223 protein-coding genes, 1 tRNA gene and 1 other RNA gene (2 of these 225 only partly in view) are annotated in these 229,563 nt (G+C 54.8%); 124 read left to right on the forward strand and 101 right to left on the reverse strand.

All coding sequences use genetic code 11. From position 1 onward, the window contains the following. The 4 genes in view from WCK51_02140 to WCK51_02155 are tightly spaced (at most 24 nt apart) and all read left to right on the forward strand, a layout consistent with a single transcriptional unit that may run on beyond the window. On the forward strand, positions 1–133 hold the final stretch of the coding sequence (locus WCK51_02140) for a GNAT family N-acetyltransferase (protein MEI7575664.1). It extends 737 nt beyond the left edge of the window; only the last 133 of its 870 coding nucleotides appear in the window; its start codon lies beyond the left edge, outside the window; its stop codon occupies positions 131–133. Between the two features lie 7 nt (positions 134–140). Then, positions 141–374 (forward strand): hypothetical protein, encoded by a 234-nt coding sequence (locus WCK51_02145; GenBank protein MEI7575665.1) that lies wholly within the window; start codon positions 141–143, stop codon positions 372–374. A 24-nt stretch (positions 375–398) separates the two neighbouring features. Beyond that, a complete protein-coding gene (locus WCK51_02150) occupies positions 399–578 on the forward strand; it encodes a hypothetical protein (GenBank protein ID MEI7575666.1) in 180 nt (59 codons plus the stop codon). Next, positions 565–996 (forward strand): hypothetical protein, encoded by a 432-nt coding sequence (locus WCK51_02155; protein MEI7575667.1) that lies wholly within the window; start codon positions 565–567, stop codon positions 994–996. Before WCK51_02150 ends, WCK51_02155 begins: the two co-directional genes overlap by 14 nt. Here the strand turns inward: WCK51_02155 and msrB are convergent. Continuing rightward, on the reverse strand, positions 993–1,520 hold the full coding sequence (msrB, locus tag WCK51_02160; protein MEI7575668.1) for a peptide-methionine (R)-S-oxide reductase MsrB: 528 nt from the start codon (positions 1,518–1,520) through the stop codon (positions 993–995). The genes WCK51_02155 and msrB overlap by 4 nt on opposite strands. Before the next feature lie 51 nt (positions 1,521–1,571). Further along, entirely contained in the window at positions 1,572–2,162 is a 591-nt protein-coding gene (locus WCK51_02165) for an N-acetylmuramoyl-L-alanine amidase (GenBank protein MEI7575669.1), read from the reverse strand. Between the two features lie 102 nt (positions 2,163–2,264). Here WCK51_02165 and WCK51_02170 point away from each other — a divergent pair, with 102 nt between their 5' ends. From WCK51_02170 to WCK51_02190, 5 genes are read left to right on the forward strand one after another with little or no spacing between them, the layout of a single operon-like run. Continuing rightward, the gene (locus WCK51_02170) at positions 2,265–3,188 is read left to right on the forward strand and encodes an NAD(P)-dependent oxidoreductase (protein MEI7575670.1); all 924 of its coding nucleotides are present in this window, start codon (positions 2,265–2,267) and stop codon (positions 3,186–3,188) included. A 2-nt stretch (positions 3,189–3,190) separates the two neighbouring features. Beyond that, entirely contained in the window at positions 3,191–4,231 is a 1,041-nt protein-coding gene (locus tag WCK51_02175) for an NAD-dependent epimerase/dehydratase family protein (GenBank protein ID MEI7575671.1), read from the forward strand. Beyond that, the gene (locus tag WCK51_02180) at positions 4,231–5,469 is read left to right on the forward strand and encodes a glycosyltransferase family 4 protein (protein ID MEI7575672.1); all 1,239 of its coding nucleotides are present in this window, start codon (positions 4,231–4,233) and stop codon (positions 5,467–5,469) included. The genes WCK51_02175 and WCK51_02180 overlap by 1 nt, the downstream gene beginning before the upstream one ends. Before the next feature lie 21 nt (positions 5,470–5,490). Next, positions 5,491–6,648, forward strand: a complete 1,158-nt coding sequence (locus WCK51_02185) for an RsmB/NOP family class I SAM-dependent RNA methyltransferase (protein ID MEI7575673.1) — start codon at positions 5,491–5,493, stop codon at positions 6,646–6,648. Positions 6,649–6,669: 21 nt separating this feature from the next. Further along, positions 6,670–7,269, forward strand: coding sequence for a hypothetical protein (locus WCK51_02190; protein MEI7575674.1), 600 nt, complete (start codon positions 6,670–6,672; stop codon positions 7,267–7,269). Between the two features lie 14 nt (positions 7,270–7,283). Here the strand turns inward: WCK51_02190 and WCK51_02195 are convergent, their stop codons facing one another. Continuing rightward, on the reverse strand, positions 7,284–8,060 hold the full coding sequence (locus WCK51_02195) for a hypothetical protein (GenBank protein MEI7575675.1): 777 nt from the start codon (positions 8,058–8,060) through the stop codon (positions 7,284–7,286). A gap of 80 nt (positions 8,061–8,140) precedes the next feature. On the opposite strand from WCK51_02195, the gene WCK51_02200 reads away from it, so the two are divergent. Both WCK51_02200 and WCK51_02205 read left to right on the forward strand, forming a co-directional pair. After that, positions 8,141–8,566 carry an OsmC family protein gene (locus WCK51_02200; protein MEI7575676.1) on the forward strand — a complete coding sequence of 142 codons (426 nt, stop codon included), beginning with the start codon at positions 8,141–8,143 and terminating at the stop codon, positions 8,564–8,566. A 57-nt stretch (positions 8,567–8,623) separates the two neighbouring features. Further along, positions 8,624–10,936, forward strand: a complete 2,313-nt coding sequence (locus WCK51_02205) for a TIM-barrel domain-containing protein (GenBank protein ID MEI7575677.1) — start codon at positions 8,624–8,626, stop codon at positions 10,934–10,936. 48 nt (positions 10,937–10,984) lie between these two features. Here WCK51_02205 and WCK51_02210 read toward each other — a convergent pair whose 3' ends face one another. Beyond that, complete coding sequence (locus WCK51_02210; protein MEI7575678.1) at positions 10,985–11,944, reverse strand: hypothetical protein; 960 nt, start codon at positions 11,942–11,944, stop codon at positions 10,985–10,987. A 331-nt stretch (positions 11,945–12,275) separates the two neighbouring features. Next, positions 12,276–13,007, reverse strand: coding sequence for a ribonuclease E inhibitor RraB (locus WCK51_02215; GenBank protein MEI7575679.1), 732 nt, complete (start codon positions 13,005–13,007; stop codon positions 12,276–12,278). A gap of 67 nt (positions 13,008–13,074) precedes the next feature. On the opposite strand from WCK51_02215, the gene WCK51_02220 reads away from it, so the two are divergent. Further along, on the forward strand, positions 13,075–14,727 hold the full coding sequence (locus WCK51_02220; GenBank protein MEI7575680.1) for a sialate O-acetylesterase: 1,653 nt from the start codon (positions 13,075–13,077) through the stop codon (positions 14,725–14,727). A gap of 38 nt (positions 14,728–14,765) precedes the next feature. On the opposite strand, the gene WCK51_02225 is transcribed toward WCK51_02220, so the two are convergent. Next, on the reverse strand, positions 14,766–16,130 hold the full coding sequence (locus WCK51_02225) for a GH1 family beta-glucosidase (GenBank protein ID MEI7575681.1): 1,365 nt from the start codon (positions 16,128–16,130) through the stop codon (positions 14,766–14,768). Positions 16,131–16,208: 78 nt separating this feature from the next. On the opposite strand from WCK51_02225, the gene WCK51_02230 reads away from it, so the two are divergent. Genes WCK51_02230 through WCK51_02240 form a run of 3 tightly spaced genes read left to right on the forward strand, consistent with a single transcriptional unit; the run spans position 16,209 to position 19,341 of the window. Continuing rightward, the gene (locus WCK51_02230) at positions 16,209–17,207 is read left to right on the forward strand and encodes a Gfo/Idh/MocA family oxidoreductase (protein ID MEI7575682.1); all 999 of its coding nucleotides are present in this window, start codon (positions 16,209–16,211) and stop codon (positions 17,205–17,207) included. Continuing rightward, a complete protein-coding gene (locus WCK51_02235) occupies positions 17,204–18,106 on the forward strand; it encodes an aldo/keto reductase (protein ID MEI7575683.1) in 903 nt (300 codons plus the stop codon). Before WCK51_02230 ends, WCK51_02235 begins: the two co-directional genes overlap by 4 nt. A 53-nt stretch (positions 18,107–18,159) precedes the next feature. Then, complete coding sequence (locus tag WCK51_02240) at positions 18,160–19,341, forward strand: glycosyltransferase family 4 protein (GenBank protein ID MEI7575684.1); 1,182 nt, start codon at positions 18,160–18,162, stop codon at positions 19,339–19,341. Here the strand turns inward: WCK51_02240 and WCK51_02245 are convergent. The 3 genes from WCK51_02245 to WCK51_02255 are packed head-to-tail and all read right to left on the reverse strand — an operon-like array spanning position 19,338 to position 21,292. After that, positions 19,338–19,790, reverse strand: coding sequence for a DUF1801 domain-containing protein (locus WCK51_02245; protein MEI7575685.1), 453 nt, complete (start codon positions 19,788–19,790; stop codon positions 19,338–19,340). The two genes, WCK51_02240 and WCK51_02245, sit on opposite strands and share 4 nt — an antisense overlap. 26 nt (positions 19,791–19,816) lie before the next feature. Further along, positions 19,817–20,278, reverse strand: coding sequence for a 6,7-dimethyl-8-ribityllumazine synthase (gene ribH / locus WCK51_02250; protein ID MEI7575686.1), 462 nt, complete (start codon positions 20,276–20,278; stop codon positions 19,817–19,819). A gap of 21 nt (positions 20,279–20,299) precedes the next feature. Further along, on the reverse strand, positions 20,300–21,292 hold the full coding sequence (locus WCK51_02255; protein MEI7575687.1) for an iron ABC transporter permease: 993 nt from the start codon (positions 21,290–21,292) through the stop codon (positions 20,300–20,302). Positions 21,293–21,321: 29 nt separating this feature from the next. On the opposite strand from WCK51_02255, the gene WCK51_02260 reads away from it, so the two are divergent. The 3 genes from WCK51_02260 (at position 21,322) to WCK51_02270 (ending at position 24,010) form a co-directional block, all read left to right on the forward strand. After that, complete coding sequence (locus WCK51_02260) at positions 21,322–22,503, forward strand: pyridoxal phosphate-dependent aminotransferase (protein ID MEI7575688.1); 1,182 nt, start codon at positions 21,322–21,324, stop codon at positions 22,501–22,503. After that, positions 22,500–23,189, forward strand: a complete 690-nt coding sequence (gene rnc, locus WCK51_02265) for a ribonuclease III (GenBank protein ID MEI7575689.1) — start codon at positions 22,500–22,502, stop codon at positions 23,187–23,189. Before WCK51_02260 ends, rnc begins: the two co-directional genes overlap by 4 nt. Before the next feature lie 104 nt (positions 23,190–23,293). Further along, entirely contained in the window at positions 23,294–24,010 is a 717-nt protein-coding gene (locus tag WCK51_02270) for a PEP-CTERM sorting domain-containing protein (GenBank protein MEI7575690.1), read from the forward strand. Between the two features lie 59 nt (positions 24,011–24,069). Here WCK51_02270 and WCK51_02275 read toward each other — a convergent pair whose 3' ends face one another. From WCK51_02275 to WCK51_02290, 4 genes are read right to left on the reverse strand one after another with little or no spacing between them, the layout of a single operon-like run. Next, a complete protein-coding gene (locus WCK51_02275) occupies positions 24,070–25,149 on the reverse strand; it encodes a Xaa-Pro peptidase family protein (protein MEI7575691.1) in 1,080 nt (359 codons plus the stop codon). A 6-nt stretch (positions 25,150–25,155) separates the two neighbouring features. After that, positions 25,156–26,802, reverse strand: a complete 1,647-nt coding sequence (gene ggt, locus WCK51_02280) for a gamma-glutamyltransferase (protein MEI7575692.1) — start codon at positions 26,800–26,802, stop codon at positions 25,156–25,158. Then, positions 26,799–29,315: a prolyl oligopeptidase family serine peptidase gene (locus tag WCK51_02285; protein ID MEI7575693.1), complete on the reverse strand. Its 2,517-nt coding sequence runs from the start codon at positions 29,313–29,315 to the stop codon at positions 26,799–26,801. The genes ggt and WCK51_02285 overlap by 4 nt, the downstream gene beginning before the upstream one ends. Before the next feature lie 9 nt (positions 29,316–29,324). Beyond that, positions 29,325–29,879 (reverse strand): AAA family ATPase, encoded by a 555-nt coding sequence (locus WCK51_02290; GenBank protein MEI7575694.1) that lies wholly within the window; start codon positions 29,877–29,879, stop codon positions 29,325–29,327. Between the two features lie 27 nt (positions 29,880–29,906). Here WCK51_02290 and WCK51_02295 point away from each other — a divergent pair. The 7 genes from WCK51_02295 (at position 29,907) to WCK51_02325 (ending at position 37,936) form a co-directional block, all read left to right on the forward strand. Continuing rightward, positions 29,907–29,980: transfer RNA gene (locus WCK51_02295), tRNA-Gln, on the forward strand. A gap of 229 nt (positions 29,981–30,209) precedes the next feature. Beyond that, positions 30,210–32,579: a PSD1 and planctomycete cytochrome C domain-containing protein gene (locus tag WCK51_02300; GenBank protein MEI7575695.1), complete on the forward strand. Its 2,370-nt coding sequence runs from the start codon at positions 30,210–30,212 to the stop codon at positions 32,577–32,579. Then, entirely contained in the window at positions 32,576–34,045 is a 1,470-nt protein-coding gene (locus WCK51_02305; protein ID MEI7575696.1) for a DUF1501 domain-containing protein, read from the forward strand. Before WCK51_02300 ends, WCK51_02305 begins: the two co-directional genes overlap by 4 nt. Positions 34,046–34,187: 142 nt before the next feature. Then, complete coding sequence (locus tag WCK51_02310) at positions 34,188–34,316, forward strand: hypothetical protein (protein MEI7575697.1); 129 nt, start codon at positions 34,188–34,190, stop codon at positions 34,314–34,316. Positions 34,317–34,407: 91 nt separating this feature from the next. After that, positions 34,408–35,664, forward strand: coding sequence for a cation:proton antiporter (locus WCK51_02315; GenBank protein ID MEI7575698.1), 1,257 nt, complete (start codon positions 34,408–34,410; stop codon positions 35,662–35,664). A gap of 30 nt (positions 35,665–35,694) precedes the next feature. Next, positions 35,695–37,404, forward strand: a complete 1,710-nt coding sequence (locus tag WCK51_02320) for an NAD(P)/FAD-dependent oxidoreductase (protein ID MEI7575699.1) — start codon at positions 35,695–35,697, stop codon at positions 37,402–37,404. Positions 37,405–37,696: 292 nt separating this feature from the next. Beyond that, positions 37,697–37,936 carry a hypothetical protein gene (locus WCK51_02325; GenBank protein MEI7575700.1) on the forward strand — a complete coding sequence of 80 codons (240 nt, stop codon included), beginning with the start codon at positions 37,697–37,699 and terminating at the stop codon, positions 37,934–37,936. Here the strand turns inward: WCK51_02325 and WCK51_02330 are convergent. The 4 genes from WCK51_02330 to pyrR are packed head-to-tail and all read right to left on the reverse strand — an operon-like array spanning position 37,933 to position 41,366. Then, complete coding sequence (locus tag WCK51_02330) at positions 37,933–38,619, reverse strand: hypothetical protein (GenBank protein MEI7575701.1); 687 nt, start codon at positions 38,617–38,619, stop codon at positions 37,933–37,935. The genes WCK51_02325 and WCK51_02330 overlap by 4 nt on opposite strands. Next, complete coding sequence (locus tag WCK51_02335; GenBank protein MEI7575702.1) at positions 38,603–39,925, reverse strand: dihydroorotase; 1,323 nt, start codon at positions 39,923–39,925, stop codon at positions 38,603–38,605. Before WCK51_02335 ends, WCK51_02330 begins: the two co-directional genes overlap by 17 nt. Further along, complete coding sequence (locus tag WCK51_02340) at positions 39,922–40,833, reverse strand: aspartate carbamoyltransferase catalytic subunit (GenBank protein ID MEI7575703.1); 912 nt, start codon at positions 40,831–40,833, stop codon at positions 39,922–39,924. Before WCK51_02340 ends, WCK51_02335 begins: the two co-directional genes overlap by 4 nt. Then, a complete protein-coding gene (pyrR, locus tag WCK51_02345) occupies positions 40,833–41,366 on the reverse strand; it encodes a bifunctional pyr operon transcriptional regulator/uracil phosphoribosyltransferase PyrR (protein ID MEI7575704.1) in 534 nt (177 codons plus the stop codon). Before pyrR ends, WCK51_02340 begins: the two co-directional genes overlap by 1 nt. A 199-nt stretch (positions 41,367–41,565) precedes the next feature. Here pyrR and pilM point away from each other — a divergent pair, with 199 nt between their 5' ends. Genes pilM through WCK51_02380 form a run of 7 tightly spaced genes read left to right on the forward strand, consistent with a single transcriptional unit; the run spans position 41,566 to position 48,655 of the window. Continuing rightward, positions 41,566–42,642 (forward strand): type IV pilus assembly protein PilM, encoded by a 1,077-nt coding sequence (pilM, locus tag WCK51_02350; GenBank protein MEI7575705.1) that lies wholly within the window; start codon positions 41,566–41,568, stop codon positions 42,640–42,642. 10 nt (positions 42,643–42,652) lie between these two features. After that, positions 42,653–43,249 carry a PilN domain-containing protein gene (locus tag WCK51_02355; protein MEI7575706.1) on the forward strand — a complete coding sequence of 199 codons (597 nt, stop codon included), beginning with the start codon at positions 42,653–42,655 and terminating at the stop codon, positions 43,247–43,249. After that, positions 43,246–43,893: a type 4a pilus biogenesis protein PilO gene (pilO, locus tag WCK51_02360; GenBank protein ID MEI7575707.1), complete on the forward strand. Its 648-nt coding sequence runs from the start codon at positions 43,246–43,248 to the stop codon at positions 43,891–43,893. The genes WCK51_02355 and pilO overlap by 4 nt, the downstream gene beginning before the upstream one ends. Continuing rightward, entirely contained in the window at positions 43,883–44,503 is a 621-nt protein-coding gene (locus tag WCK51_02365) for a hypothetical protein (protein ID MEI7575708.1), read from the forward strand. The genes pilO and WCK51_02365 overlap by 11 nt, the downstream gene beginning before the upstream one ends. Next, complete coding sequence (locus WCK51_02370; protein MEI7575709.1) at positions 44,493–47,297, forward strand: hypothetical protein; 2,805 nt, start codon at positions 44,493–44,495, stop codon at positions 47,295–47,297. The genes WCK51_02365 and WCK51_02370 overlap by 11 nt, the downstream gene beginning before the upstream one ends. After that, a complete protein-coding gene (locus WCK51_02375) occupies positions 47,297–47,698 on the forward strand; it encodes a hypothetical protein (GenBank protein MEI7575710.1) in 402 nt (133 codons plus the stop codon). The genes WCK51_02370 and WCK51_02375 overlap by 1 nt, the downstream gene beginning before the upstream one ends. A gap of 3 nt (positions 47,699–47,701) precedes the next feature. After that, positions 47,702–48,655, forward strand: coding sequence for a hypothetical protein (locus tag WCK51_02380; GenBank protein MEI7575711.1), 954 nt, complete (start codon positions 47,702–47,704; stop codon positions 48,653–48,655). Here the strand turns inward: WCK51_02380 and WCK51_02385 are convergent. Then, positions 48,649–49,962 carry an acyltransferase gene (locus WCK51_02385; GenBank protein ID MEI7575712.1) on the reverse strand — a complete coding sequence of 438 codons (1,314 nt, stop codon included), beginning with the start codon at positions 49,960–49,962 and terminating at the stop codon, positions 48,649–48,651. The two genes, WCK51_02380 and WCK51_02385, sit on opposite strands and share 7 nt — an antisense overlap. A 46-nt stretch (positions 49,963–50,008) precedes the next feature. Here WCK51_02385 and WCK51_02390 point away from each other — a divergent pair, with 46 nt between their 5' ends. Beyond that, positions 50,009–51,169 (forward strand): protease complex subunit PrcB family protein, encoded by a 1,161-nt coding sequence (locus WCK51_02390; GenBank protein ID MEI7575713.1) that lies wholly within the window; start codon positions 50,009–50,011, stop codon positions 51,167–51,169. On the opposite strand, the gene WCK51_02395 is transcribed toward WCK51_02390, so the two are convergent. From WCK51_02395 to WCK51_02405, 3 genes are read right to left on the reverse strand one after another with little or no spacing between them, the layout of a single operon-like run. Next, positions 51,166–51,960, reverse strand: coding sequence for a nitroreductase family protein (locus WCK51_02395; GenBank protein ID MEI7575714.1), 795 nt, complete (start codon positions 51,958–51,960; stop codon positions 51,166–51,168). The two genes, WCK51_02390 and WCK51_02395, sit on opposite strands and share 4 nt — an antisense overlap. 2 nt (positions 51,961–51,962) lie before the next feature. Then, entirely contained in the window at positions 51,963–52,190 is a 228-nt protein-coding gene (locus WCK51_02400) for a hypothetical protein (GenBank protein ID MEI7575715.1), read from the reverse strand. Next, the gene (locus tag WCK51_02405; GenBank protein ID MEI7575716.1) at positions 52,187–52,933 is read right to left on the reverse strand and encodes a hypothetical protein; all 747 of its coding nucleotides are present in this window, start codon (positions 52,931–52,933) and stop codon (positions 52,187–52,189) included. The genes WCK51_02400 and WCK51_02405 overlap by 4 nt, the downstream gene beginning before the upstream one ends. A 281-nt stretch (positions 52,934–53,214) precedes the next feature. Between WCK51_02405 and WCK51_02410 the strand changes: the two genes are divergently transcribed. The 6 genes from WCK51_02410 to metK are packed head-to-tail and all read left to right on the forward strand — an operon-like array spanning position 53,215 to position 60,517. Further along, a complete protein-coding gene (locus WCK51_02410; GenBank protein MEI7575717.1) occupies positions 53,215–54,597 on the forward strand; it encodes a TolC family protein in 1,383 nt (460 codons plus the stop codon). Continuing rightward, positions 54,597–56,354, forward strand: a complete 1,758-nt coding sequence (locus tag WCK51_02415) for an ATP-binding cassette domain-containing protein (GenBank protein MEI7575718.1) — start codon at positions 54,597–54,599, stop codon at positions 56,352–56,354. The genes WCK51_02410 and WCK51_02415 overlap by 1 nt, the downstream gene beginning before the upstream one ends. Continuing rightward, positions 56,351–57,982, forward strand: coding sequence for an HlyD family efflux transporter periplasmic adaptor subunit (locus WCK51_02420; protein MEI7575719.1), 1,632 nt, complete (start codon positions 56,351–56,353; stop codon positions 57,980–57,982). Before WCK51_02415 ends, WCK51_02420 begins: the two co-directional genes overlap by 4 nt. Before the next feature lie 9 nt (positions 57,983–57,991). Continuing rightward, entirely contained in the window at positions 57,992–58,684 is a 693-nt protein-coding gene (gene queC / locus WCK51_02425; GenBank protein MEI7575720.1) for a 7-cyano-7-deazaguanine synthase QueC, read from the forward strand. Continuing rightward, positions 58,674–59,354 (forward strand): 7-carboxy-7-deazaguanine synthase QueE, encoded by a 681-nt coding sequence (locus tag WCK51_02430; GenBank protein MEI7575721.1) that lies wholly within the window; start codon positions 58,674–58,676, stop codon positions 59,352–59,354. Before queC ends, WCK51_02430 begins: the two co-directional genes overlap by 11 nt. 23 nt (positions 59,355–59,377) lie before the next feature. Continuing rightward, positions 59,378–60,517, forward strand: coding sequence for a methionine adenosyltransferase (metK, locus tag WCK51_02435; protein MEI7575722.1), 1,140 nt, complete (start codon positions 59,378–59,380; stop codon positions 60,515–60,517). Positions 60,518–60,538: 21 nt separating this feature from the next. On the opposite strand, the gene WCK51_02440 is transcribed toward metK, so the two are convergent. From WCK51_02440 to WCK51_02465, 6 genes are all read right to left on the reverse strand, one after another. After that, positions 60,539–60,928 (reverse strand): hypothetical protein, encoded by a 390-nt coding sequence (locus tag WCK51_02440; GenBank protein MEI7575723.1) that lies wholly within the window; start codon positions 60,926–60,928, stop codon positions 60,539–60,541. A gap of 45 nt (positions 60,929–60,973) precedes the next feature. Continuing rightward, a complete protein-coding gene (locus WCK51_02445) occupies positions 60,974–61,183 on the reverse strand; it encodes a hypothetical protein (GenBank protein ID MEI7575724.1) in 210 nt (69 codons plus the stop codon). Next, positions 61,180–62,058: a prepilin-type N-terminal cleavage/methylation domain-containing protein gene (locus WCK51_02450; protein MEI7575725.1), complete on the reverse strand. Its 879-nt coding sequence runs from the start codon at positions 62,056–62,058 to the stop codon at positions 61,180–61,182. The genes WCK51_02445 and WCK51_02450 overlap by 4 nt, the downstream gene beginning before the upstream one ends. A gap of 158 nt (positions 62,059–62,216) precedes the next feature. Further along, positions 62,217–62,630 carry a hypothetical protein gene (locus tag WCK51_02455; GenBank protein ID MEI7575726.1) on the reverse strand — a complete coding sequence of 138 codons (414 nt, stop codon included), beginning with the start codon at positions 62,628–62,630 and terminating at the stop codon, positions 62,217–62,219. Positions 62,631–62,634: 4 nt separating this feature from the next. Next, positions 62,635–62,865 (reverse strand): hypothetical protein, encoded by a 231-nt coding sequence (locus WCK51_02460; protein ID MEI7575727.1) that lies wholly within the window; start codon positions 62,863–62,865, stop codon positions 62,635–62,637. Further along, entirely contained in the window at positions 62,862–63,725 is an 864-nt protein-coding gene (locus tag WCK51_02465) for a prepilin-type N-terminal cleavage/methylation domain-containing protein (protein ID MEI7575728.1), read from the reverse strand. Before WCK51_02465 ends, WCK51_02460 begins: the two co-directional genes overlap by 4 nt. Before the next feature lie 229 nt (positions 63,726–63,954). Here WCK51_02465 and WCK51_02470 point away from each other — a divergent pair, with 229 nt between their 5' ends. After that, a complete protein-coding gene (locus tag WCK51_02470) occupies positions 63,955–64,464 on the forward strand; it encodes a hypothetical protein (GenBank protein ID MEI7575729.1) in 510 nt (169 codons plus the stop codon). A gap of 157 nt (positions 64,465–64,621) precedes the next feature. Here the strand turns inward: WCK51_02470 and WCK51_02475 are convergent, their stop codons facing one another. From WCK51_02475 to WCK51_02485, 3 genes are read right to left on the reverse strand one after another with little or no spacing between them, the layout of a single operon-like run. After that, a complete protein-coding gene (locus WCK51_02475; protein MEI7575730.1) occupies positions 64,622–65,653 on the reverse strand; it encodes a DUF1611 domain-containing protein in 1,032 nt (343 codons plus the stop codon). Next, complete coding sequence (locus tag WCK51_02480; protein MEI7575731.1) at positions 65,646–66,677, reverse strand: dipeptide epimerase; 1,032 nt, start codon at positions 66,675–66,677, stop codon at positions 65,646–65,648. Before WCK51_02480 ends, WCK51_02475 begins: the two co-directional genes overlap by 8 nt. Continuing rightward, positions 66,674–67,627 carry an NADP-dependent phosphogluconate dehydrogenase gene (locus WCK51_02485; GenBank protein MEI7575732.1) on the reverse strand — a complete coding sequence of 318 codons (954 nt, stop codon included), beginning with the start codon at positions 67,625–67,627 and terminating at the stop codon, positions 66,674–66,676. Before WCK51_02485 ends, WCK51_02480 begins: the two co-directional genes overlap by 4 nt. A gap of 79 nt (positions 67,628–67,706) precedes the next feature. On the opposite strand from WCK51_02485, the gene WCK51_02490 reads away from it, so the two are divergent. Beyond that, complete coding sequence (locus WCK51_02490) at positions 67,707–68,375, forward strand: DedA family protein (protein MEI7575733.1); 669 nt, start codon at positions 67,707–67,709, stop codon at positions 68,373–68,375. Here WCK51_02490 and WCK51_02495 read toward each other — a convergent pair. Genes WCK51_02495 through WCK51_02515 form a run of 5 tightly spaced genes read right to left on the reverse strand, consistent with a single transcriptional unit; the run spans position 68,351 to position 73,115 of the window. Beyond that, the gene (locus WCK51_02495; protein MEI7575734.1) at positions 68,351–69,565 is read right to left on the reverse strand and encodes a glycosyltransferase family 4 protein; all 1,215 of its coding nucleotides are present in this window, start codon (positions 69,563–69,565) and stop codon (positions 68,351–68,353) included. The genes WCK51_02490 and WCK51_02495 overlap by 25 nt on opposite strands. Further along, positions 69,562–71,610, reverse strand: a complete 2,049-nt coding sequence (locus WCK51_02500; GenBank protein ID MEI7575735.1) for an ATP-dependent DNA helicase — start codon at positions 71,608–71,610, stop codon at positions 69,562–69,564. Before WCK51_02500 ends, WCK51_02495 begins: the two co-directional genes overlap by 4 nt. A 59-nt stretch (positions 71,611–71,669) precedes the next feature. Further along, positions 71,670–72,089 (reverse strand): EamA family transporter, encoded by a 420-nt coding sequence (locus tag WCK51_02505; protein MEI7575736.1) that lies wholly within the window; start codon positions 72,087–72,089, stop codon positions 71,670–71,672. Between the two features lie 43 nt (positions 72,090–72,132). Then, a complete protein-coding gene (yaaA, locus tag WCK51_02510) occupies positions 72,133–72,366 on the reverse strand; it encodes a S4 domain-containing protein YaaA (protein MEI7575737.1) in 234 nt (77 codons plus the stop codon). Further along, a complete protein-coding gene (locus tag WCK51_02515; GenBank protein ID MEI7575738.1) occupies positions 72,348–73,115 on the reverse strand; it encodes a prepilin-type N-terminal cleavage/methylation domain-containing protein in 768 nt (255 codons plus the stop codon). Before WCK51_02515 ends, yaaA begins: the two co-directional genes overlap by 19 nt. A gap of 63 nt (positions 73,116–73,178) precedes the next feature. Between WCK51_02515 and WCK51_02520 the strand changes: the two genes are divergently transcribed. The 3 genes from WCK51_02520 to folE2 all read left to right on the forward strand — a co-directional run bounded on the left by WCK51_02520 (position 73,179) and on the right by folE2 (position 77,099). Beyond that, positions 73,179–74,975, forward strand: coding sequence for a hypothetical protein (locus WCK51_02520; GenBank protein MEI7575739.1), 1,797 nt, complete (start codon positions 73,179–73,181; stop codon positions 74,973–74,975). A gap of 77 nt (positions 74,976–75,052) precedes the next feature. After that, complete coding sequence (locus WCK51_02525) at positions 75,053–76,258, forward strand: (Fe-S)-binding protein (protein ID MEI7575740.1); 1,206 nt, start codon at positions 75,053–75,055, stop codon at positions 76,256–76,258. Between the two features lie 43 nt (positions 76,259–76,301). After that, positions 76,302–77,099, forward strand: coding sequence for a GTP cyclohydrolase FolE2 (gene folE2 / locus WCK51_02530; GenBank protein ID MEI7575741.1), 798 nt, complete (start codon positions 76,302–76,304; stop codon positions 77,097–77,099). 34 nt (positions 77,100–77,133) lie between these two features. Here folE2 and prfA read toward each other — a convergent pair whose 3' ends face one another. From prfA to WCK51_02550, 4 genes are all read right to left on the reverse strand, one after another. Then, complete coding sequence (gene prfA / locus WCK51_02535; protein MEI7575742.1) at positions 77,134–78,201, reverse strand: peptide chain release factor 1; 1,068 nt, start codon at positions 78,199–78,201, stop codon at positions 77,134–77,136. A gap of 46 nt (positions 78,202–78,247) precedes the next feature. Further along, a complete protein-coding gene (locus WCK51_02540) occupies positions 78,248–79,915 on the reverse strand; it encodes a diguanylate cyclase (GenBank protein ID MEI7575743.1) in 1,668 nt (555 codons plus the stop codon). Positions 79,916–79,984: 69 nt separating this feature from the next. Then, a complete protein-coding gene (locus tag WCK51_02545; protein ID MEI7575744.1) occupies positions 79,985–81,619 on the reverse strand; it encodes a diguanylate cyclase in 1,635 nt (544 codons plus the stop codon). An 88-nt stretch (positions 81,620–81,707) separates the two neighbouring features. Continuing rightward, entirely contained in the window at positions 81,708–82,148 is a 441-nt protein-coding gene (locus tag WCK51_02550) for an SRPBCC family protein (protein ID MEI7575745.1), read from the reverse strand. A 106-nt stretch (positions 82,149–82,254) separates the two neighbouring features. Between WCK51_02550 and WCK51_02555 the strand changes: the two genes are divergently transcribed. The 5 genes from WCK51_02555 (at position 82,255) to WCK51_02575 (ending at position 87,528) form a co-directional block, all read left to right on the forward strand. Next, positions 82,255–83,304 (forward strand): alcohol dehydrogenase catalytic domain-containing protein, encoded by a 1,050-nt coding sequence (locus tag WCK51_02555; protein MEI7575746.1) that lies wholly within the window; start codon positions 82,255–82,257, stop codon positions 83,302–83,304. After that, positions 83,301–84,260, forward strand: a complete 960-nt coding sequence (locus WCK51_02560) for an alcohol dehydrogenase catalytic domain-containing protein (GenBank protein MEI7575747.1) — start codon at positions 83,301–83,303, stop codon at positions 84,258–84,260. Before WCK51_02555 ends, WCK51_02560 begins: the two co-directional genes overlap by 4 nt. A 30-nt stretch (positions 84,261–84,290) precedes the next feature. Next, positions 84,291–85,463, forward strand: a complete 1,173-nt coding sequence (locus tag WCK51_02565) for a M48 family metallopeptidase (protein ID MEI7575748.1) — start codon at positions 84,291–84,293, stop codon at positions 85,461–85,463. A gap of 89 nt (positions 85,464–85,552) precedes the next feature. Then, a complete protein-coding gene (locus WCK51_02570; protein MEI7575749.1) occupies positions 85,553–86,083 on the forward strand; it encodes a hypothetical protein in 531 nt (176 codons plus the stop codon). A gap of 761 nt (positions 86,084–86,844) precedes the next feature. Continuing rightward, on the forward strand, positions 86,845–87,528 hold the full coding sequence (locus WCK51_02575; protein MEI7575750.1) for a DUF4397 domain-containing protein: 684 nt from the start codon (positions 86,845–86,847) through the stop codon (positions 87,526–87,528). 44 nt (positions 87,529–87,572) lie between these two features. Here WCK51_02575 and WCK51_02580 read toward each other — a convergent pair whose 3' ends face one another. The 3 genes from WCK51_02580 to WCK51_02590 form a co-directional block, all read right to left on the reverse strand. Then, positions 87,573–88,325, reverse strand: a complete 753-nt coding sequence (locus WCK51_02580) for an alpha/beta hydrolase family protein (GenBank protein MEI7575751.1) — start codon at positions 88,323–88,325, stop codon at positions 87,573–87,575. Between the two features lie 19 nt (positions 88,326–88,344). Then, positions 88,345–89,298, reverse strand: coding sequence for an S-methyl-5-thioribose-1-phosphate isomerase (mtnA, locus tag WCK51_02585; GenBank protein MEI7575752.1), 954 nt, complete (start codon positions 89,296–89,298; stop codon positions 88,345–88,347). Positions 89,299–89,442: 144 nt separating this feature from the next. Further along, entirely contained in the window at positions 89,443–91,557 is a 2,115-nt protein-coding gene (locus WCK51_02590) for an acetylornithine transaminase (GenBank protein MEI7575753.1), read from the reverse strand. A 329-nt stretch (positions 91,558–91,886) separates the two neighbouring features. Here WCK51_02590 and WCK51_02595 point away from each other — a divergent pair, with 329 nt between their 5' ends. From WCK51_02595 to WCK51_02615, 5 genes are all read left to right on the forward strand, one after another. Further along, the gene (locus WCK51_02595) at positions 91,887–92,021 is read left to right on the forward strand and encodes a hypothetical protein (protein ID MEI7575754.1); all 135 of its coding nucleotides are present in this window, start codon (positions 91,887–91,889) and stop codon (positions 92,019–92,021) included. A gap of 89 nt (positions 92,022–92,110) precedes the next feature. Beyond that, positions 92,111–93,211, forward strand: a complete 1,101-nt coding sequence (locus WCK51_02600; GenBank protein MEI7575755.1) for a DegT/DnrJ/EryC1/StrS family aminotransferase — start codon at positions 92,111–92,113, stop codon at positions 93,209–93,211. Beyond that, entirely contained in the window at positions 93,208–94,599 is a 1,392-nt protein-coding gene (locus WCK51_02605; GenBank protein ID MEI7575756.1) for a putative N-acetylmannosamine-6-phosphate 2-epimerase, read from the forward strand. Before WCK51_02600 ends, WCK51_02605 begins: the two co-directional genes overlap by 4 nt. Positions 94,600–94,646: 47 nt before the next feature. Further along, positions 94,647–95,126 (forward strand): mobile mystery protein A, encoded by a 480-nt coding sequence (locus WCK51_02610; protein ID MEI7575757.1) that lies wholly within the window; start codon positions 94,647–94,649, stop codon positions 95,124–95,126. 4 nt (positions 95,127–95,130) lie between these two features. Continuing rightward, positions 95,131–95,706: a mobile mystery protein B gene (locus WCK51_02615; protein ID MEI7575758.1), complete on the forward strand. Its 576-nt coding sequence runs from the start codon at positions 95,131–95,133 to the stop codon at positions 95,704–95,706. Here the strand turns inward: WCK51_02615 and ribA are convergent. The 4 genes from ribA to WCK51_02635 form a co-directional block, all read right to left on the reverse strand. Then, a complete protein-coding gene (gene ribA / locus WCK51_02620; GenBank protein ID MEI7575759.1) occupies positions 95,688–96,893 on the reverse strand; it encodes a GTP cyclohydrolase II in 1,206 nt (401 codons plus the stop codon). The two genes, WCK51_02615 and ribA, sit on opposite strands and share 19 nt — an antisense overlap. 487 nt (positions 96,894–97,380) lie before the next feature. Next, the gene (locus tag WCK51_02625) at positions 97,381–97,905 is read right to left on the reverse strand and encodes a hypothetical protein (GenBank protein ID MEI7575760.1); all 525 of its coding nucleotides are present in this window, start codon (positions 97,903–97,905) and stop codon (positions 97,381–97,383) included. Between the two features lie 57 nt (positions 97,906–97,962). Continuing rightward, entirely contained in the window at positions 97,963–99,957 is a 1,995-nt protein-coding gene (gene uvrC / locus WCK51_02630) for an excinuclease ABC subunit UvrC (protein ID MEI7575761.1), read from the reverse strand. A gap of 23 nt (positions 99,958–99,980) precedes the next feature. Continuing rightward, entirely contained in the window at positions 99,981–100,886 is a 906-nt protein-coding gene (locus WCK51_02635; protein MEI7575762.1) for a carbohydrate kinase family protein, read from the reverse strand. Between the two features lie 150 nt (positions 100,887–101,036). Here WCK51_02635 and WCK51_02640 point away from each other — a divergent pair, with 150 nt between their 5' ends. After that, positions 101,037–101,633 carry a hypothetical protein gene (locus WCK51_02640; protein ID MEI7575763.1) on the forward strand — a complete coding sequence of 199 codons (597 nt, stop codon included), beginning with the start codon at positions 101,037–101,039 and terminating at the stop codon, positions 101,631–101,633. Continuing rightward, entirely contained in the window at positions 101,630–102,292 is a 663-nt protein-coding gene (locus tag WCK51_02645) for a lysophospholipid acyltransferase family protein (GenBank protein ID MEI7575764.1), read from the forward strand. The genes WCK51_02640 and WCK51_02645 overlap by 4 nt, the downstream gene beginning before the upstream one ends. Here the strand turns inward: WCK51_02645 and WCK51_02650 are convergent. Genes WCK51_02650 through efp form a run of 4 tightly spaced genes read right to left on the reverse strand, consistent with a single transcriptional unit; the run spans position 102,270 to position 105,579 of the window. Next, on the reverse strand, positions 102,270–102,893 hold the full coding sequence (locus WCK51_02650) for a hypothetical protein (GenBank protein ID MEI7575765.1): 624 nt from the start codon (positions 102,891–102,893) through the stop codon (positions 102,270–102,272). The two genes, WCK51_02645 and WCK51_02650, sit on opposite strands and share 23 nt — an antisense overlap. Beyond that, positions 102,874–103,932 carry an RNA 3'-terminal phosphate cyclase gene (locus WCK51_02655; GenBank protein MEI7575766.1) on the reverse strand — a complete coding sequence of 353 codons (1,059 nt, stop codon included), beginning with the start codon at positions 103,930–103,932 and terminating at the stop codon, positions 102,874–102,876. The genes WCK51_02650 and WCK51_02655 overlap by 20 nt, the downstream gene beginning before the upstream one ends. Then, positions 103,933–105,009, reverse strand: coding sequence for a hypothetical protein (locus WCK51_02660; GenBank protein MEI7575767.1), 1,077 nt, complete (start codon positions 105,007–105,009; stop codon positions 103,933–103,935). Between the two features lie 3 nt (positions 105,010–105,012). After that, on the reverse strand, positions 105,013–105,579 hold the full coding sequence (gene efp / locus WCK51_02665; protein MEI7575768.1) for an elongation factor P: 567 nt from the start codon (positions 105,577–105,579) through the stop codon (positions 105,013–105,015). 135 nt (positions 105,580–105,714) lie between these two features. Between efp and queF the strand changes: the two genes are divergently transcribed. Next, positions 105,715–106,056, forward strand: coding sequence for a preQ(1) synthase (queF, locus tag WCK51_02670; GenBank protein MEI7575769.1), 342 nt, complete (start codon positions 105,715–105,717; stop codon positions 106,054–106,056). Positions 106,057–106,178: 122 nt separating this feature from the next. On the opposite strand, the gene WCK51_02675 is transcribed toward queF, so the two are convergent. From WCK51_02675 to WCK51_02685, 3 genes are all read right to left on the reverse strand, one after another. Then, the gene (locus WCK51_02675; protein ID MEI7575770.1) at positions 106,179–107,276 is read right to left on the reverse strand and encodes an outer membrane beta-barrel protein; all 1,098 of its coding nucleotides are present in this window, start codon (positions 107,274–107,276) and stop codon (positions 106,179–106,181) included. Positions 107,277–107,454: 178 nt separating this feature from the next. Further along, positions 107,455–107,847, reverse strand: a complete 393-nt coding sequence (locus WCK51_02680) for an iron-sulfur cluster assembly accessory protein (protein MEI7575771.1) — start codon at positions 107,845–107,847, stop codon at positions 107,455–107,457. A 98-nt stretch (positions 107,848–107,945) separates the two neighbouring features. After that, complete coding sequence (locus WCK51_02685) at positions 107,946–109,055, reverse strand: hypothetical protein (GenBank protein ID MEI7575772.1); 1,110 nt, start codon at positions 109,053–109,055, stop codon at positions 107,946–107,948. 111 nt (positions 109,056–109,166) lie between these two features. Here WCK51_02685 and WCK51_02690 point away from each other — a divergent pair, with 111 nt between their 5' ends. Continuing rightward, the gene (locus tag WCK51_02690) at positions 109,167–109,418 is read left to right on the forward strand and encodes a ferredoxin family protein (GenBank protein ID MEI7575773.1); all 252 of its coding nucleotides are present in this window, start codon (positions 109,167–109,169) and stop codon (positions 109,416–109,418) included. A 3-nt stretch (positions 109,419–109,421) separates the two neighbouring features. Here WCK51_02690 and WCK51_02695 read toward each other — a convergent pair whose 3' ends face one another. Further along, positions 109,422–110,015, reverse strand: coding sequence for a hypothetical protein (locus tag WCK51_02695; GenBank protein ID MEI7575774.1), 594 nt, complete (start codon positions 110,013–110,015; stop codon positions 109,422–109,424). A gap of 764 nt (positions 110,016–110,779) precedes the next feature. Between WCK51_02695 and WCK51_02700 the strand changes: the two genes are divergently transcribed. Together WCK51_02700 and lon are read left to right on the forward strand one after the other, a co-directional pair. Beyond that, entirely contained in the window at positions 110,780–111,343 is a 564-nt protein-coding gene (locus WCK51_02700) for a MarR family transcriptional regulator (protein MEI7575775.1), read from the forward strand. A gap of 105 nt (positions 111,344–111,448) precedes the next feature. After that, a complete protein-coding gene (gene lon, locus WCK51_02705; GenBank protein ID MEI7575776.1) occupies positions 111,449–113,776 on the forward strand; it encodes an endopeptidase La in 2,328 nt (775 codons plus the stop codon). Here lon and nadA read toward each other — a convergent pair. The 4 genes from nadA to WCK51_02725 are packed head-to-tail and all read right to left on the reverse strand — an operon-like array spanning position 113,749 to position 117,793. Then, a complete protein-coding gene (gene nadA, locus WCK51_02710) occupies positions 113,749–114,843 on the reverse strand; it encodes a quinolinate synthase NadA (GenBank protein MEI7575777.1) in 1,095 nt (364 codons plus the stop codon). The two genes, lon and nadA, sit on opposite strands and share 28 nt — an antisense overlap. A gap of 19 nt (positions 114,844–114,862) precedes the next feature. Continuing rightward, a complete protein-coding gene (locus tag WCK51_02715) occupies positions 114,863–116,251 on the reverse strand; it encodes a phosphodiester glycosidase family protein (GenBank protein ID MEI7575778.1) in 1,389 nt (462 codons plus the stop codon). After that, positions 116,236–117,159 carry an LD-carboxypeptidase gene (locus tag WCK51_02720; GenBank protein ID MEI7575779.1) on the reverse strand — a complete coding sequence of 308 codons (924 nt, stop codon included), beginning with the start codon at positions 117,157–117,159 and terminating at the stop codon, positions 116,236–116,238. Before WCK51_02720 ends, WCK51_02715 begins: the two co-directional genes overlap by 16 nt. 22 nt (positions 117,160–117,181) lie before the next feature. Continuing rightward, a complete protein-coding gene (locus tag WCK51_02725) occupies positions 117,182–117,793 on the reverse strand; it encodes a hemolysin III family protein (GenBank protein MEI7575780.1) in 612 nt (203 codons plus the stop codon). A 35-nt stretch (positions 117,794–117,828) separates the two neighbouring features. Between WCK51_02725 and lipB the strand changes: the two genes are divergently transcribed. Both lipB and WCK51_02735 read left to right on the forward strand, forming a co-directional pair. Further along, entirely contained in the window at positions 117,829–118,461 is a 633-nt protein-coding gene (lipB, locus tag WCK51_02730) for a lipoyl(octanoyl) transferase LipB (protein MEI7575781.1), read from the forward strand. After that, a complete protein-coding gene (locus WCK51_02735) occupies positions 118,454–119,038 on the forward strand; it encodes a ribonuclease HII (protein ID MEI7575782.1) in 585 nt (194 codons plus the stop codon). Before lipB ends, WCK51_02735 begins: the two co-directional genes overlap by 8 nt. On the opposite strand, the gene WCK51_02740 is transcribed toward WCK51_02735, so the two are convergent. After that, the gene (locus WCK51_02740; protein MEI7575783.1) at positions 119,035–120,360 is read right to left on the reverse strand and encodes a hypothetical protein; all 1,326 of its coding nucleotides are present in this window, start codon (positions 120,358–120,360) and stop codon (positions 119,035–119,037) included. The genes WCK51_02735 and WCK51_02740 overlap by 4 nt on opposite strands. 16 nt (positions 120,361–120,376) lie before the next feature. Between WCK51_02740 and WCK51_02745 the strand changes: the two genes are divergently transcribed. Genes WCK51_02745 through WCK51_02755 form a run of 3 tightly spaced genes read left to right on the forward strand, consistent with a single transcriptional unit; the run spans position 120,377 to position 124,173 of the window. Continuing rightward, positions 120,377–120,709: a YraN family protein gene (locus WCK51_02745; GenBank protein ID MEI7575784.1), complete on the forward strand. Its 333-nt coding sequence runs from the start codon at positions 120,377–120,379 to the stop codon at positions 120,707–120,709. Continuing rightward, positions 120,706–121,140 (forward strand): hypothetical protein, encoded by a 435-nt coding sequence (locus WCK51_02750; GenBank protein ID MEI7575785.1) that lies wholly within the window; start codon positions 120,706–120,708, stop codon positions 121,138–121,140. The genes WCK51_02745 and WCK51_02750 overlap by 4 nt, the downstream gene beginning before the upstream one ends. A 9-nt stretch (positions 121,141–121,149) precedes the next feature. Continuing rightward, the gene (locus WCK51_02755; protein MEI7575786.1) at positions 121,150–124,173 is read left to right on the forward strand and encodes a caspase family protein; all 3,024 of its coding nucleotides are present in this window, start codon (positions 121,150–121,152) and stop codon (positions 124,171–124,173) included. An 82-nt stretch (positions 124,174–124,255) separates the two neighbouring features. Here the strand turns inward: WCK51_02755 and WCK51_02760 are convergent, their stop codons facing one another. Continuing rightward, positions 124,256–125,044 (reverse strand): sulfite exporter TauE/SafE family protein, encoded by a 789-nt coding sequence (locus WCK51_02760; GenBank protein ID MEI7575787.1) that lies wholly within the window; start codon positions 125,042–125,044, stop codon positions 124,256–124,258. A gap of 53 nt (positions 125,045–125,097) precedes the next feature. Here WCK51_02760 and WCK51_02765 point away from each other — a divergent pair, with 53 nt between their 5' ends. The 4 genes from WCK51_02765 to WCK51_02780 all read left to right on the forward strand — a co-directional run bounded on the left by WCK51_02765 (position 125,098) and on the right by WCK51_02780 (position 130,170). After that, on the forward strand, positions 125,098–126,597 hold the full coding sequence (locus WCK51_02765; protein ID MEI7575788.1) for an endonuclease/exonuclease/phosphatase family protein: 1,500 nt from the start codon (positions 125,098–125,100) through the stop codon (positions 126,595–126,597). A 48-nt stretch (positions 126,598–126,645) separates the two neighbouring features. Then, complete coding sequence (gene argH / locus WCK51_02770) at positions 126,646–128,034, forward strand: argininosuccinate lyase (protein MEI7575789.1); 1,389 nt, start codon at positions 126,646–126,648, stop codon at positions 128,032–128,034. Positions 128,035–128,101: 67 nt separating this feature from the next. Continuing rightward, positions 128,102–129,379, forward strand: coding sequence for a TolC family protein (locus WCK51_02775; GenBank protein ID MEI7575790.1), 1,278 nt, complete (start codon positions 128,102–128,104; stop codon positions 129,377–129,379). Beyond that, a complete protein-coding gene (locus WCK51_02780; GenBank protein MEI7575791.1) occupies positions 129,379–130,170 on the forward strand; it encodes an ABC transporter ATP-binding protein in 792 nt (263 codons plus the stop codon). The genes WCK51_02775 and WCK51_02780 overlap by 1 nt, the downstream gene beginning before the upstream one ends. On the opposite strand, the gene WCK51_02785 is transcribed toward WCK51_02780, so the two are convergent. Next, a complete protein-coding gene (locus WCK51_02785) occupies positions 130,167–131,399 on the reverse strand; it encodes a hypothetical protein (protein ID MEI7575792.1) in 1,233 nt (410 codons plus the stop codon). The two genes, WCK51_02780 and WCK51_02785, sit on opposite strands and share 4 nt — an antisense overlap. Before the next feature lie 42 nt (positions 131,400–131,441). On the opposite strand from WCK51_02785, the gene WCK51_02790 reads away from it, so the two are divergent. The 5 genes from WCK51_02790 (at position 131,442) to WCK51_02810 (ending at position 136,248) form a co-directional block, all read left to right on the forward strand. Further along, a complete protein-coding gene (locus WCK51_02790) occupies positions 131,442–132,371 on the forward strand; it encodes a sugar phosphate nucleotidyltransferase (GenBank protein MEI7575793.1) in 930 nt (309 codons plus the stop codon). A 63-nt stretch (positions 132,372–132,434) separates the two neighbouring features. After that, positions 132,435–132,995 (forward strand): flavodoxin family protein, encoded by a 561-nt coding sequence (locus WCK51_02795; protein ID MEI7575794.1) that lies wholly within the window; start codon positions 132,435–132,437, stop codon positions 132,993–132,995. 47 nt (positions 132,996–133,042) lie between these two features. Then, a complete protein-coding gene (locus WCK51_02800) occupies positions 133,043–133,831 on the forward strand; it encodes a TerC family protein (GenBank protein MEI7575795.1) in 789 nt (262 codons plus the stop codon). An 18-nt stretch (positions 133,832–133,849) separates the two neighbouring features. Beyond that, complete coding sequence (locus WCK51_02805; GenBank protein MEI7575796.1) at positions 133,850–135,268, forward strand: FAD-linked oxidase C-terminal domain-containing protein; 1,419 nt, start codon at positions 133,850–133,852, stop codon at positions 135,266–135,268. Between the two features lie 23 nt (positions 135,269–135,291). Beyond that, positions 135,292–136,248, forward strand: coding sequence for an FAD-linked oxidase C-terminal domain-containing protein (locus WCK51_02810; GenBank protein MEI7575797.1), 957 nt, complete (start codon positions 135,292–135,294; stop codon positions 136,246–136,248). 7 nt (positions 136,249–136,255) lie between these two features. Here the strand turns inward: WCK51_02810 and WCK51_02815 are convergent, their stop codons facing one another. Beyond that, the gene (locus WCK51_02815; GenBank protein MEI7575798.1) at positions 136,256–136,777 is read right to left on the reverse strand and encodes a hypothetical protein; all 522 of its coding nucleotides are present in this window, start codon (positions 136,775–136,777) and stop codon (positions 136,256–136,258) included. Positions 136,778–136,839: 62 nt separating this feature from the next. Continuing rightward, positions 136,840–137,367 carry a hypothetical protein gene (locus tag WCK51_02820; GenBank protein ID MEI7575799.1) on the reverse strand — a complete coding sequence of 176 codons (528 nt, stop codon included), beginning with the start codon at positions 137,365–137,367 and terminating at the stop codon, positions 136,840–136,842. Positions 137,368–137,478: 111 nt separating this feature from the next. On the opposite strand from WCK51_02820, the gene WCK51_02825 reads away from it, so the two are divergent. Genes WCK51_02825 through WCK51_02835 form a run of 3 tightly spaced genes read left to right on the forward strand, consistent with a single transcriptional unit; the run spans position 137,479 to position 140,671 of the window. After that, positions 137,479–138,030, forward strand: coding sequence for an isochorismatase family protein (locus WCK51_02825; GenBank protein MEI7575800.1), 552 nt, complete (start codon positions 137,479–137,481; stop codon positions 138,028–138,030). Positions 138,031–138,042: 12 nt separating this feature from the next. Beyond that, positions 138,043–138,645: an ankyrin repeat domain-containing protein gene (locus WCK51_02830; protein MEI7575801.1), complete on the forward strand. Its 603-nt coding sequence runs from the start codon at positions 138,043–138,045 to the stop codon at positions 138,643–138,645. Positions 138,646–138,682: 37 nt separating this feature from the next. Then, positions 138,683–140,671, forward strand: a complete 1,989-nt coding sequence (locus WCK51_02835; protein ID MEI7575802.1) for a S9 family peptidase — start codon at positions 138,683–138,685, stop codon at positions 140,669–140,671. A 10-nt stretch (positions 140,672–140,681) separates the two neighbouring features. Here WCK51_02835 and pckA read toward each other — a convergent pair whose 3' ends face one another. Then, entirely contained in the window at positions 140,682–142,199 is a 1,518-nt protein-coding gene (gene pckA / locus WCK51_02840; GenBank protein MEI7575803.1) for a phosphoenolpyruvate carboxykinase (ATP), read from the reverse strand. Between the two features lie 82 nt (positions 142,200–142,281). Here pckA and WCK51_02845 point away from each other — a divergent pair, with 82 nt between their 5' ends. Beyond that, positions 142,282–142,590 carry a 4a-hydroxytetrahydrobiopterin dehydratase gene (locus WCK51_02845; protein MEI7575804.1) on the forward strand — a complete coding sequence of 103 codons (309 nt, stop codon included), beginning with the start codon at positions 142,282–142,284 and terminating at the stop codon, positions 142,588–142,590. Here the strand turns inward: WCK51_02845 and WCK51_02850 are convergent. From WCK51_02850 to WCK51_02865, 4 genes are read right to left on the reverse strand one after another with little or no spacing between them, the layout of a single operon-like run. Continuing rightward, on the reverse strand, positions 142,587–145,709 hold the full coding sequence (locus WCK51_02850; protein MEI7575805.1) for an SLBB domain-containing protein: 3,123 nt from the start codon (positions 145,707–145,709) through the stop codon (positions 142,587–142,589). The genes WCK51_02845 and WCK51_02850 overlap by 4 nt on opposite strands. Positions 145,710–145,731: 22 nt before the next feature. Further along, positions 145,732–146,595, reverse strand: coding sequence for a nucleoside hydrolase (locus tag WCK51_02855; GenBank protein ID MEI7575806.1), 864 nt, complete (start codon positions 146,593–146,595; stop codon positions 145,732–145,734). Then, positions 146,596–147,624: an ornithine cyclodeaminase gene (locus tag WCK51_02860; GenBank protein ID MEI7575807.1), complete on the reverse strand. Its 1,029-nt coding sequence runs from the start codon at positions 147,622–147,624 to the stop codon at positions 146,596–146,598. 21 nt (positions 147,625–147,645) lie between these two features. Further along, positions 147,646–148,467, reverse strand: a complete 822-nt coding sequence (locus tag WCK51_02865) for an alpha/beta hydrolase (GenBank protein MEI7575808.1) — start codon at positions 148,465–148,467, stop codon at positions 147,646–147,648. Between the two features lie 153 nt (positions 148,468–148,620). On the opposite strand from WCK51_02865, the gene WCK51_02870 reads away from it, so the two are divergent. Genes WCK51_02870 through WCK51_02885 form a run of 4 tightly spaced genes read left to right on the forward strand, consistent with a single transcriptional unit; the run spans position 148,621 to position 152,510 of the window. Beyond that, on the forward strand, positions 148,621–149,637 hold the full coding sequence (locus tag WCK51_02870) for a sugar-binding protein (GenBank protein ID MEI7575809.1): 1,017 nt from the start codon (positions 148,621–148,623) through the stop codon (positions 149,635–149,637). Continuing rightward, positions 149,638–151,116, forward strand: coding sequence for a sugar ABC transporter ATP-binding protein (locus WCK51_02875; GenBank protein MEI7575810.1), 1,479 nt, complete (start codon positions 149,638–149,640; stop codon positions 151,114–151,116). It abuts the gene before it with no gap. Continuing rightward, positions 151,113–152,069 (forward strand): ABC transporter permease, encoded by a 957-nt coding sequence (locus WCK51_02880; protein MEI7575811.1) that lies wholly within the window; start codon positions 151,113–151,115, stop codon positions 152,067–152,069. Before WCK51_02875 ends, WCK51_02880 begins: the two co-directional genes overlap by 4 nt. Positions 152,070–152,084: 15 nt before the next feature. Continuing rightward, positions 152,085–152,510 (forward strand): hypothetical protein, encoded by a 426-nt coding sequence (locus tag WCK51_02885; GenBank protein MEI7575812.1) that lies wholly within the window; start codon positions 152,085–152,087, stop codon positions 152,508–152,510. A 25-nt stretch (positions 152,511–152,535) separates the two neighbouring features. On the opposite strand, the gene WCK51_02890 is transcribed toward WCK51_02885, so the two are convergent. Further along, the gene (locus WCK51_02890; protein MEI7575813.1) at positions 152,536–154,329 is read right to left on the reverse strand and encodes a M3 family oligoendopeptidase; all 1,794 of its coding nucleotides are present in this window, start codon (positions 154,327–154,329) and stop codon (positions 152,536–152,538) included. Positions 154,330–154,363: 34 nt separating this feature from the next. Here WCK51_02890 and WCK51_02895 point away from each other — a divergent pair, with 34 nt between their 5' ends. Together WCK51_02895 and WCK51_02900 are read left to right on the forward strand one after the other, a co-directional pair. Further along, positions 154,364–155,707 carry a glycoside hydrolase family 140 protein gene (locus WCK51_02895; GenBank protein MEI7575814.1) on the forward strand — a complete coding sequence of 448 codons (1,344 nt, stop codon included), beginning with the start codon at positions 154,364–154,366 and terminating at the stop codon, positions 155,705–155,707. 8 nt (positions 155,708–155,715) lie between these two features. Next, positions 155,716–156,321, forward strand: a complete 606-nt coding sequence (locus tag WCK51_02900; GenBank protein MEI7575815.1) for a YdeI/OmpD-associated family protein — start codon at positions 155,716–155,718, stop codon at positions 156,319–156,321. A gap of 111 nt (positions 156,322–156,432) precedes the next feature. On the opposite strand, the gene WCK51_02905 is transcribed toward WCK51_02900, so the two are convergent. Continuing rightward, positions 156,433–157,158 (reverse strand): Fic family protein, encoded by a 726-nt coding sequence (locus tag WCK51_02905; GenBank protein ID MEI7575816.1) that lies wholly within the window; start codon positions 157,156–157,158, stop codon positions 156,433–156,435. A gap of 32 nt (positions 157,159–157,190) precedes the next feature. On the opposite strand from WCK51_02905, the gene WCK51_02910 reads away from it, so the two are divergent. From WCK51_02910 to WCK51_02925, 4 genes are all read left to right on the forward strand, one after another. Continuing rightward, positions 157,191–158,684, forward strand: a complete 1,494-nt coding sequence (locus WCK51_02910; protein ID MEI7575817.1) for an aldehyde dehydrogenase family protein — start codon at positions 157,191–157,193, stop codon at positions 158,682–158,684. 118 nt (positions 158,685–158,802) lie between these two features. Then, positions 158,803–159,450: a hypothetical protein gene (locus tag WCK51_02915; GenBank protein ID MEI7575818.1), complete on the forward strand. Its 648-nt coding sequence runs from the start codon at positions 158,803–158,805 to the stop codon at positions 159,448–159,450. Positions 159,451–159,476: 26 nt separating this feature from the next. Then, a complete protein-coding gene (locus WCK51_02920; GenBank protein ID MEI7575819.1) occupies positions 159,477–160,280 on the forward strand; it encodes a DUF1684 domain-containing protein in 804 nt (267 codons plus the stop codon). 16 nt (positions 160,281–160,296) lie between these two features. Further along, on the forward strand, positions 160,297–161,643 hold the full coding sequence (locus WCK51_02925; protein MEI7575820.1) for an FAD-dependent oxidoreductase: 1,347 nt from the start codon (positions 160,297–160,299) through the stop codon (positions 161,641–161,643). Here the strand turns inward: WCK51_02925 and WCK51_02930 are convergent. After that, positions 161,640–162,734 carry an NAD(P)H-dependent glycerol-3-phosphate dehydrogenase gene (locus tag WCK51_02930; protein MEI7575821.1) on the reverse strand — a complete coding sequence of 365 codons (1,095 nt, stop codon included), beginning with the start codon at positions 162,732–162,734 and terminating at the stop codon, positions 161,640–161,642. The genes WCK51_02925 and WCK51_02930 overlap by 4 nt on opposite strands. Positions 162,735–162,861: 127 nt before the next feature. Here WCK51_02930 and WCK51_02935 point away from each other — a divergent pair, with 127 nt between their 5' ends. The 6 genes from WCK51_02935 to WCK51_02960 are packed head-to-tail and all read left to right on the forward strand — an operon-like array spanning position 162,862 to position 172,778. Next, positions 162,862–164,802, forward strand: a complete 1,941-nt coding sequence (locus WCK51_02935; GenBank protein MEI7575822.1) for a hypothetical protein — start codon at positions 162,862–162,864, stop codon at positions 164,800–164,802. A 31-nt stretch (positions 164,803–164,833) separates the two neighbouring features. Further along, positions 164,834–166,804 carry a DUF5916 domain-containing protein gene (locus tag WCK51_02940; GenBank protein MEI7575823.1) on the forward strand — a complete coding sequence of 657 codons (1,971 nt, stop codon included), beginning with the start codon at positions 164,834–164,836 and terminating at the stop codon, positions 166,802–166,804. 43 nt (positions 166,805–166,847) lie between these two features. Continuing rightward, entirely contained in the window at positions 166,848–167,735 is an 888-nt protein-coding gene (locus WCK51_02945; GenBank protein ID MEI7575824.1) for a decaprenyl-phosphate phosphoribosyltransferase, read from the forward strand. Beyond that, positions 167,732–168,445, forward strand: coding sequence for an SDR family NAD(P)-dependent oxidoreductase (locus WCK51_02950; GenBank protein MEI7575825.1), 714 nt, complete (start codon positions 167,732–167,734; stop codon positions 168,443–168,445). Before WCK51_02945 ends, WCK51_02950 begins: the two co-directional genes overlap by 4 nt. Next, entirely contained in the window at positions 168,442–169,833 is a 1,392-nt protein-coding gene (locus WCK51_02955) for an FAD-binding oxidoreductase (GenBank protein MEI7575826.1), read from the forward strand. The genes WCK51_02950 and WCK51_02955 overlap by 4 nt, the downstream gene beginning before the upstream one ends. Before the next feature lie 41 nt (positions 169,834–169,874). Further along, positions 169,875–172,778 (forward strand): glycosyl hydrolase, encoded by a 2,904-nt coding sequence (locus WCK51_02960; protein MEI7575827.1) that lies wholly within the window; start codon positions 169,875–169,877, stop codon positions 172,776–172,778. Positions 172,779–172,844: 66 nt separating this feature from the next. Here WCK51_02960 and WCK51_02965 read toward each other — a convergent pair whose 3' ends face one another. The 3 genes from WCK51_02965 to WCK51_02975 form a co-directional block, all read right to left on the reverse strand. Continuing rightward, complete coding sequence (locus tag WCK51_02965) at positions 172,845–173,558, reverse strand: peptidylprolyl isomerase (protein MEI7575828.1); 714 nt, start codon at positions 173,556–173,558, stop codon at positions 172,845–172,847. Position 173,559: 1 nt separating this feature from the next. Next, positions 173,560–174,072: a peptidylprolyl isomerase gene (locus WCK51_02970; protein MEI7575829.1), complete on the reverse strand. Its 513-nt coding sequence runs from the start codon at positions 174,070–174,072 to the stop codon at positions 173,560–173,562. Between the two features lie 66 nt (positions 174,073–174,138). Continuing rightward, a complete protein-coding gene (locus WCK51_02975; GenBank protein ID MEI7575830.1) occupies positions 174,139–174,543 on the reverse strand; it encodes a hypothetical protein in 405 nt (134 codons plus the stop codon). 199 nt (positions 174,544–174,742) lie between these two features. Between WCK51_02975 and WCK51_02980 the strand changes: the two genes are divergently transcribed. Continuing rightward, on the forward strand, positions 174,743–175,147 hold the full coding sequence (locus WCK51_02980) for a DoxX family protein (protein ID MEI7575831.1): 405 nt from the start codon (positions 174,743–174,745) through the stop codon (positions 175,145–175,147). A gap of 192 nt (positions 175,148–175,339) precedes the next feature. Here the strand turns inward: WCK51_02980 and WCK51_02985 are convergent, their stop codons facing one another. Continuing rightward, a complete protein-coding gene (locus tag WCK51_02985) occupies positions 175,340–177,979 on the reverse strand; it encodes a zinc-dependent metalloprotease (protein MEI7575832.1) in 2,640 nt (879 codons plus the stop codon). A gap of 104 nt (positions 177,980–178,083) precedes the next feature. On the opposite strand from WCK51_02985, the gene WCK51_02990 reads away from it, so the two are divergent. Together WCK51_02990 and surE are read left to right on the forward strand one after the other, a co-directional pair. After that, entirely contained in the window at positions 178,084–179,364 is a 1,281-nt protein-coding gene (locus WCK51_02990; protein MEI7575833.1) for a homoserine dehydrogenase, read from the forward strand. After that, a complete protein-coding gene (gene surE / locus WCK51_02995) occupies positions 179,361–180,134 on the forward strand; it encodes a 5'/3'-nucleotidase SurE (protein ID MEI7575834.1) in 774 nt (257 codons plus the stop codon). The genes WCK51_02990 and surE overlap by 4 nt, the downstream gene beginning before the upstream one ends. Here the strand turns inward: surE and WCK51_03000 are convergent. Next, entirely contained in the window at positions 180,129–180,953 is an 825-nt protein-coding gene (locus WCK51_03000) for a hypothetical protein (GenBank protein ID MEI7575835.1), read from the reverse strand. The genes surE and WCK51_03000 overlap by 6 nt on opposite strands. Positions 180,954–181,004: 51 nt before the next feature. Between WCK51_03000 and WCK51_03005 the strand changes: the two genes are divergently transcribed. Further along, positions 181,005–181,583: a riboflavin synthase gene (locus tag WCK51_03005; protein ID MEI7575836.1), complete on the forward strand. Its 579-nt coding sequence runs from the start codon at positions 181,005–181,007 to the stop codon at positions 181,581–181,583. 66 nt (positions 181,584–181,649) lie between these two features. After that, positions 181,650–182,126 carry a hypothetical protein gene (locus WCK51_03010; protein MEI7575837.1) on the forward strand — a complete coding sequence of 159 codons (477 nt, stop codon included), beginning with the start codon at positions 181,650–181,652 and terminating at the stop codon, positions 182,124–182,126. Positions 182,127–182,128: 2 nt separating this feature from the next. Here the strand turns inward: WCK51_03010 and WCK51_03015 are convergent, their stop codons facing one another. After that, positions 182,129–184,240, reverse strand: coding sequence for a DNA gyrase subunit B (locus WCK51_03015; GenBank protein MEI7575838.1), 2,112 nt, complete (start codon positions 184,238–184,240; stop codon positions 182,129–182,131). 104 nt (positions 184,241–184,344) lie between these two features. Between WCK51_03015 and WCK51_03020 the strand changes: the two genes are divergently transcribed. Next, complete coding sequence (locus WCK51_03020; GenBank protein MEI7575839.1) at positions 184,345–186,159, forward strand: hypothetical protein; 1,815 nt, start codon at positions 184,345–184,347, stop codon at positions 186,157–186,159. Positions 186,160–186,174: 15 nt separating this feature from the next. Beyond that, the gene (locus tag WCK51_03025; protein ID MEI7575840.1) at positions 186,175–187,224 is read left to right on the forward strand and encodes a quinone-dependent dihydroorotate dehydrogenase; all 1,050 of its coding nucleotides are present in this window, start codon (positions 186,175–186,177) and stop codon (positions 187,222–187,224) included. On the opposite strand, the gene WCK51_03030 is transcribed toward WCK51_03025, so the two are convergent. Next, positions 187,221–187,982, reverse strand: a complete 762-nt coding sequence (locus WCK51_03030; GenBank protein MEI7575841.1) for a sulfite exporter TauE/SafE family protein — start codon at positions 187,980–187,982, stop codon at positions 187,221–187,223. The genes WCK51_03025 and WCK51_03030 overlap by 4 nt on opposite strands. Positions 187,983–188,108: 126 nt before the next feature. On the opposite strand from WCK51_03030, the gene WCK51_03035 reads away from it, so the two are divergent. Continuing rightward, a complete protein-coding gene (locus WCK51_03035) occupies positions 188,109–188,495 on the forward strand; it encodes a hypothetical protein (protein ID MEI7575842.1) in 387 nt (128 codons plus the stop codon). Positions 188,496–188,556: 61 nt separating this feature from the next. On the opposite strand, the gene WCK51_03040 is transcribed toward WCK51_03035, so the two are convergent. The 7 genes from WCK51_03040 to ssrA all read right to left on the reverse strand — a co-directional run bounded on the left by WCK51_03040 (position 188,557) and on the right by ssrA (position 193,649). Continuing rightward, the gene (locus WCK51_03040; protein MEI7575843.1) at positions 188,557–189,156 is read right to left on the reverse strand and encodes a sigma-70 family RNA polymerase sigma factor; all 600 of its coding nucleotides are present in this window, start codon (positions 189,154–189,156) and stop codon (positions 188,557–188,559) included. Positions 189,157–189,257: 101 nt separating this feature from the next. Further along, the gene (locus WCK51_03045) at positions 189,258–190,175 is read right to left on the reverse strand and encodes a serine hydrolase (protein MEI7575844.1); all 918 of its coding nucleotides are present in this window, start codon (positions 190,173–190,175) and stop codon (positions 189,258–189,260) included. 58 nt (positions 190,176–190,233) lie between these two features. Continuing rightward, entirely contained in the window at positions 190,234–190,401 is a 168-nt protein-coding gene (locus WCK51_03050) for a hypothetical protein (GenBank protein MEI7575845.1), read from the reverse strand. Positions 190,402–190,545: 144 nt separating this feature from the next. Next, positions 190,546–191,730, reverse strand: a complete 1,185-nt coding sequence (locus tag WCK51_03055) for a sigma-54 dependent transcriptional regulator (GenBank protein ID MEI7575846.1) — start codon at positions 191,728–191,730, stop codon at positions 190,546–190,548. After that, entirely contained in the window at positions 191,727–192,872 is a 1,146-nt protein-coding gene (locus WCK51_03060; protein ID MEI7575847.1) for an ATP-binding protein, read from the reverse strand. Before WCK51_03060 ends, WCK51_03055 begins: the two co-directional genes overlap by 4 nt. A gap of 151 nt (positions 192,873–193,023) precedes the next feature. Further along, entirely contained in the window at positions 193,024–193,230 is a 207-nt protein-coding gene (locus tag WCK51_03065; GenBank protein MEI7575848.1) for a hypothetical protein, read from the reverse strand. 66 nt (positions 193,231–193,296) lie between these two features. Beyond that, positions 193,297–193,649: a transfer-messenger RNA gene (gene ssrA, locus WCK51_03070) on the reverse strand. A 78-nt stretch (positions 193,650–193,727) separates the two neighbouring features. Between ssrA and WCK51_03075 the strand changes: the two genes are divergently transcribed. Both WCK51_03075 and WCK51_03080 read left to right on the forward strand, forming a co-directional pair. Then, positions 193,728–194,015 (forward strand): DUF3817 domain-containing protein, encoded by a 288-nt coding sequence (locus tag WCK51_03075; protein MEI7575849.1) that lies wholly within the window; start codon positions 193,728–193,730, stop codon positions 194,013–194,015. Further along, positions 194,008–194,652 (forward strand): hypothetical protein, encoded by a 645-nt coding sequence (locus WCK51_03080; protein ID MEI7575850.1) that lies wholly within the window; start codon positions 194,008–194,010, stop codon positions 194,650–194,652. The genes WCK51_03075 and WCK51_03080 overlap by 8 nt, the downstream gene beginning before the upstream one ends. Here WCK51_03080 and WCK51_03085 read toward each other — a convergent pair whose 3' ends face one another. The 5 genes from WCK51_03085 to WCK51_03105 all read right to left on the reverse strand — a co-directional run bounded on the left by WCK51_03085 (position 194,653) and on the right by WCK51_03105 (position 199,663). Further along, positions 194,653–194,973 (reverse strand): hypothetical protein, encoded by a 321-nt coding sequence (locus WCK51_03085; GenBank protein MEI7575851.1) that lies wholly within the window; start codon positions 194,971–194,973, stop codon positions 194,653–194,655. It lies immediately after the preceding gene. Further along, the gene (locus WCK51_03090) at positions 194,970–195,503 is read right to left on the reverse strand and encodes a hypothetical protein (GenBank protein MEI7575852.1); all 534 of its coding nucleotides are present in this window, start codon (positions 195,501–195,503) and stop codon (positions 194,970–194,972) included. The genes WCK51_03085 and WCK51_03090 overlap by 4 nt, the downstream gene beginning before the upstream one ends. A gap of 147 nt (positions 195,504–195,650) precedes the next feature. Further along, the gene (locus tag WCK51_03095) at positions 195,651–198,002 is read right to left on the reverse strand and encodes an MFS transporter (GenBank protein ID MEI7575853.1); all 2,352 of its coding nucleotides are present in this window, start codon (positions 198,000–198,002) and stop codon (positions 195,651–195,653) included. 34 nt (positions 198,003–198,036) lie between these two features. Further along, positions 198,037–198,831, reverse strand: coding sequence for an N-acetylmuramoyl-L-alanine amidase-like domain-containing protein (locus tag WCK51_03100; GenBank protein MEI7575854.1), 795 nt, complete (start codon positions 198,829–198,831; stop codon positions 198,037–198,039). Between the two features lie 10 nt (positions 198,832–198,841). Further along, entirely contained in the window at positions 198,842–199,663 is an 822-nt protein-coding gene (locus WCK51_03105; GenBank protein ID MEI7575855.1) for an AraC family transcriptional regulator, read from the reverse strand. Between the two features lie 63 nt (positions 199,664–199,726). Here WCK51_03105 and WCK51_03110 point away from each other — a divergent pair, with 63 nt between their 5' ends. The 3 genes from WCK51_03110 to WCK51_03120 are packed head-to-tail and all read left to right on the forward strand — an operon-like array spanning position 199,727 to position 202,714. Beyond that, positions 199,727–200,503, forward strand: a complete 777-nt coding sequence (locus tag WCK51_03110; protein ID MEI7575856.1) for a phytanoyl-CoA dioxygenase family protein — start codon at positions 199,727–199,729, stop codon at positions 200,501–200,503. Between the two features lie 41 nt (positions 200,504–200,544). Further along, positions 200,545–201,903, forward strand: coding sequence for a tryptophanase (locus tag WCK51_03115; GenBank protein MEI7575857.1), 1,359 nt, complete (start codon positions 200,545–200,547; stop codon positions 201,901–201,903). Positions 201,904–201,934: 31 nt separating this feature from the next. Next, positions 201,935–202,714 (forward strand): PEP-CTERM sorting domain-containing protein, encoded by a 780-nt coding sequence (locus tag WCK51_03120; protein MEI7575858.1) that lies wholly within the window; start codon positions 201,935–201,937, stop codon positions 202,712–202,714. Here WCK51_03120 and WCK51_03125 read toward each other — a convergent pair. Genes WCK51_03125 through WCK51_03140 form a run of 4 tightly spaced genes read right to left on the reverse strand, consistent with a single transcriptional unit; the run spans position 202,687 to position 206,019 of the window. After that, entirely contained in the window at positions 202,687–203,730 is a 1,044-nt protein-coding gene (locus WCK51_03125) for a glycoside hydrolase family 76 protein (GenBank protein ID MEI7575859.1), read from the reverse strand. The genes WCK51_03120 and WCK51_03125 overlap by 28 nt on opposite strands. Positions 203,731–203,735: 5 nt before the next feature. Beyond that, on the reverse strand, positions 203,736–203,939 hold the full coding sequence (locus WCK51_03130) for a hypothetical protein (GenBank protein ID MEI7575860.1): 204 nt from the start codon (positions 203,937–203,939) through the stop codon (positions 203,736–203,738). A 13-nt stretch (positions 203,940–203,952) separates the two neighbouring features. Then, positions 203,953–204,873, reverse strand: coding sequence for a prepilin-type N-terminal cleavage/methylation domain-containing protein (locus tag WCK51_03135; protein ID MEI7575861.1), 921 nt, complete (start codon positions 204,871–204,873; stop codon positions 203,953–203,955). A 12-nt stretch (positions 204,874–204,885) separates the two neighbouring features. Continuing rightward, positions 204,886–206,019, reverse strand: a complete 1,134-nt coding sequence (locus WCK51_03140; protein ID MEI7575862.1) for a GntR family transcriptional regulator — start codon at positions 206,017–206,019, stop codon at positions 204,886–204,888. A 129-nt stretch (positions 206,020–206,148) separates the two neighbouring features. Here WCK51_03140 and WCK51_03145 point away from each other — a divergent pair, with 129 nt between their 5' ends. Together WCK51_03145 and WCK51_03150 are read left to right on the forward strand one after the other, a co-directional pair. Next, positions 206,149–206,490: a DUF6717 family protein gene (locus WCK51_03145; GenBank protein ID MEI7575863.1), complete on the forward strand. Its 342-nt coding sequence runs from the start codon at positions 206,149–206,151 to the stop codon at positions 206,488–206,490. Continuing rightward, positions 206,487–206,855, forward strand: a complete 369-nt coding sequence (locus tag WCK51_03150) for a VOC family protein (GenBank protein ID MEI7575864.1) — start codon at positions 206,487–206,489, stop codon at positions 206,853–206,855. The genes WCK51_03145 and WCK51_03150 overlap by 4 nt, the downstream gene beginning before the upstream one ends. On the opposite strand, the gene WCK51_03155 is transcribed toward WCK51_03150, so the two are convergent. From WCK51_03155 to WCK51_03165, 3 genes are read right to left on the reverse strand one after another with little or no spacing between them, the layout of a single operon-like run. Continuing rightward, positions 206,852–207,802 carry an ABC transporter permease gene (locus WCK51_03155; GenBank protein MEI7575865.1) on the reverse strand — a complete coding sequence of 317 codons (951 nt, stop codon included), beginning with the start codon at positions 207,800–207,802 and terminating at the stop codon, positions 206,852–206,854. The two genes, WCK51_03150 and WCK51_03155, sit on opposite strands and share 4 nt — an antisense overlap. After that, entirely contained in the window at positions 207,799–209,187 is a 1,389-nt protein-coding gene (locus WCK51_03160; protein MEI7575866.1) for a sugar ABC transporter ATP-binding protein, read from the reverse strand. The genes WCK51_03155 and WCK51_03160 overlap by 4 nt, the downstream gene beginning before the upstream one ends. Before the next feature lie 3 nt (positions 209,188–209,190). Beyond that, positions 209,191–210,204 (reverse strand): substrate-binding domain-containing protein, encoded by a 1,014-nt coding sequence (locus WCK51_03165; GenBank protein MEI7575867.1) that lies wholly within the window; start codon positions 210,202–210,204, stop codon positions 209,191–209,193. A 64-nt stretch (positions 210,205–210,268) separates the two neighbouring features. On the opposite strand from WCK51_03165, the gene ftsY reads away from it, so the two are divergent. Both ftsY and WCK51_03175 read left to right on the forward strand, forming a co-directional pair. After that, positions 210,269–211,144 (forward strand): signal recognition particle-docking protein FtsY, encoded by an 876-nt coding sequence (ftsY, locus tag WCK51_03170; GenBank protein MEI7575868.1) that lies wholly within the window; start codon positions 210,269–210,271, stop codon positions 211,142–211,144. Positions 211,145–211,146: 2 nt separating this feature from the next. Next, a complete protein-coding gene (locus WCK51_03175; GenBank protein ID MEI7575869.1) occupies positions 211,147–211,479 on the forward strand; it encodes a histidine triad nucleotide-binding protein in 333 nt (110 codons plus the stop codon). Between the two features lie 10 nt (positions 211,480–211,489). Here WCK51_03175 and WCK51_03180 read toward each other — a convergent pair whose 3' ends face one another. Continuing rightward, positions 211,490–212,953, reverse strand: a complete 1,464-nt coding sequence (locus WCK51_03180; GenBank protein MEI7575870.1) for a M20/M25/M40 family metallo-hydrolase — start codon at positions 212,951–212,953, stop codon at positions 211,490–211,492. A 77-nt stretch (positions 212,954–213,030) separates the two neighbouring features. Here WCK51_03180 and WCK51_03185 point away from each other — a divergent pair, with 77 nt between their 5' ends. From WCK51_03185 to WCK51_03215, 7 genes are all read left to right on the forward strand, one after another. Next, complete coding sequence (locus WCK51_03185) at positions 213,031–213,273, forward strand: hypothetical protein (GenBank protein MEI7575871.1); 243 nt, start codon at positions 213,031–213,033, stop codon at positions 213,271–213,273. A gap of 103 nt (positions 213,274–213,376) precedes the next feature. Continuing rightward, positions 213,377–215,848, forward strand: coding sequence for a DUF2339 domain-containing protein (locus WCK51_03190; protein ID MEI7575872.1), 2,472 nt, complete (start codon positions 213,377–213,379; stop codon positions 215,846–215,848). 47 nt (positions 215,849–215,895) lie between these two features. Next, positions 215,896–216,231 carry a metalloregulator ArsR/SmtB family transcription factor gene (locus WCK51_03195; protein MEI7575873.1) on the forward strand — a complete coding sequence of 112 codons (336 nt, stop codon included), beginning with the start codon at positions 215,896–215,898 and terminating at the stop codon, positions 216,229–216,231. After that, the gene (locus WCK51_03200; protein MEI7575874.1) at positions 216,228–216,725 is read left to right on the forward strand and encodes an SRPBCC domain-containing protein; all 498 of its coding nucleotides are present in this window, start codon (positions 216,228–216,230) and stop codon (positions 216,723–216,725) included. Before WCK51_03195 ends, WCK51_03200 begins: the two co-directional genes overlap by 4 nt. Further along, positions 216,722–217,231, forward strand: coding sequence for an SRPBCC domain-containing protein (locus WCK51_03205; protein ID MEI7575875.1), 510 nt, complete (start codon positions 216,722–216,724; stop codon positions 217,229–217,231). Before WCK51_03200 ends, WCK51_03205 begins: the two co-directional genes overlap by 4 nt. Beyond that, the gene (locus WCK51_03210) at positions 217,224–217,706 is read left to right on the forward strand and encodes an SRPBCC domain-containing protein (protein ID MEI7575876.1); all 483 of its coding nucleotides are present in this window, start codon (positions 217,224–217,226) and stop codon (positions 217,704–217,706) included. The genes WCK51_03205 and WCK51_03210 overlap by 8 nt, the downstream gene beginning before the upstream one ends. Next, positions 217,699–218,178 carry an SRPBCC domain-containing protein gene (locus tag WCK51_03215; protein MEI7575877.1) on the forward strand — a complete coding sequence of 160 codons (480 nt, stop codon included), beginning with the start codon at positions 217,699–217,701 and terminating at the stop codon, positions 218,176–218,178. Before WCK51_03210 ends, WCK51_03215 begins: the two co-directional genes overlap by 8 nt. On the opposite strand, the gene WCK51_03220 is transcribed toward WCK51_03215, so the two are convergent. Together WCK51_03220 and uxuA are read right to left on the reverse strand one after the other, a co-directional pair. Next, complete coding sequence (locus tag WCK51_03220) at positions 218,161–220,236, reverse strand: glycoside hydrolase family 52 protein (protein ID MEI7575878.1); 2,076 nt, start codon at positions 220,234–220,236, stop codon at positions 218,161–218,163. The two genes, WCK51_03215 and WCK51_03220, sit on opposite strands and share 18 nt — an antisense overlap. A gap of 18 nt (positions 220,237–220,254) precedes the next feature. Beyond that, a complete protein-coding gene (uxuA, locus tag WCK51_03225; protein ID MEI7575879.1) occupies positions 220,255–221,391 on the reverse strand; it encodes a mannonate dehydratase in 1,137 nt (378 codons plus the stop codon). 59 nt (positions 221,392–221,450) lie between these two features. On the opposite strand from uxuA, the gene WCK51_03230 reads away from it, so the two are divergent. From WCK51_03230 to WCK51_03250, 5 genes are read left to right on the forward strand one after another with little or no spacing between them, the layout of a single operon-like run. Then, positions 221,451–222,644 carry a hypothetical protein gene (locus tag WCK51_03230; GenBank protein MEI7575880.1) on the forward strand — a complete coding sequence of 398 codons (1,194 nt, stop codon included), beginning with the start codon at positions 221,451–221,453 and terminating at the stop codon, positions 222,642–222,644. Continuing rightward, positions 222,625–223,401, forward strand: coding sequence for an SDR family oxidoreductase (locus tag WCK51_03235; GenBank protein ID MEI7575881.1), 777 nt, complete (start codon positions 222,625–222,627; stop codon positions 223,399–223,401). Before WCK51_03230 ends, WCK51_03235 begins: the two co-directional genes overlap by 20 nt. Next, positions 223,398–224,492, forward strand: coding sequence for a sugar kinase (locus WCK51_03240; protein MEI7575882.1), 1,095 nt, complete (start codon positions 223,398–223,400; stop codon positions 224,490–224,492). The genes WCK51_03235 and WCK51_03240 overlap by 4 nt, the downstream gene beginning before the upstream one ends. After that, positions 224,489–225,100 carry a bifunctional 4-hydroxy-2-oxoglutarate aldolase/2-dehydro-3-deoxy-phosphogluconate aldolase gene (locus tag WCK51_03245; protein ID MEI7575883.1) on the forward strand — a complete coding sequence of 204 codons (612 nt, stop codon included), beginning with the start codon at positions 224,489–224,491 and terminating at the stop codon, positions 225,098–225,100. The genes WCK51_03240 and WCK51_03245 overlap by 4 nt, the downstream gene beginning before the upstream one ends. Positions 225,101–225,109: 9 nt before the next feature. After that, complete coding sequence (locus WCK51_03250; protein MEI7575884.1) at positions 225,110–226,132, forward strand: LacI family DNA-binding transcriptional regulator; 1,023 nt, start codon at positions 225,110–225,112, stop codon at positions 226,130–226,132. Here the strand turns inward: WCK51_03250 and WCK51_03255 are convergent. Continuing rightward, positions 226,122–227,405, reverse strand: a complete 1,284-nt coding sequence (locus WCK51_03255) for a hypothetical protein (protein ID MEI7575885.1) — start codon at positions 227,403–227,405, stop codon at positions 226,122–226,124. The genes WCK51_03250 and WCK51_03255 overlap by 11 nt on opposite strands. A gap of 33 nt (positions 227,406–227,438) precedes the next feature. Here WCK51_03255 and WCK51_03260 point away from each other — a divergent pair, with 33 nt between their 5' ends. After that, on the forward strand, positions 227,439–229,563 hold the 5' portion of the coding sequence (locus WCK51_03260; GenBank protein MEI7575886.1) for a GH116 family glycosyl hydrolase. It continues 680 nt past the right edge of the window; only the first 2,125 of its 2,805 coding nucleotides appear in the window; the start codon lies at positions 227,439–227,441; its stop codon lies beyond the right edge, outside the window.

The following is a 229,563-nucleotide window of genomic DNA, read 5'->3' on the forward strand; positions in this document are numbered from 1 at the left end:
CTTCCAAGTCAACGACGGCGCTCGCCGCTTCTACGCCCGCGAAGGTTTCCAGGAAGTCGAACTCACCAACGGCGAAAACTGCGAGGAAAAACAGCCTGACGTCCGCCTGGCTTGGGCTCCGAAGACCCTATAATAAGATCATGCCGGAAGTCACGCAAGGGATGAAAAACGGGAGACCGAGCACGCTTCATGTCCAGCCAATCGAAGACGGCACCGAAGACTTTGATCTCGAGTTCTGGCAGGCGCAGGGCCCCGCTGCGATCTTCGCGGCCGCATGGGAAATGGCAGTTCTTGCCCACAAAATGAAAGGAGGCACCGAGGATGAACTCAGACTTCGTCGAACTCCTGTCGTTGTTCAACCAATTCGGCATTAGGTTCAAAAAGGTAAAATGGTCTTAATGGAAAAGATGGTGCAACTCTTCCAGTCTCCAGAGGAAGCCGACGCAGCAACGGCCGCCTACTGGGCTACCCAGACCCCCGAGCAGCGTCTTGAGCACATGGTCAATATCCGGCACCAGTGGGTCAAGGAAGATGAACGACGAATTCCGCGAACTTATCAGTTGCTTGAAGTCGCATAACGTCGAGTTCATGGTCGTCGGAGCGTACGCTCTTGCAATCTATCTTGAGCCACGAGCAACCCAAGACTTGGACTTGTGGCTAAAGCAGTCGAAAGAGAACATCGAGGCCTTTGGGAAAGCGATGGCAGAATTTGGAATTCCGATTCCTGGCTCGGGGTTGACGGACTTTCTTGAAGGAAGGAAACTGATACGGATCGGTGTTCCGCCTAACCAAGTCGACTTCTTGTCGTTCTTAGGTCCGGTAGGCGGCGAATACGCTTTCGACGAGCTTGCCACACGCCAAGTCGAGTCAAACTTCTACGGGGTTACCGCGCGCTTCCCGTCCGCTGAGGATATTCTCGCTTCCAAACTCGCCGCAAACCGTCCCAAGGACCAAGGCGATATTGCTCAGTTAAAGCAACTACTCGACAGAGCTTAAAGACCCTCGTGCCCCTTCTCGCCCTTCTTCGGAACGAATTTCAACACCTTTCCGTTCATGCAGAAGCGCAAACCGGTCGGTGCTGGGCCGTCGTTGAAAACGTGTCCAAGGTGCCCATCGCATCGAGCGCAGTTCACCTCAGTTCGAATAGTTCCGTACGAGCGGTCTGTCTGGAACCAGATTCGGTCGCGGTCAATCGGCTTGTAGAAGGAGGGCCAACCAGTGCCAGAGTTGAACTTCGAATTCGCGTAGAACAAATCGAGCCCGCAGCCAACGCAGTAGTAGGTACCCTCTCCCTTCTGGTCAAGGTTCACCCCGCAGAAGGCGGGCTCGGTGCCTTTGGCTCGAAGGATCTCGTACTGCTCCTTGGTCAGCTTCTTCTGCCACTGCGCGTCCGTCATCACAACCTTATCTTTGCGGGCCGGACTTACGTTGGAGACCCCAGGAATCTTGATGTCCTGAGCCAACACAATTCCGCTAATGAGCAAAGCGGCGGGAACGACGAGCAAAGATGCGAGCTTCATACTTCTCTCTATGAGAATCAGACGTACAAAGTTCCTGAACGTTTAGTCAGATCAGTGAGGCTTGCCAAAATAGAGCGGCAGGCCGAACTGTTTGAACTCATCCCACGGGAAGTTTGTCGGATCGCTCTTGCGACCGTAGGGCTGCGCAATGTACTCGTGCGAGGCGATCTGAACGATTGGAAACCGTCTTTTCAATACAACAATGATTGCTTTCAACGCATCCAGCTGAGCTGCAGGGTAAGGGTCTTTTCCGTCATTGAGGTTGACGAGCTCGATTCCGACAGAGAAGTGATTAAGATTCTCTTTACCTCTTACGTCTTTGCTCACGCCGGCATGCCAAGCGCGATCAAAGGTGCTGACATTCTGGACGATTGAACCGTCTTTCCCAATTGTATAGTGGGCACTGACTTGGGAAGACTCTCGCTGAAACGCCTCGGTCGTGGCTTTGAGAGTTGGAATCACGGTGCTGTGGATGATGATGGTGTCCACGACAACTCCTTCGGGACGGGGGCCAAAGTTGGGGGACTGAATCCAAACCAGCTTCATGTAACCGGGATCTTTCCACGGATTAGGCATGGGCGATTTGCCGTCGCCTTGGGTCATCGAGATCAGTGCGTAAGTGCAAGTAATAGCAGGAATCATACGATCCTTTTACCCTGCTTTGAAAACTGCCTGATCGTTGTGCTGAGGCGGATGGAACTATCGAATGTCTCCGTTAACCTCACCAGGTAAAATGAACCTATCGTGGCAAAGATATTGATCACCGGAGGAGCAGGTCTCATTGGGACAAACCTCGCGAAAGAGTTGCGAGGACGTGGACATAGCGTCCAAACCGCAGATATCAAGTTCAGTTCTGAGCCAGAGCATTTCCGAATCGACACTGGCGAGTTTCGTCAGATCGAAGAGGTGATTCAATCCACGAAGCCAGATTTCGTTTACCACCTGGCCGCCGAATACGGTCGATGGAACGGCGAGGACCACTACGAAAACCTTTGGCGAACAAACGTGGTTGGCACGAAGCACGTCCTGAAGCTTGCGAAGGAGCACAAATTTAAGACCATCTTCTTTTCCAGCGCGGAAGTCTATGGCGATTACGATGGGGTGATGACGGAAGACATCATGGAGAAGATCCCCATCAAACAGATGAACGACTACGCCATTTCAAAATGGGCTGGCGAACTCCAATGCCTCAATGCAGCCGAAATGTGGGGAGCCGAGGTCGTGCGAACGCGACCCGTCATGTGTTATGGTGAGCACGAGCCTTACAACCCGTATCGTGGGGTCATGCCAATTTTTATCTATAGCGCCCTGACTGGTAAGCCGTTTAAGTGCCACCGTGGGCATAAGCGCATTTTTGACTACGTCACAGACTCCTGTCGAACGTGGGCAAACATCGTTGACAACTTCAAGCCCGGCGAGGTGTACAACGTCGGTGGTCGCGAAGAGTGGGTTGTGACCATCGAAGAGCTGGCGCAGATCATCATCGAAGTCACCGGTTGCGATCCCAATCTCTGCGAGGTCCACGGCGAAGAGGCATTCACGACCCGCATCAAGACCGTCGACTTTAGCAAGGCCCGGGCCGACCTGAAGCACAACCCAACGATCGATACTCGAGAGGGCGTGAAGCTTTACGTCGAGTGGATGAAGAAGCACTACGGATTCAACTAATCATGGAACAGTATCAATCGCATTACAAAGACAAAGTGATTCTCGTCACTGGCGGCGGAGGCGCAATTGGAACCAACCTTGTGCGAACCCTGGCGACACTCGGGGCCAAGAAGGTCATCATCCTTGACGACTTCTCCGCAGCTTACGATTGGAACATCCCGAACTTGCCGAATGTGATGCTCGTTAAGGGGTCGATCACAGACGAGATCGTGCTCAAACGATGCTTCAACGAGCGACCCGAGATCGTCTTCCACCTCGCAGCGTTCTTTGCCAACCAGAACTCAGTTGACTACCCTCAAAAGGACCTTCACGTAAACGGGGTTGGCACTTTGCTGATCCTGCAGTACTGCCAGATGACAAATGTGGGACGTCTAGTTTACGCATCTTCGGGTTGCTCGATCTACGGCTCGGCGGCGCCCCTGCCCCTCAAGGAAGACTTCGTTTCGCTGCACCTCACCACGCCATATCAGATCACGAAGATGCTGGGCGAGCTCTACGGAAACTTCTTCCACCACCACTTCGGTCTCCCGGTCGTCAAAGCCCGTTTCTTCAACTCCTTCGGCCCCGGTGAAGTCCCCGGTCAATACAGAAACGTCATTCCTAACTTCATTTATTATGCGTTGAAGGGAATCCCGCTTCCGTTCACCGGAACTCCGGAGGCTAGCCGAGATTTCACCTACGTCGATGATCTCGTTGATGGTCTTCTGCGCTGCGGTTACTTCGAACAGGCAATCGGTGCCGAAATGAACCTCGCCGGCGGACGAGAGACGAAAATTCTCGACATGGCCAACAAGGTTCTTGAACTCACCGGCAGCAAGGCCGGGATCATTGAGGCTCCCCAGCGCGTGTGGGACACCAAGAAACGGCTGCTAGCCAGCATCGATAAAGCTCGCGACCTCATCGGCTACGAACCGAAAGGTGTTTTCGACGAGGGCCTTCAAACAACGGTCGAGTGGTTCCAGGAGAATTGGGACGCGATCCAGCGAGACGCCGAATTCCCGAGAGGAATGTCTTCCGCCGCTCAAGGCGTCGTCAGCAAATAATGCGCATCCTCTTCGTTTCCAACTACTGGCCGCCCGAAAAAGGTGCGGCAAGCCGGTTGGGGATTGAATTGTGCAAAGCGCTTGCGGCGCAGGGTCATCAGATTGAGGTCGTCACCGGATTCCCTCGATACAAGCTCAAGGAAATGCCTGCCGAGTATTCAGGGAAACCCCATCTCGTTGAAGATGTCCAGGGAATTCGCACCATTCGTGTCCCCCTCCCCCATGCCTCAGGCGACCGTGCGCTGAAGCGCGGCTTCGACTGGCTCCTTCTTCCCCGGGCGTTCAAGAAAGGTATCAAGATGGCTGGTGAGGCCGACGTGGTTTACACGGTTCTGCCACCCATAACAATGGCTCACGCAGGGGCCTACGCAGCTAAGCTCAAAGGTACGCCGCTTGTCACTATGTACGGCGACATCTTCCCGAACAACGTCATCGAACTCGGCGCGCTGAGCAACCCACTTCTGATCAAGTTCTGTCGAAAGCTCGAACAGTTCGCCTACCGAGTGGCGAACAAGATCATCGTGCATAGCGATTGTTACAAAGACTACATGGTTCGCGAAGCTAAAGTGCCTGCGGAAAAGGTGAACGTGGTTTTCAACTGGGCAGATACTGAAGCAATCCAACCCCGAGAGCGTGAAAATGAGTTCCGAGCCGAGCATGAGCTTCAACGAAAGTTCGTTGTCTCTTATGCGGGAACCATGGGGCCAGCCCAAGGCCTACAAGTCGCATTTGAGGCCGCGGAACTTCTCAAAGACCATCCGGACATTCATTTCTTGATTGCCGGAGACGGACAAGATCGGGAGCGATTGGTCCGTTTGCTCGATTCGAGCAGGCTCACAAATGTGACGTTTCTTCCGTCGCAGCCACTTCCGAAGTACATTCAACTCATGGCCGCCAGCGATGTCTGCCTGGTGACTCTGGATCCCAAAGTCAAGGCTCCGACCGTCCCTTCAAAGATTTGGGAAATCATGGCTTCGGGGCGTCCGGTTCTTGCTTCTGTTGCGCTTGACGGAGACGCACCAAAGATCATCGAGCAAGCGAAAGCAGGAATCACGGTTGAACCAGGGGATGCGCGGGCTATGGCCAACGCAATTCTGAGACTCAGAGACGAAGCAGGGCTAGCTGAATTGCTGGGTTCCTCGGGAAGAAAATTCGTCGAGGAATTTGCAAGCGTCACGCCTTGTTCGCAAGCTTATCTGCGGGTATTCGAAGAAGCACTCTCAAACAAGAAGTCGTAAATGCTTCATCATAGAGGGTAGATGCCTAAAAAAGAGCCACCTGAGCCCCTGCTGAAAGCTGCGGAAACGCTCTTTACTGATCCTGCCGAGCGCACCGATTTCGTTGATGCGATGATGGCTGGCGACGCCCGTGATCAGGCGATCATTATTCTCAACGATCGTATCGAGATCAAGGCGTTCCCTCGGCATCGCCGCCTCAAGTGGCAGCCAGACTTCGTCGAGCGAATCTCCGACGACTTTCGCCCTTCCAAACATCCGCTGTATGAGAAAGGAGCTTACTACTCACTCGACTTCTCCTCAGTGTTCTCGGCAAGTGCCATGCTCGCGATCCCTCGCGATCCGGTTCGCGTCCTCGACATGTGCTCTTCTCCAGGCGGAAAGGCCATCTTCGCCTATCGCGCGTTCGAACCCGAACTTCTGTACTGCAACGAGTCGATTCGAAAGCGCGCTGGTGCTCTGATTGCCAACCTAGACCGTTGCAAGATCGAGCGCAGTCGTGTCTGGTCCGCAGACCCTTCGGTCTACTCCAAGGAGTTCAAAGAGACTTTCGACCTCGTCATTTGCGATGTGCCCTGCTCAGGGCAGTCATTGATGGCAAAAGGCGAAGACGCACATGAGAGCTTCTTTCCTAATGAGATCGACAAAAACGTCGGTCGCCAGCGCCGCATCCTCGGGAACGCCGTGCGAACCTTGATGCCCGGTGGGCACATGCTCTACGCCACCTGCACCTTCACGACACGCGAGAACGAGCGGGTCATCGAGTGGTTCCTAAAGAACCACGCCAGTATGGAAGCCGTCGAGGTTCCGCATCTGGCCGACTTCCGATCCCCCCTCTCAACCTTCCCGTCTTACCGCCTGTACCCCCACCAAAACCTCGGTGCCGGAGCCTTCGTCTGCCTCCTCAAAAAGAAGGGCGAAGTCTTGATTGAAGAAAGAGACTTAGACTTCCCCTACCTTTGGAAATTCGGCGACGAAGTCCTTAGCCGTCGTCCGCACGAGGCGGAGGATGAGCCGGTCGAAGAAGAAAAACCTCCGGTAGAACTGACGGCGAGGCAAATTGTTAGAGCCGCAACCGCGAAACCCAAACCCGAAAAACGACCACGAAGACCGCTGGGTCCAAGAGGCCGCTCTGGTGCTCGGCAAAACAAGCCACCGAGCGGAAAGCGGAAGCGAGGATGATTCCAGTTATCTCTAAAAGCAATGGAGCAGCCAGCTAACTTCGCGAACCCACAAGAGATGGTGGCTTTCGCCTGGAAGCTGCTCCTCGAAGCCTGCCACCAGCGCCGACACCCTTTCCATACGCCAACACTCTGCACAGTCAGTGCAAGAGGGCCGGAGGCAAGGTCGGTAATCCTGAGGGACGCAGGAGAGGCTGATTGGACTCTTCGGGCGAACGCGGATGTTCGCTCACCCAAAGTCAAACAGCTTGAAACGGACGGTCGTTCAACCTGGCAGTTCTACTCCTTTCCAGACTATCTCCAAGTACGGTGTTTCGGTCACACTCAAGTCCACCATCTCGACGAAATCGCTAACGAGGCTTGGAAAAGGAGCCAGCTTCTTTCTAGACGTTGTTATCTAGCTCCCCTCCCGCCATCCGCTCCCTTGGAGAAGCTCGAGTCAAATATGCCTCCAGACCTCGCGGGACGCGAGCCGACCGAAGAGGAATCTCGAGCAGGCTTCCAAAACTTTGCCGTCCTCCAATGTCACGTTGAGGAGATGGACATCCTTTCACTCCGATACGAAGGCAATCTCCGGCTGCGGGCAATCCGAAACCAATCACCAATTTGGACCGCCCCGTAACGTTGAGTCAGGGCTCAAGCCCAGCGCTTTCGGAGACGGTTGGTCATCCACAACGCCACATCCTCAATATCTGCCAGCGGCTTACCCGTTTGGGGATTCGACCACTGGTAATGGGGCGGGCCGAACTCAGGATCAAAGGTCGTCATTCGCCCAGCTTTCTCGTTGTTGCCGTGAATCGTGTCCCACCACTTTTCAAATTTAGGAATGTATCCCTCCCAGTTCTTCTCCCTTGGGTCGGGGACTTGTGGGCCTTCCTCAAAGCCGATCCGGGCATGGATATGCCTTGATCTCGTCAGAACGAGATCAAGCTGACTGCTGAAGCCGCCGAGCATCGACTCAGTCACCACCGTCCAGTGGCTCAAGTCGGCGCAGAGATACAAGTCAGGTAGGTCATTCAAATAACGTGCAGTTGACATTGGCTCGTACAAGAGCCGTCCCCGGTGGGTCTCGAAGTTCACCGGGAACGGAACCTGCTTTGTCGCCTCAATCAGTTGTCCAAGGAAATCTAAGCCCTGTTCGTAGGTCATCCATGGTCGTCCAGCGTGAATCGTTGCGCCAACGGCGCCGTTGTCGTAGGCCTCGCCGAGCCCGCGTTTGAACGCCTCAAGCTCGTCTCCGGCAACCATTGCCATGTACTTTAGCCCAGACTTCTCAATCTCCGGTTTCAGCGTAAAGTGCGGCTGAACCCAATCCTCAAACCCTTCGTAACCCTTGTCTCGAACCCAACGGAGTTTGTCTTCCATTGTCCCAGGGAGACCCCACAGGGTTTTGTACACTTCGACTTTCGCCATTCCCAGAATCTTACGCAAGTTCGTTAAAGAAATGGATCGAGTCGCGAATCTTTGATGCGAAGAGGCGTAACCTGTATGTGATGGTACGCACAGGCAGCGCCGAATGGAACGGCGGAATTATCGACGGCAAAGGCACAGTTTCAACCGAGACAGGAACCTTAAACAACGCCCCCTACTCGTTCACTTCTCGTTTTGAGGATGGAAAAGGCACTAACCCCGAAGAGCTTCTTGGAGCCGCCCACGCCGGTTGCTTCAGCATGGCCCTCAGCGGAGTCCTCGGCGGGCACAAGCTCGTAGCCGACTACATCCGAACTTCGGCTGCTGTCAGCGTGGTCAAGGTTGAAGGCGGCTTCGCCATCGACAAAATCCACCTCACCGTCGAAGCCTCAATCCCCGGTGCCACTGCCGAGCAGTTCGCCGAATGCGCCGCCACGGCAAAGGCCGGATGCCCAGTCTCAAAGCTCTTCACCGGTGCCGAAATCACCCTTGACGCTAAGCTGGCGTAAACCAAATCCCGGGGCGAACCGGAGAAGAATCATTCAGAATCAATTAAACTAAAGGGAATGTTCTTCTCCAAATCGCCCCACCCGGCGAATTTTCGATTCCTCAACAGCTTCAACGTCGAAACTGGAGAACTCAAAGACGCACAAAAGACCTTCCGAGCTCGACTAAGTAGCTTTGCGGGAGATGTCTTCCATCTCCAGGTATCTCATGAAACTTGGGGTGAGAACCGCGCGATTGTCGCTCTGAACGAGCCGGCTCACCACGACAGCAAGAAGGTCGAACTTACTTCCGACGGCCACATCGTCGTTCGCGGTCCCAAGAACAAGGTTCTGCTCAAGGGTCATTTTGGAGTGCTTGGTGAGAACTCCCTCTGGTCGTTCGAACTCTCTGACCAAGCCCAGTTCTTCGGCATGGGCGAGAAGTACTTCGGCCAGCAAGAGCTCTCCGGCTACCGCGCCAAGTTCTGGAACACCGACGTCTGGTCGGACTTCCACTGGGCGCAATGGGGAAACAACCCCGCGGATCCGCCCTATTACACCGCCCCCTACGTCGCGGCCCGCATCGCCGACACCTACGTCGGCTTCCTTCTCCACAACCCCTCGCCCGCCTTCATCGAAACCCCCGGCGTCGACGACAGCCGCGTCTTCGTCGAGTGGCAGCGCACCTCTCCTAACCTCATCCTCGGCAACGAAGGCGGCGAACCGAACCTGTGGATCATCGTCGGCCCAACCCTCCCCGAGCTCACCCGCAAGCTCCAAAAGCTCGTCGGCGTCACCCCGCTCCCGCCCCTCTGGAGCCTTGGCTACCATCAATCCAAGTGGGGCTATGAAGGCCACGACGACCTCCTCAAGCTCGACGCCGAGTTCACCAAACACCAAATCCCCTGCGACGGCCTTTGGCTCGATCTCGACTACATGCGCGACTACCGCATCTTCACCGTCAGCAAAGACAAGTTCCCCAACGGCCCTCAAGAAACCGCCGACGAACTCACCAAAACCGGCAGAAGAATCGTCCCGATCATCGACCCGGGCGTCAAAAAGGACCCCGGCTACGATGTCTACGATGACGGTCTGAAGAACAACGCCTTCTGCCAAACCAGCGAAGGCAGCCCATACGTCGGCCTTGTCTGGCCCGGCGAAACCGTCTTCCCAGACTTCACCCAAGACAAGGTCCGCCAATGGTGGGCAGGATACGCCAAACAATTCCGATCATCAGGCTTTGGAGCCTGCTGGGTCGATATGAACGACCCCTCCACCGGCCCCGTTGACCCCTACGAGATGTGGTTCCAAAACGGCAAAGACCACCACAACAAGCATCGAAACCAATACGCCCTCGGCATGCAACTCGCAACCTTCGAAGGGTTCAAACAAGCCAAACCGAACGAGCGCCCGTTCATCCTCTCCCGATCCGGCTTCATTGGCACCAGCCGATACGCTGCCATCTGGACCGGCGATAACTGCAGCAACTACTTCTATCTCGCCAACTCAATCCCCTGCAGCATCGGCCTCAGTCTCAGCGGACAGCCGTTCGCCGGAATGGACATCGGCGGCTTCGGCGGCGACGTCACCGACGAGCTCATGGTCGATTGGATCAAGCTCGCCTTCCTCTTCCCATTCGCAAGAAACCACAACGGAAAAGGGAACCGCGACCAAGAGCCGTTCGCCTTCAAGGCCCCGGTCATGTCGGTCATCCGCCGCTACATCCGCCTGCGCTACAAGCTCCTGCCCTACATTTACAACCTGTTCATCCAGCAGGAAGAAGCCGGCGACCCGATTCTCCGGCCGGTTTTGTATCACTACCCGGAAGCCGGAAACGAGAAGCTCGACGACCAGTTCATGATCGGCGACGCCATCCTCCAGGCCCCCTTCGTCAACGAAGAGAAGTCACGTAAGGTCACCCTTCCCGGAACCGACAAGTGGTACGACGCCCGCACCGGCGAATGGCTCGCTCCTGGTTCGCATATCATCAAGCGAAGCCGGGAAGAAACCGCCCTCTTCATCCGCGAAGGCGCAATCCTCCCCATGCAGCCCGGAACTCCGACCACCACCGAGAAGGAGATGCATAACGTCAACTTCCACATCTTCGTCCCCGAAGACTGGACGGGCGAAACCACCTACACCTACAAAGCCGATGACGGCCTCACCTACGACTACCAAAAAGGCATCCGCTCCGCGGTCCGCCTCACCGTGGTCGGCGCCAAAGGCCACCTCATCCTCAACCTCGAAGAACTAGCCGACGACCACGGCCCCATCAACCCCACGTTTGTGTTGCACGGTAATCCGAAGAGCGTCAAACTCAAAGGCCAAAACCTGCCGACCAAGCCCGGACGAGTGATGCTGACGGGACGAGGTTTAAGTGTTCAGGTGAGTTGATTCGGTTGGTCGAGTGTCTATATTCGGTATCTCACGGGCAATCGATCGCTAGCAGAAGTCACCTAGGTAGAACTTCGAGTTCCAATCCATAATGTTTTTTTCCATTTGATAACATTCTTCAAATACTTCCCTTGCAGGTAAGCGTTGGTGCCATAAATTTAGTGTTTGATACTCCACAGAAGCCACTTCCAATTTGGCGAATCTGATAAGTTCGTCTATGTTACGCTCGGTCCATATTCTGCAGTCGTTTGTATAACGCTTCAGATCAGGTTTCCGGAGTAACTCTGAAAACTTGGCATCAACGATCAGATCTGTTGTTGCGCCGAGGAGAACGCTGATTCGTTTTGCGTCGTTCAGATCTCCTCGAACTTGCCTCACCTTTTTTTCGGAAGGCTGCTGGTAGGCCTCAGCTGCACTGGCCTGTTCGGCGAGATGGCTCACGAGTAGCCCAAAGATCTTTAGACTGGGAATGTTCGCCCAGTATCGAGACATTACGAAGTCTACGATCCTCTCCAGAGCACTCTCTCCGAATGACTTTTTCGCTAATTTGATTATTTGTTTAGCGGTGTCACCCAGACCATTGGTCACAACGTGCGATAGCTCTGGTCTTCTCAACCGTGAATTGGCTGGCAATTCTCCACGGACTTCGAGATAGACGACGTCCAAAAAGAACTCGCGAGAAATGCCCATCTCTTCAACTTGAATCTGCCTCCGATTGGCAAATCGTGCGTGCCACTGCTCTCTAAGGACCATATAGTCCGTAGGATCTGGTCTTGGAGTGAACTCCGGTGCTGGCATCATAGGAACAGCCGCTGGTACGAAAACCAGATCAGACGGGTGTATTGCCTGAATCAAATTTGGTTGTCTGTACATGGAGGCACCTTCAGCGTATGCAACAAACAATGCAACAGTCGTTTTTGTTTCAATCTCTGGATAAGGAAGAAAAGAGCGCCCGACGGCTAGCTTTCCCATAAACTCAAACATCTGAGGTCGCTTAAGGTCGTCCATGGGAGCCGATTCAGCAAGAAGAGTTGGATCAATGGGACAAAGCCACCGTTGTCTACTTGTGAGAGCGGTCAAAAGGCTAGATAACTCGCTCCAGACTCCAACCTCAGAAAAAAGCATCTTCGTAATCAGAAACTGATCCAGTCCGATAACCCTAGTTGGCCAAAGATTTTTTGGGACCTGCCTGTTCCAGTGTTTCGATTGGCTTTGGCAAAAAAACAGTGCGTGGGAGTTGGCAAATCCCAAAAAACTCCAACAGTGCGGGTCTCCGCAAATAGAACAGTTCATCGAGATACATCCCTCTGATTCAAGCAGAGGGCTCAAGTTCGCATCCTCAATTCACCACCGGACAAGCCCAGCCATCAAACGTCCCACCATACCGAGCCGCCAAAGCCTCGAGCTCCAAAACTAACGGCCCCATTCGCGACGGCTCAATCGCCGTCTCCTTCACAAATTCGCACCAAAAATCGCCCGGCGCTGGCTCCCAGCGACCCTGCTTCCCAAGCACATACCCCTGAGCAAACACCTCCCCCAAAAACGCCTCCCGCCCGGCGTCCGAAGAAAACCAGGCCGCGAAATCCACCGGACGAACTTTCGTGTGGTCATCCCCATGCTGCTCCAGCTGCTGATACAAAGGGAAGTAGGCCGAGGTCACCCGCTCCAAGTCCGTGATCTTCGCATTCGCCTCGTACCAAGCCCAAGGATCTGGGTGCGGAGGAACAAGCGTAAAGGTCTCCTTCTTAAAAAGCCCCAACCCAACCGTAATCGGCGCGACTGTAGGCGTCTGCGAGACAAACAAGATCACCGTCCGCCCGTTCCCCGTCAAATGTCCAACTAGAACCACGGAAGACGGCACCGCCTTCTCCAACTTATCCTCAATCAGATTGTTCCGCTTGTACTCCCCCGAGTCCGCCGGAACTCCCGTCGGGGCCGGTTGATAGTTCAGAGTCACGCTCAACAGGTGTGGAAACTGAGCCCGCAAAGACTCCAAGTCCCCGCGAAACATGCCAATCATCGGCCTCGTTTCCGCATCCCGCACAAAGCTGATATAGCTGGCTTCGCTCATTCCTCTGTTTTACCGCCAGACAAGCTTCGTGTTACACTGACCCACAACCTCCAAAGGCCTGGTCGATATGCAAACTGCCCTCCGATTTGTCCAAACGCTTTTTGCGATGATGCTTCTCGCAGTGTCCGCCAGATCTGCCCCGTCGCAAGCCGACACAAAAACCCTCCGAGTCTTCATCTTCGCAGGGCAGTCGAACATGGTCGGCTCCCACTCCCGAGCAACCGACATCAAGCTCTTCCCACCCTTCGCAGGACTCGATCAGCCCCAAGAGAACGTGATGTACTCCTATTCCATTGGGCGCGAGGAAATGAACTCCTCCAACGGCTGGACGACGCTCAAGCCCCTCGGAAACGTCATTGGCCCCGAAGTCAGCTTCGCCCGCAAAGTCGCCCGGGTCACCAAGGCTCCCATCGCCATCATCAAGTGTGCCTCCGGCGGCACCACTCTTGGCGAGGACTGGAACCCAGATACTCCCGGTGGATTCAAGCTCTACCCCCTCACCCTCCAACTCATCCGATCCTCCCTCGCCGAGCTAGACCGCAAAGGAATCCGTTACCGCGTCGAAGGCTTTATGTGGCATCAGGGCGAAAACGACATGTTCAGCCGGGAACTCAAACCCGCCTACGCCAAGAACCTCAAGAACTTCCTCGCCAGTTGGCGCCGCGACCTCAACATTCCCAAACTCAATTTCTACATCGGCGAGCTCTGCACCAAAACGATTTGGGGCATGGACAACCGCGAAAACATGCACGCGATCCGCACCGCCCAAAAAGCCGTCGCCGCCGAAGACCCCAGAGCTGAATACATCCCGACATCCCAAAACGCCGTCGAGATCGGAGATGGTGCGGGGCTGCACTACCACTACGGCACCTTGGGCCAGCTCCAGCATGGCGAAGGCTACGCCAATGCCTATCTCCACAAGATCGGCAAGCTAGCCCAACGAACCCGCCCACTCAAAACGTGGCCGTTCCGCAAATCCAGCCCCGTCAAGCTGTTCATCCTCGCCGGACACCGAAACATGGAAGGCGAACGAGCTTTCCGAGCCGACCTTCTCACCTCACCTATCGCCAAAGACAATCCCAAAATCCCCTTTAGATACAACCTGGGAGGCGGAACCACCATCTCCCGAGCCTGGGAACCCCTCGGCGTCGCCGGCGCTTCCGAAACTTTCGGCCCCGAACTCAGCTTCGGCCAACAACTTCAAGCAGCATCGATCGGCAGCTTCGCCATCGTCAAGTTCACCCATAGCGGCTCCCAAATCAACGACTGGACCCCTGCCGGAACCTCGGCAACTGACCTGAACCTCTACTCCAAATTCATCGACTTCATCAAACAGTCGATCAAGGACCTAAATGCTAAAGGGCACCAGGTTGAGCTAGCTGGAATCTTCTATCACCTTGGTGAAAACGACATGGCATACGGCCCTTATCGCCGCCAAGCCAGCAAGTGGCTCGCTGCCACGGTAAACCAAAGCCGGATTGACCTATCCATGCCAAGTCTGAAGTGGTTCGTGAGTCAACAAACTCCGTCGGAATCGTCCGGGCCGGGTGAAGAAAACTTAGCAGATCAGCTCGCCAAGATCGCTGCCTCTGACTCTTCTTTCATAGTAGTTCCCACTACTGACCTCCCGCCACAACGCGAAAGAATCGTGTTGACCGCGCCAGGGGTCGTCAAGCTCGGCGAACTCCTCGCGAGTAGATTTCTTGCTGATCAACGGTGACACGTGAGCGATCTGAGCACATCGGCTGGCTTTAGGCGTTAAGCCGAGTCCAGCAAACTCTCACCATTCGACTCAATGACACTGCGATACCAGTAGGCTGAATCCTTCGGAATCCGCTCCTGCGTCTGATAGTCGACATAGACCAACCCGAAGCGGAACCGGTACCCCTCGTTCCACTCAAAGTTGTCCATCAATGACCACTGGAAGTAGCCGCCGATCTCGACGCCGTCTTGTCCTGCGCGGTGGAACTCGCGGATATAGCGAGTCAAGAAGTCGATTCGCTGAGGGTCGTGGACTTTGCCGTCCACATGGGGCCAGTCGGAGAGTCCGAGGCCGTTCTCGGTAATGACAATCGGCTTGCCGTATCGCTCATAGAAGAACTTCGGACCCCAATACAGAGCTTCCGGAGTAACAGGCCAGTGGTAGATCGTCCGTGCCATGCCCTGGTGGTGGGGAATCTCGACGGCTTCGCCATTAGGCCCTTTCTTGACCGCGTGTGCATTGTAAATGTTCGCGCCGAAGAAGTCGGGAACTTGGTTGATGATCTCCATGTCGCCCTCGGCAGGTTTGCGATAGCTGGTTTCCCAAACCTTGTCGACGGCATCTGGATACTTACCGAAGAAAACTGGATCGTTCCAAAGGGCAAGGCTCCACGTGTTGAAGGCCGTCATCTCGACGGTTGCTTTACGAGCCACTTCAATGTCCTCCGGAGAGTCCGAGCCGGGGATCGAACAAACTCCCACTGGAGCCCAGCCGATCTGGGCGCCATTGGTCACGTTTGCCCGCAACACTTGAGACGCCCGACCGTGAGCAAGAAGCGCGTTGTGCGCCGCCCACAGGATTTCTTGCTGCCCCAATTTGTCTCCCGGAGCATGGTTGCCGATCTCCATGCCTAGGCCAATGAAGCATTGTGGCTCGTTCAAAGTCATCCAAGAGGTCACACGGTCGCCGAGTTTCTTGGCGACAACCTCGGTGTAGTCTGCGAACCACTTGCTGATGTCCGGGTTAAGCCAGCCTCCTCGGTGATAGACATCCAGCGGGGTGTCCCAATGGTAAAGCGTCACGTGAGGATCGATGCCGTTTTCCAGCAAGCAGTCGATCAAATTGTCGTAGAATTCGAGCCCTTTGGGGTCTACCGCACCGGTTCCCGAGGGCATGATTCTCGGCCACGAGAGCGAAAGACGGTAGTTGTTCACACCGAGCTCCTTCATGAGGGCGCAGTCTTCGCGGTAGCGGTTGAAATGGTCGCACGCGACGTCGCCATTGCTCGCGTCGCTAATCTTTCCCGGGCGCTTGCAGAACATATCCCAAACGCTGTGGCCACCGCCAACGAGGTACGGGGCGCCCTCAATCTGGTACGAGGCGGTGGCTACGCCCCAACGAAAATTCTCAGGAAAAGACACGCCTAAAAGTATATGTGATTTACCGATAGCCAATGCCTGTTTCTGTGTGGGAACCAGTATGCTTTGGGGCGAATCACTATGGCTGAACAAGTGCGTTGGGGAATTATTGGGCTGGGAAACATTGCTCGGCAGTTTGCGGAAGGACTAGCCGTCTCAAAGACAGGAAAGCTTGTAGCGGCGGGTTCGAGAACTCTGAGCCGGGCCGAGGAGTTTTGCGAAAAGCACGGGGGAACCGCCTACGGTTCGTACGAGGAAGTGCTCAACGATCCGAATGTCGATGCGGTCTACATCGCAACTCCGCACCATACACACATGAACGATACGATCGCGGCGGCAAAAGCCGGAAAAGCGATTCTGTGCGAGAAGCCAGTTACGCTGAATGCCCTGGAAGCCGAGCGAGCATTGGCTGCGGTGAAGGAAGCCGGCGTCTTCTTCATGGAGGCATTTATGTATCGCTGTACAGTCCAGACGGCAAAGATTCGTGAGTGGATCGAAAGCGGTTTGATTGGTGAAGTAAAGCTGGTGAACGCCTCGTTCGCATTCCAAGCGGGCGAAGAGTGGACGAACTTCCGGAACGACCCGGCTCTTGGTGGCGGTGGGCTGATGGATGTCGGCTCGTACTGCGTTTCGCTTGCCAGGCTGGCGTTTGGCGAAGAGCCGAGTGAAGCATGGTACGTTTCGCAACCAAGTGCAAAGGGCGTGGATTGGATCGGTAGCGGAATGCTCAAGTTCTCCGAAAACCGCTCGGCGGTTTTCCAGACGGGTGTCGGAATCATCTGCCGAAACGATGCGGTGATCATGGGAACCAAAGGGCGAATTGTGGTTGATGACCCTTGGAAGAACGGGACGGGGAAGAAGATTCGTCGCTATGAGGGTTGGGACACCGTGGCCGAAGAACTCGACCTGGGAATCACAAATGCTGAGCTTTATGCCGCAGAAGCGGATGCCGTTGCGCAGTATCTTGAAGCCGGCGAATGCCCTCACGTGACGATCGAGGACACGATGCAGCAAATGAGAACTCTTGACAAACTCCGAGCCTCTGGAGGAGTCGTTTTTGGAGCGGAGCTGAAAGCATGAAATACGCACGAATTGCCCACTTAGACAAAGATATCTCGCGTATCGTTTGCGGAACCGACTGGTTGATGAGCACAGCGCCGTACGACTCGTTTAAGGCTCTTGATGCCTTTGTAGAAGCAGGCGGCAACTGCTTCGATACTGCCCATTGCTACGGAGCGAACAGCAACATCTTCGGAGCGTGGCTCAAGGCTCGTCGCAATGCGCACAAGTTGGTGTTCCTGAATAAGGGTAACCATCCTTACGGCTCACCAAGGTTCAGTGAACTCTTCACCAAGAACGACATTTTCGAAAACCACGAGCGATTGGGGGTTGATCACACGGATCTGTACGTTTTCCACCGAGACGACCCTTCGGTGCCAATTGAAGAAGTCGTTGATTGGATGAACCGGATTATCAAGGCTGGGCTAATCACCGCTTACGGCGGTTCCAACTGGCAACCGGCTCGCGTTGAGGCGGCCAACAAGTACGCGTCTGATTCAGGGCAACAAGGCTTCTCTTGCAATAATCCTAACCTGACGCTAGCACATAATGTGAAGCCGCTCTGGGACGGCTGCGTCACAATCGACGAAGCTGGGCGTAAGTGGCACGAGGCGAATCAGCTACCGCTGTTCGCTTGGTCATCCGCCGCTCGCGGTTACTTCGCAGAGACTACAGACGCAGAGGTGCTCGCTGCTTACGACTGTGCCGAGAGCCAGGCGCGACGGGCGCGGGCAACCGAGTTGGGAGCAAAAAAGGGCTTTAGCGCGACTCAGATCGCACTGGCTTGGGTCCTCAACCAGCCGTTTCCAACGTTCGCACTCTGTGGGTTGCGTAAACCGAGCGATGTGGAGCAGAACAGTCAAGTTCCGGACATTGCGCTTACGCCAGAAGAAATGCGGTATTTGGAGCACGGCAACTAAAACCCGCAAAAACGACGAACGAGAAGGGCGAATTCCTATGGAACTCGCCCTTCGTGCATATTGTTCAGCTCGTCGAATCGGGCAACCCGCAGATGTTTGGCGGAGTGATATCTTCATGCCTTACCCGAGCCCAGTTCTTGATGGAACACGGACATGAAGTCTCCCTCGTTTGCCGTGGATATCCCGAATGGGATCAGCCGTTCGTGCATAAAGGCGTAAACGTTTATCCAACAAGGCCAAAAGACTTCAAGCTCGGGAAGCTGTGGGAGAAGCAGTACCTCCATCCGCTCCTGCCGCATTACATGGCAAAAGCGGTTGATCGTATAGCGACAGAAAAGGGTGTCGATCTTTTGGAGATCAACGATAGCTTCCCGGCGATGAAGATGGACCGGGTTATCGCCAAGCACGATATCTGGGTCGCGCACTCGATCCAGGGAACGGCGTTTTTACACCCGGGTCTTCCGCCAAAAATCAAAGAAGCCTCGATGAAGTGGGAAGAAAAGGTTGCTCGGATGAGCGACATGTCTTTCCCGCTGAGCAACTACTTGGCCTCGGCATTCAAGCCCTTTGTTGATGATTCGAGAGTGCGGATTGTTTACAACCCGATTCCGTTGGCGTTTCGAGACTATCAGCGACAGCCTCAGCAACTTGACGCAAGTCAGCCGCTCAAGCTTCTCTTTATGGCTCGAATGGACTCCGGGAAGCGCATTTTGAAGCTGATCGAGGCGATTGGGCGACTCCCCGATCCATCGAGGGTTCGGCTGAAAGCGGTCGGTCAAGGCGATGAACTCGCTGCCGCTCGGCGGCTTGTCGGAGAACTAGGTCTTCGCGGATCAGTGGAGTTCACAGGAGATTATGTTTATGGAGCCGATGCAGTACTTGCCGAATATGACCAGACTGACCTGGTCGTAAATCCTACAGCAATGGAAGGTTTTTCCTTGGCGATTCTTGAGTGCATGGGCACTCGGACTCCGCTCATGGTGACAGACTTGCCGCCGAATGTCGAGGCACTGGGCCGGGACTACCCGTTGTACTTTGGAGTGGACAATGTCGAACAACTCTCGACCCAACTCCAACGAGTGGTCGATGACCGGTCGCTACTGAAGACTTCAGCCGACGAAATGGCGCGCCGAGCACCGTTGTTCACTCCCGAGTCGTGCTTCTCGCCGATGACTGATGCGCTTCAGGAACTCGAGCAAGGAAAGATCGAGCGTCGTCTTCGGGCTGCGGCTTAGGCTGCAGGCTTCGGGCGTCGCTTAGGCCCTTCCATCTGGCGGATGATCACGCACGGCTCGGTCGCAACGTTTGGCCGAGCGGCGGTCAACACTGCTTGATCAATCAGGTTTCGGATGTAGGGATCATCCAGGTCTTCAATTCGGTTCAGTTTGATGTGCCGAATTTTGGCGCCAGAGCCGACTAGCCGGCCCTCGGGATCATCCAACGAAACCCCGTTAGTGAAGCCAATGTTCACGTAGCTCGTGTAAGTAGGGAGATGGATAAAGTGATCTCTATTCTTGTCTGAGAACCCGTAGGAGGGGCCAACGGTGTTTGTGGCGTCCCAGATGATTTCGACGCACGGAGGAAGAATGCTGAGAATTGATTGACGAAGCCCGCGGGCAAGCTCAACGGTTTTCGAAGGGTACGGCTTAAGAAACTCTAGATAGTCTGGCGGCTCAGGGTGCATAAGTTATCCTACGCTCCCGGCGACGATCAGTCAATCTGCGAAAGTGCATCGACGACTTCAACGACGGCAAGTGCCGCTTCGCGGCCTTTATTGCCGAACTTGAGCCCAGCTCGATCCAGGGCCTGGTCCTGAGTGTCCGGGGTGAGGATGCCCCACGCGACCGGTTTGCAGAATTCGACTTGGAGAGACATCAACGCTCCTCCAACATCTCCGCCGAGGAGTTTGGCGTGTGGGGTCTGGCCTTGAAGAATACAACCGAGCGCGACGATACCATCCGGGGCCGCCTTACTTTTCAGCAGCTTTTTAACAACGACTGGAATCTCCCAGGTGCCCGGAACGTGGACGACCGTGATGTTTGCCACGCCGTGGCTTTCTAGTTCTTCAACCGCTCCGGCCAGAAGTTCCTTGGTGACAAGCTCGTTCCAGCGACTGACGACAATCGCCACTGACTTGCCTTTACCGTTCATCTTGCCGCGAATCTGCTTCATGCTCACCTTCATTATGGCTGGTTAGCGTCGACGCATCAGGATAAGGAGGCTTGGAGCACCGAGGATGGAAGTCACTATGCCGACCGGAAGCTCGGTACCTTGGGGGCCTCTCTGAGCGATAGCATCCGATGCCAGAAGCAACAGCGAGCCAGCTATCGCGGATAGAGGGAGGGTCTTTCGGAGGTCGACCCCAACCAGGGAACGGGCAATGTGAGGGGCGACTAATCCAACGAAACCAATAATGCCGACCGGGCCAACTGTGATCGCAACCATGGCCGTCACAACAACGAGGACCTGATTCCGTAACTTCTGGACGTCTACTCCAACCGAAGCCGCTGTATCCTCGCCAACTGCCAACGCGTTGAGTTTTCGAGACGCCCGGAACAGGAGTAAGAAACCTATCACGAAGGAACCGGCAAGGAGCAGAACCGGCCACCAGAACGCCGTGGACATGCTGCCCATTAGCCACCGTAACAAGACGGCTTGATCCTTTCCACTCTCTAGCACGATGAGGGAAAGTAGCGAGCTGAGCATGGTTGAAACAACAACTCCAGCAAGCAGCAACGATGGTGTCTCAATGACTCCGTTGCGTCGGGAAAGTCGAGTGACAAGCAATAGAGTCAGTAAGCCAGTCCCGAAGCCTGCAACCGGTTTGATGATAATCAGCAACCCCTCTGAGAATCCAAGACCGAGGGTCAGTGCGCCGCCGATAGCGGCCCCGCTCGAGGCGCCAACAACGTACGGTTCCGCGAGTGGATTTCGGAAGAGAGTCTGCAAAGCGGCCCCGCAGACTCCCAGCGATGCTCCGACGAACAGGCAGTAGCAGGCCCGAGGAAGCCGCAAGTTCCAAATCACGTTGTTCGTGTAGTTGTCGCCGACAGGTCCCCGAAGAACTTCTCCAAGGATGGCCAGCGGGTTGTACCATAGCGTGCTCCCGATTCCCACATGAAGCAGGAAACCAAGAAGCAGAAGCAGGCACCCAAGCCAGATGATGCGCAGAGTTGGCTTGGGCATATCGTGATAAAGTCTATACTCTCAGTACGGTGAACACGCTCAATCTCTCCCATCGCGCTCAACTTTTAAAGCCCTCGCCCACGTTGGCGATTACCGGAAAAGCCAACGCGATGCGAGCCGACGGGATTGATGTCGTCTCGTTTGGGGCTGGTGAACCGGACTTCAACACTCCGCAGCCAATAATCGATGAAGCCGTCTTGGCTCTTAATGAAGGGTTCACGAAGTACACCCCGAGCGCGGGAATCAAGGAGCTGAAGGAAGCAATTTGCGCCAAACTCGTCCGCGAAAACAAGCTGAACTACTCTCCCGACCAGATTATCGTGAGCTGCGGAGCGAAGCACTCGCTCTACAACGCGATGCAGGTTTTATTAGATCCTGGCGATGAAGTCATTTTGCTGGCACCCTATTGGATGACCTACGCAGACCAAGTCGTGCTCGCAGGTGGCACTCCGGTCGTCATCAAATGCTCCGCTGAGGAGGGGTTTGTTCCGACATACGACCAGCTTCGAGATGCGATCACGCCGAAAACTCGCGCAATAGTCCTCAACAGTCCGTCGAACCCGTCTGGTGCGCTTCTTCCTCGTCACACCTTGAAGGAAATCGGAGCACTGGCCCTTCGAAATGGTTTCTGGATCATCGCCGACGAAATTTATGAGCGGCTGATCTATGGCTACGAATTTGAGTCCATCGCTGCCCTCGGAAAAGACGTGCAGGATCAGACGATCACGATTGGCGGATGCTCGAAGAGTTACGCCATGACTGGATGGCGAATTGGGTTCGCCGCCGCCCCTCAACAAGTAGCCAAGGCGATGAGCAATTTCCAAGACCAGGTGACCAGCAATCCCACATCATTCGCCCAACGCGGAGCAGTGAAGGCATTCGGGTTGCCCGCAGAGTCGGTTGAGGCAATGCGAGCAGAGTTCGAGGTGCGCCGCGATCTGATCGTCGGCCTGCTCACCGCAATTCCCGGCGTGAAGATCGATCCTCCCAAGGGCGCCTTCTATGCGTTCCCGGATGTTTCTGCTTTGCTCAAGCCGGGCGAGACTGACTTGGATCTTGCGGGAGAACTTCTCGAAAAGGCACTGGTGGCCGTCGTCCCTGGCTCCGTCTTTGAAGGGCAAGGCCACATCCGTCTGAGTTACGCCACGAGCCGAGCCAACATCGAAAAGGGGGTTGGGCGAATCGCAGAGTTCTTCGCCGCTCGCGCATGACACCACCGACCGGAATTCCTAAGGGAATTCCCTTAAAGAATGAGGCTGTCTTCAGGCTGGCGATGACCCATCGCTCAGCATCGCCAAACGACGTTGCTGGTTCGTACGAGCGACTGGAGTTCTTCGGTGACTCCGTACTAGGCTTAGTAGTCGCACAGTATTTATACGAGCACTTCCCTCAATGGGATCAAGGATTGATGTCTAAGGCGAAGAGTAGTGTTGTGCAAGAAGCACCTCTAGCGGAAGTCGCAAAGAAACTTGGGCTAGAGCCTTACCTTGTCCTCAGTGCGAGCGAGGAACAAACTGGAGGTAGGAACAGAGCCTCGGTGCTAGCCGACGTCGTTGAAGCAATTTTTGGTGCGATTTATCTCGAGTCGGGCCTCGAAGTCGCCCGTTGGTTCATCCTCGAGCAGCTAAATCCATATCTTTTGAGGATCAGCACTGGCGATGTTAGTCCGGATGATTTTAAGTCTAAACTCCAGGAAATGGCACAGTCCATCTGGCGAAAGACCCCTTCTTACCAGGTTTTAGGCGAAAGTGGTTATGCGCATGACCGTCGATATCGGGTTGTAGTATTATTTGATGGAGAGGTCATCGGAGAAGGCTCGGGACGATCGAAAAAAGAGGCAGAGCAGGCAGCCGCCGCGGAAGCCATAGAAGTTATTCGACGTAACGTAAAGCTTTGAACCCTCGCTTTATTGCTTGATATTGGACTGGAGGAGAATGGAAGTGCACCCCTTGGCACTCATATTGCCCCTCATAAACAACAATCGTGAAGAAGGTAAACAACATGAAGGGAATTTTAGTAGGAATGGCAGTCGTCGGAATGAGTGCAAGCGCACTCGCCCGGCCAGAGCTGAACGCATTCATTAACAAACCAGCAAATACGATTCCCGAACTGATCTCCCAGATCAAGTCGGATCGACAGGTCGCAGATCGATTCATGCGGCACTTCTCAATGGGACGAGATGAAGTCATCGAGTTCGTCAGCGGTCTTCGACTGGGAACGATCCAAAAGTCTTCTTACTACACGATTTACTCCGCCCCAGAAAACGGCGTTCTGAAGTCCCACGTCTCATTCTTTAAGAAAGGCACCCCAGCCTTCGTTGACGCAGAAGGAAATCCGATTCTCCGAGTCAAGTGCGGAAATCCGTTCGTTGGCGGTCCAGTGCGAGCCTATGCTACAAACGATCCAGGTGTTGAGGACGTTGCTGCAGGCGCTGTTGAGATGCCTGTCGAAATGGGTGCTGTTGCTGCAGCGGCACCGGTGGATCCAACGGTCGTGGTGGCAAATATTCCAACGGTTACGATTCCAACGATCCCGATCACCACGAACACTGTTCCAAGTACAAACAGCCGAGGAAACGTCTTCGGAGCGTTGGCCGGTCTTGGCGCGGCAGCTTCCTTCGTCCAAACTGGGACAACCACGCAGGTCGTGCCGGAGCCAGCCTCGATGGTTGCTCTCGGTCTTGGAGCAGCTGCACTGCTGCGACGACGAAAGAAGTAAGCCGCAAACCTTCACGAGATAAACCCCACTAGCTTGGTTTGTTGGTGGGGTTATTCCTTTTATATCTCCTCTAGCACAGGCGAGATTTCCGCATTAAAGCTGATAGCAGTCTGAGCAGAATAGTACAAGTTCTCCAGCCGCACTCCAAACTCACCGGGCAAATAAATTCCGGGTTCTATGCTGAAACAGTTACCCTCGACAAGCGCCACATGATTGTCCGGCGAGATGTTCGGGTGTTCGTGAACTTGGGTACCGATCCCGTGTCCGGTTCTGTGAGTAAAGAATTCGCCGTATCCCGCGTCAGCGATCACTTTCCGGGCCGCGCCATCGACTTCGCTGGGGATCGCTCCGATTGTTGCTACTTGCCGGGCCGCTTCGTGGGCTCGGTAGACGGTCTCGTAGACCTCTTTTTGCTTTGTCGTGGCTGAGCCAAACACCATTGTTCGGGTGATGTCGCTCTGGTAGCCCTGGAATTCGCAGCCAAAGTCGGTCAGAACAGGCATGTCCCGCTCTAGTCGAGTATCGCCGTTAACATGGTGGCTCTCCGCAGAACCCGAGCCGAAGCCGACGATGCAAAACGTCGGATTTCCTCCAAGCCGAGAAAACTCGTCTCGAATGATCTTTTCCAGTTCAATCTCCGTCATTCCCTCGCGCAGCGAAGTCTTGACTTTGAGGAACACCTGATCGGCGAGATCGCCCGCAGCTTTCATCTTCGCTAGCTCATCCGCGCTCTTGCGCCCGGTGATTTGGCCGAGGTACGCACCTCCGGCGACAAAGCGAATTCCGATGAATGCTTCCTGCATCTCGAGCAGCATCTTGGCTGGCATGTGGTCGTCCACCAGAAACACTCCTGCCTCGCCGTGCCACTCCTCGATCAACTCGGTAAACAACGCAATCGGATCTTCGCCATCTCGCCAGTCCCGAATGTTTGAAATACCCGCTCGACGCGCTTGGATCGAACTCAGAGCTGGGCAGATGAGGCACTGCTCGCCAGACTTGTGCACGGCAAGCACCATAAATCGCTCATGGGCGTCTTCGGGGAAATCAGCCAGATAACCTAGCGTTGGCGCCGTTTGGGCTAGAAATCCATCCAGAGCATGATCATTCACCAGTTCAACAAGGCGTTCGATTCTCGTCATTTTGTTTTAGTATCCCGCATAGCCCGATGTGGAAATCCTTGGATCACACCCGATCGTTCGGTTTTGGTTAGAGTCGAGCAGGATCAAATGGCAACTACCCTGGCTTGACTGTGAAGTATCGATTTGATGTCCCATCCCGCGCAGCAAGCCGAGAGTATCTGGGCCAATGCCAGGTTCTACCCGTATCTGGTCCGGGAACCACTGGTGGTGAAAACGCGGCGCATTGACGGCGCGCTGGGCGGTCAACCCATGAACACCAACGTTCAAAATCGTCTCGAAGACAGTGTTGATGATCGTAGGTCCGCCGGGCGAACCGAGCACCATCCATAGTTTGCCGCCCTTGCTGACAATGGTTGGAGTCATGCTCGATAGCGGCCGTTTGCCCGCTTGAATCGAATTGATTTCGCCCTGCAAGATCTTGTACCGGTTCGGGCTCCCCGGCTTGGCGGTGAAGTCGTCCATCTCGTTGTTCCAAATGAACCCGAGCTTCGGGGAGGTCACCTTGCTGCCGTAGGAATCGTTGATCGTGTAGGTCTGGCTCACCGCATTGCCTTCGGCGTCAACGATGCTGAAATGCGTGGTGTGCTCACTCTCCTTTTCTGGCTCTAGCCCTGGTTTGATTGACTCGCTCGGCGTTGCCCGACTTCCAATTTCCGCTCGGCGTCGGGACAAGTAAGCCGGATCAAGAAGAGAAGTGATCGGGACTGTTGCGAAACCAGGATCTGCCATGTATTCGGCTCGATCTGCGAAGCAGCGCTTCATGGACTCCGCCATCAGATGAATCGTCCCGCCGGAGTTGAGTCCTGACTTCTTAAGGTCATCGTCTTTCAACATCCCCAGCATCATCAAGACAATGACGCCTCCTGAGCTTGGTGGGGGCATTGTGGTGACTTCGGCACCGTTCCAGTTGCCAACGAGCGGTTCTCTCCATTCCGGTTTGTAGCTTGCAAGATCTTCCTTGGTGATGAGCCCCCGGTTGGTCCGCATCTCCGATTCAATTTCGTCGGCAGTTTTGCCCTTATAGAAGCCGTCGCGGCCCAGATCACGAATTCGTTCAAGCGTCTTAGCTAAATCAGACTGGACAAAGTTTTGTCCCGGTTCAAACCCGGTTCCGTCAGCAGCAAAGTTTCGATAAGTTGCCGGGAACTGTTTGTTCAGTCTCCCAAAGTTTGAAAAGTCACCCGCCTGGACTGCACTCAGCGAGAATCCTTTCGCTGCCATCTCCACCGCAGGCTGGACGAGGCGCCGCCACTCCAGCTTGCCAAACTTCTTATGAGCTTCCCAGAAACCGGCAACGGTCCCAGGAACTCCGGCCGCTCGATAGCCAAGGTAACTCTCACTTGTCGGGTTCCCCTTGGCATCGAGATACATCTCCCGAAACGCCGCCTTTGGCGCGATCTCGCGATAGTCCAGGGCATACGATTCACCGTTTGCTCGGCGGTAAATCATGAACCCTCCACCGCCAATGTTGCCCGCTGCTGGGAAGCAGACGGCGAGAGCGAATCCTGTCGCAACTGCGGCGTCTACCGCGTTTCCGCCTTCTTTCAAAACGGCTGCCCCAATTTCTGAGGCCAAGTGGTGATCGCTCACCACCGCCGCATGGCTGTATCGGTTCGTCGCTCCGATCTGAACGGCCAGCGCGGCGGCGATCATTTGTCTTTGCCCAATACGTACTTATCTAGCCAAGCGATCCAGCGCGCCCACTGATCCATCAGAGTCTCGCGGGCGATCTGCCCGTGGTCTTCGTAGGGATACATGTAGAGCGCGGCCGGTTTGCCGATGCTCTCGAGCACATTGAACATCCGTGCCGAGTTGATCGGGTCGGTTCCCACGTTCTGGTCATCCATTCCTGCGTACATGAGTAGTGCCCCGCTCAGGTTCTCGGCATAAAGAATCGGAGACATGTCGAGGTACGTACTTCGCGCCTCGAAAAGCGTGCGTTGCTCGCCCTGGAAGGCGATTGGTGTCAGCGTTCGGTTGTAGTTCCCGGCTCCCGCAATTCCCGCTTTGAAGAATGGAGTGTGGACCATTGCGTTCGCAGTGCTAAACCCGCCGTAACTGTGTCCGCCAAGCGCGAGCTTGGTGCGGTCGGCGATTCCTCTCGCGTCCAAAGCGTCAATCGTCGCCGACATGTTTTGGCGGAGATGATCGACATAGAAGTCGTTCACTCGAGTTTTTGGTCCTACGATCGGACAATCTGGTTCGACGAGTGCCCAGCCGCGCCGGATCAAAAGTGATTTCGGGCTGCCACCTTGGGCCGGGAACATGTTCGGATTGGGATTTCTTATCCCTCGGTCGTAGGCGGCTTGATTATCTACTTCGTTTGGATAGAACCAGAAAAAGGCGGGCAGACGATCACCTTCGGCATGCCACTTGGGAGCCGTCACCTTGACCCAGAACTTGAATCCATCTGCGCGGGTTACCTGGAACCGATAACGCTTGGCTTCGGTAAGGTCTGGTGCGTAGTCTTTGTTCTGTGTGACCTGTTTAGTGCGCTTGCCCCCTTCGAAAACGAAGCTGTTGCTCGGCTCCGTTGCCGTTTGGTGATCCACCAGAAGGCGGGTTCCTTCGGCGTTCAAAATGCCATCAATCGTCTGGTAAGTCTTCTCTTCGCACTTCCAAAGTAAATCGACTTTCTTCGACTGGGTATCGAAGCTATTCAGGAACGGACGAGTTGGATTCTTCTCCTCATCCGTCGTGGTGTTCGTTCCTCTGAGCAGGATTTTGGGTGCCGTATCATCCAGTACGCTGACTCCGTTAGCATTAGCCGTAAGAACTGGAGTTCCGGGATTCTGTTCCGCCCCCTTGTATGACCAGAGAACGGTCTCGGTCATCTCTTTGTTGAGTTCAAATCGCTTAAATTTTGTCTCACCATCCTTGGTTTCGCTCAGGAAGATCGCAGTTCCCGTTGCGTTCCAGAGTAGACCGCTAAATCCCTGCTCTCGGGTTGCGAGAACAGTCTCACCGTCCTTCGCAAACGGGGCGACCCACTTCACCAATTCTTCTGGCTCGCGGGGTGCGGTTGGCGCAACACCTGGTCGCTGTCCTCGACCTTGTTCGTCGTCTTCCGGAGAGAGAATCGGTTGAGCTGGGACCGAGGAAGGTTTGGCTTTTGTACGTACAAAGTACAAACCGGAGCCGTCCGGCATCCAGTCGACCTGCCTTCGGGCGGCGAGTGGCGTCACCGGAGGAGTTGTGACCAATGGATCAGGGGCTGGTTCACCGGGGCGAAGTGGCGTCTCTTCCAGCGTTATGAGTGCTTTGCCTGTAGAATCCCAAATTTCTTCCTTCCGACCGAAGTTGGACGCAGGCACGATGTATGAGAACGGCTTCTGCACCGTCGTTACTCGGAAGAGATTGCCTTTAGGGGCAGGATCCACCGAGGCGATCATTGCTGGCTTGCCGACCGGAGCCATTTTGCCATCCAGGTTCACCTTGGCTAGTTGCCCGGTCATGTAGTATTCGAACCGCCGCTGATCGTTCTCATTCTGCAGAAGGGTTCGGAACTGGCGAAGGCGATTTTTTCCAGTGTCGGTGACCTGAACTTTTGGCTGGCTCGGCAGTGCGGTTGCAACGGGTTCGTCCCCTCGATTCGTCGGAACAAAAACTCCAACAACTCCGGAGGAGTCCGAAACCCATTCAGGCGAGACTCGGGTGGCGAGGATCGGCTGTTTGGTCAACTCCCGGGTTGAGTTCTTCTCTGCGTCATGAACCCAAACCGTCGAAGCTTCCTCGCCATGAACCATATAAAGGAGAAACTTGCCGTTCGGGGACCAAGTCCCTCCGCTGAGCCACTTCCCTTTCGGCGCCTGAATCGTGCGCGTAGAAAAATCGGCGGCACTTGTCAGGACAATTGACGTCGATGTGCGAAAGGACATCGGACGGGCTCGATTTGCTACTGGATCGATCATGATTCCCGCCAGGTTCTCGTATTTGGTCGAGATATCGGCGAGGTTGACGGCCCGATCCGCCTGAACCCGTGCGAACCAGGTTCGTGTCGCATTCAAGTTCGAGAGGTTAACGTTGAGCTGTCGGGGCTGGTCGAAATACTCGGCAATCTCAGCCGGGGGTCTCAAATATGATTCCGCGTTGATTGGAGTTGGAGCCTGAGGAGCTTTTGCTCCCGCATCGAATTGCAGTGCCAGAACTGCCGCAAAAAAGTGCATTGCGCTAGCTTAATCAATTACAGTGACAGTTTTCTCGATTTCTAGGATCCCGTCCACTGTGACGGCAAGTTTTTGGTTTCCATTTTCAATAACCGTCCAACCGCGCTGGGCAAACTGGGGCCAGATTGCGCCGTTCAAGTCGTGTACAAAGTGCTCGATATCTTTTGGATCGAAACTCTTTTCGGTGCGAAGCAGGTTTCGTTCTAAGTTGACCTCGAGTGCGCAGGTAAGGCAAACCACTGTCGTGGCTCCAGCTTCTCGAACAAAAAGTTCAATGCTGTCTGGGAACGAGCAGTGCTCGATCACGACTGCAAAACCGGCATCCGAGTAAGTGCGTGCGCACTGGCCAGCTGCGATATGTGCCAAGCAGAACTGGCGATGGCACTCCTCGTCGTACCCTTGGGTTGGTTGGCGCAGTCCTGAGACCACGTATTGGCGGAAGTAGTCAAGGTCAATCCGAAACGCCTTCTCATATCTTTCGGCGAGTGCCTTTGCCGTAGTCGATTTCCCAACTCCGGGCGCACCGGAGATGAAGAAGATTCGCCCTTTTGGCAAGGCAGGCATCGACCGAAGTATACTGTTGGCACGATTTGCCGGATCGTCTAATGGCAGGACAGCTGTTTTTGGTGCAGCACGTCAAGGTTCGAATCCTTGTCCGGCAGCCACTTTTTTGAAACCGACCCCCGACTTTTGGGTCGGGGTTTCTTGTTCTACTCCCCTTAAACTCACGCTTACGTTTGCTAACAGACGGCCATCCGTATCAAAAAACAAGGCACGGTACGAACTCGATCCTTGGTCCAGCGCTAAAAACACTGGGTTGATGCGCTCATCATGCAGAATCTTTGCCGAAGGAGATTTTTGCGGTAGTGCTGGTTACGGTAGCATCGGAGTTGGATGATGCGAGGCAAAGTCGGTTCGCAAAAAAAGTTGGTTCGCCGAGCAGGGTTCATTGCGTCTGTCGGCGTTCTGACGTACGGCATCGCCAGCGCCAATTATCCTTCGACGCTTGATTTCGCCTCGGACGTAGACCCGATTCTAAGAGCCCATTGCTCACCTTGCCACTACAGCAAAGAGCCCGCCGCTGGCCTCGCGTTTGACCAACTTGCCGGCCTCATGAAGGGTGGGGTATCCGGCCCCGCGATTGTGACCCGCAACTCGGGGAAGAGTCGGTTGATAAGACGAATATTGGGCCAGGATGGCTTACCGAGAATGCCCATCGGATTTAACGCCCTGGCCAACGCCGATATCGCAACCCTTCGAAGTTGGATTGATCAGGGAGCAAAATCATCATCGGCAACTGCCCGACGGACCCATTGGGCCTATGTCGTGCCGGTTCGCCCCCCGATTCCGGCTATCAAGCAATCCACATGGGTGCGGAACCCCATCGACTCCTTTGTTCTGTCCACGCTAACGAAAAACGGGCTGAAACCGTCTCTCGAGGCCGATCGGGCCACCCTGATCCGCCGGGTCACGCTTGACCTCATCGGCCTGCCTCCAACTCCTTTTGAAGTGGATGACTTCATGGCCGACCGAAGCCCCGGCGCCTACGAAAGAGTGGTAGACCGACTGCTCGCCAGCAAACACTACGGCGAAAGAATGGCGCTCCCCTGGCTAGATCTTGCCCGCTATGCCGATAGCAACGGCTTCCAGCAAGAGGGCGACAATCAACAGTACGGTTGGAGAGATTGGGTGGTGAGAGCCATCAACCAAAACATGCCCTTCGACGAGTTCACCATCGAACAACTCGCCGGAGATTTGCTTCCAAACGCCACCGTGGACCAAATCGTCGCCACCGGATTTAACCGAAACCACATGCTCAACGGTGAAGGCGGCGCGATTCCTGAAGAGCAACGGTCGGTCAACCTTTTTGACCGTGTAGATACCACTTCGACCGCTTGGTTGGGTCTCACGATGGCCTGCGCGCGGTGTCACGACCACAAGTACGACCCCATCTCCCAGCGAGACTACTACCGCATGATGGCGCACTTCAATCAAGTGCCCGAAACCGGGGTGCCTAGCGGGGGTGGACAGTACCGGATCGCCGATCCAACCGTATACGGTGGTACAAAAGATCAGATAACTCGGCTAGCTGCGGCTGAAAACGAGCTTGCAAAACTCAAAACTGCCAATCCACCCGATAAGAAACTAATTGCCGCCGCCTCTGAGATTGTAGAAAAACATCGAGCGGAAATGCCCCGAGTGATGGTCATGTCCGACGCCCAACCCCGAAAAACCTATATCTTCAATCGCGGTAACTATCTGGAACACGGAGAGGAAGTCGAACCGGGCCTGCCCGAGAAGATTGCTCGCGCCACAGTCCCGGCCAAAAATCGAATGGCGCTTGCCCGATGGATCGTTTCTTCCGAGAACCCGTTGACAGCAAGATTCTTTGTCAATCGAACCTGGCAACTCTTCTTTGGCCGGGGTTTGGTACGAACCGAAGAGAACTTCGGCGTCAAAGGTGAACCGCCTACCCATCCCGAACTTCTCGATTGGCTTGCCGTCGAGTTTCGCGAGCGAGGCTGGGACGTCAAGCGCCTACAGCGCCTCATCGTCACCAGCAGCGCATATCGCCAAAGCTCAAGGGTGACGCCTGAGTTGATTCGACGCGATCCCGAGAACCGACTCCTTGCTCGTGGTGCGAGATTCCGCCTTCCGTCGCCGATCCTAAGGGATATTGCCCTGAAATCCAGCGGGCTGCTCAATCCGGCCATGGGCGGAAAACCCGTCTATCCTTACCAGCCGAAGGAGATTTGGGACGGCCTAGCCATCACTCTAGAGCGAGACTTCAAGTACCCGCAGTCCAAGGGAGCTGATAATTATCGTCGAAGCATCTACACCTTCTGGCGCCGTACCGCTGCCCCCGGCAACATGTTCGATGCCTCGTCCCGGCAGGTCTGCACTGTGCGAAATAGCGTTACCTCGTCCCCCCTCCATGCCCTCACGATGCTGAACGACATCACTTGGGTCGAAGCTGGCCGCGGATTAGCCCAGCAGGTCCTTAAACTTCCCGCCCGCAGTCGGCTCAGTGAAGCGTTTCGCCGAGTTTGCACCCGAAGACCCAACGCCGCCGAGCTAAGCGTACTGGAGCGGAGCCTGGCTCGGTCACAGCAATACTTCGAGTCAAATCCTGCCGAAGTTGCCCCATTTCTTGCCGTCGGAGACCTTCCGGTGGACCCGAAACTTAACCCCGTCGAAGTCGCGGCCTATGCCAGCGTTTGCCTGGCTATCTACAACCTGGACGAGGCCATGACCCGCGAATGAACCTATTTTTTGAGCGCGACCTACGAATCTCTCGCCGTCAATTGCTCGGCGCCGCCGCCCAGGGCGCTGGTTCCCTCGCCCTCATGGGCCTGCTCGCCCAGGACGGATTTGCCTCAACTCTCGCCCCGCAAAAAAGGGGTCTCAAAGGGCTTCCCGGTCTACCGCATTTTCCCGCGCGAGCCAAGCGAGTGATCGTCCTCTGGCAAGGTGGCGCCCCCTCTCAGGTGGATCTTTTCGATCCCAAGCCCAATCTGGAAGCATTGCGAATGCAGGAGCTTCCCGACTCCGTTCGCTCCCGATCGCGCCTCTCCACGATGACCAGCGGCCAGGCCAAATATCCCATTCTGCCCGCGATTCAGCCTTTCAAAAACTACGGTCAAAGTGGCACCGCCATGTCCACCCTGCTCCCACACTTAGGCAGCGTAGCCGATGACATATGCCTCGTGCGCTCGATGCACACCGAAGTCGTGAACCACGCCCCGGGAGTCACCCTTTTTCTAACTGGCAGCCAAATCCCAGGTCGGCCCAGTATGGGAGCTTGGGCCGCATACGGTCTTGGATCCACCACCGATGAGCTTCCCGCATTCGTCGTCATGACCTCTAACGACGAGAAGAAAACCTGCGGCCAACTGTTCTATGACTACTATTGGGGTAGCGGATTTCTGCCGTCCCTCTACCAGGGCGTGCGCTTCCGCGCCGAAGGTGATCCCGTTCTGTATCTAAGCAATCCTCCCGGCATGTCGCCCGCTCTCCGGCGGGGCGTCCTCGATGACATCGCAGATCTCGACCGCCAGCGTCACAAAGTCTACGGGGATCCCGAGATCGAATCCCGTATCGCCCAGTACGAGATGGCGTTTAAGATGCAAACCAGCGTCCCCGATCTAACTGATCTATCCAAGGAATCAGCCGACACTCTGGAGATGTACGGTCCCGACGTCCAGCGAAAGGGAAGTTACGCCTACAACTGCCTCCTCGCCCGGCGCCTGGTCGAACGCGGCGTCCGGTTTGTCCAGCTCATGCACAGTGGCTGGGACCAACACTCCAATCTCGACACCCAACTCGCGCTTCAATGTCGAGACACTGATCAACCGTCCGCCGCCCTCATCAAGGACCTCAAACAGCGCGGAATGCTGGAGGACACCATCGTCGTTTGGATCAGCGAGTTTGGTCGTACTGTCTTCGTTCAGGGCGATATTACTAAGCCTGATGGTCACGGACGTGATCATTTCGGATCCTGCTACAGCATCTGGGCCGCCGGAGGCGGCTTCCGAGGCGGCACCGTTCACGGCGAAACCGACGAGTTCTGCTACGGCATCACCAAGGACCCGGTCAGCGTCAATGACCTCCAAGCCACCCTACTCCATCAACTGGGCATCGATCACAAACGCCTCACCTTCCGGCACCAAGGCCGCGACTTCCGACTAACCGATGTCAGCGGCGAGGTCGTCAAAAACATCATCGCATAGTGGCGAATATCAACGATCTAATTGGAATGAACCCGCCGTCGAGATGGAACTTAGCCGTCTGACCGAAATACCTCCCAGATTTGGGCGCGTGGAACAAAGAGTCACGTGAAATGCTCGAACCTGGGCTTCTTAGCGGAAAACCATGCCAAAGCTCGTCCAGGACCTTTCGGGCATTTCCAGCACGTCTTCCTCAAGCTCATCTCTCAAGGCGGCCCATTACGGAAGCATGCGCACGTCGGTGAAGAGCATGAGCCTCTCAGGATTCAAATAGAAGGTCAGCTATTTTGTTTTAGCACGTCAAGGATCGAATCCCTGTCCGGCAGACACTCCTTCTTTTCGTTCGCGTAGAATGAAGCGTCCTTATGACTGACCTCGACCTTATGCTTCGCTTCATGCTCCAAGTGCTTGCCGTGCTGGGAGCATGCAAAGTCATTGGGTATCTAGGAGTCAGATTCTTGGGTCAGGCTCAAGTCACGATGGAGATGGTGGCGGGGGTCATGCTTGGCCCATCGCTGTTCGGATTACTCGCGCCCGATGGGCAGTCGGCACTGTTCCCGATCAAGAATGAGGCAGGAAGCGGGAAGCATCCTTCGATGCTGATCCTGTACGTTGTGGCTCAAACTGGGCTGGTGCTTTACATGTTCTTGGTCGGCACCGAGTTCGACCTTGGACTGGTCAAGGGCAAGACAAAGGCGGCTCTCTCGATTTCAGGTGCAGGAATCCTGTTTCCGTTCGTGTTTGGGGTGTTGGCCTACTACACGTTGATGTCCAGCCATCAAGGCTTGTTCGGAGCAAACATTACAGATTCGGCCCGGGCTTTGTATCTCGGAGCCGCGATGTGTATCACCGCGTTTCCGATGCTCGCGAGGATCATCTATGAGGCCGGATTCACAGGAACCCGACTTGGCACCCTTGCCCTTGGGAGCGGCGCGACGGATGATGCGGCGGCCTGGTCGATTCTCGCAGTTGTTTTGGCTCAGAGTAAGGGCGATCCAAAAATTGCTTTGTTCGCAATTGGTGGCGGAATCCTGTTTGTTACTCTGATGCTGACAGTTGGAAAGGTGCAATTAGCCAAGTTTCTGGCTGGCAAAACTCTCGATCAAACCCTGTTCACATTCATCACTCTGCTTCTATTCGCGGCGGCTTGGTTCACAGATGCCATTGGTGTCTATGCTGTCTTCGGTGCGTTTACGCTGGGAGCGGCAATGCCCAAAGGCGAACTCACGAAGGGACTGCAGGCAAAGATAGAACCGCTAACAGTTGGCCTCTTCCTGCCGTTCTTCTTCGTCTACTCCGGGCTCAATACGAAGCTATCGTCCATCCAGGGAGCCGAAATGTGGATTATCGCGTTGATCGTTCTGATAGCCGCAATCGCTGGGAAACTGGGTGGGTGCTACCTGGCGGCACGTTTGAGCGGAGAAAGGCACATGAACGCTCTCGGAATCGGGATCCTCATGAATTCCCGTGGTCTGATGGAGCTGATCATCCTCAACATTGGCCTTCAGAACGGAGTGATTACCCAACAGCTCTTTTCGATCATGGTTGTCATGGCGATCGTCACCACCCTAATGGCGGCGCCGCTCTTCAAGCTCATCAAACCGAAGCTGATTCTAGAGTGATTTATCGGTCACTCGGTGTATAGTTGCTCCATGCGTGACGTTATCTTCATAGGCGGTGGCCCCGCTGGTTCGACCGGTTGTTGTTTGCTCAAGAAGTACAAACCCGAGATGGACGTTCTGGTACTCGAGCGCGAAAAGTTTCCGCGCGAGCATGTTGGCGAGAGCCAACTTCCGCCGATTTCTGTTGTACTCGACGAAATGGGATGTTGGGATAAAGTTGAAGCCGCGGAGTTTCCCATAAAGATCGGTGCGACCTACCGTTGGGGCAATACGAATGACCTTTGGGACTTCCAGTTTCTGCCTATCGAGAGAGTTGAAGATGAACCTAGGCCGGCAAAGTATGAAGGTTGGCGGAAACTCACTGCGTTCCAAGTAGAACGCTCGGTCTACGACAAAATCTTGCTCGATCACGCCAAGGAAATGGGGGTTGAAGTCAGAGAAGAGACAAAGGTAGTCGAAATATTACGCGACGGGGACAAAATCACCGGATTAAGGCTCGAAGACGGGACCGTGGAAACGGCCCGATACTATGTTGATGCAACCGGGGCATCGGGAACACTGCGAAGGGCGATGGGAGTGGAAACGATCGAACCATCCAGCCTTCGGAATGTTGCATTTTGGGATTATTGGAACGACGCCGAGTGGGCCTTTTCGGTTGGTAGAGGCGGAACCCGGGTCCAAGTCATGAGCCTGGGGTACGGGTGGATTTGGTTCATCCCGATTTCGCCCACTCGCACAAGTATTGGCTTAGTATGTCCTGCCGAGTATTATCGCCAGTGCGGTCTCTCGAAGGAAGAACTGTACGAAAAAGCCGTTCGCGAGGAACCAAGAATTGCATCTCTCATCCAAGGTGCAACTGCGGATGGGGAAGTCAAAGGCACAAAGGATTGGTCCTACTACGCGGAACGTGTCTATGGAGAAAATTGGTTCTTAGTTGGTGAGGCGGCGGGGTTCGCCGATCCCATATTGGCGGCAGGGTTGACGATGGCCCATCTAGGAGCTCGTGAACTCGCGTATACGATTCTTGCTTTGGATGAAGGTGCTCACGACGCAAAGTGGCTAAAAGAGGAGCTCCAGGATAACTTAACAAGAAGGGTCGCTCAGCATATCAAGTTTGCGGACTTTTGGTATACGGCCAATGGGTGCTTTACCGACGTGAAGGAGCATACAAAGACCATCGCAGCGGAAGCAGGCTTGGAGTTTGATGCCAACCAAGCATTCCAATGGCTCGGAACGGGCGGATTTATGGATTCCGGTAATGCAGGAATATCAGGTTACGATTTGGAATCAGTGATTGACACCATCGAGTTGATGACCGAAGGCGAAGCGCAACTCGAAGTATTCAAATACAACCGCTTCATATTAGATATGGAAGGCGCAATCGAAGAGGATGTTGCAAGCTACCAAGATGGAAAAATAGTTGCACTTCGTCGCTGGCGAAAGGGGAGTGCGGTCCTTCCTCAGAAGGGAATGTATTACGTTCTCCTGCAAATCCTTCAGCGCGGAGGCGATATTTCGTTCCTCATACCAAACATGATCGCAGCAGTTAAGCAACACGGCGCTCGTCCAACAGATAAGAAGGCTATGTCGTACGGTCTATGTCACTTAGAATCTTTGCTGAAGTGTGGATGGGTACGCGGAGTAATGGTTCCTGGTCAGCCTCCGCTTCGCTTCGAGCTTCCGAGGCAGGAGCGGGCTATCAAGATGAACACGGATACGTTCGTGGAGTTCAGTGTCTGAAAGAGAGTTTGGTGCTAGCTTCGCGGGTTCAGCATCAAAGAAGGGTTCGTTTTCTTTCACGACAGGCGAGGACGGGGTTCGGTTAGAATTCCTATCATCTGAAACAACATTCTGCTCCTCTGATCAAGGATTCATTGAGGGATTATGGAGATTCGATTGCGGCGAACTCTTTCTTTTTCAACCCCGCACGAACAGGTATTTGGAAATCAACCTTGCTCCAAACGGTGCATGGTGGAGTTGCGTCTTTTCGAGTGTTAGAGAGCGTGATCTGCAGACGGTGCACCCACAATTAGTGCGTGTCTGGACTGTTGACGCGGCCGTCGGTTGGCGAGCCGGTTTCGAGCTGAGTTGGAAGGAGATTGAACGTAGCCTTGGCTCGGCGGAAGATCTCCGTGGAAACATCACGCTTATCCTCGGCGGCTGTCCCGATGTCAACCCGCCCCTCGAGAACTTACACTCCGTCGCGAAACTTGGGGCGGTAGATTTTCACCGTCCTCACGAGTGGCTCTCACTCGATCAACTTGTTACCTAAAGACCAGCTTTTAGCTGCTCAATAAAGGTCTCGGCTTTTCGAATATGGAATCGCCGAACAGAGTTGAAAATTTTTCCTTCCTGGGTATTTGGGTCTACCTTAGTTCGCTCATGGCATGCGATCGCGCCTTTGAGTAGGTCTGCCAAAGCTGGGTCCTGCCCGTGACCTTTGATGATCGGTGCGATCTCGTACAAGCAGCCTAACAAAATCGGAGCTGCGTCTTCGTCCTTCGCGTCAAGAGTCTTTTTCGCTGTCTCAATCGCGACGGCAAACTTGCCGTTGTGAGCCTGAGCTTGCGATAGTCGGAGAGTGTCTTGAATCCGACGGTCCTCGTCACCGGGAACCTTGATCGCCTTCATAAGGATTTCTTCGGCTTCGGGCCACCGTCGCGAAATTCGCAGAATTTCAGCGTATTGCCAAAGGTCATTTTGAGGGACCTGCGACTTATCAACGTTAGTCAACAACTCCTCGGCATACTCGCGAATCTTGGCCAGCCGCTCCTCATCCGTCAACTGCCCTTTCTGATACTTAACGTCCAAAGCGTCTGTGGCCTGTTTCAGAAGGGAATAGGCCACCTCCATGCGATCCACTTGCGGGATCGACGACAGGTCGTTCGGGTTGCTATATTGCCCGCAACCCGCCAGCAGCACGCTCGTGAGCAACAGGCTACATGTAAATCGCATATCGCTCCGATGGGAATCTTTGATCGCGATAGATTTCACCGCCGCAGAACGTCAGCACCGCTTTGCCCTTAAAGCTCATGTTATGGAACGGCGCGTTCTTGCTCTTGCTGAAGGATTTATTGCGGTCAAACTTCCACTCCAGGTTTGGGTCGATGACGGTGAGTTGAGCGACGGGAGTTTCGCCCGGCACCAGCGTCCCGGCATCAAGATGAAGGATCTGCGCTGGCATCGTGCTGAGTTTATTGACCGTCTCCAAGGGAGTCAGGATTCCCGTGTGAGTCAAGTTCGTCAGGGTGACGGCAAGGGTCGCTTCAATTGTGCTCGCGCCAAACGGAGCTTCGTCAAAAGGAACGTCCACTTCGTGCGATGCATGTGGGCTGTGATCGCTCGCGATGCAGTCAATGGTTCCGTCTTGCAGGGCTTGCTCGAGCAACTCGATATCAACCTTCGTTCGCAACGGCGGCTGCATCTTGAACTTAGTGTCAAAGTCGCCGATGTGGTCTTCGGTAAAAGTGAAGTGCATCGGGCAGATCTCGCACGTGACCGGGGCCCCGAGGGACTTCATGAGCCGAATAATTTCAACGGCACCCCAAGTACTGACGCGCATGATGTGAACCGGGCAACCAGTGTGCAACGACAGCAAACAGTTTCGCATCGTTGCGATCTCTTCTGCTGTACGAGGAGTCCCCTTGAGACCGAGCATCGCAGAAACCGCACCATCGTTCATGACGCCGCCTTCGCTGAGGCTAGCGTCATCGCAGTGAGCCATGATCGGTAGTCCGAGTTGGACACAGAACTCCATCGCATCGGTCATCAGTTGAGAATTCTGAACTGGAAACCCTTCGTCACTCGCCGCAACGATTCCTGCCCTTTTCATTGCGCCAAGATTCGAGAGTTCGAGACCCTTCAGACCTTTTGTTAATGCGCCAACTGGAGCGACGAACACCCCGCCGGCCTCGGGTGACGCGGACTTATCGAGAATGAAGTCAATGATCGCCGGATTATCCAAGGGTGGATTCGTATTTGGCATACAGCAAATCGTGGTGTATCCGCCAGCCGCCGCAGCCTGGGTTCCTGTCTGAATTGTTTCCTTATGCTCCTGCCCAGGTTCACGAAGGTGAACATGCATATCAACCAGGCCCGGCGTGATCCAAAAATCGGTGCAATCGTAAACTTCGTCGATATCGCTAAGGTCACCAATCTCACCAATTTCGATAATCTGGTCGTCCTCAATCAGAACCGAGCCGATCGTGTCTAGCCCTTGCGACGGGTCGATGATTCTTCCGTTTCTAAGGAGAGTTCTCACGCGGCACCTCCGAAGCACCAATAGAAACTTGCCATTCTCACAAAAACACCATTTTCAACCTGCGCGGTAATTGCCGACCGCTCACCGTCAGCAGTTGGATCATCGATTTCAACACCTCTGTTGATCGGGCCCGGGTGCATGACAATACAGCCGGCATCCGCAACTCGCAGTCGCTCCGCATTGATCTGGTACATGTGTGCATACTCGCCAACCGAACCGATCATGCCCTGCTCCATCCGCTCCTTCTGAAGGCGCAGGCAAATCACAACGTCCACGTCCTCAAGACCTTCGTCAAGATCATCGTAGAATCCACCAGGCAGGCTTGCCGTCTGAGAAGGGAGAAGGGTTCTCGGACCCACAAAACGAACTTCAGCTCCCAGTTTCTCAAGTAGCCAACCGTTCGATCTTGCGACTCGCGAGTGCTTGACGTCACCTACGATGGCAACTTTCAATCCCTCGATTCGGCCCTTCCGTTCAAGGATGGTTACCGCGTCAGCCAGAGCCTGGGTTGGGTGCTCATGTTGCCCATCACCGGCGTTCACCACGGGGCCGCCAAAATGCTTGGCTGCCAATCCTGGCGCACCGCTCGACTTGTGTCGCATCACCAACGCGTCCAGCCGCTCATGGCGCAACGTCAAGATGGTGTCCTTAAGCGTCTCACCCTTGCTCATGCTACTCGCGCTAGTCGCGAAGTTACTGGAGCGCATCCCAAGGTAAAAAGCTGCTTGTTCGAAGCTAACTCTCGTACGAGTGGAGTTTTCGAAGAAGAGCATCCCAACGACTTTTTTGCTGAGGTTTGGGACGGCTTCATCAGCTCGAACGCGCTTCTTAAAATCGCGACCCAGTTCAATGAGGGCATTGATCTGATCCGGCTCAAGGTTCCTTATCTCTAGAAGGTTTTGCGGCATTAGGCCTTCTCCGTTTGGGCTGGCTGCAAGACTACAGCGTCCTCGCCATCATACTCATTAATCTTCACCACGATGTTATCGCCACGTTCAGTTTGAATCGTTCGTCCACAGAAATTGGGTTCAATCGGCAACTCGCGATGTCCTCGATCTAACAGAACCGCAAGTTTGACGGTTGCGGGGCGACCGTGCCTAATCAGGGCATCTAACGCGGCCCGAATCGTCCGTCCGGTGAAAATAAGCTCATCCACCAGGACAACGTGCTTGCCAGTGACTTCAAATGGGATCTCAGATTCATCCTCTGTCCTAACTGGCGCGTCATCTCGAAAGGCACGGATATCAAGCCTTCCGCAAGGGACGGTAACACCTTCAATCTGGGTCATGTGGAAGGCGAGCCGCTTCGCGATTGGATAGCCACGTTTGAGGACACCAACCACGACGAGGTCCTGCGCACCCTGGTTTGATTCCAAAATCTCGTGTGCAAGGCGGCCGAGAGTCCGCCTGATATCCCCCGAATCTAAGATGACGGCGCCCATGCTTGGGACGATTATGGCAGACCAGCGCAAGTCTTAGCCGCGTTCTCAGGTTTCTCCAAACAATTCCTCAACTTCACCTGAGATTCCTGCGGGGACATACCAAGGATTCTTACTGGGTAGGACAACCGAGTATTGGGAGCAGTATGCCTCGAAGCAACAAAAGGAACTCAAATTTGAATGAAATCTGCGGAGGAGAGCGATGGCAATAGCTCGCGCCTCCGTCGGCGTGGATATTGGCCACAGCGCGATCAAGGTCGTGCAGGTGGACAAATCCGGTGCCGGATGGAAGATCGTTAAGGTAGGAACTGCACTGACTCCACCGGATGTCATGCGGGACGGAAACGTCACCAATCCCGATGAGCTCGGAGCTGCGATCAAGCTGGCGATGAAGGAAGGGCATATCCACAGCGGCCATGCCGTCATCGCCGCCGCTGGCGGTGCCACGTTCGTCCGAACAGTTCCCTTCCCAAAGATGTCGCCGAACATGCTCCGAGACTCCGTGAAATTCGAAGCTGGTCGCTACGTGCCGGGCTCCATCGAAGAATCCTACGTCGAAGCAGAAATCGTCGGACCACTCTCCGAAACGCAGATGAATGTGTTGCTCGCATCTGCCCCGAAAGACTTGGTGGGCGGCCGAATTGCGGCTTGTAAGGAAGCCGGACTCCACGTTGATATCGTCGACCTAGAAACGTTCGCTGCCTACAGAACTTTGGTTGAGACTGACCCTAGCCGTAGGGCCGGTGAAGAGTCTTACATGTTCCTCAACATTGGTGGCACCAGCACCTCCGTAACGGTAATCGACAAGGGTGTGTTCGTCATGAATCGAACCATGCCCTCCGGCGGAAACACGCTCACCGAGGCTCTGAAGCAAGCCTTCAAGCTTGAGACGGTTGACGCAGAAGCCGGCAAAACGGTTCTCGATATGCGCGAGTTGTTGGCTGGAAGCGTGGTTGAGAACCCACCGCTCAAAGTTATGGCCTCCCAAGTCGACGACCTCGTCCGGGAGATTCGCCGATCGTTGAACTATCTACAAACGCAAAACCAACAGGCGGAAGGAACCCCACCGGTTGAGATCAAAGAAATCATCCTCACTGGTGGCGGTGCGAAGCTTCGAGGGCTCGACGCCTATCTCAGCGCGAAGCTCGGATTAAACGTCCACGCGCTGGGTGCCTTCGATAACCGAAACATTATCAGCCTCACCGGAACCGAGGATTCTGGGCTGGACTTAACGATTGCCGTAGGACTGGCGATCAGAGGGCAGCTCAAAGCCGCTTAAGGAGAACACGATGCCGTTTATCAATCTCATTGAATCAGACCTAATCGTCGCCAAGAAGGCTGCCCAACAAATGCGACTGAGCCAAGTGGCGCTCATCGCGGCTGGAAGTGTCGTAGGGATCGCCTACCTCGTCATTCTTGGCCAGGGAGCGGCGCTCGCATCGGAAGAACAAGGAGTTCAGGCCAAGTTGAAAAAGCTCAAGCCAATGCTCAAAGAAATCGAGGAACAAAAGCGCATCGTTGCTGATCTTGAGCCAAGGCTAGAGACTTTGCAAGATGCTCGCGAACTCACAAGTCGCTGGGGAAGATTGCTGAACCATGTTGCAGTTAACACCCCGCCTGATGTCTATTTGACTGCAATTCGCGCTGACGCGAGTCAGCCGGATCAGCCAATCAAGGTCACATTCATCGGTACCGGAAAGTCGCAGTCGGATGCGTCCCAGTTTGTTCTGCGTTGCCAGAACTCTCGCGATATTGAAGGGGTGAACCTCGTTGGGTCTCAAGAAAAGCTTTTGCGACAGATGTCTGCGATCGAATTTGAAATTGCGGGCTCAATTGTGGGGTCTGCAAAGAAACCCGCTAACGACGAAAAGGAAACCAAGTCATGAAGTTTAAAGCACAGCTGCAGCCCAAATCATTCTTCATGCTAGCCGGAGTGGTCTTCTTGGCCGGGATGGGAATTGTCTACCTCACCTACGCAAGCTTGGGAGAGCAAGAACGCGCTCTTCAGGTCTTGAAGTCTGAACTGAAGGACGATAAGGCGGTTCAGAAGGAGATGGACGAGAGCAAGCTCAAAATCAACAAACTCAAGTCGAAGCTCAGCCACCTCGAACATGGAATTCCCGAGGCCGCTTACATCGCCACCATGCTTCATGAACTCGAGGAGTTTGGCAAGAAGAACAACTTGCAGATTCTCAGCGTTCGCCCCGTCCTCGCAGACAAGAGCAAAAAGGAGGGAGACAAGACGAAGAAGAGTGCCTACGAGGAGCAAAACATCGCCGTGAAAGGTCGAGGCACCTATGGGGACGCGATGCGCTTTGTGGATGCACTCAGAAACTTCCCAAAGATCGTTGCGGTTAAGTCGTTTACGATCGTTCCCAAGGACTCCGGCAAGATCGAGCCAGGGAGTCCACCTCTAGAATTCGACATCGCTCTTCAAGCGTACGCGTTTAAGGATTCACCAACCGTCGACCCAGACGCAGAAGGAGACAAGACAGCTAGCCGAACAAAAGGGGTGAAAGATGAATCGTGAGAAGAAGCAGATGGTTGTACTCGGCGTTCTCGCGCTGATGATTGTTTGTGTCGGCGCCTTCCAAATGATGGGAGGGAGCAGCGCTCCAGCCCCTGCTCCGGCAGCGAAGAAGGAAGAGAAGACAGCTGAGAAGACTTCAGCGGTTTCGGAAGACAAGCCGAAGTTCGCGAATCCAGATCAGTCAGTACCCCTCGCGAAACGGGACCCTTTTGCCCCATCGGCCTTTGCAATTGCGGCAAATGTTGACCCCGCCACGGTTCCGCCGACAAAGCCAGGTCCTAAGGAATCACCTCGAGTGAAGCCGATTCCTGATGCTCTAGGAGGGCCCAAGCCAGAATTCAACTGGGAAGCCGGTGGAGTCAAGGACAGCGGGGTTGGCCCACTCGTGCCACCAGCACCGAAGTTTGGCTACACGCTCATCGGCTTTGTTCAAGGCAAATACCCTGCAGCCGTTTTCGCAGACGCGACAGGAAATCAAAAACTCGTGGAGGCTGGCGATGCTATCGACGGCTCCGCAACGCTCGTTGCCGTTTACGGCAACAAAGTGAAAGTCAAGTTTCACGATCAAACACTCGTTTTGACCGTAGGAGGAAACCCCAATGGAAAGTAAATGGATCCGAACAGCCCTCATCGGGCTTTGCATCGTGGCGGCGCATGTCGCTCACGGTGCCGGGCGCATTACAGGCGTTTCAGTTCTGAAAGTCGGTAAAGGTGTGCAAGTTCTGATCCAAGGGTCAGACCTAGGCAAACCGAGAGCCGAGTTCCTGAATACTGCAACCCAGTACGCGCTCGAATTTGACGCTAAGCTATCGCTGAAGAGCGATAAGCTGAACATCTGGCAGAACGGATTGGAAACAATCCAGCCTGTCTTCAGTAGTGGAAAAACAGTTCTGAAGTTCAAGTTCACCGAGCCAATCAACGCAGTTCTCGCAACTGACAAGAAGGGCGTCAGCGTGAGCTTTGAACCAGCGGAGCTTCTTCTGCTCAAGATGATGACCACCGAAGGTAAGGCAGCTGCGAAGTTCGCTTCTAGCTCCAAGCCAAGCGGCAAGATTCTGCCCAAGACTCCCCCGAGAGTTGAAGCCGCCGTTGAGTACTTCAAGACTCCGGAGTCGAAGGCGACCATCACGGTGGAAAGGCCCACAGCTTTTCTTAATCGAGCGATGTCCACTGGCACTCCGACGACCCTGCCCGCCATTCGGAACTTCGGCCCTTTTGTACCAAAGCTCGCTGAGCAGAAGCCTACAGAGCAAAAGCCAACGGCCGCACAACCATTTCGGAACGAACCCTCAAAGGGCACGGCTACGAAGGGTGTAACGGTCGGAAAGGGAGACGACATCCGAGTTTCGCTCGACTTTGTTGACACCCAGATTGTCAACATCGTCAAATCGCTTGCGCTCCAAACCCGCGTGAATATCGTAACTTCGCCCGACGTCACCGGAAAATTGACCGTCAAGTTGGACAAAGTCAGCGTTAAAGACGCTCTCAACCTTGTCACTTCGCTGGCGGGGCTCAAATATGCCCAAGTAGGACGGACTTACATCGTCACCACCGAATCCAAGTTCCTTGAGACGCTTCGCGCGGTTCAAGGTCCAAGAGAAGATACAGTGATGTCTCGAGTCGTTCCTGTCTTCAGCGGCCAGACCATGCAGATCAAACTTGCAGTTCTCAAATCGGTTTCCTCCGAGAACTCATTTGGTCGATTTGAGCTGGTACTCCCCTCTGAACGAACTGCTCTGAACGCTGGTCCAGCTGCTTCCAACGACAAAGATGGCAAGCTCCCTGCTGGCCAATCCCAAGCCGGAAGTGATAGCGATCCGTACGTCATGCTCATTGGTTCTCCGGGGCGGCTCGACGAAATCGAGGCACTCGTGCGATCCATTGATCGGCAGCTCTGCACGGCGCTCGGAATCAAACCTCCTAAAGTGGTCGATTCGATCGTGAAGTCATACAACGTCCACGGCGGTCGAGCCATCGATCTGATCGAGGCTCTTGCCGGAAAAGGCAAAACAAACGTCGGAAACGTCGAGTGCTTCGCCACTCCGACCACCAGCATCTCCAAACAGACGATCGTCCTAAAAGGCTTCGTCGATGAGGTTGAGCAGGTGCTCAGCGCCTTCCAGGAGCTGGACAGCGACGAAGCGGCAACGATGACGGAGTTCCAGGTCGCTGACCTCAAATACTCCGACCCTCGAGCGGTTCGCGAAGCATTAATCTCAAACATCCCGGGTTTATCAGTTGTCATCGCGCCAAACGCGGTGCTCAACCCAAAGGTCTACCAAGAAGATCGGATGAGGAATCAGGCTGAGCAGCGTGGCACCGACACACCGGCACCTCAAGGTGGTGGAACTCAGACGGCAGCCATGCAAAACGGCGCTGGTGGCGGTCAACAGCAGCAGCAGCAAGGGGCGGGCGGTCAGCAGCAACAGCTCAAGTCTGACAAGACTGACTCAAGCACCGGTCTCATTCTTCCGTTCGACGAGTTTGAAGCGGTTGGAATGCCGATGCGACTTATCATGAAAGGTAGCAAGGACCAAGTCGACCGAGCCATGCAGCTCATCCAACAGTTCGACGTGGCTCCGCGCCAAGTCTCGCTTGAAATGCGGGTCATGGAAGTCAGCCGGGAAGAGCTTCTTCGGGTCGGCATCGACTGGAACTTGTTCACCAGCGGAGCGATCAAGACGATCCGTCTGAACAATCCCTCCTCGGGAACCAACAACCGAATTGGCGTCAGCGTCCAGGGCAGCGATGTCTCAGGTGACGTCTCGGCAATCCTCGATTCGATCTCGAACGGTAGCCGACTCATCTCTAGGCCAAACCTAATCTGTAATGATGGACGAGCGAACGAGGTCTTCGTCGGTGACGTGATTCGCTACATCGAGTCGATCATCAGCGGCCAGAACGGTCCTTCGGTCACCCAAGGAACGGTCAGCACCGGCGTCCGACTCGCGGCCTATCCACGGCTCGGCGGCGACGGAACGATCAACCTCGACCTCCGAACCAAAGTGGTCTACCTTAAGGGCTGGGAAGTCGTGAGCCAAATCGGCGGACGACTGCCTCAGACAAGCGAGCGAACCGCTCAGAACTCGATCACGCTCAAGGATGGCGAAACTTTCGCTATCGGCGGCCTGATTCAGCAAGAAGACCGAAAGTCGATGACTGGATTGCCAATCCTCAAGGATCTGCCCATCTTCGGCCAGTTCTTCCGAAGCACCTCAACCGACAAGGTCAAGACCGAGATGGTCATCTTTGTCACCGCAAAGATGCTGAACCAAGGTCAACAAAAGACCCTGCCCATGGAGAAGGATACGTCGATCAATCACGACGGATCGTTCAAAAACGGGCAGGCGTTGATCAACACCGAAAGCCCAATCAAGATGGGCAAGAAAGGAGGCAAGAACTAATGAAACGAGTTGCAATCGCAATCTTCGGCCTCGCCCTCCTTTCGGGGTGCGGCGGATCGGGGAACACAGCCCTACTTCCTAGCCTCTACGCTGGGAAATGGAGCGGAACTTGGGCAAGCGGCGACGCGAACGATAATGGCAACATGTCGTTCATTGTCACTACCGACGGCAGTCTGTCTGGAACGATGAACGATAAGCTCGGTGCAACGGGCACCGTCGCCGGATTTGTCAACAAGTCGGGCAGTCTCACTGCGGTCACTAGCTTCCCAACTGGCGGCAACATGGTCATCGGTGGAACCGTGACCACCAACGGAGGCAGACTCGTCGGCAGCTTTAGCTATACACGTCTCGGCGTGAACTACGGGGGCAACTTCGATGTTGGCCCTTCAGGAGGAGGTTAGACCATGAAAGGAATCAAAATCAGCGTGGCGATTCTCGCCCTAGCATTCGTCGGCTGTGGTGGACAAGGCGGAGCCGGAACCGGCTTTCCCGATCCTCCAATCGCGTCGGTCCTCCGGGCAACCGGACCAGGAGTTAACGGTGGGACGGCACTCCGCACCTACCTCGCTGGGGACACCTGGGAATATGAAGTTTCCGGAACGATGCTGCGCGAAGAGTTTGACGAAAGTGCGACGAGAGTCAGCCGGAATCAAGGGCCGGTGAGTGGGTCAATGACACGGACGATCACCTCGGTGAACATCCAGGGCATCGGACCTTGCTTCAAAGTTACTGATGCACTCACCTACAAACTCAACGGCGGGCTCCCGACTGTGGAAGTTTTGGAGACCTACATGACGCAAGCGGTTGGGGGAGCGGTCACCATGCAGGGTCGGCGACAGAACAATGCCAATACGGCTCCTGGTTTGACCGGTTCACCTCAAGCGTGGCTACCGGGCACGTTCGGCGCAGGTGCCAACGTAGGCGGAGCTGGGCAGTTCAATAACACCCAGACTGGTTATCCCGCAACCACCTTCGACATCTCGACTGCGTTCGCGGTGACCGGTGCGAGCACGGTTGTTGCCGACGTTGATCCCGTGTTCAACACATGGCGCGCGCTGTACACCGATACAATGCACAATAACTGGGATGTCTTGGCTTGGTTCAAGGCGTTCAATATAGCTAACGGGTTTGTGTTCAAGACCCGAGAAGATATCAGCTCGACGGACGAATGGTCGCCAGTGCTTGGCGCACCGGTGTCGCGAAAGTACAATTCAACCCGAATTGACTCCGTTATCCATGGCTCGATCAACTATACGCCGCCAACCTCGACGACCGCAGAAGCGATCCAGTACACCTACCACACGATCAATCGAACGTTGAACCTGGACATGGTGCTCAAGCGACGATCGCTTCAGTAGAGCTTCACCTTCTTACGGCGCTTAGAGGCATCTCGCTTACGGGGTGCCTTTTTGTTTTCGCCTTCTAGGTAAGCGTAGCTCTCCATCGCTGCGACTTCCAAAGGGCGTAAAGGAAGTTGATACGGCTTGAAATCGGGTTCGCTATTCCCCGCAGGGAGGTACGACTTCACAAACGGTCGCTCGAACACCCAAGAGAACGCCAGGGAGACTACGACGATAACGGGCAGCGCGAGGGTGACAAGGTAAGTCGTCTCCATCTCCGGACTCGACGCCCAACTCGGGCGGTTGACATATAGAACTTGTAGCAGCGGATGATGAATCAGATACAAGCTGTAGCTCGCCACACCAATCCGAACGAGCCACCTCGCACTCAACGCCCGCTGTGCAAGCCCCCCTGGAGAGATCGTGGCCGAATACAGAAATGCCGCCGTCGCGAAGCCGCAGGTCAGGTCGCTGGCAATCAGCGTGGTTGAGTCCAGGCTCTTCCCCACTACCGCCTGTTGGTAGACCATGTAAAACGTCGCGATGAATCCTGACCAAAAGATTGCAAAGCCGTACGCGGGCTTCAGACCCTTTACTGGGTCTGGCCGGTGCGCGTAATGCGCCGCCATCATCCCCGCTACGAATAGGATTGCGAACCAAGAGTACATCTTCGCCGCGCCAGGAACAAATGCCGCGACCAGCAAAGATGGAATCGCGGTGAGGATCAGCAGCGCAACTGGCGACCGCTTCTGCATCACCAAGATCAGCCACGGGAACAGTAGGTAAAGCTGGGCTTCAATCGAGATGCTCCACAGCGCGCCATTGATGCGGTACATCCAGTCCATGGAGAGGTTCTGAAGCAGGAAGATGTGAGCAAGAAGGCTATCCAGGGTGACCGGCATGCCACTGGACGCCTTAACGTAGGTGTCGAACGGACGGATGTCTTTGTTTGGCCAAGTCACCCAGTAGCAAACGGCCACTGAGAGTAGTAGCGTCGCGTAGTAGGCGGGAAGAATACGCAAGGTTCGCCGCTTAAAGAATCCTCCGAGTCCGTAGACCCTGCCGTCGCCTCGCTGAAACAGCCCGTATTGGAGGCAGAAACCGGACAAGACGATGAACGCGGCAACCGCCAAGTGTCCGTTCCGAAACGCGCCCATTGCATTCGCAAGAAACGTCCCCTGCGTCTGGTTAAACCTTGCGGAATCGGATGGAATGACCATCGAGCAAAAGTGACTCAGTACGACGTACAAAGCGGCCAAAGCCCGAATTCCTTCAATGAATTCGAGCTTCGCACTGGTCTCCGTAAATCGTTTGGCCTTTCTCAAGCTGATTCGTAACCTATCGATACTGCAATCGTCGTACCATTAAGGCATGAATACGGTTCGAGTTGCGTTTGGGTTAATTATGATTGCTTTGTCGGCGGTCGTTCTTGGGCAGAATGTCTCCTACCGAACAATTGCTTCGGGCAACAACGCCACTGAAAAACAGCAACGGATGTTCCAGATTACCGACCAAGGCGCGCTTGAAAATTACTTACTCATCGCCCAATCTAACAGCCGACCCAAGGTGGACTTCTTTAAGGATCGGGTCGTTGCTGTTTTTCTCGGTACTCGGTCATCGGGTGGCTATTCGGCCTCGGTCAGCAAGGTTTCTGTCGCGGCAAGCGTCGCAACTATCGAAGTCACCGAATCCACGCCGGCAGCGGGTGAGATGACAACTCAAGCCCTGACCAGCCCTTGGGTCATGATCGCCATCGACCGTTCTGTACTTGAATTCAAACTCAAGGTCACAAAAGTTCAAAAGGATGGCGGCATCATGGTCGGGCCGTACACAACCTGGTACCCCGGCTATTGGAATCCCTGCTGTGACGGCTACTACGACGGTTTTTACAACCCGTTCGGTCAGGTCTTTTACACTCAGCAGACGTTCAACTACTGGGTCCAACAATCTGGGTTCAGTTACAACTCCGCTGGATTATCGTTCAACTTCCAAACTTCGGCGCTTGCGATCGTCTCGATTGGGCGTTTCAGCCAAGGTTTCAACTGCGCCGTCGAAAACGTCGTTTACAACCAAGGGGCGGCAAAAGTCTGGGTTCGCAGATCTTCGGTTCAGCAACAGCAACGCGGGGCTCGTTGGTTCGGCGTGGGCGTCGATCGATCTGCTAGATCGATCGCAACTGAGTATTTTGACGATTCCTCCCTGGTTCTTGGCTATCAAGGTGACGCCCTGATGCGGGCTTCGCAGGTTGGCGTGATGCTCACGGCTCAGCAGCTTCGTTCCCTGCCTTCGTCCGTGACGGTGAAGGGGTATTCACCGAACACTGAAAACGTGGCGGCGATTACACTCGCTCCGCAAAACCGAAAGGGCTACAAGTTTGAGGGTGTTGCTTACCGAGGCAACCAAGCGGTAGCGCTCTTCTCCCGGCCCGCCGCGACTCCAGATACGAAGGCTCAGACTTACTTGATACGTGTTCCAAGAGGAATCAGTTCAGTGAGTATCGAAGAGATGCCAGCAAAAAAGGCCATCCGTTAACGGTTGGCGAGGCCCTGCCGATTCAAAAACTCCCTCAACTTCTCACGACCCGAGAGCCCTTCATCGCGGGTGCGAGCCGCATTCTTTTGTGACCACGGAACGTCGGTTGACATGCCCTGGGTTCCAAAGAATTCCCCGGCACGGGAGTCGTATTCGCTCGGATCGAGCGACTCGCCGTAGACCTCTTCAAACCAGACTTGATCCTGCCCAAGTCTTGGCTTGATCTCAGCATTCGCCGTCTCGGCCGGAACTCCGATACACAGCCCAAAAACCGGCGCAACGCGCTCAGGGAGCCGAAGCAACTCTTTGATCGTGTACGGCTGGTTTCGCAAACCGCCAATGTAGCAAATCCCGAAACCAAGTGCCTCCGCCGCACAAACCATTCGCTCTGCCGCAAGAGCGGCATCAATGACGGCGACCGTATACATTTCAATCGTGTCCAGCCCGCTTGGAACCTCTCCAGCGTATTCTGACAACCGGTGTAGATCGGCTAAGAATGCAAAGAACAGAGGGGCCGTTACAACTTGCTTCTGTTGACCACAAGCTTCGGCAATCGCTGCGCGCTTGACGGGATCTTTTACCGAAACAACGGACCAGCTCTGCAAGTTGCTACTCGTTGCGGCGGATTGCGCAGCCGCAACTAATCCTTGGACCATCGAATCCGGAATCGGCTGATCAGCAAATCGCCGGACCGAGCGGTGGGCTAATAGAGAACCGATCTCATCGAGTGAAAACCCAGCTTCGGAGCCAAACCGCTTCTGCCAAGCGGCCTCAAATGTCTCGCCGAACATGATCAGCGATGACCCTGAGCTTCGCGCTCCTTCATCCGATCCATGTCAACCTGCTTTTCCTGAGCGAGTGCCTTTTTACTCAGTGCGTTGCCCCAGGCCCGACCGCCGTAATAGGTTGCGGCAAGGCAGAAGACGAAGAATAGCAACGTTCCGACCACAAAGCCGATCGCGAACTTCTTGCCGTTGATTGGCTTAGGCGGGCTAAACATCCCCGGATTCTGTTCACTCATTTCTTTTCGTCCTCTAGACTCCCCTCAAACAGTCTACGCAATCGCTCACGCTCCGCTCGCTCCTGCTCGCGTAAAAACACATCGCTTAAGTAGGCGTCTTCTTTAACTTTCTGGGCTTTAGTTTGCTTCACGGCGCAGGCAGAATGATGTGAGTATCCGTATCGGATAGGGAGCCGATTCGAAGCGTACAAGAAAGCCGCCAGACAACTGGCAAGCGAAAGGATTCCCAAAGGCAGGTTTCCTGCGCCGTACGTGACCAGAACGGACGCCACACCAAGCCAACCAATCCACATCGCTTTGACGGGGATTAGACCAAAAACCATGACGCAGGCGTTTGGTTGACGAGTCGCCCAGATAACGGTCAGAGCTGAGTTGACGATCAGGATTCCAGAAAGCGGCTGCCGAAGGATAACAAACGGCAAGAGACTGAGCACAGTGATAATGCCCAAAATGATTCCGAATCGCGCCGGCGTGTGATCCCGCTCGACACTCCCACCGACCATGACAAGCCAGAGAGGCAAAAAGACGAGGGCGAGCGGTCCCAAGTTGTTGACGAAGAGGAATGTAATTGCCGTCCAGATTTTCGGCAAAAGCGCGCCGTCAAATCCGAATAGATTAAGCATGAATCGAGATGAGCCAAGAGTCAGTACAGCACCCAGAATGACTACCGCAGTCAGACCGATAGTGACCGGAGTCCGTCGTCCAGCATCTCCAAACAAGGAACTGAGTTGGGGCTTCGCCATACAGTTCTATTATGGATGAACCCATTCAACTCATTATGATTCAGTCAAATCCCTGAATCTAGACCGTAAAGTGCAGATTGACGAAACGACTGCCCCCAAAACCACGTTATCTAACGCGAAAGGGAGTAACTGGTCGGGCAAAGTCGCCCGAGGCATGGGTTCGTCAGTACGGGTGAAAACCCCGGATCCATGAGCAGCCTGAGATTTGGCGTGCGCAGTGAGACTTTTGGGGGCGAAACAGCCTAGCTGGTTCGTCACATCTTGTTGAGGTTTCCCATTAGTTGAATCTATCTTTTCTTTCTGCGCTGCTCTATGTGCTTGCTCCTCAGCAGGCAAACCTCACTTTGGAGTCCGTCCTCAAGGATGTTGACCGAGCTTTTCCCAAGCTGATGGCAACCCGCCTCGAAGCCGCCGTTGCCAGGGCTAAGAGCCAAGAAAAACGCGGCGCCTTCGACCCCGTACTCGCCTTCGAAACCGAGTTCCTGCGCTACAACTCCTCTAGCGACCCCGGCAAGGCAAAAACGACTTCGATGTCGGACGCAGTCATCGAGGTTCTTGATCGAAGCGGTGTCAAGTACTCGATCGGAGGTCGACTCAACCGAGGCGACGTGAAATCGCCCGCGTCCTTCACCGGCTCAGTCGGCGAATATTTCGTCTCGGCCAAAATCCCACTTCTCCGAGACCGGATCAATAACGCCAAAACGATTGCCGAGCAACAAGCCCTCCTTGGTGAGCCGATTGCTGACCAATTCATCCGCGAAGCTCAACTCAACCTCTTCGAGAAAGCTGGAACCGCCTATTGGGAGCTGGTCGGTGCCAAAGCAAAAATCGAAGTCGCTCAACAACTCCTGAAACTCGCCGCCGACCGCGCCGAGTACATCCGAGAAAGAATCCGTAAGGGCGCAAACCCTCCAATTGACCAAGAGGAAGCCGACGCCGAAGTCGCGCGCCGCCAGGGTGGCCTCGACAAGGCCGAACGCGATGTGCAGAAAGCGGAAATCAAACTTGGGCTGTACCGCTGGAATGAGGATGGGTCAACCATTGATGTCTCCCGAACCCAAGTTCAGATCGAAGCACTCGATGACCGAGGAGCAAAAGTCGAGGCCAAGCAAGCACGGGCAACCGCGACCAAAGATCGTCCTGAACTACTCGCTCTGAATCTCAGCCAGCAAATTCTCGCCCTCGAGCTGGGCCTCGCCCAGAATGATCGCAAGCCCGGTCTCGACCTTGTGATCGGTCCCGGTTTCGACTTTGGAGCTGACAACATCGGCAACACCATGAAGGCAGGAGTGTTCTACACAATCCCGCTTCGCCAAAACTCAGTCGATGGTCGAATCAACGCCACCAAGTCCAAACTGCAAAAGCTCAGCTTTGAATATCGCCAGCTCGAAAGATCAGTACAGATCGAAGTCGATGACGCTCTCTCGGCTATCTCGCAGGCTGAGAAGAGGGTTTCCGCCGCCGAGGCAGAAGTTAAATCTAACAACGCGGTGGAAGAAGGCGAGCGGATTCGATTCGTAGAAGGACAGAGTACGCTTTTCTTGCTTAACCAGCGGGAGCGTGCGACCGCCGAATCTCAGGCTCGCCTTATCGATGTCAAAGTGGAACTCCAACTCGCAAACCTTGCCTTTCTGGCTTCAACGGCTCAATTGGGTGGCAAGTAATGGCTAATCCTTCACCACTTCAGCGTGTCGGAAAACTGCTCATTCACGAGAAGAGCGAACTCTGGGTTCTGCTCACCTACTCGGTTACCCTTGTCATCTTCTCGCTGCTCATTCCGTTGACGATGAATGCCCTCGTCAACACGGTAGCTGCCGGACTCTTTGTTCAGCCGCTGGTGATTCTTGCCCTACTGGTTTTCGGAGCTCTGTTCCTCGCAGGCGTCATGCAAATGATGCAGCTGAACTTGGTGGAAGCGATTCAACAACGAATCTTTGCTGAGAACGCGATGAAGATCGCGGATGTCCTAGCCCGTGCATGCCCTCGCAGCTTGCGCGCAGAGTACATTCCCGAGCTAGTTAATCGCTTCTTTGATGTTCTCACGGTTCAGAAAGCGGTTGCCAAGCTCCTAGTTGATGGCGCAACTGCGCTGGTTCAAGCGATTCTCGGCCTCGCGATTCTGGGGTTTTATAGCCCTTCACTGCTCCTGCTCGACCTTGTCCTCATTGTCGGTCTGCTCATCATCACCTTGCTCTTCGGCATCGGTGGACTACGCACATCCATCTACGAATCCAAACAGAAATATCAGGTCGCTGACTGGCTCGAAGACATTGCTCGCTGCAACGTCTCGTTGAAGGTTCACGGAAACCGCGACTATCTCGCGCATCGCGCGGACGAGTCGGTTCTCGGCTATGTTCGACAGCGCAAGGCCCACTACGCGGTCACCATTCGCCAGGTTGGCTCGTTCTATCTGTTCCAAGCCTTTGTCCAAGCCGCAGCACTTGCGGGTGGTGGCTGGCAGGTCATCAATGGCGGACTGACCCTCGGTCAGCTCGTCGCCGCTCAAATCATCATCACCACTGTTTTGGCTGCGCTTGAAAAGCTGGTTCGTCAAGCCGACGTCTTCTTTGACCTCTTGACGGGCCTGGATAAAGTTGGTCACGTTGCCGACATCGAAACCGAGAGAATGGATGGGCGCGATCTTCCCCACCCGGAGCAATCGAAAGGCCTCGAAGTTGTCTGCCGAAACGTACGTTTCCACTACGATCCGACGAGCCCGATTCTCAATGGAATCGACATGACGTTGGAACCGGGCGAACGGGTCTCCCTGGTTGGCGCCAGTGGCGCAGGCAAGAGCACCCTCGGCGCCCTTCTGTGCGGCCTAGACGATCCTTCTCACGGGACCATCGAACTCGACGGTGTCGAGTCCAGAACGCTTTGTTTGGATTCCCTACGTAGTCACGTCTCCATGATTGGCTACGAAAACGAGCTCTTCGACGGCACAATCGAAGAGAACATCCTTGTTGGGCGAGAGCATATTTCGCCGCAGGATGTCCGCTGGGCCCTTGATGTTTCCCAGCTCACTGATGAACTTTCGGCGATGCCAGATGGCCTGCGAACAAAGGTCATTTCGATGGGCAAGAACCTCTCACGAGGTCAGGTGCAGAGACTCCTCATCGCTCGCGCGATTGTTGGACGACCGCGACTACTCATTCTCGACGAAGCCTTTACTGGAATCGACGAACGCCAAACGCTGATGATCCTTGACGCAATCTTTAGAGCAGATAACCACTGGACAATTATCGACATCTCCCACGATCCCGAGGTGGTTTTGAGGTCGGACAAGATTTATGTTCTCCAAGACGGTTTGATCAAAGAAGGTGGTCCTGCTCTGAAGCTTGCATCAAACGAGTTTGGCTCGTTCTGCCAGCTCTTCCCAAGACTCAGCCGCCTCATACGAGCGGAGGGAGCACAGTCATGAGACGCGCAATCAAAGAAGTAAGGCGACGGTCCTCGGGACAACGAATTGCACGAGTTCTCGTCTTCTTGCTAATTCTTTCCGTCCTCATTCTCTGGCTTGTCCCTTGGCAGCAAACGATCATCGGTGGCGGACAAGTGGCGGTTTTTAACCCGGCCGAGCGACCTCAAACGATCGAGGCTCAGATTCCAGGCCGAATTGTTAAGTGGAATGTCTCTGAAGGTCAGCTGGTTGGGGCCGGCGACATCATTGCCGAGATCGAAGACATCGACCAAAAGTTTCTTGATCCGGAGATCGAGAAGAGAATGACAGGGCAGCAAGACGCCCTGACCCAGAGCCAATCCTCCGAGACGTCCCGAATCGCACGAATCACGTCGCAGATCGGTGAGGTTCAGTCATCAAAGGTTCAGCAACTGAAAAATGCTAATGAGCGGATCCGGCAGGCACAGAACCGCCTGAAGGCCGCCAAAGCCGCCCAGGCACAGTCGGAACAGAACCTCAAGGCATTTGTCAAAGTAGCCAAAGCATCGGCTGAGCAACGAAAGCTCCAAGCTCAAGACATCGTTCGCCAGAACGATCAACTCTTGATCACCGCCAGGCAGCAGTTTGAAGTTGAGAAGAAGAACTTTGAGCGAGTCGCCTACCTTGCAAGCAAGGGTCTTGAATCAAAGAGAAACTTTGAACTTGCCGAAGCCAGTCAAGTTGCGGCAGAAGCTCGGGTGAAGCAGCTAGAAGAAACCGTTGCCGCGGCGAAGCGAACCGTAGAGCTAGGCACCCTCGGCCAAGACCAGGCCGAAATCGACATCGCGCGCCAGCGCGAGGCAGTGACGCAGGCCAAGGAAGGCGTGCTCGCTGCAGATCGAGATGTCTCGATAGCAAAGAACGACCTTGTTCGGATCGAGAATGATGCGAGTGCGACCATCGCGAGCTTGGAAGCTTCGCTCCAGAGTGCGGAAAGCACTCGGGCAAAGGCGACTTCCGACCTCGAGAAGATCAAGCTAGAGTCCGCAAACGTGACTGGTCGTCGAAGACAAGCCCAGATCAAAGCCCCAGCTTCTGGAAGGCTCATCAACATCGCTCGCTTTGGAGCGGGCTCGATGGTAAAAGCGGGTGATGTCCTTGCGACAATTGCTCCGGAAACAAAAGACCGTATCGTTGAGATGCTCGTGACAGATAATGACGTGCGATTCATTAGCATCGGTCGTCCGGTTCGGCTCCAATTTGCGGGCTACCCTGCTGTCCAGTTCTCTGGGGCACCGGGCGTCTCCGTCGGAACCTATGGCGGGCGAGTTCAGTTCATCGACCCGGTCGACGACGGCTCGTCTCGCTTCCGTGTGCTCGTCAAAGAGGCTCGATTCGTCCTTCCTGGTGGCAAAAAGGATCAGCCTTGGCCACCGGCCAACAACTTGAGGCCCGGCGCCGAAGCGATCGGGTGGATCATGCTTGACACCGTCCCGCTTGGCTTCGAGCTTTGGCGACAGTTCAATAACTTCCCGCCTCGAATTCCAAAGGGAGATCCTCTTCTCGGAAAGGCGAATAAGAAGGAATCAACTGACCAGAAGCAAAAGGTTGATAAGGAAGACAAGGCGGATTACCTAAGCCCGACCATCAAAGTGAAAGCGAAGCGATAAACTGATAGCATGGCTCGGCGTGCAGTGGTGCTTCTCTCTGGTGGACTCGATTCCGCGACCGCCCTCGCAGTCGCCCGAGCGGAAGGCTTTGAAACCTTTGCGATGTCGTTTGACTACGGTCAACGGCATCGCATTGAGCTTCAAAGGGCCGCAGATCAGGCTCGGCTCCAAAGGGCGACGATGCACATTACGGTGAACATTGATCTGCGCCAGTTCGGCGGTTCAGCGCTTACATCTTCTCTGGACGTGCCTAAAGACCGCACTGACGGCGAAATGGAGTCTGAGATTCCGATCACCTATGTCCCTGCTCGAAACACGGTCTTTCTGTCTTACGCTCTAGCTTGGGCAGAGGTGTTAGGTGCCTTCGATATCTTTATTGGCGTAAACGCAGTGGACTATTCCGGTTACCCAGATTGCCGTCCCGAGTTCATATCCGCTTACGAAGAGATGGCGAATCTGGCGACCAAAGCCGGGGTTGAGGGGAAGGGACTGACGATCCACACCCCATTGATTGATCTCAAAAAGTCGGCGATCATCGCGCTGGGGCTTGCTAAAGGCGTCGACTACGGGCTGACTTCAAGTTGCTACGACCCAACCCCTGAAGGGCGGCCATGTCGCCGTTGCGACTCGTGTCAGATTCGAGAGAAGGGGTTTGCGGCTCTCGGTCTGCAAGACCCGCTGGTGAAAAAGTTTGAAGGCTAAGATTTCAGAGATCTTCCACTCCGTCCAGGGTGAAGGAGTCTTCGCGGGAGTCCCATCCACCTTCATCCGGTTCTCGGGCTGTAACCTCCGTTGTGTCTGGTGCGATACGCCTTATGCAAGTTGGCACCCGGAAGGCGACGTCTTATCGGTGGATCAAATCCTTCAGCAGTTAAGTGACATCAATCATGTGGTTATCACGGGAGGAGAGCCTATGCTTTTTGAAGCGGTGGTCCCACTCGCCCAGGCTTGCAGGAGCCTCGGTAAGACCATCACGATAGAAACCGCAGGGACGATTTTTCGTGAGGTCGACTGTGATCTCATGTCAATCAGCCCAAAGCTGTCGAATTCCGTTCCTACGGACCATCCGGAATGGTCGGCTCGGCACGATCAGCTAAGGCTGAATATTCCTATTCTGAAGCAACTCACCTCGGGCTACAATCACCAGCTCAAGTTCGTCGTTTCTGGATCGGCTGACATACCAGAAATCGAGGAGCTCTTGGAAAAGATTGGCTGCATCAATCCTGCGAACGTCCTCCTTATGCCTGAAGGACGCGATGCTGAGAAGCTGTGGCAGACCGCACGACTTCTGGTCCCCGAGGTGATCCGACGCAATTGGAGGCTTGCACCGCGTCTCCAGATCGACCTCTTCGGGGACACGAAAGGAACCTAAACGGGTACGCTATTGGTTCCGAAATGAAGATTTACACCTCCGAGAGCGTGAGCATTGGCCACCCGGACAAAGTAGCCGACCAGATTTCCGATGCGCTACTCGATGAGTTCCTGAAGCAAGACCCCAAGAGCCGCGTTGCGGTCGAGACCATGATGGCCCATGGCGTTGCCATCGTTTCAGGAGAGGTGACTACAAACGCTTATGTCGACGTTCAGCGAGTTGTGCGTAGCACGATAAAAGAGATCGGCTACACCAGCACCAACGTCGGTTTCGACGGTGATAACTGCGGTGTCCTCGTCGCTATCCAAGGGCAGTCAAACGACATCGCTATGGGCGTCGACACCGGCGGTGCCGGCGATCAAGGCATGATGTTTGGTTACGCAACCAATGAAACCGACGAGTTGATGCCCCTTCCCATCACAATCGCTCACGCAATCATGCGCAAGGCGGTCGAAGTGCGCCGCTCAAATCCCGGTCTTGGCCTCCGTCCGGACGCCAAGAGTCAGGTTTCGGTGATCTACGAGAACGGTAAGCCAAAGTCAATTGACACGGTCGTCGTTTCTCACCAGCACGACGATTTCGACGCTCTGGGTGCCCAGATTCCGCAAGCAGAGATCCAGCGACGGGTTCAAGAGTATGTGATACAGCCGGTTCTAGAATCCTACAAGCAGTTCATCGACGGAGACATTACCTATCACATCAACCCAACTGGTCGGTTCGTGATTGGCGGACCTGCCGGAGACACGGGACTTACGGGTCGAAAGATCATCGTCGACACTTACGGTGGAATGGCACCCCACGGCGGCGGAGCGTTTAGCGGAAAGGACCCCACAAAGGTTGACCGCTCGGCTGCCTACGTTGCTCGGTATCTTGCCAAGAACATCGTCGCCGCGGGCCTCGCCGAACGCGCGGTGGTGCAGCTAGCCTACGCCATTGGCGTCGCTCAGCCGGTTGCGGTGAACGTGGATACCTTCGGAACCGAGTCCATCGATCCAGACGAGATCGTTGCCCGAGTCCGCAAAAACTTCGACCTTTCTCCGGCTGGAATCATTAAGGAGCTGGATCTGCTCAACGTGACTTACAGGCCGACGGCCATGAACGGTCACTTCGGCAACAGTGCTTTTCCTTGGGAGAGCACAAAGGTTGCATCTAGTCTCCGGTAACGGAGACTAGATGCAATTGGGTCACATCTTGGTGTAGACAGAAGTTGTTTTGGAGGTTGCTAGTTCAAGCTTGTCGCCCTTTAGAGTCGCTTTGTACCCAGACGTTGTTGAATCTTCATTCTGGAATACGAGTCGACTGCCGTCGAGCTTCCACTCCATCTTCGTGTTCACGTCTTTCTCGCCACCTGGCGAAGAAATTTTGCCGATCATCGAGGCTGCCCCCGATTCTTCTAGTGTTAGAACAAGCCGCCCGTTCGGAGTGCGCCACTTTCCAACATAGGCTTTATCAACGGCACCTTTGAACTCAACTTTCGGTGGAGGTGGAGCTTGTTGCTCTTCCTCTTCCGGTTTGCAGCCGGACAAGGTCAGTAAAAGGGCCAGAGGGAGAAGGAATGAGAGAGATTTGAACATAAAAAGAAAAGGGACTCGCTTCTGCGAGTCCCGATTTGCTTGGACTTAGCGTCCTTGGCTACCCTGTCGTTCGCCCATTGCTTTTCCGTACGCTTCCATTTCTTTCGCGTGCTTCGCGGCCTGTGGCGGCATCGACTTCAACTGCTCTTCCGTTGGAGGAGGAGTTGGTGGGTTGGTCTTCATTTCAGCTTCGCCAGAGCCACACCCAACGATGAGTGTGGCTATGAAGGCTATTGAAAGGAGTCGAATCATCATAGAGGTGAATCTTGTCCTGCGCAAGGGTTGCCCGGATCAAACATCCAGGTCCACGAGTCGCCGTATGGGAAATGGCTGAATCCTGGGTAGACCGTTGTACACCAGTTCAACGAGAACTTCTTGAAGCTCTTTGCGTGTCCATCAGCGTAGGCTGCGTTTGCGCTTTCGGTGTATCGGTAGCGAGGCATGGACCACTGGTTGTAGTTATCACCATCTCCTTCGTTCTTTGCACCGGAGTTGCGTCCGCCAGTCACCTGTGGAGGCCAGACTTCGCCGCCGTGGAACCACCAGTCGCCTTCAAGAGTTCGTGCACCTTCCGGTCCGCCGCCCCACTGGGTCGTCAAACCGATCGTGGTCATGATGAGCTGGTTAGCTGGTCGAGTGAAGCGGGTTTGGCTGATCGACGGCTTCGGCTGAACGGTTCCGCCAGGGTATCCAACTTCAACCAGACCTGTGTAGTCTCCAGGAGCATAGGCTTCTGGGAAGATTGCGTTGTGTGCAGCGTAGCCATTCTTCGAGTTGGAAGGCTCAGCTGGTCCGCGCCAGATTCCGCCCACGGCTCGAGCTTCGCCCTGTGTCCAAGCGTCGCTTCGATCAGCACCGCTCTTAATGTAAGGCATGGTAAGTTCGCGCCAGCTGAACCAGAACAAATTAGACTGGGCTGGGTTTCGAGCATATCCGCCACGCGCGAAGAAGTCGTCGGCATCTGCCGAGTACATGATGACTCCCAAACCGATCTGCTTTTGATTCGAAAGGTCAGAAGCCTTCTTTGCGGCCATTTTGGCCTGTGCAAAGACAGGGAAGAGGATGGCGGCAAGGATCGCGATAATTGCGATGACCACCAATAGTTCAATAAGCGTAAATGCTCGTTTCATGATTTCAACACCTTCATTGGTGAATTACCGTGGTCGGAACACTCCGAACACTGTAACTTCACTGAGCATTATACAAATGTTTTGCCAAAACTGTGCAAAAAATATTTATCTGTAAATCACTTCTCCCAAAAGACCCATCAATGATCCTCAATCTAGGTTCAATCTGAAGTCTTTACATAGGCCTGTGAAAACCTCCCCTGGGTGTGGATCAGGCTCCCACTGGAGAGCTTCCAGGTGAGCACCACTGCTGGAAGCGATGGGTGACCGTAAAAGAACCACTTATCTCCAGCAGTCCCCCATTTAACGGACGATGAGACGTCCATTGTCCTATCTGAGTCTTTTCCGCCCACTTTGACTCTGCTCTTCGAGACAGCAGTTCCATCTTCCTTTAGCTCCATCGACTTATCGCCCTTGGAGCTCTTCCAAAGGCCGACGACTTCCCTGGGATGATCAAGGCTCGCTGGGACACTAACCACGGGAACCACCGGCACGTCCTCGGCATCTCCTCCCGCGCACCCTGCCAGGGTGGAGGAAAGAACTGTAATTCCAATACCAGTGATTCCGAACTTCATGTTGCTATTTGGAGGAATGACCTTGACCCGACAAATACTCTCCCTTCGCTCGCTCTTTCCGTGCCTGTTCCTGAGCAGCAGGGGGAGCACCCTTGATCGATTCCTCGAACTGGGCATCTGTAACAGGCTTGCTGACCTCGGGAGGCGGCGAGTTGTCGGGAGAGCCACATCCTGCGCTCATTAGAGCGCAGGCGGTCATGGCTATTGAAAACACGAGTGATACTTTTCTCATCATCGGGTGCCGTTGTATGCCCCGCATGCATCCCATGGATCGAACCTGGGTTCATCACCGGGGAAGAGCCCTTCTACGTACATTTGGGTACACCAGTTGAATGCAGCACTCTTTCGGAACTTAGCGTGACCATCTGCGTAGCCTGCGTTCGCTCCTAATGAGTAGCGGAACCTCGGCATTGCCCAAACCGGCCAGTTCGTTCCATCCTGGTTGTAGCAGTGGAATCCAGCCCGACCTCCAGTCAAGACCGGCGGCCAAGGATTGGATGAACACGTTTTGGTTGCTTCGTTATACACCCGGTTTTCGCCACTCCACCACCACCAAGAGGAATCCATGTTCGCGCCTGGAGAGCCTTCAACGCTCCATGTTGGATTGATACCAGTCGTGGTAACCAAAACCTTCTCGGTTAGGTTGTTTATCTGAGTTTGGCTGACAGAGGCTACTCCTGCCGTACCGCAGAGCCGTGAACCCCAGTTAATATTTCCGCACATCGGGAAAATTTTATCGTGAGTCGCATATCCAAGACTGTTGCGAACTCCAGGGGTCGACCACATTCCACCGATTGCATCATAGTTGTCTACACGGCCCGACTTAACATAGGGCTGTGTAGCGTGGGTCCATTTATAGTCCTGCTGCCATGCCCCGGCAGCGGTCGTTACAACGTACCAGCCTCGGGCAAAGTTGTCGTCGAAGTCGGCCGAGTACATCATAAAGCCCAACGTTAGCTGCTTTTGGTTGCTCAAGTCGCTCGTTTTCTTGGCAGCTTCTTTAGCTTGTGCAAAGACAGGGAAGAGGATGGCGGCAAGGATCGCGATAATTGCGATGACCACCAATAGTTCAATAAGCGTAAATGCTCGTTTCATGATTTCAACACCTTCATTGGTGACCTTGGACCGGACTCAACCCCACCCCAAGATTCATGATCATCATAAGTGTTCTTCATAACGGTGAGATCAACTTTTTGCTCAGAAAATCTCTATTTGAATTGATATACAGTGAAATCTCATAGTTTATTATTTATAACTATGAGATTAATGCATGATTTCATGATACATCAAACTCGTTCGAGTTACAGAAGATAGACTCGCTGTCATGCTATTCGACGTTTCCAACTACACAGAGCTGGCCCTGGTCGCTCAGCGTGACGACTTTGAGCTTTCCCGAAACTTTTACGGCTTCGGAACCGGCAACCGGGGGCGAGGGGCTCTGTTCGGCGGAATTCGGCGAGGAAAGGTTGCCTACCAGTTCGGACTATTCAACAACCTGGACCTCGACCCCTTTGTTCTGATCGATGGCCCAGGACCGAGTGACGTTGTCGCGTTCGGGGACTACCGAACTCAGCCCGGAGGAGGAATTGATATCTTGTTCTTTCCTGGTGATGAGCAAAGGTCGCTCTTCTTCGGAGTCGGTATTTACACCCAAACCTACACGTTCGTCGGCCGTTCTCTCTCTAACGGGAGCCTCTTCGACCTTGGTCAACGTTCGGTTTTTGAAGGTGCATTCAGCCTGGGCTTCATGGGAGAACTCGAGCGAGGAACAAGTCTCGGCATTGGCTGGCATACTCACCTGGGTTGGAACTTCACCTTCAGTAGTCGAAGATAGAACCCGGTAGTTTTGCGGGTGTTACTTCAGATTTTTCTGCGCAAAACTTAAACCAGTTCCTCCACTTTAGAAGAGGAACGTGAGACCAGACTTGGGCGCAACTCGATCTATCTTCCGAGGCGCGCCTATTTTTTCGCCCAACGATCAGCTTTAGCGCCTAAACAGACCTCAGCTCATCGACCAACTCAAGACACCCAAACCTAACGGGATCCACTGCGGGGACTCCCGCCAGAGCCGACAGATCGGCTAGCTCACGCCGCGCTGTATCTTCATCCAACTCGCTAGTGTTAGCGCATAATCCGCGAACCTGCGCGGCGGGGAACGTGCCACCTGCGCAAGCAAGGTCTTCGTATAGCCGCATAAGAGTTGGGATCGGCGGTATCTCGACCTCTGGCAATCGCCGAAGGTGAGTCTGTCCGACTTTGAGGCATAGAATCATGTCTGTCGGCATCGAGCCTCGCAACAAAGGCATTGTCGAAGTAGAGCCAGGGTGAATTATCGAGCCCTGCCCTTCAACAATCACCCACTCTCGCGCTTCGTTGCGAAGAACTTCGCGTTCAACTGCGCCACTGGCGTAGTCCACCCGAATGGCATCTAGAGGAATGCCAGCGCCAGTAACTGTAATCCCTATCTGGCCCGTCGCAACAAAGCCTGCGTTAACTCCCGCGTCTCCGGCTGCCTTCCATAGTTCTAATCCAGCGGTCATCTTCCCGACGGCCATGTCTGTACCAACCATGAGGATTCGTCGGTTCGCAAGAAATCTTGCTTTGCCGGTTCCCGTGTCCAGGCCGGTTGGTTCTTGACGGACATCCCATATGACTTGGCCCTTTTTCAGGTGCGGGTACTGTGGCGCAAGCGGTTCGTGGAGACCATTGATGACGCTCATCCCTAGCTTCACCGCCTCCGAAATCACCCCGCGCCAGGACTCTGGCAATCGACCGCCCGGAGGTGCAGTTCCCAAGGCGAAAATCGTCGCGCCTAGTGCCGCCGCTTCCTCCACGCTTGAAACGACCGGGCAATCACGCGGTGTGGTGACTACTTCGGACACAGTCTTCCCCACATGATACGAATCGATTACACAAGCAATCGGGTTCGGCGAGTAACGCAAAATGCCGTAACCCATTTTTCCGATGTCTTGCCCCAACGCGCCCTCCATGTAAATGGCGATTGGCTGTTTAGAATCAATCATTGAGCGAAGCTCCGTGGCCGGGCACGTCAAGCGGGACAATGACCCCGTTGACAATCGGCGCGCCGCTTGCAGGATCGGGATTCAAATTGAGGTGGGAATCAAGATCAATATGATCAAAAAGCGCTCCCATTGCCGCACCGGCGGCGATCGCCACGCTGCTCTCGCTCATACACCCAATCATGGTCTTCAAGTTGTGCCTTTTCGCCTCGGCAACGATTCGCAGAGCCTCCGTCACTCCGCCGCATTTCATGAGCTTCAGGTTTACGCCATCAACTCGGTCGGCCCATTTCGCCACGTCCGATGCCCATCGGCAAGACTCGTCGATGAAGAGAGGTAATTCACGGTTCCGGAAGAGTTCCAGCAGCCCATCTTCCCCACCTTCGACCAAAGGTTGCTCGACATAGTCCACGCCGTGGCTCTTAAGCCAGGAGATCATCTCAATCGCCTCCTCCACCGTCCAGCCACCATTTGCGTCGACCCGCAAGATCGAACCAAACGGAGCAGATGCCTCCTTTGCAGCTAAGAAATGCTCTTTGTCGTGCGCCCGCCCTTCCGGCGAGCCCAGCTTGATCTTCAGGCACTTCGCACCGGTGCGTCGCAGGATATCAGGAACTCGTTCGAGAGTCACCGCCGGAGGATTGATGCCAATGGTAACACTCGTGGGAACAGACTTCTTCTCAAGTCCCAATAGCTCGTAGAGCGGTTTGCCCGCCTTATTGGCGCGCAAGTCCCAAAGGGCAATATCAAGCGCCGCCATCGCCGGTGGATCGACCTCAGCGGCGAGCATCGCCTCCCAAGTCTCCTCGGGCTCCAACGAGAATCCTGAAGCGCAGAAAGCTGACAGCTGCCCAAGAGCCCGTTCCGCCGTCCATGCCTTTCCAGTCGCTGGAGCATGTTCGCCGAGACCGACAACTCCTCCGTCTTCAACCGAAACAAACAAGTTATCAGAAGAGGCCATCGTTCCTCGGCTGATCGCCAGCGGATACAGCTTAGGAAGGGTCAAAATGTTAAAAGTCACTTTCATTCGGTTGGTCTCCAGATATCTCCTACGCGGCTGATTTGGCGCTCTTCAACAAGTTCTTGCTTTGGTCCGTAAGGATGCCCGCCGAAGCCGTGACGCATCATCGCGATTCCCTTTGCCCAGTCCTTTTGGTTGTCTCGACTTGTGAAAAGTTGCATCACGGACTGTGCGATGACTGGAATGGGAACTTCCATTCTCATTGCGTCTGAAATCAGCCAGTTCACCTCCCCAGTATCTTCAATGTAACCGGGGACTTCCGAAAGTCCGTCCTTCGCCAAGTACTGCTCGTGCAACAAGTCAACGAGCCATGAGCGCACCACCGACCCATTTCGCCAGCAGGAAAGAACGTCCGCCACAGGGAGCTTCTGGTCAAACTTTTCGAGCAAATCTAGTCCTTCGCCGATTGCTTGGAGCATTCCAAACTCGATACCGTTATGGACCAGCTTCACATAGTGACCTGCGCCTGGTCCGCCCGCGCGAACGTATCCTCCTTCACAAGCGAGGTCGAGCAGAATGGGTTCGACCGCGTCGAGAGCAGAGTCATCTCCGCCGACCATAAAGCAAGCTCCCTGGCGCGCGCCTCCAACTCCGCCGCTAGTACCTAGATCGACAAATCGAAGACCTTGCGAAGCAAGTCTCTCGTGCCGACGAATCGAGTCTCCCCAATACGAGTTTCCACCGTCGACAATAATGTCTCCAGGTGACAACACAGCTGCGAGACGATCCAGCATCGCATCGATGGCGGGTCCCGCATGGATATAAACAAACACGATTCGCGGACCTGACAGCGACTGCAAGCCGTCAAGTGACGGGAAATAGTCGATCCCGCGTTCGATCAAATCTTCTGAAGCGGGTTCCAGGTCAACCCCAACTACCCGATAACCTTTTCCCAGAGCCTGCCAAGCGAGCCCTCCACCGATTCGGCCCAACCCAACAACTCCGAACTCCTTCACCCTTCTATTTTGCCTGGTTGCAACCTTCTGACGGGGCAAAACGTTGTAGACAGGTACCCTTAACGTTCCCCGGAGACCTATGGTTCAGCTACTCGAATGGTTCAGACATCTGGATAAACACCTCGTCGAGCTCATCGCTCAGTATGGCAACACGGTGTATCTCATCCTTGCCGGAATCATCTTTGCTGAGACCGCAGTGGTCATTTTCCCTTTCCTTCCTGGTGATTCATTGCTATTTGCCGTCGGCTTGATCGCCGCCGACGAAAAGAAGGGATTAAGTATCCCGGTGCTTTTCCTACTGCTTACGGGAGCTGCGATAGGGGGAAACATCGTTAACTACTGGATTGGCAGGTTTTTCGGCGAACGCGCTTTCAGAAACCCGAACGCAAAGTTTTTCTCGCAAAAGAATCTCGCCAAGACCCACGAATTCTTCGAAAACTACGGTGGAAAGGCCATCGTGATCACGAGGTTCGTGCCGGTTGTCCGGGCCTTTGCACCTTTCGTTGCGGGAATGGGAGCCATGACATTTGGTCGGTTTATGATCTACAACGTCATTGGCGGAGTCCTCTGGGTTGCCGTTTGCATGTTCGCCGGAGTCTTCCTTGGTGATCAGCCGTACATCAAGGATCACTTCGAAGTGGCGGTGCTGGTGCTGGTTCTTATCTCAGTTCTGCCTATCGTCTTCGAGTTTGTCATGCACAAGAAACGGGCAAAGACCAAATCTCAGTCCGAGAGTACTGCCGAATAAACTTCGAGAAGCTTGGCGGTGTGGAAGTCGATGGTCGGCGGGCACTTCCAGTAGTTGTCGTACCCTCTAGCACCCAGCTCGCTGACGAAATCGTCGGACTCATACTCTTTGATCTTTGCCACCAGGCTTTCAATGGACCCGGCCTTGAATGTCACCCCGTGTCCGAGCTTTCGGACGGTGTCCACTGCGGCCGTGCAATCAGAAACGATTACCGGGATTCCGTTTGCCGCAGCCTCGTTGACCACCATTCCCTGAGTTTCGTACCAGACGGAAGGAAAGACGAGCGCGCGGGCGCTTCGCAGAATTTCGGTTACCTCGGTTGGCTTGCGCCAACCCATTAACTCAGCTTCTGGATTAACCTCTAGTATCCGGTCTGCTAGGCCACCCGTTCCAACAAACTTGATCGGAGCTTTCGCCTGGAATGCCGCTGCGGCAGCCAGGTCGGGCCCTTTCTCGTCAGAAAAGCGGCCGATATAAACAAGGTGCTTGGAACCCGCTGGGTTGGATCGCTCCAAACGAGCTGCACCGATCGGATTATCCACATAGTGGCAGATCGCACTGGGTGGCAAGTACGAGTCGATGATCTGTTTACTGAACTCAGAAACAAAAATGAAGTGCTTCACTCCGGTCGGAACTTTTCCTTTCCGAACCTGGATTGCGTGTCGAGCGACAAACCAGCTCTTCTTCGTAAACGAACCATTCGTGCAAGACTTGGTCAAACATCCGATCCCTAATCCACGCTCACTGCAGATGGATCGATTTCTTGCATCATAAAAGCCGGCGAGGGGGCAGGCCAGTCCAAAGTCGTGACAAGTCATAACGACTCGAAAACCTAGTTCGATGGCGACAGATATCGGGCTTGCTGTGAGTGCATCTCGCCATGAGTGGATATGGACCACAGTATCTTTTGTATCCAAGGAACCAAGTAACTCTCGAAAAGCAACTTCAGCTGGTCGGTTCCAGAGACCGCTGATGATCGCTTTTCGAGCGGCAACCTCGGTGATTTTTTTCTGGCCCAGAGAAACAACTGTTAGGTTCTCGATGGAGTTCAGTGACTCCGGTATTTCGCCGACCGCACTGAAGACGTAGACGTGATCCACTTGCGATGCGAGTGCCACTGCCGACTCTAGAGCGACCTTTCCCGCACCTCCATTCACGTAGGTGTAGTCCGTGATGATGACGACCTTCAAGGAGCGCCTCCTATTCCGATCCAGCCTGCCGCGTCAGCGAAATCGTCGAATGTGCGCATCCCATCTGGGAAGTTTGCCAGAATTTGCTCCCCGTATCGTTTAGTCCTCAACCGTGGATCCAGCAAGGCGATGATGCCTCGATCATTTAGGCTCCTAATCAGCCTTCCTGCACCTTGTCGCATCATCATCTTAGCATTAGGCAAGGTGTGTACCATAAACGGGTCTAATCCTTGCTGATGTAAGTATGCCATTCTTGCGACAACTTGTGGCTCGCTTGGTACTTCAAAGGGAATCCGTACTACCACAACACAAGAACAGGTTTCTCCTGGCGCGTCAAAACCGGTCCAAAACGACCTCAGAGCAAACAACGATGCGTAGACGTTCTTCTTAAACTGCTCGCCGACCATCGCAGTTCCTGTCTTTCCCTGGATCAAAATTGGCAGTTCAGGGCTAACCGTCATATGCGCGTAAACCCCTTCCATCTCTTTTCGACTGTGGAAAAGGGCTAATGTTCGCCCGTCGCAGATCTCGATGATGTGGCTCAACTCAGCTGCCAATGCTCGATAATAAATCTGCTCCATCTCCCCACCTCGGCTCTGAGTTGGGTCGGGAATTCGGTTGTGTGGCGGAAGGTAAAGCGCAGTTTGGGTGGAGAAGTCGAACGGCGAAGGAAGCACTTCATTGAATGTTGCCTTAGCCCCGGTTGTTCGCTCGAAGTGCTCGAACTCATTATCAATCTGCATCGTCGCCGACAGGCATGCATAAGGCGTACGGTCCCAGAGGAGTGCCCTCAGCGGCCCCTGGAGATCAATCACGTCGTGCCGCAGAATCGCTTCAGAGCGACTCGACCCGACGTAGCTGACACTTGCCCCTTCGGGTCGGCTCAGCGAGTGGGCACCCACTGCGAAGTCCCGGATGAACGAAACGTAGTTCCGCGTACTCTCCGCAAGCTGCTTCGCCTCCGAAACCCGAGATTCCAGTCGGTATCGCTCTATGGCGAGGAGCACATACATCGCGTGCTTATCACAGGCTAGCCTAACTCGCTCGGCGATCGCCTCGACTTGAGCCAGATGCTTCTTTGCGTTCGCCTTTTGGACTGCTGGGTGTTCGTCAACCTCCGCCGGCGAGACTGCGACAATCCCCCCGTCCGTCAGCATCATCCCCATCGCCATCAGATCCTTCTGCGCTTGGGTGATCTGCTCCCGAAACTCTTCAGCCTTTGCTGACCACTCGCGGTCGTCCTCGCAGGCATGAGCAATCGGAGAAACGTGCTGCTCCAGCCGGGTTGCAATCCCTTGTAGGGCACTCAGCTTCGGTCCTGTAATCTCAAACTCAAGCCCGTTGATTGCCGCCGAAGGGAAGTCATGCGCTTCGTCGAGTATTAAGAAGTCGTACTTACCGAGAATCCCCTCTTTCTCGAGTTCAGGGTCAGCTGACTGGGCATCCGTGATCACGACACTGTGATTCGTAATCACAACCTTGCCTTTTTCCAGCCGCCGACGCGCTTTGTAGTAGTAGCAATCATCGTACGCCGGGCAAGCCTTCGCCGGGCAAACGGGCGGAACCTGAACCCGTTGCCACAGCCGGTTGATCTCCCGATCCGGCTTGCGGATGATCTTCCGGAACTCGTTCTCCGTCCCGAGCTCCGCACTCAGATTAAACTCATCAACTTCGTTCGGAAGAGCTTCATCCAAACCGATCAAGCACGTGTATCGCTGTCGCCCAATCAAGAACGCCGTCTCAACGTGATCATCAAAGAGGCTCAATGCCAGAGGCAAATCTTTGGTCCAATATTGGTCGGCAAGGATGTTGGTGTATGTCGCGATCACCGTCCGCTTATCGCTAGCGATTGCATTGGCAATCGCCGGAATCAAGGTCGCGAGCGACTTTCCGAGCCCGGTCGGAGCTTCAAAGAGCCCGGTCTGCCCCTGCTCAATCAAGTCCGACAGAAGCATCGCTAGCTGAACTTGATCGCCACGCGTATCGTAACCCGACCGCTTCGCGAGGCGGTCGAAGGCGAGTTGCACCAGTTCGGCCGCAGACATAGCCTCAATCTTACTCATGTCCTAGCCTGTTCGTCGGCTGATTCCGTCGTGGCAACGAATCACTTAAGAGTTAACAGAACGCCTGCAATAATCAACGCACAGCCAGAAAGGAGTTTTGCATCAAGCTTCTCCCGGAGAAGCACAACCCCCAAGACAACGGCGATAACGAAACTCAACTTATCAATCGGCGCAACCCGAGAGACTGCCCCTTCGGGATCGGCAAGCGCCCTGAAGTAGCAAGCCCACGATGCCCAGGTTGCCACCGCGCTCAAAGCCAGGAATCCCACATTTCGCCCAGTGAGTTGAGCAAAACCGGTTTGCTTTGTGCTCCAAGCCAACAGAACCGAAAATGCCAATACGAACATGACTCGAACCGCGAGTGCCAGGTTGGGCGGCACGCCTTCGACTCCTTTCTTGCTCAGAACGGCAGTGATTCCGGCAAAGAGTGCCGAAAGAAGTGCCCAGCCGCGATATTCCACATCCGTAAAGACGAACGCTCGACTACAAGAAGTCTCGGAAGAATCAAGCCTGTTGAGCGATCAAAAAACCTTGACCATCCGGCAACTGAATGGTATCTCCAGGGTAGAGCTTTTTGCCTCTCCGGTTCTCGTCCTCTCCGTTCACCAACGGCATCACCTCGGCCAAATAACCCTTGGCTTCTGCGCCGTTTGAGATGACGTTAGCCAGCTTCAGCAACTGTCCCAAAGTGATGTACTCACTCCAAATCTGAATTTCTTTCAAAGTGGTGTCGCCCATGCCTGGTCATATGTACCGCGCGCAAGTGACTTCGCGTGGAAGTCGGCAAAGAGAGTCACATAACGATAACCCCGAATCAAGTTGAAGAACGTGTTAGCGTCATCGTCTGCCGCCAAAGCCCGTCCCGAGCCGTGCCAATGTCCCCCCGCATCAAACATCAAGTTGATCGAGGCTGGGGCTTGAAGCGATGTTTGGGAATGGTGGTTGAAAGCGATCTCGGTTCGGAACAGATAGCTGTTTCGGTAAAGTGCGAATAGCGATGGGCTTGTCGCAAACACGTCTGGAAAGTGGTTATCCAAAACTGTCGTGCCCTGGTCGGCAGGACAACGAAAAATCTCCTTACTTTTTGCGTAAGGCATCAGTGCGTCCTGCATTTCGGGCATCGCCGCGATGAGCGCTTGAAACTCTGGGCGGCCGTCCCAGATATTCGGTCGATACTTATCGCTCGCATCCACCGCAAAGGCGAACAAGTCATCGCTGTCTGTCATGTACAAGCCGTGGGCCGTGCCAATTTGCTTAAGGTTGCTGATGCAAGCAGTTTGCTTTGCCGCGGCCTTCGCCCTGGCGAAAACGGGAAACAGAATTGCCGCGAGAATTGCGATGATCGTAATCACCACCAGCAGCTCAATCAGTGTAAACGCGCGGCGCACAACAAACATAATACGGTCAAACGCACCAAAAACGGTGCAGGTTCCTGCATCGCGACATGCGACGTTTGAAAGTGGCAAAAAGTTGCTCCAATATGCCATGATTAAGGTTCGCGCCCGTGTGTCTGGGCGCACCTGGAGCGACCCTTGGCAAAGCCGACCGTATTGAAACCTGAAGAAGCAACCGCACGACTCTACGCAGATCGCCTGATCCTCGAAAAGCTCACCGAAATGGAAGCCGCCGTCAAGCTAGGTGAACTAGCTGACAAGCTCAGCGACTCCGGTATCGGTCTCGCCGCCGTCCGTTCACTCATGTCCTCGAACGCCGACGTATTTGCCTACCACGAGCGACGCTGGATTCCGGCATCGCGACTCACTGCAGAAGGTCGCCCAGTTTCCGAAATCATCCGAGCTGTTCTCGACTCGTTCGGCGCGCCAGTCTCCCTCGATACGCTCATCGAAGAAGTCTCGCGAATCCGACACACTTCGGTTGAAACTGAGGATGCTGTCGTTCGCCGCCTTGTTGCTCGAGACGGTTCATTTGCGCTTCTCGGCGATAACTCAGTCGCTCTCGTCAAGTGGGGCTTCATTGCTCACGACGAGGTTCTTTCTCGTGCTTTGGCAATCAACGGCATCACTCCGGAGGAGTTCGCCGCGATCAGCGACAAGCTGAAGGACGTGGATTTCAATTCCCCTGATTGGGCTTCTGCCGCTCTTAAGCACTCCCCAATCAACCTAAAGGAAATTCTTGCATATGCCTACAGCAAGCTGAACAACGACGATCCTCGCTCGGTGCTTCACTACCACGCTGGAGACCTTTTCAAGGCCCTCTTCGCGGTTCCTGGCTACGTCTACAACAGCGACGGAACCTTCCTTAATGAGGCCGAAGCTAAGGGCCTCATTTCGACCGCTCTCAAGCTCGCCTTGAAGCTCACTCCTTCGATTGACGTTGACGATGCTGCGCCGATTGAACTCAAGCCCGAGGACATTGCCAAGCTCATCAACAAGGTCAAGACCTCTGATGCCTCGGTCACGGCAACCAAGATGCTCGAAGAGTTTTTCGAAATCACGCCAGGCACCAAGACCTTCCCCGACGACATGGTCAACGTGATGACCGCCCTCAAGGCCGATTCGTCCGTCGCATGGGTTGGCGGAGATCGTTTCCAAAAAGCCGGTCAGCACCCGGACTACATCAGCGAAGTTCCTGAGCCATTCCAGTTTGTGGCTTCCGGAGTGGTCGACGCCGAAGGCGAAGACGTGGACATCGAGCTCACCGATGAAGGTCTCAACACCTCCCTCCGAAAGCTCCTCCAGCACCCGCTTGCTCTGGATGTTCTGGACGAAGACCCACAACCGGCACTCAAGACTCAGCCAGAAAGCATCCGACTTGTTCTCAAGTCCATCCACCGCGAACTCGGAACCTTCCCGCTTGCTCAGTTCCCAACTGGCTGGATCGACGATGCGCCAAAGATTCAGGAAGCCATCTTCATCGACCCAGCCGGGAGAGAACTCCAGGTTTGGATCAACCAAGAAGCTCGCCTCATGTACGGCCTGATCGACTGGTGGCTCGATCAATCCGTCGAAAGCGGAGCGGTATACACCCTCACCAAGACCCCTCAGCCAAACGTGTTTGAGTTTGCTTACCTGGATCAGCCAGACCCGGTTGTTTACATCAGCACCCAGCGCATGGAAGAGCTCCGCACCCTTGGTGCCGAGTACGAAGGCAAGAGCACGCTTGACCTCCTCGTCATGGTGATGAGCCACTGGCCCAAAGGCGCCGACTACCTCACCGTTCTCGCCGAGATAAACGTTGCTCGCCGCACCTCGCGCCGACTCGTTGCCTCGCTCCTTAGCAGCTACCAGTGCTTCTACCAACGCTCCGGATCGCCTGTTTGGCACTTCGATAACAAGAAGGTCGACCAAGGATTCGACAAGAGCAAGAAGAAGTTCATCAAAAAGTAAGCAACTTCATCCCCCATTTCGCTCGGCTATCAGGCAAGCGAAATGGGGGATCTCAAACCCCGGATCAGGCAGGATCGATGAGCCATCTCGAAGACCTCACTACCCAGTGCATCCGCTGCGGATTCTGCTTAGAAGATTGTCCGACCTTCACCCAAACCGGCAACGAGCTTGACTCGCCGAGGGGCCGCATCTACCTAGTCCGCAGTGTCGTTGATGGCAAGCTCAACTGGGACGACGTCAAGCCCCATCTTGACAAGTGCCTCGGCTGTCGAGCCTGCGAAACCGCCTGTCCGAGCGGAGTCCAGTACGGCCAAATCCTTGAGATCGCCCGAGACCAAATCGGAGCGAGCCTTGTCCAAAAGGCCTTCCTGACCGGAACCACGAATCCGCTTATTCTGAAGACCCAACTTGCCGCCGCCAAGTTCCTACCTGGCAAGCGGATGCCAAAGCCCCTGAGTCAGCTCTTAAGTGGAGCCAGCCCAGAAGTCGATCTTCCAAAGCCACAAGAGACCGCCGCATTTCCCGACCTCCCCAAGGTCGAGTTCAAGGGAGAGGTCTACATGCTACAAGGCTGTGCGATGCAGGTGTTGTTCCCTAGAGTCCATCAGTGCACAGAACGGCTACTCCATCGGGTTGGCTACCAAATCAAACCCGCAAACCAAGGCTGTTGCGGCGCACTTCACGCTCACAATGGGCAGCTTGATGAAGCTCGAAAGCTCGCCGCAAACCTAATCAAATCCATGCCAGGAGAAGCCCCCATCATCGTCAACTCCGCCGGGTGCGGAAGCACGATGAAGGAATACGTACACCTTCTGGGGACCTCCGAAGCTGAGCGGTTTGCAAAGCGAACAGTGGATCTCTCAGAGTTCCTCCTGGAAAACAACCTCTCTCAACTCCTAACCCCCTACTCCCCACTCGCAGGTAAGCGCATCACTTACCACGACGCCTGCCACCTTTCGCACGGACAGAAAATCACGAGCCAACCCCGTCAACTGATCCAATCAATCCCGGGAATCGAGTTTGTCGAGCTCGATGAATCGATGGTTTGCTGCGGTAGCGCAGGAATCTATAACGTCATGCAGCCCGACATGGCCCGCCAACTTCTTGTCCGAAAGACCGGGCACATCCAAGAAACAAGGGCCGACATCGTTGCCACCGGCAACCCGGGTTGTCACGCTTGGATCGCTCAAGGATGCCTCGAAAAGGGCATTGCTCGAACGCTCCACACGGCAGAGCTGCTGGAAGCCGCATTCGTAGGCCTCGAACCGTTTATCGAACAATAATCTAACGTGCTGCGTAGACATACCAGTGCGGCAATGACCGCACATGGAGATTTCAGAGATGACCCCTCAACCCCTCGTCGACATTCAGGCTAGCCAAGATGAGCGCAATATCGCCATCGACAAGGTCGGCGTCAAGAAGGTCAAATACCCCATGCATGTCCGCGAGCGTGATAACGGACCGCAGTACACCGTCGGAGATTTCACTCTGACTGTTGACCTCCCAAAGGAATTCAAGGGAACCCACATGAGTCGTTTTCTTGAAGTTTTGGGTGAGCACAACCACGACATCAGCCCCGCAACGATCCCCGATATCCTCAATAAGCTTCGAGAAAAACTGAAGGCGGAGACAGCGCACCTTGAAGTCAATTTCAACCTGTTCCGAGCCAAGCCAGCTCCTGTCACTGGTAAGGTCGGAATGATGGGTTACGACTGCGGTTTCATCGCCAGCGGCGGAACCACAAACGACTTCTGGCTCCGCCTAGTGGTTCCGGTCACTACCCTGTGCCCATGCAGCAAAGAGATTTCGGAGTTTGGAGCCCACAACCAACGCGGCTACGTCAGCGTGAAGGTTAAAGCGGATGGCATTCTATGGCTCGAAGACGTCATCGACATGATCGAGGCCTCCGGCTCCGCCCAGCTCTATCCGGTTCTGAAGCGCCCAGACGAGAAATTTGTCACAGAGCAAGCCTACAAGAATCCTCGGTTCGTCGAGGACATGGTTCGAGAAGTCGCCCTTGCCTTCGACAAAGAATCGAGAATTTCAGCATACGAGATTGAGGTCGAGAACCACGAGTCGATTCACGACCATAACGCATACGCGTTCATTTCGCGGGAGAAGTAGTCAAGGTATTCCCGGCGTCTCGCCGGGGATTTGCTCAAGCCGCCTCGTCCGACTCGGCTAACTTGCGTGCCTGGTCGTCCTGAACGAGGCCATCCAACATCAGCTGAATATCGCCGTCCATAAACGTGTTCATGTTGTGAACAGTGAGCTTGATGCGGTGGTCCGTAATCCGGCTCTCCGGGAAGTGGTAGGTGCGTATCTTCTCGCTCCGGTCCCCGGAGCCAATTTGACCCTTTCGCATGCCCGATCGCTCGGCTTGGGTGCGCTCAACCTCCGCCTGATAAATCTTGGCGCGCAGAACTTCCATCGCGCGAAGCTTGTTCTGGGCCTGGCTCCGCTCGTCCTGGCAAGTCACAACGATGCCGCTCGGCTTATGAATTATCCGAATTGCCGTCTCGTTTTTCTGCATGTGCTGGCCACCCGCCGATGACGAACAAAACGTGCTGATTTCGAGGTCCTTCGGGTCAACCTGAACGTCAACTTCCTCAGCCTCCGGCAACACTGCAACCGTCACCGTCGACGTATGAATTCGCCCCTGGCTCTCCGTTGCCGGAACACGTTGCACACGATGGACCCCAGATTCGAACTTCAATTGATAGAACGCGCCCACCGCGTCAATCTTAAAAACGACTTTGCTCGCACCACCGATCCCACTCTCTTCAAGCTCGATAACTTCGACCTTCCAACGCCGCCGCTCGCACCAGCGCGAGTACATCCGAAAAAGTTCATTGGCAAAGAGAGCCGCTTCATCGCCACCGGCCGCGGGTCGAATCTCGATAATGACCGACTTGTCGTCATTGGCATCCTTCGGCACGAGCATCAGTTTTAGCTTCAGTTCCAACTCCTCGCGCCGACCCCGCAACGGCTCGATCTCCGCGAGAGCCAATTCCTTCATCTCGGGATCGTTGACCATCTCCTCGGCTTGCGAAAGATCGTCAAGAACTTTTCTGTACTCTCGAATGGTCTCAACGATTGGCAGAAGCTCCGCACGGAGTTTGCCTACCCGTTGCATTTCCTTAGGATTGCTGACAATCGAGATGTCGTTGTACTCGGCCTCAACGCTCTCAAACTTTTTCTCAATCTCAGCTAGTTTTGCGATCATACAACGAAGCGAAAGTGTACCGCCCCACCTAGTTCTACGCCAAAAACTAGGCGGCTTTTGGCTTCTCGGGCTTGCCAACACAAAGCCGGTCTCGGCCCGTTCGCTTAGCCTCATAGAGACCCAAGTCGGCCTCATGTAAGACTGAAGCGATAGTGTCATGCTTCTTGCCAACAGCGGACATGCCGATGGACGCCGTCACAGTACGATCCACCATCAAGTCGTCAACACGGGTTGTGCGAATTGACGCGAGCACTCGCTCGGCGACCTTGTGGGCGATCTCCAGGTCGGTTCGATCAAGTAGGATACAGAACTCTTCACCACCAAGTCGACCCAGGTAGTCGGTTGGACGCAAAACTCTCTGGCAAGACTGCGTGAATCGACGAAGGACTTCATCGCCAACAGGGTGACCGTAGTTATCGTTAATCGACTTAAAGTTGTCGATATCAACTACCAAAACAACGCCCGGACGACCTTGTGCATGGAATCGAGCCACGAAGTCGGTTCCGATTGCCAGAATGCGTCGGCGATTCAAAACACCGGTCAACTCATCAATCGTCGCCATGCGCTCAAGTTCTTGTTGAAGCTGTTCGCGCTCTCGAAGTGCCATCTCGAGCCGATCGTTTATCGCTGCAAGCTCGATATTTTTTGATTTCAAAAGTCGTGACTCAGCTTCCACCAGCTGAACCTGGTGGATCGACTGCATCTCTCGCAATCTTCGCTCGCTATCCTCGCTGAAGACCTCACGTTTGAGAGCAATATGCTCGTGAAGCATATCGAATGCCTTCTCGGCGTCACCTAACTTTCGATAGACTCCAGCCAGCTGTTCCATCGTCTTGGCTTCTTGAACGCGATTTCCGCTAAGTCGAGCCGTACGGAGTGCCCCCTTAAACGCCCGTTTCGATGTCAGGAATCGGCCTCGCTGAAACTCCATCACACCTCTGAACTGTTGTAGCGGCCACACGAGGTAGGTCTTCTTGTGTGTCTTAGCGAGACTGATCCCCTTTCTAAGAGCAAGCAGAGCTTGCAAAGGTTGCCCGTTTGCAAAAGAAATCTTCGCTATCGCAAGGCAGGCATCAACGGCATTGTTAAAGGAACGATTCTCTTCAAGGCTAACGAGAGCCGAGCGCAATGCATCTAGGTCAGATTCATTTTCGCCTAGTTCGAAGCTCACAGATGCAATCGCAATGGTGGATGACCAGAAGATCGTATCGTTTGCTCCTCGCTCAGCGGCAACTTTGGCGTGCTGGAAGTACTCTCTTGCCTTCAGCAAATCCTCTCGCTCTTCTGCGTTGACACCCAAGTTGAAGATCGCGATTGCCGCTACGTACAAGTTGCCCGATCGAGCAGCCTTCTCGTGCGCTTCGGTGAGCACAAGGTGGGCTCGTTGGAACATCCCTTTGTGGTGGTAGTAAAGCGAAACCGTCATGAGTGCACTGCACTCTCCGAACTCATCACCTATGGCTCGATAGATTTCTAGTGCCTGTTCGGCAAGGGCAAATCCTTCCTCCCGATCCTGGCTCGAAACCAGAGTTCCCAACGTGCGTAGAGCGTCTGCCTCACCTCGGCGATAACCGATCTGTTTTGACTTCGGCAAGACCTCGTCACAAATGTCTCTTGCGCGAGCCGGATTGAAGGAACGTAGGCGATACGCTTCCGCATTCATAGCATCAATCTTTGCCGTATCCAGACTGAGCCGATTTTCAGATCGTTTCATGCACCTGCACCCTCCTCAGGTGAAGTTTTGCCGTACTCATCAGTCTGACTACCCGGTATGCGTACCAGGTTAAGCCGCTTCCAATGTACGGCTCTGCGCTAGTCGATAAGTGTTGCGACCGGCTCGCTTTGCCTCGAAGAGCGCCATGTCGGCATGATGTAAGACATCGTAGAAGGAGGCATCAGATTCGTGAACTTCGGCGACTCCAATGCTCACGCTAAACTCACGATCCGGCAAGATATCCGCGGTAAACATCTTGCCGACCGCATCCATCACTCGCTTAACCGCCATCTGGGCACCTTGCAAGTCCGTATCGTGATGAACGATGCAAAATTCCTCCCCTCCAATGCGTCCGAAGACATCAAATCTACGCAATAATGCCTGGCAGCACTTTGTCAGTCGCCTCAACACCTCATCGCCAGTTGCGTGACCAAAGTTGTCATTGATCGACTTGAAATGGTCAACATCGATCACCGTAACTGAGAAAGGAGAGCCCGTATGTCGGTATCTTTCCATCTCCAAGATGCCGTCGTTCACGATTTGACGTCGGTTAACCGCGCCTGTTAACTCATCAGTTGACGCAATCCGCATCAGCTCATGCTGAAGCAAAGTCTGCTGCTCAAGCGACATTTGCAGGCGCTGGTTGATCTCGATTAGCTGATCAGATTTGGAAACTGCGGAATCAACTTTCCCGCAGAGGTGCCTTGCAACTGCCTCGTGGATAACTTCACTTAAGCGATACTCAGCATCGCTTGACTGGATATGACGCTGAAGCTCGATGTGTTGTAAGAAGTGACAGGCAGATTGCTCATAGAGTCCCGCCTTCTGTTCAGCAATTGCTAAATGAAACAACAGCTTGCCGAGACGAACTTTCAGGTTTGCCTTCGCTAAGGCTGTAGCTGTCCTGCGTAACCTCGAGATGTACTTCTTTTCATCTCCCAAAAAGAGCAGTGCGTTGGCATGGGCACACATCATTTTCGCTCGACAGCTTTCGTTGTGTAACAAGTCTTTTCGTTGCCGTGCTCGCCTTAGCGCAGTAATTACTTCGGCCCTCCGTCCAGTGCGTGCGCAAGCGTCAATATGCAAACAGAGCGCATCCGAAAGCGCCAGGATGTTCCCCGTCTCGCTGACCCCGGCAAAAAGGATTTCGATCTCCTGTTTCCACTCCGATTCATCACCATTTTCCACCAGGAGTCCGATGAGTCTTGTTCGGGACCTCCAATAGCTCCAATCGTTAACACCGTGACTACCCAACTCGATAGACTTTTCGAAATACTCTCGAGCTCTTTCTGATTCACCTTCCTTGCAGGCGAGCCACCCGAAATTGTAATAGATCAGAGAGAGTGAGTGTCTGTCTTTGATACTCTCAGAAATGGTGAGAGCTTCCTCCAAGGTCCTACGAGCACGGTCAAAACGATTATTCTGAACGTAATAGCAAAAAATGGGCATCAACGCCGAGGAAGTCTCCGTCATCATCCCGAGCGAAGTGAAAATCTCGATCGCGTGGACTGCAAGCGCGAACGCGTTCGACAATGACTGCTCAACTGATGCTGCTGCCAAGCTCCTGAGGGCGCAACCGTGCCCGTAAGCGTAGTCAATTTGAAGTGACTTCTCACGCGCTTGCTCGGCAAGCTGTTTGGCAATACTCGGGTTCGAGAGGCGTAAGGCGTACGCTCTCTCGTTCAAACCGTCAACTTCTAGCACTGTGCTGGAATAGTCCAACATTATAAATCACCCGAAAACTCCAGGAATGAGATTCCAGCTTCGGGGCTGATTTAACCTAGCAAAGTTGTCAGGCTTCAGCGCGTTTCTTGATCGCTTCGCTGGCCGCTTCGAGCTGAGACTTCACCAAGTGCAGAATCAATTTCTTCACCAACGGGCCGAGCGTTGGCACGTTGTACTCGTAGTCCAAAAACTGGTCGAACCGAGTTCCGCCGTTCTCTTCCGAAAACTTCCAGGTGCCTTCCATCTTGTCGTAATCCCCTTTCACCTGGGAAAATCGAGAAGAGGTTGTTGAATCATCCCATATCTCTTCCTGGGTCCATCGCACCTTCAGGTTGAACTGAGTAATCAAACCCACCCAGTCCGCCACGACTCGGCTTCCCTCGCGTGAGGTCACGACAAGGCTCTCAACCGCCTTCATATATTCGGGATATCGCTCGCTATCCTTTGCAATCGCATAGACTTTCTCGACGGGAGCATCAATCCAGATGGTAGTTTCGACAGTAGGCATCTCAGTTGCGTCAAACTATGTTGACGGCTCTCAGTCTACACGTTGACGTGTCCACTCTTTGTCGAGATTAAGCGTAGGAAATGTTGTGGAGTCGTTGAAGGCAGAGATGACAAGAAGTCAGAGCGTTCCCACCCAAATGCGGGCGGTTATCCTTGAGGCCCCTGGCGTCTTATCCCTCGGCTCGGTCGCGGTCCCATCTGTCGATCCAGGCGACATTCTCGTCCAAGTCGAAGCCGCTACCACCTGCGGAACGGATCTTAAGGCGTTCAAACGGGGCCACCCCCAGATTCCTATGCCCGGAGTCTTCGGCCACGAATACTCGGGAACCGTTGTTGCCGCTGGCGAAGGCGCAAAATTTCAAGTCGGAGATGCAGTTATGGGCGTCCACTCCGCCCCCTGCGGAGACTGCTTCTGGTGCCGCCGAAGCCAAGAAAACCTCTGTGAATCGATCATGTCTTCCAAGGTTCTCGGCTCATTCGCCGAATACCTTTTCGTTCCGAAAAGGATCGTCGAAAAGAACGTCTATACCAAACCAGACAATATCCCCTTCGACATCGCGTCGCTCCTCGAACCCTACTCCTGCGTCGCCCAAGCCGTGCGAGAAATGCAACTCGGCCTCGGAACTCCGAAAGGTCTCCATGAAGGCCTGAGAGTCCTCGTCATCGGCCCGGGAGCAATCGGTCTCCTGTTCGTAGCTGCGCTCGAACAGATCGGCGTTGACCACGTCACTCTCGCCGGGCGAAACCCCAATCGTCTTGCCGTCGGAGAACAGTTCGGCGCCGAAACGGTGAACGTCAACGATCTCAAACCCCAAGGCACCGGATACGACGTCGTCGTCGAGTGTACGGGACAAGTCGAAGTTTGGGAAAAGAGCATCGATTACGTTCGTCGAGGCGGAACCCTGGTCCTCTTTGGCGGCTGCGCCGGCGGAACCAGAGCCTCCTTCGACACCAAACGAGTCCATTACGACCAAATCTCCATCCTCTCTCCCTTCCACTTCGGCACCACAGCCGTCAAGCAAGCTCGTCAATGGATTCTTGAGTCCAACGTTGATCTATCGCTCTTGCTCAGCGGCGAAAGAACGCTCGAAGAAGTAGAATCTACATTCAAAGATCTCGAAGCCGGGACCGGGATCAAGTACGTCATTCGCCCATGAAGCTCGCACGTTATGTCGGAGATGGCAAGGTCGCCATCATGGAAGAAGTCGAACCGACTTGCCCTGAAGGCGGCCTCCTCATCCAAACCGAAGCCTGCGGCCTCTGTAGTGGCGAGCTCATGTCCTGGTACATGGACAAAAAAGTGCCGCACGTCATCGGCCACGAAGTCAGCGGCATCGTTGTAGAATCCCAGGACGCCCGCTTCCCCGTCGGCAGCAAAGTATTCCCCCACCACCACGCCCCCTGCGGCGAATGCGAATACTGCAAAACCGGTCGCAGCGTCCACTGCGCCCAGTGGAAAACTACTAAACTCAACCCCGGCGGCATGGCGGAACGCTTCGCCGTCCCCATCGGAAACCTTACCGACACCCTGATCACCAACTCCCTCCGAGCCGTCGACGCCGCCCTCATCGAGCCTTTCGCCTGCGTCCTCAAAGCCCTTCGCGTTGCCCAAAGGCAAGAAAAACCCGCCGTGATCGGCCTTGGTGTCATGGGCCTCATGCACCTGATCGCACTTGGCGATGGAGCCGTTGGCTACGACATCAACCCGTTAAGAGTCGCTTGGGCAAAGCGGCTGGGCCTCGACGTCCGCCTCAGCAAGAATCTCGAAGCCAACGCCCACGACACCATCTACGTCTGCCCAGGAACCCAACAAGCCTTCGAAGACGCCGTGAAAATTGCCCAGCCCGGAGCACGAATCTGTATGTTCGCCCCGCTAGCACCAGACCAAAAACTCCAGGTCCCCCAAGAGGTCTATTTCCGCGACATCAGCATCGTCAGCGCCTACTCTTGCGGACCCGAAGACACCCGAGCCGCGTGGGATCTGATCAACAAAGGCCGTCTCAAAGCCGAGCAAGTCGTCAGCGATTTCATCGGCCTTGACGAGCTACCGAGTGCATATCTGGCAATGAAACGGGGCGAAATCCTTAAGCCAATGGTGATATTCCAAAACTAAACCTGGAATCACTCGTCCAAACTAGTACCGATGATGCTTGCTACCGCGCTCTATATGGCAGGTTCGCTGGCGTTATTCACCGGCGACGGGCAGGACACCGTAAAGGTCGACCCAAAGAAACTCCGAGAGATCCAGGCGTTCGAGCGCGAACTCGACGAGGATAGGCGTATCGGTAAAGAAGCCGCCGAATACTACGACAAGGAGTATCGGTCCACCAAAGATCCCGCCAACCAAAAGCGCGTCGAAGAAATCGCGGCTAAACTCTCGCTTGTTGCAAACAGCCAAGCCGGTTTCAAAACCCTCTGGGGTGAAAAGCGACACTTCATGCTGGAGTACAAGTTCAAGGTTGTTGACAGCAAGGATATCAACGCATTCTCCCTACCTGGCGGGTACATCTACGTTTACGACGGCCTCGTCAAATTCGCTCAAAGCGATGACGAGCTCGCCGGAGTGCTCGCCCACGAAATCTGCCACGCCTCCCAGAGGCATATGGCATACATGCAAAAAGAGCAGTCCAAGCTCGGTGCCGTCCAGATTCCCCTTATCCTCGCCTCGATCCTCACCGGCTCCAACGCCGGAGCCCTCGCCGGTAGCCTCCTCGGAACCGCCGTCACCAACGGCTGGAGTGTGAAGGCCGAAGAGAGCGCCGACAATGGCGGAGCCCAGCTCATGATCGCTACCGGCTACAACCCAACCGGAATGATCACCTTCATGGAACGCCTGCAAATGGAGCAAGGTGCAATGGAAAAAGTCATTGACCTCGGCATCTATCGCACCCACCCACCGTCCCGCAAACGCGCCGAATCCATCGAAGCGTTCATGAAGTCGAACTCGATTCCGGTTCGCCGAAGCGCGGTAACCGCCTCCTTCCGAGTCACTGCCGCCGAATTCACCCCCGGCACGTACCTACTCAAGTTTGGGCAACGAAAACTCTTCGCCGTTGGCGGAGACAACCCCAAAGCCAGAGCCGCTGAACTGACGAAACGCCTCAACGAATTCTTCGACACTGTCCCCGAAATGTACGAAATCACAGTCGGTGACCAAGGCGAGGTCTTCGGTCGCAACCGCCTCCTGGTCCGCTTCGACGAAGACGATGCTCAGGTCAACAACAGCACCGTGCAGAAAATGCAAGAAGACGCCAGCAAAGCCCTCCGCTCCTGCGCGTTCAGCCTCGCTTATCACATTTGGGAAGGCCGGGGCTAAAGCCCCGGGCATTAGGCCCCACCATTGAACTCTTTCAGGAAGGGCGGCGTCTTTGCCGCCAACCCAACTCATTGGGAGGAAACAGAACAATGAAGATTCGAAAAATCAGCCTCGTCATCATCGCTCTTGCCGCTTTTGGAGTGGCAACGGCTCAGAACCCGACGCAAGGTTCGGCTCAGGGCAAAACCGCTCGAAACAAGACCGTTAATCACCAGCAAGGTGAGAAGGTTTTCCGAAATGCGATTCAGGAAATCGAGAAAGGAATGCGCGACCTCAAGGGCGCACTTCACATCTACGATGGCCACCGAGCCGAGGCCATTCAGTATGGTGCAATTGCCATCGGCGAGCTTCGCATCGGACGAATCGAGAACCGTCAGCAGTCGGCTCAACGCAAGGAGTCGGACAATGAAGATCGGCGCAAGTATTCAGACGATCAGATTCGAAAGAGCAACGCCAAGCTAGTCGAGGCCAGTGGCCACTACGAGCGCGCTTTGGTGATGCTACAGAAGACAACTGGTGACTACAACGGTCATAAGGTGAACGCAATGCAGAATCTAAAGAGCGGAATTCAGCAGATCCAACTTGCTCTCAAGCATGTTGGAAGTCAGATCAACCCCTGATCTCGAGCTCACCGCAAGACAATCCCTCTCTCTGACTTAGAGAGAGGGATTGTCTGTTTGGCTTGGAAAAGGTTCTAAGTTTAGCCTGAGGGGTCGAGGGAGTCGAGGTATCGAATTGGGTTGTGACACAGCTTCGGGGTTGTGCACGCGAAGAGATGTGTCACTTTTAAGTTCAAATGTTTAAGTTTGTGCATTTGAGTGTGATCATCTGCTGGGGAATTATTCCGGGTTGATCTTGGTTAGTTTGCCCAATCTTCGCGTCTGCATGTTTGTTGGGCACAATGGGCACTTTGGTGAACGCCTTTTGTGGGGTGCCGACGTGAAGGTTTTGAGGGGACGATTCGAATCTCAGTCACGCAAAACTTGCATCATTACCTACAAGCGAGGAAATCGGGGGTTTGTCAACCTTGTTTGATGCATATTTGCTGACAGCTCGATGAGCGGCCCGAGACTTTGAGCTAGTCATCACTTGGAAGTGCTTGGCGAGATCGGAAGGCTGTTCACGCTTAAGCTAGGCTCCTCTGTCAGCCAAGCACTCGGCGGAGATCGCTTTAACGCGCCACCCAAACTACTTCTGCTTGCCCCGCCCACGCAAGTGGCTCGTCGTGGAAACACGGGAAAGCACCTGATCCAGAAGCAAAATTGGGTATGAAGTCTCAATCTGTTTCAGCATTAAACAAGAATGTTTCTTGACGAAAAAATTGCTTCGGGATTGGTCTCGTAGGTATGTCCGTGGCAGGGTTGCCACAACGAGAAAAACCATGAAGACCTCATCATTTTTTCTAGCCCTCGCAGTTGCGGGCTTGACCCTCTTAGGATGCGGAGGACTCTCCGGAGGCACCTCCGAGTCCAAGCTGCGCGTGATCCACGCGTCGCCCGATGCACCCAACGTTGACGTTGTTGTGGGCGGTACGGTGGCCTTTACCAACGTGCCGTATTTCGCCGAGGGTGTCAGCACCGTTAAGGCAGGGACCACTCAAATCCAAGTTCGGCCCACGGGCACATCGACCAACGTCATCAACGCAAGCCCAGCGCTCACGACTGGTAACCTCACGACGGTTCTGGCAGTGAACAACGTCGCTTCGATCGAACCCCTCGTAGTGGCAGATCCGGACTTTGGTCCAGGCCCGGGTCAAGCCAGACTCAGACTTGTTCACGCTTCCCCAAGCACGGGCAACGTTGACATTTACATCACTTCTCCGACTGCAACTTTGCCCGCGACTCCGACGTTGGCAAACGTGCCTTTCAAGGGTGTCAGTGACGCACTGACGGTTTCCGCGGGCAGCTACCGCGTGCGCATCACCCCTGCTGGAGTTCCTGGCACCGTGGCGATTGACACTGGCTCAATTGCGCTTCCTTCGAACTCGGCGACCATCGCGGTTGCCCTTGATAAGGCAGGCGGCGGATCGCCTCTGACCGCTCGCACCTACACGGCGAGTTACTAAACATGTCAATCCCAGCCTCGAGTCGTGCGGGGCTGGGAGCGAATCTAGCCCAAGTTGCCCAGGTTAAACGCGATGGCTTCTTGGATGTGCTGGTCCCAGTACTCCCAAGTGTGGGCACCGGGGAACTCTTGGTATTCGTGAGCGATGCCTGCTTCGTTGAACAGCTTGTGCATGCCCCGGTTTTGTTCGAGGAGGAAGTCTTCGGTGCCGACGTCGATGCGAATGGCGGGTTTAGGGTCAGCTTCTTTGGCTAGGGCGAGGAGGTCGTTGGGGCCGCCGGGTTGTTTGACTTCGCCGAAGTTGAGAAGCTGTTGTTTAAGGAAGCCATCGTCATCCGCTCGGTGACCTTCGCCTTGAGCGGGGTAGTTGTGGCCGATCATGAGCGCCCCCGAATGGGAGACGGCGGAGCGGAAGAGGACGGGGTGTTCGAGGGCGACGCGGAGGGCTCCGTACCCGCCCATCGACAGGCCAGCCGTACACCAACCACCGTCGATGTTGTACCAATGGCGCAGGTGGTCGGGGAGTTCGTCGGCGATGGCGGTGAGGTACTGGTAGCCATTCACCGCGTTGACGTAGAAGCTGTGTCCGCCGTCGGGCATGACGACGATGAGAGGCTTTCCCTCGAGGTAGCGCTCGATGCTGGTTCGGCGCTGCCAGATGGTGTAGTCGTCACTGTAGCCGTGGAGGAGCAGCATGCAATGGTAGGGCCGCGGGACGTCTGCGTCAGGATGGATGACATAGGCCCCCATCGCTCGGTTGAGAGATTGGGAGAAGTAGTTGACGTGATGCAGGGCCATGGGCGGGTTTTACCTTTGTTTACTGGAAGCTGTAGGGCGGCCGGAAGACGCCGCTTTCGGTGATGATGTACGAGATCAGCTCGCCGGGGGTGACGTCGAAACCGGGGTTGAAGACGGGGCAGTTGTCGGGGGCGACTTGGACGCCTTCGATGTGAGTGATCTCGGTGCCGGTGCGCTCTTCGATGGGTATGAGGTCGCCGCTGGCCAGGCTGGGATCAAAAGTGCTTGAAGGGGCGGCGATAGCGAACGGAATGTTGTGGTGCTTGGCGAGAACGGCGAGCATATAGGTTCCGATCTTGTTGGCGGTGTCGCCGTTAGCGGTAATGCGGTCGGCTCCGGCGATGACGAAGTCGACCTTTCCGGCTCGCATGATCGAGGCCGCCATTCCGTCGCTGATGCTGTGGAAGGGGATTTTGTCGTGCATCAGTTCGAACGCGGTGAGACGGAGGCCTTGCTGGCGGGGCCGAGTTTCGCAGGACCAGACGTGGATGTCTTTGTCCTTTTCGTAGGCGGATCGGATGACGCCGAGGGCGGTTCCGTGGCCGGCAGTGGCAAGGGCCCCGGTGTTGCAGATCGTTAGGATGTTTGCTTTTGCCGGGATCAACGGGGCTCCGTGGCTACCGATGGCGAGGTTCATATCGAGATCTTCTTTCTCAATTTGTTGTGCGGTTTCAAGGATGTTGTTTTGATTCTGTTGGATTCTATCTAGAGCCCAGAAAAGATTGACGGCGGTGGGTCTTGATTCTCTGAGGACCTTGTCGGCTGCGGTGAGGTCATCTCCGTTCTGCGCAGCGAGAGCCATACCGTAGGCGGCGGCGATCCCGATGGCGGGGGCACCTCGGACGACCATTTCACGAATTCCCTCGGCGACGCCGGCGGCAGTGGTGTAGCGAATCCATTCGACCTTGGTCGGAAGGATTCGCTGATCCAGCATTTCAAGCGCGCCGTCGGTCCAGCGGAGGGGGGTGAGCATGTCTTCTAGTTTATCTTTTGGAGTGCGGTGGCATGGCACCGCTTTTGCTTCTAGCGACTTGTCGCGGTGTCCGTGTGCAAACTACTGACGGGAGCCGAGCAAGCTCGGCACATTCAAAGCGGTGCCATGCCACCGCACTCCAGATCAGAGTCCTAGAACTCGCTGCATCAACGCCTTTTGGGCATGGAGGCGGTTCTCAGCTTGATCATTAACTGCGCTTTGGGCGGAATCCATGACGCCATCCGTGACTTCGAGTCCGCGCCGGGCCGGTAGGCAGTGCAAGAAGATCGCGTTGGGGTCGGCCATGGCCATCACTCGTTCGTTCACCTGGAACGGCTGGAAGATCTTCATTCGGTGCTCCTGCTCGTGCTCGTCGCCCATCGAGACCCAGACATCGGTGTACACGACTTTGGCGTCGGTCAGACCTTCTTCGAGTGAGGCTGTCTGATGAAGACCAGGCAGCGGATCAAGTCGGAAGTTCTCGGGACCGCAGATGGTGACCGGGTAACCCATTCGAGTTGCAAGCTTAGCAAGCGAGCGGGAGACGTTGTTGGCGTCACCGACGTAGGTGATTTTCACCTTTTCATCGCCAAACTTTTCCTTGATCGTGAGCATGTCAGCAAGGGCTTGGCAAGGATGCTCCCACTCGGTGAGGGCGTTGATAACCGGAGCGTCGCAGTTGTCGGCGAGGACGTGGAGATCCTTCTGCCAGTAGAGACGGGCGACAACCATCGTGCACCACCTTGAGAGATTCTGGGCAACGTCTTTCATCGCCTCGCGCGAGCCGATTCCGATGTCGGCTTTGGTGAGATAAATCGGGTGGGCGCCAAGTTCGTAAAGGGCGGTTTCGAAGGAGACTCTCGTTCTCAGCGAGGACTTCTCGAAGACCATTGCCACACTTCGGCCCTCTACAGGTGTGATGGCGGAAGGGGCAAGTTTGCGGCGTTGCTTCAGATAGGAAGCAAGGTCGAGGACATCATCGATCTGAGAGTCCATGAGGTCGTCAATGGAGAGCAGGTCACCGTACGGCTTCCTGGTGACGCGGCTTGTTGCTCCCAGAGAAACAGGTTTTGGTGCCTCGACTCCGAGGACCTCGGCGACAATTGCAAGGCACTGTTGAACCTGCTCAGGGGAGATGATGAGCGGCGGCACGAAGCGGAGAGTGTGTTCATCGGTGGCGTTGATGATGAGCCTTTTATCGAACGCCTCGCGGACAACATCTCTTGCGATGGGCTTTTCAAGCTTTGCTCCTACCATGAGACCCATACCAGTAGTCTCAACTACTCCTTTGAGTTGTTTCAAGCCCTCGGCAAGAAGCTTGCCAGTGGCTTTCACTTGGTCCATGATATCGGTGTGCTCGATCGTATCGATAACCGCCAATGCACAGGCAGCTGAGATCGGCGAGCCGCCAAAGGTGGAACCGTGGTCTCCAGCTTCGAGGATGGATGCCGCCTTGCCTGCCGTGAGACAGGCTCCGATCGGTTGTCCGCCGCCGAGACCTTTAGCGAGGAGCATGACGTCGGGTCGGATTCCGTGGTGTTGGAAGCAGAACCAAGCTCCAGTTCTGCCGACGCCGCTTTGCACTTCGTCGAGCATCAGGAGCGCGTCGTGCTCTCGGCAGAGTCGCTCGGCTTCGACAAGAAACTCAGTAGTGAGAGCTAGTACCCCGCCTTCACCCATTATCGGCTCAAGGAGGATCGCTGCTGTTTTGTGGCTAAATGCTTCTTTCAGCTCGTCAAGGTTGTTTGCCTCGATATGCTTAACGCCTGGCATCAAAGGCTCAAACGGTCGCTGGTAGCGGCGTTGCCCGGTGGCGGAAAGCGCCCCGATCGTTCGCCCGTGGAAAGACTTTTGCAACGTAATGATTTCGTAGTCGCCGTCGGGGCGCTTGGTGTTCCCGTGCTTCTTGGCGATTTTGAGAGCGGTTTCGTTTGCGGTCGCTCCGCAAGGTGTAAAGAACACCTTATCCATTCCGGAGAGACGGCAGAGCTTTTCGGCAAGTTGGGCCTGGGGGGCCGTCAGGAGGATGTTGGAAGTGTGGATGAGCTGCTGGGCCTGGCGAGTAATCGCTGCAACCATGGCGGGGTGGCAGTGCCCGAGGCTGTTGACGGCGATACCGGCGAGGAAGTCGAGGTATTCTTTGCCACGGTTGTCCCAAAGGATTGCGCCCGAGCCCTGCACGAACAGGGCAGGTTGTCGGTTATAGGTTGGCGTCACATACTCGGTGTCGAGCGATTTGATGGTGTCGTATTTCAGCATGATAAGAAAAGAGTGCAAGAATCCGGCGGCGGATCGGGTGAGGAGGAGTTTTGGGGGAATCGGAAGGAGCGACTTTGCTCGGGCGGAAGCGATTCCCCTAAATACGACGCGATGCGCGACGACGGGCTACCAGCGCAACCGCGCCGACGAAGTTCGGATTGAACTCAGTTGTAACCACAAACGTAGCTTAGCACGAAAAAAACTTAGATGAATCGTTTGCAAACGTTCTCGCGTACACTATAATGACTCTGCAACGCGGTTCAACGTACAAGTACGGGGGAACGCCGTGGGGCAAAAACTACACTCAGGAGGTGTAAAGGATAAAAAATATGAAGAAAATTCTCGCTCTCGTTATGGTGCTCGGTGTGATTGGTGGCGTTCTCGCTGGTTGCGGTGCAAAGGCTGAAGATGCTAGCGCAGCTCCAGCAACCCCAGCAGCAACTGCTGGCGAAGCAGCCAAGTAAGACACTCGCGCATTTAGCGACTTTGACGCCCCGACTCATTCTGAGCGGGGCGTCGTTGCGTAAACCTGTCACAATTTAACAAACGAACAATGAATGTTCCTTTCTATGACGTAAAGGCCCAATACGACTCGCAGGCCGCCGAAATCGACGCGGTCGTTCATGAGGTGATCAGCAGCGGGGCTTATGTGCTGGGCAAGCACAACAAGGCGTTTGAACAGGAGTTCGCCGCTCTGCACGGAACCAAGCACGCAATTGCGGTTCACAGCGGAACCGATGCCCTTCGAATTGTGATGGATGCCGCCGGGATCACTCGGGGCGATGAGGTCATTACGACGGCGTTTACGTTCGTTGCCAGCGTCGAGACAATCGTCCAGACCGGCGCGACTCCGGTTTTTGTGGATGTTGATCCTGACACTTTCATGATGGATCCGGCTTGTATCGAAGCGGCGATCACGCCACGGACGAAAGCGATTTTGCCCATTCACCTCTTCGGTCAACTTTGCGATGTCGCGGCGATCAAGGCGATTGCTGAGAAACATGGCTTGATCGTTTTGGAGGATGCGGCGCAGGCGATTGAGAGTTCACACAACGGAGTCCCAGCCGGGAATTTTGGGCTGGCGGCTGGATTTAGCTTCTACGTCACCAAGAACCTCGGGGCTGCTGGCGATGGGGGGATGATCGTGACCAACAGCGACGAAGTCGCGGAGAGCTGCCGATCCATTCGAGTTCACGGAATGGGTCGTGAGCGGTACTACTACGACCATCTTGGCTACACCGGACGCCTCGACGAGATTCAGGCGGCGGTGCTTCGGGTCAAGATGAAGAAGCTCCCTGAGTGGACGGCTCGCCGGAACGAGATCGCTGCGATTTATAGACGAGAGCTTGCCGGAGTGACTGGGATTCAGCTTCCAGTGGTTTCTTCTGGGAACAACCACACGTATCACCAGTTCACGATTCGGGCAACTCGTAGGGATGCTTTGCAAGAGCACTTGAAGCAGAACGGCGTACCTTCAATGATTTACTATCCGGTGCCGATCCATCACCACACGCCGTACAAGCAGTTTTCGCCGCCCTGGGAATTGCCAGCTACCGATTTGGTCTCGGCAGAAGTTTTGAGTCTGCCGATTCAGCCTTACCTGACGGATGAACACGTGATGTACACCTGCGAACAGATTCGCGCGTTCAAATGATCCTCGATTTACTACATCGCTGCCCGCTTGTTGCCTCTGTACAGGCGAGTGAGGGGGCGGCGGTGGACGATTCCTCGACTTTGTTGAAGTTGGCCAAGTGCTCGCTTGATCAAGGTGTCGAGGTACTGCGCCTACAAGGGGTCGAGAATGTTCAGACAATCAAAGGAGCGACCGGCAAGCCGGTGATCGGCCTGATCAAGAAGTCGTACCCAGGATCAGATGTGTACATCACGCCCACCGAGATGGAGGTTCAGGACCTTTTAAACTTGGGGTGTGAAGTGATCGCGCTGGATGCTACACCGCGCATGCGGCCCTCACTGGGCTTCCATGAGTTGGTCGCAATGATCCATCAGGGCGGTGCGATGGCGATGGCGGACTGCGACTCGCCGGAGGCAATTGATCTGGCGGTTTCGGCGGGTTGCGACCTGATTGGGACGACACTCGCTGGCTACACTTCGGCACGGCCGATGACCGAGGGTCCAGACTTCGACCTGGTTCGATATGCGGTTCGCTCGGGCAAGCCAATTATCGCCGAGGGCCGCTATGCTCATCGCTGGCAGGTTGAGGCAGCGCTGCGTATCGGAGCAACCGCAGTAGTTGTTGGTGGAGCAATCAATGATCCCGTCAAGCAGACCCGAGCCCTCATGCCCAGTTTGGTTTTGGGACGAGCTGGAGCTGTGGATATCGGCGGCACTTGGCTTCGATTGGGAGTCTTTGAAGGCCAGAAGCTGGTCGATATTAGAAAGATCGAACGGCCGGATAGCCGTGAGGAGCGGCTTGCGTGGGTTCGAAAACAGATTGCCGAAACCGAGGTCTCCTCGTTGGGTGTTGGCACGGGCGGCACCGTCGACCCGTTGACTGGCGAAGTCTGGGAAGCCAAACCAATCATCCCCGGCCACCACGGTTCGATCTTCTCCGCAGAGACCCTCGGAGTTCCAACCCGAGCTCTTAATGATGGCCTTGCGACGGCCTGGGGTCACGCCTGCCACCCTTCGATTGCGGGTTCCAATGTCGCGACTTTAGCCCTCGGAACTGGGGTGGGAGCCGGGATGGTTCGGGACGGAAAGCTGATCTGCGGCAAGCGGGGTGAATATCCTCGCTTGAATGATGTGATGACCTCGCTGGGGCGGACGATCGAAGACCTTCTTGGTGGAGCCGGACTCTCACCGAATCCAACACATGAGCAACAAGCAGACGCTATTGTCGCGTTCGAAACCGCGGTTAAACTGATCCGCGAGATGTACTACCCCGACCACATTGTGGTCTGCGGCGGAGTCGGACTTTCTCCTTGGCTTGCACCGCATTTGGCTCGACTAGGCTGCGTCGCGAGCCCTTATCGAGCGGAGGCGGGGCTGTTCGGGTCGATGTGGTTGTCCAATCTGCATTGACATATTCATCTTTTCTGTAAAGATAAACCTTGACAAATTAATGAAAGATGTCAATACTATCTGCTATGTATGATTCTTATCGACTGTCACGACCGCGCCAACTGGATGATCTACTCAACAGGATCGATCGCGCAACACTGCCCCCCGCCCCGCCGAAAGGTTGGATCGCGACGATTCGCGACGCTCTCACCATGTCTCAGGAATCGCTTGGAAACCGGCTGGGATTGACACGGCAAGCCGTGATGCAACTCGAAAAGTCCGAACAGAACGACTCGATCACCCTCCGCAAACTCCGAGCTGCCGCGGCGGCGATGGACTGCGAGCTGGTTGTGCTAATGCTTCCGCGCTCCGGGCTCGAAACAATGATGGAGCAGCGAGCGGAAACGATTGCGGATTCCGAGTTGGAACAGGTGCGGGTGACGATGGCTCTGGAAGCACAAGAGCCTTCGGAAACTTACTTCGCCTCCGCTCGGAAACGACTGGTTCAGCACTTGCTGGTCAACGAAACAAAGCAGCTTTGGAAGTGAAATTGTGATTCGTTTTGAAGAACCACCGGGGTCGACACCCTTGGATGTGGATGAGATCGCGGGCCTGATTCCAAGGTTGCTGACCCAGGGCGAGCTGAATGAGGCCGAGGCCGATAACATCATGTTTGCCCGCGTGTGGTTGCGCTCGCTTTCAGCGGAATGGACGATCCTGTTTCCGAGCAATTTGAAGCAACTGCACCAGCGGATGTTTTGCGAGGTGTGGCGATGGGCGGGCAAGCCCCGAAAGACGGCAAAGAACATCGGGGTCGAGAGCTACCGGATTGAATCAGAACTCAAAAACCTGTGCGAGGATGTCAAGACTTGGATTGAGTATGAGAGCTACCCGAGGTTGGAAATCATCACCCGATTCCATCACCGACTCGTCGTGGTTCATCCGTTCTCGAACGGTAACGGTCGCCATGCACGTCTCGCTGCGGAGCGACTGGCAGTGGAGCTCGGCTCGGACCGTCCGAATTGGGACGCCGATAGGGTTGACAACATCAAGTCGCTACGGGCGGCGGATCGCGGAGGCTTCCAACTGTTGCTAGACCTGATGTGGCCTCACTCCGGCAGCCGATGATCCATTTTATCGCGCTTGGTCGCCATGTACCGTTCGCGGTGCTCGTCGGGTTCGGCGATGATGGGGACGTACTCGGTGATCTCAAGTCCGTAGCCCATGAGACCAGCGCGTTTGGCGGGGTTGTTGGTCATCAGCTTGATCTTTCGGATTCCGAGGTCGGCCAGGAGCTGGGCGCCGAGGGAGTAGTCGCGGGCGTCGGCCTTGAAGCCGAGAGCGAGGTTGGCTTCGACGGTGTCCATTCCCTGATCTTGAAGTTCGTAGGCCTTTAACTTGGGAATGAGGCCGATTCCGCGCCCTTCCTGTTGGATGTATACCACGACTCCGCGCCCTTCTGCTTCGATCTTTTGAAGAGCTTGCTCAAGCTGCTCGCCGCAATCGCAGCGGAGCGATCCGAGGAGGTCACCCGTCAGGCAGCTTGAGTGCATTCGGACGAGAACTGGTTCTTCGGTGCAGACGTCTCCTTTGACGATGGCGACGTACGGGTCGCGCTCGACGGTCGGCTCGTAGGCGTAGAGCTTGAAGTGACCGTGTTTAGTTGGGAAGTCGATTGGGCCAGCCGCGCGCTGGATAAGGATTTCTTGGTGGCGGCGATAGGCGATGAGGTCGGCAATGGTGACAATCTTAAGATCGTGCTGCTCAGCGAAGGGGACCATATCGTCGAGGCGCATCATTGTTCCGTCTTCGTTGAGAATCTCACAGCCGACTCCGGCGGCTTTGAATCCGGCGAGTTTGCACAGATCGACGATGGCTTCCGTGTGTCCGGCGCGAACGAGCACTCCACCTTCTTCGGCCCGGAGCGGGATGATGTGGCCGGGTCTTCCTAAGTCACTTGGTTTGGCGTTGTCGTTGACGAAGACGGCGGCAGTCAGGGCCCGGTCTCCGGCGGAGACGCCCGTGGTGGCGCCGTGAATCGCGTCAACTGTCTCGGCCATGGCGGTTCCGTGGCGAGCGGTGTTCTGCTTGGTCATCATCGGGATTCCAAGCTCAGCGAGGCGCTGGGCCGTGGTTGGGATGAACGGAACTCCGCGCCCGTGGCGGATCATGAAGTTCATGATCTCGGTGGTACATGTCTCAGCGGCAACCACCAAATCCCCTTCGTTCTCGCGGTCGGGGTCATCGACCACGATAATCATCTTGCCCGCTTTCAGTTCTTCCAGGGCTTCGGGGATGGAGGCAAACACGCTCACATGTATAGTTTACGTCTAGTTCGGGTTGGGAGTTCGTCCGAACAACCCCCTCTCCACCAGTGGAGAGGGGCAGGGGGTGAGGAAAAGGCACGCTCTACCCGCCGGCCCAAAGCCAAACCCCACCCGAGAAGCGTCCGATCCCGCCGCGTTCGCTCTAGGATCAGCCTCTCCCCGGGTCCCGTGCCCCTTGGCGGGTGGAACTGCAACAGCGATTAACTCGGGACATCCTCGTTGCGCTCGTAAAGCTCGAAAAGTATTCTGTAGCAGCGACAGGCTGTAGTTCTCCGTAGTCGCAGGGTTTTGCGATTCCCATCAGTACGTTTCATCACTTCATCCCATGCAGAAAGTTCATCAGGAGAAAGTGAATTTCTATCCAGGCCATCCAAAATGAGGAGAGCTTGTTTGAGACGAACATTGACTGGGTCACCATTTGTTACAAGCTCATAAATCGCTTGAGAAAGCTTTCCTGCCCAGTAGCGATTCACGATTAAACGCCGCTCGAAGTGGGCTTTGCTGGTTCAGGAAACAGCGGACCAGGCTCCAGTATGTCAGGGGCTTGAGCTTTTATGGACTTGAGAAGGTCTGCCGCGTTGAAAGACCAAATTGTCCCATCCACAAACCGCACTGTGCGAACGTAAATGAATGCCGTATAGGTGTGTGCACCCGAGGCAAGCGAACTAGATCCGTCAGAGTCTTTCTCACCGGGCTTTAGAGGTTCGTACTTCGCACTGTTGTGTCCTGGCAAAACGCTCCGTCCTCCAGTGATCGACCTGTTAAAAGGGTCAAATTTGACGGTCACCAATTCGAAGGCAAGCACGTCTTTGTCACCAGAATTCGACCAACTGAATTCCGAGATGAACTTACTAGTGCCGTTTGTAAATTTGAACGATTCGATCTTCACAGCTGGGCAGATGTTAGCAATCAATGCTCTGCGAGTCGGATAGTCAAACTGTTGTGCGTGTGCTAAACCAACAAATTGGATGGCGAACCCTAGAAAGAGAAACTTTCTCATAACAGCAGTATGAGTAAAGTGACTTAACGATAGCAACAGTTCACAATGTTGGTGGGACTAAGCCTCGCTCAAGATATCCTTGATCCGCTCCGCCAGCCCCGTTGTCAGTGTCGGAACCGCCGCAATTTCCGTCACCGATGCCCGCCGAATCCCCTCGATCGAGCCAAACGTGCGCAGCAACAACCGCTTCCGACGGGGACCAACGCCTGGAATCTCGTCCAAGGTCGAGCCGTTCATGCGTTTATCCCGAATCTTGCGGTGGAACGTCAAAGCAAACCGGTGCGCCTCATCCCGAAGGCGACGCAGAAGCATCAACCCCGGCGAGTTCAGGGGCAGAATGACCTCGCGATAGTCGTACTCCGGCAGAGCCTTTGTTCCAGCCTCAGAGAAGACGGGTGCAGATTTCGTCTTGTAGAGAGCCACCATCTCTTCCATTGATCGCTTCACCGGGATATCCTCGCCTTCGGCTTCGTACTGCCAGGCACCCGGATTCTTCGGAACCGGGATGAAGAGCACTTCTTGCTTCTTGGCGAGGCCCACCATCGGCACTGTGAGACCAAGTTGGTCTCGGGCACGCAGAGCCGCCGCGAGCTGCCCCTTTCCGCCGTCAATCATGAACAAATCGGGGAGCTTGGTGAACTTCTCGTTCCCATCTAAGTAATTCCGGAGGCGACGCAGAATCACCTCGTGCATCATCGCGAAGTCGTTCGGACTCTCCGGATTAAACTTGATCTTGAACCGCCGATACTCCGCCTTCGCCGCCTCGCCATTCTCTGTAACAACCATTGAGCCCACCGGAGCCGTGCCCTGGATGTTCGAGATGTCGTAGCCCTCAACCCGCAACGGCAACGTTGGCAAGCCGAGCGAGTCCTGGAGCTGCTGCATCGCCTCGGCCGCCCAGTCCTCTTTGGCGACCATCTCCTGAGTCAGAACGTTGAGAGCTAGCTCGGCGTTCTTTGCCGCCATCTCAAGCAAGCGCAGCTTCTCGCCACCCTGCGGAACCTCGACCGACACTGCTGAGCCTTTGCGCTGGCGGAGCCAGGATTGGACGATATTCCGTTCATCGATCTCGACCGGCAGCAGAATCTCGCGCGGAACCTCGGCCGCATCGGCGTAATACTGCTTGACGAATTCTTGTACAGATTCCCCCGCATTTGCCTCTCCGGCTCCGTCAAGCATGTACTGCCGTTGCCCGATCAACTTTCCACCTCGGATGTAGAGCATCTGAATCGCGGTCGACCGCTCGTCCTTCACCACCGCAATAACGTCCTGATCCGCCGCGTCAGAGTTCAGAACCTTTTGCTTTTGTAGCGTATGTTCGATCGCCAGGAGCTGGTCGCGAATCTTCGCCGCTGCCTCGAAATCCAGTGCCTCCGCCGCTTCTTCCATCTTTACCCGAAGGTCAGAAGCGATTTTGTCCTCTTTGCCTTTTAGGAACTGCTCGACTTGATCGATAACAACGTCGTACTCCTCCTTGATCGACATTCCCGCGCAAGGCGCCATGCAACGACCGAGGTGAAAGTACAAGCAGGGCCGCTGCTCGGGCCTTCCGCTCCAGGATTTGTTACATGGAATGAGAGGGAAGACTTTGTGGAGGAGCTGCAGGGTGTCTCGAACCGAGAACGAGTTGGTGTAGGGTCCGTAATATTTCGCCCCGTCCTTTCGGACTTTTCGGGTGAACAAAACTCGAGGATATTTCTCGTTGGTGATGACGATGTACGGATAGCTCTTATCATCCCTTAGACGGACGTTGTAGGGCGGCCGATGCTCCTTGATCAGATTGCACTCAAGAACCAGGGCTTCAAGCTCAGAATCAACAACGATCCACTCGATGTCTCTAATCTTCGAGACTAACCGGGCAATGCGGGCCGAATGCTTGGTGCTGGCCTGGAAGTAATTGCGAACCCGGTTTCGGAGGTTGATTGCCTTTCCGACGTAAAGAACCTCGGCGTTTTCATTGCGGTAGATGTAACAACCAGGCGAAGTCGGCAAGTTCTTCAGCCGCTCCGTCACCTGTTCGGGCCATACCTTTGGCTTCTTCTCACCGCGCATCTGTAGACATAAGGATACGCTTTTTAGAAGTCGTAAGCCTTGCTAACGGACGGGAATTGTTGGATGTAGTCCTTCACGTCGTGGATGGTCGGGATGTGCTCGGTCGCTCCGAGGTGCGGAACTTTCAGCGCGGCGGCGGCGGCTCCGAAGCGTAGCGAGTGGCCCAAACTCCAGCGGTGGGTGAGACCATAGAGCGTGCCAGCCCGGAAGGCGTCACCAGCCCCCGTAGTGTCTTTGGTGATCTCGACCGGGTACGCGGGGAGGTGCAGCGGGTCTTCGTCTGGCTCGCACACGTAACAGCCCTGACCGGCATCTGTTAGGATCGTTGTGCACCGGTGCTTGGCAGTCCAGTCTGTCACCCACTTGAGATTCACATCGTGGTTGTGCCTCTCACCCACCCAGTCGGTGCCGTACTGGCAAATCGAGCCTTCCGGAATGCGCTCGTCCTCACGGAAGAAGTCCATCAGGTACAGGTGCATTCCCGAGGCGTACGCCGCCGCAATCGCTTCTCGGCTGCCGTCGGCAATGTTGGGGTCAGCGGTAAACCAGGCACCTTTCCTGACCGGGATAGAGGCTTTGCTAGTACAGAACTCTTCGTCGTGGAAACCGAAACCGAACATGGTCCGGTCGCCGTCATCGGTGACGTAGACATCGCATACCGGAGTCTCGCCTTGCCGCGACAGAAGGTGAACATCGAGCCCCTTCTCGAGGAGCATCATGCGGAGCTGTTCGCCTTCAAATCCGGTTCCCAGGGTGTTCCCAACCAGGGCGACTTCCTGACGCCACATCGTGAGGTAGCAGGCCGTATTGGCGGCCTCGCCACCAAGAAGTTCAATTTGGTCGAAGACGGGGCAATAGCCACCCTTCTTCGGCATATCTGTGATACGCCGAATCCGATCAACACATATGGTGCCGTAGACTATGACCAAACCGAGAGATAATTTCCTCCGGGAAACTTTACCTACTCAAGTACCCTTTTGGCTTGCGCTAGGGCTTTATGTTCAGGCTCTTGGTTTTTGAAACGTAGAGCCCGCGAAACACGAATCGGAGCGAACCGTCCATAATACGGAAGACCTACCATGAAACTTGTATCTCTCTTCGTCGCCGGAGCATTGGCTCTTGGGGCAGTTTCCGGTGCCCAGACCCCCAGCAAGAACGTTCAAGACGCCAACCAGGTGCTTATCAATATTGACAAGTTGAACGTCGTCAAATTTGTCCTCCCCTTGCTGCTTAAGAAAAAGCAGATCGGCGACATGATGGCCGCGATGGAAAAGTGTCGTTCTAAAGAGCTGGAAGTTCGCGAGGCAGACGCTAAAGAGCTCCTCAAACTCGACGCCGACGTGAAGAAAGCGGTGACAGCCGCAGTGGAAAAAGGCGATTACCCCGATAAAGCTTTTCAAGCAAAGGTCATCGCGGTTCAAGAAGCGATCTTAATTCGCCGCCGCATCGCAGTGGCCGAAAACGTCCAGATCCTGGAAGATGCCGCGAAGCTCTCCTTGGACGAAGGCCAGCTCAAAGTAATGGTCAACATCCTGGATCCTAAGTCGCTCGATCCATCAATCAAAACAGACAAGATGAGCGACGATGACAAGCGCAAGTTTTACCTTCGTTCGGTGTTTTTGGACGCCCTCACTTACGAGCTTCTCAAAGTGATGTACAAGAAAGCCGAAAATTGAAAACCAAGTCTCACCCAACCTGGTTCGCATTTGTTCGCTGGCTTGTTCGCGTCTTCTTTTTCCGTTGCGGTGGGGGGTTCAAGTCGTCGGGTTGGGACAATATTCCGGCTAACGGACCGGTCATTATCGCTCCTAATCATGTGAGTAATGCTGACCCTCCTGCGGTTGCATGTGGCGGTCGTCGTCCAATGCGATTCATGGCAAAAGAGGAACTTTTTGGCGGCTTCTTCGGCAAGATCTGCGCTTCGTTGGGGGCGTTTCCGGTCAAACGGGGCGAGGGCGACACCGAGTCAATTCGATTTTCGATTGAGATTCTGTCGGCAGGAGAGGCTCTCGTCGTGTTCCCGGAGGGAGTTCGCGGTGATGCCGTGACAATGAACCCGATCAGCCGGGGCGTGGCGATGCTCGCTAAGAAAACAGGTGCTCCCGTCGTACCTGCCGGAATCGTTGGAACGCATCGGAAGCTTCCACGCGGCTCGGCTCTGCCGAAGTTCGCAAAGGTATCGATTGTTTACGGTAAGCCCTTCACCTATGCCGAAGTGGCGACTGGAGTTAACGAGAGAGAGAACCGTGAAATCTTCTGCCGCGAACTAGAACGGCGAATCATCGAGCTTTGCGGAGCGCAAGGTCTACCGCTCAAAACTTCCGAGAAAAGCTGATTCCGCCGAGAAGCAGGTTGTCCTGGATGAAGAGCCTGGCATCGAGTCCCTTCGTGAGGTTCGTCTCGAAGCCGCTTGTGAGGCGAGCTCCATTGTGCTCGACGATCATCCTGGTTCGGCCGGAAAAGGGGAGTGAAATGCCGACGAACAGGCCGCTGAGCTTGCCGCTCTGGTATCCCAATGTCACATCGCCATTCTCACCAACTTCGCCAACATCCAGGAGTTCTCGAAAGGTGAGCGCAAGGAAGGCTCTACGTCCATCCTGGGTCTCTCCAAGCCCATCAAGCAGACCAAGCGAAATTCCTGGAGCAGTTGAGGCCACTGGGCTGAGGATGTTGTAACCGAGGTCAAAGGTCGTCCGTCCGCTCTCATCTGGCCGAATCCGGCGGCGAACTTCGAACTCTAGTCCGTTAAGAACCGAAAAAGCCACAAACTGCTCTTCAGCGCTGGAGTTATTGAGGCCACCGAGATACTCAAAGCGGATCGCATTCTTGCTCAAGGGTCGCGCCGTCGGCACGTTGACCAAACGGTCGGCGTGGGTAACCGAAGCTACCGCCAGGGCCAAGCCAATCCCAAAAACTCTAGCGACTAACGCTGACATGTCCAAATCCTCCCTGACTCCCCTTCACCGTTATTCTGACGGGCGAGAACTGCTTTATCACCCAAATTGCCGTTAAAAACCGGGATGTTAACTCGGAAACTTTGAATTCCGAACTTTCGTTTGCCAAGCATGCAGGCAAGAGTGCGTGTTCGGCGGCGATGGGATCCAGCGACGCGTCTGTTGTCATCCACTCAAAGCACCGCTCGAACGCGGAGTGAGCAAGCTGCTCGGCTCGCAGGGTGCGGGTACCCGAAGCGGAAGCTCCTCCGACTCCATTCTCATACTGAGTCCACACCGTACAGTGCATTCCTGGTCCGTCGGACTCCAGATCGAATACATCGGCATCAATCGTCTGTCGTGCGCTCTGGGCGAGCTTCTGGAGGTGAGCAATGCACCGCTCTGCAACAGGATGGGGGAAGCCGCTGTAGCTGATCACTGCTCGCATCAGCTTTGGTCGACCCCGGTCCGCCCACTTCAAGCCGGTGAAGGTCCCTGGTTCAACTTCAACAGATATTGTGCCCTCGGCTTCGCGGTTATAGGCTGCCTTTTCAATCTCTAATGAGGCGAAGAGGTTTTGCTTACGGTGGACGGTTCCGACCACGCCAGCAAAGTAGTCGAATGACATCGAGTTGTTTGAATAGGTCTCTCCTTCGACGGTGAACTCGGAGAAACCGCCGGCGGTTGCCAGGACTGGAATCAAGGATGAGGCGAGCACCAAGGCGTTCGAACCACGACCATTTTCGTTCCGCTCCGTTTTTACTGCTCCTTTAAGGAGCTTCGGGACTCTCGTTGGGACAAACAGGAGCGAGTGTGAACTTGGCTCAAGGCCACTGACTTCGGCGTCGGTGAGTGAAGCAAGGACCTTGATGAACGTGATGTCCTCGACGTCCAGCCCGATAAACTTCGTCCCGGACCGGATGTGCTCAATGCGAAAGCCTTGTTGAGTAAGTACGGACATCTGCAAGGCAGTTCGGAGGAGTGCGCCCCCGCCCTCGCCGTGCGAGCCATCGATCTTGAGCAGACTTTCGCGCTCCGCCATCTAGATCTTCAACTTAAAGATCGCGTGTTCGATCAGCTTGACGGTGTAGGCAAAAGCCACGAGGATGATGGCGACGGTCAAGAATTGGTTGAAGTATTCACCTGCACCAACCGTTTTAACCGCCCCAACTGTGATCTCGCTCACCTTCTTGTTAGCACCGGTCATCATTCCAGAAACCCAGCCACCGAGAGACTCACGGAACAGCAAGAACACGATTCCGTAGAAGATCATCGCGAGCGGCATGGCGAGTTTGTACTTGTGCTTCTGGTGCTCGTTATAGATGACGCAGTTGTGGCATCGCTGTCGCTTCTGGCTGTCGGTGAGCTTGTTGTTTCGCGGGATGGCGGTTCCGTTAAGCAATGCTTCTTTGGAGACCGGCTTTCCGGTCATTGCTGCCGAAATGACGGCTTCTTCGCACATACAGCCAACCAGTTCACGCCAGCAGGTTCGATTGGCGTGGTAGATCGGACATTTTTCGCGGACGAACTTTCGGCAGAATGGTAGTTGCCAGCACTTGCCCATGAAGACGTTCTTTCGGTCCGACTCTTCCTTGATGTTGGTGCCGTACTTGAGCAGGGCAGCCTTGGTGCCGTACACCATGCGCTTTCGGACCCGAGTGATGATGTCTCCGATCAGGATCGCCGTGGCAAAGCCAACGAAGATTTGACCACCGATGGCTAGCGATTCGTAGCCTTTCCTCACGCCAGGGTTCGAAGTCTCAGGCTGGGCGTTTGTGAGGACCAGCGGTAGCCACATCGGCGCAAAGAAGATGAGAAGGGCGAAGACAATGTTTAATCCGACCATCATCTCTTCTTCCCAGAAGAGCCATGCCGAGCCGAGGGCGATGAGGATCGGGCCAAGAATAAGTCCCTTCTCAAACATCCCCATATTAGTCGCGATTTGAGCGGCCTTCGCGGCATCACCAGCGGCGACGTTCATTAAGAAAATCACCGCGATCACGCAGAGCGCGAACACGGTGACTCCTCCCCAGAGGGCGTATCGAGCAATCGTCATCGGGAGCTCGCCGAGCGAGTCTGGCGTAAAGTCGGCCTGTTCCTTTTGACGATTATTTTTCATTTGCTACTTTTTAACACGTTCGAGGTAAGAACCGCTACGGGTATCTACCTTTAAAATGTCCCCAATGTTAATATGGAACGGAACCTGAATGGTTGCACCGCTCTCCATCTTCGCTGCTTTGGTGGCTCCGCCGCTAACCGTGTTGCCGCGCTCGCCTGGATCTGTTTCAACGACCTCGAGCTCCACAAAGTTCGGTAGTTCGTATCCCAGAACCTCACCCTTAACCTGAATGCAGATGATTTCCATGTCTTCCTTCAGGAAGTCAGCTTGATCGCCGAGCACACTTGCTTCGATGACGATCTGCTCGTAGGAGTCCATGTCCATCAGAGTGACGTTGTTCATTTGTCGGAACAAGAACTGCATTTTCATCTTTTCGATGAACACGGGCTCGATCTTTTCGCCTGAGCGGAAGGTCTTCTCCAAGACCTGACCAGTCTTGATCTTGCGAAGCTTGGTGCGGACGAATGCGCCACCCTTTCCGGGCTTAACGTGCTGGAATTCGATGAGCGTCCAAGTGTCGCCGTCCATCTGAAACGCCATGCCTGTCTTAAAATCGCTTGTATCTGCCAATGTAGTTATCTCCTAAGTGGGTCGCCGAGGCGAGAAAGTTCAACCTATTTTGGCATTTTGTGGGGCTTCACTGCCCGTGCAATACGGATTTGTCGCTCCCCAGGTTTCCGACGTGCCAAGTAAACTAGGGTTTCGATGGTAGAACTGGAGACTTTCCCCAACCCCAACCCCGGACGCAACTACACGATCATGCACGTGAATCCTGAGTTCACCAGCGTTTGCCCCAAGACGGGTCTGCCGGATTTTGCTACTATCGAACTGGAATACGTCCCCGGCGACACTTGCATCGAGCTGAAGAGCCTGAAGTATTACTATCTCGACTTCCGCAACAAGGGGATCTTTTACGAAGCCGTCACGAACCAGATGCTCGATGACCTCGTGGCCGCTTGCAATCCGCGCTGGATGCGCGTGACAGGGCGATTTGCGGCCCGTGGCGGAATTAGTTCAGTGATCACCGCAGAGACGGGAGCGAAGTAGCAGTCAGGCTTAAGTCTTCAGATATTAGTCTGAGGAGCTAATTGTCGCCAATACTTCCTTGACAATGCAAAAGCCCCCAGCGTCGAGCTGAGGGCTGAGAACTGAAAGCTGACGGCTTTCCCTTAGAACTTGATCGTGTGCGCAACGGTCAGCGTCATGTGATTCCGTGCGTTGTCACCAGCGAATAGGTTGAAGTTCGACTGATCCTGTCGGAGTTCGAATCGCAGTGAAGCGGCTTCTGCGGTCTTGATTGCGTAGGTTGCAGTGATCGAGCTGAGTCGTCCGCCGAGGCCTCGAAGACCGTCGCCATCGTCAATCACCGAGTAGCGAAGACCGAAGTCACGGGTGTCGCTAAGACTGTGGTTGCTGAAGACGCTGTATCCTGACCACTTTCCGTCGGCTGCGCCGGCATCAAGTGCTTTAGCGGTTGCCCAGTCAGCGTTAACTGCCAGCGTGTGCTTTGCGGAGACTTTGTAGGTGCCGACGAAGTCGATCATACTGACGTTTGTCTGGCCCGGTGCGGTGAAGCCGATTCCGTTGTTGTTTCCGGTCTCGTTTCCGCCAATCCAGTTGAGTGAGGTCGTGAGCTTATCGCTCTGAACCTTGCTGTAACTGAGACCAAGGGTCTTAGAGCCGTTGTCGTCGTCGCTGATGTTCCAACCGTTGACGGCATAGAATCCGAACGTGGTCGACTCGTTGATCGGCTTAGTCATGCGGAGACCGACGTGCCAGAACGGCTGTGAGTAATTGAACAGCGGAGAGATCGAATAGTTCATGTTATCGACCGCGTAGACGCTTTCGTAACCGATCCAGGTGTTGAACTTACCGAAATCCCAGGTCGTGCCATCTGCAGCAGCATAGGTGAGGTATCCCTGTTGGAAAAGCTTGGTTGGGCTGACTGCGTTGGATGTGACGGCCGCAGCTTGGGAGTTGTCCAAACCTGCGTTGACCTCAAAGTTTCGACCGGTGCCGAAGTCGAAGGTGAATCCGTAAGGGTTTTTCGCGGTTGCGCCCTTCTGTACTCGGACCACAGCGTTGGCAAGAGAGAAATTGTTCTGGGTGAAGTCGTAACCTCGACCAGCAACTGCTGCACCAACGGCTGGCTTGTTGAAGTCGTACTGGTAGTAGAAGTCAACCCATCCGCTGACTTTGATGTCGTCTCCCGCAAATGCGGTCGAGAAGGCGGCGAGGGCGATAGCGGCTGCTAGAATTCGTTTCATTTGTCGCGTTTCCGGTTTTGTCAGGCAACATGGCCTTATCAGAAAACATCGGCGTTTACTGGTAATTTCTACAGGTTAAACGAAAAGGAATCTGCTGTCAAGCAGATTCCTTTGATTTCGCACTATTTGAGGGAAACTGGAGCCTATTTTCGCGGATTTTGACGTTATCTTGACTGAACTAGCCGCAACCGCCGCTTCCACAACCACCGGAACCGCATCCGCCGCCAGATCCACATCCAGAACCTTCGGTCTTGAAGGAGTTTCCGCAGCCACAGGACGACGTTGCATTGGGGTTTTCGATCTTAAATCCGCCGCCCAGCACGTCGTCAACGTAGTCGACGGACGATCCTTCCATGTAACCAAGGCTGAGCGTATCAATCAGAAGACGAACTCCATCTTGCTCAAACACTTTGTCGTCGGCTTCAGGAGGATTGTCGTCGAGAGCCATTCCGTAAGATAGGCCAGAGCATCCGCCTCCCGCGACCCAAACGCGAAGGGCTGATTCGGTCTTGCCTTGTCCGACCATCAGGTCCTTCAGTTCACATGCTGCTCGTTCGGTTAACGTAATCATTTTTCGATCTCTCTTATTCTACGATGAATCTTGACCTTTTAATGCAGAAAAGGGCGAATCTGGTGATTCACCCGTTCTTCAGGCTGGATGCTGAGCGATTAGAAGCGAATGACCGACGCAAGGGTCAGTGGAGCCTGACCGCCAACCTGCACGTTCAGTCCGCCAAGGCTGACCCCGTAGGTAAACGCAGTGCGTGAGTTGTAGCCAGCCCTGAGAGCAAAGCTGCGTGAAAACGCGAGTTCCGCGCCATATCGCACTTCCTGTCGACCAGCGGAGTTTCCAAGATCAATGAAGTCGGCCGCCATCAGGAGCTTGCCCTTACTGATACCGAGTCCCATGCTAATGGACCGTTTGTAAGGGTCGAATCCATCAGCTGCAATCGGCTGACCTCCGCCTGGAGATTCAAATGGAAAAACGATTCCAGGCTCGATGAAGTTCTCGATGACTGCGCCAAAGAACACATCGTCAACGTTTGGCAACCGGTAGATGAACCCAAGGTCCATGCCGAAAGAAGACGACTCTGCGAAGTCCTGCGCGATGCCTGAGCCGTTCTGAACGCCGTTGGCATTGTTGTTCTGGATCGTGTCCTTGTCGGCAAACTTGTGGGCGTAATAGGACTTGATCTGCTTCGCATTGAATCCGATTGAGAGCTTGCCTGCTTTCGTTTTGACAGTGTTGCCGTAGCCAACCTCGACTTGCTGGTAGCCGTATCCGTAAGCATCAAGGCGAGATCCGAGGTCAACGTTGCTTGTGTCTCCGCCTGCCGCCGCCCAGTTTTGCAACTGCTGATTCGGACGGCTGTTAATTCCCAACTCACCTCGAACCCCAAGCGCCAAACCGGCAAAGCGAACTCCAAAGTCGGTGTTAACGGCAATCACTTTATCGCCGTTTGCATAGTCTCGAGCAAGGCTCAAAACTCCGTCGGAGTCGAGTCCACCGTTGCTAAGTTTGCCGACAATGTTGTTCACATCTCCAAATGAAATTCCGTTGAGCTTGTATCCGAACTGTGGCCATTGCAGCGTGGGAGCCTTGGAGCCAAACGCCAAGAACGCTGGGTTCATTCGGTAGTTGTTTCCGATGTCATAGGGCAGAGCCAGACCCGCCCCGCCCATGCCCTGAGCACGGGTCCCACCGAAAGTGACGTCGGCAGATGCAAAAGCAGAAATGCCGAAAGTAGCAAGGATCGCGAGTGAAATTCGATGGTTCATAGGAAGAAGACCTGTAACAAATACTAGGCTCATAAATCCGAAAAATGAACCCCCTTTTTGCGGTTGCAAGGCGAAGCGACGGGCAACCTTGCTACAATTTAGGTTAGGAATATGCCCTACATCGTCGCTGAGCCCTGTATCGGAGTAAAAGACAAGTCCTGCATGACTGTTTGCCCAGTTGATTGCATTTACGAAACGGACGACCAAGTGGTCATTAATCCCGACGAGTGTATTGACTGCGGACTGTGCGAGGCTGAGTGCCCTGTGACCGCCATCTTTGTCGACACCGACGTGCCTGCCGAGTGGCGATCTTTCATTGAGAAGAACGCGACTCTTGGTCGAAAATTGTCCGACGAAAAGTAGGCGTTAGCGCTCGTCCGAAAGACGTACCCAACGGGCAGTTTCGATCCGGCCCATGCTCGAGATTTGAAGTCCAATTCGGTGTCGCGTCGATTCCTTGCCTTCTTGTCGGCAGTACCGTACCTCGGCCTTGCCGATGACGGCTCCAAATTGAGTGTCAACATCAAAGTCAAGAACAGTTCCGCGGGGTATTGCCCCCTCGATCATGCCACCCATGCCCTTGGCGGAAACATCTAAGATCTGAAGCTCAATCTCCGCGTCACCGAGATGGAGGACTCCGTTGAGTCCCACAATGGAACGTCGGGCTTCTTCGTTTGCCTTGGTGTATCGTGGCTCGCCAGAAATCCGTAGCACGATGAATCCAGGCGACTGATTCTGTAGTTCGGCAGGAAAGAGTGCTGCGGACTCCACACCATTGACCGTCACGAAGAACTTCGCGCCAGGGGCAAACCATTCGCTCCCCTGGTAGTCAATCGTAATCTCGGTGTCTGTCATTTGCCGAACCCAGCCAGCAAAGAACTTCGCGTCAGGAAGACGCTGCAGGCGGACCCTTACATTTACAAAACTCTCAGAACGCTCACCAGAAGCTGCAGTTGCCATAATTACCCACCCACCAATCGAACCCATCTGGCTCGGCTGACTCGATCCATTTCCAGAATCAGTACTCCGCCTTTAACGCCACCCGACTCTTTGTCACTTCTTGAATGTCTAACGTCGCCACTTAGGGTGATATCTCCATGAACGGATTTCAGAACAATATTACAAGGCCCCGCGGTGTTTGATGATTGCTGTGAAATGAATCCAAATCCATTCTCTGAAACATCCACAACGGTGATATTGGTAGTTGACCCGTTCCTCAAACACACGATTTCACCTTCGAAACTGCGCACTCGAATTCTGCTTTCCGAAATCAGTGCCCGCTCTTCGATTTCGGACGTTACTTGTAGAGTGACCTCAGATGCAATAACTTCGGTGACATAAGCTACAAATGTCAAAAGAGAGACAGGTGCGCTGACCTCTACGTATAGAAAGTCGCCTTGCCTTACGGCTCGCTTCGAGACAACTTCTATCGTTATTGAGTCTCCGCAAAAATGCTGAGCCCACCCGTAGTGTAAAGAGGCGTCTTGAAGTCCCTGCAAGCGACAGCGGCGCTGTTGCGTGTTCGAAAGCAACACTTGCTTCCGATCACGTACCTTCCCAGATGTTGCCCCCGTTGCCATTGTCTGTTCTAAACTTCCCTTTTTACCGGGGAGTATCCCTAGTAAGTTTGCTGGTTCTGAGAATCCCTAGATTCAAGAGATTCCTCCTCCTAACAGTCTATAATTGGCTGGTCTTCAAAAACTTTGGAGAAATTGAAAGTTGATATGCCCGAACCTGGAGAACCGAACGTAAACCTACGCAAAGCACAGGACCTGTTCGTTCTCGAATGGGGTCGCATGAGCAGTTCGTGGGGCATCAACCGGACGATGGCGCAGATTCACGCGCTCTTATTCGTCACGGGTCACCCCCTTGAAGTGAACGAAATCATGGATCGGCTCCAGATTTCCCGTGGAAATGCAAGTATGAACCTGCGCGAGCTCATGGACTGGGGCATCGTTCGCCGTTTCCGCCAACCCGGTGACCGCAAGGACACCTACTTCAGCGAGACCGATCCCTATCAGATGTTTCTTCGAGTGGTTCGCGAGCGCAAGCGACGTGAGCTCGATCCAACTGCCGACGCAATTCGGGAGGTGCTCCAAAAGCTGCCTGATTCAGACCCTTCCCAAGAAGTCCAAGGACTCCGAACTCGCCTCTCCGCTCTCCTAGAAATCTTCGATCTCATTGACGTGGCCTACAACCAGGTCTTTGGAGTGGAGCGAAGCATGGACGAAATTCTCGCCCTGATGAGCTCGGTCAAGATTGACAATCGCAACCTCGGCAGCAAATAGCCGAAGAAGCAAGTAATCGGGCTAGTTCTGACCCGGTAAAGCCACCGTATCTCATCGTTCCAGGTTCAAAAACCTAGAGTTGAGTGGTAGCTTGTTCTCATTACTATGGCTCGTTCGGGCATTTCTTCGGCTAAGTCAAAGGTCAATTCGCACCCGCTTGTTGCCGTTCGTGACCAAGTCCAGTTTCCTGGCATGATCATGACGTTGATGGTGTCGCGTCCAGCAACTCTGACGGCTCTTGATGCCGCTCTCGCGGGCGATCAATTGGTTGTCGTCGTTCTTCAGCGAGATGGTTCGGTCGAGAATCCAGCTTTGAGTGACTTGAATTCGGTCGGCACTCTCTCTGAAGTCCTTCACGTGGTACCGCTTCCCGACGGTAGCTCGCGAGCCGTGCTCCGCGGGTTGAGCCGAGCAAGTGTTTCCGCGCTCGAAAATGGTCGGGTCGGTTATGCCCCGATCAAAAGTTCTGATGGCGACCCACTCACGGTGCTCGCATCACGCCGTATCCTCACCGAGTGCTTCGCCCTGCTCGCCGCGAACCACCGCCTGGTGCCGCCTGAGAGCATGGAATCGATCGCGGCTGCCCAGACCGATTCGGCGTTCGCAGATTCCGTGGCCTTCTTCCTGCCCTGTTCGGCGTCCGAGAAGCAGTCCGTTCTTGAACTAAATGACCTCAACGAAAGGCTGTCTCTTCTCCTTCGACTCGCGAAACAAGAGGAGAGCTTGATTTCGATTGAGCAAGAAATTCGAGACCAAGTGGACTCCGAAATCGGAAGAGCGCAACGGCAGTTCTTCCTCAAAGAACAGCTTCGCGCCATCCAAACCGAACTCGGAGGCGATGGGTTGTCCGAATCAGACCGATTCGAAGAACTGGTCGCAGACCTGCCCTCTTCTGCGAAGCAATGCGCACAATCCGAAATCCGCAAACTCAGAACCGCTGAGTCCGATTCTGCCGAAGCCCAGACCGCCCGCAACTATCTCGAGACCCTCGTCTCGCTCCCTTGGGGCACTTCAGCGTACGCCGAGATTGATCTTAGACAGGCTCAATCGGCTATGGATACAAACCACTTTGGTCTCGATTCGGTGAAGGAACGGATGATTGAGTTCCTCGCTGTCCACAAACTCAACGGCTCCCGCCAGGGGGCGGTTCTGTGTTTCGTCGGCCCTCCTGGAGTGGGCAAAACCAGCGTAGCCCACACAATTGCCGAAGTATTGGGGCGACCTGCCGTCAACATTGCGCTGGGCGGTCTTAAAGATGAAGCGGAAATTCGTGGTCATCGACGCACCTACGTCGGTTCGCGCATGGGCAAGATCATGAACGCCATCCGGACGGCAGGCGTGAAGAACCCCGTTTGCATCCTCGATGAAATCGACAAAATGCATGATGGCGCCCAGGGCGATCCCGCCAGCGCTCTTCTTGAAGTCCTCGACGCGGAGCAGAACCGCGCGTTTGTTGACCACTATCTCGAAGTTCCGTTCGATCTCTCTGAAGTCCTCTTCATTGCCACAGCGAACTTGCTTGATCGGCTCCCCTGCGCCTTGCTTGATCGACTCGAAGTCATCGAGTTTTCCGGCTACTCTGAAGGGGAACGCGTTGAGATTGCCCAGCGGCACATTCTTCCGTCCACGGCATCGAGCTCAGGTCTGGGTGTCACTATGCCTCCTCTCACAGAAGAAGCCACTCGGCTTCTAGCTTCGCAATACTCCCGCGAAACCGGAGTTCGCGGACTGTCGCGAGAGTGCAAACGGCTTGCCCGCAAGCTCGCTACGCTCCAAGCCACCGATCAACCACTCCCCGCGATCATCGACCCAGCGGCGCTGATCCAGCTGCTCGGTCCTGCACCCATCGATCACCAAGTTTCCCACGCATCCCAGATCGGAACCGCGCATGGCCTGGTGGTGACGGGCTATGGCGGCGATGTGATGCAAATCGAAGTCGGCCTCGCCCGTCCGCTTGGACCAGAACCTAAGCTCACGCTTACCGGTGCACTTGGCCCTGTGATGCAGGAGTCCGTTCAAACCGCCCTCAGCTTCGTTCGCTCACAACTTGATTCACGCCAAATCGACTCTCGCTTCGATGTCCATGTCCACCTTCCCCAAGCCGCGATCCCTAAGGACGGCCCGAGTGCCGGAATCACCCTCGCCATCGCGCTCTTTTCCGCCTTCACCGGCCGCCCCGCTAGCGGCAAAGTCGCCATGACAGGCGAAATCACTCTCCGTGGTCAAATCCTGCCGGTTGGGGGTTTAAGAGAAAAGATTCTTGCGGCAAAACGGTTTGGTTACGGTACCGTCTTGTATCCGGGAACCCTTCAGGCCGAGGTCGAACGCATGTCGGAAGAGGTCCGAGAAGGCATTCTGCTCAAGCCAATCAAAACCTTTGAGGAGTCCTTGGACTTCGCATTCGACTACGCACAGACGGTCAGCATTCTCTGAAGCGAAATCAGCGCGTTCTCCCGGACTTCGGCTGGGACCTTGACTTGGTTGAGGACGTTGCCCTCGACCAGGTTCTCCAGAATCCAAAGCAGGAAACTTGGGTGGATCCGGTACATCGTCGCGCAGGGACAAATCTCTGGATCAAGGCAGAGGATCTCCTTGTCGGGCATCTCTTTCGCGAGGCGCGAAACGAGGTTGATCTCGGTCCCCACCGCCCACTTCGTTCCGCTGGGAGCTCTGGTGATTGAATCAAGAATGAACTCGGTCGATCCGTTGCTGTCCGCCGCTTCAACAACTTCCAGTTCGCACTCAGGGTGAACGATGACGTGAACGCCCGGATGATCCCTCCGAGCCTTCTCGATTTGCTCAACAGTGAACCGCTTATGGACCGAACAGTGACCTTTCCAGAGAATGAACTTCGCTTGCTGGATCGCTTCTGGGGTGTTGCCACCCATTGGCTTGAACGGATCCCAAAGCACCATCTCGTCGGGCGAGTACCCGAGCTTCACGCCCGTGTTCCGCCCAAGGTGCTGGTCGGGGAAGAAGAACATCTTGGTTCCTTGCTCAAGTGCCCATTTCACGGCAGTCGGCGCATTTGTGCTCGTGCAAACCGTGCCTTCATGCTCTCCGACGAACGCCTTAAGATTCGCCGCCGAGTTGATGTAGGTGACCGGAATCACCTTCTCGTCGGCACCGATGACTGAGTGGATCTGTTTCCAAGCCGCACGAACCTGGAACAGATTCGCCATGTCCGCCATGCTGCATCCTGCCGCCAGGTTTGGTAGGATCACAACTTTGTCTTCAGGAGTCAGAATATCAGCGCTCTCCGCCATGAAGTGAACGCCACAGAACACGATGTACTCAGCGTCGGGTGCGGCGGCGGCGAGCTTCGCCAGCTTGTAGCTATCGCCACGAAAATCCGCATGCTCGATGATCTCGTCGCGCTGGTAGTGATGCCCAAGAATCACCAGCCGCTTTCCCATCGCAGCTCGAGCGGCGTTGATTCGAGTCCGCAACTCGTCGTCGCTCAGATTGGTGTAGTCGGGGGGAAGCGGCGGTTGGTACATCTACTTCTTTCTACGTCCGTTACTTGATCGCAATCTTCGCGGTCAGTAGTGTTCCTCGGCAAAACGCTTGAAGCGTCACTGGTCCTTTCTCCAGCCCTGTGATCTGCCCGCCTTGGTCGATCCAAGCTGCGCCCTGAAGACTCCAAAGGACCTCGATGTTCGGGACCTCTTTCCCGGTGCCGTCAACGACTCGAGCTTGGGCTTTTCCATCGACGATCAACGGACCGACGATCTGAAACTTCATCTTGGTGTCAATCACCGGAAGTTTCGGTCCGTAAAACGCGACTCCGTTTGCGACGGGCCGTTCGCCCGTCTTATCGCTGGGACGATTCAGGTTCAGACCAAGGACATTCATTGTCGTTGAACCGCCCCCATCCAGGTTCAGCGCATCGCGGCAACCGAGTTCTTTCATGATTTCCGCGGCTTCACTCAGGGTTGCACCGACGCTCATCTTTTGGCGTCCATCGATCGCGACGAACACCAGATCGCCATCGCCCGTTCTACCAACCGCCGTTCGTGGGTGGCGAACATTGGCAAAATCCGTCCCGAATCCTTCGTTCTCGGCATCCACATAGATGTTGCCGTCTCGCATCAGAAGCGAACCACCACTCACGACATTCTCTATCTTCTCCCAATCAAAACCGGCTGTCGACAGTTTGATGGTCAGCCGTTGTCCTGGCTGGAGATCTGCCAATTGCTCGATCTTCGATCCATGAGCAACCAGAGTGAACTTTCCGTCATTGAGCGGCATGTTCGCCGCATCGGCTGAGGCGCTAACAACCGTAGCTCCAATTTGGGTAGAAGGGGAAATCCTTGAACCGTCGACTTTCAGAACCACGGTCAAGCAGGGTGATTTGGACTTAGAAATCCCGGCGTCCGGTGTGTTCAGAGTCACTTTGTTCTCCGGGCACTCTTGGTTGAACCCGTCGATGATGATCGGCGAACCACCCTCAGGAGTGACCGAGCCACTGAAACGCGCAAATCCGAAAACTGAGTTCGTCGGCCCCCACGCAAACACTGCTCGCCGTGGGTTCGGAAGGCTCAAGAATGTCCCTCGCCGAACCATCAACCCGAGTGGGTCACCTTGTGCCGGATTGACCGAGAAAAAGTCTGCGTTAATCGCCGCAATGGCGCCCGTCTCCTCAACGATTCCGCTGACCTTGCCGAGTCCATTTGAGTTGGGCTCAAAAACCGTCTTCCCGGCAAGTTCCGGCAAGAAGGAAATCACCGGATTCTGACCGATCACCCTAAGCGAGTGAATCATGCGCGGCGGATCGAGTTGAATTTCTTCGCGGTAGATGAGGCCTGGGGCGATAGGTTTTTCCCAAACCTGGCTTCGCGCCGACTGAAATGAACTCGCGGTCAACCAGACCGGCACCAGGAAAATGAGACCTAATCTTGCTCGCATAGCGACTCCGTATACTTCAATGTACCAAGGTTGGCATCCATTTCGGCTCGAATCCCCAGCGGAAGCGACAACATCTGCTTCGCATGGCCGAACGGAAAATCAATCATCGTCGGAATCCCGAGCCTCGATAGCCTTTCTCCGACAATTTCTCGCCAGGGCCTCGCACCGATCGTCTTGTCCGCCCGCTCGTCGGACCTTGTCATCTCTCCGATAACGATCCCCGACGCTCCCTGGATTGAGCCCGAGTTGATGAGGTGAGTCAGCATCGCATCGATTCGGTGAGGAGCTTCATCCACGTCTTCCAGCAAGACGATTTTGCCGTCCATGTGCAGCTGTTCAGGAGTGCCGATCAGATCGCTCAGCAGAATCAAGCATCCGCCCCCGACGACTCCACTCGCCCGGCCAGGAACCAGAGTGCTGCCGAACGGAGCCGCGTCTGGGATCGGATCGCCTCCACTCAGGGCAGCTCGAAGCGATTCATAAACCCACTCCTCTCTATCCGTATGAAGGGTCAGAGCCATCGGCGCATGCAGAGTCGGCAAACCGCGTCGGTTCAGTGCAGCATGAAGAACCGTAATATCCGAAAACCCGCTGAACAGCTTCCTCGATGCCGCCATCCGGTCGAGATCAAGAAACGGCATGAGACGCGAGCATCCATAGCCGCCCCTCGAACAGAAAACTGCTTGCGTCTCGGGATCATCGAAAGCATCCTGCAAGTCCTTCGCTCGGTCCTCATCTGATCCTGCCAGGTAGTCCGCCGCCGCGTAAACATGAGGAGTCAGCTTCAACTTGTAACCCGCCTTCTCTAAGATCGCGAACCCCTTCGCGGTCTGCTCAGGACTCAACGGCGACGCCGGAGAAACAATGCTGATCGTATCCCCCGGGCGTAAGGCTTTCGGCTTTGGCATCGAAGCGAAAAGAATACCGAGTCTACAGGTAAGTCATCACGGCAAAGTGGCAAGCCGCCCCAACGAGCACAAACACATGCCAGAGCTCGTGAAAACTAAACTTCCCCGGCCAGAGCTTGGGTCGCTTGGAGGCGTACACCACGGTCCCGATGGTGTACGAAAGGCCACCGGCGAACATCCAAATCACCGCAACCGTGCTGATCTTCGGAATCAGAATTCCGATGAACGGCAACATCATCCACCCCATCACCAAGTACAAAACCAGCCGGAGCCAGGTCGGCGGCTTATCCATCAGAATCGTCGTCGTCACCCCAATCGCACACAGAACGCATTGAACCACTACCACCCCGACCCCCAACGCCCCGCCAATTCCAAGCAGCGCAACGGGGAAGTAAGTGCCCGCAATCATGCAGTAAATCGCCGCATGATCCATCTTCTGCAAACCAGGCTTTGCCACCTTGGTCCAGTGGTAAATCGCGCTGGAAATGAACAAGAAAGCAGTCCCAAACCCATACACGAGATACGCCGGAGCCGATGGGACACCGTTCTTGAAAATCAGATAGGCGAGCCCAAGCACCGCCAAAATCGCTCCAGCTAGGTGCGAAAAAGCATTAAACGGCTCGCGAACTCTCACTCCTCGAATGTACCTTGGTTCAAACTAGAAGCGTAGTGGCGAGTTTCGACGTGGTTGACCTTGGGAGAATGAGCTACACCGAAGCGTTCGAGGTGCAAAATCGCTACGTGGCCGAGGTTCAAGGTGGACGAGGAGATGTTCTTCTGCTGGTGGAACACCCGCCTGTGCTCACCTTGGGCGCAAGTTTTCACGCAGAAAATCTGCTCTACCCCAGAGACTTTTATGCCGAAAGAGGCATCGATATTCAGCCGACGGACCGTGGCGGAGACGTCACCTATCATGCCCCCGGTCAACTCGTTGCGTATCCCATCTTCAACGTCGCACAACGCGGCAAGGACCTGCATCTCTGGATGCGCCAACTCGAAGAATCCGTCATCCGAGGACTGTCCAAGATCAACCTCGAAGGCGAGCGACTCGATGTGAATTCCGGAGTCTGGATCAACGAGAAAAAGGTCTGCGCCATCGGCATCAAGCTCAAAAAGTGGGTCTCAATGCACGGAATTGCCGTCAACTGCAACATCGATCTGGAACCCTTCACTTGGTTCGTCCCCTGCGGAATCCGAACCCACGGCGTGACCTCAATCTGCCAAGAACTCGGCAAACCATTCACCACCGAAGAATTCAAACCCCACCTAATCCAAGGCTTCCACGAGGTCTTCGATGCTTGATCGCCGCCCCGGTTGGGCAGGGGCCGACGAAGCTGGTCGTGGGCCCCTCGCGGGTCCGGTGGTGGCCGCCGCCGTCATTCTTCCTGAACAGTTCAACATCCAGGGCCTTAACGACTCCAAAAAACTCGACCCAACCAAACGCGAACTCCTAGAAACCAGGATTCGCGAAGGCGCAACCTTCCACATCGAGTTCGCTTGGCCCGACGAAATCGAACAGAAGAACATCCTCCACGCCTCTCTCGCAGCTATGAGCCGAGCCATCCTCTCCCTTAAAAACCCCCTGGGGGCACTCATAGACGGAAACCAGATCCCGAAGGGACTCAGCATTCCAGTCGAAACCGTCGTCAAAGGCGACGGCAAAATCGCCGAAATCGCCGCCGCCTCAATTCTCGCCAAGAACGTCCGAGACCGATACATGGTCGAAATCGCCACTGAATTCCCTCAATATGGCTTCGATAAACACTTCGGGTACCCGACGCCCGAGCACCTCGAAGCCCTCAGACAACACGGCCCCTGCCCCATCCACCGCCGCTCATTTGCGCCAGTAGCGGCGTTCTACCAAGCCACGCTCTTCTAATCCTTGATCGTCGCGTCCATGCGAAGAAGCTGCCCTTTCCGCAAGCCAAGGAACCGAAGCGAGCGATTGTCGATCCACAGCGGAGCTGCTTTTTCGGGCTGATCAACAACAAAATCCTCTTTGCCAACAAGCGTCATCTGCAAGGGATTATCCACCGGAATCACCATCACCCTTGGCAGATCATTCTTAGTCACATTAAGAGCAAGGTATTTCCCGTCAGGACTGACCGAAAGAGAAGCGGGCATCGCTTCCTCAACGTTTAGGTCAACCAAACCTTTGCCCTCGAAGAACAGCGAAGGCTTGGTCTTCTTGCTTTGAAACAGGAGGATGACATTGTTTCCCGACCATGCCGCACCCCGATAGAACTCCCGAGGAGCAACATCAAGCCCAGGGAAATCTGCATAAGGCACCGCCAGCGCCGGCGACTTTTTGATGAAGAAGTCATCCCCTCGCTTCCCACACAAAACATAGCTCTCGGACCCAGGACGGAAAGAAAATCCATTCTGAATATCAAGCTCACGAACGGATCCTGCCGAGGTCGTGTACTTCGAAAACTGCATGTTCCCCTTCGGAGTTACGCCCGTGTATTCACTGCGCACGGCCCAAGCTGATCCGCTGGTGTTGAACACTGGAAGTCCGACTACCTTGCCAAGATAGACGAATCGTTGCCCATTCCAGTCTCCGAAACCCGTGTCCGCTGGAGCGCTTGAATTGAACTGCACGTCAAGATGAACGCTCAAAAAATTCAATCCACCGGGCGCAGGGAAACAGTTCAAGGTCCTTGCCCGGGGCACGGCCGGGGTGTTTCCCTGCATTAAGAACTCAGGAGGATTGTCGGCGGCATCCTTTGGCAATGCCGTGAAGATGAACGAGAATCCTTTGCCGTCGGTGCTAAATGCCGAACGAACAAGTCTTGGCATCCATTCGGTCTTGAACTCGTTTGTGCAAAGCCGCACTCCAGGTTTACCTCGTTCGGTCCAGGCAATCGGTCCGGAATCGCCGAGGCGGAGTACCCGAGTGACCTCGTACTCGGTTTTGACATACTCGCCGTTCAAGTACATCTCGCCCCCCTGTTGGTTATCGCGCATCGCGGCAAACGCAAACGACCGAGAGTCGCCACTAAACACCGGAGGTGCGGTCGCAACAAACGGACCGAACCGTTTTCCGTCCAATAACGCATATTTCTTGTCCGCCGAAGTACACGCCACTCTAGATCGATCCGGACTGACGACCAGACTGGATAAGTCCACCTTTTTGGCGTCCAACTTCAAAAGGACAGTTTCTTTAAGGTCAATTTGTGGCGCGAAAGGAAAGACTAACATCGTTCAGAATGGTGTCGTGAGTGGCAATCGGGTTCCGAAAGGTCGCGAGTACGAGATGCTGGCGGTGGAATTCCTCCGTGCCAAGGGCTTTACCATTGTCACACGAAATTACACGATTCGGGGTGGAGAAATCGACATCGTCGCCCTGGATGGCGAAGAATTAGTCTTCGTAGAAGTCCGCTGGAGGGCGGACGATCAGGCCGAATGGTCGATTACCGAAGAAAAGCTGGATGCAATTCGCCGCGTCGCTACTGCGTATCTTTCTGAGATGCCCGAGGAGCGGGAGTTCCGATTCGACTTCATCGCAATCGGTCCCAGCGGGCTGAGGCATACCGAGCGATTTCTATGATCAACCTCATTTTTGAGACCCGAATGCCATGCTCTCAGCAGAAGCTCTGGGAGTTCCATTCTTCGAGTGAAGCCATCCACCAGTTATGCCCGCCGCTCACCAAAGTGAAGCTCACCGGAGAACTGAAGGTGATCAACGGGGCAAAACTCCAAGTCACGAGCTGGATACTTGGCGTGCTCCGCCAAGAATGGGCTGTCGAGCTTTCCAACGTCAATCCGCCAACCGGATTCACCGACCGCGCGAGCAAGTCCCCGTTTAAACAGTGGAGCCACAATCACATCTTTGCAGGCGATGACAACGGTTCTACACTCCGCGACGAACTTTTCTTTACCGCCCATGGAGGCACAATTGGTCGACTTGTCTCAATTGTGGTCCTGACAATCCTGTTCAAATACCGTCACAGCCGCACAAAAGCTCTCGTGAAGCGGTAAACCGCACAAGTGCGTCAGAAACAGGTGCGTTGGCTTCTTTTCGCGATCCTCACCTGGGTCGCCACACTCGGCTTGGCCCAAGCCCCCACGCCGGGTCGCGAACTTCCGCTGGTTCAACCCCACCGTCGTGCCCTGATCATCGGAGCCGCCGATTATCAACATCTTTCAAAGCTCAACTATCCAGGGTCAGACGCCAGACGTTTCCGCGAAGAACTGATCTCCAGCTACCGATTCACTCCTGATTCGATCCAACTCATTTCTAACGAGCCCGAAGCGAACGCCAAACCAACGTCTGAGGGCATTCGCGACTCTCTCGAAAAGCTCCTCAAAGACCCCACTCTGAACAAGGGGGACCTCTTCATCCTGTTTTTCAGCGGGCACGGTATGGGAACCCCAAAAGGCGACTACCTCTGCCCGGTCGATGCAACGGCCGCCAATATCGAGCAAACCGGTGTTCCGGTTCAGGAGATCGTGGGCAAGTTTGTCAGCGCCGGACTCCGAAATGTCCTCGTCATCACCGACGCCTGCCGCGCGGGTGACAAAAATGACTTCGGGACAGAGCTTATCGAGCTCGGCAAGAAGAGCAATATCGCCATCCTCCTCGGCTGCGAACCCGGAACCAAATCTTACGAGTCTCCCAAACTCAAAAGCGGAGTCTTTACGCACTTCCTCATCCGCGCCCTGGAAAACAAAACCCTTCGCAGCTCAATGGGCTCGCTTTGGGCAAGTTCCGTAGCCACGAGCGTCGCAAAAAACGCCTTCGGCTACACCCAACCCGATTACGGCAACAGCGCCCAAAAACCCACCGCCTGGACCGACGAATCCAAAGACATCCTCCTCGGTGCCTTTCCCAGCGAAATCACGACCAGGTTCAGCCTGAAGGCGATAGAAGAAGAAGCCGGCAAATCCGACCCCGCAAGATACAGCGACGCTCTCCTCGAGCACGCAACCAACTTCGCCGCCGCCGGAAACTACGAACAAGCCATCCCCGCCCTCAAGGTCGTCGAGTCCATTTCCCCCGACAACCTCAGCGCAAAGTTTCTCCTCGCGTGCTCCCTCCTCGGTACCGGACGCTACGGCGAATCCGAACGCCTCTACCGTGAAATTCGAATCGCAGGGAATGAAACTTATTCCCCCCTCGCCACTCTGTGGACCCCAAGCCGTTCCGTTGCTCCTCTCGATCGAGTTGAAGCCGCCCAACAACTTGTACGCACCTATGCCCCCTCCGAGGACATTCTGGTCACCGTCTGGGGCTCAATGCGGGCATATGCAAGCGGATCCGAAGTGACCAATTTTTGCCGATCCATCCTACCCAGTACCGACCCAAACAGCATGATTCACTTCATCCTTAAGGCCGATCTCGCCATCGGTGAGGGAAAAGTGGATGAGGCCATCTTGGCCTACCAAACCGCTGACCTCTGCCCGCCAACCACGTACGTTAATCGCTATCTGGTCAGGATTCTGCACTCGCGTCTACTCGGTGACCTCGATCGTTACGACGCCCTAATATCTCTCCTCAAAGAGCCCTTCGACGCCGGACCGCACCAAGCTACTTGGCTCGCCTCATCCGCCTGGGGTCTTCGCCGGGCTGGAGATATCAAAGGCTCCGTCGAAACCGCCCAACGAGCCGCTAAAACCAAGGGTCTGCTAGGAGACGCCGCCTGCCTGAGCGTCCAAATGGCAGGCGTCGAAGCCGGATCACTTGCCGCCGACCTCGCCCTACGCCTCAAAGAATCCCCCTTCGACTGGAAACTCCGCTACGCCGCCCTCTTCTCCGAGGCAATGCAAAAGCAGGATCCTAATCTGGTCGCAAACGCTTTCACTGAAGTTCAAAAATACTGCGACGACCCCGTCAACCTCCTGCTCCAAGTCTACGAACTCAACGATGCGATCTTCGAAGACGCCATCGAAAACCATGGCGCAGAAACTTCTGTACGAAGTGACTTCGACAACAGCATCTACAAGCAATGGATCGGCCTGATCGATAAATTTGGCACCAGTGAATCCCTCTGGAACAAGCTCGGGATTACCGCCCTTCGCCTCGGCGAAGGGCCACGAATCTTTAACCTGATGCAAACCCTCACCGGCGAATCCGCTGTTAAAGGCCGCCTTGGAAACCTCTACTACCAAACTCGCTACCTCCTCGCCAACGCCGCCGAAGACATCGACGCTATGCGCCAATGCGTCCTCGCCGCCGGAGTCATGGAATCCGACCGCATCGACATGAAGTGGTCCTTCGCCGCCCATCTGACGATGGTCGGTCAATACAAGGAAGCCGCCGAACTCACCAAGGGCCTTCCCGGGGGTTCCTTCATGATCGGTCCCATGCGCGAGGTCGTCCTCGCCGGGTCAAAGTTCAAAAGTGGCGATAAAAACGCCTTCGAGGCGATCCTGAAAACCGAAGTCGAACACGAAGTCCAAGCCGTAGCCAAGCAAATTGCCGCCGTGATTCTCGCACAAAACGGTCGCGCCAAAGAAGTCGAAAAAATCCTCGCCGAAGCCAACCCCAACGGAAAAGTCACCAACCAATCCGCCTCCATCCACTGTGTCGCCGAGTACGCCAAGCTGCTCCAGAAGGAAAAACGCACAAAGGAGCAGGACGACCTCGCCTACCGAAGCTCTACCGCCAATATCGGCAACCCCATCCTCGCCGCAATCCCATTCTCAACTCCCGTTACGGTCCCGGCTGAGCTAGACCTCATCTGGGTTGGCGAAGACTTCGCCGACGAAAAGAACCCTACCCACACTCTTCAAATCGATGGTTTCGGTGCCGGATCAGCCACCCTAAAGCTCACTTCCAAGCCGGACGACACCGTCACCGGAACCCTGCAAATCGACAAAGGCGAAACCTATACGATCACTGGCAAAGTTGACCCCCTCGGCAACCTCCGGGCAAGCGCGACCACCGGCGGCCAATCCGCACAGCTCCTAGCCAAACTCCTCCCCGCCGCCCGCATCAAAGACCAAGCCCTAGTCCTCCGCCTCCCCAACCACAAACAATTTCAACTGGTGATCAAGCAGAAGTCGCAGTGAGGATGCTTGATGCCACGGGATTCTCATCGCCTAGGCTAAAGCTTCGTGGCATCGTCCAGGACGCCGAGAACCGAAAATCGACTCAAAACCCAGGAACCGAACCCAGCTTCCAAAGCTCCAACCCAACTACCATCACGGCAACCGCTAAAACGAACCATTTGAACCCCGCCCGCAGCCCCGCACTATCCACCCGCTCCCGAAGCACGGAGCCAACAACCATCCCAGAAGCCGCGCAAGCCGTCACCCCACCTAGGAAAGCCCAAGGCAACTGCGGATGGTTCAAAAACTCCGCTACAAAACCAAGAAAAGTAATCATCACCACCGCGGTCAACGAAGTCCCCACCGCCTTCTTCATATCAATGCCAAAGAAAACCGCCAGAATCGGAACGATCATAAACCCGCCCCCGATCCCAAACAGCCCCGAAATTACCCCGACTCCAAGACCCAAAACAGTTCCTGTCCAGGGATGGGAGTCCTCATGCGACTTCACTCGGTTCGAGAAGAACATCGAAACCGACGCCCCCACCAAGATCAGCGCAAACCCAAACATCAATGCGCTCGATTTCGGTAAACCTAGCAGGGTTGCTGGAAGTTGCGGAACCAACAGCTTCCGAGTCGCAAATGTCGAAAGTGCCGTCGGTACTCCGAACTGCACCGCCCGAGCCAAGTCCACCTGCCCCTGCTTCCGGGCAATCCAAGCCCCAGTCCCGCTGACAAGGAGGCTAATTGGGAGTGCATAGCCCGTTGCCGCTCCAGATTCGATGCCCATCATGTACACCAAAATCGGAACAATCAAGATCGCGCCGCCCGCCCCGATCAGACCAAATGAGACTCCGGTCAGAACGATTAAGAAATAGGCAAGAATCAGCACTCTGAGTATTTTGACGGATAGCGTGATTCCCCCCGCTGGTATCCTAAAACTTCATGCATTTTCTTAGCTTTGGCAGAACTTCGCGCGCGCGAGCGATTTGGCTTTTGGGTATCGGTGCCCTCTCCTCGCTCGGTTTCGCTCAACTGAGAGTGGCAACTTGGAACGTCACCAACTTCACGTCGACAGAATCAACTGCCCGAAAAGCCGCCTTCCAAACCGCAATCTTCGGCTCATTCCAAGGTCGCTCGATGAACCCCGACGTCCTCGTAGCGCAAGAAATGCAAGGCTCCGCAAGCGTCACGTCATTCCTCGCCATGCTCAACTCCGCGCCCGGTCAATCCGGTCAATGGGCTGCAGCTACGCCGTTTCTCACCACCGGCGACTCCGACAGTGCCTTCTTCTACCGAACCAACAAAGTCCAATTCCAAAGCCTCGCCAACATCGCCGGCGACCCCCGAAGCACCCAACGCTACGACTTCAAACTCCTCGGCTACGATGCAAGCAGCACAACCAACCCTCTGATGTCGCTCTACTCGTCCCACCTCAAGTCCGGAACGGCCACGGGTGGATCCGAAGAATCCCGAAGGCTATTCGAAGCCCGAAACATCCGCACCGATGCTGCGACCCAATCCGCGGCCGGTCGGAATGTCCTTCTGGGCGGCGATTTTAATATCGGAACCTCCAATGACGACTCCTATCGAGCCCTCATCGACGCCTCAACCACCAACAACAGCGGCGCAACCGTGACCAACGGTCGATTCCACGACCCAATCAACAGCTCATTCACTTCAACGGGTGCAACCGTCACCTGGAACAATAACAACGCGTACCGTTTCCTCCATACCCAAGACCCCTATGGAGCGGGAGGAATGGACGATCGTATGGACTTCATTCTCACCGGAAGCACCATGCGCGATGGCAAGGGCCTAGAATACGTTGGCTCAACGACCGCAGCCTACAGCACAACAACTTGGAATGACCCAAATCACAGCTACCGTGCATGGGGCAACGATGGAACATCGTTCAACTCGACAATCAACACCACCAATAACGCAATGGTCGGAAATACGATCGCTGCCGCAATCCGAGATTCGGTCGGGAACTCCAACCCAAACAACGTTGGTGGACACCTTCCAATCTTCCTTGACCTCAAACTCCCTGCTGACCTGAAAGTCGCTCAATCTAGCCTCAACTTCGGAACCGCGCTGATCGGGTCAACCAGCCAGCTCAGCGTTGATATCAGCAACGCAGTTGATGCAGCCATCTGGGGTGCCTCCGGAGTCCAAAACTCATCCTTCTCCCTATCCCTGTCCGGTACAGGTTTCACCCTCCCCACCGGCGGGACCCTCGCGGCCGGTGGCTCGGTTGCCAAGCTCATCAGCATGGACACCACCTCGACCGGAATCCGAAACGCAGTCCTCCAAATCACCGACAACGCCACTGGCCAGATGCGAACCGTCAACCTAAGCGGAATCGTTGCCGTGCCGGAACCAGCCACCATGGCCGCTCTCGGCCTCGGTGTCGCAGGATTGCTCAGACGAAAGCGCAAGTAAGTGCAACAGGCATACCGGGGCAACTTCCCCGGTATGCTAGCAACTCGCATGAAGAAACTTTGGGGCGGGGCATTTAGCGAGTCCACCGCTGATCTTGTTGATCGATTTGGACAGTCCATCAAGACCGACTTGCACTTTTGGCAAGAGGATCTGATCGGCAGCGTTGCCCACGCGCGGATGCTCGGCGAGACCGGGATTATTTCGAAAGAAGAAGCCAAGATTCTCATTGACGGCCTCGAGAAAATCCACGAAGAGGGTCCTCGGGCGTTAGACGTCGATGTTGAAGACGTTCACACCGCGATCGAATTGAGGCTGAAGGAAATCGTTGGTGATGTTGCCGGGAAGCTCCATACGGCTCGGTCGAGAAACGACCAAGTCGCCACCGCAGCCCGACTCTTCCTGCACAACGAACTGCTCATTGTTCTCGACCTCATCAAGTCGCTTCAAGGCGTCCTCCTCGAGCAAGCAACCGAACACAAAGAGGCACTGATGCCGGGGTACACCCACCAGCAGCACGCTCAGCCGATCACTCTTGGATTCCACCTCATGGGCCATTTCTGGGGGCTTCAGCGGAACGGCTGGCGCGCCGAACGGTTGTTTGAGCTTGCAAACTATTCGCCTTTAGGAGCAGCCGCTCTGGCAGGAACCGGATTTCCGATCGACCGGCACATGACCTCACAGGAGCTCGGCTTTACTGCTCCGATCCCTAATGCTCTGGACGCGACCTCAGATCGCTCTTTCATCTTGGATGCGCTTCACGTCTGCGCGCTCATCATGATCGACCTCAGCCGAATTGCCCAAGAGCTTGTGCTCTGGTCGGGACGCGAATTCGGCTTCGTCAAGCTTCACGATTCTGTGACCACTGGCTCCTCGATCATGCCCCAGAAGCGAAATCCGGACATGGCCGAGCTGATCCGTGGTCGGACCGGACGGGTCATCGCCAACTGGGTGACGATGGCAACCGTCATGAAGGGTCTGCCGCTCGGCTACAACCGAGACACTCAGGAAGATAAACCACCACTGTTTGACTCGCTCGGCAAAATCAAAGATTCGCTCCAGCTCATCCAACTCCAACTCGAAAGTTGCGAGTGGCAGTTAGAGACGATGGCCAACTCAACACGCGGAGATTTCTCAACCGCGACCGATCTGGCGGACTTCCTGGCAACGAGCGGCATGCCGTTCCGAGAGGCTCACGAAGTAGTCGGAAGGGTCGTCATCGGATGCAACGAGCGGGGCATCACCCTGGAAGAGTTGACGGAGAGCAACCTCAAAGAAATCGCTCCTGAGATTCCCTGCGAAGCTCTAAACGTGTTGAAGCCAGAGGACAGCGTTCGGCGCCGAGAATCCTATGGCGGACCCGGTCCGAAAGCAATGTCAGTCCAGCTCGACCTAGCAAAAGTGCTCCACAGCGACCGAGGATTCTCAAAGATCGCCTAGGTATCTTGCCCCAAGGCGAACCTAGTGGGGCATAACCGCGTAACAACTTGTTGGGAGACAACGAAAAATGAAGGGATTTGGATTATTAGGAGCCATTGTGCTCGCGGCGAGCGGCTGGGCGGGGGAGACCCTGACGCTTGAAGATGCGCTTCGCATGGCGAAGGCAAACAACGGAACGCTCAAGGCTGCGGCTTTCGATATCAAAGCTGCGACCGCTCGAAAGGCCCAGGCAACGTCCGCCCTGTTTCCGACCCTCACACCAGCCTTCAGCTTCTCGAAGACCAAGAACGAGCAAGGAAACTCGACGATTGGCGGTACCACCTTTGAATTCGAACAAACCGCAACTCAGGCTCGAATCAACTGGCGCATCCTCGACTCCGGCGAACGACTGACCCAGATTCGATCCGCCCGAGAAGGCGAAGCCGCACAAGTTGCCCAGAGTCGACAGACGTTTCGCCAGGTGATCTTCGGAGTCCATCAGCAGTACATCGAAACCCTTCGCGCCCAGGAGCTTGAGTCACTCGCCGACTATCAGTTCAAACGAGCCGAGACCGTTCTAGAACAGACTAAAGCCCGAGTCAAGGTCGGCGACGCCGCCCGTAGAGAAATCCTTCAGGCCCAAGCGGATACCCTCAACGCATCAGTCAACGTGATCACGGCGAAGAACCGCGTCGATACCAACGCCGCAACGTTGAAGTCGCAAATTGGCCTCCAAAAGGATTTCGACCGCCCAGTTTTGAGTCCGTACAAAGTCGACATTGACAGCCCTTCGGAGCTAGCTAGGGCAGTTGAGGTCGGGATGACCATTCGACCAGACCTCATTTCGCGACGCCGCAACATCGGGGCTACTCAGCAGTCCCTGAGGAACGCCCAGATCGGCGCTGGCCTCCAATGGACCCTCGACTACACGGACACCTCGTTTTTCACACCGACGACCGGAAACAACCAAAACATTAGCTTTTTGCTAAGATATCCGCTGTTCGACGGAGGCAACGCGCGAAGCGCGGTTGCGATCCAGCGGGCCACGCTCGAATCTGCAAACGCCACGCTAAGCCAGGCCGAGCGGGACGCTCGAAGCGAAATTGAATCGGCGTTTATCACCTTTAGCCAGAACAAGTCGAGAGCGGAGGCCGCCGAAAAGGCACTCGATGCCGCGAAGCTCAACTTTGAAGCAACAACCGAATCGCGTCGACTTGGTGCCAGTGATCTGATCGATCTTCTCACTGCACAGGTTAGTCTGGCTACTGCCGAGAGCAACCGAATCGACGCCAAATATGACCTTTTGATCTCCCAACTCAGGCTTCAGCTAGTTACCGGCATGCCAATTCCGGGCGAGGATAACTGATGGCTAAGATCGTGGTTGAGGCCAAAAACCTCAGTAAGCGATATGTTATGGGCGACCAAACAGTTCACGCTCTTCGAGGGATCAACGTCCAGATTTTTGAAGGCGATTTCGTTGCCATTATGGGTCCTTCTGGCTCTGGAAAGTCTACGTTTATGAACCTGATCGGATGCCTGGATCGGCCAAGCGAGGGTGAGTGTTTCCTTGACGGCAATCCGGTTGCGAGGATGAACGATAATGAACTCGCTGGGATTCGGAACAAGTACATCGGGTTTGTATTTCAGAACTTCAACTTGCTCCCCCGAACCTCGGCATTGAAGAATGTTGAGCTCCCGCTGATGTATGCCGGAGCAAAAGACAAGGAGGCAACAGCAAAAGCCGCCTTGGAAAAAGTCGGGCTTGGTCAGCGAATGGATCACACGCCCGCCGAACTCTCGGGCGGTCAACAGCAACGCGTCGCGATTGCCAGAGCGATCGTCAATAATCCGGTCATGATTCTCGGCGACGAACCTACCGGTAACCTGGACACGAGAACTAGTGAGGAGATCATGGCGGTGTTTCAGGATGTGAATCGGCAGGGGCGAACCGTGATCATCGTTACTCATGAAGAGGATGTTGCGCGGCACTGCAAGCGAATTATTCGGTTCCGAGATGGACGCATCCGGAGCGATGAGATGGTCGCAAATCCGGTGGACGCTCGGGAAGTTATCAAGACTCTTCCGGATCCGGACGCCGGGGTTGAACCAGAAGTGACGCCAGAACCAGTTGCCGAAAAGTTGAGCTTCAAGCTCTAATTCTTGCTTTCTAGCACTAAGTCAGGCGAGTCGAATGACTCATTCGATTCGCCGCCATCATCAATGCCGTCGGAGCCTGCGGAGTAGACCTTGAATTCTCCGGCTCCTGACTTGAAGTAGAACGGTTTTCCTGTGAACGGGTCGCGGACCGCCTGAGCCGAAAATGCTTCCAAAGACGTGGGCAACGGCGTCTTGAGCTTCACCTTCTGGCGCAGGTAGCACTCGAGCATGAAGAGCTGAGTCCGAGCCGCACACTTCTTGACATAAGGAGCGAGCGAATCAAGGTTGGACGCAAAGTACCGATACATCACTCGCCAGTTCTTGCGACTCTTGAGGTCAGGTGGCGCAACCTCTGGGTTGGGCTTTCGCATTTGGTCAACGTGCCACTTCCCGCGGGCCCGAATATCTTCTCCGATCCAATCAAAAACGCTTGCGACCTTCGAGAGATCGCGGCTGACGGAGTCCAAAAGCACAACTTCATCGTGCGTCGATTTCCCGAGCTTCTCCTCAAGCTTCTTGAAGTCCTTGGCTTTGGCCAAGTCTTGAGCTTGCTGAAGAGCTAGAAGCATGTTGTTGGTTTCGTTTTCAAGACAATCCGTAAGTGCGGGTCGCGTCGCGATGGCGCCCGAAATGAGCTTGGCTAGGATTCCTAGCTGGCCAGCCCCGAGCTTCCCGAGTTCCGGCGCGAGCGTCGCTCGAGCTCGATCCATAAGTGAAATCCCGAGCGATGCTTCATACGCTCCGCCACCCAGTAGCTGAGACCCGAGGCGAGTCAGCTGTCCACATCGCTGAATCGCTAGATCTGATTTTTGGGAGGCGATAGAGCTTTCCATATCCCATAGCATTGATTCACCGATCAGACGAATCCCACGCAAGTAGATGGGGGGTTCTGCAAGGCCGACCGGATGATACTGAAAATCAAACTTTGAAGCCGCCAATGAGATGAGCATCGACTTATTCGGGCCAATGATCGCGTTTGCCTGCTTCTTTTCCTTGTCAAAAAAGGCCGTCCGCGTGGTGATGGGCGGTGTTGGCTTGCCCTTGTAAAACGCTTTAGCCCGGGCCTCTTGCTCAACGGCTTCTCCAATTTGGACTAGCTTGGCGAAGGAACCGGTGATCGGCTTTGCCGAGACCTCCGGTGACCAAGAGGAAAACTTAACCTCTTCTTTACTTCCGCAACCCGCGAGGCACAATAATGCACCGAAAATCAGTACGCCAATCCGTGGCATGGTTTTAGGGTAGCACAAGAACCCGGTATCCTTGCGAGGACGATGAAAGGATTGATCCTCGCCGCCGGAAAAGGCAGCCGCCTGTACCCAATTACCCACGTGATCCCGAAGCCGCTCCTTCCGCTTGCTAATCGGGTGACGATGGAGTACGCCTTCGACCGCATGAAGGAGATGGGGATCACGGAAATTGGCATCGTCGTTGGCGAAAACGAAGCCGCGATGCGCGAGGGCCTTGGCGATGGCTCGGCATTTGGAGTTTCGCTATCCTTCGTTCGACAGCCCGAGCCGAAGGGCCTTGCTCATGCAGTGAGCTTTGCCGAAGAGTTTGTCGGCGGTGATTCGTTCGTGCTGTATCTTGGGGATGCGATCTACGACCGCTCGCTTGCAGAGTTCAAGGAGAAGTTCGAGTCTTCGGGTTGTGCGAATCTCAATCTTGTGATGGCAGTCGAAGATCCTTCTCGGTTTGGAGTTGCCAATGTCGAGGGTGATCGAATCGTGAAACTCGTCGAGAAGCCAAAGAATCCTGAGTCCAACCTCGCGATGGCTGGACTCTACTTCTTCGGACCCCAAATCTGGTCGATTTTCCCAACCCTTCAGCCCTCAGCCCGAGGCGAGTACGAGATCACCGACGCCATCCAAACTCTTATTGACCAAGGCGAAACGGTTCTTGCTGGTGAGTTCAAAGGAACCTGGTTCGACACCGGAACGCTCGATTCTTACCTAGAAACCAGCTTCTTCCTTTCCGGCGGCGACGATGTTGATGCCAGCGCAACCGTCCAAGGCAACACCTCAAGCCCGGTCGTCATCGGCAAAGGCGCGACCGTTTCGTGTAACTCAATCGAAAATTCAGTCGTGTTCCCCGGAGCGACGATTAACGTGAGCGGAAACATCAAAAACTGTATCCTCGCCGGAACTGTTAGCGCAGAAGGTGACCTAGAAAACCAGATTATTCATGGCGACTGGAAAGGTTAAGTTTCCGCTTTGTATCCGCCCGTACAGATGATTGTCACTTGCGGAGAGTAGAACTCATTTGTCATGAGTTTGATCACCATTGCTTACCACTCCGGATACGGACATACCAAGAAAGTCGCCGAGCATGTCGCAGCCGGAGCGAACTCCGTAGAGGGCGTCAAAGCCGTTCTTCTCGACGTCACTGCCGTGGATGCGGCGATCGACGGCTACGAGAACGGCTGGGAGCTGCTCAACGCATCCAACGGCATCATCTTCGGCGCGCCGACCTACATGGGTGGTCCGAGCGGGCAGTTCAAACTCTTTGCCGACGCGACAGCAAAGCCATGGTTTGCCGGCGCCTGGAAGGACAAGATTGCCGCAGGGTTCACCAACTCAATGTCAAACGCGGGCGACAAAAACGTCACTCTCTACTACCTGGCGACCCTTGCTGCGCAGCAGGAGATGATCTGGGTCAGCGTTGGAATCAAAAACGACGGAACCAACAATCGCAACGGATACTACTTAGGTCTCGGAACCCAAAGTGACAACGCCCCGGCCGAGGAAACACCAGGAAAGGCTGACCTCGACACATCCGAAAAATTCGGAGCTCGAGTCGCCGAGGCCGTTCTTCGCTGGAACAAGTAAAACGCAACCCGGTAAAGCTAAGCTAAGTACAATAAGGCTGATCCCAAATGGTAGCAGCCTTAATTGGACTTTTCACGCTCACGATTCTTGAAATCGTTCTCGGCATCGACAACATCGTTTTCGTCAGTATTCTTAGCGGAAGACTCAAAGGCGAGGAGCAAGAAAAAGCTCGTCGCCTAGGAATGTGGCTTGCCATTGGCGTCCGAATTCTGCTCCTGCTGGGAATCGGGTTCATTGTTCGCGCAACGAACCCCATTTTTGAACTCTCATTCCTCCGTCCGCTCTTCGAAGCAGCGAAAGAGAAGCCTGAAGTTATCACCGAGGCAATCGGGATTTCTATCAAAGACATGGTTCTCTTCGGCGGCGGTTTGTACCTAATCTACCAAAGCGTTAAGGAGATTCACCACAAGCTTGAAGGTGCCGAAGAATCCCACAAAGAAGGCAAACCGGCGACGTTCCAAAAGGTGCTGATGGGAATCATTGGCATCAACATCATCTTCTCCCTCGACTCGGTGATCACTGCAGTGGGAATGGTTAAGGAGATCTGGGTCATGATCACTGCCGTCATCATTAGTGGCGTGTTCATGGTCTACTACAGTGGGGTCGTTTCCAAGTTCGTGGACAAGCACCCAACGGTCAAAATCCTCGCCCTAAGCTTCCTGGTACTGATTGGGGCGAACTTGCTTGCTGACGCCGGTGGAATCCACATCCCGAAGGGCTATACCTACTTTGCGATGGTCTTTGCGGTAGTGGTGGAGGCGATCAATATCAGAGTGCGTGGCGGATCCAAGCCGGTCCAATTGCACCAAGATCCTTTGCCAGATACGTCGGAGTAAGTTGTAAACTCCACCTCAATGGACTTCGCGTCGCTCAACGCCGTGCTTCGCCCCGATCAGATTCTTGCTGGTCCTGCCGCCGAGCGCGCTTACGATTGCGACGCGTACACGGTCGACAAGTCGAATCCCTCGGTCATTGTTCTTCCGGAAACGACTGAGGAAGTCGCTAAGGTGGTGCGTTGGTGCAACCAGCACCAGATCCCATTTACGGCTAGAGGTGCAGGGACTGGATTGAGCGGAGGCGCGATGCCCGCTCTTGGCGGAGTCGTGATTTCCACCAAAAAGCTCACCCGCATCCTTGAGATTGATATCGAAAGCCGCGCACTGCACGCGGAAGCCGGAATCGCAAACAAGCGGATCACCGACGCGGTTGCCGCACACGGCCTTCACTTTGCCCCCGATCCTTCTTCGCAGACCGTGAGCACTCTTGGCGGGAATATTGCGGAGAATGCGGGTGGTCCGCATACATTGAAGTACGGGGTCACGGTTCAGCACATTCTTGGCGTCACGATGGTTGACCCCCAAGGCGAAATCCTGACCATCGGCGGAAAGTACGGTCAGGGCCCCAGCTACGACTTTCTTGGCATCATCTGCGGCTCCGAGGGGCTACTTGGATTTGTGACGGAGGCGTGGGTGAAACTCACTCCGGTTCCCACCGAGGTGCGAACGGCACTGATCGCCTTTTCGACCGTGCGAGCGGCCACCGAATCGGTCGCGGAGATCATCGCTCGAGGCACCATTCCTGCCGCACTGGAGATAATGGACAGAGGGATTATGAACGCGGTCCATGCGGCGTTTGGTCTCTCTTTTCCCGATGACGCCCAGGCTTTGCTGCTTGTTGAATGTGACGGCTTTGACTCAGGGGTTGTTGAAGGGGAAATGGAGACCGTCCGGGCGGTTTGCTCTGAGAAGGGAAACTTGAGTTTCGTCGAGGCCGCAGACGCCAAGGAACGCGCGAAGCTCTGGACGGCACGCAAAAAGGGCGTTGGGGCGATGGGCCGCCTTGCCCCCACCGTCGTCACCCACGACGGCGTCATTCCCCGGTCTAAGCTCCCCGAGATGCTCGATTTTGTTTATTCAGTCGCCGCAGAGCACGGGATTGGTGTTGCCAACATCTTCCACGCCGGAGACGGCAACCTCCATCCTTGCTTCTACTTCGACGACCGCGAGCCGGGTGTGATCGAAAGAGTTGTGAAAGCCGGCGAGGACATCATCCGTAAGTGTGTCGAGCTGGGCGGCTCGGTCACGGGAGAACATGGCGTCGGCGTTGAGAAACTCGACCTTCTGCCATTGATGTACACCCCCGAAGACCTGGCGGCTCAGGGTTTGGTCAAGCAAATCTTCGATCAAACCGGCCTCGCCAACCCCTGCAAGGTTTTGCCAATGAACCGTGCCTGCGCCGAACACAAAATTCGTTGGCGGGGAGTGGCGACGTGAACCAAACTCATCAACCCAAATCAATGGCGGATCTCGCAGAACTGCTGCTGCAGAGCAATCGTCTGCTAATAGGTCTCGGAGGTCAGTTTCGTAATACTTCAGAGCGAACGCAACACGAGCTTCACGCCGCGGTCTACGAAGAAGAGTGGACGGTAGGCGTGGAGGGAAAAATTGCCTCCAAGGCTCAACCGTTTAGCTACATCGACTTTTCAAACCTTCCGGAAAGATTTGACCTTGACGAACAGAATCAAACACTTACGGTTTCAGCTCACACAGAGTTCCTGTCGATCCTCGCTCGTCTGGGGTCAACAAAGTTTGCGATTCCATATCATGGTGACCGCGAGTCGCTAGGCGCTGCATATTGGGACGAGTTTGGTGCTAGTGCAGTCGACTCGATAGGTGATGCAATGGCTACTGATTGGCCGCACGTACTCCAGTCCCAGCATGGCTCGTGGCGCGACTGGGTCATCGGCGCAAAGATAATGTTGGCGGATGGGTCGATCGTCAAGTCCGGATCGGCTGTGGTGAAAAGTGTCTCAGGCTTCGACCTTCACAAGCTTATGATAGGTAGTCGGCACACGCTGGGCATTCTTCTCGAAGTCTGCTTGAAAGTTGTGCCGAGAGAGTCTGTCACCATTCCATCTATTGAAGTGAATCAGGATCTGACCCCAGCTTGGCGAATCTATCCTCAGTTTGGGCGGCGGTTGAATTGTCTTAAAAAGTCAGGTTTCTCCCTAGAGCAATTCGAAGCTGAGTACGGCATCCGCGCATGGGTTCATGATGTTCAGGCGGGCACGTTTTGGTTCGAGTCAGGACCGACTGCTGATTTGCCAGAAGGGATGAACGAAGGACTAAGAACGAACTACTGGGACGACGAGCCTGAGATCCACTCTCCACAAACCGAAGCTCTAATGCGCCGCACCAAACAGTTATTCGACCCGACCAACAAACTCAATCCTGGCGAGTTTGGGTTCATCTAGGCTGGAGTTAGTCCCCGGTATCCACCCATACCATCGTTCCGATCACGAAGCATAGCCAAACTAGAAGCGGCTCGGCTCCAGAGTCTTCAAGTTGGACGATGTCGATGAATCCTAGGACGTGCCTGGCTGCGTCGGAATCTTTCCACGCCTCCCGGCGCCGAGCGATTCCGATTCCCACCAAGTGTAGTTCAACTCCATTGATCGAACGGCGAACACTTGCGTATTCGGGATGGGACGAGCGCAGGTCACCAGTTGTGTCGATCAGTACATAGAACTGGCGGGTAAATGATCTGACCGTTAACTGAACCAGGACGCTTTGATTCGACAAAGATCGTTCCACCTTCGCCGACCAAGTTGGATGATCAGCAGCTGCCTTGCAGTGTCCGTCTTTGACGACCCCCAACAGCTGCTCACCGTTTCGCAAAAGTGGTGAAGGAGTTCTGAAGAACTTCTCCCGTTGAACGATTTCCCAGAAAGCACCGGGTTCTTGGGCGGGTTGGAAATCTCCAAAAGATGTCGGCTTGGGCATCGCAAATAGAAAACCCCTCTGAAGGCGACTCCAGAAGGGCGTGACGTTTTTCCGTTGACCGACTAGAATCGGTAGCCGAAGTAGAGGCCGATGGTGTTGAACGAACCGTCGTTTGCGGTCTTGGTCGAGAAAGTGCCGACAGCTTCGAGGAAGGTGTGGTCGCTCAGTTCCTTACCGAAGCCACCGCGAACGACATAAACCGTATCGCTCTGTGAAATGTTGGCAAATCCTAGTCCAAGGCCAAGCACCGTGTAGCTACGCCGAGGAACTCCGACTTCCCTGTAGATGCGGGTGTTGTATGCAACGGTCACAAGCGATCCCTTTCCGAATTCGCCGATGTTTCGACCGTAGTAGTCAAGGCTGACGGTTGCATCCGAGTTCTTTGCAAAGCTGCTCGGAATCGCAAACTCCAGGCCGAGCGAGTTGATGTTGCTCGACAGGTTGTTCTTCAGGGTGTTGTCCACCGGGAAGGCGAGTCCGAGTTTCACCGTGAAGCCTTCAAGGCTTACTCCAGTGTCCTGGAAAGTAGAGTTAGCCGAAGCTACACCGGAAATCATCACTGCCGTCAGCGCCATCAAAGTCGTTTTCATGTTCGATATCCAACCGCGTCGTGGCCCCGGCAATGTTTCCGTGCCCGTCGTCTTGCTCATTATAAACCCTAGCACGCGGCTTGTCCACGTTTTGTAGTTCAAAATCAAGGAATGCCTTCGATAAAGTTAACGCCAGCTGAGTCGGTTTTACTGGTGATCGATCTGCAAGAGTCGTTCCTCAAGATCATTCATGAGGCTGAAAGGGTACTGACACGGTCGGAGTTTTTGTGTCGTGCGTCCAAGATTTTTGACGTTCCGATCGTTGCCTCTGAGCAGTACCCATCGCGAATGGGCGGAACTGACCCTCGCTTTGACGGGCTTTTCGACGAAGTTTTCGGAAAGATGGAGTTTTCGGCGGCGGCCAACCCCGAGTTCATGGCGGCTCTGGAGAAGACGGGCAGAAGACAGGTCGTCATCGTTGGAATAGAAACACACATCTGCGTTTCTCAGACTGCTTTAGACCTTCTCAGTAAAGGCTACGAGGTCGCCGTATGTCCGGACGCGGTTTCTTCCAGCTCTCAAGACCGTCACAAGCTTGGTATGGAACGACTGCGGGATGCCGGTGTGATTCCGTTTCACTCTGAAGCAGTCGCCTATGAATGGTGCCACTCCGCCGATAGCCCCAAGTTCCGCGAGCTACTGGCGGTCGTGAAGCAATTCTGATAGAATGCCCCTGTGGGTTTATGTGAACTCATTCAACAAGGGCACACTTCGGCGGCGTTCAGTCTGCTGGAGCAGAATCCAGGATTGGCGGATGAACCTGGAGCCGCACTTTTGGCGTTGTACCACGGACATACGGAACTTGCCGAAGCGATCGTGGATCAAAAGTCCGACCTCACCAGCTTTGAGGCAGCGGCGTTTGGAAATGTTTCAAAGCTGGAAGGCGTTGACGTTGACGCTGTGAGTGAGGACGGCTGGCAGGCATTGCATCTTGCCGCATTTTTTGGACACTTGGAAGCGGTGAAGTTTCTTTTGGCAAAGCGGGCCTCTCTGGATTGGCTTTCGGAGAACTCGTTAGGTGTGTCTTCCCTGCATTCAGCACTGGCCAATCAGCACGAAGCCATCGCTCGTGAGCTCGTTTTTGAGGGTGCCGACGTCAATCTTGCTAGCCGAAGTGGCTGGACTCCGCTGCACTACGCAGCGTCGCAAGGGAATCGTGCCTTGGCTCAGTTTCTCATCGAAAATGGAGCAACACCAGTTCCCGGGCCTGAAGGCAAACTTCCGGCCGAATTGGCGGAACAAGCTGGGTACAAAGAATTGGTCGAAATCCTTGGCTAGGGGGATTTTCTTGGCGCGATTTGCGTAGACTCGGTTCATGTCCAAGCGCCCGGTAGTCATCGATGACCTCCTGAAGTTCAAACTCGTTTCCGATCCCCAGTTTTCGCCCGATGGAACCCAGGTTTTGTTCGGACTGAAGACGGTCGGTGACAAGTTTAAGTCGGTGAACCAACTTTGGGCGACTGATCTGGCAGGCAACTGTGTTCAACTCACTCAAGGCACGGCCTCCAACAGCTCTGGACGTTGGGCACCGGATCAATCAGGAATCGCTTTCGTTTCAACAAGAGAGTCGGACGGTCCCCAGCTCATGTTTTTGCCGAAAGCTGGTGAGGCAAGAGCTCTGACAACTCTTGACGAAGGCTCGATTGGTGAATACAAGTGGTCGCCAGACGCCAAGTGGATTGCATTCACGTTCCGCGAGACCGCCGAAGAGTTCACCAAGAAGGGCAAGAAAGAGCGCGAAGAAGCAGGGATGAGCGAGGCTCCGCTGGCGACTGAGGCCGAGTGGTATCGGCTGGACGGCGACGGATATTTTGGTGGGCAGCGGTTCAAGCTTTATCTTTTGAATGTGTCTACCGGTGAGGTCAATATGATCGACGATCGTGATGCACACGGCAACTACGACTTCTCGTGGTCGCCGGCGTCCGACGAGCTCGGTGTGATCCGCAGCGCATGCGAGCATCCCTTCCGAGAGAAGCCAAACGACCAAATTTATCGACTCAAGCTCGATGGTTCTCAAAATCAAGTTCCGGGTCTACCGGTGGGTGAGAAGCAATCGCTCCGCTGGTCACCCGACGGGAACACGTTCGCCTGGGCAGGCAATGTTGACCTCGAAGATCCGTGGGGCGTTCGCAACACCCATTTGTTCACTTGTCCAGTAAACGGCGGTTCAGTCAAAAACTTGACGGAGCCAACCGACCATAGCCTCACAGTTTCAACGTTGAGCGACACTAAGGAAGCTAGTTTCGGAGCTTGGATCGAGTGGCGAGAGGACTCCGGTGCCATCCACGCAGTGATCGGAACCAAGGGTGAGACTCATTTCACAACAATCTCGCTTGACGGGCAGATTGATTTCCACACGAGCGGTCAACATCTGTTTTCCGGGAATTCAGTTTGCAACGGTAAGGCCGTGGGGGTTTTCAGCACTCCAACTCTGGTGCCGGAGATAGCCATTGTCGAAGACCTAGCTCAGGGTTCGATCAGACAGCTGACTTCATTCAATGCCGATTGGCATGCGGAAGCCCAAGTGCAACCCGCGGAGGAACTCTGGCTCGATACACCGGACAACACAAAACTCCACGGCTGGGTCATCAAACCCGTCGGAGACGGCCCCTGGCCCGCAGTTCTTGAAGTCCACGGCGGTCCACACGCTCAGTACGGCTGGGCGTTTTTCCACGAATTCCAGGTGCTAGCAGCTCAGGGTTACGTCGTGGTGTACACCAACCCGCGTGGCTCAACCGGCTACGGCGAGGCTCACACTAAGGCGATCCAGGGGGACTGGGGAACCGCGGACTGGGTCGATATCCAGACGGTAACAAAGTGGATGCAAGCTCAGCCATTCATCGATTCTTCTCGAATGGGAGTGATTGGTGGCTCATACGGCGGGTACATGACAAACTGGGTTATCGGCCATACCAAGGACTACAAAGCCGCGATCACCGACCGATGCGTCAGCAACTTCGTCTCGATGGCCGGAAACAGCGACTTCCCAATGAACAAGGACGGCTACTTTAAGGGCAACGCCTGGGGTGACCTGAACGACATCAAGGAGCTCTGGCGACAATCCCCAATCTCCTACTTCAAAGACGTCACGACACCAACCTTGGTCATCCACTCTGCGGGCGACTTACGCTGCAACATTGAGCAAGGGGAACAGGTGTACTCAGCCCTCCAGCAAAATGGTGTAGCAACGCGCTTCGTCCGCTATCCCGCCTCAACTTCTCACGGCATGAGCCGTTCGGGCCCGGCTGACCTTCGTCAGCACAGGCTCAATGAGATTGTGAGTTGGTGGAAACGGTTCCTGTAAGGGAACCGTGTCAGAACTGCTTAGCGTTTTCCTCGAACATACCGTGCAACTTGGTCGCCTGCGCGTCGTAAGCGGTCTTGTCGTCCCACGTGTTGCGAGGGTTGAGAAGATCGCTGGGCACATTTGGGCATTCCGTAGGGATATGCAGTCCAAAGATCGGGTCGGTTTCAAAGTCGACCTCGTCAAGCTGACCGCCAAATGCCGCGTGAATCATTGCTCGGGTGTAGCCGAGTTTCATGCGCGACCCAACTCCGTAGGGCCCGCCGGTCCAACCGGTGTTGATCAGCCAAACCTTTGAGCCGTGCTCGTCGATCTTTTGACCCAGAAGCTCCGCGTACACCTTTGGTCTAAGTGGCAGGAACGGCTGTCCGAAGCAAGCGGAGAATACGCTCTTCGGCTCGGTGACGCCTTTCTCAGTGCCGCCAACCTTGGCAGTGTAACCGTTCAAGAAGAAGTACATCGCTTGCTCCTTAGTCAGCCTAGAGATTGGAGGCAAAACTCCCATGGCGTCGCAAGTCAGGAACACGATGTTCTTCGGATGACCGCCGACGCTCGGAGTCATGATCTTGTCGATATGCTCGATTGGGTAGGCAACGCGAGTGTTCTCGGTAATCGACTGATCGTTGAAATCCGGGTCGCCATTTGTGTCGAGCACGACGTTCTCTAGAATTGCTCCGGTGCGGATTGCATGGAAAATTTCGGGTTCTCTCTCTTCCGTGAGGCCGATGCACTTGGCGTAGCAGCCGCCTTCAACGTTGAAGACGCCGTCATTGGTCCATCCATGCTCGTCGTCGCCGATGAGCATTCGCTCAGGATCGGCAGATAGCGTTGTCTTCCCTGTGCCACTGAGGCCGAAGAAGAGGGCGGTATCGCCGTGCGGACCGACATTTGCCGAGCAGTGCATCGACATGACTCCCTTCAGAGGCAGCAGGTAGTTCATGATTGTGAACACCGACTTCTTCATCTCGCCTGCATACTGGGTGCCGCCGATCAGAACGGTTTGTTCTGGCATGTTGAGGGCAATCACTGCGTCGCCGCGAGTGCCGTCAACGGCCGGATCGAACGAGCGTTTTCCGAAGTCAACCACCGTCCAATCGGGCTCGAAACTTGCGAGGTCTTCGACGGAAGGACGTATGAGAAGCTGCTTGATAAAGAGAGCATGGTAGGGCCGCTCAACGATGAACCGGACTTTGATTCGGTGCGTCGGGTCAGCTCCGCCGTAGGTATCGATGACGTAAAGTTCTTTGCCCGATGCGTACGACTGGAACTTGCCAAAGAGCGAGTCGAATAGTTCCGGCGACATGCGGTTGTTGTTTTCCCACCAGATGTGGTCTTCGCAGGCGGCATCCGCGACGGTGTGTTTGTCCTTCGGCGTTCTGCCCGTGTATTCACCCGAGAAAGCAACGACGGCTCCGTTTGCGAGTTGCTTGCACCCGTCCTTCTGAACGCAGTGCTGGATCAAGGTCTCAACGTCGAGATTTTTGTGGATCTGAGCGGCGCTGCTGAGATCAAGATTGTATTTGCCCATATCGAAGCCTATGCTCTAGTAGTACCCCAGAATGGGGGGTTTGGCGTAGACTTTCGGGGTTCCGTTACCGTAGATTGAGGACATGGAACGAACCAACTTCGTCATGCCAGAGCGACGCAAACTTGATGACGGAGAGATCGCAATGCTCCTTGGACAAGTAGAGGGTTGGAGCGTTCAAGACGGCAAACTCCACAAGCGATTTGAACTAGACTCGTACAAGTCAGGGCTAGTTTTTGCGATGGCGATTGGGCATCACGCCGACCGCATCGACCACCACCCGGATATGTTCATTGGCTACCGGTACGTGGACATCGGGTTGAACACGCACGACGTAGGTGGAATTTCCACCTACGACTTTGTCCTGTTGAACTTTATTGAAGGGCTTGTTTAGAGCAATCGACTAATCAACGCCCAAACGATTCCGACGTTGGTGAGCGACTTGATTGCCGAGTCGAATGTCGACGAGGCGTCGGTCAGCTTCGCAACCATCACCCTAGTCGGGACGAAGATCGCGTCGCCAAGCTCAATCCTCGTCGTTCCCCGCGCTTTTGTGATCGTGCCAGTCGCTCGGATGACTAGAATCTGGGTTGTGTCGGCATCGATTGTCGAACCGCCGCACCTCGCAATGTAATAGTCCAGGGTCTTGCCTTTCTCAAAAATGAGCGTCGTCGGAAGGATAACAGAACCTCGAACCGCTATCGTTGTGGGTCGCTCAGGAATCGTAAGAATGTCCCCATCTTTGAGCGTCAAGTTACTCGAAGACTTTCGATTCTTCTCCACGTCGGCTAGCCGAATTGGGATGTTGCCAGACTCCAGCAGCTCGTCATTTGATAGAGCTCGTGCTGGTGTAACCGTCTCTCTTTGGAGTAGTTTCTTCGTTGCTTCAGTATCGTTGCTCGAAGACGTTTGAGGCACCGGTACGCCGCCAAGAGCGCCGAGAAGGGCACTTGAGCTGCTACCTCCTTGCGAGTTCAAGACTCGGATCTTGTCGATATCAGACTTTGCCAGAGCACGAAGGTAGGCCTGCTCTTGAATATCCTCCAGCAGCTTCTGGACTCTCGGCGAAAGGCGTTGCTCGGCGTCGCCAGTCAAGTACTTGGGTGAGCGCGTGAACTGGGCACCCTCGAGCCAGCCATCATCAGTTCGGCCGCCGGCCATCTTCAGAAGATCATGAAGGGTCTCTCCTCGCTTCGTGATTGCATAGACTCCAGGGTTGTTTACGCGACCCCGAATTTCCACCAAGATTGGTGATTCTTGGTAGTCACCCCTACCCGGAATCGTCAGGACGTCCCCGTCCTCCATCAAGGGGTTCAGCCGTCCTGCAAGGACGTCCAGCACTTTGTAAGTCTCAAATGCCCTTCTCGATGGTTGCGAACTCTTGCCTGTAGCCGCGTCAAAGGTTCGGGAATGAGAGATTTGCAGTTCTTCGGAGGCATCCGGGCGCAGACCGCCGGCTAGTTGTATCAAATCTCGCGCGGTAAGCGTTTCAGATCTGGTAAAGTTGCCACTTTTCACGACCGCCCCCTGGATGGTAACAATCTGACGTGGTTTGAACTGTGCCTCGTCCACTTCATAAACGACAACCATGTCACGATCTTTAAGGATCACATCATCTTCAACTGATCTCGTCAACGCCTTTGCCAAGTTCGGCTTCAAAAGTGGACCTTCCGAGCCGTCTGCATTCTTCCGATAAACAAAGACTGCCTCGTAGCTAGCAGTTGGCAGTGGACCGCCTGCTTGAAGCATTAAGTCGGAAAGCCGCATCCCGTCCAACCGGAGGAACTTGCCAGGAGTTCGAACCGCTCCTTTGATCGTGACGACTCGATCTTCGAGCCACATCACTTCAGTTGCGAAGTAGATCCGGATTCGGTCACCGCGCTGCAACACGATGTCCGCCTGAGCATCCTTTGCAAGCACCTTTTGCAAATCGACAGGCAAGAGCGCAATCGTCTTATCTGGGTTCTCGCGGTACAGGTCTGCACGCGCTCCATAGGCGTCCTTAAGGATCCCTCGCGCCTCGGAAATCGCGTCCGAAATCTTCATCCCTTGTCGGAACTGGTAGGCGCGAGGCTGGTCTACCGCTCCTTCGACTTCGATCGAGTTCTCGATTTCCTCGCGGAGGGCGTAAAGCGTCACAACGTCACCTTCTTTCAGGTTTGGATTGGTCTCGCCTGTCAAGTCAACTGTGTTCAGTTGTCGCTCAATACCGGGATTTACCGACTTGATCTCCGCGCGGCTGAGGATTGCGGTCGACTTCGCCCCGCCGGCGTAGCTGAGAAGGTCTTTGACTCGCTCGGTCGGAAGGATTTCATAAACCGCTGGACGTCCAACTTCGCCTTTAATGGCGACGCGGTTCGTGGCCGTAGGAACGAGAATCAGGTCTCCCGGCTGGAGTGCCACGTCCTGGCTAGGATCTCCCTTCAGCAAGTAGGAGTACAGATCGATTGTCCGCGATTGGCCGTTGCTTCGCCGCAACTGAATGTTTCGGAAGGAGCCGTTCAGCGTGGGACCGCCTGCGGCATATAGTGCGTTGAACAGCGTCATCACACTTGGGACCTGATAGCTGCCCTGGGCCATCACTTCACCGACGATTGAGATTGAAATGGTTCTCAGCTCTCCTAGCGAAACGGAAACGCTTGCGTCTCGGAGTCCTCGTTGAATTTCCTTGGTAATCGCCTTCTCAGCCTGGGCAAGCGTCATGCCGCGAACCGTGAGCTTCGTTCCCATCACTGGCACGATTAAGGTGCCGGTCGAGTCAACGGTGATCGTCCGCTCTTTTGGCTGCTCAAGCGGACTGGAGTATCGGACGACCAGCTTGTCCCCAGCTCCGAGCTGATAGCGCTCGGGAGCAGGCATCGCCACGTTTCCGTTTGCCATTTGGTTGGGCCCAACGAAGTACTGTAGGGCATTAACTGTACTGCCTACTTGCGGTTTTTCCCTGTCCGAGTCGTTCGTGCGGACCGCTTTCTGATCCTCTGTCTTAGAAGCAGTTTTCGATTCCTTCTGGGGATTCGTGCCCTGCTTCGGATCTGAAGTGGCTTCATCCTTTTCGTTGGATTCCTTCTCTCCGTTCTTCGGCTTTACACCAGAGTTCAGGGACGCCTGTCGCCACTTCAAGTTCTCGCGAGCAGCGGAGAAATAGCTGTGTCCAAATACCTCTAATCCTTTGAATGGCCCTTCGGCAAATGCCGAAGGACTGAGAATCTCGGTAACTTCCTTTGGCTCAGATTGCAGCGGTGTGTTGGTCGATTTTTCTGTTTGACCTTGTTTGAGCTTCGACTTCTCGGACTTATTCTTTTCCGATTTGTCCTTTGGGTTCTCTTTTGAGTTTTCGGTCCCGGATGGCTTTTCTTCTGGAATCGGTCTCCCGGGCTGAGGCTTGGTCGGTTGTTCCTTCTTTTGAGTCGGAGGCGTATCTTGTTTGGTTTGAGCGACGACTAACGAACTGACCAGCAGAAGTGCTACACCCAGGAGCGCGATAGCTCGAAAACGATGCGTGAAGGAACCCACTATGGCTCTAATTTACCAGGATTTAGCTTGCCGTCACGCTGAAATACTCATCGAAGAAGGCGACGACGTTGACACCCGAGGCAACTAAGTCGTTGCCTTCACCTTCGGTGAAATAGGTAGCCCCGGTACGCGCATCGCAGTGGACTCGACCTCGCTTGAACTTACAAATATCGGGCTGGAAGATTGTTGCGACGGCCAAAGGGTCGTGGAACACCATTTTCTTGGTGTGCGAGAACCAGTCTTGGGCCATTGGGACGACGGTTTCCAGCGGCTGGCCGATGAACCTGCTCTCCACTTCCTCTGGGGACATGGTGCATTGGGTTGTGACATCTAGGCCGAACCAGCAATGGTCAGGTCTTGACGCCTTGACCACAATCGAAGTTGCCACCGGATCAATCAGGCAGTTCCATTCCGGTTCGTTGCTAATGAAGAACTTGCCGGCCATGGTGTAGAGACCTTTCAGCAGGAACGGAATCTCGGGATCTATGGCAAAAAGAAGTGCCAGGTTCATGAATGGACCGATACTGATGAGCGTGATTTCGCCCGGACGTGAACGAATCTGCTGGCGGAGAAAGTCAACGGCGGCATCCTCGGGATAGTCCAATGAGTGGGGTAGGTGCTCGATTGGTGAGTATTGCGAACACCAGGGCTGACCTTGGCCGTAGGTCAGCACTGCTGATCTTCCGGCAACAATTGGCACGTCATCTCTTCCAACCGATTTGCACAGAACTTCAGCGATCGCCGCTCGCTGGGCGACGGGGCCGCTGACGGTAGTGATCCCTAATAGTTCACACCGGGGCTGTTTCAGTAGGTAGCTAATCGCAACGGCATCATCGATGTCATTTCCCGGATCAGTGTCGAGCAGAATTGGGATTCGGTCGGTCATTTAGACCAAAGATAGCACGAGCCCGCTGTGCCCGTACAAATCCTTAACGTCGGGCATGATCGGCATCAGGTCAATCGGCTCGCCATAGGCATGCTTTTGGCACATTTGGTAAACCCAGCGCAGCGCGGAGAAGTCTTCGAGGGCGAATCCGACGGAGTCGAAGATGGTGACTTCGGTTTCGGTGGTTCGTCCGGCGGAGGGCTGTTGAAGGACTCGCCAGAGCTCGGTCACCGGGAAGTCGGCGGGCATTTGTTGGATGTCTCCTTCGACCCTGGTTTGCGGCTCGTATTCCACGTAAACGTTGCCCTTAGTCAGCACGTCAGCGGCAAGTTCGGTCTTCCCGGGGCAGTCGCCGCCGATGGCGTTAATGTGCATGCCGGGTTCGATCATGTCTCCGGTTAAGATCGTTGCCTTCGTTTTGTCGGCGGTGCAGGTCGTGACGATGTCCGCTCCGCGGACCGCTTCACGGGTGGACTCGCAGATCGTGATGTTCAGGTGCCCGAGGTTTCGCTTCAGCTTCGCTGCCGCGTGTGGGTCGGTGTCGAAGACGGCGAACTCGCGGACACCCATGAGTTCGTTGAAGGCGACGATCTGGAACTCCGATTGCGATCCACAACCGATCATCGCCATTCTTTTTGAATCAGGTCTGGCGAGTAACTTCGCAACGAAGACTGAAGTTGCGGCAGTTCGGATTGCGGTCAGCAGGGTCATCTCCGAAAGCAGATTCGGCCAGCCGGTCGTCAGGTCGCTGAGGGCTCCGAAGGCCATGACGGTCGACATGCCGTGGAGATAGTTCTTTGGGTGACCGTTCACGTACTTGAACGCGAACTCTTCGTCCGTCGACGACGGCATCAGCTCGACGACGCCGAGGTCGCAGTGGTTGGCGGTGCGAGCAACCTTCTGAAACGTCTCCCATCGACCGTAATCTTCCTCCAGCTTTTCGACCACACCAGCGATGCAGGTTTTGAGGCCAAGGTCTCGGACTAGGCGAGCCATTTCGGTTACGGAGACGAACGTCGTTGTTGCCACCCTTCTATTGTGAAGGGTCGGCTACTTGGAAAGTAACCCCTGATCACCCATCCAGTCGAGGAATCGGTTGACCCATGTCTTGACTACGGCTTTTTCGCTTCGATCCCCCATGTTGAAACCGTGTCCGCCCGTGTGCAAGATGTGAGCCTCATAAGGCGTCTTTGCTTGCTTATAAACGTTGATCAGGTTCAAAACCACGTTGGACGCGCCATCATCCTGCGCTACGATCATAAACGAGGGTGGCAAAGTGCCTTTGAACTCCTTTGGAACCCCAACCGGTCCGGGATAAACCCAGGCGGCGAAGTCGGGTTGGGCGTTCATCTGATCGACAGTATCCTTTGCATCCGGGTCAGCTTTGCCTTGGAACGTGGCCAGTGAGACGACTTCCCCACCCGCAGAAAAGCCAAGCATTCCGACTTTCTTGATTCCGTAGACGTCCGCGATTGTTCGCACCAGACGGACGGCACGCATCGCGTCGACGGGTGCATCCTTCTCAATCGTCAGGCCAGAGCCCTCTTCACGCACCAATCGGTATTTGAGCACAAAACAGGTGATCCCCTTTTCAGCAAGGAGTTTCGCGGGCTTAAACCCTTCCTCTCCAACGACCAACTCCCGAAACCCTCCGCCCGGGGCGATGATGAGACCGGTTCCGGTCGCCTTGCCTACGGGTGGCTCGTAGACGGTAAGCGATGGGTTGTAAATGTTTCCGATCGACCAGGCGTGCGGCTTGGTCTCCGGCTCATTGCGCCGAGCTTCCGACCCGGGCGCACCGTTTGGCCAGAGGGGGATTGAGGGCCTTCCATCTTGAGCCAGAATTGCGGATGCGAGCAACGTCAACAACATAACGCAACGCTACCCCAAATAAAAGACGAGTTGAATCTACTGAGAGGCTAGACGTGGCGCCTGGAATCGGCATAAACTGTTTGAGCAAATGGTATTAATGCGTTGGAATACATATTCCGGCACCGAAATATCATTCACCAGGAGTTCTCGAAGATGAAGAATTGGATCCTTTCGGCCATGTTGGCCTCGCTCGTCATTGCCGGATGCGGCTCAGGTTCGGGGGACAGTAGCACTGCTCCGACGGGAGATACCAGTTCGGCAACCACGAAGCCTGCAGCTGGCGGGGACAAAGTTGCGGTTGCTTTTGTCACCAACAACACCTCCGACTTCTGGAAGATTGCTCAAGCGGGTTGCGAGAAGGCAGAGAAAGAGCTTGGCAGCGTGAAGCTTGAGTTCAAGATGCCGGCAGACGGAACCGCTGCAGCACAGAAGCAGATTCTCGACGATTTGGTTTCGAACGGAATCAAAGCCATCGCCGTCAGCCCGGTTGACCCTAAAGGGCAATCGGCGGACCTGGACGTTCTGGCAGGAAAGACGTTCTTGATGACCCAGGACAGCGATGCTCCGCAGAGCAAGCGTGAAGTGTTCCTTGGAACCGATAACGTCGCCGCCGGACGAATGGCTGGCGAAGAAGTTAAGAAAGCCCTTCCGGGCGGCGGAAAGATTGCCGTCTTCGTCGGAAAGGCTGACGCGCAGAACGCGAAGGAGCGATTCCAGGGACTCCAGGAGGCTCTGAAGGGTAGCAATGTCACGATCATCGGCGATGCGCCAAAGACCGACGATACCGACCGGGCACGAGCAAAGCAGAATGTTGCGGACACCTTGGTTGCCAATGCTGACGTTGCATGTTTGGTTGGGCTGTGGTCGTACAACGGCCCGGCAATTTTGAACGCAGTAAAGGAAGCCAAGAAGGAAGGCAAGGTCAAGATTGTTGCGTTTGATGAGGAAACTGACACACTGAAGGGAGTTGAGGATGGGTTCATCGAAGCGACCATCGTTCAGCAGCCGTTCGAGTTTGGTTATCAATCGGTGAAGATGATGGCCGCAGCAGCGGGCGGCGACAAGAAAGGAATTCCGGCTTCCAAGCAGATCTTTGTTCCGACGACTTCGGTGAAGAAGGATTCGGTTGTGGAGTTCGCGAAGAAGCTCAAGGAAATGACAGGCAAGTAATTGCTAGAAATCCACGGAGTCAGCAAGCGATTCCCGGGCGTTGTTGCGCTCGACTCCGTGGATATGAGCCTCGCCTCGGGCGAGGTGGTTGCTCTGCTTGGTGAGAACGGTGCCGGTAAGAGCACCTTGATGAAGATCATCGGCGGCGTGTACCAGGCGGACGCGGGTTCCCTTGTTGTTGACAGTGTCTCTTGTACGTTTCGGTCGCCGTCCGAGGCTTTGGATAAGGGAATTCGGGTGGTTTTTCAGGAGCTTTCGGTTCTGGAGAACCTTGATATCTCGGAGAACATTTTTCTCGGCCGAGAGCTTCAACGGGCCGGCCTTGTGGATCGCCGGAAGATGCGCGAACTGACGGCAGGTTACCTGGAGAAAGTCGGGTTGAAGAGATCACCTTCGACGTTAGTCGCATCGCTTTCGATAGCCGAGCGGCAGCTCGTTGAAATCGCGAAGGCGTTCTCGATGAAGGTTCGGTACCTGATCCTAGATGAGCCGACTTCGAGTTTGACTCTAGAAGAGAGCACCCGTTTATTCGAGATCATCGCGGAATTCAAGAAGGATGGAGTTGGAATCTTTTACATATCCCACAGGCTTGATGAGATCGGGGTCGTGGCGGATCGGGTTGTGGGGCTGCGGGATGGGCGCAATGCCGGTTCTTTGAAAAAGGAAGAAATTAGCCAAGAGGCGATGGTGAAATTGATGGTTGGTCGGGACATCAAGCCGTCGGTTTCGGTTGGGGCTTCTGAAGGTTCGGAGGTTGTTCTGGAGGTCAGCGAGTTGCGGACGGCGCGCTATCCAGCGAGTCCGGTTTCCTTTTCGATTCGAGCAGGAGAGATTTTGGGATTGGCGGGACTGGTTGGTGCCGGTCGGTCCGAGGTGACCCGCGCGCTGTTCGGAATTGACCCTTGCCGGGGGCACGTCAAGCTAAATGGCGAGACTCTTGCAGTCAAATCGCCCAAGGATGCGATCCGGGCGGGGATGTTTTTGGTGCCCGAGGACCGGCGAAATACTGGCCTCACGACGACCTTGTCAGTTGGAGAGAACATTGTTCTCCCGGCGTGGAGCAAGTTCTCGTTGATGGGACTGAAGAAGATTCGTGCCGCTCGCAATTATGCTGGTGACGGTGTCGAACAGATGAACGTCAAGACCCCAGGAATCGACCAGATTGTGGCGAACCTTTCCGGCGGGAATCAGCAAAAGGTGGTGCTTGCCCGGTGGCTGCAGATGAACCCCAGGGTGATGCTGATCGACGAGCCAACGCGGGGGATTGATGTTGGTTCTAAGGCCGAAATCTATACTGAACTGCGCCGACTCGCCGCGCAAGGTTTGGCGATATTGATGGTTTCCAGCGACATGGAAGAAGTTCTGGCAGTCAGCGATCGGATCGGGGTGATGCACGAGGGGCGGCTTTCGGGGGTTCTTGATCGCGCGGACGCCACTGAGGAGGCGATTATGAATTTGGCAGTTGGTGGGGCAGTATGAAGTTTGGTAAAGAGCTCAGCATTTTCTTGATCCTGATGGCGGTTTGCATGTTCACGGGCTACCGAAATCCTAACTTTTTTAGTCAGGCCAACATCTTGAACACGACGAAGCTGATCGGCATCTACGGTATTTTCAGCATCGGAATGGGCTTTGTGATTATCACGGGCGGGATCGATCTGAGCGTCGGATCGGTGTTCGCTTTGCTCGGCGTCGGGCTCTCGATGCTTCTGACGGAGCATCAAATGAACCCTTGGCTGGCGGTGCTACTGGTGGTTTTTGTTGGCGGTCTGTTGGGGCTAGTCCATGGCTTGCTGGTCACCAAAGCGAAGCTCCAGTCGTTCATCGTGACTCTTTGTGGGCTCATGATTTACCGCTCGCTTGCGCGGACAATCACCAATGACGGCACCCGGAATTTTTCGGATGCTCCGCAGGCGGCTTGGCTGCGGGACTACGCAAACGGGGACTGGCTCGGTCTACCCACGACGATGTGGCTCTTGCTGGTTGTGATGATGATTGCTTTCGTGGTCTTGCACAAAAGCGTGTACGGGATTCGGCTTTTTGCGACTGGGCAGAACGAGGAGTCCGCTCGGTTCGCGGGCCTGCCTACTCAAAAGCTTGTCCTGTCGACTTATGTGATTTGTGGGTTGCTGGCGGGGGTTTCGGGGGTTTTGTTGTCGCTTTATACGGGCTCGGTCGCTTCCAGCTCGCACGGGAATGGGTACGAGCTGTACGCGGTGGCGGCTTGCGTCCTTGGCGGATTCTCGCTGAAAGGCGGCGACGGAAGCATTTTTGGCGTGGTTTTGGCGACCGCGTTACTTCAGGTTTTACGGAACATGATCAACATGCTCCAGTTGCCTCAGCCGTTAGAATTTACGATTATTGGCGGAGTGATTCTGGCTGGTGTATTAATCGACGGTGCAATTCGCAATCGGAAGAAACGAATTTCTGCGTAGTTCGTCTTTATGAGCATGAAGCGACAGCGCGCCATGCTCATCCTCGTGTCCGTAGCCCTTTTGGCTCCGTTCGTTCCCGCTCAGATTGGGCAACTAATCAAGCTCGTGGGAATTTGGGAAGTGACGCGCAAGTATGGCAGCGAGATCGACAAAGAGTTCAACAAGCTGATCAAGCGAGATTCCAAATCGACGACTTCAACGAAAGTTGTTCCGATTGTGACGAGCGGTGTTGGAAGTCGAAATGCGATTGGTATGGTTCAGGTCTCAGGGCCAAAAGCACAGGTTGATAAGGTGAAGGCTGTGGCGCAGCTTGAGCAGGACCTCTTTGGAAAAGAGGTTCGCATTCGAGCAATGATTCCGATGGCCTCAGAACAATGGAGCTCCGGCGTCACTCCGGTGGAGCAAGTCGGTGTGACGGGAATTGTCGACTTCAAGCTTTAGAGTGCGAACGCGCAGCTTTTGCACTCTAAAGCTCTACCACCGAGTGCAGTCGCTCGAATTCAGTCATGATGTTCTCTAGAGCCGCGAAGCCGCCTCGCCAAAACTCTTCGCTTTTTAGGTCGATGTCGAGCATCGACATTAGTTCGGCGGGAGTTTTGGAGCCACCTAACTTTAGAACCTCAACGTACCGGTCTGCGAATCCAGGGCCGGCTTTCTTTGCCATTTCGTACAAGCTCAGAACCAGGAGCTCGCCAAAGGAATAGGCGTAGACATAGAACGGAGAGCCGGTGAAGTGGCCGACGTACATCCACCACGAGCGGTGTTGCTCGCCGAGGGCGACGGAGTCGCCGAACATCGCTTGCAGCTCAGTCTGCCAGATTTCGCCGAACTCCTCGGCGGTGAGTTCGCCTTCGGTGCGGCGCTTGTTGTGGGCCCCTTTCTCGAACTGGTACATCGCTGCTTGGCGAAAGACGGTGGCGAAAATGCCCTCAATCTTTCCCGCATAGAGAGCGAGTTTGTCTCTGTCCGAGGCTCCGGCGACCAACTTCTCAAACACAAGCATTTCGCCAAAAGTCGAAGCCAACTCGGCCAAGGGCAAGGTTCCGTGGTAGTTGAAGTAAGACTGCTCTCTGCTGTACGACGCGTGAACCCCGTGACCTAGCTCGTGGGCGAGGGTCATGACGTCGTCCATTTTGTCGAGGTAGCTCTGGAGTAGAACCGGGTGGGTATCGGGGGTGTTGTAGGAGCAGAATGCGCCACCCATCTTGCCCTTTCGTGGCTCGGCGTCGATCCAGTTCTTCTCGAAGAACTCGGAGCCTTTCTGGGCCATATCAGACGAAAACGCACCGAAGGCTTCCAGAACGATGGCTTGCGCGCGATCCCAAGTGACCTTTTCTTCGGCAGCAAAGAGCGGAGCATAGCGGTCGATGTGGGTCAGTTCTTCGAGGCCAAGAATGGATCTCTTAACCCGATAGTAGCGGGCGACCAGAGGATAAAACTCTCGGCAAAGTCGGATGACAAGCTCAACAGTTTCCTGATCGAGCTCGTTGGAAAGGTGACGTGATTGCTCTGCAAACTCAAACTTGCGAAGCCGATCATCAATCGCCTTGTCCTGCAAAAGTGTGTTGAAGATGAAGGTGAGAACGCGCTCCTGTTCTTTGAGTCCAGCGGAGAAGGCGGCGGCGGCGGCTTGCCGAGTTGTTCGATCCTCGTGTCGCAGGAGGGCCAAAACCTCCTGCTGGCTCTTCTCCTCTTCAGTCCCATCTAGTGAGATCTTGTAGACGTGGTTTGCAGTGACTTCGTCAAAGAGCCGGTTCCACGCCCGCGAGCCGGTGTTGGCGAGTTCTTCCATGAGAACTTCTTCTTTCTCGGTGAGGCGGTACTTCGAGTAGGTGCGAGAGACGTGGATGTGGTGAAGGAAGTTCGCCAGAGAGGGATCGCCTAGAAGCGGGTCAATCACAGACGCTGGAGCGGCTTGGAGTTCAAGCTCAAAGAACATCAACTTGACCTGAAGTTCGGTTGCCCGCTCGGTTTGGTCCTGCATAAAGGCACCGTTTTCCGGCTTGCTGACGTCGGCAGCGAAGACGAGGTTGGAGTAGGTGATGGGCTTGACGATCAGGACGGTGATTGCCTCCAACTCCGTCAGTGCCTCTGCCAAAAGTTTTGCTGTAAGGGAAGCGGAATTGACCTTTCCACGGTATGCCGCAGCAAAAGCGTCGGCTCGCTCGTGAGCTTCTTTCCAACTCGCCTCAATCTTGGGGTCATTTGACGAAGAGAACAAAGCAGACAAATCCCAGCAAACAGCGGAGGTGGTTGACATAGGTTCATTATGAAGCGGTAACGTTCCGAAGTCCATGAACTCCCTGCCACGATTGCAAATCTGTTCGCGCAACCCCCACCTTATGGAGACGGCTGATGGCAAACCGTTCTTCATGCTTGGAGACACGGCCTGGGAGCTTGCTCATCGGCTGGACTTTGAGGAGATTCAGTTCTACTTCAAGACCAGAGCCGCGCAAGGGTTCAACATGATTTGGTTCAACTTACTCGCCGAGTTCGATGGCCTGCGAGAGGCGGATCGGAATGGCGAAGTTCCATTTCACGGAATGGATCCGAACAAGCCGAACGAGAAGTACTTCGCTTGGATTGATCGAATCGTCGCCGAGGCAGCGGCGCATGGCCTGTACTGTGGAATTCTGCCGACTTGGGGAGACAAGCTGACGGCACCTTGGGGCGCGGGACCAAAAATCTTCTCCGATACACAAACCATGGCACGATATGGTGAATATCTTTCCAAGAGGTACAAGGATTCAACTAATCTGCTTTGGGTGCTAGGCGGAGATCGTCCCGCAAAAATCGCGAAAGGCTCCTGGATGGAGGACTACGCTAAGAACATGGGCATCGACCCCGCGAGCGACTGGACCCCGTTGTGGCGAGCCTTGGCGTTGGCGATCCAGACCGAAATTCCAAACGCCCTCATCACTTACCATCCTCAAGGAGGCGGAGATTCAACTTCGACCCTTATCCACCATGAAAAATGGCTCCACATGAACGCTATGCAGAGCGGTCATGGCGGCGGGCGGGACGTTCCGGTTTGGGAGTACGTCGAGCGCGACTACAACATGTTGCCTGTGAAGCCGACCTACGACAGCGAACCGAACTATGAGGATCACCCGGTCTCGCCGTGGCCTACCTTTAACCCTCAGAATGGGTACTTCGATGAGTACGATGTACGACGCCAGAACTGGCGTTCCGTCTTTGCTGGTGGTTGCGGAGTGATCTACGGGCACCACTCCATATGGGGGTTCGCAAGCCACCGGCATCCTTGGATCAACCATACCAAGATGGATTGGCGTGAAGCCATCATCCGTCCGGGAGCGATCCAGATGCGCCATCTCAAAGAACTGATTGAGAGCACGGGCATGGTCGAACTTGTGCCAGATCAGTCCCTCTTGGTTGGCAAAATCGGCGAGAAGGCCGAGCACATGCGGGCGATTCGCAAAGAGGATCGATCTTGGATAGCGGTCTACGTTCCGCATAACGGACCTGCCGTTATTCACACTAGCGATGTGGAAAGAAAGAGGGCAGAATGGCTCGACCCGCGAACGGGGAAACGACAATCTGCGAAAGGCGATTCTGGCAACGGAATCACCACATTCCAGAAGCCGAACGACATTGACTGGGTTTTGGTTCTCGGCTAATGGCCGGGATGGACCACTTTGAGCGGGTCGAGGTGATTTCTTTGGCGGAGCTCCGTTCGTGGTTGAAGGGCAACCACGAACGGTCGGAGGCGGTCTGGCTTGTCACTCACAAAAAATCTCAGGGTGAGTTGCACGTTCCCTATTCCGATGTCGTCGACGAGCTTCTCTGTTGGGGCTGGGTGGACTCGACTCCTCGAAAGCTTGACGATCAGCGGTCAATGCTTTTGATCGCGAACCGAAAGCGCAAATCTCGCTGGTCAAAGGTGAACAAGGACAAAGTTGCACGGCTTCTGTCTGAGGGTCGGATGCAGCCCGCCGGATTGGCAAAGGTCGAACTGGCAAAGTCAAGCGGCACTTGGGACGCTCTAAATGAGGTGGATCTCTTGGTCGAGCCGGATGATCTAGCCGCCTCGCTGGAGAATGTGGGGAACGCGATGGCCAATTGGCAAGCCTTTCCACCTTCGACACGCCGGGGAATCCTCGAATGGATCCTCTCCGCAAAATCTCCTGAGACTCGAGCCAGACGGATTGCACAGACGGCGAGCCAGGCGGCGGAGAACATTCGGGCAAATCAGCCTCGGCAACTGAAAGGTACGAAAAGTGCCGTAGAATAGGGTTAATGGACTCGTTCGTGGACACTATTCCTGAACTTCAAAGCGAGGATGCCAGAGTGGCAACCGTCGTTCGGAGTGTCGTTTCATCGTCAGCTGCGGAGGGGATTGTTGTCAGTCCCGCGGAGGCAGAAGCTGTGGCCAGGAAGCACCTTCAATCCAAGAAACAAACAGCTCCGTGAGCGGATCGTAATCGTTGATGAACGCCCGCCTTAACGCAAGATAGTACTTGTCCCGCTCCTCATCCGAATTCAACTGGTACGCAGGTGGTGCGGTCCCACCCTGTATTGCCATTAGATCAGCGATCCACCGCCCGAGCCTTCCGTTTCCTTCACGGAAGGGGTGAATGAGAATCAGTTCGGCGTGTACGATAGCGACTTTGGTCGCCACCTCGCGAGTTGAGCGCAATCTCATCTTAGGGAACGGCATCTTGGAGTAGGCCAACCGTTCGGTCTCAGAATCGTAATCTGCAAAGATTAAGCCTCTCAGTGGCGTATGCTCCGAAAGCTCTTTCTGCTCAAACCGCTCCATTTCTTGACTAATGTTCGCTGCTGGACAAAAGGTTGTGAAGTTCTTGCTAACGTTGACGGTGCGGTATTGTCCCGCAAAAGGGTAGAGCCCGCCCAGCCAACGATGGTGGAGGGCACAGATCAGCTCTGAATCAAACTTCTGCGAAATAGGGAGCATGGAATAGGAGTCTAGTTGGGCCCGGATAAGAAGTTCGGTCTCGATATGTTCTGCTTCCTTCGGATCGGTAATGCCAAGGCGGTTACGCAGCACGAGGCCATTTGATCCAGGCTCAAACTCGTCGTCTCTGCCGCCAGTATCGTAGCGATTCACACCGACCTCTCGCTAGCTTCCATAATAGAGCCATGCTACCGGAAGTATTGTTGAATCGGCTCATCCCAAATCTCGGTTCGTACATAGGAAATGATTTGGTGGTGACCACCCCGATCGACGGATCGCAGATCGCTTCGCTGGCCTTCGATTCTGCGGCGAGCATCGACGCCAAGATTTCCCAAAGCGTACAAGCTTTCCGGATTTGGCGCGATGTCCCTGGCCCCAAAAGGGGCGAGTTGGTTCGGCAGTTAGGCAACAAACTTCGTGAGCGCAAGGAAGACCTTTCGATGTTGGTCTCGATGGAATGCGGGAAGATCATCGAAGAAGGTCGGGGCGAGGTTCAGGAGATGATTGACATTTGCGATTTCGCGGTCGGCATCTCTCGCCAGCTCTACGGACTGACCATCGCCAGTGAGCGGAAGAACCACGTAATGCAGGAGAATTGGCTCCCGCTGGGGCCGGTCGGCATCATTTCTGCCTTTAATTTCCCGGTGGCGGTTTGGGCTTGGAACGCCGCGCTTGCGATTGTCTGCGGCGACTCGGTGATCTGGAAGCCTTCCGAAAAAACTCCGTTGACTGCCCTGGCTTGCCAGGCTCTTTTTGAGGAGACTTGCAGAGAGTTTGGCGACGCTCCTGAGCACTTGTCGCAAGTGATTATCGGAGCACGCGAGCAAGGTGAGCAGATGGTCGAGGATGTCCGAGTTCCGTTGATCTCAGCCACGGGCTCGACCCGAATGGGCCAGGCAGTTGGGCAGAAGGTCGCCGCTCGGTTCGGCAAATCTCTCCTAGAGCTCGGTGGAAACAACGCGATGATCATCGCTCCTTCGGCGGATCTTGCGATTGCGATTCCTTCGATCCTGTTTGGTTCGGTTGGAACGGCTGGGCAGCGATGCACCACGACACGTCGGGTCTTCGTTCATTCTTCGATATTCGACCAGGTTTACAACTCGCTGAAAACGGCCTATTTTTCGCTTGGCGAGAACAAGGTTGGTTCGCCGCTTGAAGCGGACACTCTGGTTGGACCGCTCATCGATGAAGCGAGCTTCGAAGGGATGCAAAATGCCCTTGGTCGAATTCGAGCCGAAGCGGTCGAAATCATCGGTGGCGAGCGAGTTGATCGGCCCGGCTTCTATGTCAAGCCAGCTCTGGTTCGGCTGAGCAAGCAGAGTGAAACCATCTTTACCGAGACGTTTGCGCCAATCACCTACGTGATGCCTTACGACGACCTTGCTCAGGTGATTGAGGAGCACAATGCGGTTCCGCAGGGCCTTAGCAGTGCGATCATGACCACCGACGTACGCGAGGCCGAGTTCTTTAAGCGGTACAGCGATTGCGGCATCGCTAACGTCAATATTGGGACGAGCGGAGCTGAGATTGGCGGAGCTTTTGGCGGTGAGAAAGAGACTGGCGGGGGCCGCGAATCGGGCTCGGATTCCTGGAAAGCCTACATGCGGCGCCAGACCAGCACCACGTACTTCGGCACCGAGAGGCCCGCGCTTGCGCAAGGAATCAAGTTCGACGTCTGATGTCTACGTCTCCGTTTGTACTCTATGACTTCTAAAAGCAAGAAGACCCTTCGAAGAACAGTTTGCTATGTTGTCACTCACTCTGCTCGTCCTAAACCAACAATATTCTGCCCGGATCGTGCCAAGCACAGAACTACCGGCCCCTTGGCTTGCTCCAGACATCAACGGACGGGCCACGCCGGTCGCACCAAATGAGTTTAAGCGTGCCGAACCAATTATTCGCCGAGAAACGCTGAGGTATCCGAGTGCTGTTTTGAGACGCAATCTCAAAGCGGTGAATATTGTCAAAGAGATTTGGTTCTTCGGTGCGCCATACGGCGGTACGAACGATAACGAGACTGTCTATCTATCCATTGATAGCATTCAGAGGGGTTACACCAGCGACTATATTGCCCGCTCATTCCACCACGAATTCAGCAGCATCCTCTTGCGCAATTTTTCAAGATCTTTAGACCAGGCGGCATGGGCGGCAACCCTTCCAAAAGGGTTTCAATACGGTGCTGGTGGAGTCGAAGCGATCAAGCAGGGCAAAGCGAGCACAGACTTTGATCAGGAAGAGGCAGCCAAAGGGTTTTACAGCAAGTATTCGTTGGCCGAGCAAGAAGAGGACTTCAATATTCTTGCGGAAAACCTGTTTATGGGTGGTTCTAAGTTTTGGAAAAGGGTCGATAGCAATCCTCCATTGGCAGCCAAAGTGAAACTAGTCTTGAGCTTCTACAACAAAATCGATAACAGCTTCACCGAGAGCAGTTTTCGACAGCACTAATCTCGCATCTGACGTATAACTAAAGAATGGTCTTCGCCGCTGCCCTTGTACTGCTCGACTTCCGCAGCGAAGAACTGCAATGGCGGGCCGAGCGAGAAGCGAATCTGAAAAAGCCCACCGGATGGCTGGCTGTGGCCGGTCTGCACTGGCTGAAACCGGGCATGAACCAGATCGGTTTTGGAACGGATATCGAGATACGCACCGCTGAGGGCACGGTTGAGTGGCAGGCGGGCGACAAGTTTCGGGCGAAGCTTCCGAACGGGGGAAGAACTCCGGAGGCCAAAGATTTTGACTCTCAGGTGGAGTTGAACGAGAAGCTGTATTCTGGCGAGATTGTGTTTTCGATCATCCATCGGGGAGATCGCCACGGGCTCCGAGTGTGGGACCCTAAGGCGGCGACCCGAGTAAACTTCAAGGGACTCAGCTGGTTTCCACCGAGAGCTGAGTATGTGGTCAACGCTAAGTTCGTCGCTTACAAAACCGTTCGGCAACTCTCGATCACCAACATCCTCGGCTACTCCGAACCCTCCCCGAATCCCGGCTATTTCAGCTTTATGCTGAGAGGCAAAAAGTGTCGTCTTGAGGCAATCGATGAGGGTGAGACCTACTTTTTGAACTTTAAAGATCGCACCAGTGGGGCAACCACTTACCCTGCTGGACGCTTCATCGACCTTCCGAAGCGCTCTGACGGAAAGTATATGGTCAACTTCAACCGAGCCTACAATCCGCCATGCGCGTTTACGAACTTCGCGACTTGTCCGTTGCCGCCGAAGGGGAACTTGTTGAATGTAGCGATTGAGGCCGGCGAGAAGACGCATCACGCCAATTGAGTTCAGCTCAAATCCCATGAATCGACGCCAATTCTTGACGATTGTTAGTTCTGCGCTAGCCAGCGGCTCGTACCCAATGTTGCCGCGAGCCGATCGCGAAGTCATCGTCATTGGGGCCGGAATCTCAGGTCTCGCTGCCGCTCAGGAGCTGCGGCGAAGCGGGTTCCGAGTAACCGTTCTGGAAGCTCGAAATCGAGTGGGAGGACGAATCTGGACCAGCACCAAGTGGGTCGATGCTCCGATGGATATGGGGGCGTCCTGGATCCATGGAGTTGAGGGGAACCCTATCACGAAGTACGCCGATTCGATCAAAGCTCGCCGGTTGAGCACCGATGCCGAGTCGTCAACCGCCTACGGCCCAGACGGGAAGGAACTAAACCAAAGCCAAGAGCGGCGTTTGGCGGCGATTCAGAAGGAGTTGGAAGCTCAACTCGAACGCGCCGAAGAGGAAGAGGGTGATCTTTCCGTGAGACAGGCGATCGCCCGATTGACAACGAAGTACAAACCTGGCTCCACTGACCGCCTTTATCTCGAGTTCCTCGTGAACTCCACTCTGGAGCACGAATACAGTGGTGCTTCGGATCAGCTCTCTGCGCATTGGCTGGGAAGTGATGAGGAGTTTGGCGGCAGTGATGTGATGTTCCTAGATGGATTCCATACCGTGACGAACTCACTGGCCAAAGGATTGGACGTCCGCCTGGGACTGGTGGTGTCCAAGATTGATTCAAGTCAAAAGCGAGTAAGGGTCACAACTCAAAAGGGGGTTTTCGAGTCCGATCACCTGCTGATTACCTTGCCGCTTGGAGTCTTGAAATCCAATTCGGTCGAGTTCACTCCCCCACTACCGAAATCGAAACAGGAAGCAATTGATAAGCTTCAAATGGGTGTCCTCAACAAGTGCTTCTTGCGGTTTGAAGAAGCGTTTTGGCCCGGAGACATTGATTGGATTCAACACATCGCCGAGCTCCCTGGTCACTGGGCGGAGTGGGTAAGTTTTACGCAAGCTACGAATTTGCCAATCCTCCTCGGGTTCAACGCCGCCAAACGCGGACGCGACATCGAGGCACTCTCGGATCGTGCGATTGTGGATGACGCGATGAAAACCCTGCGACGAATCTTCGGCCCAGCCGTGAAGAACCCGATCGACTGGCAAGTCACCCGATGGGCAGTCGATCCCTTTTCACGGGGATCCTATTCGTTTCTCTCGCTGGGTGCAACTCCGGAGGACTTCATCCGACTTTCTAAACCTATCGGTTCGAAGCTGTTCTTTGCGGGAGAAGCCACCAATAAGGCATACTTCGGAACAACTCACGGAGCTTACTTGTCCGGCATTCGTGCTGCGAGCGAGATTCGGCGAGCTTAAGCACCGGAATCGTGGCCTGGATCATCATGCATGATGACCTCTTCTTCATGAACAGCGTCGTTCACGTCTTCGGCCTCTTTACCGCCGTACTGCTGATGCGTGAGGTGACCGAAGTCCAAGCCTTCTTCGCGGGTGAACCGCTCCATGAGTAACGAAACAGCTCCTCTGGGCTGGATCTTTTCTCGAACCACATTATCAATCGTCTCGAAGACAGGAATCTGAATACCGTGGTGCCGGGCGATGTGGACGACGGCTTCCGCAGTGGTTAGGCCCTCCGTGATTTGACCGATCTCATGTAGGGCGTCAGAGACGTGCTTGCCCGAACCGATCATGTAGCCAAGCCGGTAGTTCCGTGAGAGCTTCGAAGAAGCGGTTGCGAAGAGATCGCCGACTCCGGCAATGCCGAGAAAAGTTTCGATGTGACCACCCATTGCAAGGCCGTAGGTGATCATTTCCTTCAAACCTCGAGCAAGCAGGGCACCCTTGGTATTGTCTCCAAACCCAAGGCCATCTGAAAGGCCACCACCGATGGCGAGGACGTTCTTTAGCGCGCCCGCTAACTCAACACCTTTGACATCGGACGAGGCGTAGACTCGGAAACTGGGGCACATGAATGCCGACCGAACCCGATCTGCACCGCGAGGATCGAGACAAGCTGCGACAGCTGCAGTAGGAATTCCTTGGACGATTTCGACGGCAAGGTTCGGCCCGCTTAGGACTGCAACCATCGAATCCGGCTTCATCTCGGCGGCAACATCGGTGACAATCAAGCCGGTTGTGAGCTCAAGGCCCTTGGACGCCATCACGAGTAGCGGGTGCTCGCCCTTCAAATCCGCCAAGAGAGGTCGAACGGCGGATGCGGGAACAGCGACGACGGTCATCGGCGCATCGCCAACATTAGCGATGTCGTCCACAGTGACGTTCTTCGGCATGGTGAACCCTGGTAGGTACTTGAGGTTCTCACGCGTATGACGCATGATCATGAGCTCCTCGTGGTCACGCCCAAAGATCGTCACATCTAGCCCATTCCGAGCCAGAAGGATCGCAAGCGCGGTTCCCCAACTTCCACTACCAAGGACAGCAACGTCCATATCTAACGATTATAGTCGGCTGGTAAACATACTTGCTCCATTGATTTCGCTCCCGCACCGTGAAGCTGGTACTGGACTGCCTCTCTGGTAACATATCATTGCCCTGAAGTTTTTACTGCCCATCATCATGTCTGCCTGCGCCACTTTTGCGTTGGGTGGACCCCAAGTTCCGCAAATCACCGCCAAGAAAATGACGGCGGTGCCGGTCATTGACGGCAATGCTGACCCTGCAGAGTGGGCTTCCGCGACGCTTATCGAAGACTTCAAAGATCGCGTCACTTCCCAAACTCCAAAAGCCGATCTGACAAAGGCTTACCTCGGATATAGCGAGAAGGGGATTTATTGTGCTTTCGTCTGCGAGGATTCGGAGCCAGAAAAAATTATTGGTCGCGAGGTCGTTCCGAACGCTGAGTTTCGTGGCGAAGATACCGTCACATTCGATGTCAACACCTTCGGGACTCGGGCTTATGATCAACTCAACGAGTTCATCGTGAATGCGATTGGAACACAGACTGAACGGATAGCAGGCGGACGAGCCGCGAAACGCGAATGGCGCGGCGAATGGCAGGCGAAGACCCGCACTACCGAGAAGGGTTGGGAATGCGAGATGTTCATTCCCTGGAAGATCTTGAACTATCCCGATAAGAAGTCGATCAACATGGACTTGAACCTGATCCGACGCCAGGGGCGGACGCAGTATGAGCAGAGCTGGGCAAATTACCGCACGAATCCATTGCCCGAGCTCCAGGGTCAGTGGCTTGATGTTCAGCCTCCCGCACCACCGAAAGCGAAGGCACAGTTTCTGGTTTATGATGCCCTGGATTTAGAGGAGCGTACGGTCGATAACCGCATTGGTCTCGACGCAAGAATTCCTCTGACTCAGACGTACAACGCTTTGATTACGGTGGCTCCTGACTTTCGGAACATCGAAGACGTCATCGCGGGGAACGACTTTGTGCGAACAGAGCGCTTCCTGAGCGATCCCAGGCCGTTCTTCGTCGAAGGAAACCAGTTCTTTGAACTCAATGACCGCTTTACGTTCGGGCGACTCTTCTATTCCCGCCGGATCGACCAGCTTGATATAGGGGCAAAGACGTACGGTCAGCTAAATCCGAAACTTGCACTTGGCGCACTTCTCACGAAGAGCTCGGGCGGAGGTTCCTCGGCGGTTTTCAAGCTGAACAACACGATTTCGGGCACCCAAAACCAGCGCGTTTCGATGGTGATGGACAATCGAAATGGGATCACCAACACTGCACTCGGAGTAGGGTTCTTCAAGCGATGGGATTCTATCGGCTTTAGCGGCGAGCTGACGTCAGAACAGAACCAAGGCGAAGATGCGGACACTGCGGGGAGCTTCCAGCTCAGCTATCAACGACCGAATACGCGGATCAATGCGCGGTACACCTGGGTCGAGGACGACTTCAACCCGAGCCTAGGTTTCATTCCATGGCAGAACCGCCGAGGCGGCAACGTCTTCGTTGACCTCTTCCGCAACTACCGGTCGGGTGTGATCAGAGACTCACGACTGGACATTTTCTACGAACAGTATCGAACTTACGACACAGACGTTCTCCAACAGGGCGGGCTATCAATCTTTGGAGATATCTCGACGTTTTCGGATATTGGGCTGGGAGTGAATTACTCAAGGGCAACCTTTAGTGGGTCGAAGGATGAGACGGTCGGATACAGCCTCACTTTTGGGAAGACAAACCGGTTCCGCCAGTTCAGCCTGAACTATGACAGCGGAGTGAGATCGGATCAGCCATCCAGCTACTACAGCCTGGGTTCGAGCTGGCGAATTGCAAACAATCTGGACATTGGCTTGCGCCAAAGTGTTTTGGAACTCGCTGGTTCGGATCAACAGAGCATTTTCACGGCGCAGTACCAACTCGCTGCAGATCAGTTGATTTCGACTCGCACAGTGATCATCAACGGGGTGAGCAATACCTACTTCAGCTACCGCAAAGCGGGCCTTGCTGGAGCAGAATACTATCTCATCTACGGTGACCCTAACTCCCTCGCGTCGCAGAATCGTTTGAGCATTAAGGCTGTCTGGGCGTTCTAAGCGAAATCTGTTGCGTATTACAATCCGCAACATGGGGAGAGCTCTATTTTCTTTATTATTCGTAGGAATCGTGGGGACGATTACCGCAACCGGGCCGGTGTTAACGGCAATTGAATCGAAGGCACCGCCCAAGATTGACGGCACAATTTCGCCTGGCGAATGGCCGGATGCCACCAAAGTCGGCCCGATGCTCGACCCAGTGAGCGGAAAAGTCTCGCCTGACCCATCGGACGTTTGGATCTCTTATGACAAGAAGTCGATTTATGTCGCCTTTTATTGCCATGACCGCGATCCGGCGCAGATTCGAGGACGAGAGATCATTCCAAACTCTCGGTTCCAAGGTGAAGACACCGTCAACTTCTCGATCAACACTTTTGGGAACAACAGCTTCGATCAGGAGAATGAATTTACTGCGAATGTGCTCGGTACGCAGTCCGAGAACATCGCTGGTGGGCGAACTGGAAAGCGCGAGTGGAGGGGCGAATGGGTTGCAAAAACCTCTCGGGTAGCCGACGGTTGGATCTGCGAGATGTCGATTCCGTGGACGATCTTGAACTATCCCTTTAAGGCGAACGCTAAAATGAACGTCAACTTCTCCCGAGTGATCGGGCGGAGTCTATTTGAGCAGCGATGGGCCAATGCAAATCAGAACCCGCTCCCTGAGAACATGGGAACATGGACCGGTGTCAACCCGCCAGAACCACCAAAGCCTCGGACGCAGTTTTTGACTTATACCTCTCCGGAAGTGACGGCCGAGGGATTCCAAAACCGCGTCGGGTTAGATGCCCGCTATGCGTTTACGCCCCAGTTCAACGGTCTGATGAGCCTCAGCCCGGACTTTCGAAATGTTGAGGACGTTGTCGCGGGCATTGACTTCGTTCGCACTGAGCGATTCCTTGGCGAGCGGAGGCCGTTCTTTAACGAGGGCGGTGACTTTTTCGACCTTACCGGGCAGTTCGCCTACGGTCGAATGTTCTACTCGCGCAGGATCCAAGAGTTTGATTTGGGGGCTAAGTTCTATGGCCAGCTCAACAATCGGCAAAAGCTTGGTGCTTTGTACACGAACAACTTTGATGGTCAGAAGACAGCGGTCGTCAACTTTGAGCAGATCAGCACGCCGGTCAGCGGACACAAAGTGTTTGGCACATTCGAAGGTGGCGGCAAAGATAACTCAAGCTTTGGTGCGTCCATGTACACCCGGAAAGGAACTGTTGGCTTCGACGCTGGTTTTAGTGCAGAAAAGGATGGTGGGAGCAAAACTGACACCGCGGGTACCGCCGCTGTCAGTTATCAACGTCCAAACGTGTTTGCCATCGCCCGTTACTCATGGGTGACTCCGGAGTTTAATCCTTCACTTGGGTTTATTCCTTGGACTGATCGCCGTGGAGGTTATGTCTATCTCACGGCGTCCAATGAGTTTCGAAAGGGACCGGTTAGAAGTGGTTCGTTCAATATGAGCTCCACAGAGTTTCGCACTTATGATGGAGATATTCAGGAAGGCGGATGGGACTCCAGCGCGGCGCTGGAGTTCCGAAATGACATGCAGGTCAACTTTGGTCGTTCGCGTTATCGTTACTTCGGATCGCTCGACGACACCGCTTGGATCGGGCTGAACTTCAACATCAGCAATCGATTCAAGCGGTTCGGCGTTGGCTACCAAGAGGGCACTTTAAGTGATCAGCCAAGCCGACAGTTCGACTTCGGAAGCTCATTCCGGATAGGAAAGAACCTTGATCTTTCTTTGCGGAAGACAATTCTTCGTCAGGCGGCAGGACTCGCAAACGAAACTTTGACCCAACAGACAATTGGAACCCTTGCCTACCAAATGTCGCCCGCCGACTTGGTTTCGAGCCGGTTTGTTTGGAACGGTGATAACCTCAACGCCTATTTCAGCTTCCGTCACACAGGGTTTGCCGGCACGGACTACTATCTGATCGTCGGAGATCCGAATTCGCCAACAACCGTGAACCGATTGGCGGCAAAGATTGTTTGGTCTTTTTAACACACGCCTTGTGTGGCATCAAGTTTGATACTCTTATGGGTGAGTGCTGACCGACCTAACAAAACTGATCCGAGTAAAGCAGTGGACGAAGAACGTCTTCGTCCTTGCCGCGTTCGTCTTCACTAAGGGCTGGAAGGACTGGGCGAACGTCCGAGAAACCGTGTTGGCACTCATCGGAATGTGCTTGATCTCTTCGGCCACTTACGTCGTTAACGACATTTTTGATGTTGAGAAGGATCGACGTCACCCGAAGAAGAAGAATCGTCCCATCGCTTCGGGGCGGATTCCGGTTCCGGTCGCTTCGGTGATTGCGGTTTGTCTGCTGTGTGTCGGAATGCTTTTGGGCTGGATGGCAAACCCGCCAGTTCTGTACGTATTCGCTGTTTATTTGCTGATACAGATCGCCTACAACCTCGGCCTTAGGAACCAAGCGATTATCGATGTTGGGTGTATCGCTGCTGGTTTTGTCGTCCGGGTCGTGCTCGGAGCAGTAGCAATTTCGCAACAAGTTTCCGGCTGGATATTGCTGTGTACCGCCACCGTCGCCTTGATGATCGGTTTCGGTAAGCGCCGCCATGAGTTCATGCTCAAGGCGCAGTTAGGCGGCGAGACTCGCAAGAGCCTTGCTGATTACTCTCAGCAATCCCTGGATATCCTGGTCGCCTTCTCGGCGACCTGCGCGGCAATGAGCTATAGCGTTTACTCGATCGAGAGTCCGACCGCACACTTGTATCCCGCCCTAATCTTGACCACTCCGTGGGTGCTTTACGGAATCTGTCGGTACATCATCATTGTGTTTGGCTCCGGCGAAACTGGTGAACCGGAATCCTTAGTTTTTGGCGACAAGCAACTCATCATCGTGTTCGTCGGATATCTTGTCAGTGCCGTTCTTGCTCTCAAGCGACTTCCACTTCCATTCCTCATTCAATGAAATACAAAACCGCTATCGTCGTAGGGGCCTCATCCGGAATGGGGCGGGAACTTGTACGCCAACTTGCCTCCTCGGGCACGAAGGTCGCGGCAATTGCTCGCCGATCAGACCGTTTGCAGGAGCTTGCCGCAGAGTTCCCCGGGCTAGTGACCCCGATTATTCACGATGTTACCGACTACGAAGCAATCCCTGCGTTGTTCCAGACCGTTACCCGAGACCTGGGTGGGCTAGATTTGTTTATCTACAACAGCGGCGCGATGCCAATCATCGAAGCGAATGAATTCACATGGACCAAAGACAAGCAAATGCTTGACGTGAATGTTTGCGGCGCCGTCGCATGGTGCAATCATGCGGCCGAACGATTCATGCATACGGGGCATGGCTGCCTTGTCGGAATCGGCAGTGTCGCAGGAGACCGCGGACGTCACAAGCAACCGGTTTACAACGCCTCGAAGGCTTTCTTCCACACCTACCTCGAAGCACTCCGGAATCGCGGTGTTTGCGTTTCAACAATCAAGCCCGGACCGGTAGACACCGAGATGACGGCCGCTTTGAACATGAAGGGCATGATGTCGGCGTCGACGGCGGCGTCCATCATTCTCAGCAAAGCTGACAAGAACGGGGAGCACTACCTTAAGCTCGCCCACCGCATCGCCTTCTATATCATCAAGCGCATCCCGAGTCCGCTCTTCCGTAAGCTCAAGATATGATTTCCACCCAACGCATAACCCGCGTGGCGGGATACGGAATGACCCAAGCAGCCGACGCCTACGTTTATCGGCCAACTTGTGTTGATGAGATCAGAGCGGTCTTTGACGAGGCTCGCGCAGCGGGACGGAAGGTTACGTTGCGCGGTGCCGGACGCAGCTATGGTGACGGAAACATAGGCTCCGAGACCCTGTTAATCGACATCACGAGGATGAATCGAATTCTCTCTTGGGATGCTTCGACAGGCATCATTGACTGCCAAAGCGGGGTCACCATCGAAAACCTTTGGCGTTACTGCCTAGAAGACGGATATTGGCCGCCTGTCGTGACGGGAACCATGTACCCAACCCTCGGTGGCGCGCTCGGCATGAACGTCCATGGCAAAAACAATTACTGCCAGGGGACGATGGGCGAGCATGTCATCGACATGGATGTGTTGTTCCCCAACGGCGATCTGCGCGTTCTAACCCCGACCGATGATCTGTTCTTCGCCGTCATCTCGTCAGCCGGTTTGCTGGGAGTGATTACGAGAGTGAAGCTCCAGATGCACCACGTTGCCAGCGGAAACGTCGACGTTTGGGCCGAAGCCGCTCAGAACTGGGATGAGCAGTTCGCCTTGTTTGAGAAGTACGAGCATAACTCGGACTACATGGTCTCCTGGGTCGATTGCTTTGCTCGGGGGTCGAAGGCGGGGCGCGGCCAGTTTCATGGAGCTTGGTACAAAGCGCGCGAGGATCTCGCGAGCCGAGTCGCCGAAAAGCAAGACCTCCCGGCACTCATCCTCGGTTTCTTCCCTAAGTCGCTTGTCTGGAAGGTGCTCAAGGTTCTCTGCAACCGCGCCGGAATGCGGTTCTTGAACGCCGCCAAACAGTTCGCCAGCAGCACAATCGGCAACAACAAGATGCACGACCAAAGCTTGGTCGCGTTCTCGTTTTTGCTCGACTACGTTCCGGATTGGCGTAAGGCCTACGAACCCGGCGGGTTCATCCAATACCAAACGTTCGTTCCGAAAGAACACGCCAAACACGTCTTCGCCGAGCAGGTTCGCCTTCAGCAGGAATATCGTCTTGAGTCGTTTCTGGGAGTTCTCAAGAGACACCGCCCCGATAAGTTCCTTTTCTCCCACGCGGTTGACGGCTACTCGATGGCCCTCGACTTCAAAGTCACGGCGAAGAACAAAGCGAGGCTCTGGGAGCTCGCTCACAAAATGAACGACCTCACGATCAAGCATGGCGGGCGTTTCTACTTTGCGAAGGATTCTACTTTGCGTCCGGAGGATGCGGCTGCGTACTTGGGCGAAGCACTCGGCGAGTTTCGCAAACTGAAAAGCGAGCTGGACCCAGAGTCTCTACTTACCAGCGATCTGGGATCTAGGCTGAAAATTTCCTGAACAGTACCAACTTTGCGGCTAGTTATGAGAAACTAGGGCGCATGGGTCGTACCGTTTCTTCCATCCTTCTTGTTGCCGCCATGGCGGTTGCATTTGGCCAAGCTCCAATTAAGGACTGGGACAAGAAAGCGGAACGAGAGAAGTTCCACCCGACCATCGTTCGAGGAACCCTCGCCGCTGACCGCGACGCCGCCTACCAGAAGCGTCTCCAGCTCGAAAAGGAGTCCTTCCTGATGGGCTTCCTCTGGAAGAATGTCGGCCCCGAGCCGCAGAGCGGACGGGTGATGATGATCACAGCTCCCGAAAATAACCCGAATCAGGTTTACGCGGCGTTCGCGACTGGCGGGCTCTTCCGAACTGAAGATGACGGACAGACCTGGACGAGCCTGTGGGACAACCAGCCCAGCTTCGGAATTGGTGACTTCGCCGTGAGCAAAGATGGCAAAACCATCTACTTAGGAACTGGCGAAGCAAACAACCAGCGAACCAGCTACTCGGGAACCGGGATGTACAAGTCCACCGACTCGGGCAAAACGTGGAGTTTCATCGGCCTCCCCGAAAGCCACCACATTGGCCGAATCGTGATGGACCCCAAGGACGAAAACACAGTCTGGGTCGCAGTCACCGGCCACCTCTATTCCCATAACCCAGAACGAGGAATCTACAAAACCAGCGACGGAGGCAAGACTTGGAAGCAGGTGCTCAAGAAGGACGAATTCACCGGCGCGATCGATATTCAGCTTGACCCCAAGAACCCCAAAGTTGCCATCGCAGCGATGTACCAACGCGACCGGCGAGCTTGGAACTTCCTTGAATCCGGTCCTGGAAGCGGAGTTTATCGAACTGAAGACGGTGGAAACTCCTGGAAGCCAATCGGAACCCTTCCCAGCGGCGAAGGCTGCGGACGAGTTGGACTTGCCTGGGCCAAGAGCGACAACAAGATCGTCTACGCCTTCGTCGAGAATCCTGGCAAAAACGAGAAATGGGAAGAGGAGGACGAACGTGTTCGGAGCGGAGTCCTCACGCCCCGGCGATTCCTGAAGCTCGACGCAAAGATGTTCCAGGAAGTCGATAAGGCAGTTCTTGAACCGTTCTGGAAGCAATACGCGCCTGCCGATAGCAAGCTCGATGAGGTCCTTACTGGACTCAAAGATGGCAAGATGACGATGGCGGATGTCAAAGCCAAAATCGAGGCTAAGAGTCCGAACGCTTTTGATCCCGGTCAGTACGACGATGAGTTGTATAAGTCCACCGACGGAGGAAAGACATTTGCAAAGGTCACGGCGTTTGGGGTCGTGGGCGGCTACTACTACGAACGAGTCTTCGTGAATCCAAAGAATGCGGATGATGTGTGGATCTGCGGAGTCCCGATGCTGCGCTCGCTCGATGGCGGAAAGAGCTTCAAGGATGGCGTGACCAGAGATGTTCACGTTGACCACCACGCCGTCTATTTCGACCCCCGAAACCCCAATCACGTCTGGGTTGGCAACGATGGCGGAATCTACCTCAGCCGCAATGACGGCAAGAACTGGTTCCACTTCGAGAACCTCAGCGTTGGTCAATCTACCACGGTCGCTGTGGACAACAAAACGCCTTACAACATCTACACCGGTCTGCAGGACAACGGCACAATGAAGGGACCAAGTGACTTCCTTCTGGGAATAACGAACCCCAATAAGTGGGAAGATGTCGGTGGCGGAGACGGTTCGGCGATTGCGATTGATCCTCGTCCAGAGTTCGATCTGATGTACGGCGCCAGCCAATTTGGCTCGCACTATGCGGTCGATTTCAAAAACAATCAACGTTACTCGGCCCGTCCGCGAGGCGCAACTGGCGAAGTCCAGCGTGCGAATTGGGTCTCGCCGATCCAGCTTTCCTCGTTCAACGCCGATATCGTCTACATCGGATTCAACAAGCTTTACCGCTCGTTTGATAGGGGCCGAACATTTAAGCCCATCTCTCCCGATCTCACTCGAAACCGACCCAACGGTGACGTTCCGCATTCGACAATCAAAGAGCTCTGCGAGAGTCCGCTCAAGTTCGGGCTCATCTACTGCGGTGCTGACGACGGAAGGGTCACCATGACCCCGGATGGTGGGAACACCTGGATCGATATCCCTACGCCTCAGCCAGAAAAGTGGGTCTCACGGATCATCGCAAGTCGGTACGACGAAAATGTCCTTTACTGCTCACAGTCGGGTTACCGTGAAGACGACTGGTCGGCTTACCTGTGGAAGTCAACCGACCAAGGCAAAACCTGGAAGTCGATCGTTGGCAATCTGCCCCATGAAACGATTAACGTCGTGCGCGAGGACCCGAAGAACAAGGACATCTTGTACGTCGGCACTGATATGGGTGTCTATCTCACCTTCGATGGTGGAACTACTTGGGAAGTTTTGGGCGGCGCACTCGGACATCTTCCGGTTCACGACATGGTCATCCAGGAACGCGAGTATGACCTTGTCATCGCTACTCACGCTCGCGGCTGCTTCGTGCTTCCGCTCAAGCCAGTTCTTGCGGTTACAAAAGAGCAGCGGAGTGCAGATCTCACGATCAGCTTGCTCAATGACATGTCGCGTAGCTCGCTCTGGGGTTACGAGCGACGGGCACCATACACGACAGAGCCGCCTAGTATTCCGACACTGAAGTGTTCCTTCTTCTCGAAAGCAAGCGGCGCGGGGACTATCGAGCTTGTTGACAAGGACGGCAAGGTCGTTCTGAAGCGAGACCAGGACGTGATTCGAGGGCTGAACAACACTGCTCTCGAACTCCGACTAACTAAGGAAGGCATCATAGTTGGCCCTCCTCCGGCTCCCAAAGATGCGAAAGAAGCCATCAAAGACCCATTTGAGTCCAAGCGTGCGACTTTCGTGCCAGTAGGAACTTACAAGCTGAGGATCACGGTCGGTGGGAAGTCGGTCGAGAAAGATTGGAAGCTTGATTGAGATTGCGGTTAACAAGAAGCGGGACGTCAGACCCCTGACTTCCCGCTTCTTGTTTGCGCTTTCCGCTTACTTAACTGGCCACTTCGCGAGTCGGACTTTCATCTCGATTCGCTCGTTCGGAAGGTCGCTACTGTTTCGTGGGGAATTGACGATTTTGTCGGCAACATCCATTCCTTCAACTGCCTCGCCAAACGCGGTGTACTGTTTGTTCAGAAACTCAGAGTCTCCGACGCAGACATAGAACTGCGAACCAGCGGAGTTCGGGTCTTGTGATCGCGCCATGGAGAGAACGCCGCGCTTGTGGTTCAAGTTATTGAACTCAGCGTCAACCGTGTAGCCTGGTCCGCCTTGACCGTACATTTCAGTCTTTGACTTGTCCTTGGTGTTCGGGTCGCCCCCTTGGATCATGAAGCCTGGGATTACTCTGTGGAAGATGGTTCCATTGTAGAAGCCGTTTCGCGCGAGCTTCTTGAAGTTCTCGACGTGCTTCGGAGCTTTGTCGGGGCGGAACTTGAGGACAATATTGCCAAACTTGGTCTCGATCACGGCGACTTCTTCACCGTCTTTTGGCTTGGCAAACGTTGGATCTTCGATTGCCGCTGCGGCAGAGGATGGAGCTGCCGGTTCGGAAGGCTTGCTCGTGTCTGCGGGGGCCTTAGAATCGGACGTCGAGTAGTTCGACTTAATGTCTTTGCCAACGTTTGCGTCGCCAGTATAGGTGTCCGAGCCGCAGCCGACCACTATCAGGGCGAGAGGAAGAAAGGAAATGTACTTTTTCATCTTAGGACTCCAAAGGCCAGGTCGTTACCGAGACCGACTCCATGATACACGGGGTGGTCGGTCGGTCGCCGGGACCACTAAAGGAAACGATCTTATCTGCCACTTCAATTCCCTCAATCACATATCCGAACGCCGAATATTGACCGTCGAGGTGTGGAGACTTGGCAACCATGATGAAGAACTGCGATCCTGCCGAGTTTGGATCGGAGGATCGAGCCATCGAAAGGATTCCCTTCTCGTGCTTGGTGTCGTTAAACTCGGCTCGGACATTGTGCCCTGGCCCGCCGGTTCCTGGCATTCCTGACGCACCGTCGCGCGTGTTGGGGCAACCGCCCTGAATCATGAACCCAGGAATCACACGGTGGAACTTGAGACCGTTGTAGAAGCCGTCAGTGGCGAGCTTCTTGAAGTTCGCGACGTGGAGAGGAGCTTTGTCTTCGAGGAATCCGATCACAATCTTGCCGTGGTTGGTCTGCATCACCACGACTTCTTCGCCGGCTTGAGGGGTTGGCATAGACATGTAGTTTACTTTGTTGGTGTGCCGGTCGGTCGGTTGTCGGATTTCGCCTTGCGTCAGCTCTCAATTCGAATCGGTGATGGACCTCTCTTTTGGCGTAGCACTTCTTGTTGCCCCGCTGGAGTAAAGCTGGCCGCTTCCTCCATCGAACAGCCAAACACTGTACATTTCTGGCTCGTTGCTACTCGGATAGACCCGATATCGCCAGACCCTAGTCTTTAGCTCATCGGTAGCCAGCTTAGTCGCAAGGCCAACTTCTGGCTCATCAAGAGAAAAGGAACCCTCTGTCTCCCCTGAACTGATCGACTTGCTAACTGCAACTGGTGCAAGAACATCGAAAATCCTGAACTTTTCATGTGCCGCACGCAGGTCTTGGCTGAACTTTATGTAGATCAGGACAGCGGAGGCGAATCCGAAAAGTGTGATTCCCGCGAACCACTTGAGAGCTACTTTTAGCCACCGGGGCATGCTTCGCAAAACGTCACTCCACAGTGAGTGTTCAGTGTAGAAGTGCTAACCCTAGCGACGGCCTTCCGCACTAGCAGGTTCACAAAATCCAAGTAGATGTCTAAAGTCCCGGAAGGTGAACTGCCGAAAGGGAGACGCGTTGAAGCTCTCCATGAAAGTTCAGTCCCTAACTCAGTCGAGATTTTTTGAGACTCATTGCGTGGCGATCCTTCGCATCTCGATGGGGGTCATCTTCTGCTGGTTTGGGGTGCTAAAGTTTGTTCCCGGGCTTAGCCCCGCCGAGGCCCTGGCGGGGCGAACTATCCAAGCTCTCTCGTTCGGTCTAGTGCAGCCATGGATCAGCTTGCCGGCTCTGGCACTGTTCGAGTGCGCCCTAGGAACACTCTTGATCTCAGGTCGCTATCCAAGGGTGGCGATTCTTTTCTTGCTCGCCCACATGATCGGGACGTTCTCGCCGGCCCTGTTCTTTCCCCGAGAAGTGTTCAGGGGATTCATGCTCCCGACTCTCGTTGGGCAGTATATCCTCAAGAACATCGTTCTAATCGCAGCCGGAATTGTCGTGAGTGCAGGGGCTCCGTCGAAGAGCGACGCAACGGTTTGTTAGATCTTGCCTGTGCGTCGCATTTATCGGTGCAAGCCTTTGATTGAGTGGGCCAAGTAAAAAAAGCCGACCGCGGCAATGGCACACAGCCAGAGAAGGACTTTGCGATTCCAGTTATCCATTTATAAAGAAAAGCCTCCAGTCTTCAGCAGATTACTCCGCTGAAAACTGAAGGCTTAAGCCTGTCGGCTTCCCCTACTTCTTCTTCAGTTCCGCTTCAAGCTCTTTCTTGAGCTCGATCAGCTCCGCTGGAGCCATGCGGGTCCAACAGTCTCGACCGTGCTTGTGATCGGATTCGAACTTGAAGGGCATTCCCATCAAAAGGTCCATTAACGAAGGAGCTGGAGCTGAGCCCGCACCTTTCGAGTACGTATCCGTGAGAATCTTCTTGACATCGCTCAGGGTCTCGGTGAGGTGAGCTTTGGTCACTTTGTCCGAAGTTCGGCTCTGTGCCGAAACCAGGTCGTTGGCAACCCCTCGAAGGGCTTCCTTGAGCAGCGGGCGAAGATCGGTCCCGCTTGCCCCTGCGCCGTTGATGCGACCGTCAACCATCTTCAGGAAGCTTCGCTGAAGGTTTCGATCAAACGCGTTGGTCGAGACTTTCGCGGTCTTGAGTCCGCCGAAGATTCCACTGACAACATCATCAACCAAATTGGAAGGCGTGTACGCCTGGCCAGGCTTGGTCGCTTCGAAGTCAGCGAGCGAGGAGACTTTGGCGTCCGAAAGGAGGCTTCGCAGAACGGCCGAACTCATCGAGTTCATGGCGTTCACGTAACCGGTCATACGGGTCTTGGCAAAGATCTTCGGATCGAAGATGGCGGCAGACGGGCGCACCGCTCGGCTCATCAAAAGCTGAACTGCCTTCTTCTGCTGAGCAGCGGGAACCGGATTGAAGACATCGCCGCCACGACCGACGTGGTTGTCGAGCTCGACGACACCGCCGACGACACGGACAACGTGCATCACTTCGGTCATCCACTGACCAATCAGCTCGCCGTGCATTTCGGCGAGGTCCTCATACGACTCGCCAAACTTCGAGGTCGCCGGAACCAGAACGTTCTTCGCGATGTACTCGAGGTTGTTCATACCAAGTCGAGTCGCCTCGACAGGGTCGTTGGAGATGATCTCCGACTGCTTTCGTGGGTCGAGCGATGCGTTCTTGTAGTTTCCGAAGCGAAGCCACGAGTTCGCGACTTGCTGACCGAGGTGAGAGTCAAGAGCAGCCTTTTCCTGCTCAGGGGTGACCGCGTTGAGAACCTTGTAACCGTACTGGATCGCGAAGCGATCGTAGTCGCCGATGATGCCGATGTTCGCTGTGACTCCATCTCCAGGTTGGGCAACGTAGTTGTAGCGCGAGTAGCTCATGATCGAAGACGCGACACCGTGGGAAGCTGTGAAGTTCTTGTCGCGCAGTTGAGCGATGGAGAACGCCGCCGAACCGTTGAAGTTGTGCTCAAGCCCGAGGGTGTGGCCGACTTCGTGGGAGACGACGTATTGGATCAGACGACCGATCGTCTCATCGCTCATTGGGAGCTTTTGCGCCGCTGGCGTTGTGGCTGCGGTTTGCGCGAAATACCAGTTCTGAACTAGCTTGACGATGTCGTTCCAGACGATGACGTGAGCCGAAATCGATTCGCCACTGCGAGGGTCCTGGATGGATGGACCCATCGCGTTCGCCGTGTCGCTCGGAGCCCATCGGATGACGCTGTAGCGTGCATCTTCCGGATCGAAATCAGGATCTTCCTCCTTGGTTGGCGCCATCTTTCCGATGATCGCGTTTTTGAATCCTGCAGTCTCAAAAGCGGGCTGCCAGTCGTTGATGCCCTGGATGATGTACTTGCGCCATCGCTCAGGAACTTCTTGAGTCACGTAGTATGTGATCGGCTTCTTCGGCTCGCTTACGTCGGCCTTCGGATCCTTCTTTTCGAGCCGGAATCGGTTGATGTATTGAACTTCTTTTGCCGCGTTGCCTTCGGCACCGAACACAGTGAAGCCAGTCGTGAAGTAACCGATTCGAGAATCCTTGAGGCGGCCCATCATAGGGACTTCAGGAAGCTCGGTCAAACTGTAGTGGACGACAGTTGCCGCCTTGCTGGCGTCGTAGCCGCCACCGCCTCCACCGAGCAGAGCCGCCAGCGGATTGCCTTGGCCCCGACCCATCATAAACGTCATGTAGGTTCGAGTCTCGATGTTCGTGGGGAACGCTTTGACTTTCTCGATCCAAGTCTTGCTCGAATCAACACCCATCGCACCAGGAATTGCGGCTCGAATGCTGAAGTCCTGGGGGTCGCTGATGAAGAGCTGGGTGACATCGATCAACGGGTTTTTCTCTGGTGATTCGCCAACAATGTCGAAAGTGAAGAGGATCGCTTCCGGTGAGTTCTGCTTGACGCCGAGTTCAACGCCTTTATCGTTACCCATCGCACGAGTGCTGACATCAACGTTTTTGAGCTGAATCTTTTTGTCCCGTCGAGCAAATCGAATTGTTCGCGGTCGCTCCATTGGCGCGGTTCCGGGGTAGGTCAGGGCACGAGGGGCTTCTGAAACTTCGGCGTTGAAGAGGAACATGCGTCCGAGCTTTGCTTCTGGGATTTCCCAGTAGACCTTGTCGTCAATCTTGTGAACCTTGAAAACGCCGTTCTGCGACTTGGCGGTCTTCATCAGCTCGTCGTACTTCTTCTGCTCCGGAGTTCGCTTGTCCTCAACTTTGGGAGGATCAGCCTTCTTTTCGTCCTGAGTGGCAGGTGGAGTTGTAGCTGGAGGAGCGGTTTGAGCGAGAGTGGTTCCCGCAACCATGGTTAGCCCGAGGGCGATGAGGAATGCGCGCTTCATCATGATGTCAACTGAACATTAACGCATTACAAAGTGTAAATGGTTGCATCCAGCCAAAATTCTCTCAAAACTCGCATTCAAAAGGGCTTCATAATGATGACGGTTAAATGGCAAAAACGATACGTATCGGGTTTCTTGGGTTCGGCACCGTAGGCACCGGAGCGTTTCGAATGCTTCAGGATAATCGCGACGCGATCATCAAAAAGATCGGCTTGCCGTTCGAGGTCGCCAAGATCGGAATCCGCGACACGGCGAAGGAGCGAGGCGTCGATTCGGCCCTGTTCACGACGGATTTGGAGTCCATTGTCACTGATCCATCCATTGATGTTGTTATCGAGGTAATCGGCGGAGTCGACCCTGCGGCGACACTCGTCGAGACAGCGCTGAAAAACGGCAAGCATGTGGTGACTGCGAACAAGGAGCTGATTGCGAAGCACGGCTCGCGGTTGGTGCATTTGGCTAAATCAAAGGGGCTGGACCTCCATTACGAAGCGGCAGTTGGAGGCGGGATTCCGTTAATCCAGCCCTTGAAGCACCAGCTCGCTGGCAATGACTTGGTCCGGATGATGGGCATCCTCAATGGCACCACCAACTACATTCTGACGATGATGGAGCAGGAGGAGGCCGACTACGGCGATGCTCTAGCCGAAGCTCAGGCCAAAGGATACGCAGAGGCTGATCCGACGAACGATGTCGAGGGCATCGATACGGGCTATAAGATTTCAATTCTGGCCTCAATCGCAGGCGGTCGCCAGGTTGCCGTCGACGAGATTTATAAAGAGGGAATTTCCAAGGTATCGGCCACGGACATCGCCTACGCAGCTTCTTGGGGCTACCGAATCAAACTGCTCGGGATCGCCGAGATGGTCGGCGAGGCGGTTAGGGTTCGCGTTCACCCGACGATGATCCCGCTGACTCATCCGTTGGCTTCGGTGAACGGGGTTTACAATGCGCTATGGATTCATGGGGACTTCGTCGGCGATGTGATGTTCTCGGGTCGCGGAGCTGGCTCTGATCCAACGGGGTCAGCAGTAATTGGGGACTTGCTCGACGTCGGACGAAACATCTTTGCCGGTGGTTCAGGAAGCGCGATTCCCTATGACGAGGGTATGACGACTGCTTCGATGGACGATCTCGAAACCACCTACTACCTACGTATCCAAGTCGAGGACAAACCCCGTACCCTCGGCGAGATCTCTATGGTCTTCGGTCGTCACGAAATCAGCATCGCCGAAATGCAGATGCGAACTCTCCCTTCTGAGAAAGGCGAGATTGTCTTCCTAACTCACAAGGCGAAGGAATCAGCATTCCAAGCGACGCTCAGCGAAGTCCAATGGCTCCCCTGCGTCAGCAAAATTGCCACTGCTATCAGGGTCGAAACCGCATGAGAATCCTGATCACCAACGACGACGGGATCCACGGGCACGGCCTCAAAGTCCTTGCTGACGCCGCACGACAAATTGGTGAAGTCAAGATTGTTGCTCCCGACCGCGAGCGATCCGCCTGCGGACACGCGATGACGCTCCGAGACCCGCTCCGCGTCAATTCGGTGGAATACGGTGGTCTTGAGGCGTATACGGTCAACGGCGTACCTGTTGATTGCGTCAATGTTGGCCTTACTGTCGCTTGGCCCGATGGCTGCGATCTTGTCTTCAGCGGTGTCAACCACGGACCGAATCTCGGCTTCGACATTACCTACTCCGGCACCGTCGCAGGAGCAATGGAAGGCGCCATCAACGGCATTCGTTCAATCTCCTTCTCCCTTGCAACCTTCGTTCTCGAAGCTCCACCCCACTGGGAAACTGCGACTCAATGGCTCAATGAGAACCTCCTCAAACTCACCCAACTCCCCGACGAGGAACTGTCGTTCCTGAACGTCAACATTCCTTCCATCGCTTACGAAGAGCTGCGAGGAACCAAGTTCGCCGAGATGGGTCAGAGAGTCTACAAAGACCGCGTCGAGCGCCGTGACGACCCCTGGGGTCGACCCTACTACTGGCAAGGCGGAGCCGTGGTGATGAAAGCCAACCAACCCGGAACCGACGTGATGGCGGTCAGCGAGGGGTTTGCGTCACTGACCCCTTTGAGCCTTAACTGGACAAATCGTTCCCTCGTCGCTGCTCAGCGAGATGCCAGCGGATGGCCGAGCGATCTATAGGCCTAGCCGTAGCTCTTCTTCTGCCGCCCTGATTGTCCTAATCTCCATGAGTGCATCGTCTATCAGGGCGCCGGGCACCTGCTGAACTTCGCCAGCCACTCCAGAAGGGGCGGTGTTCGTCAGTTGCTCTATTTCAGATTTGAGCGTCTGCATCTTTTGGGCAACCCGAAACGCTCCATCGAAACCGTGTTCCGTGAATGGAGTCGAGCGATTGGCGCGACCCGAAACGGTTTCGACCGCCTCGTCGATGTAACTCCAAACCGGCCTCGCTTGCACTTGCATGGGTAGGCTGTTTCGGAATTGCAGGACTGCGTCAATCGTGGACTGATCTGCAGCAACAAGTGCCTGCCGTTTGAGCTCGATCAACGTGGACGACAAGTGGCTCTGTTGCCAGAACGGCATGTTCAAGATATCGTGAATCTGCCCTCTTAGTCGTGCAATCTCGTCGAGCAGAGTTAGGGTGGAGTCACTTAGATCGCGATGAAGCCGGTTCAATTGCAACATTCTTCGCATGACCGCGAGGAGTTGGTAAGCCTCAACTTTCGATTCAAACTCCGGGGTGCGAAGAGCGGCGCGGCGTTTGAGATTGATGATCCCGCAAGTTACCAAAGCCATGATCAGCAGGGGACCGAGCACCATGAGAGCAATCATCGGCTGAAACAGAAGGATCACGCCGAATACACCTAAAGCAGCAAAAATCCCCGTCCCGGTCGTCAGAGTTTCCTGACCCCGAAACTCGCGGAACAGGTCGATCCTCTCCGTCTCGTGCAGGTACGAGACAAAGTAGAGGTAACGGTCGGCGCGATTTCCGAACAGCATATTCAGAAGGTTACGGCGTAGAAGCGAAAGAGGTTTACTCAATTAGCGAAAATGTTTACTGGGATTGTTCAGGCGGTAGGAAGCGTTCACTCTTGGGACGGCCAAAAACTGGTCGTTCATCCCGGATCGTTGGATCTAATTGATCTAACGCTCGGCGAGTCGATCGCGGTGAATGGGTGCTGTCTAACCGTCGTCCCTGGCTCAGATGCCTATCTCACGTTTGATCTCTCACCAGAGACCGTCCAGAAGACCACCTTTTCTGGCCTCGAAGTGGGTCAGCAATTGAATCTTGAACGGGCGATGCGCCCAACTGACCGGTTCGGCGGGCATATCGTCCAGGGCCATGTTGACGGCACCGGCCAGTTCATCGGAAAGAGAACTGAAGGAAATGCGGTCATGTACCAGTTTTCTGTCGCAACTGGGACATACCTGATCGATAAAGGCTCTGTCACCATTGACGGCATCTCTCTCACCGTGGTCTCACCGAATGGCAGAACTTTTGAAGTCTGGGTGATTCCTCACACTCTCGAGAATACAAACTTGAGGACATTACGGGTAAATCAATACGTGAACGTCGAGTTTGACGTTATCGCAAAATACGTCGAAAAACTCCGATCTTCTTACCAATAAGTATATATTTGAAGAATTGATCGACCATAATTGGGACAAGGCAAAGTTGTTAAGCCTGTACCGCTAATGGAACTAAACGAACTGAGCCTCCCAGAGCAAAGGCTGCTTTTGGAACTGTATTGCCACGAGATGGACTCGGCCGGGCAAGAGATCTTGAGCGAAGATCTTGCTTCGCTTCTTAAGGCGAGCCCCGTGGATCTCAAATTTTCGTTCCGAAAGTTGGCGCTAAAGGGATTAATTCTTGGGCAGTCGCTGACGGTCCGTGGCAAACTCTTTGTGGAGGAGTCTGGTCTCCTGCCCGCTTCTCGTTGGGTCGAGGTGCAAGCGATTCGAGAAGCGATTTCCGTTTGCATTGTCGAGACAATGGTCGCCGAGGGTGTGACCGAGGCCGTCAACCTCGACGACTTGTGCGGTCGCATCCCCCTCAAGCCAGGGAGCCTCGAATTCAACATCGACGTGATGGTGGAGCGTGGCTTCCTCACGCTACTTCGAGGCAACCGAGTCGCCCTGGGCCCAAGGCTCAGGGCGTTAGTAGGCAAGTAGCCTTAGTAATGCCAGTCAACGTTCAAGGCTTCCTTCGCGTGACGCTCAATAAACTCTCTTCGAGGCTCGACTTTCTCGCCCATGAGCTTCGAGAACATTTCCTCGATTTCCATCTCAAATGTCTTGTCGCAGATGACCTGCACCATGCGCCGTTTGTCGACGGCCATCGTGGTGTCCTCAAGGTCGTCGGCGTTCATTTCGCCTAGTCCCTTAAAGCGAGTGACATCGTACTTGCGGCCCTTCTTGATTCCCGCGATGATCGTATCGCGCTCTTCTTCGGTCATCGCATAGTACCGCTCATTTGCACCGACTTTGACAACGAACAGGGGCGGCTGGGCGAGCCAGATGTGGCCGGCTTGCATCAGCGGCTTCATGTAGCGGTAGAAGAACGTCAGCAGAAGTGTGCGGATGTGCTCGCCGTCCACGTCGGCGTCGGTCATGATGACGACCTTGTGGTAGCGAAGCTTGGAGAGATCGAACTGAACCTCTTTCTCCTTCGGATCCTTTTCGCGCTTTTTCGGCCCATTGAGTTCAAGATCGGGCTGATCTTCTTCGATCGAAAGGTCAGCTTTACCAAGCGAAAGGTCGATCCCGACTCCCAGTGCCGCAATCAGAGCCTTTATTTCCTCGTTGTCCAGAGCCTTGTCGATTCGAGCGCGCTCAACGTTCAAGATCTTTCCGCGAAGCGGAAGAATAGCTTGGGTCTCGCGGTCTCTTGCACTCTTAGCTGACCCACCTGCTGAGTCACCTTCAACGAGGAAGATCTCGCACTTGGTTGCGTCCTTGCTTCGGCAGTCCGCCAGCTTTCCGGGGAGACCGAAGGAGTCCATGGTCGACGACCGGCGAACGCTTTCCATCGCCTTTCGAGCCGCTTCCCGAGCGCGCTGGGCGATGACGCCCTTCTCGACGATCTTTCGAGCAATATTCGGGTTCTCTTCGAAGAAGGTCATCAGCCCTTCGCCAACGAGCGAGTTCGTGAGGCCTTGAACCTCTGGGGTCACCAGCTTGACCTTATCCTGCGAGTTGTAGGAAGGGTCACCAATTCGAAGTGAGATAACGGCAGTGAGACCGTCGGTCACGTCGTCGCCAACCAGGTTGTTATCCTTCTCTTTCAGAAGGCCCATCTTTCGGGCGTAGTTGTTAATCGTTCGGGTCAGAGCGGTGCTGAATCCAGAAACGTGGGTTCCACCATCCGGATTGTGGATGTTGTTGGTAAACGCTAACATCGTCAGCGAGTAGCCATCGTGATACTGCAGTGCAACCTCGATTTCGCTGGTTTCGCGGAGTCGCTTGAAGTGGATAACGTTGTGAAGTGTGTCCTTGCCGTCGTTGATGTCTTCGACAAGCTGCGGAATACCCCGCTGGTAGTAGTAAGTCTCGCTGTTTGTTGGGTCCTTCTCGTTGATGAACTCGAAGGTGACTTTTGGGTTCAGATAGGCCAGCTCGCGCATTCGGCTCTTGACGATGTGCGGATCGTGCTCGACTTCGGTGAGAACGGTCGGGTCTGGCATCCATCGCTGAGCAGTACCTGTCTGCCCGTCAGGAACGGTGCCGATCTCTTTGACTTCATAAACCGGAATACCCTTCTCGAATCGCTGTCGATAAAGCTTGCCGTTTCGCTTAACGGTTGATTCCATCCAGGTCGAAAGCGCGTTGGTACACGAAACGCCAACACCGTGCAGACCGCCCGAGGTCTTGTAGCCGCTTCCTTCGCCGCCGAACTTACCGCCTGCGTGAAGAACGGTCATAACGACCTGAAGTGCCGAAACACCCATCTTCTCGTGCTTATCAACCGGAATTCCGCGCCCGTTGTCCTCAACTCCAGCGGAGCCGTCTTCGAACAGGGTGACGGTGATGTGGTTACAGTGACCAGCAAGAGCTTCGTCAACGGAATTGTCGATAACCTCTCTGAAAAGCTGGTGAAGTCCGCGCTTCCCGTTGTCGCCGACGTACATTCCCGGTCGCTTCCGAACGGCCTCAAGCCCTTCCAAGACTTGAATCTGCGCCGCGTCGTAATCTCCATCAACTCGCCCCGCGAGTTCATTCACTACGGCGTCTTGATCTAGGCTGTTCGTAGATTCAAGATAGAGTTCGTCCTGTGGCTCGTTGCTCATGCTTCCTAGGTTCAAATTCGACAGAAATTGAACTCGAATTGTACCTGATTTCGCCCTGCACTTTTCCCTGTAACGATGCGCGAGGACGGTGCGTCAGACCAAGCATGAGAGGCTTCGTACTAACTCTTGGTTTGGTCGCCATCGCGGCTACGGGATTGGGCCAAGGAAGCATTGGCGGATTTGGCGGGGGTATGGGTGGTGGTGGCAACGCAACCATGTCCGCAGACTTTTTGGGAAGGTTTGACAAATTTGATAAGTCATCCGACATCTCTGACTCCTCTGCCGCTCTTTTTGCGGACTCGGAGTGGAGCAAGCAAACCATGATCGCAACAGCCGGCATCGGGTGCGACTGGAAATTTGAAGGGAAAGCAGGGGAGGTCCTCGTTGCCGAAGCGAGGAGCGACGTATTTGACAGCTCGATCAAAATCTTTGACGAGAAAGGCAAACTGCTTCGAGAAAATGATGACCGTACCGAGGGCAATCAATCTCCGCTCATAATCTACCGCTTTGAAAAAGACCAGACAATCCGATTGAATGTGGGAAGCTTCAAGAATGCATCTGGCGGAAAATTTGAACTGCGTCATCGCCTCTACCCTTCGTTCACGGTGCCTCTCGGTGGAGCCGAAACTCCTATGCCAGGAACCGAAGAAGCGGTTCAGCAAGGCGGCAAGGCGAGCCTGATCCACTTCCGATGCAAAAAAGGGCAGACATACACATACGGGACACCGACCTTCTTTGATAAGAATCATCAGTTAGCAGGAGCTTATGGATTCGCAAGATTTTTCGGCCCCTCTGGCATCAGCAAGAGCGACCTTGAGATCGTTTCCAACGGAACAAATGAATATCGAACCTTCAAGGCCCTGGCGGATGGCGACTACTTCGTTGAGTTCTATCTCAACCAAGCCTATGCCTTCGCCAAGGTTCCATTTAGCGTCGTCAAATCTGAGAACCGTGAAACAGTTGGGAAAACGAGCCACGTTGTTGCACCGCAGCAACAGCTCATTATCAAGTTTCCCGTTGTGCCGAACGAGATCATCACCACTTCCTTTTCATGCGATCGTGAAGACGAAGTGCACTACATCGAAGGTCCTGAGATCCCAAAGGATCAGCGAATCAGGTTTGCAAGCAGTGGTAACGGAAGCGACAACAATTGGGGTGTTTCGTCTACTTTCACTTGGTTCAGGCTCAAGAAGGACTCGGATACTCTGGCGCGCACATTCTTTGTAAAGGGCGAAGCAATGGTGGTCCTCACAAATGAGTCGGATTCTCCAGCTAGATTCACGATTGAGAATGACTCTCAAATGCCTGAGTTTAAACCTGCGACAGACGTCGAGGCAAACTTGGCAATCGGCGAATCGCAACTCTATACCTATGAGTCAGCTAAGAACGAAATGATGAGGCTTCGGTGCACGGGAACGACATTCAGCCTTCATATTCAAATCTTCGATTACTTCGGACGGCGTCTCAACCACTTCACCGACGAGAAGAACAACACGCCAGGCGACGACCTCTATTTCCCTGAGAAGGGCAAGTTCCTGTTTAGAGTTTCTTGCGTGGGGGACGGCGGCTCAGGAGCCTACACTCTTCGGCGCGATCCGATAGGAACTACTGCGCTCATCCTCGGTCAGAAGGCAAATCTTCTGCTCGATGGAAAGAGTTTTGGAGTGTATGAAGTAGCTTTGGAGGCCGGGAAGCGATACAGCCTCACGTCCGATTTCAGCTCCGGTAGTGCCACGTTCATGACGATGTTCGAGGATGGCGTTGTCCTTCGCCCGAACTCCCACCAGTACGACAACATCCGAACCGATATCCTCAAAGTCGAGAAGTCTGGCAAGTACCGCATCTGGGTACGCGGTGGTGGAAACGCGAACGTGACCTTCAAGATCACCCCCTACAAACCACCTACGATCGACGACTAGCGACATAATATCTCCGTGGATTTGTACGCCTCGATCTTGCGCCCGCTCGCGTTCCGGATGGACCCTGAGCGGGTGCATCACCTGGCGATGACTCTCGTCCAAAAAGGGCTGATCCCGGGCCGATCCACCCCGCTCGAGAAAGATCCTGTCGATCTATTCGGAGTCCATTTTCCCAACCGAATTGGACTTGCTGCGGGCCTCGATAAGAACGCGGTTGCCCTAAACCAGTGGCACAAGTTCGGATTCGGATACGTCGAAATTGGCACCATCACCTGGCACCCTCAACCCGGTAACGACAAGCCGCGCATGTTTCGCCTCCCAAGCGATAAAGCGATTATCAACCGAATGGGCTTCAATAACGACGGAGCTATCGCAGTCGCTGAGAGGCTCTCCCGCTCCGCCAGCCGCATTCCCGTCGGAATCAACCTCGGAAAGTCTAAAATCACCTCGCTCGAAGAAGCGCACGAGGACTACAAAAAGAGCTACGAAGTCCTCCAAAGCTTCGGCGACTACTTTGTCATCAACGTCAGCAGCCCAAACACCCCCGGCCTGCGCTCGCTCCAAGACGCTGATTCACTGAGAAGAATCTTTCAAACCCTCCGCGAAGTCAACGACAAGCGCCCCCTTTTCGTCAAAGTCGCCCCCGACCTCGAAGACGAAGCCATAGACGACGTCCTCAAAGTCGCCGTCGAAGCCAACCTCACCGGAATCATCGCCACCAACACCACCATCCGCCGCGACATGCTCCCGGGCCTTGCCCAGCCAACCAGCCGGCACATCAGCAATTCCCTCCTGGGCGGTGGACTCTCTGGCACCAACGGCATCAACCGCAACATCACCGCTCACCAACAAGGCGGCCTCTCTGGAGCGCCGCTTCTTCAGCGTTCTAACGAAGTGCTCGCAAGGCTCAAATCCAACGCCCCCGACAACCTCGTCCTCATCGGCGTCGGCGGAATCTTCACGGCGGAGGATTACTTGTCCAAACGCGCTTTGGGTGCCGATCTTGTCCAGCTCTACACCGGCTGGATCTATGGTGGTCCCGGGTTGGTACCCAAGCTCTTCTAGAGTGCCACTCGCCAGATGTAGTATCCCGTCATCAGAAACCCGTAAACCGCGATCCAGCGGCGCATCTTGTCTGGGTCAACCCTCAAGGACCATCGCGCTGCCAAGAACCCTCCCGCAAATCCACCGCAAGCCAGCGGGTACGCCTCCGGAGTCATCACCAGCCCCTTTGAAACAAAAACCAACGAGCAAAACAGGTTGATAATCGACCCGAGCCAGTTCTTTACCGCGTTCAGTTCGTGCGTCGTCCCCTCCATGTAAAGGGCGAATGTCGCGAGCATCATGATTCCCATTCCCGCCCCGAAGTAGCCTCCGTAGCAGGCAACCAAAAACTGCAAGACAATCCCTGCCCAAACAGGAATCACATGATGGTCCTTGGCCGCTAGCATCGCCTTCACCTTTGGCTGAAACCATAGAAGCAACGCGGCGAGCAGAATGAGAAAGGGCACAATCACCTTAAACGACTTATCGGAAGTGTTCAAGAGCAGGGCCGCTCCGCACAACGACCCCAGAACCGTAGGCAACGCCAAGACTTTTAAGAACTTCGCGGTCTGCGGAAGCTGCTTGATGAACCCCAACCCCCCTGCAAACGAACCCGGAAACAGCCCAACTGCATTGGTCGCATTTGCCACTCGATCCCCGATTCCCATTCCGAGGGTTAGGTAAGGAAAGCTGATCAGTGACCCGCCTCCGGCAACGCTATTGATCCCCGAAGCCACGGCTCCAGTGGCAAAGAGGAGCAGCGCATCGACTGGTGACATGTAGAAATCAGATTAGCAGGATTTGCCGCATCCTCGCGATCGAGGGGTGTGTAGTCTGTACTGTAACTGATTGATCTGCAAATTTGTCACGTAAGCCAGTCAGGTTCGAATCTTCCGCTGACCATCATGTTCATTGGTGTCATTGTCGTGATCGTCTTCGCCATGTGGAGCTACGGGCGGAAAGAGCAAGCTCGCTCCGATTCTGACTCAGCAATGGCTTCGCTTCGCCAAAAGCCGAACGACTCGACTCGATACATTGAAGCCCTCCAAGCCGCCGACGAACTCGCTGATCGGACCCGCCCCAATAATTCGGATCGCGACACCTGGCGCCGATCCGTCCGCAATGAAGTAGAACTTATCCGACTTCAATCCGCCAAGGCAGCACTCGCTCAGGAGAAAGAAGCCGTCGAGGCACGGCTCAGGAAACAAGCGTCTCTTTACGAGCGAACCTCATCACACACGATGAGTTTGCAGAACGGAAGGATGAAATCCTTTGCGATGTATGATCGGTAAAGCCGGCTGCCCAAGCTCGGACCGTGCGTACGCCCCGAGCTTTGCGAGTTGAGTGCGTAACTCAGCGAGTAGAACTCAAAGACTGGGCCACCCGGTTCGCCTCAAGTTTCGCCCTCAGAGCCTTATGGGTTCGGTGAAGGCGAGAACGAATAGTTCCGACAGGAGCACCCATCCGATCAGCGATTTCTTGGTAAGGGACCTGTTCAACGTCGGCGAGTTGGATGAGTTCGCGTTGTTCTTCGGTCAGGCTTGCCAGAGCCGCTTGGAGGGGTTCGCTGAACGAGGAGTCAAGGAGGACGTCTTCGGGCGAAGGACCGTCGTCGGCGACTTCGAAGCGCATCGAGTCTCCACCGACTTCCGTTGGAAGTGAGGCATCGTAGGAGACGGTCTGCACTCGGCGTCGTCGATTGCGAAGAAGGTCGAGATACAAGCGAGTGACGATTCGGAAGATCCAGTTCTCGAATGGACGGTCGCCCTCGTACTCATTAAACGATCGGTACGCTCGGAAGTAAGCCTCCTGGGTCAGATCTTCAGCGTCTGGCCGACTGCCCGAGAGCCGGTAAGCCATGTTGTAAACCTTCCGATACGTTTGCTCCATCAGTTCGTTGAACCGCTTCGAGTCACTTTCGCTAGCATTCAGGGTCATGTTCATGGTCGTCATTTTCAGGTTTTCTCCTTGTATGTAAGGTGTAACGCTTCACTCGGCAAAACCGTTCCATGTATTTTACACTTTTTGTGTGAAGTCACTTGAGTCTATTGGACTCAATCGTCCGAAATCCCCCCGCCCGTCGGATTGAACTTCTCATACCCTGAGGGCAAAGTGAACGGACGTTTTGGCTCGAAGAACCGCCAGGCCGATTGGCAGATCCTGCGGAGGGTCACTTCGCCTTCGTTCTCGGAGGTCCAACGCTGGTCCTTCTGGTCGTCGGTGTACAAAGCTAAGGCATAGGGTCGAGAAGCATAAACAATCGCCACCTCGCTTCGCGAGCGGTTGATGGCTCCGCTCTTGGCGCAGACCTTCACGTCGATCGGTGAGGCGGCGATGGCGATGTCGTCCCAATACTGCCTGCCCAGAATGCGAAGGAGTTTCTCGCAGACGGCTGGGCTCGCGGCCTTGCGGCGATAGAGCAATTCAAAGAGGCGAACCTGTTCGCGCGGGGTGGTCATGCCCCAGCCCCACTTTTTGCCTAGCTCGGCGGTTTCAGGAGTTCGGTCCTTCCAGTGCCCGAGAATCTGGGTGTTAAGGAGCCCCAGCGACGCCATACGCTCGTTGATCTTCTTGCTACCAATCCAATCCTGAACCTGCATTGTGGCGGTGTTGTCGCTCACCCCGATCATCAGGTTCACGTAGCCATCGAGATCCAGCGAAACTCCTTCGCGCATCGGGTAAGTCCACATGCTTGACTGTCTTTCCTTCAGGGGCATCAGTTGCTTCTTGTCTGACATCTTGAGTTTGCCTTCATCCACTTGGCAAAGAGCTTCGAGCGCGACGCTGGTTTTTATCGTTGATGCACTCGGAAATCGCTCAGTGCCCCGGAGATCGATACGCTCGCCCGTGGATAGATCGGCAATGCAGTAGCCGATGCGACCCTGAAAAGGTTTGCAGAGTGCATCTAGCTCGACTTTTAGCGCAGGAAGCCCTTTGGGAGCAAGAACGAGAGCGGCGACGACGGGAACCATACGGTTATCATAACCAAAAACTCCCGACCGCTTTCGCGGATCGGGAGTAAGTTCTGGTTCAGCCGCGCCATCTCCACATGGGTGAGAAGACGGCGTTGCCAAGTTCGTCCATCTGGTCCACGAAGCTTGCCCTTTCAGCGCGCTTCGGGAGCGCGAAGCGTATCACTCGCTTCATCGGTTTTGGCAACACCAGATAGGTGCGGCGCATCAATGTTGTAACGACCATAAAACCTCCTTATAGTCGAGGTGCCAATGTCCTTGGCTTTTGGACTGGACGAAGCATTGTCCAGTTGTCCTGGCTCATCAGCGAGCCTACTTTCTTTCTACGATGAGGACCACAAGTGCGTTCCTCAGATAAGATTATGGCTGATCAGGCGGCTTTCTGAACCCGCTCGGGGAGAAGCTTAACTTCCAGTTCTGTGGCAGAACTTGGTGCGAGCACCATGGCTCGCTCAACCGTGTTCTCGAGTTCTCGCACATTACCGGGCCAGTAGTAGTGCTCCAAGGCCTCTCGGGCTTGCGGGCCGATTGCCAATGGTTCACGCTGATTCTCAGCCGCGAATTTGTGCATAAACATCTCAGCGAGGGGGACGATATCCTCAATTCGCTCCCTTAGAGCCGGTATTTTGATCTCTACAACTTGGAGTCGGTAAAGCAGGTCAAGTCGGAACGTGCCCGCGTCCACTGCGGCGTTGAGGTCTCTGTGAGTAGCGGTGACTAATCTCACGTCAATCTTGGTTGGCTTTGTCGATCCAAGTCTCTCGATCTCTCTTTCTTGCAAGACTCGCAGGAGTTTGACCTGGACCGTGTGAGGGATTTCTCCAATTTCGTCAAGGAAAAGGGTTCCTTGTTCGGCAGCTTCGAAGCGTCCAACTTTGGAGCCGTTTGCACCGGTGAACGCGCCCTTTTCGTATCCGAAGAGTTCCGATTCAAGCAGTGTTTCAGGGAGCGCGGCGCAACTCACGGCAACGAACGGTTTCTTCGCTCGGCCGCTCAGCGTGTGCAGAGCGTTGGCGACAACTTCCTTTCCAACACCACTTTCGCCTCCGATCATGATCGTTGCTCGCGAGTCGGCGACTTGCTTGACGGTCTCCAGCACCTGGCGCATCGAATCGGAAACGGCCAAAAACGGCTCGCCACCAAGAGCACTTTTCTTTGCTTTGCGCACCTGCTTCTTGGGCTCGTTGCCTTGGTCAATCGCGCTTGCAACCACCTTTTTGAGCTGCTCTAAATCGAATGGTTTTGTGATGTACTCAAATGCCCCATTTCGGATGGCGGCCACAGCTTGAGGAATCGTTCCGAAGGCGGTCATGATGATGACGGGAATCTCAGGAGCCGCTTCATTAATGAGTCGTTGGAGTTCGTAGCCCGTCATTCCGGGCATGGTGACGTCAGTGATGACGGCGTCGAAGCGCTGCTTCTCTAGCTCCATGAGCGCGTTTCTCCCATCTTCTGCGGTTACAGCGTCATATCCGACTTTCTCGAAAGCCATCTGCAAGATGCGGCGAATGTTCAGTTCGTCGTCTACGATCAGGATCTGGGGTTTCTTGCTCATGCGGCTTCTTCGTAATTATCGGCAAACTGAACCCGAAAGCTGGAGCCTTCACCGACTTTTGAATCGACAACAATGGCTCCCGCGTGAGCAGAGATGATCTTTTGGCAGTTACTGAGTCCGAGTCCTGTACCTTTGGGTTTGCTCGTGAAGAACGGCTGGAAGAGCTTGGAGAGCGTTTCTGTGTCCATTCCGCTCCCTGTGTCGCTGACCGAAAATCCCCGTGGAAGAATCTGAATGGTCACGGCGCCACCCGAGTTAGTAGCTTGCAAGGCATTGAGCATCAGATTCTGCATTACCCGTTCAATCTGGTGCCGGTCTCCAAGAACTGGGGTAGAGTCGCCAAAGATCCTGAGCTCGACGGATGACTCCCAAAACTCGTGTTGGTGGATCTCGCGCAGCTTAGTGGCGATGACGAAGAGGTCAACCGGACCAAAGTTGGGCTCAATTGGTCTCGCGAAATCGAGAAATTGATTGCACAACTCGGAGAGCTTTACTGCCTCTTCTTCGACCATGTGGGCGAGTTCCACCGCCTGGTCTGGCATCGAGACGATGAGCTGGGCTGCCGACCTGATTCCGGTGAGCGGATTTTTGATCTCGTGAGCAATTGCAGCGGTCATCTGACCAATTTCGGCGAGCCTTCGCACCCGGTTAACTTCTTTCATGTCTCCGAGGTGTTTCCAGTTCGCGACGGCAAGTGAAATGTTTCGGGCGAGGGTGTTCGCCTTTTTGAGGTCGTGCTCGTCGAACGGTAGGTCCTGATCTCTCCGGGCGAGGTTAAGAACACCAAGTTTTTCATGCGAAGTCGTGAGTGGAACAACCATCGCCGAGGAGATTTCCTTTCGTGTCTGCTGAATCCGGTTCGCAAGGAGCGGGTTGTCCGACGGATCTTCGACGAGCATTGGGAGGCCGTGCAAAAGGGCAGAGCCAGCAATTCCCTTGCCAACCTCAATCACCGCGGTTTCGGCAACCGGAACTCCGACCGATGCCCGGCACCGTATTGTCCCTTTCTCGTCGGCAACAAAGAGTGAAGCTACCGGAGCATCAAACCACTCTGCAACGCGTTGGAGAATGGTGTCCAAGTACTCCTCAATCCGATCGCCGTCCAACGGCGGAAAATCAAAGAGCGACCATAGGTCTGGCATAGATTGAGGACGACTCACAGAATTGTTATCGGCAAGCGAGCCCTAGTTCTAACCATATGAATTCCAGTTAGGACATAACAACGAACTGACCATTCAGACTATAGGACGTCCATTTCTTTGACTGAAGCGGCAGAAGCGTGCCGCGACGCTGTCAGCTTGCCATCCGCAGTGACAACATGTGATTACAGCCTTGGTCGTCGGGCGTCAGCGAGACCTGATGGTTCTGAACATCCCAGTGCGAACCGAACAGGATAACATCGTCTCCTGCTTCTGGCACCACGAAGAACGGAAGAATCATCTCCTTCTTGGATGTTGGAGAATCCAACGAAACCCGAACTCGTTTGGCGGTTTGCTTCACACTTCTTTCAACGCTGAGATGAGCTCGGAAGTTCGTGCTCTGGCGAAAGACCTAATCAACAAAAACTGGTGGAGGCGGGGAGAATTGAACTCCCTTCCAAAACCGCCTTCCCAGCATTACCACGAGCGTCTTCTCAGTTTGGATTTTTGTGATGCGCCTCTGCCGAGACCGCCTAGCGCACCCTTAGTCCGATTGTGTTTAGCTGGGTCTACTACGAACAGAAGCTCGCCCTAGCGATCCAGATTTGGCTACACGAGGATCAGTTCTTACTGGCTCAGAACTGGCTCATGCGCGGCACTTAGGCTGCGAATGCAAAGTTATTGTTTGCAGTTATTTTTTACTCGTTTTTTACGTGGCCAACGAGAATCCACGGCTCGCAACGATGAGTCGCTTCGGTCCTGTCGAACCCTGACGCCCCCAGTTGTCTACTTAGTATGACGCTCGTTGAGAGTCTGAGGTTCTCGGTTTGCGGTTTTCGGTTTCAGTAAACTGGTTTGGTGTCGGCTTTAGAGATGTTTCGGAAGGTTTCGTTGGCGGAAGGGTGCTCGGCGCTTTTGCTGTTCTTGGTCGCGATGCCGATGAAGTATTTGCTGGGGAATCCGGTACTGATCAAGCCGGTTGGGATGGTCCACGGGATTCTGTTCTTGGCGTTCTTGGTGGCTTTGGTTCGGGTTTGGATTGCGGATAAGTGGCCGCTCAGCAAGCTGATTCTTGGGTTTGTGGCGGGGAACGTTCCGTTCGGAGCGTTCTGGTTCGAGCGGCGGCTACGTGCTGAAGATGAATAGTCCCGAATTGAGCTTCGAAGAGTGGTTCACCACTCTATCGAACTTCAAATCCCGAGACGAATTGTGGGATTGCGATATCCGCATGAACACTCTGCCCCCAGGTGTGATTGCGACCTACCTTGAACGTCTCCTGAGACAATCTCCGGCGCTTTGCGCTGACATGGATCCTGAGCAAATAGGTTTTATGATCTGGTTCTTTCAGGGGAGAGCAAGTGAATATTGGAGCGACGTCAGAGGCAAGGGCGTTTCCGATGAACAACAGATATCAACTGTGACGGCTCTCAAAGTCTTCTACACAGAGTTTTTAGACCCGTACTTTGTGAACTCAAGGCACTCAGACATCGGTGAGGCAGGTGACGCGGTTTACATGATGTGGGACATGGATTGCCTGGAGGGGGCCGCCATGTTCCCTGGCTGGGAACACTTGGTCCAACCAATTCTGGATGTTCTTAACGCCGCTCTGTGGTGCAAATCATACGAGTGCCAACGGAGTGCGCTGCATGGACTCGGACATCTCCATAGTTATCATCCTGATCGGGTTGAACGTGAGATTGATCTAGCACTCAAACGTTCTGGACACATAAAACTCTCTCTGCTTGAATATGCAAAAGAAGCTCGACGAGGAAGGGTTCAGTAGTCATCGGAGCGGAAGAGGTTCGGGTGCGACGTGATAGGATGCATCAATCAATTGGTTTGCAGTCACATCCGCAAGTTCTTCGATTTTGATCAGCACGTACGGATACCGTTTGTAGTGGTCGGTCTTGAAGAACTTCGTTCCTTCCATTGCCAATAGCTCATCATGTAGTTCCCAGGGGACGCGGATGGCGAGCGTGGTGCCTTTGTCGCGGAGCCGCGCAATGTGGCGACCCTGGCGAAGCAGGTCGATTTCGTGACGCCCGACTTTCTCTTCTACGTCGGGAAGAAGTAGCGCGATGGCTGCGAAGTCGTCGTAGGTCACTCTTCTCTCGGGAGCGTCAATGTTGCGGAGGCATCCATCGTCGGGAGTTTGGGCATGATTGGGGCTAGTCGTCCTGCTTGCTCAGGAGGATCAATCGGACGATCATTAAAGGGAACTTCCTTTGATACAACTTGCCGAACAAAATTGAGGAATCCAGCAATAATCTCGGCGGCAAGATAGGTGGAGCATAGCCCAATAAACCTCATGTCTTGATAGGCGTGCCAGGCGAACGAGATGACGCCTGACAAGATCGTCAGAAGAATGGCTCCCAGGAAAAAGTTGGTTTTTGTTGAGAAGGCAGTTCTCTGCGAAAAGGCAGACCTTTGTGGAATCCTCTTACGCTCATCAAGTCCTTGACGGATCATCCCGGAGACGAGACCAGAAATACAGACCACAATCACATCCCATGGGCTAGACAGAAACTCAAAACAAACCCACGTGGTGCCCAAATAAAAAGCTATGAATCCCCAGAATGAGAAATTCTTAAAGCTCTCCAGAGCTAAAAACTTGGGTCGATGCATCTTAGCCACCTGAAATACTGTATCAGGATTTGTCTCAGACGACAAACCATTGCCATCTAAATGGAGAAAGGTTAATGATAAACAAACTTGTTCTGATCGGGCTTGTCACACAGTTGGATACTCGACCTCCCGAAACATAACCGAAGCCAAGGAGAACTAACGCCCTGTTCGAGTTGACATTCGCTCCGAATAAACTACCGCCGCAACGATAAACAACTCGGGCAAGTCGAAGTCGGCGAGGATGGCGCCGTCTTTACCTAAGGAGAGGGCTTTGATCGCGTTGACCTCGTCGCCGTTTCCGTGAGCCTCCAGGGCCTGGTTCGCGTGCTTCGAGCGCTTACCGCCGATGGTAAGGAGGGTGATCATGAGCTGATCTCGCTCCATGCCGGCGCTCATGAGGGCTCGGTAGGCTTGGCTTTCGACTCCGTAGATTCGCGCAACGCCGAGGAGGCAGCGACGGCGGGTGGTCATAGAGACGCAGCTTTTGGCGACTTCGAGGATTCGGGGGACATCTTCAAGGGTTCCGTTGACGCCGAGCGCGTAGGCGACTTCGGCACAGCCTTCGTCGTCGTAAAGTACGAGGGAGGCTCGGCAGGCATCGGCGGTTTCTTTCAGTTCAAGTTCTCCGGCGGCTTCGGCTGCAGCGATGCGGACGGAGGGGTGCTTGTCGGTGAGAGCGTGGCTGATTGTCGCCGCAATTCCGGGTGCCTCTAGATTCCGGAGAGCCTGCAGAGCGGACCGTCGCAAGTCAGGATCGGAAGGATTCTCCGCGGCATGAATCAAAGCATCAACCGCTGTCCGGTCCTCTCCAGCACCGGGAAGTTGAGCAATCGACCGCGCCGCTGCGCGACGCAGTACCGAACGCGGGGCGTCCAAGAGCTTGATTAGCTCCGGAATCGCTGCCGGGTCGCCTAGGTCGCCCAAAGCTTCCACCGTTTCTTCTTCGACCAAATCTGGGTGGTCTCGGAGCTGGTGTATGAGATCCTCAACCGCCGCCTGGTCTCCAAGCCGCCCAAGTGCCGAAGCGGCCTGCCGACGAACCCGCGGCGAAGGATCGTGAAGAGCCTTGATCAGTTCATCCGAAGCAAGAGCAAAGCCATGACCCGCGATCTTTTGGATCGCGTGTTCGCGCTCCTCGGCGTCGCCGCTCTGGGTAAACGTCTTCATTGCTCGCAGCCCTTTGGGCGTCACGCTCTTCAGATTCCCCATCGTCTCGCGGAACGAACGGCTACCTTCCTCACGCACCGGTATCAGCAAGAGAAGGGCGACAAACCGGATCCCGACCGCGCAGATGAAGGTGAATTTGTAGGCAAGGTCCGTATCATGCCCGGTTCGGAAGAAACTGAGCATCGCCGCGCCAAGCAGCGGCGGAACTGCGCCAGCAATTGACTGAATTGCCATTGCCGAACCCAGGTATGTCGAGCGCTCTTCCGGGGGGGACGTCGAGAAAATGATGTTGTATTGGCAAAGAGCGACTCCGCTGAAGACCATGCCCATCAAAATGTGACAACTGTAGAGAAGTCCAATATTGAAGGCCATGTGCTCAGTTCCGGGTTGAGTAAACAGCCACGCCGTCGGCGTCAGCAGCATCCCCATTCCGACCAGCCCAAGAATCGGCTTGTTACCGTACTTGTCCGACAAGAACCCCCAAAACTTGGACATCGAGATGTTCCCCGCCGCATGGAAGAGCCCAAGGAGCTGGACGTGGGTCTGATCAAATTTCAGACTCTCGAACGCATAAGCCGCCCACAAGTTTCCGGCAAACGATTGGCCGGCAATGAATACAAACAAGAACAGAATGACTCGAACAAACTGTTTGTTCTTAAAAGGGGAAACAAGCGCATGAACCGTCTCCTGCACGTTCGCCCGAATCGGCTCCTCACGCGTAACGTCCGCCATTTTGAAGAAGTAGTGCATGCTCACAAAGCTGAGCACGAGCCCGAGAATGAACACTGCCGAATAGCTTTTCTCGCCAAAGTTCGCCTTCTTTAAGGCATCAACAAGGAGTCCACCGAGCAAACCGGTTCCAGTTCCAATCGCTGCGTTGAGCGAGTTTCGTTTGCCGTAGAATGCGCCGCGCTGGGAATCCGGGACGAGGCGGGCAAGCCAGTCACCATAGATCGGGTTGACCATGTTGACTACCAGCGAGGCGATACCGCTGAAAATCAGGATGATCGTCAGCTTTGAGTTTGCGCTCCAGATGGAGATGAGCGGAAGGAAACAAAGTGGGATATGCAGCAATCGCCATATTAGCCCTCCCGGCGCGACGTACTTCTTGAAGCTGACAAAGCTCCGACCCCAGACAGAACCAGGGATTTGGGCGAGGCCGCAGATTGCGGGGATGGCAGTGAGCAGCCCAAGCCAGATATCCGCCGCATGAATCTCCTTGAGATAGCCGACGATGAAACTTCCGCCAACGAGGGTGATAAAGGCGGTGGCGAAGGCACCATCAAGATTCGCCGCACGCAGCGTACGGAGCGATTCGAGACGGTTAGGCTGGCCTTCCACGGACAAGGTTTAGGTTACCGGGAACCCGATCAGATTATCTCGGACGAGCCACGATGATCCCTTCGGTTTTGGAGCCAGAAAGGTACTCCGAAAGCCTTTTATCAAAAGTGACTTTATGCTTTGTGCTGCTGGCATGGACGAAGTGAGGGACGCCTTTCTCGACGACGATTAGGCCGACATGGGTGATGTCAATGCCTTTGACGCCGCCAACGAGGCCGATGATGTCGCCGGTCCTTAACTGCTTTTCGGCATTAGGAAGCGCCGAGACGGGGATGTACCATTTTTTTCGGGCGTTGCTCTCGGCTTCTAGTTTGCGGAGTCGAGGAAGCAGATCAGGGTTGGCACTGAGCGCGGCATAGCGGTCGGGATGAACCGACATATAGCTGACCTTCCGGGTCATTGGGACAGAACCGGGGAGCTTTGCGCTGAGGTCGGTGATCGTTCCTTTTCGGGAGTTATCGAAGAACCAGTCGGTTGTGTAGTGCAGCCTTGAAAGGTAGCCATCGACGCGGCCACCCCAGTAGCGGGTTTTTGTAACCGCCACCCTCAGCTTCTCATCGGTCGGATCAGGGGTTCGGGCCAAGGCGAACACGGTCTCCACGAACGTCACGCAGTCCAACCCAGAGAGGAGAACCGTACACTTTTCCTCATTCGGAGTCTGGTCGAGGGTCGCTCCGACGTACGGCGTGCCAAGGAACTTCCTGGCGAAGAACTCCATTCTCTTGCCGATGGGCTGCCGGTAGACGCCCGCCATGGCCGCCTCCTTCGAGAGGTCATCCACCATCAACGGCACAGTTTGGATGCAAATTGCGGCGAGGAAACCGAGCATTAACTCCACTTTACTCCGATAGCCCACGGAGGTTTTCGATCTGAAACTGCTTCGGACGTTTTCCGAATTCGACCAGGAAGGCGGTCGAGAACTGCCCCGGGTCCGGCACACCGACGCTCTCACCGACTTCTTGAAGCGGATAGCCCATGAGCAGCAGGTGCGCGGCGCGGCGCATTTTGCGAATTCGAATCTCCTTCGCCACCCCATGTCCGATCTCGTTGCAAAACCGTCTTTGCAGTGTGCGACTTGCGGTTCCCAGATGGTGAGCTACATCGTCCACTGTGACTCTCTGGGTACAGTTGGCTTCAATGAAACGCACGGCGCGGGCGACGTCGAGCGAGGGCTCGCTGGTTGGCATCTCGGAACCGAAGAAGGTCAGTCGGCTCATTGCCGCCAGCGTGAACGCCTTGGCAAGAGCTTGTCGAACGGTTGACGAACTCGCCTGATACGTGATTTCGGCTAATGCTAGCAGATCGTTACAGTCTTGCCGAAGAGTCTGGTGACCCGAGAAGAACGCCCCAAGGAGCCGATCTTCGTCCGATGGCGTACTGGTTGCGGAATTCCTCTGGGTAAACGAGACGAAGAACAGCGAGAGGTCGCGAGTCTGAAACGATCGAATCTCGTGCGGGTGATCCGCCGCCGAGGCAAACAGGGATCCGGTGCTCAAGGGAAAGACTTCGCCACCGTCAACATATTCCCCAGTTCCCGAGCGGACCAGGCAGATCTCCCAGTACGGATGCTGGTGCGACGAGTTCGTTGGCTCAATGTCGAAATTGACAATCCCCCCAATCTCGATAGAGAGCGAAAACGTGCAGTTGGCGTATTTTCTCAAATTACTGTCTGATATTCCTATTTGATTATGGGAGTGAGTTGGCTTAGAATATCTAGTATGAGTATGACTGTTGCTTCGCAATCATCCATCCGATCCGACTTCGACCGGGACGGCTTCTACTTGGCCAAAGGAGTTTTTTCGGCTGCTGAGATTGCCGCCCTTGAGGCGGACTTTGATCGGATTGTTGCCCAGATCACCTCAACTGGGGAAGAAACCAACGCCAAGTGGGGTGGTCCCGAAATGGAGCGGATGGGCGTTCAGAACACGGTGGTGACTCACACCCATAACGTCCAGAAATACTCAGCGACTTGGGCGCGGGCGATGTTTCATGAAAAGTTCTTGGATGTCGCGGAGGCGATTCTTGGACCGGACATCATCCTTCACCACTCAAAACTCTTCCAGAAACCTGCCGAGAACGGCGCGCCGTTCCCGATGCACCAGGACTGGGATCACTTTCCGACGATCAAAGATACGATGATCGCGGGGATTATCCACGTCTCAACGGCAACCGACGAAATGGGTTGCCTGCGGGTTTATCCGGGAACGCACAAGCTCGGCCGGCTGCCGATTTCTTACCGCAGCCAGGACAGCGAACTCCTCAGCAAATACCCGTTAGAGAACGCAATCCCAATTGAGGCAGAGCCTGGTGATGTGGTGTTCTTCCACTACTACACGATCCACGGCTCGATGCCAAACCGCTCGAACCAGACCCGGAAAACGGTTCTGGTTCAGCTTCACGCGGGCGATGATGTGCAGGAAGATGGAGTTTCGCATCCCTACGAGCGGTGGGCATTGCGAGGCTTTAATCATCAAGCGAAACGCAGTTCTGTAAACGATTAACGGCGACTTTGGTCTATCTCTTGGCGTCCTAATCCCACACCATGTCGGAAATTATTGAGCCGTTTCGTATCAAGGTCGTAGAACCCATCCGTCGAACCACGCCGGCGGAGCGCGCGGAGATCCTAAAAAGAGCGCATTACAACACCTTCCTCATCGACGCCGATGACGTGCTGATCGACCTTCTCACCGATAGCGGAACGAGCGCGATGTCGGCCGCCCAATGGGGCGGAATCATGATCGGTGACGAGAGTTACGCGGGCTCGCGTTCGTTCAAGCGGTTCGAGTCAACGATTCAGGAAATCTTCGGGTTCAAACACGTGGTCCCGACCCACCAAGGCCGGGCTGCAGAAAAGATCCTGATGAGCATCGTCGGCGGTGCCGGGAAGGTCATTCCGAACAACAACCACTTCGACACCACCCGCGCCAACGTCGAATTCACCGGAGCCGAGGCCCGAGACCTGGTTATCAAAGAGGGTCGCGACCCGGCCTCGATGCACCCGTTCAAAGGCAACATTGATCTCGAATCGCTAGAGGCCACCCTAAAAGAGGGAAAGTGCCCGATTGGGATGATCACGATCACCAACAATACAGGCGGCGGACAGCCCGTTTCGATGGCAAACATTCGCGCGGTGTCGGCTCTCTACCGCAAGCACGGAGTGCCGTTTATCATCGACGCTTGCCGATTCGCGGAGAACGCCTACTTCATCAAGGAGCGCGAACCGGGCTACGCTGACAAGACTCCACGCGAGATCGCAAAGGAGATTTTCAGCTACGCCGACGGCGCGACGATGAGCCTTAAGAAGGACGGTTTCGGCAATATCGGCGGATTCCTAGCCCTCAACGACGACGCAATGGCGGAGCAGGCTCGGAACCTGTTGATCCTTACCGAAGGCTTTCCGACCTACGGCGGCCTCGCTGGGCGAGACCTTGAGGCTCTTGCAATCGGCCTCAACGAGGTTCTCGATGAAGACTATCTTGAATACCGGCTTGCCACCATCCGATATCTCGCCTCGCGGCTAGCAGATAGTAATGTTAACATCGTCCAGCCCCCCGGAGGACACGCGGTTTACGTCGATGCCCGCTCATTTTACAACCACATTCCTGCAAGCCAGTTTCCCGCTCAGGCCCTGGTCTGCGATCTGTACCTGGAAGGCGGAATTCGCGGTGTCGAGATCGGTTCGGGGATGTTTGGACGTTGCGTCGACGGCGTAGAAGTGCCAGCGGACCGCGAGCTGGTGAGGCTCGCAATGCCGCGCCGGGTGTACACCCAGGCCCACGTCAACTACATTGGGGAGGTCTTCGCTCGTCTTGCGGCAAAGCGCCACGAAGCCAAGGGACTGAAGATCACCAAACAGGCTCCGATTCTGAGGCACTTCACAGCGTGGTTCGAGCCGGTTTGACGTGCCGGTCCAAAACCTGTATAACCTGAGCATGCGATTTGCTTTTGTTGCTTTGTTTGGCTTTACTTGCTCATTCGGTTTAGCGGCTCCGTTTGCAAGGGTGCTGTCTGCTAACCAGCAGATTCGGAATGTGGATATGGTGACCCAGACGGAGCCACTTTTGTTCACGACTGGCTTGCCTTCCGAGAGTCTCGCGGTCTCAATCGGTGGGACGCAGTACTTCGCTGATCCGGTCGGAAATCTCTGGACGCCGACATCGAGCGGCTCGATTCCAGCAGGTTCGTTGGGATTTGGGCAAATTGGTGATCTCGATTGGGCGAATAATGGACTTTGGGGATTTAGCAACGCTAACCAATCGCTGTTCTTTTACGATCTCGGTTCAGCTTCGGTTACCGCAAGCTACTCAATTCCATCGCTCAGCAGTCTGATCGTGACCGGGGTTGCATTTCGACCCACCGACTCCTCGATTTTTCTCAGCGCTCGGCAAGGGCTGAACAACGACTTCCTTTTCCAGGTGCCGTCGTCATCATCCACCGCGAATCTGATCGGTTCGATGCCGATCAGCGATGCCTTTAGCTACGTCGCGGACATCGACTTCGACCCTACCGGAACCCTCTACGCCGTGTCGTTCTACCACCGAGACTTCTACTCGGTGAACGTCTCCACCGCCGCCACATCCTTCATCAGCACCGGACCGCACCGTGATGTTTATGCAATGGCTCTCAACCCCACCGTCGTTCCTGAACCGGGGACGATTCTCGGACTAGCGGCAGGGATCTGCGGCTACTTGCGTCGGCGCAAAAGCTCGTAGGTTGCAAGCGCGCGAACGGCCGACGCCTGATGAATGATCTGGTGCTTGCCTTCCGAGGTTTTTCCCCAACGAGTTCCGAAGAACCCAGCCGAGTTGCGACCCTCAAGCAACTTGGAGACGCAACCCTTAGCGTCAAAGTTCTTGGGATCGAGATTTTCGAAGAGAAGGTGAGCGAACTGCAACTCATCGTCAATCGTTCCGTCCGCCTTGACCCAGCGCTTGATGCACGCCGATTCGAGCTTTTCGGCGTCCTCGCAGTAAACCGATTTCCCGGTGATTTGCGCCAGCTCCTTCGCGGTGCGAAGCATTAGTGCTGAGTTGTAGCTCCACTGAGTTTTGTCCAGCGAGCCATCCAATCGAATGTTGTCCCAATAAAGACCATCGGGTGCGAGAAGCTTCGCCTTGGTCCAAGAATAAATTTGCTGCGCTTTAGCAAGGTGCTGCGGATTCTTCGAATTTCGATAAACCGCAAGGCAAGCCGCCGCCGCCGGACCGTTTGAGCACGTGTTTTTTGACGTCTTTTCGCGTTCCTTCCAATAGATTCCCCCGCCAAGCTTGTCATCCTCTCCACTCAGCACGTAAGTGAGCGACGCCTCGGCTGATTTCAGCCAGCGTGGATCGCGAGTGATCTCATAGCTATCGACGAGGGCCATGACCATCCACGCGTTGTCGTCGAAGTACCGATCTTGGTCGCCTTTCTTGTCGGGAAGCACATCAAAGCCCGGCACAGGCCCCTGAGGGTTCCAATACCGCTCACACATCATCAACACTTGGGTCAAGCGGCTCTTGCGCGAGCTATCCAGCTTTGCCAGCGAATTCTCCGCCGACAAAGTGACGCCAATTCCCCAGTTGAACATCGGTTGCGACGGATTCGAGTCTCCGCCCACTGACTCGGCCAAGAAGATCGAATCATGAATTCGGTACCGAGGAACCAGTCCGGTCCAGAGCTCCTCGGCCGAGCTCAGAGCAAAAATTGGAGACGTAATCATCGCATGAATCAAGCAGATCGAGATCATAGCACTTACTTCGAGTCGGCACCCAACTCAGCCCGCATTTTAACCTTTTCGGCCTCGGGGACAGGGAGCTTATTGATGCGCTCAAGCTTCTCCTCTTTCGTGAGCTGTTCGAACGGCTTGGGAGGCACCACGGTGGGATCCTTGGCAACGCCGTAGCCATCGCTGCTTCCACAGCCAAACAGGATGGTCGCCGCAAAAGCGGCGACCAAGAGGGAACTCTTTTTAATTGTTGAACTCCCGGATCTGTCTCATGTTGGTTTGGATTCCTGTTGCCCATGGCTGGCCGTTACCGGGTCCACCTCGGTTGTATCCACCCCAGAACGGATCGCAAACGAAGGTTCGGTTCGGTCCACCGAAGGATCCCCAAACGTCGGTTGCAACGGACTGGTAAGCGTTGATACTCTTCGCGTGACCATCGAAGAATCCGAAGTTCATGGTTCGGTTTCCGTTGGCGGGAACCAGCGAGTGGCTCGCAGGGAACGTGCTGGTCTCGGAGCCGATCGCAGTCGCGCCGCGTCCAAGCTCAGCCGCTTCGATGTCGGGGTAGATGCGGCGGGTTGGAGCCAGCATCGCCGTACCGGCAACGTTGTTGAGCGAGGTGAAGCTTCCACCGGAGTTGTAAACGGTGCCGCCGTAGATTTCTGGCCAGAAGGTCTGGGCGCAGTTCGACTCGTTGCGGAACGCATCCTTGTTCACCGCATAGCTTCGAGGGAACCTCGTGGTTTCGTCACCTGGCAATCCAGGTCCGTTGCCGTCTGAGAGTGCGTTCGACCAAGCCGATTCGTTCAGCGGATTCTGGAAGATTCCACCGTTGCCCGGAGTCGTGTTATAGCCTCCGGCGATCGTGTTTGGCCGTCCTCCGTTCTTGATGTAGGGAACGGTTGCATCCTTCCAGGTGAGCATTCGTGGGGTCCACCAGTCTCCGTTAGCAACGATGCGGGCTGCAGGAGCCATGTCATCCACGTCGGCAACGTAGATGATCACTCCAGTGGTCAGGTTCTTGAGGTTGCTGAGGTCTGAAGTGCGTTTAGCAGCGGCCTTTGCCTGGGCAAAAACCGGGAAGAGGATAGCGGCGAGAATCGCGATGATCGCGATGACGACGAGGAGTTCAATGAGCGTAAAGGCTCTTCGTTGAGTATTCATTGATTTAATGATTTATTCTTTGTCATTGTTCAGCCATGCCTGGACAGCGTCTAAGGCTGGTGAACCGGAGGGAGAGGAAGGGATGAAATCTGCTTTGATGGCGACGGCGCGGGCGTCGCATTTGGGGTTCACAATCTGCTCCAACAGGAGCTCTGCGGCGGCAATGCCGATGGCACGCTTCTTACGAACGATCCGGTGGATGTCCCACGGTCGTCGAAGCTCAAGGGCTGGCCACTCGTTGATTGTCACAATCTCGAACCCGCTATGAACCTTGAGCCCGAGGTCTTCGACCGCGAGCATAGCCTTGAGCCCGAGGTCGTCTTGCATACACACCAGTGCCGTCACGGGATTTTCGCGGCGACAAAGGGCAAAGAGCGTGTCCGAGACGGCCTGGGCGAGGAGAATGCCGTTATGTTCAAAGTCGCGACCGATCCAGCGGACGTTCTGCTCGCCATCGACGCCGAGTTCGGATTTGATGGCATCCACAAAAGCTCGGTAGCGCTCCATTGCCGAGGACACGGTTTCTTTGAAGAACCCAATAAACCCGATCTCGGTGTGCCCTTGCCGTCTTAGCATCCGAACGGCTTCGAACATCGCTTCGCGATCATCCGAGATGACGGAGCTGCCCGCATACCCGGTTGGGATCCGGTCAACAACCACGACCGGACAGCCCAAACCGTGAATGCGTTCGAGAAGTTGACCATCGCGCTGATCGGCAATCGGGAAGCAGATCACGCCGTCCGTCTCCTTCGACATTCGCGCCAGGAAGTTCGCCTCGCGCTCAACGGAATCTTTTGAGTCGCACAGCACCAGCCCAACGGCATCTCCCAAAGTCTCGCGAATCCCCTCGATCATCTCAGAACTGGGGAAGTCAAAATTCCGGGCGACGCGGTCAAAAATGAGGGCAACCAACTGCTTTCGCTCTCGCCGGCCCCAGGCAACAAACGTCCCCGCGCGCTTTCGACTTCGGACGTATCCGTCTTGCTCCAGAGCAGAAAGCGCGCGGTGAACCGTCGAGCGGCTAACGCAAAACTCTTTCGCCAAGTCGGCCTCGCGGGGGAGCTTCTCGTCAAACGCGAGTTCACCAGCTTCGATTCGCTTCCGAATCAGCTCCTGGATTTCTCGATAATTTGCGCCGTTGGACATTACAAAACCTCGTTGTTAAGAGCATCATAATCGGAATCTGCGGCAGCTCGGCATTAAGTGAACATATTCATCAGAGATGAACAAATAGCCTCAGGAGCAGTAGGAATCATGAACGTGTAAAATCGATCCATGAACTCGATTTTTGTCATCAAACCATACAAGGATCTCGGGATGTGGGTCTTCGATGACCCCGAACGAGGAATCATCAAGGAGCCGTTTGTTGGGGGCGCCGATACGTTGATTGACCTCGCAACGATCGATATTCCGGACGCTGAAGCGGGCTTTGTCATCGTTTTTTCGGCAGATGAATTCCCCGGATACCACTTGCGGCTGGACTGGAGACGGCAAGAGATGAGTGGAAACACTTACCACTCGGAGGATTTCGGAATCGATGGCTGGCTCTGCCCGGCGTTGTTCAAGTACTTCGAGGCGGCTCCGGCGAACATTTTCGTACAATTGAAACCGCTATGAATCTCGGCTGGCTAGACGTTTGCCTTCGAGTGGCTAGCGTCGTCCGCTCGCGCGAGTTCTACGCGGGGCTAGGCTTTCAGCGGGTGGAAGGCGATGATGCCGAAGGGTGGGCGGTAGTTGTCAACGGCGAGGCGAGGCTGGGACTCTTTGAGCCGCATTTTATGGGCGATCAGCGGATGATGCTTAACTTTAGGGGCGGCGACGTGCTGGCAAACTATAAAGAATTGGAATCTAAGGGTTTCGAATTTGTCGAACCAGCGAAGGCTGGCAACAACGGCGGGGGCTCAGCGAAGCTTGTCGACCCGGACGGAAACCACATTTTCCTCGACACCGCTCCAGGCGAAACAAAAAAGATGCCGGACTAGGTCGTTTGCCGACGCGCGATGCGCCAGCGGTCGATGGCGACGGCGGCGAGGATGATGATGCCAGTGAAGATCTCTTGCTTCCAGTTGGCGACGCCCATCTGGGTTCCGCCCATGCTGATGGTTGCCATGATGAGCGCGCCGATGGCGGCTCCGATCACGCTTCCTTCTCCGCCGGAGAGGGAAGCTCCACCGATCACAACCGCCGCGATAATCCGGAGTTCGTCCCCGTTTGCCGAGGTTGGATCACCGAGCGAGGTTCGCGAGAGTGACATCAAACCAGCAAGGCCGAAGAAGAAGCCAGCGACTGCATACGCCCCAGTTTTGACTCGATCTACGGCAATCCCGCAGAGCTTGGCCGCACTCTCATTGGAACCCACTGCAACCACGTTGCGCCCGTAATTGGTGTAGATCATCGCCCACGCCATCAAGCCCAGAAAAAAGATCCACAGCCAGGTTCCAATTGGAAACACGAACCAAGACTTCGTTTTAGAGATGAACTCGAACAACCAGCCCTCGCCGCCGGTGGAGACGGTTTTCTCGTCCGCGAGTCCCTTTGCGATGCCCCGAATCGCGAGCATCGACCCAAGAGTCACGATGAACGGCCCAGCCTTCAGCTTTGAAGTCAGCAGCCCGTTTAGAAGGCCGCAAAACACCCCTGTCAAAGCACATGCAAACACGGCGGCAAGAGGGCTTTGGGTTCGATTGAAGGTCAGCGCACCAACGACTGACGACAACGCAATGACGCTCCCTGCGCTTAGATCAATGCCCCCGGCGACGATGACGTAGGTCATCCCCACTGCTCCGATGCCGATCATTGTCGACTGCCTCAGCAGCAGCTCAACATTGGAAATGCTCAGAAACGTCTGGGGCTTATTGATCGCGAAGAAGACGTAGATGAGTAGCCAAGCTACGAGCACACCGATGATCTGGTTTGGTTTTTTCCTCATCGAACACACTCCGCGACGAGCTCTTCGGAGGATGTCGCCTTGGCGTCATAAATTCCCACCAGCCGCCCCCGATTCATGACGCCTATTCTGTCACAAACTCCCAAAAGTTCTGGGAGGTAAGAGCTGGCCAACAATATCGCCGCCCCACCCCTTGCTGCTTCATCAATAAGCCGGTAGATTTCGGCCTTACTGCCGACATCAACCCCTCGCGTGGGCTCATCCAGCAAGAGCAATCGGCAATTCGAATGGAGCAACCGAGCGAAGGCCACTTTCTGCTGATTACCACCGCTGAGGCTACCGACGGTCTGGGCAGGGGCACCGGCCGCCACTCCAACTGTCGAAATCCACTCTGCACCTTGCGCCAAAACTTGCTTCGGCTTGCTCAGGAAACGGTTACGGGTGGGCATCGTGATATTCTCCGCGATGCTGAGCGGCAAGGTAACGCCGTCTAGTTTGCGATCCTCGCTGACAAAACCTACTCCCTGCCGCCATTGTCCTAGACCGCTACTCGAACCCGAAATCATTCGTTGCAAGCCGAAAACTGTTCTCAGCAGTTCAGTCTTCCCCGCCCCATTCAAGCCTGCGAGGCCAAGGATTTCACCTTCCCGAAGTTCAAAGGAAACTTCATAAGGCTTGTTCGCCTCTCCAGTGAGGTTTTCAACTTTGAGCACGACCTCACCTGGACTTCGCTCCGACCTCGGGAACAGATCGTTGACCTCACGACCGACCATATGACGAACAATGTCTTGATCCGAAAACTCACCCAGCAGCCCGGAGGCAACGACTTGACCATCACGAAGAATCACGCAGTCATCCGAAATGGCTCGCACTTCCTCGAGGAAATGGGAGATGAACACAACCGTCTTGTCTGCACTTTTCAGGCGGCGGACAAGCTCGTAGAACTTAAGCTTATCGGCCTCTGTGAGGCTACTTGTGGGCTCGTCCAAAAGGATGACCGGGCTGTTTTTGACCAGAGCGCGCGCAATTTCGATCACTTGACGTTGCGAGATCGGCAGATTGCTCGTAATCTCTGCAGCTTGCACTTCGGGAAATCCGAGGTTGTCTAGGATCCCCTGCGCTTTTGCTTGAAGTTTTCTAGGTGAAAAGCGAATGCCCTGAGCCGAGCCTAAAAAGAGATTCTCTGCCGCCGTCAGATGGGGGCAGAGCAACAGCTCTTGGTGTACAAGATGGACATCACGTTGCTCAACGCCGGTGAGTCCCGCATCAGGTTGGGTCTCACCCGCCAGGAGCCGCATCAACGTGCTCTTGCCACTACCATTCTCACCAATAACAGCCAAAACGCGACCAGGTTTCGCTTCAAACGAAACCTGGTCGACGGCCTGAGTTGAGCCGAACGCCTTACTGAGACCCTCGACTCGAAGCATGACCTACTTTGGAAGAACGTTCTTGACGGCTTCGGACTCCAAGTTGTCCTTGGTGACGAAAACCGCGCCGGAGTCGATCTTGTCTTCAATCTTTTCGCCCTTCAGCTTGGCAACCATCTTGGTCACCCCGAGGTAGCCCATCTTGAATGGATCTTGGAGAAGGAGGCCCGTGATCTTTCCGCTCTTTACCGCCTCAATCAACTCCTTCGATGAGTCGAAACCGACGAGCTTGACCGAACCCAGCAAACCGGCTCCATCGAGAGCCCGCATCATTCCAAACGTAGTCGACTCGTTGGGCGCAAACACTCCATCAATACTCAACTTTTCGCCTGACTTGAACCGTTGGATCAGGTTCTCAGACGCCGTCTGAGCGGTCTCTCGGGTTGCTCCGCCGTACTGTTCTTTGCTCACAACTTCGAGTCCAGCCGCAGTCGCTCCGTCGATAAAGCCCGCCTCGCGATCCATTGTGCTGGCGGAACCTTCTTGGTAGCGAAGAATAATCACTTTGCCCTTGCCACCGAGAGCCTTTGCCATCTCTTGTGCAGAGGTCTTTCCGGCGCCGTAGTTGTCGGTTGCGATGAACGAGGAAGGCTTCATTCCGCTGATTGCGCTATCAACAACAAGAACCGGAATTCCCGCTTCGACGGCTTCTTTTGCAGGTGCCGCCAGAGCGTCCTTGTCGAGCGGGCAAAGAACGATGCCGCTGACTTTCTCATTTGTGAAGTTCTCAACGACTTTCACCTGTTCAGCCCGGTCGTCTTCTTTCACGGGAGCTTTCCAAACGAGCTCGACTCCAGTTTCTGCCGCAGCCTTTTCAGCGCCTGCCTGCATTGTCTTCCAAAACTCGTGGAGAGAGCCTTTGGGAATGAAGGCGATCTTGAGACCAGCTCCGGGCTTGGTCGAGCTTGGCGCGGCGGCGGCGCTAGATGTTCCTGACTCTCCAGCCGAGCCGGAGGACGACCCACATCCGATCAGTAGGCAACCAAGGACAACGGTGGCGATAAGCTGCTTGAGCATTTTGGAATCATACCAAGTTGCTCGTCGTCAGAGTTGGATTGGAGCTCCAGGTACCCTAGATTTGATGTTCAAGCGGTTGATGGAGCGAGTTGATCGAATGCTCGGGCGGGGCGTGATCGACGACGAGTTCTACGAGGAGCTTGAAGAGGCTCTGCTTCAGGCCGATACCCATATCCAGGTCGTCGGTGAGATTCTCGATCAGTTGCGGCAGACCATTCGTGACGAGAAGGTCACTGCGCCGGAGGCGATCAAGGATAGATTGCAAAGGTTTATTGCCGACCGGTTTAGGGTTCAGGATGAAGCTGGTCTGGCCGTCGCGGATGAGGGGCCGACGGTGTATCTGTTTGTCGGCGTAAACGGAGTCGGCAAGACAACTACGATTGCTAAGTTGGCTTACTTGCTCAAGACGAAGTACCAGGCGAAGGTTCTGCTTGCGGCGGGCGACACGTTCCGTGCGGCGGCAATCGAACAGCTAGACACCTGGGCGACTCGAATCGGCTGCGACATCGTCAAGTCTCAACCCGGAGCCGATTCCGCGACGGTCTTGTTTGACGCGATTACGGCGGCAAAAGCGCGCGGTGCGGAGTTTGTTCTCTGCGACACCGCAGGTCGCCAGCACAGCAAGGCGAACCTGATGGCCGAACTCGAGAAGGTTCGTAAAGTCACCCAAAAGGCCCTCGGCCACAACCCGGATGAGGTGCTTCTGATTCTTGATGCGAACACTGGTCAGAACGCGATTCGGCAGGCCGAAGAGTTCACAAAGGCCGCCGGGATTACCGGCCTGATTCTGACGAAACTCGACGGAACCGCAAAGGGTGGCGCGCTAATCGGAATCAATGAGCGACTTCGCATCCCAATAAAATTCATCGGAGTTGGTGAAAAGGTCACAGACCTAAAGGATTTCATTCCGGATCAATTCGCCGCCCAGATCTTTGACTAACCATGGCAACCCTTTTTACCAAGATCATCAACGGCGAAATCCCCGCCAATATCGTCTACCAGGACGACTATGTTGTTGCTTTTCGCGATATCACTCCGGTTGCTCCAACTCACATCTTGATCGTTCCAAGGGCGGAGATTCCTGGGATGGCTACTCTGCCCGAGGAAGGTGATCACCTTCACATCCTCAACGCCGCCAAAAGGATCGCGGAGCAGGAAGGACTCACTGCTGGCTATCGCTTGGTCATCAACCAGGGCGAAGATGCGGGGCAGACTGTCCCACATCTTCATGCTCACCTGATTGGCGGTCGGAAGCTCTCCTGGCCTCCTGGCTAATCGTGTTGAGTTAGTTCTTGACGTCTTTCGGCAAGCGGCCCTTATAGTCCCCCAAAGCGTGGGTCGTCAGATAAACCAGCTTGGCGGTGTTTGCGATCTTGTCGAAGTTGATCTTGTCGACGGTATCGGTCGGCTGGTGGTAGTCCGGGGTGAAGCCGCAGAAGAAGAAGGCGATGGGGATCCCTTTTCGAGCGAAGTTGTAGTGGTCGCTTCGCGTATAGACGTCCTCTGCGTCGTACTTGAACTTGAACCCGACCGCGTTGTTTGCTTCCAAAAGGAGCCGATCTAGTTCAGTCGAGATTCGCTTGGAGCCGACGAGGCGCATCGTGTCGGCGTTCTCTTCCACCTTATCGATACGCTTCTGATCACCATTTTGAGCCCCGTAGCTGTCGCGACCGATCATGTCCATCTGGAGCTCAGCAACCATATTGTCCAAGTTTACGGGCGAATTATTAGCCAAATAGGCAGAGCCGAGGAGGCCCATTTCTTCGCCGTAGAACGCCATGAACAGCACACTTCGCTTCGGCTTAACCGGGTTGGTGGCAAGCGCCTTGGCAACTTGCATGACGCCGGTAGTGCCAGAGCCGTCGTCGTCAGCACCCCAGTAAATGGTGCCATTCCGATTACCAAGGTGGTCGAGGTGACCGCCGATTCCGATGTACTCTTCTTTCAGTTTAGGGTCGGAGCCTTCAAGCTTGGCAACCACGTTCATCACCTTGATCTTTTCGCTCTGAACCGCTGCTTTCAACGAGACTCTTCCGAGTTCGGTCACCATCGCGGGGATCGCCTTTGGCTGGTAGATCGCTTGGCCAATGGCGTTCGAGAGTGCCTCGCGTCGCACCGTTAACCTGCCGTTACCACCGCCAGTTCCAGGGTCGGAGGCTCGCCCCGTCCACCCCGGAGCGGTGACTTTCTCAACAACCGTGATCGTTGCCTCGGCGTCGATGAGCGCAGAACGGACTCCTCGATTGACGGTACCGACGACAAAGACGATTTTGCCTTTCAGTTGAGCCGCTACCGTGTCGTCAAGTTTCTCAGGAGTCTCTTTTCCGAGGACCAGAAGGACGGCTTCAGCGTTTTTGTCGAGCTTTCCGCTTTGCTGGACACCGATGTCACCAGCGGCGACGGATTTGCCACCGATTGTGATTGCGAGGCTCTTCGGGTCTGTGCGAACGCGCCAGAAGTCGTTGTACTGGAAGTAGCTTCCGTCGGGCATGACAGACTTGAGGCCGAGCTTCTTAAAGTGAGCTGCGACATAATTGGCAGCTTTCTCGAAGCCGGGCTCTCCGGTTCCCCGTCCCTCGCACTCGGGTCCCGCAAGATAGCCCAGAAACTCTTTCCCGTCTTTGGGTGAGATTGATTCAAAGCCAGTTTTTAGAAGAGAAGGAACCTCGGCCAGACCAGGCCTGAACTGTGCATTGGCGACGAAGGCCAAGGAGCATGTTAACAACGGAACTGCGAGACGCGAGCGCATGTCGCTAATTTACCGAGTTCAACTCCAAATCTGTTCCTGTTAAGCATCCTTTCTGCAGTTCCAACGTAACAACCTGTATGTCAGCCTGGATCTGTGGGGTCTGCGGAACGCCTTCTAGCGGCGACGCTTGCCCTAAGTGCATGACCGTTCGTCCTTCCAACTTTGAGGGAATGAACCAGCCGAACACCTACGCAAGCTTTATCGCTGGACCAGGTTCTTCGCCCCAGTGGGGAGCGGCCCCTAAGGCTGGGAGGCTCATAATCGTCGTCGTGGGCGGACTTCTTTTGCTAGTTGGGATCATCGCTTCGCTCCGGGGTTGAGGGATTCACTTTAGCCAGGCACCTTTCGAGCCACACGGATGTTACGTAGGAGTGCAGGCTGCACTCAATTGAGCATGCGGTACCATGCCGTTAGCAGGGTCATATGGATTCAGAGAGTCGGATCGCCCGGTTGGAACAGAGCTTGGAGGAACTGCGCGAACGCTTTGTCGCTCTGGAAGCTCTTCTGACGCCGCCCGCGCTGCCTCCGATTGATCGTCCTGGGTTCGTGGCCCAGCCACCCGTTGTTGAAACTTCGCAATTGAGTCCCTCGCTTCTGCCTCCCGTGGTGACCGATCTGGAGCCAATCGTTTCTGAGACGCTGACCCCATCGCCGCTGCAAACTTACATTGCCGCCAACCGAGTTCGAGAAGATGCAGAACCGGTGAGGACACAACCTCCCAAGGTTGATCATGACGACTTGGAATACAAACTGGGGATCAACGGGCTATTGCGAGGCGGCGCACTGGTTGTTCTCGCCGCATTTCTCTTTCTAGCTGCCGTCATGATTTCACGGGGCTACGTGACCCCGCAGGTTCAATTTGCCGGAGAAATTCTGCTTTGCTTTGGATTCGCGGCAATCGGCTTCTGGAAACGCGACGAGCGAGAAGAGTTTGGGCAGCTCATGGTTGGTTTGGGTTCAGCAGGGCTGTATGCCAGCTTCGCCGGAGCCCATCTGTACAAGCATCTGTTTGAAGGCGAGGTCCTGGTGGGGCTTTACGTTTTGCTCAGCTTTTTGAACCTTGGCTATGCACATTTGCGGGCTTCCAAGTCATTTTTGGCGATCGGAGTACTGGGCGGCTTTGCGGCGGCAATGATGCCGATGAAGGAATCCAAAGTCATTTTGGACATCTGCCTGCACTTTCTGATCCTGGTGCCTGCCGCAGTGATTACCCTGAAGAATCGCTGGTACGTGGTCGGAGTGGCGGTCTGGGTTGTTTCTTCGTTCGCTCTGGTTCCGATCCTCGGGTCTGATGCGGCGCTGGTTGTCCGTATGGGAGCCCTGTACGTGAACACGGCGGCCGGATTGTACGTTTGCGGAAAGCTCTTTGAACCCAACGAATTCGACCGTCATGGATTGCTTCTAACCGCGATGGTGTGCGTTACGGGCATCATCGGATTCTCGGTAGCGGGTCATGCGACGCCCCCTTTGCACGTTTTGGTTTTCGCCTTGATGAGCGGTGGTGTCGGAGCACTGTTGCCGGCCGAGGGCAAGTCTCGGATGGGTATCTGGCTTGGCTCACTTCTCGTTGCGGCTGTGCTGTTCCCGATGGGCTTAAAGCCATTGCAAGCGGCGTTTTTGTACTCTGTAGAGGGGATCCTGTTGGGGATTATTGCGATTCGCCGGTTATCGAACGTTGCATTTTGGGTTGGCCTGATGGTGTTCGGATTATCGCTCGCTGCTTACGCGGTGAAGCTCGATTCCCAGTCGACGCTCCGGTTATGGGCCGAACTGCTGCTGCTTGCTTCCTTTGCGGTCAACGTCTTTGTTAGTGCTCACTTTGCGCTCAAGAAGTTCGACCGGGATACCGGCGACTTAGCTCTGTTCTTGGGATCTCTCGGTCTTCTCGCCGTTTTCCTGCGGACGACGGTTTTGACTGTTCCGGGGACGGGAACCGGACTCAAGTGGGCAGAGAGTGCGATGCTGGGACTCGCGGCTTGGAGCATTGCCTCGACGGTTGTTGCCTCTCGCGTTCGGCGACTGGGGCTCGTGATTTCTGCTGGCGTAGCCGGAGTGATCGCTGCCGACTTTGCCCTGATCCGCGAGCCGTCGACTTCACCGCAATGGCTCACCGTTGCGTTGCTGTTTTCTACTGCGCTAAATGCGACGCTTGCGATTACTGCCGGGGCGAAACACTTAGCAGGAAGCTACCCAAAAGGTGTTCGGATCGCCTATGGAGCGTTGATCTCGGTCATCTTCATTCGCTTACTGCAAGTGGTCGGACATCACAAAGTCGGGGCGTTCAGCGAAGAAACAATTGTCTATTTTGGATTCGGCGTTTTGAATGCGGTTTGGACGGTTCTGGCACTGCGCTTCCGCCGTTCGGAGACTCTGGTGCTCGCAGGAACGGCATGGCTCTGTTGCGCGGCGGTTGCGGTCGGAGTCCAGTCCAGTCCAGTCCTTTCGTGGCTCCGACCATCGTTGCAGATCACGTCTTTGCTGAGCCTGGGGATTCTGTTCTGGATCACACCTCGAAAAGAGGCGGACGAAGGGGGGATCACGTCTTTCGCATCCTTCTTCGGCTTGGTCTTGTCCTCTTTGCTGCTCACGGAGTTCTTGGTTAGGCCTGGTATTGGGATGAACCGTGTTTCGGCGATCTCGGCGAGTTGGGTGGTTTACGCATTATTCTTGCTCGTGGTCGGGTTCCGGGCGGAACGTCGATATTTGCGTTATAGCGGGCTGGCGGTGTTTGGGTTGACAGTTGGCAAGGTTGTTCTAATCGACTTGTCAGAGTTGGACTCGATGATTCGGGTGGGGATTCTTCTTCTGCTTGGGCTGGGAATGATCGGCACTGGCTACTGGTACATCCTTTGGGATCGAAAGCGCCGTTCGACCGAGCAAGAAAAGCCTGAGTAAGTATTGACAATATAGAACCGATTGGTTATATAATCAATCGGTTATCAATGGCATCCGACAAACTCAGCCTCGTTTTCTCTGCCCTCGCCGATCCAACTCGGCGAGCGATTCTTGCTGCGCTGGCCCTTGGGCCGATGCCAGTGGGCGAGATTGCGAAGCCGTTTGCGATGTCTGAGCCAGCGGTCATTAAGCACCTGAAAGTGCTCGAGAAAGCAGGCCTCGTTGAGACCGACAGGAAGGGACAAATGCGACCCCGAACCCTCAACCCTCAGCCTCTTGCCGAGGCAAACAGTTGGGTCGAACAGTATCGCCAACATTGGGAGGCCAGCTTTGATCGGTTGGACGCCTACTTACAAGAACTTCAAGCTGGAGAACAAGAATGAAATACGAACCCTTTGTGCTGGAACGCACATTCAAAGCCCCCCTTGCCCTCGTTTGGGCCGCGTTTAGCCAAGCCGAGCATCTCGGTCAATGGATGTCACCGAAAGGGATGACCCCGGGCCGGTGTACTTGCGATTTTCGGGAAGGAGGGATCTATCACTACGAGATTCTTCCGCCTGAGGGACCTGGCTTCTGGGGCCGCTGGATCTTTCGAGAAATTGTCGACCAACAATTGATCGTCAACCACGTCTCATTCTCCGATGAGGGGTGTGGCATTACTCGACACCCGATGGCCCACGACTGGCCCATTGAGACACTCTCACGAACCAAGTTCACCGAGGTCGATGGAGAAACTCACATTCGTCTGGAGTGGTCAGCTTTAGGCTCGGATCCGATCGCCCTCAAAATCTTCGACGATGCTCGGCCAACTATGACTGAAGGCTGGGGTGGGACGATGAACAAGTTGGATGAGTACTTGGAGCAAGTTCAGGCATGAGCTACACTCCACAACCATCGGTCACGGTAGAACGGGTGTTTGCTGCTCCTAAGTCTTTAGTTTGGGATGCGATGACACAGGGTGAACATCTTGGACGCTGGTTCGCTGCACCATGTATGCAACCTGGTCCCAATACGATGGACTTTCGGGAAGGTGGAGTTTTCCACTTCTCGATGATCGGCGATGGCGGCTTCAAGATTTGGGGGAGGTGGCTCTTCCGACAGATTCGAGAACACTCGTTTTATACTCATCACCATTCTTCGTCAGACGAAGGTGGAGGGGTGATTCACCATCCAATGGCGCCAGATTGGCCACTCGAGTTTTTGACACGCACAGAGTTCGATGAGGTTGAGGGAGGAACTCGAGTTCGGCTGTCCTGGACGGCCTTGGGGTCGGACACCAATGCGCTAAAGCTGTTCGAGGAGGGCATTCCATCGATGGAGCAAGGCTGGAGCGGAACATTTGACTACTTGGAGACTTTTTTGGAGGGAACCCGAAATGTCTGAGTTCAAGTTGGAATTCGCGCCTCGCGGTGACACCGAGATCGTCATGACCCGCAAGTTTCGGGCTCCGAAGGAACTTGTTTTCCGCGCCTACACCGACCCGGTGATGGTGAGGAAGTGGATGTGCCCGCCTTGTGGAGAGTCGACGATGCTCGTGATTGATACCGAGATCGGCGGTGTCTGGCGGCACAAGATCGACATGGGCGAGCACGGAACGTTTGATTCGTTTGGCCAGACCTTGGAGTTCGACGCTCCGAACCGGATTGTTCGGTCCGATGTCGTCAACATCCCTGGAGCACGGGAGAACATCGCAACGGAGACGACGACTTTTGCCGAATCCGAAGGAGTGACGACCTTGCAACTCGTTGTGAGGCACATGAGCAAGGAGATTCGTGACGAAAACATCGGATTTGCCGAAGGTTCTTGCTCGGCATACGATGCGCTTGAGACGGTTTTGGAGGAGATGCAAAATGCCTGAGTTTAAGCTGGCGCTGGAGTTGCGGGGCGACAAGGAGTTGGTATTGAAACGCCAGTTCCGGGCTCCTCAGGAGATGGTTTTCAAGTGCTTCTCTGATCCGGATATTCAGCCGAAATGGGTTGGAAACGGGATGGGTACAACGACCCTGTGCGTTGCCGAGAACCAGATTGGGGGCGTTTGGCGGCACACGATGGACATGGGCGAGCACGGAGTATTTGACTCCTTCGGCCAGATTCTAGAGTTTGAGGCACCGAATCGGGTTGTGCGATCGTACGTCTACAACGTCCCAGTGATCCGCGAGGCAATTTGTACGGAGACGGCAGAGTTTTCTTATGCCGAAGGCGTGACGACCGTTGAGGTCATAATTCGGCACTTCTCGAAAGAGAACCGAGACGGCCACGCCGCCTCGGGGATCGAGTACGGCGCGGGCCTCAGCTACGATGCTCTAGAGGCGTTACTCGCTCAGCCATAGAGTGCTCGTCACACCCCTTGGGTAGTACCGACTGCCGCAGGCCTTGCCCGCCAACATCTGGTCGCTCCAGGCGAAGTAGGCGTTGGCGGGGTCGAGGAGCCAGTTGACGTGGGCTTTGTCAGCTTCGAGGTCGGGCGCGAAGCCGAGGATGTTCTCGGCGATCGCTTGGCAGAGGTAGATCTTGCTGAGCCAGGAATTATCGCTGGTGGAACTGAGCTTCCAACCACCTTCTTCGAACTTGCAGACGCCCTTAGTAAGGACCGTAGTGAGGTGGTTTTTGAGGGCTTCGACGAGCGGTTTTGAGTCTGAAAGGTCGAAGCAGAGATAGTCGAGATAGACCAGGCCTTCAATTGCGGGAATGAGACGGGCGGGGACGCCTTCGCCAATAATCGCTGGCATAGTTCCGTCGGTATCGACGGCGGCAAGAATGGTAGCTTCGGCTTTGGCGGCTTGTTCGGCGGCTGTTTTGGCTTCTTGTGTCAGGCCGAGATCAGCGAAGACCTTGGCGATTAGCTTGTACGCAGCCCAGCCTTTGACGGCGAGATAGAGGTTGTTTCGGGCTTGGCCGAGGGAGACGTCAAGGCTGTCGTAGGTCGTGATCTCGGCTCCTCCGAAACAGCGGCTGGAGTCGAGACTGATCACTCCGTTTCGCTGGGCAGGGTCGGGATTATCCCGGTTGAGCATGCTGGCGAGGCAGTTCTTGAGCGTCTCTCGCTTGCCCTTCAACCAGCCGAAGTCTCCTGTCTTTAGCCCGTAAACCGACGCGCAGATTGACCAGTTGAGCAACTGCTCGGCGGTCATGTAGCTGAAGCATCCCTTCAGCCCACCCTGCTCGTAGCTCGAGTTTCCGGGGGAGGAGAAGTTGTTGGAGACGCCCATGTCGTGGCTGAACGAGAGTCCGCCGGGGTACTTGGTATCGTCGCCTGGGAATTGGATGGTGTCTTCGTAGGCGTATCTCTCGACGAACAGATCGAGTTCGTTTCGAACCGTCCAAGGATTCATCTTGAGTTCGAAGAACAGCTGGTCGATCGTCAGATCAAGCGTGTTCATCATCCGATACTCGCCCTCGTTGACCACCCAAAGCGGGCTCCCATCTTCTCTTTCAAGGAGCTCGGTCGCACCGTAGTAACTGCGAACCGCATGGGCGTGCATAAACGCACGGTCTTCGCTGAGCCCTGTTGCGAAGCTAGCATCTTGGGTTTTTGCTTCAGCGGTGAGCGAGTCCGCTCGGCTGAGGGTGTGATTAAGCACTTCCTCGATCGAGTTAAAGAATCGGCGGTACAGGTAGCGAGCCTTTATTCCAGTCGTAGCTGTGCCTTCGCGGAAGAATCCGGCGGCGAAGCGGTAGGTTCGCTTTTCGCCAGGAGGTACGGCGGTCCAGAGGATGCCCGTGCTACCAATGAGGAACGGTTCATTGTCTGGTTGGCGAGAGTTGATGACCATCTCGGGTCGCCAAGCAACCCCGACCTTAAATCCCGGCTCGTTGGTAGCTAGGGCTACTGATACTCCCTGACCTACCCCCACCAGACCCTTCTGATCAATCACTCTGACACCATCGTACCGATCCGATCCAGCGTAGCCTAGGAAGACCTTACGTACTCGTTGGCTCAACGAGTTGTCGACTTCCACTTCGATCAGAACTCCGGGACAGATAGCATTCTTCAGGCCCTCAGAATCACCCAGAGTCGGATCAGGAACTGCCGGATAAGGTGTGATGACTCGAAATTTGAGGTCTCCAGCGGACCACTCATCCATGCATGCAGCAAATTGACGAGAAATGGACTCCCAAGGAAAGTGGCTGATCCGGTTTGGATACGAAAACTCGGCGTTGTGTCCCTCAACGTCGTAATCAGCTGACTTGTCTTCAGCGGCCTCGAAGAACGGCAGAGCTTGGTAGTAACCTTCACGATCCGCCTCTTCAAGGCCAACATAGAACGGCTCATCTGCCGGCCCTTTTAGCTCGTGCCCCAACCCGCCTTTTGCCCCCGGAAATCCCAGTGTTAGCGACGCAAACGCTCCGACTGGCGAGTGATGGGCATTGAACTGAATCGACTTCATTTGCCGACGAGCTTACCGTTATATCATCGCCCGAATCCCGGCTTCTAGCCCACGCAACTCAGCCAAACCGCGCATCCGCCCGATCACCCCGTAACCGGGATAAAGCCCTGATTTGGTCAGGTCATCCATCATCAGATGCCCGTGATCGGGACGCATGGGAATCGAGCGATTTGCCTGGACAAGAGTCTTTATCACTGCAGCCATATCGGTGTCGCCATCTAGGTGGTCTGCTTCAAAGAAATTCCCCACGGAATCCCGAGCGGTGTTTCGGAGGTGGAAGAAGTGCACTCGATCCATGAACTCCAGCAACATCCCAGGAACGTCGTTGGTGGGCGAAGCTCCGAGCGAACCCGTGCAGAAACAGAGACCGTTTGCGGGGCTTTCACAGCCGCTCAAGAGAGCGCGAAGATCATCAGCTGTTGATACGATCCGCGGTAAACCAAGCACGGGCATCGGGGGATCGTCAGGGTGAACGGCCATGACGACGCCTTCTTCCTCAGCGACCGGGCAGACCGCGTTGAGGAAGTAGAGCAAGTTCTCGCGGAGCGTCTCGGCGGACATTTCGCCGTACTCCGCAAGTGCCTCTAGCACCTCTTCTCTCGTGAACATCTTTGTGCTTCCAGGGAGGCCCTGCATGCAAGAGAAGCGGAGCTTTTCGCGCTGGTTCTCGGTCGCTTCGTCGAACCATTGGTCGGCGGCCAAAAGCTCTTCGGGGGTGTAGTCATTGGCTGCATTGGGACGTCGGAGCTGGAAGACATCGAAGGCGATGAATGCTGCTTTCTCAAAGCGCAAGGCTAACGAGCCATCGGGCATCGGATATTCAAGGTCCGTGCGGAGCCAGTCCAACACCGGCATGAAGTTGTAGGTAATGACCTTGAGCCCTTGCTTAGCGACGTTTCGGATTGACTGCTGGTATTTCTCAATCAGCTCGTCTCGGCTGGAGTCCCCTTTCTTGATCGAATCGTGGACGGGAAGGCTCTCAATGACGGTCCAAGTCATTCCTGCCCGTTCGATCAGCTTGCGGCGTTCAGCGATGTCTTCGTCCGGCCAAACGTCACCGACTGGGATTTGATGGAGAGCGGTGACGACTCCGGTACACCCGGCCTGACGGATGTCTCGAAGCGAAACCCCATCGTTTGGCCCATACCAGCGCATCGTTTGTTCCAGCCATCCTTGTCTATGCACAGCGGCAAAGCATACAGTATCCTCACGGCATGTCCACTTCGAGCCTTCGCGACAAGACTTACCGAATCGCCTGCGAAACGCCGATTTTCGACATTCATACCCACTTGGTGGCTCCGTGCTTCGGCTCGCTGAACCTCTGGGGAATCGATGAAGTTCTGACCTATCACTATCTCATTGCCGAGTTCTTGAGGGTTCGAGGGGATGTATCGGGGGATGAATTTTATTCCTGGCCGAAGGCGAAGCAGGCAGCGGAGATCTGGGATGCACTTTTCGTTCAGCGAACTCCGGTGAGCGAGGCTCAAGCGGGGGTAATCACGATCATTCATCGGTTGGGCTTTGATCCATCAACTGTGTCTCTTGAGGAGCTGAGGGCGCACTTTCGTGGATTAACCGCCGAAGAGCAGATTGATCGTGTCTTCAATCTCTCGGGAGTGTCGACAGTGGTGATGACCAACGACCCAAAGGATCCGGCAGAACGAGCGGTTTGGGATGGCGGCTACGTGGCCGACCCAAGATTTCTCACGGTACTAAGACTTGATCAAATTTTGGCAAACGGAGACGACGACGGAAATCGGTCGGTCAGTGCGATTAGCGCCTACCTGACCCATTGGATCGAGAGAATGAAGCCCGTTTATGTTGCGATTTCATTGCCAGAGACTTGGACCTTTTCCGAGGCGACCTTGATTCGAGAGGCTGTTTTACCAGTGTGTCTTGAGCACAGTCTCCCATTCGCGATGATGATGGGAGTGAGGCGCGGTGTGAATCCGTCGCTTCGGGGAGCGGGCGACGGAAGCGGCTTGGCGGACCTGACCCAGCTCGAGATGCTCCTTCAAGAGCACCCGTCAAACAAGTTTCTGGTGACGACTCTTGCTAAAGAGAACGCTCACACTTTAGCGGTGATGGCTCGAAAATTCTCGAACCTCATGCCGTTTGGCTGCTGGTGGTTTGTCAACAACCCTTCGATCATCGCCGAAATCACGGATTTTCGGCTGGAGATGTTGGGGACTTCGTTCATTCCGCAGCATTCGGACTCGCGAGTCCTGGAGCACCTGATCTATAAATGGGATCACAGTCGTCGCATTATTGCAAAGCGGCTGGCGAAGCGGTATGAGGCTTTGGCGAACTCGGGATATGCTGTCAGCGATGACCAGATTCGCGACGACCTTGCCCGGCTTTTGCACCGCAACGCGGAGGAGTTTCTAAGTGTCGCATCAGCTGTTTGACCTGACCGGGCGCACGGCGGTTGTGATTGGTGGGACAAGCGGAATCGGTCGGACCCTGGCACTGGGGTTTGCTGAGGCGGGCGCGAATACGGTTGCTACAGGACGGAGGCAGGACCTCGTCCAATCGGTTCAACAGGAAATTGAAGCTCTTGGCGTGAAGTCGCTCGGAGAGATCTGCGATGTTGGTTCAGCAGAATCAGTCCAAGAATTTGCCACCAAAGTTGTCGAAAACCTGGGTGGTGTGGACATCGTTGTTTATGCGGCAGGAGTGACCAAGCGGGCCCCAACCGCGACCTTTGACCTCGAAGTTTGGAACCAGAACTTCGACACAAATGTCGCCGGAGCCCTACGAGTGTCTCAGGCCTTTTACGATCCTCTGAAGTACAGCAAGGCAGCCCGAATCATCAACATCTGCTCCCTCAGTTCCTTCCGCGCATTTCATGAAGTTGCCGCCTACGGAGCCTCCAAATCGGCCCTGCTAAGCCTCACGCGGAACCTCGGTTGCGAATGGGCGAAGGACGGCATCCGCACCAATGCAATCGTTCCTGGAGTGTTTGTCACCGACCTGAATCGCGAACTTCTGAACGGCACGGAGCGAGGTCGGGAATTGTTGACGAGAACTCCCCTTGGCCGGTTCGGAGACATTAGCGAGCTGGTCGGAACCGCATTGTTCTTGGCCAGCGACGCAAGCGCATTTATCACTGGTTCCCACATTGTGGTTGATGGCGGGTTCCTTGCGAGTGGGGTGAATCAATGATCTCGTTGCTTCCAGCAACCGAGTGCCACTGGGACCTCGTCTCGCTTGGCGAGGTGATGCTTCGCCTTGATCCGGGCGATGGTCGAATATCGACCACTCGCACTTTCCAAGCATGGGAAGGCGGTGGCGAATACAATGTCGCGCGGGGTCTCAAACGGTGCTTTGGTTTAAGAACTGCCCACGTGACGCGGTTCGCCGATAACCCAGTCGGGGATCTGTTGCGAGACCTCATTTACCAAGGCGGAGTCGATCAAAGTCTGATGCAGTGGGTGCCCTTCGATGGAATTGGGCGCGATGTTCGGAACGGATTAAACTTTACCGAGCGTGGTTTCGGAGTTCGTGCAGCGCTTGGCTGCTCAGATCGCGGACACACAGCCGCGAGTCAGATGAAGCCTGGGGAGATTGATTGGAAGGACATCTTTTCGACCAAGAAATCTCGCTGGTTCCACACCGGTGGCATCTTCGCGGCGCTCTCCGACACTACGCCGCAAGTGGCCATCGAGGCCATGCAAGCGGCCAAAGAAGGCGGAGCAATGATCTCCTACGACCTCAATTACCGACCCTCTCTCTGGAAGTCAATTGGAGGTCAAAAACGTGCTCAAGAGGTGAACCGAGAGTTGGCGAAGTACGTCGATGTGATGATCGGCAACGAAGAAGACTTTACAGCCTCGCTTGGCTATGAAGTCGAAGGAGCCGGTGCGGATCACTCCAATCTCGCCATCGAGAGTTTCCAAAACATGATCAACCGCTACCGCGCAGACTTCCCCAACACCAGCGTTGTTGCGACGACGCTCAGAACCGCCAAAACAGCGAGCCGTAATGACTGGAGTGCGATCTGCGTCGCAGAAGGAAGACTCTATGAGGCTCCGAAATGGACTGACCTCGAGATTTTCGACCGAGTCGGTGGCGGCGATTCCTTCGCTTCTGGACTCATTTACGGCCTCCTCACCGGTAAAGATCCTCAATGGGCGGTCACCTGCGGAGCCGCGCATGGCGCACTCGCCATGACCACCCCGGGAGACACGACGATGGTCACCCGAGCCGAAGTGGAGCGGGCGATGAAGCAAGGAACCGCGAGGATTGAGCGATGAACGTCATCGAGCGACTGAAGCAGTCAAAGTTGGTTCCCGTGTTGAGAGCACCATCGCAGAGCGAGGGGCTACGCCTGGCTCACGCGCTTGTGGACGGGGGTGTAAAAGTGCTGGAGGTCACCATGACGGTTCCCGGAGCGGTTGACTTGATCGCGCAACTGAGCCGTGAGCTTCCGAGCGAAATTCTCATCGGAGCTGGCACCGTCCTCAACCCCGAGACTGCCGAAATGTGCAGAGATGCTGGAGCAAAGTTTATCGTATCGCCAGCGCTCAACCTCGCCACGGTGAACTGGTGCAAACAGGAATCAATCGCTTGCGCACCGGGCTGTCTGACTCCCACGGAAGTCCTCACGGCTCATGAAGCCGGAGCCGATCTGATCAAGATTTTTCCTGCTGACGCCATGGGCGGAGCTAACTACATTAAGGCACTCAAGGGTCCGTTTCCGCACATTGAGTTCATGCCGACAGGTGGTGTGAATTTAGCGACAATTCGCGGCTTCTTTGAAGCCGGAGCCGTGGCGGTTGGGGTTGGTTCTAACCTCGTTAACCCAAAACTTGATTCATCAGAAATAGCGATCCTTACCAAGGAGTTCATAAAAGCGGCATAATGATATGTCATGCGGGCAACCATTCGCGATGTGGCGGAGGCAGCCGGAGTGTCGGCGATGGCCGTCTCAAAGGTGCTCCACGGCAAGGGAACAAACGTTCGAGTCAGCGACTCGAAGGCCGAACTCATTCGGAAAGTTGCGCGTGAGCTGCACTACCGTCCCAATCAGAACGCACGTAACTTCCGGAATCAGAAAACGAATCTCATCGGCGTCGTTTTCCAACACTTTGAGGGGCTTCGAGAAGATAGCCCGTATCTTCCGCAGATGCTCAACGGCGTCATGGCGGCCCTTTTTCCGGCAGGATTTACGCTCGGGATTTGCCCTAAACTAGTCCTCGATGGTAACGTGCCGACGATTGCGGATGGACGATTCGACGGCATTTTATGGACTCGTCCTGACTTTAACGAGGCGAGTGTTGATACCTTCCGGTACTGCGGAGTGCCGGTGGTAATGCTGCATGCCCCGCCCGGTTCGGCAATGGGCATACCGGCCTTTTGTGCCAATAACGAACTCGCAACCCAACTTGTGATTGATCACCTTTTCGAACTGGGACACAAGAAGGTGGCGTTTTTTATCGACCCGATCCCGAATCTCACCGCGGAGGGAGTTACCCGGCGCGATAGCATTGTTCGAGCATCCAAGGCTCGTGGCATGCAGTGCGACGTGGTGCTGTCAGATCAGCTCGAGCCTGATCTGTGTGCATACAAGTCAAAGAGCCGACCCCACACGGCAATTATCGCGTACAGTGATACGCAGGCCGGCCAAATCCTCATCGCGGCAGAGACACTCGGAATCAACGTCCCTACCGATCTTTCAGTCGTCGGTTTTGATTCATCCTCGTTTTGCGAGCGCACCCAGCCGAAACTTACGTCAGTTTTTCAGCCCGTAGAGCAAATGGCCCGGGATGCAACCAACTATCTGCTCACGATGGTGAATGACTCTGAGTCAACCTGGCGCGAATCCGGGGCGGTGACTTCGCTGTACGACTGCCACCTCGATATCCGCGAATCCACAGGTCCGCCTAGCTCTTAGGCGGAACCTTTGCGATGATTGTCGATGCACGACCTTTGTCGTTCGCGTAGCTCTGGATCGTCCAGAAGTCGTTCAGGTTGTCGCCGTCTACTACGGTTCCACTGTAATCACCCCAAGCACCACCTTCGGTCGGAGCGATACCTTCGGCGAATTTGAAGAGCTTTGGGCTGAGCCAAGAAGTGTCTTTGCTCGAAAATAGTGCCGAGCGAGCACTGATGCTCATAGTTGGGCCAGTTTCTTGGAAGCCGATCAGGACGTCACCAGCTTTGTTAACCGCCATCGTCGTTTCAATGTAGCTATTGATCGGGTGGCTCAGCCAACCCGTCTGAACCTTGGTGCCATCCAGGGCGAACTTGTTGAATTGAACTCCGGAACGACCGCTGATGTTGACGGCCTGAGAGAAGTAGATGTGGCCGCCGATGAGCTGCAGATTCTTTGGGTTCCGATCACCCGAAGCGGTCTTCTTGTCGGTGCCTTTCATCGGCGAAGCTGGTGGCCAGCCGAAGTATTTGAATCCGTGCGGTTTCTGGGTTCGGGAAACAACAATCGGATCACCCTTTTCATCCTCACCAACTCGCGAGATGATGATGTCTTTGTCGGTAAAATCAACGAACACAAGGTCGGCCAGTGGATCGGTTGTGTTCACTGGATGCCCCATCGATCCTTTGAAGTGCCAAACCTTTGCGGGCTTTCCTTTCTTCACATCTGCCGCCTTCAGTACGAAGTTCCGTTCCTCGCCGCCAGGGAAGGAGTAGCCGATCCACTTCCGGCTGAACCCGATTCCGCCGCCGTCCACGCCGTTTGGTGCAGGAACTGGATAAGTGTTCCAGGCTCCCCTTGGGTCAGCGGTTTCGCTGGCCGAAATATTAACTGGCTTTACTTTTTCTTTGTCCCAATACACCCAAAGGTCAAAGCAAAAATAGCGGTTGTGATGGTCATAAAACATCTTCGGGTCGATGCCATCGTTGAATTCCTTTTGGGGAACCCCGTCAACATAATTGCCCTTCTTGTCATAGATGATGATTCCGCTATTGGTCCCGTGGAGGACGAAGTTCCCGCCGACCGCAATCTGCGGATCAACCTGGCGATTGCCATCCAAGGAGCCATCAAACATCAGGATGGAACCGGCGGTTCTCGTATTCCCCCCCTGCATCCGCTTCTTCGCAGTTCCGCCCTTGTTGAAGGTTGCATTCCGGATTGGGGTGATCGTCTCGACACGAGCAGGGCGAATCGGCTCCTGAATCATGTGGATCAGCAAAGCGGCGGTGAGCATGTCTCCAGTTTAGCTCTTGGGTAGCATCGGGAAATGTCCAAGTTGTCCCGTCGCGACCTGCTGAGTGCCGCCGCCATTGCTCCGATAGCAACTGCGGTTCCTGGAACAAAGTCGCTGAGTCTGACAAAGCGAGACCGGCCAGAGGCCTTTTCGGGTCGAGAGTTGGATTACATCGGAATGCCGATCGGCGGGTGCTTCTCGGGGACGGTCTACCTTGGTGGAGATGGACAACTTTGGAACTGGGATGTGTTCAATCGAGGGCAAGTTGGAGCCGTTTCACAGTCAGGAGTTGTCTACATGGGAGACAACCTCCGAGAGCAGGACGGAGCAAACTACGTTCGCCCTTCACATCAACAGAGCCCTTTTCGTCAGCGCTTTGACCTCTTTGTAGGCGACGAAAAGCAGCCCAATCGAGCGATTCCAACCGGGCTGGGGACCAAGTTTGGGCGAATCTCCTTCCGTGGTGAATATCCGGTCGGAAAAGTCTCGTTTCGAGGTGCAGACAGTGACGTCGAAATGGACTTGGAGGCGTTCTCTCCATTCATCCCGCACGACATTGATCGATCCTCGTATCCAGCGACAACGCTGACTTACACCGTTCGAAACACGGGAACCAAATCGGAGAACTACCGACTGGTTTACGCACTCGAGAATCCCGTACTGATCTACTCTCGAAAGACTCGGACGGATTTCACGTTGAACTCTGACGTGACCGAAAACGGAATTGCCTTCAGTGCTTCACCCGTTTCGGCCCCTAGGAGTTTGCGCCCTGACGTCTTGATTGAGGATTGGTCGTCCGGAACATTTGGAGGGTGGACGGTTGTCGGAACCGCTTTTGGAGACTCTCCACGTCGAGTAGACGAACTGCCTGCATACATGGGATCGGTCGATGCGGGCACGAAGTACGTCGCACACTCGCACCAGACTCGAAATGGCGAGGACGTCGGAACGGCTGATCAGTATGTTGGAACACTGACGTCGCCTTCATTTACGGCGACCCACGACTACTTGAACATCCGAGTCGGAGGCGGGTCTGATTGCCGGGTCTTCGTCCAGGGACATCCTGAGTTGTCGGTCAGCGGGAATAACTCAAATCGCATGGCGTGGAAGTCCATTCCCCTCACGAAACTCCGAGGAAAGAGCATTCAGCTTGTCATCGAGGACAACGTCAGAGGAGGCTGGGGTCAAATCGGGGTCGGAGAAATCTACCAGTCGGACAATCCTCGCAACGGTCGACCTCTTGAATCGCTTCCCGATTTCGGCACGTTTGCGGTTGAGATTCTGGACGGTGCCGAGACGACCATTCAAGGTAACGATGTCCGGGTCGAAAAGACATTTACTTTGGCTCCTGGTGAATCTCGGACGGTTACATTTCTGATCGGATGGAACTTTCCAAATCGTCCCGAGGGAATGCCTGGGAAGACTCATTGGTATGCGACCCGCTGGACCCGTGCCTCCGACACTCTGGCAGAGATCAGAAGAAACTTCTCAGAGCTGAGAGAGAAGACACTACTTTGGAATCGAACTTGGTACAACTCCACACTACCGCACTGGTTTCTAGATCGAACGTTCCTAAACATCTCGACGCTGGCAACCACGACGTGCTGTCGCTTTGATAAAGAGGGTCGCTTCTACTTCAGCGAGGGGGTTGGTTGCTGTGCGGGTACTTGCACGCACGTTTGGGGCTATGCCCAAGCAATTGCCTACATATTCCCCCAGGTAGAGCGATTCTTGCGGACTGAGATCGACTTCGGGCGTTTTTGGCGAGAGAACGGCGCGATTGACTACCGGGGCGAATACGGAGGATCAGTTGCTCATGACGGGCAAGCTTCCTGTGTCCTGAGGTTTTTCCGCGAGCACCTGATGAGCGCGAACAATGAGTTCTTAAAGTCAAGGTACAAGCAAGTGAAGGGCTCCCTGCAATTCCTGATCGACGGAGACAAAGACCAGGACGGTCTACTTGAGGGAGCGCAATACAACACTTTGGATGCAGCGTGGTACGGAAAGATGGCCTGGATTTCATCTCTGTACATCGCCGCCCTCCGTGCTGGAGAGGCGATGGCCAAAGAAATGGGTGATAGCCCTTTCGAGTCCCAGTGCCGTCAACTTGCAGAGCGAGGGTCCGCGAACATGGTGAAGGAACTCTACAACGGCGAGT

Source organism: Armatimonadota bacterium, assembly GCA_037138755.1.
Classification (GTDB): domain Bacteria; phylum Armatimonadota; class Fimbriimonadia; order Fimbriimonadales; family Fimbriimonadaceae; genus Fimbriimonas.

Bases quoted from the DNA above. Each gene is read 5' to 3' on its own strand.
- WCK51_02145 (MEI7575665.1), top strand. From the start codon at position 141: ATGCCGGAAGTCACGCAAGGGATGAAAAACGGGAGACCGAGCACGCTT.
- WCK51_02150 (MEI7575666.1), top strand. From the start codon at position 399: ATGGAAAAGATGGTGCAACTCTTCCAGTCTCCAGAGGAAGCCGACGCA.
- msrB (MEI7575668.1), bottom strand. From the start codon at position 1,520: ATGAAGCTCGCATCTTTGCTCGTCGTTCCCGCCGCTTTGCTCATTAGC.
- WCK51_02165 (MEI7575669.1), bottom strand. From the start codon at position 2,162: ATGATTCCTGCTATTACTTGCACTTACGCACTGATCTCGATGACCCAA.
- WCK51_02175 (MEI7575671.1), top strand. From the start codon at position 3,191: ATGGAACAGTATCAATCGCATTACAAAGACAAAGTGATTCTCGTCACT.
- WCK51_02180 (MEI7575672.1), top strand. From the start codon at position 4,231: ATGCGCATCCTCTTCGTTTCCAACTACTGGCCGCCCGAAAAAGGTGCG.
- WCK51_02185 (MEI7575673.1), top strand. From the start codon at position 5,491: ATGCCTAAAAAAGAGCCACCTGAGCCCCTGCTGAAAGCTGCGGAAACG.
- WCK51_02190 (MEI7575674.1), top strand. From the start codon at position 6,670: ATGGAGCAGCCAGCTAACTTCGCGAACCCACAAGAGATGGTGGCTTTC.
- WCK51_02195 (MEI7575675.1), bottom strand. From the start codon at position 8,060: ATGGCGAAAGTCGAAGTGTACAAAACCCTGTGGGGTCTCCCTGGGACA.
- WCK51_02200 (MEI7575676.1), top strand. From the start codon at position 8,141: ATGGTACGCACAGGCAGCGCCGAATGGAACGGCGGAATTATCGACGGC.
- WCK51_02205 (MEI7575677.1), top strand. From the start codon at position 8,624: ATGTTCTTCTCCAAATCGCCCCACCCGGCGAATTTTCGATTCCTCAAC.
- WCK51_02210 (MEI7575678.1), bottom strand. From the start codon at position 11,944: ATGGACGACCTTAAGCGACCTCAGATGTTTGAGTTTATGGGAAAGCTA.
- WCK51_02215 (MEI7575679.1), bottom strand. From the start codon at position 13,007: ATGAGCGAAGCCAGCTATATCAGCTTTGTGCGGGATGCGGAAACGAGG.
- WCK51_02220 (MEI7575680.1), top strand. From the start codon at position 13,075: ATGCAAACTGCCCTCCGATTTGTCCAAACGCTTTTTGCGATGATGCTT.
- WCK51_02230 (MEI7575682.1), top strand. From the start codon at position 16,209: ATGGCTGAACAAGTGCGTTGGGGAATTATTGGGCTGGGAAACATTGCT.
- WCK51_02235 (MEI7575683.1), top strand. From the start codon at position 17,204: ATGAAATACGCACGAATTGCCCACTTAGACAAAGATATCTCGCGTATC.
- WCK51_02245 (MEI7575685.1), bottom strand. From the start codon at position 19,790: ATGCACCCTGAGCCGCCAGACTATCTAGAGTTTCTTAAGCCGTACCCT.
- ribH (MEI7575686.1), bottom strand. From the start codon at position 20,278: ATGAAGCAGATTCGCGGCAAGATGAACGGTAAAGGCAAGTCAGTGGCG.
- WCK51_02255 (MEI7575687.1), bottom strand. From the start codon at position 21,292: ATGCCCAAGCCAACTCTGCGCATCATCTGGCTTGGGTGCCTGCTTCTG.
- rnc (MEI7575689.1), top strand. From the start codon at position 22,500: ATGACACCACCGACCGGAATTCCTAAGGGAATTCCCTTAAAGAATGAG.
- WCK51_02270 (MEI7575690.1), top strand. From the start codon at position 23,294: ATGAAGGGAATTTTAGTAGGAATGGCAGTCGTCGGAATGAGTGCAAGC.
- WCK51_02275 (MEI7575691.1), bottom strand. From the start codon at position 25,149: ATGACGAGAATCGAACGCCTTGTTGAACTGGTGAATGATCATGCTCTG.
- ggt (MEI7575692.1), bottom strand. From the start codon at position 26,802: ATGATCGCCGCCGCGCTGGCCGTTCAGATCGGAGCGACGAACCGATAC.
- WCK51_02285 (MEI7575693.1), bottom strand. From the start codon at position 29,315: ATGCACTTTTTTGCGGCAGTTCTGGCACTGCAATTCGATGCGGGAGCA.
- WCK51_02290 (MEI7575694.1), bottom strand. From the start codon at position 29,879: ATGCCTGCCTTGCCAAAAGGGCGAATCTTCTTCATCTCCGGTGCGCCC.
- WCK51_02300 (MEI7575695.1), top strand. From the start codon at position 30,210: ATGATGCGAGGCAAAGTCGGTTCGCAAAAAAAGTTGGTTCGCCGAGCA.
- WCK51_02305 (MEI7575696.1), top strand. From the start codon at position 32,576: ATGAACCTATTTTTTGAGCGCGACCTACGAATCTCTCGCCGTCAATTG.
- WCK51_02310 (MEI7575697.1), top strand. From the start codon at position 34,188: ATGCCAAAGCTCGTCCAGGACCTTTCGGGCATTTCCAGCACGTCTTCC.
- WCK51_02315 (MEI7575698.1), top strand. From the start codon at position 34,408: ATGACTGACCTCGACCTTATGCTTCGCTTCATGCTCCAAGTGCTTGCC.
- WCK51_02320 (MEI7575699.1), top strand. From the start codon at position 35,695: ATGCGTGACGTTATCTTCATAGGCGGTGGCCCCGCTGGTTCGACCGGT.
- WCK51_02330 (MEI7575701.1), bottom strand. From the start codon at position 38,619: ATGCGATTTACATGTAGCCTGTTGCTCACGAGCGTGCTGCTGGCGGGT.
- WCK51_02340 (MEI7575703.1), bottom strand. From the start codon at position 40,833: ATGCCGCAAAACCTTCTAGAGATAAGGAACCTTGAGCCGGATCAGATC.
- pyrR (MEI7575704.1), bottom strand. From the start codon at position 41,366: ATGGGCGCCGTCATCTTAGATTCGGGGGATATCAGGCGGACTCTCGGC.
- pilM (MEI7575705.1), top strand. From the start codon at position 41,566: ATGGCAATAGCTCGCGCCTCCGTCGGCGTGGATATTGGCCACAGCGCG.
- WCK51_02355 (MEI7575706.1), top strand. From the start codon at position 42,653: ATGCCGTTTATCAATCTCATTGAATCAGACCTAATCGTCGCCAAGAAG.
- pilO (MEI7575707.1), top strand. From the start codon at position 43,246: ATGAAGTTTAAAGCACAGCTGCAGCCCAAATCATTCTTCATGCTAGCC.
- WCK51_02365 (MEI7575708.1), top strand. From the start codon at position 43,883: ATGAATCGTGAGAAGAAGCAGATGGTTGTACTCGGCGTTCTCGCGCTG.
- WCK51_02370 (MEI7575709.1), top strand. From the start codon at position 44,493: ATGGAAAGTAAATGGATCCGAACAGCCCTCATCGGGCTTTGCATCGTG.
- WCK51_02375 (MEI7575710.1), top strand. From the start codon at position 47,297: ATGAAACGAGTTGCAATCGCAATCTTCGGCCTCGCCCTCCTTTCGGGG.
- WCK51_02380 (MEI7575711.1), top strand. From the start codon at position 47,702: ATGAAAGGAATCAAAATCAGCGTGGCGATTCTCGCCCTAGCATTCGTC.
- WCK51_02390 (MEI7575713.1), top strand. From the start codon at position 50,009: ATGAATACGGTTCGAGTTGCGTTTGGGTTAATTATGATTGCTTTGTCG.
- WCK51_02395 (MEI7575714.1), bottom strand. From the start codon at position 51,960: ATGTTCGGCGAGACATTTGAGGCCGCTTGGCAGAAGCGGTTTGGCTCC.
- WCK51_02400 (MEI7575715.1), bottom strand. From the start codon at position 52,190: ATGAGTGAACAGAATCCGGGGATGTTTAGCCCGCCTAAGCCAATCAAC.
- WCK51_02405 (MEI7575716.1), bottom strand. From the start codon at position 52,933: ATGGCGAAGCCCCAACTCAGTTCCTTGTTTGGAGATGCTGGACGACGG.
- WCK51_02415 (MEI7575718.1), top strand. From the start codon at position 54,597: ATGGCTAATCCTTCACCACTTCAGCGTGTCGGAAAACTGCTCATTCAC.
- WCK51_02420 (MEI7575719.1), top strand. From the start codon at position 56,351: ATGAGACGCGCAATCAAAGAAGTAAGGCGACGGTCCTCGGGACAACGA.
- queC (MEI7575720.1), top strand. From the start codon at position 57,992: ATGGCTCGGCGTGCAGTGGTGCTTCTCTCTGGTGGACTCGATTCCGCG.
- metK (MEI7575722.1), top strand. From the start codon at position 59,378: ATGAAGATTTACACCTCCGAGAGCGTGAGCATTGGCCACCCGGACAAA.
- WCK51_02440 (MEI7575723.1), bottom strand. From the start codon at position 60,928: ATGTTCAAATCTCTCTCATTCCTTCTCCCTCTGGCCCTTTTACTGACC.
- WCK51_02445 (MEI7575724.1), bottom strand. From the start codon at position 61,183: ATGATGATTCGACTCCTTTCAATAGCCTTCATAGCCACACTCATCGTT.
- WCK51_02450 (MEI7575725.1), bottom strand. From the start codon at position 62,058: ATGAAACGAGCATTTACGCTTATTGAACTATTGGTGGTCATCGCAATT.
- WCK51_02455 (MEI7575726.1), bottom strand. From the start codon at position 62,630: ATGAAGTTCGGAATCACTGGTATTGGAATTACAGTTCTTTCCTCCACC.
- WCK51_02460 (MEI7575727.1), bottom strand. From the start codon at position 62,865: ATGATGAGAAAAGTATCACTCGTGTTTTCAATAGCCATGACCGCCTGC.
- WCK51_02465 (MEI7575728.1), bottom strand. From the start codon at position 63,725: ATGAAACGAGCATTTACGCTTATTGAACTATTGGTGGTCATCGCAATT.
- WCK51_02470 (MEI7575729.1), top strand. From the start codon at position 63,955: ATGCTATTCGACGTTTCCAACTACACAGAGCTGGCCCTGGTCGCTCAG.
- WCK51_02475 (MEI7575730.1), bottom strand. From the start codon at position 65,653: ATGATTGATTCTAAACAGCCAATCGCCATTTACATGGAGGGCGCGTTG.
- WCK51_02480 (MEI7575731.1), bottom strand. From the start codon at position 66,677: ATGAAAGTGACTTTTAACATTTTGACCCTTCCTAAGCTGTATCCGCTG.
- WCK51_02490 (MEI7575733.1), top strand. From the start codon at position 67,707: ATGGTTCAGCTACTCGAATGGTTCAGACATCTGGATAAACACCTCGTC.
- WCK51_02500 (MEI7575735.1), bottom strand. From the start codon at position 71,610: ATGTCTGCGGCCGAACTGGTGCAACTCGCCTTCGACCGCCTCGCGAAG.
- yaaA (MEI7575737.1), bottom strand. From the start codon at position 72,366: ATGGGCGACACCACTTTGAAAGAAATTCAGATTTGGAGTGAGTACATC.
- WCK51_02515 (MEI7575738.1), bottom strand. From the start codon at position 73,115: ATGGCATATTGGAGCAACTTTTTGCCACTTTCAAACGTCGCATGTCGC.
- WCK51_02525 (MEI7575740.1), top strand. From the start codon at position 75,053: ATGAGCCATCTCGAAGACCTCACTACCCAGTGCATCCGCTGCGGATTC.
- folE2 (MEI7575741.1), top strand. From the start codon at position 76,302: ATGGAGATTTCAGAGATGACCCCTCAACCCCTCGTCGACATTCAGGCT.
- prfA (MEI7575742.1), bottom strand. From the start codon at position 78,201: ATGATCGCAAAACTAGCTGAGATTGAGAAAAAGTTTGAGAGCGTTGAG.
- WCK51_02540 (MEI7575743.1), bottom strand. From the start codon at position 79,915: ATGAAACGATCTGAAAATCGGCTCAGTCTGGATACGGCAAAGATTGAT.
- WCK51_02550 (MEI7575745.1), bottom strand. From the start codon at position 82,148: ATGCCTACTGTCGAAACTACCATCTGGATTGATGCTCCCGTCGAGAAA.
- WCK51_02555 (MEI7575746.1), top strand. From the start codon at position 82,255: ATGACAAGAAGTCAGAGCGTTCCCACCCAAATGCGGGCGGTTATCCTT.
- WCK51_02560 (MEI7575747.1), top strand. From the start codon at position 83,301: ATGAAGCTCGCACGTTATGTCGGAGATGGCAAGGTCGCCATCATGGAA.
- WCK51_02565 (MEI7575748.1), top strand. From the start codon at position 84,291: ATGATGCTTGCTACCGCGCTCTATATGGCAGGTTCGCTGGCGTTATTC.
- WCK51_02570 (MEI7575749.1), top strand. From the start codon at position 85,553: ATGAAGATTCGAAAAATCAGCCTCGTCATCATCGCTCTTGCCGCTTTT.
- WCK51_02575 (MEI7575750.1), top strand. From the start codon at position 86,845: ATGAAGACCTCATCATTTTTTCTAGCCCTCGCAGTTGCGGGCTTGACC.
- WCK51_02580 (MEI7575751.1), bottom strand. From the start codon at position 88,325: ATGGCCCTGCATCACGTCAACTACTTCTCCCAATCTCTCAACCGAGCG.
- mtnA (MEI7575752.1), bottom strand. From the start codon at position 89,298: ATGCTCACCCCCCTCCGCTGGACCGACGGCGCGCTTGAAATGCTGGAT.
- WCK51_02590 (MEI7575753.1), bottom strand. From the start codon at position 91,557: ATGCTGAAATACGACACCATCAAATCGCTCGACACCGAGTATGTGACG.
- WCK51_02595 (MEI7575754.1), top strand. From the start codon at position 91,887: ATGAAGAAAATTCTCGCTCTCGTTATGGTGCTCGGTGTGATTGGTGGC.
- WCK51_02600 (MEI7575755.1), top strand. From the start codon at position 92,111: ATGAATGTTCCTTTCTATGACGTAAAGGCCCAATACGACTCGCAGGCC.
- WCK51_02605 (MEI7575756.1), top strand. From the start codon at position 93,208: ATGATCCTCGATTTACTACATCGCTGCCCGCTTGTTGCCTCTGTACAG.
- WCK51_02610 (MEI7575757.1), top strand. From the start codon at position 94,647: ATGTCAATACTATCTGCTATGTATGATTCTTATCGACTGTCACGACCG.
- WCK51_02625 (MEI7575760.1), bottom strand. From the start codon at position 97,905: ATGAGAAAGTTTCTCTTTCTAGGGTTCGCCATCCAATTTGTTGGTTTA.
- uvrC (MEI7575761.1), bottom strand. From the start codon at position 99,957: ATGCGCGGTGAGAAGAAGCCAAAGGTATGGCCCGAACAGGTGACGGAG.
- WCK51_02640 (MEI7575763.1), top strand. From the start codon at position 101,037: ATGAAACTTGTATCTCTCTTCGTCGCCGGAGCATTGGCTCTTGGGGCA.
- WCK51_02650 (MEI7575765.1), bottom strand. From the start codon at position 102,893: ATGTCAGCGTTAGTCGCTAGAGTTTTTGGGATTGGCTTGGCCCTGGCG.
- WCK51_02655 (MEI7575766.1), bottom strand. From the start codon at position 103,932: ATGGCGGAGCGCGAAAGTCTGCTCAAGATCGATGGCTCGCACGGCGAG.
- WCK51_02660 (MEI7575767.1), bottom strand. From the start codon at position 105,009: ATGAAAAATAATCGTCAAAAGGAACAGGCCGACTTTACGCCAGACTCG.
- queF (MEI7575769.1), top strand. From the start codon at position 105,715: ATGGTAGAACTGGAGACTTTCCCCAACCCCAACCCCGGACGCAACTAC.
- WCK51_02675 (MEI7575770.1), bottom strand. From the start codon at position 107,276: ATGAAACGAATTCTAGCAGCCGCTATCGCCCTCGCCGCCTTCTCGACC.
- WCK51_02680 (MEI7575771.1), bottom strand. From the start codon at position 107,847: ATGATTACGTTAACCGAACGAGCAGCATGTGAACTGAAGGACCTGATG.
- WCK51_02685 (MEI7575772.1), bottom strand. From the start codon at position 109,055: ATGAACCATCGAATTTCACTCGCGATCCTTGCTACTTTCGGCATTTCT.
- WCK51_02690 (MEI7575773.1), top strand. From the start codon at position 109,167: ATGCCCTACATCGTCGCTGAGCCCTGTATCGGAGTAAAAGACAAGTCC.
- WCK51_02695 (MEI7575774.1), bottom strand. From the start codon at position 110,015: ATGGCAACTGCAGCTTCTGGTGAGCGTTCTGAGAGTTTTGTAAATGTA.
- WCK51_02700 (MEI7575775.1), top strand. From the start codon at position 110,780: ATGCCCGAACCTGGAGAACCGAACGTAAACCTACGCAAAGCACAGGAC.
- lon (MEI7575776.1), top strand. From the start codon at position 111,449: ATGGCTCGTTCGGGCATTTCTTCGGCTAAGTCAAAGGTCAATTCGCAC.
- nadA (MEI7575777.1), bottom strand. From the start codon at position 114,843: ATGTACCAACCGCCGCTTCCCCCCGACTACACCAATCTGAGCGACGAC.
- WCK51_02715 (MEI7575778.1), bottom strand. From the start codon at position 116,251: ATGCGAGCAAGATTAGGTCTCATTTTCCTGGTGCCGGTCTGGTTGACC.
- WCK51_02720 (MEI7575779.1), bottom strand. From the start codon at position 117,159: ATGCCAAAGCCGAAAGCCTTACGCCCGGGGGATACGATCAGCATTGTT.
- WCK51_02735 (MEI7575782.1), top strand. From the start codon at position 118,454: ATGCTTGATCGCCGCCCCGGTTGGGCAGGGGCCGACGAAGCTGGTCGT.
- WCK51_02740 (MEI7575783.1), bottom strand. From the start codon at position 120,360: ATGTTAGTCTTTCCTTTCGCGCCACAAATTGACCTTAAAGAAACTGTC.
- WCK51_02750 (MEI7575785.1), top strand. From the start codon at position 120,706: ATGATCAACCTCATTTTTGAGACCCGAATGCCATGCTCTCAGCAGAAG.
- WCK51_02765 (MEI7575788.1), top strand. From the start codon at position 125,098: ATGCATTTTCTTAGCTTTGGCAGAACTTCGCGCGCGCGAGCGATTTGG.
- argH (MEI7575789.1), top strand. From the start codon at position 126,646: ATGAAGAAACTTTGGGGCGGGGCATTTAGCGAGTCCACCGCTGATCTT.
- WCK51_02775 (MEI7575790.1), top strand. From the start codon at position 128,102: ATGAAGGGATTTGGATTATTAGGAGCCATTGTGCTCGCGGCGAGCGGC.
- WCK51_02780 (MEI7575791.1), top strand. From the start codon at position 129,379: ATGGCTAAGATCGTGGTTGAGGCCAAAAACCTCAGTAAGCGATATGTT.
- WCK51_02785 (MEI7575792.1), bottom strand. From the start codon at position 131,399: ATGCCACGGATTGGCGTACTGATTTTCGGTGCATTATTGTGCCTCGCG.
- WCK51_02790 (MEI7575793.1), top strand. From the start codon at position 131,442: ATGAAAGGATTGATCCTCGCCGCCGGAAAAGGCAGCCGCCTGTACCCA.
- WCK51_02795 (MEI7575794.1), top strand. From the start codon at position 132,435: ATGAGTTTGATCACCATTGCTTACCACTCCGGATACGGACATACCAAG.
- WCK51_02800 (MEI7575795.1), top strand. From the start codon at position 133,043: ATGGTAGCAGCCTTAATTGGACTTTTCACGCTCACGATTCTTGAAATC.
- WCK51_02805 (MEI7575796.1), top strand. From the start codon at position 133,850: ATGGACTTCGCGTCGCTCAACGCCGTGCTTCGCCCCGATCAGATTCTT.
- WCK51_02810 (MEI7575797.1), top strand. From the start codon at position 135,292: ATGGCGGATCTCGCAGAACTGCTGCTGCAGAGCAATCGTCTGCTAATA.
- WCK51_02815 (MEI7575798.1), bottom strand. From the start codon at position 136,777: ATGCCCAAGCCGACATCTTTTGGAGATTTCCAACCCGCCCAAGAACCC.
- WCK51_02820 (MEI7575799.1), bottom strand. From the start codon at position 137,367: ATGAAAACGACTTTGATGGCGCTGACGGCAGTGATGATTTCCGGTGTA.
- WCK51_02825 (MEI7575800.1), top strand. From the start codon at position 137,479: ATGCCTTCGATAAAGTTAACGCCAGCTGAGTCGGTTTTACTGGTGATC.
- WCK51_02835 (MEI7575802.1), top strand. From the start codon at position 138,683: ATGTCCAAGCGCCCGGTAGTCATCGATGACCTCCTGAAGTTCAAACTC.
- pckA (MEI7575803.1), bottom strand. From the start codon at position 142,199: ATGGGCAAATACAATCTTGATCTCAGCAGCGCCGCTCAGATCCACAAA.
- WCK51_02845 (MEI7575804.1), top strand. From the start codon at position 142,282: ATGGAACGAACCAACTTCGTCATGCCAGAGCGACGCAAACTTGATGAC.
- WCK51_02855 (MEI7575806.1), bottom strand. From the start codon at position 146,595: ATGACCGACCGAATCCCAATTCTGCTCGACACTGATCCGGGAAATGAC.
- WCK51_02865 (MEI7575808.1), bottom strand. From the start codon at position 148,467: ATGTTGTTGACGTTGCTCGCATCCGCAATTCTGGCTCAAGATGGAAGG.
- WCK51_02870 (MEI7575809.1), top strand. From the start codon at position 148,621: ATGAAGAATTGGATCCTTTCGGCCATGTTGGCCTCGCTCGTCATTGCC.
- WCK51_02880 (MEI7575811.1), top strand. From the start codon at position 151,113: ATGAAGTTTGGTAAAGAGCTCAGCATTTTCTTGATCCTGATGGCGGTT.
- WCK51_02885 (MEI7575812.1), top strand. From the start codon at position 152,085: ATGAAGCGACAGCGCGCCATGCTCATCCTCGTGTCCGTAGCCCTTTTG.
- WCK51_02890 (MEI7575813.1), bottom strand. From the start codon at position 154,329: ATGTCAACCACCTCCGCTGTTTGCTGGGATTTGTCTGCTTTGTTCTCT.
- WCK51_02895 (MEI7575814.1), top strand. From the start codon at position 154,364: ATGAACTCCCTGCCACGATTGCAAATCTGTTCGCGCAACCCCCACCTT.
- WCK51_02900 (MEI7575815.1), top strand. From the start codon at position 155,716: ATGGACCACTTTGAGCGGGTCGAGGTGATTTCTTTGGCGGAGCTCCGT.
- WCK51_02910 (MEI7575817.1), top strand. From the start codon at position 157,191: ATGCTACCGGAAGTATTGTTGAATCGGCTCATCCCAAATCTCGGTTCG.
- WCK51_02920 (MEI7575819.1), top strand. From the start codon at position 159,477: ATGGTCTTCGCCGCTGCCCTTGTACTGCTCGACTTCCGCAGCGAAGAA.
- WCK51_02925 (MEI7575820.1), top strand. From the start codon at position 160,297: ATGAATCGACGCCAATTCTTGACGATTGTTAGTTCTGCGCTAGCCAGC.
- WCK51_02930 (MEI7575821.1), bottom strand. From the start codon at position 162,734: ATGGACGTTGCTGTCCTTGGTAGTGGAAGTTGGGGAACCGCGCTTGCG.
- WCK51_02935 (MEI7575822.1), top strand. From the start codon at position 162,862: ATGTCTGCCTGCGCCACTTTTGCGTTGGGTGGACCCCAAGTTCCGCAA.
- WCK51_02940 (MEI7575823.1), top strand. From the start codon at position 164,834: ATGGGGAGAGCTCTATTTTCTTTATTATTCGTAGGAATCGTGGGGACG.
- WCK51_02950 (MEI7575825.1), top strand. From the start codon at position 167,732: ATGAAATACAAAACCGCTATCGTCGTAGGGGCCTCATCCGGAATGGGG.
- WCK51_02955 (MEI7575826.1), top strand. From the start codon at position 168,442: ATGATTTCCACCCAACGCATAACCCGCGTGGCGGGATACGGAATGACC.
- WCK51_02960 (MEI7575827.1), top strand. From the start codon at position 169,875: ATGGGTCGTACCGTTTCTTCCATCCTTCTTGTTGCCGCCATGGCGGTT.
- WCK51_02965 (MEI7575828.1), bottom strand. From the start codon at position 173,558: ATGAAAAAGTACATTTCCTTTCTTCCTCTCGCCCTGATAGTGGTCGGC.
- WCK51_02970 (MEI7575829.1), bottom strand. From the start codon at position 174,072: ATGCCAACCCCTCAAGCCGGCGAAGAAGTCGTGGTGATGCAGACCAAC.
- WCK51_02975 (MEI7575830.1), bottom strand. From the start codon at position 174,543: ATGCCCCGGTGGCTAAAAGTAGCTCTCAAGTGGTTCGCGGGAATCACA.
- WCK51_02985 (MEI7575832.1), bottom strand. From the start codon at position 177,979: ATGATGAAGCGCGCATTCCTCATCGCCCTCGGGCTAACCATGGTTGCG.
- WCK51_02990 (MEI7575833.1), top strand. From the start codon at position 178,084: ATGGCAAAAACGATACGTATCGGGTTTCTTGGGTTCGGCACCGTAGGC.
- surE (MEI7575834.1), top strand. From the start codon at position 179,361: ATGAGAATCCTGATCACCAACGACGACGGGATCCACGGGCACGGCCTC.
- WCK51_03000 (MEI7575835.1), bottom strand. From the start codon at position 180,953: ATGCTGTTCGGAAATCGCGCCGACCGTTACCTCTACTTTGTCTCGTAC.
- WCK51_03005 (MEI7575836.1), top strand. From the start codon at position 181,005: ATGTTTACTGGGATTGTTCAGGCGGTAGGAAGCGTTCACTCTTGGGAC.
- WCK51_03010 (MEI7575837.1), top strand. From the start codon at position 181,650: ATGGAACTAAACGAACTGAGCCTCCCAGAGCAAAGGCTGCTTTTGGAA.
- WCK51_03015 (MEI7575838.1), bottom strand. From the start codon at position 184,240: ATGAGCAACGAGCCACAGGACGAACTCTATCTTGAATCTACGAACAGC.
- WCK51_03020 (MEI7575839.1), top strand. From the start codon at position 184,345: ATGAGAGGCTTCGTACTAACTCTTGGTTTGGTCGCCATCGCGGCTACG.
- WCK51_03030 (MEI7575841.1), bottom strand. From the start codon at position 187,982: ATGTCACCAGTCGATGCGCTGCTCCTCTTTGCCACTGGAGCCGTGGCT.
- WCK51_03035 (MEI7575842.1), top strand. From the start codon at position 188,109: ATGTTCATTGGTGTCATTGTCGTGATCGTCTTCGCCATGTGGAGCTAC.
- WCK51_03040 (MEI7575843.1), bottom strand. From the start codon at position 189,156: ATGACGACCATGAACATGACCCTGAATGCTAGCGAAAGTGACTCGAAG.
- WCK51_03045 (MEI7575844.1), bottom strand. From the start codon at position 190,175: ATGGTTCCCGTCGTCGCCGCTCTCGTTCTTGCTCCCAAAGGGCTTCCT.
- WCK51_03050 (MEI7575845.1), bottom strand. From the start codon at position 190,401: ATGGTCGTTACAACATTGATGCGCCGCACCTATCTGGTGTTGCCAAAA.
- WCK51_03055 (MEI7575846.1), bottom strand. From the start codon at position 191,730: ATGAGCAAGAAACCCCAGATCCTGATCGTAGACGACGAACTGAACATT.
- WCK51_03060 (MEI7575847.1), bottom strand. From the start codon at position 192,872: ATGCCAGACCTATGGTCGCTCTTTGATTTTCCGCCGTTGGACGGCGAT.
- WCK51_03080 (MEI7575850.1), top strand. From the start codon at position 194,008: ATGAATAGTCCCGAATTGAGCTTCGAAGAGTGGTTCACCACTCTATCG.
- WCK51_03100 (MEI7575854.1), bottom strand. From the start codon at position 198,831: ATGCTCGGTTTCCTCGCCGCAATTTGCATCCAAACTGTGCCGTTGATG.
- WCK51_03110 (MEI7575856.1), top strand. From the start codon at position 199,727: ATGACTGTTGCTTCGCAATCATCCATCCGATCCGACTTCGACCGGGAC.
- WCK51_03115 (MEI7575857.1), top strand. From the start codon at position 200,545: ATGTCGGAAATTATTGAGCCGTTTCGTATCAAGGTCGTAGAACCCATC.
- WCK51_03120 (MEI7575858.1), top strand. From the start codon at position 201,935: ATGCGATTTGCTTTTGTTGCTTTGTTTGGCTTTACTTGCTCATTCGGT.
- WCK51_03125 (MEI7575859.1), bottom strand. From the start codon at position 203,730: ATGATCTCGATCTGCTTGATTCATGCGATGATTACGTCTCCAATTTTT.
- WCK51_03135 (MEI7575861.1), bottom strand. From the start codon at position 204,873: ATGAATACTCAACGAAGAGCCTTTACGCTCATTGAACTCCTCGTCGTC.
- WCK51_03140 (MEI7575862.1), bottom strand. From the start codon at position 206,019: ATGTCCAACGGCGCAAATTATCGAGAAATCCAGGAGCTGATTCGGAAG.
- WCK51_03145 (MEI7575863.1), top strand. From the start codon at position 206,149: ATGAACTCGATTTTTGTCATCAAACCATACAAGGATCTCGGGATGTGG.
- WCK51_03150 (MEI7575864.1), top strand. From the start codon at position 206,487: ATGAATCTCGGCTGGCTAGACGTTTGCCTTCGAGTGGCTAGCGTCGTC.
- WCK51_03155 (MEI7575865.1), bottom strand. From the start codon at position 207,802: ATGAGGAAAAAACCAAACCAGATCATCGGTGTGCTCGTAGCTTGGCTA.
- WCK51_03160 (MEI7575866.1), bottom strand. From the start codon at position 209,187: ATGCTTCGAGTCGAGGGTCTCAGTAAGGCGTTCGGCTCAACTCAGGCC.
- WCK51_03165 (MEI7575867.1), bottom strand. From the start codon at position 210,204: ATGCTCAAGCAGCTTATCGCCACCGTTGTCCTTGGTTGCCTACTGATC.
- ftsY (MEI7575868.1), top strand. From the start codon at position 210,269: ATGTTCAAGCGGTTGATGGAGCGAGTTGATCGAATGCTCGGGCGGGGC.
- WCK51_03175 (MEI7575869.1), top strand. From the start codon at position 211,147: ATGGCAACCCTTTTTACCAAGATCATCAACGGCGAAATCCCCGCCAAT.
- WCK51_03180 (MEI7575870.1), bottom strand. From the start codon at position 212,953: ATGCGCTCGCGTCTCGCAGTTCCGTTGTTAACATGCTCCTTGGCCTTC.
- WCK51_03185 (MEI7575871.1), top strand. From the start codon at position 213,031: ATGTCAGCCTGGATCTGTGGGGTCTGCGGAACGCCTTCTAGCGGCGAC.
- WCK51_03190 (MEI7575872.1), top strand. From the start codon at position 213,377: ATGGATTCAGAGAGTCGGATCGCCCGGTTGGAACAGAGCTTGGAGGAA.
- WCK51_03195 (MEI7575873.1), top strand. From the start codon at position 215,896: ATGGCATCCGACAAACTCAGCCTCGTTTTCTCTGCCCTCGCCGATCCA.
- WCK51_03200 (MEI7575874.1), top strand. From the start codon at position 216,228: ATGAAATACGAACCCTTTGTGCTGGAACGCACATTCAAAGCCCCCCTT.
- WCK51_03205 (MEI7575875.1), top strand. From the start codon at position 216,722: ATGAGCTACACTCCACAACCATCGGTCACGGTAGAACGGGTGTTTGCT.
- WCK51_03210 (MEI7575876.1), top strand. From the start codon at position 217,224: ATGTCTGAGTTCAAGTTGGAATTCGCGCCTCGCGGTGACACCGAGATC.
- WCK51_03215 (MEI7575877.1), top strand. From the start codon at position 217,699: ATGCCTGAGTTTAAGCTGGCGCTGGAGTTGCGGGGCGACAAGGAGTTG.
- WCK51_03220 (MEI7575878.1), bottom strand. From the start codon at position 220,236: ATGAAGTCGATTCAGTTCAATGCCCATCACTCGCCAGTCGGAGCGTTT.
- uxuA (MEI7575879.1), bottom strand. From the start codon at position 221,391: ATGCGCTGGTATGGGCCAAACGATGGGGTTTCGCTTCGAGACATCCGT.
- WCK51_03230 (MEI7575880.1), top strand. From the start codon at position 221,451: ATGTCCACTTCGAGCCTTCGCGACAAGACTTACCGAATCGCCTGCGAA.
- WCK51_03240 (MEI7575882.1), top strand. From the start codon at position 223,398: ATGATCTCGTTGCTTCCAGCAACCGAGTGCCACTGGGACCTCGTCTCG.
- WCK51_03245 (MEI7575883.1), top strand. From the start codon at position 224,489: ATGAACGTCATCGAGCGACTGAAGCAGTCAAAGTTGGTTCCCGTGTTG.
- WCK51_03250 (MEI7575884.1), top strand. From the start codon at position 225,110: ATGCGGGCAACCATTCGCGATGTGGCGGAGGCAGCCGGAGTGTCGGCG.
- WCK51_03255 (MEI7575885.1), bottom strand. From the start codon at position 227,405: ATGCTCACCGCCGCTTTGCTGATCCACATGATTCAGGAGCCGATTCGC.